The sequence below is a fragment of the Gimesia sp. genome, from assembly GCF_048260065.1.
GTDB lineage: Bacteria > Planctomycetota > Planctomycetia > Planctomycetales > Planctomycetaceae > Gimesia.
This window is the reverse complement of record NZ_JBLXHC010000007.1, coordinates 237,760-416,357: the sequence shown is the minus strand read 5'-3', so window position 1 is coordinate 416,357 and position 178,598 is coordinate 237,760. Positions and strand designations below refer to the sequence as shown.

Here is a 178,598-nt window from a genome sequence, read left to right as displayed (position 1 = left end):
GAAAAAAGAAAAAAACCTCCAGAAAAATTGAAACACACTGATCTGAAGTAAGTGCCATTAGGCGTTAGCCCCGGTTAGACGTGTTTGCTAAGTGGTTGGTAAAAGTTGAATCGAGTGGAACAGTTGGCTTGCCCAACTGTGAATGTATTCCAGTAACGTTCTTCGCCTGAACCAATCGATGGGAGATCAGATGTTGAAAAAACATTCCTTTTCGAGATACGGAAACAGCGTACTGCCAGTGTTCGTGTCACTCATCCTGCTGTGGAATTTGAATGAACTTAGATCGAATTCTCAGAGTTCCATTGTATTTCCTCCTGAGGAAATGCAGGGGGCGAGCTATGTGCCTGTCGACGATTCTGAAAGGATTTCCAGATTGCCGGAAGAAGATCGAGCTATTTATACAAAAAAAGCGTATTACCTGCCGGCAGATCTCAGTGACTGGGAGCAGTTTTCCGATTTATATGATCGCAAGATTGAGTCGATCCGGATTTTTATCATAGGTGATCAGGAACATTTTACTGATATCACGATCAAAGATCCGAAAGACTGTAAAAAGTTTTCTCTGGCACTTCAGCCCAGGTATATATTACGAAATCCTGATTCTGATTTTGGCAGGAGTTTTGGAGGGTATGGCGGGGGTGCTGCTTTAGGCGCGATGGAAGTGCGAATCAAAGGTGTTAAGAAACCGCTGATTATTGGAATAGCAAAAATTGGCTTTTATCTGGATGTCTGGTATGGGAGTAAGAGACAGGTCTTTTACTCCAAGGCCCTGTCCGTAGCCGTCGATCACGCATTGAAAAAATACTCAAAATATCGAATCCCTGAGGAATACCTTGCCAAACAGTCCGGGATTGATTTTCTGACCCTTCCCGATGAGTTGAAAGACCAGTAGAAAACGATTCGTAACGGGGATCATTTGTGTGGCAATGTCATTGCTAATTCTCTGAACTCAATCTAAGGGAGTGATGATGTTAAAAAAACATTCCTTTTTGCGAATCGAAAACAGCTTTCTGCTGGTGTTTGTGTCACTCATCCTGCTGTTGAATTTGAATGAGCTTAGATCGAATGCGTTCAAAATCCCTGACTCTCTCCCTGAAGACATGCTGGGGTCAAGCTATCTGCCTGAAGATGATTCCGCATGGATTACCAGCCTGCCAAAGGACCAAAGAATACTCTATACCGAAAAACCATATTTCTTGCCTGCGGGGCTCAGTGACTGGGAGCGATTACGTCATTTGGAAGAACACAAGATCGAGGCCATCCGTATCCTGATACCTGGGTGTGCTGATGTGATGATCAAAGATCCGAAAGACTGTAAAAAGTTTTCTCTGGCACTCCAGCCCAGGTATATTTTACGAAAAGTCGCTTCTGACGTGGGAAGAAGCCACGGCGGTTATGGTGCAGGGGCTTCATCAGGTGTGATGAAAGTGCGCTATCAAGGCGTTAAGAAACCGCTCATCATCGGTATCGCACAAATTGGTTTTTATCTGGATGTCTGGCATGGAAATAACAGGCAGGAATTTTATTCCAAAGCCCTGTCCGTGGCCGTGGATCACGCCGTAAAAAAATATTCCGACTATCAGATTCCCAAAGAACACCTCGCCAGACAGTCCGGAAGTGCTTTTTTGACGCTTCCCGATGAGTTGAAGGATCTGTAGTTGAAAAGGGAGAAGGCAGGGCTCATTATTCTAAAAACCTGTACCCTCTAAAGCTGATTCAGGAGCGCCTGCGATGAATAGAAGTTCAATTCGGGGTCTGAACCCTTTTCTGTGTCTTCACTATCCCCTTATTCGTGGCCGAGGAGGTGAATAGAGAAACGATGGAAAGATTTAATAAAACCGGCCTTGATGTCGCCATCTACTGGAGATCGGTTATATGGTTGATGGATTGCCCGTTTGACAAAGCTGTTAAACCTGATCTAGATATGTCATCGACGGAGATGAGAGAGTTCCATGATAAGCTAGAGGGGATCTGGGTCGGACTTCGAGACAAAGTGGGGATAGACAACGTAGGTGAGGCCACTGTTCCGGTTACTTTCTCTTCGCAAGAGGTTCGTTGTTTGCGCCAGTGCCTGCATGCGGTTCTTGCCGAATGCGACGGAGATCCACTGGAATTAGAAATACGAGTTGGCGAAGTTGAAGACGTTTGGCGTCTGGCAAAAGAACTAGATTCGATTGTCGAGTAACAATGCTGTCCCACCAGTCTTGAAGAAACAAAGAGGGCTGGGGTTAATTAATCGACGCCTTAAAACCTTCCGTTTCAGATAGACTTCTGCTTCTCTTTGGCTTATTGTCCCTGATATGGGGCTGACCACTTACCATTCCGTCCCAGGACGCACCAGCGCATGGCCAGAAGTCCCCCTTCGCGGCAGTGCGCTGGCAGGCATCTCAGCCGGAAGTCAAGCTGGGGAATGAATGGTATCAGCTCCTCTCCCTGAACGGCATTGCTGCCTCCGAGATCGTCGATTTCAGTAAGCAGACGTACGACGCCAAATGGCAGAAACGGTTCGAAGAGGACCTCGTCGAACTCCTGACCCGCATGGGCCATCCCCCTGCTGACAGCGTGACACTGGAGGTTCAGTCGCTGGATTCATCTGAGAAACAGACGCTGAAAGAGGTCCCCATGACCTACGAAAACCGCCGCGAGAGTGGTAGGAGGGGAAGCCGTGAGGTGGGAACCGGCTGCGCTGTGAATGTAGTCCAGTAGCGTTCTTCGACTCAACCAATCAATTCGGGAGCAGTTCCTCTTTTGCATTGCCGCCCAGGCATCTCAGCCACGTGATCTATCACTTCTGGCTCAGTTACAATTGCAAAACAGAAGAGTGTTAGAGGCATTTGACATTTAGTCTGAAACTAAGTTTTTTAATCGATTTGAGGAAAGATGGCAGACTAATTTGTATATTACAATCCAAATCACTCATGAGCAGGCTTGTAAGAACTAACCCCTAGTAAAAAAATACTCTTTTCATTCGAATCAAGATCTTCTATTTGTTTTCCCAATTCATACAAAGCACGAACCGCACTACGCGAATTTTCTATCAAATCGTCTCTGTTTTTGGATACTTCTTCAATCGAAAGATCAGCCATAGAAATGTGTTTAGATTTTGAGTGCACCAAAGAGTTGCGTGCCTTTATTAGCTTCTTGAGTAGACAAAATGCAATTTTATCCTTGGGAAATGTATTGCCTGTAACCAGTTGAGTAACTATTAGCCATTTGCTTTCAGCTTTTAGATTATCTAAATGGTCATCGGTAATTGCTTTCCCAATTTTTCTTGCTGAATAATCATAAATATATGCTTCGGCTGCCATTCCTGCAAAGAGTATTGTTGAGACAGCAGAATCTTTAATTGTGTCCTCAATCAGATGTTTCTCGTATTCTGCTTCTTCATGATCAATTAGTTTTTGTTTTTCTGCCTCTTTGACTTTGCTTCTTTCTATCAAAGCTTTTTCCATGTTTGATAGATTAATCAAGGCTAAACCTCCAAAGTATCCACCATTATATAGCCTAAAAACTGAATCATGTTTGTTTGACATAAGACAACCTAATCGAGTGTGAAAGCAAATTTTCATCAGCTGGAATGAAATCTATATTCCTTTGCGATTTCATTTTCTGCATATTTGAGGTGAACACATCAAACTATACAAATTCCTTTGCTCTTGATGCTAGATATATTTAAGTTAGAAATTATAGAATTGTCTCTTGATACACTACAAAGGATATATCTCGGCTAGAAGTATAACATGAATGAGCCATTGAACTTATCAGTTCGTAAATTCTATTTTTTAGAATATTTTTACATTTTGTTGAAGAGTGTCGAACGATATGAAGATCGAGATCAAGTGTTTAATTTGTTTAAACTACTAAAACAAGAACATCGACTTGGAGAATCAAAGTTTAAGAAATTAACTATCGAAACAGAAGATTTGACGCCAGTACAAGAATCAAGATATAGATATACATTAAATCAAGTTATTGAAGACTCAAAAGATTATGGGTTGGTCTCTGAAGGCTCAAATAAACTTCTCAATTTGACTTCAGATGGAAAATCGCTGTTAAAAACATATGGTACTGAAGAATTCAATTTGACATTGTTTCGTTTAATGGAGACCAAAAGTAGTGCTTTTAGATATTTGATCGAGAGGATGTATGAGGCAAATACTAAACAACCAGGTTTGTTAATATTTCCGATCTATTCTCCTTACCAATTGAATATTGAACGTTCGACAATTCAAACTACCGCTGACATTCGCAGATATGCTGATACTTTAGTACGCAAATTAAAAATTGATATTGAGTCATATCTGGGAGGGATTAAAAATCTTTGTTTGGATTCTGCTAATGAAAGGCTCATCCAGCAGCTTTTTTCAAATAAAGTAATACCAGTGGAGAATGCAGAAAAATTTCAACCTCATAAATATAATGCTATCGTTTCTAGGTTTAGAAAATTTTGGCTGAATTATTTTCTAAAGGAAGTCTATGGCTATAGGCTGTCATTGTCTGCTTTTGATATTTGGATTTATAGAGCTAAACAGATTGGTCTCATACAAGTGACTGAGTCCTATCCGAATTTTCAAGGAAGGATCATGTATCCAACATCAGTCATCGTTTCAGATACCAAGAATATAGATTTCAAACAATTGTTCGAATACTCAGATGGCATGCGGTTGTTTGCTCATAGACCAGATTTGAAATATTCAAGTAGTGATGACTTAAAAGAGGTAGAAGAATTGTCTTCTTTTGTAGATTGTCTAGTTCAAATGTATTTGGCATTAAGAAGAACAACTAGAAATTACTTTATTAATCTATCCTCTCTACGTGAATTAGTCTGTTACAATATGCAAATTTCAGAAATGGTATTTGCAAGATTACTAAATCGTGCTTATCAGTTGAATATGACTGGAGATTTAAAGGTGAGGATATCACTCGAAGTGGATAAATTGCCTGAAGAAACAAAGGCAATGTATCAAAAATATGACCCAGTTATGATAGATGGAAAATATAGGAATATTATAGCGATTGATGTTACACAAGGAGAGAAGTAGAGTGCCAAATAAATTTACCGGAAAACCTAATGCTTCTCCAATCTCTCAACTTTCTGGTAGATATGAAGAATTCAATCTCAGGGAAAATCCATTCCCATCAGAACCTATGGTTAATAAAGATTCTGATGACCAGAGAATTAATGGTGATATTTATGAGATTGGATTGCGAGAAAATGAACATGAGCAGATATTAAACTATTTCTTAAAAATATCTCAGAACGATCCTAATCATCTTCGTTTAGGATATATCATCGACACTTCTTATATCGGACGTGGAAATGGAAAATCTGCTTTTCTAATTCACCTGCTTCATGAGATTAATCAAAAATATGCATTAGATATTTCTGATGGTACAAACAAGTGCTTTGCTCTTTACGTCACACCTGAACCTGGTGGAAGAAGCAAGACATTTGGTTCTTTTGTGGACCTTGTCTTTCAGTCGATTATATCTTCAAACATCATTCAAAATTGTGCAGCAATTTTGAGGTTGAATGGGATATTGGAAGCTTACCCTCATGCTCTTGAAGACAAAGATTTTGAAGATGAAGATGAATTGATTTCAAACCTGAATGATGAAGAGTGGTTTAAAACTAAAGGTATAAATTTAAGTGTCGTCAGAGAGTTTATTCAAAAAAATCAATTTTTACAGCAGCTGCCCCCTGACTTTCCTCTTTTTACAGAAATCAATAAACATACACTTTTTCCTAAAATGGTAACATCGGAAGATTTTATTATTCATTACAATGAAATGAAAAAAGGAAAGCCAAGGATAGATTTTGTTTTCTCTCACTTGGTTCGCTTTTTTCAGGCAGCAGATTTTAATGGTGCATACATTTTAGTTGACGATTTTGAAAGAATTCCGGATTTTCAGAGCTCTCGTCAAAAAAGAGATTTTGCCCTAGAATTACGATCGGTTCTTTTTGATGGTGTGTACCAAAGTGCTAAATTTGGTTTTTATAATTTACTTTTAGTGCTGCACGCTGGAGTTCCGAGGCTAATTGATGAAGCTTGGCAGGAATCTGGGATGGAAGCAAGATCTCCCATCTCAGAAAAAAATTCTAATCATGTAATTCCATTTGAAAAATTAAACAAGAATCACACCCTACTGCTTCTAAAAAAATACATGGATGCTTATCGTCTAAATGAATCAGAGAACAATATAGAGCCCTTTACTATTGATGGAGTGGAGAGAATTGGGGAAACATCAGAATATAACGCGGCGCAGATACTAAGAACTGCGTACCGATTATTAGACTTAGTGGCAAGGGATAAGAGTAATCTGACTCAAGGCAAAATCGATAAATCTTATGTGGATCAATTTATAGAAAATGATAAGGAATGTCATGAAAAAGAAGATTCGATTACAATAGGTAAATCGAAACCGGCTGATTTGAGGAAGAAAGCCGAGGGTAGTTCATAGTGGGACGCTGTCTTTTGAAAGAAGAACTTTCTGAATTCATTTCTGAAGTCTCAAGTGGAAATCTTAAAGCTGACTCATGGGCATCTAGATCATCTTCATGGGAATTGGAGATTGTCGGCTTGAATTATATTTTAATTCAAATTCTCCTGTCTATGGGGCATGATACTACGGCTAGAAACCAAGTGATTGTAGATTATTTTAATTTAATTTGTAGTTCGTCATGTTGGTTTACTGAAGAAGAATTTAATAGTCAATTTATTGGATTGCTACTCAGCCAAATACGTGATAGATCTCAGACACTGGAAGAAGAGATTGTAGAATTACGTGAGAAGATAAGTGACCATAAATATGATCGAGCGATTCGTTAGCGATACTTGTAGTATTATTCACTACTTCTCGAATCAGACTAAAGTATTTAAAAAGTTCGAGATCAACAAAGAACTATCAAGGTATGCTTCAGGTATTTTCCAGAACGCTTTATCAAATTATTCAAGTAATGTCAGGTTAAGTATACCTTCCGTAGTGTTTGTCGAAATATATGAAAAATGGCTTACCGAAGAGGAAGTAAACAGAGAGTTTTATTATGAGGTTTATCAGAGAATAAATAATTCTCCAAATATTGAGATCAAACCAGTTGACCGTGAAGTAGTAGAGAACGTAGCAGGATTAAAAGATAATCTTTTGAATCATGATATGCATGATAAGATAATATTTGCTTCCGCGATGACTTTAGAATGCCCGCTTATCTCATGCGACAGAGAGTTGATAAAATATAACAGTATTCATAAAGTCATTCCTCGAATATTTTATTGAATTGGTCAAGAACAGAACTTACTTTTAATAGAAGTATAGTGACTGCAAGATAGTTATGAATAATCTTTACCAATTTTAACTTTACGTCTACTCCAACAAATGTCCTCAGCCACTGGGCTAATTAGTCTCAGATTAAACCCTTGGTCACTCATTTTCATCTTCTGCGCATCTAGGCCTATCAAAAGTAGGGTCTTCGATTATAGATCCCATACGTTATTTTCTTTCGAAAAAATAAAAAATCCGATAACCATTATAACTGTGGAATGATTCTGAATTATAGCGATTTACTTTGGATCACGGTTAACCGCGGTTAACGCCGTGCGGCTAATTTTTCTTTCGTGTCTGTTCGTGTTTTTCGTGGTAGAAAAATCCACTTCAAGAATTTCATCGGTTTCCATAACGGGCTGAAACTGGTGCGGAGTGTGGCGGGCGGGTACCTGGGGGCCGTCCCTGCGGCGGGGCAGGTTGGTGATGGGGCACCTGGTGGTACGATTTCGCTGACGGTTTCCTGTTGTCTGCGACAACCCCGGATTGCATCCGGGGCTACCCGTTTTGGAGGGCTGGTTGCTCAGGCAGAGTGGGCCAGCCAACTGTGGCGGCCGGTCGCTGGATGTATCTGATGAGCAGTGGTTTTCTTGAGATCACAGTTAGCCGCGGCTAACGCCGTGCGGCTGATTTTGCCTGCACTCCGTGATTGATTATCAGTGGTGTGGGATTTTCATCTCAGTTCGTTGCAGTGAGATCGGGTAGAATCTGTGGACGGGTTGGGCTTTGATTGGGAAATCGATGCTGGTGTCGGCGGGCTGACACATGGGTCAGCCCCTACGATTTTTTCTGGCAGGTCGGTGACTGGTTATTGCTATTGAAAGTCGATCTGTCAGTTTCCTGCTCGCTGCGCTCGGCCCGGATTGCATCCGGGCTTACCCGCCGTTTTTTTTCTACCACGAAAAACACGAAACTACACGAACAGGGATTGGTTGATGTCGCTATTCAGTGCAACTCGGGATGGTGTTTGTCTGACTTATTGTTTGCTGAGGATTGTGATGCTGGTTCATTTTGGAATGGGGTTTGTTTTCCTGTGTGAGGATCATCTTAGGGAAGGGCTTGAGGGGGGCAAGGGGATATTCGGAATGCTGTGGCGATACTGGTTGATCCGGGAGCCATCCCGGGCGGCATGGGAGCGGTGCCGGGGTGAGGGGCTGCGATGGTGTGGCGACCCACACGCGCACTTTGCGAACCAGTGTGGTTGCAGGCAGTGCAAATCTGGAAAAAACGGGCCTTTTTCCAGTGAATACCGGGAACTTGTGGCTCGTGTTTCAGTGCACTGTAAACTGGTCACGCGCGCGACTCACTTGGACGCTTATTCTGATCGAGTGCAGGGGGGAGTCAAGGGGAGTTTATGCAGTGTGAGTGCGCAAAAGAATCGTGTCAATAGATCAGGAGTGAATCATGAAGACAACTGCTGTTTCAGACAGTGCATTGAAGACTTCGAGGAGAGTCAAGAAGAGAGAGGCGTTCGCAGAGGCCGAGGACGTGACACGTTGGGCAGGGTTGCCTGGTGAAGGGGGTGAGCGGTGAATTTACTCGGGGATGAAATCGGGGACCTGATCTTCCGCCAGGGCGGCCCGGTAGTCGGCGCGTTCTTTGAAGTAGAGGAGTTTGGCGTCGACGGCTTTTTCAGCGGATTCCACGGCGTACTGTTCGCGCAAGGTTACTTTCAAGAGGTCGGACAAGCCTTCCTCGAAGTTGCGGCGTTCCCGGCGGGCCAGGTCTTCGGCGTAGACGACTGCCTGTTCGGCCTGTTGTGCCTGCTTGTAGGCTCCGATCAGGCCGGCGTAAGCGTATTCCACTTCAGCGACGATTTTCTCTTCGGTGAGTTTTCGTTTGGCACTGAGCTGCGAGATCTTGCCGCTGACTTTCTGGATTTTCCCTTGCGCCTTACGGCGTTCGATGGGGACTTCCACGAGCAGCAGGGCATCCAGTTCGAACGGTCCTTTATCGTTTTTGGGACTGGTGGGGTAGCCGACATCCTGGGACGCAGCCATGACCAGATCGACCGAGGGCAGGCAGTCGTTTTGTGCTTCGGAGTGGTCGATGTCGAGCTGACGCTGCAGGAGATCGAGTGCGTAAATTTCAGGTCGCTGTTCCAACGCGAGCTGGGCGTCGAAGGCGACCCGCTCGGCATCGACGGTTTCCAGGTCTGGGAAGGGGGGGAGCATGTCGGGGCCAGGAATCACGGGGGTGCCGTTGGCATCGCGGAAATACAACGAGAGCTTGACTGCGGTCTGTTGCAGCTTCCGTTCGGCCAGGGCCCGTTTGCCGGAACGTTCCGCGACCAGACGCAGGTTATCGGTCAGCTCGGGAGGATCGAGGAATCCATTCTCCACCTGACTGCGAATCCGGTCGGTTCGATCTTCGGCCAGTTTGAGGATCTGATCAGCGATGACCAGTTTGGCACCCGCGGCAACCCAGTCCCAGTAGGCGTAGGCACCTTCCTGAACGAAGCTGATGAGTTGCGCCTGAATATCCGGCTCGACAGCCTGGACGCCGTATGTGGAACGCCACAACGCGGCCCGCCGGGCATCGATGTCACGATTGCGAGACAGGGGGACGGAGAATCCGGCTTTGAATTCTCCCCCTTCGTTTGTCTGGCGTTCGAGATACCAGGGTTGGAAACTGCCACGACCAATGCGGTACCCGGCAAAGACTTCGCCCCCCTGATAGAGAGGCTTGATCAGACCGATATGCTGACGATAGGTTTTGTAATAACCCATCGGACCATTCTCTGTTCCGGCCTTCAGTTTGTGGTCGAATTCGCCCAGCGTTTCGAGGCGTTCGCCCGATGCGACTTCACGCGAATAAAGAGCCGCCTCCAGCAGGGGGTAGCTTTGATAGACCGAGTTGATGACATCTTCCAGATTGATTCCGTCTGCATTGGGAGCGAAATTTTTATCTGGTAATGGAGGGATTTCCGGAATGGCAAATGTTTCTGCAGTGACTGAGTTGGCGGCGACCTGTTTTATGTCTGAAGACTGCGCAGGCGTCTCCGGCGTGAGTTTATTTTGCGGATCTTCCTCGGCCACCTGGAAATCTGTATTTAACAGCGGTGATTTTTCAGATTCGACAGGTGTCGAATCCGGGAGCGAAATATGGACTGAGGAACTTTGCGGTTCCAGCTCGGGTTGGGTCAGGTAATTTTTGTAACCTGCACAGCCTCCCATGCTGAAAGCAAAGATAGCGATCAAAACTCGAAACATTATTTCATGACTTTATGGGCGGGTTAAATATTGTCCGAAGAAGTGATCTAGACTGTGTCCAGTTTTACCGTAGCGTTTCCAGGTCCATTTGAACCGAGTATATTAGGTTGAAAGACGCTATAGTTAAATGTGACGCGCTCTAATCACTATAATCGATACGACAGTTATAATTACTTAATTCGTCATGAAACAAACAATGAGTTGAGCTCAAGTCGAGACAGAGGCAGATTCCCCCAAGAACATTGCCACTATTTTGCAGACACAACGAAGGCCGCAAACTCAACGCATTTTACCAGAAACTTACTTGGGTAATTTGGGGGGCTTGCTTTTACTATCTTTCTGGCCGGGTTCTTCGACGGAAACCACTGGTGGGAAACCATTTAGATTTCGCCAGACTTCATACCAGAGCGGAACCTGATTTAACAGAACCCAGGCATTGGCGCGGACCCCTTGTCGCAGAAAACGATCCTGGGGCCAGGGTTTGTCGTCGGGGTCGGGGCGGATCAGGATACGGAATTTTCCCATTCCGTTATCGATGGAATCTACAGAAACGACTTCACCGCCGAAAGTACCTACCGCGACAGAGGGCCAGCCGGAAAACTGGACTGCAGGCCAGCCTTCAAATTGCAAACGCACATGTCGCCCGGGTTGCACGAGCGGAGCATCATTGCCATCAAGCCAGATTTGTACCGAGCGGTCTTTGGTAAAGGGGACGATCGTGCAGATCGGGTCTCCCTGTTTGAGGATGGCGGTCCCCAGGTTGGGGGTAATGTGGACGATGTAACCATCAAAGGGAGCTTTAATCACCTGGCTTTCCTGCCTTGAAACTTTGACCTGCATGTCCAGCAGTTCCTTCTCAACCTTATTCAGTTCCTGTTGAGATTTGGCGATATCACTTTCCGCCTTGGAGACATCGCCATTTGCTTTTCTCAGCATGGCTTTCGTCTTATCAATCTCAGCCTGCGCTTTCTCTACTTTCGCTGTACGCTCACTTTGCTTGCCTGCCAGTTCATCTTTGGCAGCGCCATAGTAGAAGGCAGCCCCTTTGGCTTTGCTGGTTGCTTCTTTTAATTTGCGATTGACCTCCTGCAGCTTCTGCAGCGAAATATTATTTTCGGCCTGCAGAGTTTTCATGCGGTCGTATTCGGCCTGCAGCTGAGGTAAGGCTGCTTCAAATTCTGCCAGTTTCTGTTGTTCGGCCTGAACTTTTTTGGAGGCCATTTCAATGTAAGCATTTTGTGCACTCACGGTCTCTTTTTTAACCGTCTCAAAAGCCTGAACCTGAGCCTCATAGGAATCAACGATTGTTTTCGCCGCCTCCAGTGCCCGCTGATTTGCTTCCAGGTGTTGCTTTGCCGCGGTAAGTGCCTGTTGTGTATTCATCAACTGCATATCCAGGCGTGAAGAATACGACTCGTCCAGGTCGCGAATCTCAGCGATGACCTGTCCTTTTTTGACCTGGGCATTTTCATAGATTTCATCCCCCCAGCGTGCGAGACGTCCTTTGATCGTGGCCTGAATCACCTGCTGTCGCTGGTCAGGGGCATACGCCAGTACGTTTCCCGTTCCCTGAACAGACTGTTGCCACGGCGCGAACACCATGACCGTGATTGTGAGTGCCAGGATTCCAAACAGGACTTTGGCAATCTTACGCGCCAGACGTGACGATCGCGCCAGCCTCAAAGCAGGCATACTTGATTCGCTGTAGGCGACGGGGCTTAGCAATGACCAGTGTCTGTTTTCTGAATTTGAAGCAGCTTGATCCAGTGTATTCTTACTCGCCATGAGAATTCTCCTCTGCTCCCGCCAGACACACCTCTTGTGTTTTGTAGATCATTGTTCCCGTTTCTGCGAGACTTTGTCTTCCCGTGACCATGATCAATGTCCAGAGTCGTTCAGGATCAGACAACATTTCCATCATCTGTTCTGCATCTTCGTCTGGAAGGCAGTCAATCATGCCATCGATCAGCAGTAAACGCGGCCGCCCGACAATCGCTCTGGCCAGCATCAGTTTGCGAGCCTGATTTGTCGTCAGTGGATACCCGTTCTCGACCAGGCGTGTATTCAGTCCATGGGGCAGGCGGATAATTTCATCAATCAGTCCGACCCACTCCAGCGCTTCGCGAACATCGCTGGTCGAAACATAAGGGCGTTCGAGATGAACATTTTCTTCCAGGGTTCCCGAGAATATTTCAATATCACGTACGAGTGCTACATGCTTTCGCAATGCATCGGGACGTAAATCTCTGGGGTCGATGCCATTGATAGTCACATGTCCTTCTTCGGGCATTGATAACCCAAACAGCAGGTCGAGGATTTCACTCTTACCACTTCCACTGGGCCCCATGAGCATCATCCGGTCTCCGGAATTGATCGTCAGGTTGAGTGGTTCGACCTGATTTTTTCCGTGGCTGGTGGGACCTAGCATATTATTGATTACGACTTCAGCGGGTTTGTCATGCTGTAATGTCAATAGGCCATCCTGACGCTCCATAGGAAGGTCAAATAAAACGCCGAGCTTATCAACAGATGCCAGCAGGTCGTAATAACTCTGCAAGTGCTTTCCCATTTTCGCGAATGAACCAACAATGACCGTGACGATCAGCTCGGCAGCGACAAGTTGTCCCAGTGTTAACTGTCCGGCAATGACCAGCCAGCCTCCCAGTCCCAGTAAAGCAGTACTGGCAACCGCCTGAATTCCTAAAGCGAAAATAATCTGCCGCATCACAATGCGAAAATGTTTTTTACGGGCGCTGAGGTATTCATAAGTTAAATGGTCCGCCTGATCGAGTGCAAACTCTGCGGCGCCACGATAACGAAAAGCAGTCGGACACCCCAGCAGATCCTCAAGCCAGGCCGCCACTTTATACTTCGCCTTGGATTCCTTGATGCTGCTGTTGACCGCACCATGCCCCAGCACAAAGATGACAAATGCGATCAGCCCCAACAGGACCACGTCAAATCCGAGCAGCCACGGATGGTAGAACGCCAAAACGGTCATACCGATCAGCGTACTCAATACCAGGGATATGCCGTCGAGTAACAATGCAGACGAGGCTTTTTGAACGGTGATCACATCAAAGAAACGATTCACCAGTTCTCTTCCCGATTGCCCTTCAATCGAGTTCGGTACGATTCGCGGGAGGCGGTACGATAAATCTGCTGCGACCCTGGCAAAGAGCCGCCTTTGAATGATTTCAACAACAAACGTCTGGAGACCTACTAGCGCAGCAGAAAAAGAGAGGAACGCCAGAAGCATCAATGCCAGCACAATCAGTGGTTGAAGCAGACGCCCAAAGGCAACTGTATTCACCAGGGTTTCCACGGCCATTGGTGTCGCCAGGGCCAGTAACCCGGTTACCAGCGCAAATACCGTAATGGTCCAGATATCGCCGGCTTCCGGTTTCATCAGAGCCAGCACTCGATCCAGAGGGAGCTGGGAATGCAATTCATGTCCGGGATCGGTTGACGGTGCGAGTTCTGGTTTAATGATCAGACAGCGCACGACTTCATCGCGGTTTTTATATTGAAGTAAACGCCGCATCCTGCGGGTACTCATCCAGACGCGGTTCTTTTCCCGCCCGGGGAGGAGAACCTGAAAGCGTCGTCTTTTGGTTCCTACCAGTGCCACCCATTCGGGAGAAGTACCTACGCAAGTGATGATGCGTCCGCCTTCTCTGGCGACATCGGTTAATTCGCGAAATGTGCAATCCATGACTTTGTATTTCAGTCCCAGACTGCGACTGGCTTCAACCAGCCAGTCCCACCAGGCTCCCTCTGATCCTGGTGAATTTTCCGACGCGACTTCAATCAAGGCACGTCGTATACGGGTTCGGTCTGCTGATCGTCCTGAGTCTACCGCCAGTTGCTCAAAGAGCCAGGCGGCAGATTTTATGTCAGACGGAATCATGTTTGAATCAGGATCGAAAGTCGTATCCTGACTCTTTGGCGGGTAATTCGACATAAAACTCTCGAGAAGCTAAAAGATATCAACTGTTAGAACAGTGAAGCTGCTGAAATAAGTTGGGAAAGTAAACTCATTCCATGTAATCGCTCCCTGTTTCAGGCATCGGAAATCTGAACCACAAAGTTCATCACTTTCAGTTCTGAATCTAACCGGCACATAACATACTACAAATCAGCAACTTTTGACTATTTCAAAACCAGCTCAAGTGAGAGAAAACTCTGATTGTGGATACGTTAGTCAAGTCATTTCAAATCCGGTTACTTACTCATTGAGATCAGGCGGACTGTTCTCAATGCACATCTATCAGAAGTGACTGTTTAATAACGGTTCGGTTCATCATTGACTGAGAAATCTTACTTCCAGCTGTTTTTGTCGCATTTCTCAATATACATTTGCCAATGTACGTCACTTCACGCTTTAGATTATAGGTGTCAGAAATGCTTCGGGAAGTGCAGGGTTTTCTTGAATCGTCTCGAAAACTGCGATTTATCTGTTGAATTCAAGGAGAGGAATTAAGTGAAGGATCCAGCGAGGGCTGTTCCTTACTGGACATCGCTTTTGATGGCTTCGAGGGGAATGAAGTTGGGGGGATCGTCGTTCGAAGCAGCAGGCGACGGGGCACGACTGGCCAGGATACCTGGGGCCGAAGTCTGGCTGTGATCGGCGCCTGCGTAGACACCGAAATCATTGAAGAAGAATTTCTTGGCGATGCGATACACCAGGCTTTTCTCGGGGACTTCGTTTCCGGGGGAGTATTGCGACGTGCGCGTTTCCAGGTTCTGCAGTTCCTGCATTGCCTGTTTGCGGAAGGTGGAATCCTTGGCGCCATGTTTCTTCATCAGGTCTTCGAGCAGATCGGGGCGTTCGAGGATGATACAGCCACGCGTGTTTTGCTGTACGACGTGCCGGAAGTCTTTGAGGAATTCAGAACCGATGAATTTTTCTTTCAGTGTTTTCGACTGATCGTGAATGGAGTCGGTCGCGAACTGAATGACCGGGCAGGGCTCAATGTCACCCCACGGATTGATGTGATGACTGAGCCCGGTAGCTGCAGGGCAGAGTGCGGTGCCGTCGTGGTCGAAGTAAGCGTCGATCACACCAATTGGTTTGCGGGCGCGAATATCGACGACAAACTTACGGGCCCGCAGTTGCTCTTCAGGAGAGAGTGCGAGTTCGGGATTTGGTTCAGGGCCGGCGACACGGTAGATGTGATACCAGCAATACATCACGCCCATGTCGATCAGCTTGTCGACCCATGCTTCGGTGAGCAGGTCATCGATGTTGGATTTGCAGAGACTCGTGCAGACACCTGTCAGCAGTTTGTTGTTGAGGCAGTTCTGAATACCCTGCATGGTTTTGGCGTAAACGTCATTTCGTCCACGGCGCTCGTTGCTGATGATTTCGTTGCCTTCGACGCTGATGAGGGGAGTCGCATTTCCCAGCTTGCGAAGTTTTTTGGCAATTTCATCGGTAATAAATTGCCCATTCGTAAAAATTTGAAAATAGCAGTCGGGATGACGTTCAAGAATTTCCAGGAGCTGGGGATGCATAAACGGTTCCCCGCCCAGGATTCCAAAGAAGGAATTTCCCATCTCTTTGGCTTCAAGGATGAGTTTTGACATGGCTTCGACGTCGATTTTTTCCTGCTTGGCAGCGACATCGACCCAGCACCCCTGACAGCGCAAGTTGCAGCTGTTGATTACCGAGACGTAGAGAAAGGGAGGAAAGAATTCGCCCCGTTTGAGGCGTTTTTTATGCTTGTGGACCGACAAGGCTCCTTTGAAGCCGAAGTTGTAAGCCAGTTTCCAGACAAGTCTTTTATCCGTCTCCAACAGAACGCGTTTGGCCATTTTCAGGTACATAAATTATCTCAATTCCGTGGGAGCAGCGGATTTAGTGAACAAAGTTGTGTTGCCATCAATTTTACTCGTTCCATCTTCCGAAAACACCCGATTCCTCAAAAAATACCAGGAATTTTTTCATAGTACACAAACATTTAAACTCACACTGTAAATTGCATGAAATTCATGGTATAAAGCAGTGTTAGCATAATTCTTTTTTTGACTTTGGAGTCAAATTCTTATACTTTCTAAGTTTAAATAAACCTGTAATAGTTGCTCAATATATTTACAGGCTACCTGATTCAAATTGTTTAAGAGCTCGAGGCAATTGATGGAGTTAGTAGGACGAAGATACGATACCTATGAAGCAGTGTGCATCAAGATCAAGGGAGAAAAAATCTCTTCGATCGAACTGCTTCCAGATTCGGAAGCAGCAGGTCTGCCTTTTATTGCGCCTGCGATGTTTGACCTGCAGATCAATGGGTATGGTGGGATCTGGTTTAACAAGTCGGGTTTGACGTCTGATGAAGTCTGTCAGGTACTCGAAAAACATTATCAATATGGTATTACGAGACTCTGCCCTACATTAATCACCAGCTCTTACGAAGATTATGTCAGTGGGTTTACTGCGATTCGTGAAGCGTGTGAAGAGAATTCCTGGGCACAGCAGATGGTGCCTGGTTGTCATCTGGAAGGTCCTTACATTTCACCGATCCAGGGGCCCCGTGGTGCTCATCCACTGGATCAGGTACGGGCTGCAGACTGGGATGAGTTCTGTCGTCTTCAGGAAATTTCCGGCAATCGCATTCGACTGATTACACTGGCTCCCGAAGTTGATAATGCAATTCCCTTTATCAAAAAAGCAGTCGCTTCCGGTGTTGTCGTTTCGATTGGTCATACGGCAGCAGAACCGGAACACATCATGGAAGCCGTTGAGGCTGGCGCCCAGTTGAGTACTCACCTGGGTAACGGGGCGCATGGGACACTGCGTCGGCATCCAAACTATATCTGGGAACAATTAGGCGAACCGCGGCTGATGGCCAGTATTATTACTGATGGACATCACCTCCCTGCCAGTGTCGTGCGGACCATTATTAAGACCAAAGGTGTCGAGAACACCATTATTACCTGCGATGCCTCCGGTCTGGCGGGATCTCCTCCCGGGATTTATGAGGAAGGTTCGGTCAAAATGGAAGTACTCGAAGACGGACCGATTGTGATTGCCGGGCAGAGGCAGTTACTGGCCGGTTCCGGTCTCGAAACCGATACCTGTGTGACAACCGCGATTGATATGGCAGGGATTACCCTGCAGGAGTCGCTGGATATGGCAGGTCTCAATCCGGCACGTCTGCTGGGGTTTGAGGAAATCAGCCTGGAAGCGGGTTCTCGTGCCGACCTGATTCTCTTCCACTACGAAGGAACCGGCACACGCATGAATATTCAAACCACACTCGCCTGTGGTGCGGTCAAATACGGGACACTACTGGTGAATTCCTGAATCTGTTCTGGTTAGAACGAATGCGCTCCGTCTCACCCTGAAATTGGAAAATTATTTTCTGCGCGCGTGTTCACTGATTCCCTTGCCTCATTTTGGATGCTATAATTAGACTGTGTCCAGTTTTCCTGTAGCGTCTCCAAGGCCATTTGGCTCGAGTATATTAGTTTGACAGACGCTATAGTTAAATGTGATGCGCACTAGTTATTCTCAATACTTACTTCAAATTTTCATAAATGGAATTTTGTATCTATTTCAGGGCCGTTGTTTTAATATATTTTAAGCTCTCATTCATTTCATAGATGGCATCTGGCGACTGGATTTCATGTAACCGAGGCACTCATTTTTTTCTTTTTCGCGAAAGAGAACAGCTAAATCAAATTTGAACTCACTGTTCTATTTTCATTTGGTTTACAGAAAATCTAGTTCATTGCCTGGTGTGCATCTGCAGATCGTGGACCGCGAATGATTTTTTTTAATAAGAAGTCACAGAAGAAAAAGCTCAGTGTGGAACTGGTCAGCATGCGACTTGTTTCACAACAGGATATGGATTCCTGTCTCCAGGAACTTCAGGAAAAATCAGCCGATGATGATCAGCTCATTCGACTGTTAGAGCGTAAGAATCTCATCACTTCTTTTCAGGCAGGTCGCCTTAAAAACAACGAACTCGACGGACTGGTACTTGGTGATAATAAGCTCATGTATCAGAATGCCTCCGGGAGTTTTGCCCGCGTTTACCGGGCTGCTTCTCTAATTGATGGTCGCATGGTTGGTGTTAAGGTTCTCAGGCAGCGCTGGGCTCAAGATCCCGAAACGGTCAAAATGTTTCATCGGGAAGCCGAGGTCTGTAAGCAGTTTCAACACAAAAATATTGTCTCGATCTATGATGTCGGAGTTCAGGACGATACGCACTACTTTACCATGGAATTTGTCGAAGGCGGGAACCTGCGCGATTTCATTACGATTCGCAAAAAATTATCTCCCGTTGAAGCGATCAATTATACCGTCGATATCTGTGAAGGCCTGGAGTATGCCAATCGTCTGGGATACACCCACCGCGATATGAAACCGACCAACGTCCTGATGTCGATTCAGGGAGTCGCTAAACTGATTGACTTTGGACTGGCTGGCGAAGATGACGCCAGTGGTGCCGGCGAAGCACATCAGCGGGCCGTAGAATACGGAACACTGGAAAAATCAACTGGAGCACCACGTAACGATCCCCGCAGCGACCTCTATTTTGTCGGCACCATTTTTTACGAACTGCTCTGCGGTAAGCCACCCTTTCCCAGAACAAAAGATATCGAAGAGCGAAAGCGGCCCTCACGCTATTCACAGGTACCTCCGATAACGACTATTGATCCGGATCTACCTGCACCGGTTGTAAACGTGCTTGAAAAACTGATGGCTTACCAGCCAGTTCAGCGTTATCAGTCTGCGACAGATGCGATTCAGGATCTGCTGGAAGTGCGTGCTCAACTGGATGAGACCGGTACAGTCAATAAAACGGCTGAAGTAAAGACTTCCGCTGAACAGGAACTGAAAATGGCGATCGCGCCTCCCACGATTTTGTGTGTCGAGAACCGACCCAAACATCAGGATGTGCTCAGAGAATATCTTACCAAGCATGGGTATCGGGTGCTGATTCTCAGCGATGTGGAACGGGCTATGAACCGCATCAAGGAAAATGCTCCTGACTGTGTGGTCTTCATGGAAGACTCCATCGGGCCTGGCGCAGTGGAAGCGTTTAATCAATCACTGGGATTGGACGCCGATCTGGCTGCTGTGCTGGTTCTCTCCGAGAAAAACGGCGGCGTGAAAAAAACGCTGCATAAAACGGATCGCTCTCGAATCCTGGTTCAGCCAATCAAAATTCGAAACCTGCGAGCCAAAATCCAGAAAGTACTGCAGCATCAGCTTAACGACTCTGCAGAACTGACGGCTCACTGAGACTCCAGCGCTGCTGTTCAAGCTTTGAGTTCAGATCGGTCATTCGTACTTGGGGATATTGGGTTCCGGAATCTCTTCCAGTAACCGGGCGATGATATCTTCCGTTACCATTCCCTCTGCCTGGGCCTGGAAGTTGGTTGAGATACGGTGTCTGAGTACAGGGACAGCCACCCGTCTGATATCATTCAGTGAGACGCTTGCCCGTCCTGCCATGGCGGCAATCGCTTTTCCGCCTGCAATCAGGTATTGTCCTGCACGAGGTCCAGCGCCCCAGTCAACCATCTGTTTGACAAAGGCGGGGGCCGATCCATCTGACGGTCGCGTCGCTCGCACAAGTCGGGTGACATAATTGATCGTCATCGGTCCCACTTCAATCATATTGATCTGACGCTGCAGATAGACGATGGATTTTGCAGACAGAACTTTACGGATTTCCGGTTTATCGCTCAGGCTGGTCGCTGCCAGAATTTTTTCTTCCTCTTCGAGGTTGGGATATTCCACTTTGATATTAAACATGAAACGGTCGAGCTGCGCTTCGGGGAGGGGATATGTTCCTTCCTGTTCAATCGGGTTTTGAGTCGCGATGACAAAGAACGGATCAGGCAGATCGTATGTTGTCTGCCCCACAGTCACTTCCCGCTCCTGCATCGACTGCAGCAGCGCTGCCTGGGTTTTAGGGGGCGTACGGTTGATTTCGTCTGCCAGAAGAATATTGGTAAAAACCGGACCTTGAACGAAGCGAAATGAACGCCGACCGGAATCCTCCTCTTCGAGCACATTTGTCCCGGTGATGTCAGAGGGCATCAGGTCGGGAGTAAACTGAATCCGCTTGAATTCGCAGTCCAGAATGCGGGCGATCGTGCTGACCAGCAACGTTTTGGCCAGTCCGGGAACTCCGACCAGCAGGCAGTGACCACCGGTAAAAATCGCTGCCAGAATCTGCTCAATGACGGCATCCTGCCCGATGATGACTTTATGCAGTTCTTCCACCATGACATCGTGATGACGTTTCAGTTTCTCCAGAAAATCATCAAAATCGCGTTTTTCGTTAGCCAAGGTTATCCCATTCTCTCTAATGATTGAATCCCGACTGATTGATCCGGTATCGGCCAGATTCTGGTTTCAACAACCAGAAGTCAGTTCGTATGGATATGGAAAAAGGATTTCAGGGGATCTGATTATACTCTCCTTAAATGACAAGAGAAACAGAGACCCCCTGACTTGCTTAGTCAATTCTGCTACAATCTATAAAACGACTGAAAAAGTACATGATTTCATAAAAATCGGACAAAATTGATAAGCAGGGAGATTTCTTAAACTATAATATCAGTCAAATTATCTCTACCTGATATTGAAGGGCAGGGTTCGCGCTACAGATTGAAAGGTCTGAAAAGAAGCAACTTCAGGATGAGATTCTGGTCATCCTGCCTTTACCAGATTCAAGTTTTGTGAACACCGAAAGAGAAATGCCATGCATTTTTTGCAATCTCGAATAGCGCATCGGGCGTTGCGCTGGACGATGACAGGTGCCATCTGCATTTCTGTCTTTTTCCCTTTTTACGCGACCGTATCTGCACAGGAACTGACAGCACAAGCCGTCGTCGACTCGATTGACCGGGGACGTGACTTCCTGGTGAAACAACAGAATGACGATGGTTCGTGGTCAACACGAGGGGGAAATCATACTGTCGGAGTCAGCTGTCTGGCTTTGATGGCCATCATCAATTGCGGCATGACAGCCAAAGATGAACCGGTGCAACGTGGCCTCAAATATCTGCGTACCTTGCGCGCCCCCGATCCCAGAGGAACGTATCAGACCGGTTTAATGATCATGGCACTGGCTGCAGCCAAAGACGGAAAACGCGACCACACCCTGATTCAGTCGCTGGTTCTGAAGCTCGAGAACAGCCAGGTTAAAACCGGCCCGGATGCTGGTGGCTGGGGGTATGGACCTGGTATGGCAATCGGTGGAGCCGGAACAGCTGATCGCAGCAATAGCCAGTATGCAGTTCTGGCACTGAGAGATGCGGTCCATGCCGGTGTTCCGGTCAGCATCAATACCTGGAAACTGATCAAACAGTATTGGAGTACCCAGCAGAGTTCTGATGGTGGCTGGGGTTATCAGTCGAAAGTGGGAGCCAGCCGGGGGAGTATGACTGTCGCAGGCATCGCAACCATGGTGATTGTGAATTCCATGCTGGGGGACGAACTGGAGATCAATCCGGATGGAACTCCCAACTGTTGTGTCAATGAAGATGATGATGAGTCGATCGAACGCGCGATCCGCTGGATGGCGAATCACTTTTCGGTAGGTCATAATCCCGGAGTCAATTCCTGGTTGTTGTATTATCTGTATGGTCTTGAACGCGCCGGTCGACTCAGTGGGACACGTTTTTTCGGTAAACACGACTGGTACCGTGAAGGCGCTGCCTTTCTCGTTGAGCGTCAATCGGTCAGGGATGGTTCCTGGCAAGGGGTGGGCCAGGAAGGTGATCCTGTTTTAGGATCGAGCTTTGTACTGCTGTTTCTCTCCAAGGGGTTAGCGCCGGTTCTGATCAATAAGCTGGAATACAATTCCGATGCTCAAGCCAACCGGAAGCCGGATACACTCCCGAACTGGAACCATCATCAGAACGATATCCTGAATCTGACCGACGCCTTGTCCGGCAGCCCCGACTGGCCGAAGCTGCTGACCTGGCAGACCGTCAACCTGGATCTGGCGATCCAGGGGGCCGGCGTTTCCGTGCTCAGACAGGCGCCGGTCCTGTTCCTCAGTGGTCAGGATGATCCGGGGTTTGATGAAAAAGAGACCGCCATGCTTAAACAGTATGTGGAGCAGGGGGGCTTCATTTTCGCCGTTAATAACTGTAACGGTGCAGGTTTTGACCGTGGGTTCCGCGAGCTGATCAAGAAAATGTATCCCCAGGGAGAAGTGCAACTGAAGAGGCTGACCGCCGAACATCCAGTGTTTCGTTGTGAATATCTGCTGGATGCAGAAAGTGTTGAGTTATACGGAGTCGATGTTGGATGTCGCACTTCGATCATTTATTGTCCTGACGATCTGGCCTGCCTGTGGGATAAGTGGATGCGATTCCCGTCAAAAGATCGCTCAGTCAAAGCCACATCGATGATCACCCGGGCGATCCGCATTGGTACGAATGTGATTGCTTATGCTACAGGTCGTGAACCGCCGAACAAACTGGATCAGGAAGAGCTGGCAAATAACGACGGTATGCAGAATCAGATTGAACGTGGATTTCTGCAAATCGCCAAGATCCGGCATACAGGTACCTGGGATGCGGCACCGCGGGCCCTCAGTAATCTGTTGAAAGCGTTGAATCAGAAGGCGGGGATGATTGCTTCTACGAAAACTCCGAGCCTACCGGCCAGCGATCCGAATCTGCTGCAGTATCCTTTGATTTATATGCACGGGCGAAGTCAGTTCAGTCTCTCGAAGTCAGAACAGGCGAATATCAGACAGGCACTGGAGAATGGCGCGGTACTGTTTGCAGATGCCTGTTGTGGTTCGCAACCTTTTGATCAGAGTTTTCGACAGATGATCCGGGAAATGTTCCCCACGCGCGAGTTGAAGCGGATTCCCATCGATCATCCTTTGTTTTCAGAGCAGACGGGATATGATGTCCGCCGTGTCAGACGTCGGCAGATGGAAGTGAATGATGTGAACCAGCCTCTCAAGGCGCAGACGCTGGTGGTGGAGCCTTTGCTTGAAGGAATCGAGATCGACGGACATCTGGCTGTGATCTACAGTAAGTACGATATCAGTTGTGCTCTGGAGCAACAGGCATCGGTTGCGTGTGCCGGATATGTACCACAGGATGCGGTGAATCTGGCATTAAATATTGTTCGATATGCCTTACTTCAGGATATTGTCTTCAAAAATAAAGTCGAAGGCATTAAAGTCGACTAATGTGAGACAGGATTACTCATTCGTCGAAACTGGATTGGGACTCTGATGAACGAATTCGATAACCAGCAGAAAAATATTGCGACAGGAGCCCGATTTGTCGGAGCTGTGATCGGCTGCGTCTTTGCTGGCATCGGTCTGTCGGTACTTGGATTCCTGTGGTCACAGCCTTTTGGCGGTTTTCATTCCCCGCCGGTGTTCGTTCGCGTCTTTGGTTCATTTGTCGCAATCCCTTTCGTGGTGATTGGTGGCTTCACTGCGTTTTGTGCCATCACCGGAAAAGGTCTGAAAAAAGAGCGACAGAACTCATCTCGTTCTGCAATGCGGGATTCCAGGCAGGGATCGTATACCTGTCCTAAATGCAACGCACCGCTTTCTGACAATATCGATGTCTCTCCTCACGGTGATGTGAAATGCAGTTACTGCAACAGCTGGTTCAACATTCATCATGCCTGACAGATTTCCCAAACCAGTACGACGACCTTCACTGAAAATCGTTGTACCGGTGATTCTGTTTTGTACTTACTACCCCTATTCCTGGTTGATTTTGAGCAAAGGGACCTGGACGTCCTATCGCTGGACCTGGATTAAAATGTGGCTCGCGTTGCCAGGTATTCTGCCACGTGCAGCATGGTTTCGTGAATTCCCAGATGGTCTGGCTCTGGCGATCATGTACCTGATCTCCATCCTGTTTGTCGCGCTGATGATTTATCTGGCAAGCCGGCGCAACTGGATGTTCTTAGTCGTCTCAGTGCTGTTATTTGTGATATCAGCAGTCAACTCTCTGATCGCCTATGGTTTTTACAGCGCATAGCTGCCACACCGACTGAGAGTGTTTAAGCCGCCTTGCGGATCTTGTCAGATCCGGTTTGAACAGACAGGGGAGCGAACGGTTTTCTGATTGAAGGCCGCAGGTAGTTCCAGTAGATAGAACAGAGTTCGAAAAATGCTTTCAGGAAATCATGCGGTTTGACTTTTGAACCTGCGATATCCTGCCAGCATTTCAGAGGTAATTCATATACCGTTGCTTCCAGTGAATCACAGTGATAAAACTTTTCCAGTTGTCGGGCACGCGCCAGCAGTTCTACATCAAAAATCCAGTTGGTTAAAAACCGTGTAGAGAACAGAGTCTTGTTCTGCGCGCTGATACGAAAGAGTTTGGCACCACACTGGGTATCGTAGACAGGCAGTTGTAATACGGTTGAGGCAGCTGTGGCAAAAACGCGTCCCAGATAATGCCTCAACTTCTGTCGCTCAATCTTCCTGCCCAGCAGTTTGATGCGGGCACCGATTACCAGCGAAAGGTGAGGTGCCTGATCCAGTTGCTGTGTGAATTCAGGTATCATATCCAGAGGGGTTGCCAGATCAGCATCCCAGTAGCCTGCGTAATCGACATCAGCCTCCAGGGCACGCAGCATCCCCTGTCGGACCGCTTCCGCTTTTCCCTGATTCCGGGACAGATGCAATACATCAAAGGACTCAGGAGCTGCTGCCTTCAAGTCATCAAGAATCAACGCGGTTCGATCGCTGCTGCCGTCATTCACAAACAGGAACTGATGCTCCGGATGTACCAAAGCGAATTTCCGAAACTGGAGCACTTCCAGTCGTTTTTCTTCGTTGAAACAGGGAATGACAATGATGGCAGAAGACATAAAGAAATGGTTACCCGTTACCTGCTGGAAACAGTCATTAAGAACTGCTTTGAACTGATCTTGAGAATGTGGTAGCGGGGTGTATCAGAAAAACGGTTTTATGTCAAAACCGGATTCTCAGCGCACAAAAAAACCGAAGTCTGCTGAACACAGACTTCGGTGATGTATTACAGTTTTATAAGCTGTAACCTGTTGTTAGTCAGTCACTTTGATCGAGTAAAGCTGTGATCGATCGGAGACAAACATTTTGCCGTTGGCAATGGTCGGGGTGCTGTAGATCGAAGAGTTGAATGTTTTCTCATCCAGCAGTTTCTTTTCTTTACCTGCTTTGAGGATGATCAGCATGCCATCTTCATTTCCAATCAGAACCTTGCTATCAACAACCATGGGAGATCCCCAGCAGGCTGCGAACATATCGTACTCCCAGTAACGTTTACCGGTTTCGAAATCGAGGCAATGCACGAATCCGCTCAAGTCTGGAGCATAGACCAGGCCGTCATCCACGGCGACAGTCGACATGGTTCGACGGAACAGCAGGTCTCCTTTTTTGCCGGTGAGTTTGCCATCGACGTCTTCACCACCGTAATGCCAGACCATGCCGGAATTCGGGTTGTCTTTCCAGCCATCTTTGCCGTCAGAAATCTGAGGGCTGATATCGCCGGTTTTCGTCGCATCAATCCGATAGATATGGCCGACACCTTCACCGTGTTCCGGGTCCTGTCCTACGCCAAGAATCACGCTGTTGTTATGGAAGACGGGAGTACTGATGATCGCATTCCGGGTTCCACGACCGCCGAGTTCCCATTTGGAATCTTTGGGGTTCAGGTCAAACTTCCAGATCAGTTTTGCATTGCCTTCGCCGTCACCTTCGGGGGTGAAAGCATACAGCCAGCCATCTCCACCTGGGAAGTAGACCTGGGTTTTGCCGTTCACGACACCGATGGCTGGTGAAGACCATTGACCGTGGAGAATGTTATCGAAGGGAGTATTGTCTTCCCAGATGATTTCTCCGGTATTCTTATTAACGGCAAGAAAACAGGGAGCACGGGGAGCAGGCACTTCAAGGTGTGCTTCATCGACACCATTGGAAGTCAGCAGGAAGATTGTATCACCATGCACGACGGGAGAACTGGTTGCCAGGTTGTGAGGGAAGACGCCGAGGTCTTCGATCATATCCAGCGACCAGATGATATCCGCGTCCTGTTTGTCGGTCTCTTTTTCATCTTTGTAGGGACCATCATTTTCGTTGTCATAAAAGCCTTGTGTATCCAGGCACATCAGCTCACAACGGTTTGTGACAACCCACATCCGATCGCCTTGAACGCAGGGAGCAGAACAGATTCCCTGTTCCGGCCAGTCGTTCACGCGACCTTGTGGCAGTTTTTCACGAGATAGCTGCCATTTGAAGTCGCCGGTTTTCTCATCAAAACAGAGAACAACACCCAGATCGTCTTCATACTTGGGACGATATTTTCCGCCGTTATTGGTTCCGACGTAAACCTGACCGCCGGCAACAACCGGGTTTCCATACGTCTGTGATCCCAGTTTGGAGACCCAGAGAACGTTTTCGCCTTTTTCTTCACCTTCACCAGGTTTGAAGCTCAAGTTGAGCCCCGTGGTTTTATTGACCATGTTGCGAGTAGGATCACCACCCCACATCGGCCAGTCACCTGTCACAACTTTTTTCCCGGCTGCTTCAGGTTTGGCCTGAGAAGTTTTTTCCGGCTTTGCTTCAGCCTTGGGCTTTTCTTCGGCCTTTGGAGCCGGTTTGGCTTCTGCTTTGGGAGCTGGTTTTGCTTCCGGTTTAGCTTCTGGTTCTGGCTTAGGCTCTGCTTCCGGTTTTGCCGGTTCAGGAGTTTCCGTCTTGGGTGCTACCGGATTTCCGTCAGCGTCCAGTTTGGGTTCCGATTTTTTCATTTCGGGTTCTGCTTCAGGTACATCCACACCTGCGTCAACCGTAGTCGAACCTGCTTCTTCCAGAGGAGCAGACCCGCCCAGTTCGGTTTTCGCCTGGGGAGATGGTTTCGTCGAATCGCTGGATTCACAACCTGTTGTCATGACTGCGACGCAGGCAAGTGAGTTCAACAGGGCAAATCGAATTAAAGACTTTTTCATTATTTATCCTCAGAGACAATGATGTTATCGATGTAGCCATCGGCGAGACGGTAGAGATAAATTCCGGGGCTGCCCTCGGTATTAGGATGGGGGTCAGTGGCTTCAATAGTCCACTTTTCAGGTTCCGGTTTATCGCGTGGCCAGGCTTTGCCTTTGACAATGGCCTGTCCATCTTTGATTTCGACTTTCAGTTTCATGGTGTACCAGGTATCCGGTTTGGAGCGGAAAGTCACTTCTTTCGCCATGCGTTTGTGAGGAGCCCAGCTCTGAATTGCAATCTTACTGGAGTTCCCTTTGAGAATCAGGTCGTAACGATTCACGGTCACACCCAGGCTGGACAGCTTGCGTTTCTGCTCCTTGAAATACACATCAGCCTGGACGGTATATCCATTGGGAGCCAGTTCCTTCATGTTAGATGGCCCCATCCAGATGCTGGCACTGGGACGACCTTTACCCGGGCTGGATTTGAACGCCGTTGTTCCGTCAACTTCAGTGGGCTGCAGTTTCAAAAATCCGTTAACCCAGGCAGGGGGAACCTGCTTGCCTTTTAATCCCTGAGCTGAAAATTTCCAGGGGAGTGGCGGGAAAACGCGAATTCGTGCTTCTGAAGTGGCATCCCCCACTTTGACTGAAACAGTACCTGCAGCAGGCGCTTTCAGATCGGAGGGAGTTGTGACGGTCATGCCGTCCACTTTCACCGCTTCCATACCAGGACCCGGAGTCAGTTTTCCATCGACATTTTTAATGAAGCGACCATTTGCATCATAAGCCAGAATTTCATAATCAATCTTTTCCCCTTGTGTCACAGAGACCTCGTAAGGGACCAGTTGAATTGAAGCGATTTTATCCTGCATTGGCTTTTCTTCTGCCAGTGGAGGGATGGGATCGCTACTGGGTTCTCTGCTTTTGTCGCCGATACAGATCGTACGGTCGCGGGTGACAAAATAGATGCGACCGTCGGCAATAGCCGGCGATGCATAAATTTCATCCATCCCTTTATCAACGCGTGCCAGCAGTTGGACGTGCGAAAGTTCTTCGCATTTTTCCCGACTGGGTTTCAGAATATGAATGTTGCCATTCACTTCCATAACATACAGTTTTCCGTCTGCCCAGACAGGCGATCCTTTTCCGACGGTACCTAGGTTATAGGTCCAGAGTTCTTTGCCGTCTTTGCTGTCGTAGGCATACATCCGGCCGGTATCAGCCACGACGTACAGAATGCCGTCTTTTACCAGCAGGCTGGTATAACCGGCTTTAACGCCATCGACACGCCAGACACTGCCTGTCTTGGTAATGTCACCTCGCAAGGATCCATCAATACATTGAACGCGTCCGAAGTCGACGGTATCAATATTGTCTTCCCCATGAGAGATGTAAACGTATTTGCCATCAGCCACGGGAGAGGTATTCAAACCACGCTTGGACATCTGGAAGCCCCAGAGAGTTTCTCCGGTTCTTGCATTCATCGCGTAGCAGCCACCATCAGCGTTTCCGGCAATCAGCATGCGAGTACCATCGATCACTGTGACAATCGGCACAGAATAATTTGTATCCAGAGGAGCGCCGCCGGGAGCAGCAGTCCAGAGAAGTTTACCGGTCTTTTTATCGAATGCGTAGTAAGCCTGCTTTGGAGGAGGAGCTGCTGTTTTGCCCCAGTTCAGTTGCAGGAAGCTGACAATCACACGGTTTTCGTCAACGATGGGAGTCTGTGTACGACCACCATAACCTGAGATCTTTCCGTAGTCTTCAGCCAGTGACGTTTCCCAGAGCACTTTGCCTTCGGGAGAATAGCAGCGAAACAGACCACTGACGGAGTGCACGAATACATTTCCGGTTTCCGTATCACCGGCCATGCTGGCCCAGCCAACGCGCGGTGAAGGAATGTCGGTCTGGAAAACGTTGAACTCATCTTTCCAGAGCAACTCACCAGTCTTGGCATCCCAGCAGACCACCTGTTCCCGGGCGTTGATTTTCTCAACCGGGTCGGTGACGTCATGGTGAGTTCGACAGTTCAGATAAACACGACCATCTAAAATGATCGGAGCGGAACGCCCGCCGATATCTGATTTCCATAAAATGTTTTTGCCGTCCAGATTCCAGTCGGCAACCAGATTCGTTTCACGAGAAATCCCATTGTGTTCCGGGCCACGCCAGTGTGCCCAGTCGCCTGCAGATGCAAGAGAGGCGGTAAGAAACAGCACAACGGAGCCGACGAGCACCATGTTTATTCTTCGCATAGAAGATCCTCACTGTTCGTTTATGAATTGTGGTATCACTGATGTAGGATTGCAGACTCTGCTTTCGAAGTCTGTGATCTCAGCTCTTCAGGTGGGAGGGTTCATACCCTACTAAATAATACAGTATTGAACTTGCCTGCCTATTGCAATGGTCTAATCTCAAGTCTCAAGCAGATTTAAAAATCGTGTATTGCTTTATTATTAACCGAAATTGGGCCATAATCTGAAATCCCGCGCGTATAATTTATATGCCGATCAATGCAATTTGTCTGACAAGGGTTGATTTTTTTATGTTTCCTCATACACGTATGCGGCGAAATCGCCGTACAGACTGGTCTAGACGCTTGGTTTCTGAAAATCAGCTCTCGGTGAATGACCTGATCTGGCCGGTATTTATCCAGGATGGAACAAACCAGAAAATGGATATCCCTTCGATGCCGGGCGTACAGCGTTTGACCATTGATCATCTGATTGAAGCAGCCAAAGAAGCCGCCGATCTGGGAATTCCGGCCCTGGCGCTCTTTCCCGCGACTGATCCTGCGAAAAAGTCAGAAGGCGGAGAAGAAGCGTATAACCCTGAAAATCTGGTCTGTCGTGCGGTTCGTGCCCTGAAAGAACAGAATCTGAATCTGGGAATTCTCTGTGATGTGGCTCTGGATCCTTATACCAGTCACGGTCAGGATGGACTCGTCAAAGACGGATACGTAGTCAATGATGAATCAGTGGAAGTCCTCTGTCAGCAGTCAGTCGTACAGGCAGAAGCGGGCTGTGATATCATTGCACCTTCCGACATGATGGATGGACGGATCGGTGCGATTCGAGAGGCCCTGGATGAAGCCGGCTATCAGCACGTACAGATCATGGCATACGCTGCCAAATACGCGTCTGCCTTTTATGGACCGTTCCGCGATGCCGTCGGGTCCAGTTCAAATCTGGGAACCGGCGATAAGCGGACCTACCAGATGGATCCTGCCAACACGGATGAAGCGATGCGCGAAGTCGGCCTGGATATCAGTGAAGGGGCTGACATGGTGATGGTCAAACCGGGTATGCCCTACCTGGATATCGTGCGTCGTGTAAAAGCGGAATTTGAAGTTCCTACATTCGCCTACCAGGTGAGTGGGGAATATGCCATGATCTCCGCTGCCGCTCAGAACGGCTGGCTCGATCGTCAGAAGTCGATGCTGGAGAGTCTGCTCTGCTTCAAACGTGCGGGGGCAGATGGCATCCTGACCTATTTTGCAAAAGAAGTTGCGGAATTACTTCAGCAGAAATAAGCCAGACTCCTCATCCCGATATGTCAAAAGGTCTTGCCAGAAAACGGTTTGGGCGCGAATGAAAATTTGGTGAGGAATCGGATTCTTGCCCTTGGATTACTGCGAAATACCGGATGATTTGCTATAATCTTCGGCTTCTTTCTTCCAGACGTCTGTCCCTGATTCTTTGGACAGAACGATTGCAGTTTGATTGGATTTGCGAACTTTGAACTTTTTTCGAACTTCAGATCGGGAAATAGTGTCAGAATTCCTTTCCATTCAACCGATATTGTGAATTTATGGTTTATCCAGAATGAACGAGGTACAACAGTGCAAGTAACGGGTCATGCCAGCAGTCAGGAAACGATTGCGCTATTCGACAAATATGTGATCCCCAATTACGGTCGCTATCCGATCAGTCTCGTACGCGGCGAAGGCTCGTATGTCTGGGATGCGGAAGGCAAGCGTTACCTCGACCTGTTTCCCGGCTGGGGCTGCAATATTCTGGGTTACTGTCCCGAACCGGTAGTCGCTGCCATTCAGGATCAGGTTTCCCGATTGATTCATGTTCCCAACACCTGGTACACCGAAGCACAGGGACGATTTGCCGAATTCCTCTGTACGCGATCATTCGGAAAAGCCTTCTTCTGTAACAGCGGTGCAGAAGCCGTCGAAGGTGCCATTAAACTGGCACGACTGCACTTCGATGGAAAACGTCCCAAAATCATTACCTGCGAAAATGGTTTTCACGGACGAACCTATGCTGCTGTCACAGCGACTGCCCAGCCCAAGTATCACGCGGGCCTCGGGCCACTGGTTGCCGGATTTCGCTATGCTCCGTTCAACGATCTGGAAGCGATTGCCAGCCTGGTTGATGACGAAACCTGTGCGATTCTCGTCGAGCCTGTTCAGGGAGAAGGGGGCGTTAATATCCCCGAGGACGGTTATCTCGCCGGTTTACGGAAAATCGCTGACGAAGCGAACTGCCTGCTGATCTTTGATGAAGTGCAGACCAGCATGGGACGAACCGGAACCTGGTTTGGTTATCAGCAGTGGGGCGTGCAGCCTGACATCATGACGATGGCCAAAGGAATTGCCGGTGGCGTTGCCGCAGGAGCATTCATTGCCACGGAAGAAGTGGCTCCCAGTCTCCGGCCCGGCATGCATGCCAGCACGTTCGGCGGTAATCCTCTCGCGATGGCAGCGGGTCTCGCCACCGGTCAGATGATCGAAGATCAGAACCTGCTCGAAAACTGTCAGTCCATGTCTGATCTGTTCCGTCAGTTCTTTGAACAACTGCAGACCGAACTCCCCATCATTCGCGAAGTCCGCGTCAAGGGCATGATGATTGGCGTGGAATTGAATATTCCTTCCGGACCCGCTGTCGGAAAATGTATGGACCGTGGTCTGTTGATCAATTCCACTCACGATACTGTGCTCCGTCTGCTGCCGCCGTTGAATGTCACTGCGGAACAGGTGGAAGAGGGCTGTGAAATCATCGCGACTGTCTTACGCGAAATGGCAGAGGAAGAATAACACCCGCCAGCCCGCCCCAGAATATAATTGACCTTTCACTGATTCCTGTTCGAATCTTAATTCAAGAAGCGAACAGGAATTCCTGTTTTTAAACCAGTCATTGATTGAGAAATCCATGAGACATTTAGTTACTTTACACGACCTGGATTCGTCAGAAATACTCGAAATATTTGCCCTGGTTCAGGAGCTCAAAGACAAACGGACCCGCGGCGAACGCCCCCAGTTACTGGAAGGCAGAACCATGACGCAGGTCTTCGAGAAACCGTCTCTGCGGACGCGTCTCAGTTTTGAATCGGCGATGTGGGAACTGGGGGGCGGAGCGAGTTTCTTTACCTGTAAGGAAGCGGGCCTGGATGGCCGCGAGTCTGTCGAAGATGTCGCGCGGGTCATCGGTCGCTATTCTGATGTCATTACCTTAAGAACCTTCTCGCATGAACTGATTGAACAGTTCGCCGCCAACTCGCAGGCTTCTGTGATCAATGCACTTTCTGACTTAAGCCATCCCTGCCAGGCGTTGACCGATCTGTTCACGATGCAGGAGATTGACGGCGATCTGTCACAACAGAAGCTGGTGTATGTCGGTGATGGAAATAACGTCGCTTATTCCCTGGCGAACTGTTGTGCAAAACTGAATGTGCCTTTCGTCGTTTCTTCTCCCGAAGGCTTTGAGCTCTGCTCGAAGCTCGTGAGTACTCTGAAAGAGAACTTTCCCAACGTTCAACTCGAACTGGAAGCCGACCCGCACAAAGCAGTCGCTGATGCAACTGTGATCTACACTGATGTCTGGGCCAGTATGGGGCAGGAAGCTGAAACCGAAAAACGCAAAAAGATCTTCGCCGACTACCAGGTCAACGACAGTCTCGTTTCAGCAGCCGGGAAGAACTGTCGCTTCATGCACTGCCTGCCCGCCAAGCGGGGACTTGAAGTGACCGATGATGTCCTTGACAGTTCGCACAGCATCGTTTTCGAACAGGCTGAAAATCGCAAGCATCTGGCCAAAGGACTCCTGGTCTGGTTACTGCAGCAGTCATAATCAGACACTGCTGATCATCCATACCACTCCGGCTTTATACGTTGGGGAGGACGTCTGCACAAAATTGACTTGACTGCGTCGCGCCGATCCCGAAACTTCCTGCTATGCGTCGCGCGCGTTGGCCGTATTTTTCGTTTGCTGCATGAATGGCTCCCTGTGAATACAATCAGTATAAAACCCACTGGTTTGACGCATGGTTTCCACAGCAGCTGTGAAAAGACTTCATGATAGACACCATCTTTTCTGTCAAAAATATCCCTGAAATGACCCTGTTTGCGACAGACTCACACCTGAATGACACCTGAAGTGAACCAGAGTGAAACCAATCTTGCGCAGGAACTGGTTTTCCCGCTGTATCCGCTTTCGGCTGACAATCTGGAGAAGTCTGAATCAAACTGGCTGCTGTTTGAATCCAGAATTCCAGCGCAGGCACACAAGTTGAAAAACGCAGCCCACTGATACGCACGGGGGCTGTTTCACTCTACGCGAGGCCATTATAAACCATTCGCTTTAACCACCGGAGATAAACACCGGGCACTGCTGCCGATCGTCTACTTACTGAAGACCTCTTTCACCACGTCAGCATAAAAGACGGAGAACATCAACCAGGCCATCAGCAGGGTGAGCAGCAGGTTCAGTGACTGTCCGCAGACATACAGAATTAACGGCTTGCCCCCTTTGAGGAATTTGGCCAGCTCGCGGAAATTGGTTTCCAGTCCAATGCTCACAAACGCCAGGCAGAAGAACCAGCCACGGAAGACCTTTGACGATTCTTTTACCATCGCGGGGACAATCAGATCTCCTCCCGGCAGATACTTGTACAACACAGAAAATAAAGCGGAAGCGATAATGAATCCCAGCACAAATTTGGGAAAGCGATACCAGATTTCCCATGCGTCCGGCTTGATCTGGGAATCTTCTTTTTTACTTTCGACACAGGTCACCCAGTAGACGGCGACGCCAAAGGCCGTGACACCGATCAGGATGTTCTGAATCATCTTGATCGTCACAGCGACTTGGCCGGCCTCATCTCCCAGGAGTTCACCTGCTGCTGCCACGGCACCGGTCGAGTCGATTGTTCCCCCCATCCAGGCACCCCCCAGAATCGGGTCGATTCCCAGGGCTTCAATGACGATGGGCATCAAGATCATCATCAGCACGGTAAAGCTGAGAGACAGGCCTATCGCAAATGACAGCTCTTCTTTTTTCGCCTTACATGACGCCGCGGTCGCAATGGCCGCCGAGACACCACAGACCGACATGTCGGCGGAGATTACCATGTTCAGCGACTTCGATTCCATCTTCAGCACTTTCTGCCCGAATATATATGTGCTGATTAAAACCACGGGGGTGACCACCCAGGCAACATAAATGCCCGGCAGTCCCAGTGTCAGCAGACGGCTGAATAACACGCTGGCTCCCATGATCACCAGTCCGGTTTTGATATATAGCTCAGTCTTCAGGGCTGGCTTCATCCACTGGGGCGTTCCGATCGTATTACTGATCATTAAACCCAGCATCAATGCCCACAGCGCGTATTCCAGGTTATAACGTTTGACGACATCCTGACCGGTCAGAATGTAGGCCAGTAACGCCAGAAGAAACACACCGATAAAACCCACAGCAAATTTGACGACGGATTGTCCCATGGCTTTGATGGCAATCGCAAAGCCGATCAGACTGACGATCAGTACGATCAGGCTCGGCAGCAGCAGATTCTTTTTCTCTGCGGGAAACAGTGAGACCAGGGGATTCTGATTCCAGGAACCCGGTTTGCCCAGCCATGGCTTCAGCGGGCTGTGCACACTCACTTTTTCTCCGGTTACTTCAGCAGCCTTCAACTGCTCTGAAAAGTCGGCAGGCAGGGAAAGGAAAACTGCCAGGAAGCAGATCAGCAGCAGGCCTCCGCCAATCCAGATCGCCCACCAGTCTTCGGCAGTCTTCATCTCTGACCAGGTTGACCTGCGAGGGGCCGCGACAACGATGTCATCATTCTCTTCTGGAGCAGGGGCAGGTGCGTCGTCTTGCATGATTCTTCTCAATGCCAGTTAGGATAGTGCCAGTTAGAATAGTACGCCGGTTCGGATCGTGTCAGATCATCAAGGCAGGGGGAGGGTGAATTAAGTAACATACCATACTAAAAAAAGCGGCACTCGGAAAGCGTGCCGCCCTGGATCGAGTTACTTCTTTGAATCCAATCTAATGTGCTGCCGTAGAAACCATTTCCCGCTTTTCTGATTTCTCAGCACGCGGTTCATCAACGGCTTCCTTGAGAGCATTCAGCAGAGTTGACTTTGTATACAGGTCACGAATGATAATCGGTTTGTTGGGATTGTTGGCCGGGAAGATGACCGTCAGTGGAATACTGACACTCTGGAATTTATCCAGCCATTCCTTGATGGTGGGAGAATAGTCTGTGTAGTCGGCATACATGGGGACGACGTTGTGTTTCTTGATCATCTCCAGCGTTTCCGGAGTATTCAACGCGAATTTTTCGTTCGTTTTACAGGTCAGGCACCATTCCGCAGAAAAGTCGATCAGAACCGTTTTGTTTTCGGATCTCAGCTTTTGCAGCTCTGCCACGTTGAACGGCACCCAGGGGAGGTCGTTCGTCGATTTCTGGCTCATACTGTAACCAAACAGACCGATACCCGCGGTGAGACAAAGAGCAGCCACTCGAACAACCATTTTCTTCTGACGTGACGAATTATGAGTATAGAGACTGCCAATCATCCACAGGCCGGTTGTAATGCCCAGCAGCATAATCAGCACGGGGATTGTCAGCGATTCATCCAGAAATGAAATGATGAAGATCACTGCACCCATCAGTACGATTCCTGAAAACTCTTTGAAGCGAACCATCCACATGCCCGGTTTCGGCAGATAGTTGATCGCCTTGGGAAAGACACTAAAGACTATATAAGGGGACGCCATTCCCAGGCCCATCACCAGCCAGACCAGGTAGGTGATTCCCGGTGTCTGTTTCACGGACCATGCCAGAACTCCCCCCAGAAACGGTCCACTGCAGGGGGTTGCCAGCAGGGTTGCCAGGATGCCCGTTAAAAATGCGCCGGTCAAACCTTCTTTCTGCTGACCACTGGCGGCGGAGCCGACCATCCCGGGCACGGGAATCTCGAATACGCCCAGCATACTCAGGCCCATCGCATAGACGATGCAGGCCATGATGATGTTGAATTTGGTGCTCTGGAACAGGCCTCCCCAGCCCAGGCCTGCAAAAACGGCCAGCGATGCGAGACCTAAAAAGACTGTGAGTACACCCAGGGAGTAAAAGATGTTTAATGCAAATATGCGTGTGCGACTCTCACCCGCCTGTTGCACGAAGCTCATCACCTTAATCGCGACCACAGGCAGCACACAGGGCATGACGTTGAGAATCAAGCCCCCCAGGAACGCAAAAAACAGGTAAGAGGCAAGAGTCTGATTACCCTCTTCAGATGCGATAATCAGGTCATCATCACTTTCCGGCTCCTTGAGTTCTTCCAGTGACGACATCGCCACCGGCTGTGCGTTGGTCAGACTTCCCAGTTGAAATTCGACAGGCAGCGGCGGGCGGCAGCTCCCTTCGTTACAGATCTGATACTTGAGCTTGCCTTCCACGCCAATTGCTTTCGCATCGGGCAGGCGTTCAAACTCGCGCGTCCAGACCACTTCGTCGTAGTGGGTCCGCTGATTGTACTCGTCGTGTGCCTCCTGTTTCGGTTCCGGGCTGACGGCGAACTTTTTGGAGACAGGCTTTAAGCCTTCCAGTTTGAACAACTCGATATGAGTCGGCAGACCAGCTTGCGTCTTGTCCTGATCGAGTGCGAATGTATGAAAGCCTTTCTCCAGCTTCATCGTAATTTTTAACTGCACCAGTTTTTCCGGACTGGATTCGACCGGCGTCAGGGCAAAACTCAGTTCCACCGGGTCAGGCTTGGAACGTCGTTCTGGAACCACGGTCAGGGAGAGCGGCGCTGTTTCCTGTTTGCCGGTCAGCATCGCACTGAAGGGATGCTGTAACGCAACACAGCGATCGGCGTTACAAACCTGGTAGTCCATCTGTCCGTTGATGATCACCTGAGAATGACTGGTCACATCCTGATTGACTTTATAGCGGCGACTCCAGATGACGTGCTTGGAATATTTTTCGACTTCCTTCATGAACAACGGTTCAAACACGGTCTTGGGAGGATGATCCGCGTTGAAATGCTGATCGATGGCGGTCAGGCCTTTGGCATCGTCAATTTTAAATCGGGTCGCACCGCCGAATGTCGGATTGGTGGAATACGTATAAGCGCCTTCCGGAAGAATGACGGCGATTGACAGGGTGACGGTATCTCCGGCTTTCGCATCCTGTGGTAACAGGCTCACGTTGACTTCTGTTTTCACGCCAGCTTCCGTCGCGGCGGCTTTCTTCTGATCGAAAAAATCAGCCAGATTGTTGTTCTGAGCCTGCAAAGCGAACGGGACGCAGACCAGGGCAGCAAAAACAGTGAGGACAGAAACAGAGGCGGTTATGAGGCGGGGAGTTTTCAAAATGAAACCCTTCCAGAAAACTCAGATTTAAGACGAACGGGCCCGTGAGCCAACTTGTTTAATAATATCGGGTACAGGACTGTTTCCTTCTGTGAAGTAAGTCACAAATCCTGACAGATTCATAGGGATTTTGGAAACGCGAGTCAACACCGGCAGTCATTTCTCTCGCGTCTGCAAACGTAATCTTTCTCAGATTCATATCGTTAAACTGTTGACTGCAAACAGATTCTGGTACCATAAACAACGGACTTCTTTGCATCCGATTGATGCATCGTGTTGTCATATTACATTACCTATTTTAACCCATCAAAGAAATTTGATCAATTGTAGATCCGCAGACATGACAAAACAGGTAATGATATCCGGAATGCTGCTGTTGCTGTTTTCCTCACTGGTAAAAGCAGAAGAACCGCTGGTTGCTCCCAAACCAACTGAACCCGTGAAGGAGATTGATTTTAGGGACCCGATTCCCTTTGGACTGCCTCCTGTCGAATACGGACTCGGCGCACACTCAGATCCCGCATCATTGATGGACCAGTCGCTGGCCGCCCGGACACTGAAGTTGAAACACGATTCGCAGTGGGGATATCTGCGGGACGTTCTGAAAGCGTTGAAAATCCCGGAATCCTCGCAGCTGATGGTCTTTTCCAAGACGGCACTGAATCCACGAATCATCAAGCCGGAAAATCCCCGCGTTGTTTATTTTAACGACGATGTTTATATCGGCTGGGTGCCTGGCGCAGATAAGATGGAATTCGCTTCGGTCGACCCGTTGAAAGGCACCATTTTTTATGAACTCGCCGTCAGGGAATCGAACGAACCTCGGCTGATTCGTTCGGAACGTTGTCTGGCCTGTCATGGCGGCGATTCGAGTCTGCGGGTTCCCGGATTACTCGTCCGCTCGTTTCTCACCGACCAGCACGGCCGACCGATTTCCGGCTACTCTCAGATCTCGCACGACAAACCGCTGGAGAAACGCTGGGGGGGCTGGTATGTCACAGGCACACACGCCGACATGACCCATCTGGGCAATCTCTTCAACAAGGATGTCATCGAAGAAGCAAAGGCTAATCCCGCACTCCGCGCGAATCTCAAACAGATCGATCAGTTTGTGGATACGGCAAAATATCTGAACCCGCATTCCGATCTGGTGGCACATCTCATCTTCGATCATCAGGTCCACGGACATAATCTGATCACCCGTGCCAGTATGGAACAGCAACTGGGGCTTCGATCGGATGTAGAACAACAGCTGGTACGGTATCTGTTGTTCCTCGACGAAGCACCGCTGGCAGGGCCTTTACAGGGGACCACCGACTATCAGACAGCGTTTGAACAGTCAGGAAAACGGGATGCCGGCGGACGTTCTCTGAAAGACTTCGACCTGCAGACAAAACTGTTTCGCTATCGTCTGAGCTATCTGATCTACACCGAAAGTTTCAATAAGATGCCTGCCGCAGCGCGGCGCAGAATTTTGAAGAACATCTACGCGTTTCTGACCGCTCCGGCGGCGGAGCTGGAAGCGTCCTGGGATGTCGATCCGGATGCGTTTCCTGTACAGGAACGTCAGGCGATTCTGCAAATCGTTGCAGAGACGCTGGAGAATCTGCCTGAATTCTGGACAGTTAGTAAATCAAGATAAATAAGCTTCCCACTCACTTTCTGCTGTCCCGCTACAGCGGGATTGCCTTGACCTGCACTCAGGCACTATGATGACAGTCAGGTTCCATCCCTTAACCTGACCTGATTTTGACTCTCCCTGAATTCGATCTACCAACGTAATTATATTTCATTCATCTGAGGTCCCATGCCTTTTTATCATTCGCGTTTGACAGGCCAGCGCCTGCTTCTGTTACTGGTCTGTCTGACGGGACCGGTTTTTGCCAGTTTCACTTCTGTTTCCGCAGCCGAAGAGTTCTCTGGATTGAAAGTCCCGGAAGGTTTTCGTGCCACACTCTATGCTGATGACGATCTGGCTCACGACATCTATTCCATGACGATCGACTCACTGGGACGCGTGGTTGTGTCCGGCCCCGGGTATGTGCGCATTCTGATTGATGCCGATGGAGATGGTGTCGCGGAATCATTCGAGCAGTACGCGGATGGACCTGCTTCCGGTGCCCAGGGAATGTATTTTCTCGGTCGGGATCTGCTCTGCACGGGAGACGCGGGATTGATCCGCTACCGTGATGCCAATGCCGACGATCGCGCGGACGGCAAACCGGATGTCTTTCTGCGGACGCGTACCGGCGGCGAACATAACACGCATTCCATTCAGAGAGGACCTGACGGTTACTGGTACCTGCTGCTCGGAAATACCGCGGGGATCAACGAAAAATACATCACAGCCAAAACGTCACCCGTGAAAAAACCTTACGCGGGAACGCTGATGCGGCTCAGTCCCGATCTGACAAAAGGGGAAGTGCTCGCAGACGGTTTTCGTAATGCGTATGATTTTGCCTTCAATGCCAACGGCGATGTTTTCACTTACGACAGTGATGGCGAACGCGATATCTCACTCCCCTGGTATCGGCCCACGCGCGTGTTTCATGTATTGCCCGGTTCGAATGCAGGCTGGCGCAGTCGCAGCTGGAAACGTCCCGATTTATTTCTCGATATGCCCCCCGCGATCGCCGCCTTTCATCGAGGCTCTCCCACTGGTGTGAGCTGCTATCGGCAGCGTCAGTTCCCGCAGGTCTATCAGGGCGCACTGTTCGTCGCCGACTGGACCTTCGGGCGCGTACATGCGATTCCCATGACAAACTATAACGGCAGTTATGCCAGCGAACCCATTGATTTTATCACAGGCGTCGGTCAGTTCGGCTTTGCACCGACCGATCTGGCTGTCGGCCCCGATGGCTGTCTGTATGTCAGCGTCGGCGGACGTGGCACCCGTGGTTCTGTTTTCAGAATCGAATACACGGGGCCGGTCGAAGCACAGAAACCAGACCTGTCAGAAGAAACCGTCGCGAACAATACGATTCCCGAATCAGAAACATCACCCGCTCTGGAGAGCTGCCTGTCGGCACCGCAGCCACTCAGCAGTTGGTCGCGCGAGAAATGGTTCCCCCTGGTGAAAACGATTGAGCCCGCAGCCTTTTCAAAGGCGGCTCTGAAGCCGGGACGCTCCGAGGCACAACGCGTGCGTGCCATCGAAATCATGACTGAATTGCTGGGTGGGTTACCCGATTCCGTAATTGAGCCACTGTTACAGGACCAGTCGGAACGTGTACGTGCCCGTGTGGCATGGTCGCTTGCTTATCCAGGTCCGTCTGAGCAGAAAACAAAATGGCTGAATGAACTGCTGCAGGATGATTCGCCGCTGGTCGCCCGATTTGCACTGGAAACTCTGCTGCAACTGGGAGATCAGATCGATCAGAGTGAATGTCTCTCCGGTCTGCAGAAAACACTGGGCGCTTCCTCCCGTTATGTCAGACAGTCAGCAGCTCAGGCGACAGCGACATTAAGCGATGAAGATTATAAAACGCTCTCTGATCGCATTGAAGCTTCTGAGGGAGCGGCTTTGATCACGCTGGCGTATGCAAAAATTATTAAGGAGGGGGGCGTTGTGCCACTCGCGGTTCGAACAGGGATCACCGTGTTCGAGGGAGACTACCAGACCGACCTGCGACTGGATGCGTTGCGATTGATTCAGTTGGGACTGGGGGATCTCGGCCCGCCTACCAAAATGGCTGCGGTCTTCGACGGCTATGCAAACGGCGTTGATCTGGCAGAATATGAACGGCAGCTAGACCCGATTCGGATCCGCCTGACGGAAGCGTTTCCCAGCAGCCACGAAGTGCTCGATTATGAACTGGCGCGGACGCTGTCGATGCTCGCGCCTTACAATCCCAGCCTGCTGGATCGTATCCTGGAAAAAATCACCGACGACTCCGATCCGGTGACGGACATTCATTATCTGATTGTCGCGGCACGAATTCCCAGTGACCGCAGTACCGCACAATCGAAAAAAATCGCCAAATCACTGGTCGCCATTGATGAGAAACTGATTCGCTTCAAACTGCCTCAGGATACGAACTGGGACGATCGCTTCAAAGAGCTTTATGCACAGCTGGTAAAAATCGATGCCGACCTGCCCCGCCAGATTGTGGAGCAGCCCGGCTTTGGATTGCCTGGACACGTACTGTTTCTGAGCCAGTTGCCCGGACAGTTCCTGGGAACCGCGATTGCTGCGTTTGAACGAAAAATTGACGCGGATCCGGATTTCCTCTGGTCGAGTGATGTCGTCTTCCTGTTCGGGGAATCGAAGAAACCCGAACATCGGGACATGATTCGTGATCTTTACGACGATTTCGCACTGCAGCCGGCTGTGCTGGCGGTCCTTTCGTCTGCTCCCGAAGAGCAGGATCGCGATAAATTTATCGCCGGGCTGGAGTCATCACAGATCGAAGTATTGGAAGCCTGTGTTACTGCGCTGGAAAAACTGGCGCCTCCCCAGTCGCCGGAAGAAACCGTGCGACTGTTTGCAGCACTGCGGCGGATGGGCAACGATAAGCGAGAACAGAAACTGCAGTCACGGATTGTAACTCTTCTACAGAAATGGACGGGACAGCAGATTGGTGATCCTGCCGATGTCGCCGACCTCACAAAGCAGCGGGCTTTGATTCAGACCTGGGCAGACTGGATGTCCCAACAGTATCCTGAAGTTTATGCCCGAATTCTGAAACTGGGAGGGGAAGAGGCAGCAAAGTTAAACGCGATGCTGGAAACCGTCGACTGGGAAGCCGGCAGCAGCGAACGGGGAGCCGAGCTGTTTAAGAAACGCGCCTGTATTCAATGTCACGGTAACCGCAGTGCCCTGGGGCCTGCGCTCGCGGGTATCGCGAAACGCTTCAGCCGGAAAGATATTTTCACGGCGATTGTCGCGCCCAACCGCGATGTTTCTCCCCGTTATCAGACGACCGTTATCGGCACGGTGGACGGAAAAGTTTATACCGGGCTGGTGGTCTATCGCTCTGTCGATGGCCTGACACTCCGCAATTCCAATAACCAGACGACCCGCATTGAAGCAGACGAAATTGATTTTGAAAGCAAGAAAAGCAGCTCACTGATGCCGGAAGGATTGCTCAAAGATCTGACACCCGCCGACCTGGCTGATCTGAATGCCTATTTACAAAGTCTGTAGATTGAGTACTCTAAGGTCATCGTAACCTGGTATTCACCGTCACTGTTTTCACAGGAGACCCAGCCCGGCGTGTCGACTTCTGATGAACCAGCCAAAAAGAAACGTACGAGAACACTGCCTCCTCCTTACAATGCGCTGGACGGCAAACGCTGGATTCAGAATTCGATCAGTGTCTGGAGTGATATCCGTAAATCGCTGGAGGAAGTCCGACTCAAACATCCTGCGATTTTTCCGGAAATGCTGGTCGAACGACTCATCGAAACGTTTCTCCCACTGCAGGGGGATGTGATCCTCGATCCCTTTGCCGGTTCGGGGAGTACGATTGTCACCGCAGAAAAAATGGGGAAAACCGGGATCGGGCTGGAGCTTTCAGAAGACTATACAGAACTGGCCCGACAACGTCTGACGGCAGTGAGCCTCGAAGCCGAGGAGCAGACGGCATGCCGATCGCGCATCATACATGGATCGGCACTCAGTCTCGCCGAACACGTTTCACCGGAAAGCGTCGACTTATGTATTACTTCACCTCCCTACTGGAATGTTTTGAACCAGCGTCGTTCGGCCGATCATAAGAAAGTCCGTCACTACGGAAACCACGATCAGGATCTGGGGGTGATCGAAGATTACAATGCGTTTCTGGATGAGTTGAACCGCGTTTTTTCCCAGGTTCTGACCGCGTTGAAACCGGGGGCCTACTGCTGTGCGATTGTGATGGACCTGCGCAAACGGAGCCGGTTTTTCCCCTTTCACAGTGATCTGGCCTCCCGTCTGCAGGAGATCGGCTTCCTCTACGATGATCTGATCATCTGGAATCGCCAGGCCGAATATAATAATCTCAGGCCCCTCGGATATCCCTCCGTTTTTCGTGTCAATAAAGTACATGAGTTTATCGTGCTCATGCAAAAGCCGAAGCAATAACCGGCTGCGACAGCGAACTCATATCGGCAGGGATTGCAAATCCGGGATCATTCTCTGTATAACACAACTCTCAGAATCAAATCTCGGTGTGTGTTCCCGACAGGCCAACTTGTTTCCATCCGGAAGCGGCAGGCTGATTGCTCACGGAGACCTGATTGTCCCGCCTTGAGAATCCCGAATATCAGGCTAGGAACAGCATCTCACTTTTGTCATAATAGAATCACAAGAACCGATTTACGCTTCGCATTCAACAAGAGATCATCCCATGCAAACACTCAATTCCATCCTGGTCGGTGTCGATCTGACCCATGCAGATCGGCTTGTCGCTTCCGATCTGAACGAACAGACTGCAGAAGCGGTTGAACGTGCGATCTGGGCCGCCAGCAGGTTTAATGCGAAACTGCTCTTTATAGCTGCCATCGATTTGTCAGCTCATACGAAACATCTGCTTGAAGAAGATAAAAACCATCTGCATAAAAACGTAACGGACGAAGCACATGCCGTCATGCAGACGCTGATTGACCAGGCGAAAGCGCAGGGGGTCGACAGTTCTTCTCAGGTTGCCCTGGGGCCGCCCTGGCGCGAAATCATTCTGGAAGTGATTAAAGACAAACATGACCTGGTCATGGTGGGAACTCGTCCCCATGGATTATCCGGTCGCCTGTTTGGCGGCACGGTCATGAATCTGTTCCGTCAGTGCCCCTGTCCGGTTTATGCTGTGAAGGTGGATGAAGAACCGGATGTTCCCGAGGTCGTTGTTGCCAGCGATATGAGTGAAGTCAGCACGGACATTCTGAACTTCGTCGTCAATGCGGCTCAGGTGGCCGACATGAAGATTCACCTGGTTCACGCGATTGATACGAAACTGGATCAACGCCTGAAAGGGCTCGGAGTGAGTGACGACACACTCAAAAAATGCACCGAAGATATTCTGGACGAAGTCCGGAATGAGCTGAATGAACAACTGGCTCAGACCGACTTCCGCACACTCACCTATGGTGTGCAGGTGCACGTGCTGGAAGGGGCGCCTGAAGTAGCCATTCCTGCCTACATCGCAGAAACAAAAGTCAATCTGCTTGCCATGGGAACCCTGGCCCGGTCAGGACTCAGCGGTTTCTTCATCGGCAATACCGCGGAACGCATGCTGGAAAAAGTCAACTGCTCCGTGCTGGCTTTCAAACCAGCCGACTTTGTTTCACCCGTTGTGCCTGAGTAAGTCGATTTCCCATTTCCGATTTCCTCTCGTCGATATGTAAAATGCTTGTTGACGGAATGCTTGCCTGCGCACCACAATGGAAAGTGATCGCTCCCTGATCGCTGAGACGGGCTGATTGAAACGTCTCAGTTTCCAATTTTCCCAGAGGTGCGTATGGCTGATTCACTGGAAACCTTTCTGGCAGAACATTCGCGATTATCGCGGCGTTACTTTTTGAAACATGGCGTTGCAGCAGCAGCCGGTGTCACCGCGTTGCATCAGCTGCAGGCTGAGGTTCTGTCTCGCGCTCCGGAACTGCAGCAGGCGATCGATCAACTTGAGAGCAACCTCACTATTCAGAAAGCCTTTCGGGACGTCTCGCGCGGCAATCCGAAGCCGCATACATTGAGTGAAGAGAAACGAAAAGAGGTCGGCCTGACGCGGGAAACCTGGTCTCTGGAAGTCATCAGTGATCCGGATAATAAAGCCCGGCTGGGAAACCCCCTTTCGAAAGCGACTGGCAACGCGCTCGACTTCAATTCACTGCTGAAACTGGGAGAACAGCATGCAGTCCGGTTTTCCAAGGTAATGACCTGCCTGAATATCCGGGACCCGCTGGGCACAGGCATCTGGGAAGGGGTTCCCTTACGGGAGATTCTCTGGTTGACGAAGCCGCGTGACAATATCCGCCGCGTGTTTTTTAACGGCTATCATAACGACGATCCCAAACAGATATTTCAAAGCTCGCTGCCCATCGATCGTGTTCTGGAAGACCCACCAGGGCTGCCCCCCGTGATTCTCTGTTATAAACTGAATGGTCAATGGCTGAATCCTGAACGGGGCGCGCCCGTGCGGATCGTGGTTCCTGAGTCGTACGGCTTCAAAAATGTAAAGTGGCTGACCCACGTTTACTTTTCCAATCTGTTTCACGCGAATGATACTTACGCCAACGGCAACAATGATATCGACAGCACGCTGAAAACGTATGCATCTACGCTCTCCTTTCCGAAACAGGTTAAGCCGCTGCAGCCGATTCCGGTCACCGGCTATGCCCAGTCGGGTACATCAGGGCTCGCGAAAGTACAGGTCTGGATGCAAAAGAATGGCGACAGTTTACCCGAGGATGACAGCTTCTTCACGACCGCGCCCTGGGTTGATGCCGAAATTCTCTCGGCACCTGCGTCAGATCATTGGGGCGGGGATCTGCCGGAAAACAGAATTCCCAACGATACCATCGGCTTCGACAATAAAACCGGCCAACCTCACGTCTGGCCGATGCCTTTAATGAAAGCCCACTGGGCGATTCTGTTGCCCGGGCTGCCTGCAGGGAAATACACGCTCCGCTGCCGCACGATCGACGCCAATGGCAAAGCCCAGCCTCTGCCGCGTCCGTTCCGAAAGTCGGGACATGTAGCCATCGAAAAGAAAGAGATTGAGGTCACAGCTTGAGAAGTGGACTGTTTATTTTTCGTTCAGAAAAAATGAAAACGTGCCTCTAAATTGCGTTTGATGCTATCTTCTCGATGAAAAAAATGGCACCATAAAATAAGCTAGAATCAAAGTCACGTCTCACATCCGACCGGAGTTCGTATCCATGCCGGTGTTTTTAATCAGTGGAAACAATGAAAACGGCAAGCGGGAAACGCGGCGTGTCGAAGCAGATAATTCTCAGGACGCGGTCCGCGAGTGTGAAGAGCAGGGGCTGACGGAGATTGTGCTGCATAACGATGATGCATTTGCAGCAGCGACGGATCTGTTCGGACCGCAACCGGATGTCGATCAAAACCTGACAGCCGCTGATCTGGTTGAGATGCAGTATCTGACCAACTTTCAGTTATTCCTGTTTTATCTTCGCAAAAGTTACTGGCAGCTGCGCTGGGTGATTCCCGTCTTGATCTTAATCGCCGTATATCGCTGGGATCAGGTTTCCGGGCCGGATGAGACGGATTACATCATGCTGGGGTTTCTTCTGCTGCCGATTCCCATCTGTTTCTGGAATGCCTACTATTCGCTCGGCCGCAAATATGACAGGTTGATCTACGAATTTTCCTGGGGCAACTGGGAAGAAGTACTTCATCAGGTGGCGCGACTGCGCGGCAAGATTCCGGACTTCGAACTTTCGGCTCGCGCCGCCGTCGCGCTGGCGGCACTGGATCGCTTTGATGAAGCGTTAGCTCAGATGGAGCCCTATGAAGAGTCGGACGAGGTTCCCCGCTGGATGTATCTGGGACGTCTGTCGGAACTTTATGAGGTAACCAAAGATTATGACACCGTCATCGAATGCATGCGACAGGCTTATGAGATCGCTCCCGAGAATCCGACTGTTATCATTGATTACGCCTATGCGCTGACGAAAACCAACCGGGACAGCCCTCTGGCAGCCGAGTTGATTGCGGATGCGGAAGAGCTGCATTTAAATGACCTGGTGGCGCTGTTGCTAAAGTATTTCAAAGGCGTACTCGAACTGAATTTTCGTAATTACCGGGCTGCAGAAGCGTTGTTTCGTCAATGCGAAGCCGAACTGGTTCCCCTCGCCGTCAACCAGGCACTGCTGCAGCAGATCGTCGATTTGAATCGTGGCTATCTGGCGGTCACCCTGGCAGAGCTTGAAGAAAAAGAGGAAGCCGAACGACTCTACCAGCTCTCCCTGCCACGCCTGCAGGCACTGGACTGCGAACTGATTATGGATCGCTATGCGGATGCCATGCGGAAATAAAATTAATGGAACTGGATTATTAATCATGCTGATCGAAACAGATTACCCACCAATCAGATTATCTCAGGCCTGGCCACCTGTGATCTCGCCGCCTCCTCCACCTGCGCACAGGGAGCACAGGTTCAAACGCATTCCGTTGGTTGGCTGGGTATTGGCTGGGATTCTTGCAAGTTCTCGCAGAAGATCTCATGCACGGCAGGAATTAGCAATTGTAGAGAAGGAAATTGTTGATCAGCTCGAAGCGCGCGGACAGATTGATAACTGGGTGAAGAAAAATAACTGGTTCAATACACCTGAAAAACAACAGATTGCGCTCATCATTTCAGAAGCAATCGGCCTGGAAAAACCGCTTGAAGAGCCACCTCCCCTGCATCCGGAAGACCCGTTTGGCCCCCTGTTCTGGGGACCGTTCGACGATTTAACTCCATTGATAGTGGGACTGGAAATTCAAAAAAAATGGAATATCCATGTACCCCGCGAATCAATTTCCCTGGCCTGGGAGGGAGACTGGACGCTCCTTCAATTTATCGAATACTGCGAAAACTGTATTAACGACAATTAAGCCAGATCCAGACTGTGTCCAGTTTGACTGTAGCGTCTCCAGGCCCATTTGGCTCGAGTATATTAGATTGTCAGATGCTATGGTTAAATGTGATGCGCTCTAGAATCCTCTTATTTCTCACTGGTCTGTTATTGCATCTGTTCGCGATGTGCTGATTGCGGCAGGATATCTGTACGGAAGGAATTTCGGAAACTCAGGTGTCCGTAGAAACGCGATCCCGGGTTCGATCACGGAGAAACACTTCAGTTACTCTATCGAAATAACATTCCCAGCCCGAAACCGATACTGAAATGGACAAGCATGAAGATGCCACCAATGATAAAGGAACGTTTGATTTCAATCCCGAATAAGGCAGAAACAAGTACGCCCACCAACGCGGCCCCGATAGCAGCTGCGACTACGATTCCAGAAAGTCCGATGGCCATCCCCAGTCCATAGACCAGCAGACTGGTTCCGATCGCGGCACCCAGAGAAACCAGTACAGCAGTCAATAAACTGACATCAGCGTCATCCATAATTTTGAGAATGAGAATCAGGGCAACAGCATCCAGTAAGACAAGAATCATGGCAATCTTTTTCTTTGAACAATGACAGGTGGAACATTTGCTGAAGGTGTATTCAAACAGTTAGACTGAACGCCTGACTGCATGTTGAGGGGTCCGTTCTCTGAAGTCAATCATCAAAAGGTCGTTTTCATGGGATGTGCCGGGACTTGAAAGAGTAACCCGTTTTGATTTCGGGTTGCAAAATCACCGCTTGACAAAAAACTAAAGGATTAGTAAAAATCGGTTTTCGAGTGATTTCACTCGACAGAAAAGGATTTTGACGCATGAATCAGGGACCGATCAGCAGCAGGAACTGCAAGCACCGCCATTATTCCCGTTATCCAGGCAGGGGTTGGGGAGTGCGCGGGCAGAATCGTGCGGGGTTTACGGTCCTCGAATTACTGGTCACCTTTGGCATCATAACGACTCTGGTCAGCCTGATACTGCCTGCAGTCAACTCAGCCCGCGAAGCCGCCCGCCAGCTGCAATGTAAAAATCAGCTTAAACAACTCGGCCTGGCGTTGCATTCTTATCACGACAGTTACCGTTGTTTGCCGGCCGGCTGGCAATGGGAGCAGACAAATCATTCGGCGTATGGCTGGGCTGTTCCGTTGTTACCCTACCTGGAACAGCGGGCGATTTACGAACAGATTGATCGCAATCAGGTGTTGTCGCATGTTTCCAATACAGCTGCCCGCGAAACTGTCATCGTGAATTTTCTGTGTCCGTCTGATATCGTTGATCCGACTTTCATGTTATATCAGGAACACGCATTATCCGTTTCCCAGACTCCGATTATCAAGCTGCCGACAGCCAGTTATGTCGGTGTATTCGGAACCCTGGAAGCCGATGACAGCATTCCGGCTCCTCCTGGGGACGGGACCTTTCGTGAATCGGTGTCGGTTTCATTTCGTCAACTGCAGCGTGGTTTGACTCAAACCATCATCGTGGGGGAACGAACCATGTCCATGGTCCCTTCAACCTGGCTGGGTGTCGATTCACTCGGAGAAGATGCTGCCTGCCGCCTGGTGGGAAGTGCGTTGACAAACCCAAACTGTAAAGTCTGTGATGAATGTGAATTTTCCAGCCGTCATCCGGGCGGAGTTAACTTTCTCTGGGCAGACGGCCATGTCAGTCTGCTTTCAGATTCACTTGATACGAATACCTACCAGCAACTTTCGCGCAGAATGGCGCAATAAAAAAACAAATTGAAAAAGCGTATACCCGCCAACGCCATGATCGACTTCGAACGGGATGACCGGTCTGAAGTGGAATCAACAGAAAGGAAATGTGGAATGCCCAAACTTCATCTGACCAAATGTGAATTGGAAGTGATGGATGTTGTCTGGCAAAAGGGCCGTGCAACGGTTCAGGATGTTGTAGATTCACTGGAACGTCCCCTGGCTTACACGACCGTGATGACGACCCTGAAAATCCTGGATGAACAGCGCGATGTCGTCCGCCGCAGGAAAGAGGGACGTGCTTATGTTTACGAACCCGTTGTTTCCCGCGAAGAGATCAGCAGCAGTATGGCCGCCGATCTGACGCAGCGACTGTTTGGCGGTTCCGTCAAATCATTCGTACTCAGTCTCGTGGAAAGTGATTCGATGTCGCAATCTGACATTGAAGAATTGAAACAGGCGATTGAGTCTCTGGAGAAAGAAGCATGACATCCACGCAGTTTCTGGAACTCGCGGTTTCTCTATCAGTCCAGGTGTCAATCGTGATCATCGTTGCCCACTGGCTGGGGAAGCTGGTCAACAGCGAACGTCTGCAGTGCCGTCTCTGGACGGTCTGTTATGTGGTCGTGCTGATGTTGATCTTTGTGGCGGTTCTGCTTCCCCATCCGCGATTTTTTCAGCCCTGGGCATCTGTTGATTCACAGAATGCCTCTACGATCGTCAGTATTGAAATGCAGGCGGGGCGCGTTCTGTTTTTTATCTGGCTGGCGGGAACCACAATGTCCCTGCTCGTGTTCATGTATCGGGCATTTCAGGTCAATCAGTTTCTGAAAACCTGTCAGAGTGTCGATCCGCAACAGTATGAATTTGCGGACAATCTCCAGTTGTTGAACGGGGATCATGTCAGTCATCCCAAATCCAGGGTCAGACTCTTATCCAGCAATCGTCTGAAAACGCCATTCTGTTCTCAGTTTCATCGACCTTACATCGTGGTGCCGGAATATTTACTGGAATTCGAAACGCACAAAATCAATTTCATTCTGCGTCACGAACTTGAACATCTGAAAACAGGACATCCACTGCAGTTATTCCTGCAGCGTGTGGTGGAAACCATTTTCTGGTTTCATCCGATGGTCTGGTGGGCCTCGCAGGAATCATCGCTCACACGTGAATTTGCCTGCGACGAAGCTGCCATTGATTCGCCTCAGGAAATTGCGCAATACCTGCGAACCTTGCTCACGATTATTGAGTATGGCGCGTCTCAGCAAGATGAGTCACCCACACCACTGGCATTCGGTCGCGGGAAAAGCATCATTGCGCATCGTGCCCGTCGATTAACGGAGATTGCCAGAAATCATCGGATCTCGCGCCCTTTTGAAATCTCCGGACTGAAGGCATGTTGCAGCCTCGTATTCACTGCAGTTTTGATCGGGATGATCTGGCTGCCCGTTGATGTACTCGCTTCACCCCGTGCCAACTGGTCTCCCTGGCCCACCTGGACAGCTGGTGCCTTACATGACTTTGGTTTTTCCCCCAACGATTTCGACGTCTACAGCCGCCATACCGAACTGCACGAACTGCTGATTGAGCGGGAACCGTTAACAGTCCGCAACAGCCCACAGCAGGTTCCTCTGCGCGAATGAGAAAAAAATTTATCGGAAACTACTAAAGGATTAGGAAGACGTGTCCGCCAGAAATGCCGGGCAGGGTGTCGTTTCATAAAGTGTAAAAATTTTTAACCTTAATTACTAAAAAATTCGGAATTCAACCTGCTGATTTCATGGATGAGATTATAAAAGGGGTGATTATTTATGTCTAAGTTAGTTTTACCTGCAGAAACAGCGTTAAATCTGTCAGGCAACAAAGCAGAGGAAACAGACGGATCAGCGGAAGGAGTCGGAACGGATTCCGGTCTACTGGCAGCGCTTCAAAATATCGGAGCATCCTTTCATCACTGGTCGGGACGTTATTCCGTCCTGGTAACGATCTTTGCAATGACACTTGCCTATTTACTCTTATTGCGAACTGTGATGGTGATTACCTATACCAGTCTGGATAAGGTGACGCTCTGGCAGGAACTGCAGCTGTTTTTCGTGGGATTCCAGTATGATGTGCTGGTAGCGCTCTGTTTTGTGATCCCCCAGTTAATTCACATCACGCTGCTGTCAGAACAGAGACTGCAGGGAAGGATCAATCGCCTGCTGCTGGATCTGACCTGGATCATCGCTTTTCTGTTTCTCCCGTTTTTCTGTATCGCGGAATATGTATTCTTTGACGAATTTCAGTCGCGGCTGAATTACATCGCCTTTGAATACATCGTGTATCCCACGGAAGTCTGCTGCAACATCTGGGAATCCTACCCGTTGATCGAGTTAATAGCGGTGGTGGGCCTGTGTGGTTTCAGCAGCTGGATACTGTTACGCAAGAATTTCCATTCACGGGTCTCAACCTCCATGCACTGGCAGAAACGTTATGGCATCTTCTTCAGCTGCCTGACTGTGATTGCAATCCTCTGGTCATCCACGAGTGCCGAAAGTCGACAGGTCTCACGGGATCGTGTTGCCAATGAATGTTCCTGGAACGGCTTATACAGCTTTGTGTATTACGCCTGGACCTGCCACTTCGACTACAACAAAAATTACATGACGATTGCTGATGCGGAAGTCAAACAGAGATTAAGACAACAGATTGTCACTGACGGCCATGATCTCAAACCGTCTTCGAATAATCCCGTTGACCGCGTCGTCCATACTGGGCAACCTGAGCAGGATTATAATGTCGTTTTAATTCTGGAAGAGAGCCTGGGGTCTGACTTCATCGGAGTGCTGGGAGATAAGCGGGGACTGACTCCCCACTTCGATGAATTGACGAAGCAGGGGCTGCTGTTCGATAACTTTTACGCCACCGGTAACCGGACCGCGAGAGCCCTGGAAGCGGTGATGACGTCCATGCCTCCTATTCCTACCGAATCGATCCTCAAGCGGGATCACTCAGAGCATGTCTTCACACTGGCAAATGTGCTCGCCGGTCGAGGCTATGAGAGACTGTTCATGACAGGCGGACGCGGGTTATTTGATGGCGTACGATCTTTCATGAAGGCCAATGGCTTCAACCATTTTGTCGAACAGTCAGATTTTCATGATTCCATTTTTGCGAATGCCTGGGGAGTCAGCGATGAGGACCTGTTTCGCAAGGCGCTGACAGAGCTGGATGGCCTGGAAAAGACCGGACGACCGTTTTTTGCCACGATTCTCACTGTCTCCAATCATCGGCCTTATACCTACCCGGAAGGCCGTATCCCGGAACAGGAGCAGACGCGCGAAAACGCAGTGAAATATGCAGACTGGGCACTCGGTTATTTTTTGCGGGAAGCACAATCGCATGATTTCTATAAGAACACCATTTTTGTCGTGATGGGAGACCATGGAGCCCGGGTATCCGGCAGCCAGCTGTTTCCCATGAGCTCTTACCGGGTGCCGGTCCTGATGATTCAACCAGGTGGGAAACCCGTAGGGATGCGTTGCAGCACACTGGCCTGTTCGCTTGATATCGCGCCAACCATCATGGGACGGCTGGGCAGCGATTATCGATCGGTCTTCTTTGGTTATGATGTCCTGCAGACAGACCCGCAGAAGGGACGGGCTATCATGCAGCATAACCATGATGTCGCATTACTCGATTCCCAAAATCGCATGGTCGTGCTGGGGTTCGGGAAGTCATCAGAAGGCTTTCAGCTGGATCGAGCCACTCATCAACTCAATCAACAGAAAATTCCCGATCAGGAGATGTTGCACAATACCGTGGCATTTTTCCAGGCGGCGTTTGAACTGTATTATTCCGACCGCTGGTATCCCGATCCACAAAATAGCCCATCGAAAGATCAAGAGATTTAACAAGCTCTATGGAATTCCTGGTGCGAAGTGAAACGTGTACTCCTGAGTGTTGTTGCTTGCTGCCACAACTTCGTTTCACTCGCACCTTAATTTGAGCGCCTGTAGGTGCTCTTCACTTTACACTCTCCCCCTCTCATCTCACTTCGCTCAACACTTCTACTTACTTTTCTGCTTCTCTCTGTCAAAAATATTCGATGAAACTATTTCTGTCACGGAAATTACAGACAAACTGCGCTGGCAGTCCAAACTCAGTACGTCTCCTGCTGATGTCACTGTTTCTGCTTGCGCTGTCTGTGTTGACGGGCTGTGTTTCGACTCAGAGTTCCCAGAGGGAGAAATGGTCCCGTTTGCCTTCGAGACACTCACAGTCGGCATCACACGAGACCACACCGGATCAGCGGCATAAAACAGAACCATCTGTCTCTGATGAGGAAGCGGAGATCGGTCTTGCCGTTTTGCGAGGAGACGATCCTGCCGGTTCAAGCTGGCTGGATCCCCTCCACGCAGCGTGGGATCAAAGTCAACAGGCTGAGGAAGAGTTACCCGACGAATTGCCTGCATCGGTGATTGTGACCGGTTTTCTGTCGGAAGAACCTCTGGGAGATTTTGGCTGTGTGAATCCCAGTTTCGAAGCCGAGATGGAGAGTGAGCGGCTGACACTCTGGAGTAAAGTCAAGATGGACCATGCCAACTATTACTCGAAGGAATCACTGATCTGGCTGGCAGGTGGTTTTGGAGTGGGGGCGATTATCGCCAATACTTCTCTGGATGGCGGCATCCAGAACCACTTGCAATCGAGTGTGTTGAGCGCTTCCTCTGATGAGTGGTTCGAAACATTTCATGCACAGAAAGAACTGGGGAATGGCCGATACACGCTGCCTGTTTTCGCGGCGGCCTGGGTGGCGGGGGCGATGTTTGAACAAATTCCGCTCGTCAATCGGACGGGGGAATGGGGCGAACGCTCGATCCGCGCCGTCATCGTTGGTACGCCCCCCATGCTGGCGATGCAGTTAGTCACCGGTGCTTCGCGTCCGGGGGAAACTTCGGCCAATGGAAAATGGAAGCCGTTCCAGGATAATAACGGGGTCAGTGGTCACAGCTTTATGGGGGCCATTCCGTTTCTCGCTGCTGCCAAAGTGACTGATAAGCCTCTGCTCAAGCTGGCGTTCTACGCCGGTTCCACACTGGCGCCCCTCTCCCGCGTCAATGACAATCGGCATTATCCCGCACAGGTATTTCTGGGCTGGTGGATGGCCTGGATCGCAACCAATGCTGTCGACGCGACACAAAATCCGGATCGCCACTGGAGTGTCTATCCAATATCCTGGTCCGGGGTGAATGGGGTGGGCTTTGAATACAACTGGTGATCGGAATTGAAACGGAAACTGTCTTTTGGGTTCTGATCTTTTCTGAGTTATTCGCTTCGTCAAGTCCGATCTAAAAAGGTTCTTCGAACGGATTCAGTGGTTTTAAGCAGGTTGAATCCAGAAACAGTGTACTGTTTCATCTTCTCAATTCTTCGCACGTTTCAATAATAAAATGCAGGCGAATGGCAAAACCCGATATATTTTACAGTGATGGAACTGATCCAATCCTGGCCACAGGGGATATAGAGGGGGGAATAGAAAGAAATGATGCGCCATCTCATATCAATTGAGACGATATCAGGATGGTGATTCATGAAAGCGTAGACGGGACCGACGCTGATGACATAGCCCACCAGCAGGAATAAAACTCCCAGCCCGCCATAAAAGATCGCCCGGGAGAAAATAGGGCGAGTACGATCCAGGATAAGACGCATGACGTTCACCGTCGTTTGAGTTTCACACTATAGATCAATCCCAACACACAACCTATGATCGCACACACAGGCATGCCGTTCAAGATAAAAAAACGTGTATAACCGGCGCTGACCTTACTGCTGAAAAGTTGATAGTTCGGATCACGCTGGGCCAGCAGCGGTGCCAGCACGCAGACTCCCAGTCCATAACCGATCAGCAAGCCGACGATTGCTCCGATCAGGAAATGCTTCAGTACCCCCTGTATTTTAACCTGTCCAAACCGGAGGCCAAACAGGTAAGCCAGCGCTCCACCCACGAGCGGGCCGATGATCGGCAGACGGACGCCGCTCTGAAACCGGATCATCGGTCCGGTCTCCATCCAGGAATAGCCGCCGATAATCGCTTCCAGGAACAATCCCAGGATTATTCCACAGAATGCGGCGATCCATTGATTGACATTCACAGGGGCAATGGACTTAAATTTCGACACGTTTATTGATCCCGTTTAAAAAAATGATTCTTTAATTAATGTCGGCAATCGAGTGAACGTGAGACAATTTTTTCGCTTTCAACGGACAATCGGTTAAACTGTTAGAAACGGGTAACTGGTAAATCCCATCGAAGGAAACATTCATGTCAGAAGAAAACATCGCACAGACAACGGCTCCACCACAGATTCACTGGCGTCGCATGTATCTGATCTCGATTGGAATGATACTGTTCGCGGTTGTGATTGCCTGGCAGTTCAATTTGCTGCCGTTCGGAAATTCCCTGCCGCGGCAAAATGCAATTATGGTGATCGCTCCCTATCGACATCAGGGGACCTGGGTTTTTGACGACCGTTCGGCCGGCCTGGTACAGGAACCCTTTGTGGCCGGCGTACCGGAAATGATTGATGTAATCGTTAAAGACATTCCCGACGCAGATCAGGGCTTCCGCCTGCTGTTCTCGTCCAAACCGTTTCCACAGTATCAGAAAAAACTGGTCTGGCTCCGCGGCGATGGAGAAGGGAACTACTACCGTTTCGAAGATTCCGACATGGAAGGCTGGATCTGCCCGGCCATGTTCAAATATTACGAAACCGCCCCCAAAGAGCTCTACGTCAAAGCCGAACCTATGAAATGAACAGGTCAGGTGAGCCTGCCCTCTCTTTTTGGTGTCACTCTCAATTCCGGCAGAGCAGACGTTTGACGAACGCCCTGAACCCCTACTATATTAGGATCACTCAGCCCCCGTAGCTCAGTTGGATAGAGCAATGCTTTCCTAAAGCATAGGTCGCAGGTTCGAACCCTGCCGGGGGTATGTGTTTCTCAGGGAATCCTCATTCTGCGTATTACTTCTCAATAGACGAAGGACCAGATCAGATGCTCACATCGCTCTCCAGGTTTGCTGTCAGTTTTATTACGCTCTGTTTTGTTCTGACTGGTACAGTGCTCCACGCGGAAGACAAAGCCAGAAGTTATTACCTGATCGGAAATTCGCTGACCTGGGATACTGCTCCCTTGCTCCTGGATGGAGATGTGCAGTGGCACGTGGATTGTGGGAAGAGTCTGCCTTACATCATGGCGCACCCGGAAATGCCCTGCGTCAAAACTTCGACCCTCTGGCCACAGGCGCTGAAGGAAAAACAGTACGATCTGATTTCAGTGCAACCGCACTACGGTTCGACGCTGGAAGAAGATCTCGCCACGATATCCAAATGGGTGGAGATGCAGCCCCAAGCGGTCTTTATCATTCATACCGGTTGGGCACGAAGTAAGACGCGTGCAGAAGAATATGCCAGTCAGGATGTCACCGGCAAACTGCAGCACAGCCCCGCTTACATCAATGCATTGCTGGCGGCGCTGCAGAAAAAATACCCCGATCGGAAATTCAAACAGACCCATGCCATCGATCTGCTGGATCAGGTGAATACGGATATCAAAAACAACAAGGCCCCGTTTGACGAAATTACCGACATCTACCGCGATGCGATTCACATGAAAACGGATACCGGCCGCTACCTGATGCACAATGCGATGCGGCACGCGATGGGACAGCCCCGTTCGGACAAAGGGTACGAAAAAGTCGATCCCCAGGTGAAGCAGTATCTGAACCAGGTGCTGGATACACTTAAATAGCCGCGTTTGCAGAGTCGATCAAACCGGTGTGACGGGCAGTTCTGCTATCAGGGTCTGCTTTTCCTCATCAGACAGGAATGAGGCTTCGAATGAATTACGGGCCAGTCGGATCAGATCATCCTGGGACAGGTCAAAGGCTTCCTGAATCGCAGCGAAGTTCTCATTCACATAACCGCCGAAGTAGGGGGGATCGTCAGAATTGACGGTCACCAGCAGACCCGCGTCCAGCATCTGTTTCAGGGTGTGTTCCTGCATGGTCTTGAAGACGCACAATCGCACGTTGGAGAGGGGACAGACCGTCAGCGGGATCTGTTCCGCGGCCAGTCGTTTGACCAGATCCGGGTCTTCCATGCAGCGAACGCCATGATCGATGCGTTCCGCGTGCAGCAGATCAAGTGCTTCGGTAATGTATGCGGGGGGACCTTCTTCCCCCGCGTGGCAGACCACGTGATATCCCTGCTGGCGGGCCGCCTCAAAAACCTTCACAAATTTGGAAGGGGGATGCCCCAACTCCGAGGAATCCAGCCCCACGCCAATGAACTGATCGCGGAAGGGCGCAGCCTGCTCCAGTGTTTCCATCGCTGACTCGGCAGAAAGATGTCTGAGGAAACTCAGGATCAGCTTTGATGAGACGCCGAGTTGACTCTGCCCGTCTTTCAACGCCGCCGTGATTCCATGGACGATGGTGTCCATGGGAATGTTACGGGCGGTATGGGTCTGGGGATCGAAGAAGATTTCCGCATGTTTCACATTTTGCGAGGCGGCTTTTTTGAGGTAAGCCATGGTGAGTTCGTAAAAATCTTCTTCGCTGCAGACGACGCTCACCGAAGCATAATACAGGTCCAGAAACGACTGCAGATCGCTGAAATCAAAGGCGGCCCGCATCTCTTCCACCGAGGCAAAGGGGAGTGTCATCCGGTTTTTCTCTGCCAGCTGAAACGCCAGTTCCGGTTCGAGAGTCCCTTCAATATGCAGGTGCAGTTCTGCTTTAGGCAGGCGGGCGATAAACTCATCCATGGCTTCTCTCCGTTGTGAATGGTATCTGCAGACAGTGGTTGCTGGCGACATGGTAGCTCGTGTCCCTGGTTTGTCAACAGCATGACAGAGCCCGCCAGACTTCGCATTCGGCTGAGACCATGTTAGGATAAATCAGCTTCGAAGACTCAGGTGAGCCGCTCCCACTAGACTCATTCCGGTTGCACAACGATGAGGTGACTGCATGTTAAGAACGATCCTGTCCTCGCTGATATTGCTGGTGGTCTGTTTTCAGATTCCACTTTACGCCTCTGACTGGCAGGTTGGCGTGGCGCGAATTGATATCACACCCGCAAAAAAAATCTGGCTGGCCGGTTATGCCTCGCGCAAGAAACCGGCGGAAGACACGACCCATCCTTTATGGGCCAAAGCGATTGTCTTCAAGGACAAAGAAGGAAACCAGGCAGCGATTGTCACCACGGATCTGATCGGCTTGACGCGGGAGCTCTCGGATGCCGTCGGTGCCCGGGTTGCGCGGGAGACAGGAATTTCCCGCGAGCAGATCCTGCTCAATTCTTCGCACACGCATTGTTCTCCGGTCGTGCGTGGCTGTGCCCCCCTGGCTTATGATTTTACTCCCGATCAGCAGCAGGACGTCGATGACTATGCGAAAACACTCGAAGAGAAACTGGTGAAAGTGATCGTTTCCGCCAGTAAATCACTGCAACCGGCCCTGTTGAGTTACGGAGAAGACCGGGCCACGTTTGCGATTAACCGTCGCGGTCGCATTAACCCGGATGGCCCCGTTGATCATACGGTGCCGGTTCTCAAAATCAGTGATCCGGCAGGCAAGCTCCGCGCGATTCTGTTTGGTTATGCCTGCCATAATACCACTCTGGCATTTTTTGAGTTCTGTGGTGACTACGCCGGCTTTGCGCAGATTGATCTGGAAAAACAGTATCCCGGTGTCACCGCGCTGTTCCTGCTGGGCTGTGGCGGCGATGCGAATCCCGATCCCCGCGGTACCCGGGAACTGGCAGAGCAGCATGGTCGCTCGCTGGCCTCTGCAGTCACGCGGGCTATAGATAAGCCATTGAAGCCACTTCACGGTCCTTTAAGTGTGAAATTCCAGCGGACCGATTTACCATTTGTCAAACCGCCGTCACGCGAGGAACTGCAGGCACAACAGGGGCAAGGGGACATCTATTCGCAACGACTCACCAATCACCTGCTGAAGCAACTGGATCAACAGGGAACCATTCCCGCTTCGTATCCGTTCTCAGTCCAGGTAATTGAGTTTGGTGATGATCTGACACTCATTGGTCTGGGCGGGGAGACCGTCATTGATTACGCCATCCGTTTGCATGAGGAACTGGCAGGACGCCAGATCTGGGTCGCAGGTTACTGTAATGAAGTCTTCGCTTATGTTCCCTCGGAACGGGTTCTGAAAGAAGGAGGCTATGAAGGGGGTGGTGCCATGAAGTACTTCGGCATTCATGGTCCCTTTCAACCAGGTGTCGAAGACCGGATCATTCAGCTGGTCCATTCCCTGCTGAAACCCTGATCGACTTTCCTGCTTCAGACCGGCAAACGCTTCAGTAAAAAATGAGAAAAAAACTTTTACTGTTTGCTCCGTTTTTTACGTAAGAATAGTACTTATGGAAGCGGGTCGCTTTTTCTGAAAGTAAGCAAATCCAGTCTGTCTAATCGACATGGAACAAGTCCGTTCAGGCGTTCCCCACGCGTATTCCCGGAAACAGTTCGTGTTCTGGTATGTTTTACTAACTGGTTATCAAGCAGTCACTTAAAGTCGGCCAGATACTGCCGGTTTTCGCGGCGAAAATAGCAGAGTTGAATATTGGTATTGTCTCAAATAAAGACGTGGGAAATAATAGTAACGCTCGAAACACGATATTAAGTCCCTTACATTCCTGTGTGGCATGCCCTGAAAATGCTCGAGTCACGTCCACACGATAATCCCACTTTTACAATTAGGTGTTGGCCATGGATGGTCGTTTCACAACCTCATTATTTCAATTTTATTGTTAATGGGGGAACTATCCCTGCGCCATGTGTGTCTGTTTGATACTGAAATTTCTGGACATAGTGAAAGGCTCTCGCACTTTAGAAAAATTAACCTTATCAAATTACCTCGAACTAATTGGCCAATAAATCGACGGGCAGGAATGCCACTCGTAACGCCAGGAGGAGGATTCCCATGGAAAATGGTCGATCAATCTTAAATCAAATCTCGAGTCAGCTGAATGCGGACTCATTTCTTCAGGAACACTGGCAGGGCTCCTTTGACGAGTACCTCGATATTGTTCGACAGGATCCCCGGGTAACACGAACGGCGTTCCAGCGCGTTTATGACATGATCATGAGCTATGGAACCTACCCGGTCGAAGGCAAAAAAGGCCTGATCCGTTATCGCTTCTTTGACGACCCCGTCAACGATGGCAAGGACGGGATCTTTGGACTCTCCAAACCGCTGATGGAACTGGTCAACGTCTTCAAGTCGGCCGCCCTCAAGTATGGCAGCGAGCGACGTGTGCTGTTGCTGCATGGCCCGGTCGGAAGTTCTAAAAGTACAATTGCCCGTCTGCTCAAGCAGGGGCTCGAACGCTATTCCCGCACCGAAGACGGTGCCCTCTACAGTTTCGGCTGGAAAGAGGAAGACGGCACAATCCTCTGGGACCCGATGAACGGCGACCCGCTGCAACTGGTGCCTCTCAAGAACCGTCAGGAGATCTGCGACTATCTGAATGCCGGTCGTGATCCCGATAAAGATCCCGGTTACGGCGTGGAAATCACCGGCGAAGTCTGCCCGCTCAGTCGCTTCATCTTCAATGAACGACTCGAGAAAGCCAATGGCGACTGGACCAAAGTCATGGATCAGATCGTGGTGAGACGCATCACCTTCTCCGAACAGGACCGGATCGGCATTGGTACGTTCCAGCCTAAAGATGAAAAGAACCAGGACTCTACCGAACTGACCGGCGATATCAATTATCGAAAAATCGCCCAGTACGGCAGTGAAAGTGATCCGCGTGCGTTTAACTTCGATGGCGAGTTTAACGTCTCTAACCGCGGACTGATTGAATTTATCGAAGTCCTCAAACTGGACGTCGCGTTTCTGTACGACCTTTTGGGGGCTTCACAGGAGCACAAAATCAAGCCGAAGAAATTCGCACAGACTGATATCGATACCGTGATTATCGGCCATACGAACGAGCCGGAATACCGTCGACTGCAGTCCAACGAATTCATGGAGGCACTCCGCGACCGTACGGTGAAAATCGATGTGCCGTACGTCACGAAGCTCAGTGAAGAAGTGAAGATTTACGAGAAAGATTACAATTCCAAACGGGTTCGCGGCAAACACATTGCCCCGCATACTCTGGAAATTGCCGCGATGTGGGCCGTCCTCACACGACTGGAAACGCCTAAGCATCACGGACTGACGTTAATCCAGAAAATGAATCTGTATAACGGAAAATCCCTGCCGGGTTTCACCACCGAAAACGTGGAGCAGCTTCGCAAGGAAGCCAAGTCGGAAGGTTTGTTTGGCATTTCTCCCCGCTACGTGCAGGACAAAATCTCAAACGCCCTGGTGGTCAACTCGCATAGTTCCAATCTGAATCCGTTCATGCTGTTGAATGAACTGGAAGAAGGCTTGAAACACCATTCGCTCATTGCTAATGATGACATGCGTGATCATTACCGTCAGCTCATCACCGTGGTAAAGGAAGAATATACCGACATCGTGAAGAACGAAGTCCAGCGTGCGATCGCCGCCGACGAGGAAGCACTCACACGACTGTGCGGCAACTACCTCGACAACGTGAAGGCGTACACGCAGAAAGAACGTGTGAAAAACAAATTCACCGGCGAATATGAAGAACCGGATGAACGCCTGATGCGATCGATTGAAGAACGGATTGATATTCCGGACACCCGGAAAGATGATTTCCGTCGCGAAATCATGAACTACATTGGTGCCCTGTCGCTGGACGGCAAATCGTTCGACTATAAAACGAATGATCGTCTGCAGAAGGCCCTCGAAATGAAACTGTTCGAGGACCAGAAGGATACGATCAAGCTGACCAGTCTGGTTTCCAATGTGGTCGATTCCGAAACGCAGGAAAAGATCGACATCGTCAAAGCACGACTCATTCGAAATTACGGTTACGACGAAGAATCTGCGACCGATGTTCTGCAGTACGTTGCCAGCATTTTTGCTCGCGGCGATACCAAAAAGAACAGCGACGCCGCCTGATTCATGAGTTCGTCTGAAGGAGAATGAAACTAACCCAGGATAAGAAGGAATTAAATGAGAGCCGACTCACTCTGATTCCCTGTTCTGAAAGGGGCTCGATACCATGGTGCGAAGAATTGATCGTGACCAGCAACGGTTCGATAAAATTATAAAAGGGAAGGTCCGACAACAGCTCCGGAAATACATCAATCATGGTGAAATGATTGGTCGCAAAGGCCGCGAGACCGTCAGTATCCCGGTTCCCAATATCGAGATTCCCCATTTCCAGCACGGCGAAAAAGGGAGTGGTGGTGTCGGGCAGGGTGAAGGCGAAGTCGGCCAGCCCATTGGACGAGGTAAAGGGGATGGCGACGGCCCGGGTCAGGCCGGCAATGAACGCGGTCAGCATATTCGCGAAGTCGAATTAACGCTGGACGAACTGGCCGACATGCTCGGCGAAGCACTTGAACTCCCGCGGATTGAACCCAAGGGGGAAGATGCCCTCACTTCACAAAAAGACCGTTATACCTCAATCCGTCCTACCGGCCCGGATTCTCTGCGTCATTTTAAACGCACTTATAAACGAGCACTCAGGCGGATGATCGCCACCAACAATTACGATCCCCAGAATCCGCTAATCGTTCCGATGAAAGACGACGAACGCTTTCGCAGCTGGAAAACGGTTTCCGAGCCGCATACGAACGCGGCCGTCATTTACATGATGGATGTTTCCGGATCGATGACAGACGTGCAGAAAGAGATTGTCCGTACGGAAGCCTTCTGGATTGATACCTGGCTCAAGCGTCAGTATGACGGCATTGAACGCCGTTATATTGTGCACGATGCTGTTGCTCATGAAGTGGATGAAGATACGTTTTACCGCGTTCGAGAGAGCGGCGGAACGCGTATCTCATCCGCTTACCGGGCAGCCGACCACATTATCAAACGGGATTTTCCCCCTTCACAGTGGAATATCTATTGTTTTCAGTTTTCGGATGGAGACAACTGGGGCGAAGACAATTCGGACTGCATCGAAAACCTCAAGCAGAATCTGTTCCCGATCTGTAACCTGTTCTGTTACGGGCAGGTCCGCAGTCCGTATGGATCGGGTGATTTCATTAAAGAACTTCGCAAGGTGGAAGAGGAGTTCGATAATCTGATCCTTTCAGAAATTGATGATAAAGAAGCAATCTACGGTTCCATCAAAACATTCCTGGGAACCGGCAAATAAAAACTGTTGAACTCAACAGCATGCAGTCAGCGTATAATGAAACAGACTTTAAGAGCTGACGGAGAATTTTATGGTAGTTACAACTCATCGCCCATTGCCGCAAGAGTTAAGCGATATCCAGCAGGAAATGGAACAGCATGCGCTCGATTACGGCCTGGACTTCTTCAAAACGATCTTTGAAGTCCTGGACTATGAAGAGTTGAGCATGTTCGCCGCGTATGGCGGATTTCCGGTTCGGTACCCGCACTGGCGGTTCGGCGCTCAGTACGATGAGTTGATGAAAGGCTACTCCTACGGCCTGCAGAAAATCTACGAAATGGTGATCAATACCGATCCCTGCTACGCCTATCTGCTCAGTGCGAATGATATCACCGACCAGAAACTGGTGATTGCCCACGTTTATGGGCACTGTGATTTTTTTAAGAACAACGCCTGGTTCTCGCAGACAAACCGGAAAATGCTGGACCAGATGGCCAATCATGCCACTCGTATGAATCGCCATATTGACAATCACGGCTATGAAGTAGTCGAGACCTTCATCGATACCTGTCTGTCGCTGGAAAGTCTGATCGACCCCTATGCACCGCATATCCGTCGAATTCAGAAAACGGAAACGAAAGAAGAGACAAAGAAACGGACGGATGAAGAAAGAGAAAGTACCGGCGGACGTTTTCCGGCCAAGTATTATATGGACCGCTATATCAATCCTGAAGAAGTGCTTGAGGAAGAAGCCAGTCAGAAACGACAGAAAGCGCGGGAACTCTCTGATCAGCTCAAGTTTCCCAAAGAGCGGATGCGGGATGTCCTGTATTTTCTCATTCAATACGCGCCCCTGGAAGACTGGCAACGGGATGTGCTGACCATCATTCGCGATGAAGCCTGCTACTTCGCTCCGCAGGGACAGACCAAAATCATGAATGAAGGCTGGGCCAGCTTCTGGCATTCGACGATCATGACGCGACACGGTCTGACCGATGAAGGGCTCATTAACTATGCCGATCATCATAGTGGCACGATGGCAACCAGTCCGAATCGATTGAATCCGTATAAACTGGGGATTGAACTGCTCAAAGACATCGAAGAACGCTGGAATAAAGGACAGTTCGGACCGGAGTACGATAACTGCACCGACATGTACAAGAAAGAGCACTGGGATCAGGATCTGGGCCTGGGCCGCGAAAAGATCTTTGAGGTCAGACGGATTCATAATGACATTACTTTTATTGATACCTTCCTGACCCCCGAGTTCTGTTATAAGCAGAAAATGTTTTCGTTTGCCTATAATGATTCCAATAAAACCTACGAAATTCAGTCACGAGAATTTCAGCAGATCAAGCAGCAGCTGTTGAACAGCCTGAGCAATCATGGACGTCCTGTGATTTATGTGCAGGATGCCAACTACAAGAACCGGGGCGAACTCTACCTGGAACATGAGTATCTGGGTGTCGAGCTCAAACTCGATTATGCTCAGGATACACTGGCCAACCTGCATACGATCTGGAAACGCCCCGTGAATATCGAAACCGTCGTTGACGATCGCCCCACGATTCTGAGCTACGACGGTAAAAAACACTCCACGAACTCCAAAGAGAAAAAATAAGATCCTCGTCGGGAGGATTTCCCTATGACTGTATTAAATCAACTCAATCATGAACTGATTCAACTGGTCGGCTTTCATTCTGCACAGCCTCGCACGGTAACACTCGCTGCGAAAGGTAAGATCGAAGTCATGCTCGATTTTACCTCCGTCGATACCATGAGCTGTTCCTTCCAGGAAATCCGCGTCAATGTCCCTGCGTTATCACAGGCCACATTCGACAAACTCAAAGAGTGGGGGCAGAAGCTCTGCCAGCGGATCACTTACCTGCTCGAGAATATTGGCCCCCTGGAATACGACGAAGATGCCGGGCAGGTGCTCATCCGATCGACGCCTCCGGACCAGAAGCCGGCCGGCACCCGCTTTTATGAAGTGATTCTGTCCTCCCACGCGAACGGTAATTTCAGCCTCAAACGCTTTGAGTCTCAGAAAGGGCAGACCGGTCGCACCCAGGTCGATTTACAGGTGACTCACGAGGTTCTCAAAAAGCTCGTGGAAGACCTTGTGAATACGGTTCCGTAACGACCGGCAGTATCTGGAACGCATCGCATTTAACCCTAGCGTCGTTCAATCTGATCTACTCGTCTCAAATGGCCCTGGAGACGCTATCGTATAGCTGGAAACAGTCTGATCCAGTAATGATTTCCCGTAAAACACCTCAGGTTCCTGTGACCTAAGGTGTTTTCTCTTTTGAGGATAGGTCCATCCTGTAAATTTGCATTTCGTGCTTGACGAACGGTGTTTTATATGTAAAATCTTATTTCATGAGTAAAACATTAGAGCGCACCGAATCAAGATTATCGTACCGGGTACCGGCTCTGGAAAAGGGTCTGGAAGTGCTGGAGCTCCTGTCCGGGATCTCTCAGCCCCTCTCTTTAACGGACATTGCAGACCGTCTGGGACGCACGAAACAGGAGCTGTTCCGGGTCATGGCCTGTCTGAATGAGCAGGGTTACCTGATCCGGGATGCCAATCAGGGCTACCGGATGAGCACCAAGCTGTTTGAGCTGGGGGCAAAACACGCCAGCACCGAAGCTTTGATTGCCCGGGCAACGCCTCACATGGAATCGCTGACCAACGAGCTCAATGAATCGTGTCATCTGAATCTGGTCGTCCGCAATAAGATGCTGGTCATCGCCCGTGTCGACTGCGATGCCGACGTCTCCCTGGCGGTCCGCATCGGTGCCAGCTTCAAATTGCACGAACGCAACAGCGGCCATGTCGCGCTGGCGTTTCATACCGCCGATCAGCGTCAGAAATACTGGGAGCAGTCAGATCAGCCGGCTGATCTGATTAAGAAGTGGGAAAGCGAGTTTGCCAGCATCAGGCAGTCCGGTTTCCGCACGATGGAAAGTACGCTGATTGTCGGCGTCCAGGATACAGCAACACCAATTCTCGGCGCGGATGGCAGACTGCTGGCCGTCTTATGCGTTTCCCATATTCTGCGAGTAGGGGAAGCGGATGAGAGTGCCCGGATTTCCGCTGCCATGCTGGAGTGCTCGCAGGCGATTTCCAGTGAGTTCGGGACGACCACGATCAGTCAACAGGATGCCCCTGCTGCTGGCGGCAAATAATATTAACGGGTGAATCGAACGGAGTTTTCATGTTAGACCAGTCAACGCGAGATCAGGACTTTCCCAGTTTAGGGGAACGCGTCTATTTAAATACGGCGGCAGAAGGGATTCCCCCATTAGCTGTCGGAGCTGCATTTCAGCAGTATTTTCAGGATAAACTGCTGGGCATGGATGGCAGAAAACTGCATGAAGCCCAGTGGGACGCTGCCAAAGAGCTGCTGGCTCAAATGTATGGGCTGAGTTCCGATGAAGTCAGTATCTGCTCCTGCAGTTCAGAAGCCTTCAATCTCGCTTACCAGGCGCTGCAACTGAAAACCGGTGATGAAATCATTGTCAGCGATCTCGATTTTCCTGCCAGCTATACTTTTGGCCTGCAGCAGAGTTGCCCGGCGACTGTGAAGGTCTGGAAGTCGTGCGACTGGGAGTTGCATCTCGAAGATCTGCAGTCGCTGCTCAGTGACAAAACCCGGGTCGTCAGTATTTCGCTGGTCAGCTTTTTCAATGGTTATAAAATTCCGCTGCAGGATGTGATTCAGACCATCCGTGCAAATTCTTCCGCTCTGATTGCGTTGGACGTGACCCAGGCTCTGGGGCGGATACCGCTCGATCTGACGGACATCGATCTGATTGTCAGCAGTACGCATAAATGGATTCTCGCTTCGCATGGCGGGGGACTGGTCGGAGTCCCTTCTGCCAAAGCCCGGGATTGGACGGTTCCCGCTGGTGGCTGGTTCAATCTCAAAGATGCATTCGGTGATCAGCGGTTTGAAGGCGCGGAGAGCCTGCCCGGTGCCGCCAGCTTTACGGTGGGGATGCCCAATTATCCTGCCGTTTATGCCATCAGAGCGGCTTTAGATTACATTACGACAACCGGCGTCGAAGAGATCAATCGCGCGGCAACACCGCTGGTGGAAGCCTGTCTGGAGGGGCTGAAAGAGGCATCCGTTGAGTTGATTTCGCCTCGCGATCCCGCACAACTGGCGGGAATTATCGCGTTTCGTCATCCCGAAGCGGAACGCATTTATCAGCATCTGCACAGTAAACAAATTCACCCCATGTATCACGCCGGACGCATCCGTGTGGCCTGGCACGGTTATAATACGATGGAAAATGTAGAGACGTTTCTGAGTGAACTGAATCACGCACTTGCGAAGAGTTATGTTGGGAATTAGGTGGTTTATGGCTGTCAGACGTTTAAAAAGTCGCTGAGAAATTGTTTTAAGTCAGTATTTTTGCTGACTTCTGGACCTGAAGACATATAATAGAGGTAAGACATAAGCTCATTCTTCAAAAGTTCTTACCTTCACTCAATAGCCGCTCATTATTGGTGTGAGAGACTCTCGCTCCACTGATTCAATGTGTGGTTCCTACCTGAAACTGCTGGGAAAAATCATGAAGATGTCTGCTCGTTTACGAGATTGTTTCTGTACTTTCGTAAAACAGGGTTCATGCGGAGTATTAATCGTTCTCGCTGCAGTGAGTTTCTCTCCACTTCAGGCTGCCGAGAAAGCACCCGACCAGCAACAGATCCAGTTTTTTGAAGCGAAGATCCGTCCCCTGCTGATCAAGCACTGCTATGACTGTCATGGCGAGGATACGCAGGAATCCGGTTTGCGCGTCGATACGTTCAAAGGCATTGCCGAGGGAGGCAAAGCAGGTTCCCTGATCGTGCCCGGCAAACCGGAGCAGAGCCTGTTGATCACGGCCGTCAACTATCAGTCCAATGATCTGCAGATGCCTCCCGACGAAAAAATGAGTAAAGAGGAAATCGCCGATCTGACCAACTGGGTCAAGATGGGCGCACCTTATCCCAATGCCGATTTAAGTCTGCTGCGTGCCCCCAGCGATAAGGGTAAATACGATCTGGAAAAAGAACGTGAGTTCTGGTCGTTCCAGACAGTGAAAAAACCGGCGCTGCCAGAAGTCAAATTGAAATCGTGGGTCAAAAATCCCATCGATCAGTTTGTCCTCTCAAAACTGGAACAGGCTGGATTGACTCCCGCGCGACCGGCAGACAAACGGACGTTGATTCGGCGGACGACTTTTGATCTGACCGGCCTGCCTCCGACGCCACAGGAAATCGAAAACTTTCTGAACGACTCCTCGCCTGATGCTTTCGAGAAAGTAGTGGATCGTCTGCTGGCTTCACCGCACTACGGCGAGCACTGGGCTCGCCACTGGCTGGATGTTGCCCGTTATGCTGACTCAAATGGCCTGGACGAGAATGTGGCGTATGGGACCGCATGGAAATATCGCGACTATGTCGTGAATGCGTTGAATAAAGACAAGCCTTACGATCTGTTCCTCAAAGAGCAGCTCGCCGGTGATTTGCTGGAGCCAGCGAAAGATGTTGTCGAACGCAATGAGCGTTTGACAGCCACCGGTTTCCTGTTATTAGGTCCGAAAGTTCTAGCCGAAGTCGATAAAACCAAAATGGAAATGGACATCATCGACGAGCAGATCAATACTATTGGCGTTTCGCTGATGGGCATGACACTCGGCTGTGCCCGTTGCCATGATCACAAATTCGATCCGATTTCAGCGAACGATTATTATGGTCTGGCAGGGATCTTGAAAAGCACCAAAATCATGGAGAGTTACAAGACAATCGGCCGCTGGAACGAAAACTCGCTCGCGACAGAAGCGGAACTGAAAGTACAGGCAGACTGGGATCAGAAGATCAAGGCAGAAGAAGATCAAATTGCCGTGCTGGTCAAATCAGAAAATGAACGGCTGGTTAAAGAGGGGGGGAAAGACTTCAAACTTCCCGCCAAGCCGGAAGCCTCTTATTCCAAAGAGGTCCAGGCAAAATTGAAAGCGCTGCGCGACCAGGTTGCATCACTGAAAAAAGAACGGCCTGAAGTTCCCACAGCAATGGGGGCAGCCGAACGGGAGACCACCGACGTTCCCATTCATATTCGCGGCAGTCATCTGACGCTGGGGGAAACCGTGCCCCGCCATGTCCCTGTTGTCCTGAGTCAGCAGCCACAGGATCCGTTTCCTGAAAAACAGAGTGGTCGTCTGAAGTTCGCTGAATGGCTCACAAGCAGACAGCATCCTTTAACTTCACGCGTGATTGCGAACCGGGTCTGGCGCTGGCACTTTGGCAAAGGGATTGTCGCTACGCCGGATAACTTTGGAAAACTGGGAGCCAAGCCGACCAATCAGCCTCTGCTGGACTGGATGGCTGCCACGCTGATGGATGAAGGCTGGTCCCTCAAGGAACTCCATCGTCTGATTCTGCTCTCCAACACCTGGCAGATGAGCAGCGAATTCAATTCACAGGCCGCTGCCGTCGATCCGGACAACAAGCTGATGTGGCGTGCGGATGTACGCCGCCTGGATGCAGAATCGATTCGCGATTCGATTCTCGTCGTCAGTGAGGGCCTGGATATGTCGCTGGGTGGCTCATTGCTGAGTGTCGGAAATCGTGAGTTCGTCTTCAATCACGAATCAAAAGACGGGGTGACTTATGATTTTAATCGACGTTCCCTTTATCTGCCTGTGATCCGCAATCACCTGTATGGAATGTTTATGTTGTTTGATTATTCGGATGCCAGTGTCTTGAACGGCGATCGTTCTTCGACAACAGTCGCGCCACAGGCGCTGTTTCTGTTAAACAGCGAACTGGTAGAAGAAGCATCACACCGGATGGCAGAAAATATATTACATCAGACGGCGTTATCCCCCGATCAGAAGATTCAGGAACTGTTCCTGAAATCCTATGGACGGCAGCCGACCGAGATGGAAATCAGCAAGTCACTGCAGTTCCTGGATGAACTGGAAAAAGATTTGCAGGCAACAGAGGCTGATTCCGAGAAACGAATCACCCGTTCCTGGCAGGTGCTCTGTCAATCCATTTTTGCATCGAGTGAATTTATCTATCTGCGATAAACAGGATGTAAAACCAGAACCAACTGAAACTGTTCAATCATCAAACGAGACACGTTATGAGTATCCTACCTCAATCATTATATTCCCGTCGTGATCTGCTGAAGAAATCAGCCGTCGGTTTCGGGAATCTCGCCTTACTCTCCATGTTGAACGACGAAGCCCAGGCTGCGAAATCGAATGACCCTCTCGCACCGAAAGAGCCGCACTTCACGCCTCGGGCCAAGCGGGTGATTTTCCTGTTCATGAAGGGGGGGCCCTCCCACATGGATACGTTCGATTACAAACCGCAACTTCAGAAATATGACGGCAAGCCACTCCCCTTTGAAAAACCACGGGTGCAGTTTGCTCCGACCGGTAACCTGCTCAAGTCTCCCTGGAAGTTCAAACAGTACGGCGAGAGTGGTATCCATGTCAGTGAGTTGTTCCCGAATGTGGCGGAATGTGTGGATGATCTCTGTATCATCAATTCGCTTCACGGTACCAATGCGGCTCACGGGGGCGCGTTACTCAAACTGCATACAGGCAGCGATGCCTTCGTGCGTCCCAGTATGGGCTCATGGGTGACTTATGGACTGGGGACTGAAAATCAGAACCTGCCCGGCTTCATTACGATCTGTCCGACTCTGGCTCACGGCGGTGTGAAGAACTGGAGTTCTGCCTTCCTGCCGGCCCCCTATCAGGGGACACCGCTGGGGAATGCGGCGGTTGCTGCCAAACAAGCGCAGATTGAATATATCAAAAATGATTTTCTCTCCCGCAAAGTTCAGCGGAAACAGGTAGATTTCCTGAACGATCTGAACCGCATGCACCAGGAAGAGACCGGCCCCAATCAGATTCTGAACGACCGCATTGGCTCGTTCGAACTGGCGTTCCGCATGCAGGAAGAAGTCCCCGAGATTCAGGATATCTCCGGCGAAACCGAAGCCACCATGAAGATGTACGGACTGGATGAAGAGAAAACCGCTGATTTCGGTCGACAGTGTCTGATGGCCCGTCGTTTTGCCGAGCGGGGTGTGCGTTTTATCCAGGTTTCACACAGCGACCAGAAAGTGCAGTGGGATCAGCACGGCAACCTGCTGGAAGGGCACGGAAAAAATGCCAAAGAAGTCGACAAGCCCATTGCCGGGTTGTTGAATGACCTCAAACAGCGTGGACTGCTGAAAGACACCCTGGTCATCTGGGGGGGCGAGTTCGGTCGGACTCCGACGGCACAGGGGAAAAATGGACGCGATCACAACCCGGAAGGCTTTACGATGTGGCTTGCCGGCGGTGGTGTGAAGTCCGGCTTCAAATATGGTGCCACCGATGAGTTCGGTTACTATGCTGCCAAAGATAAAATGCACATTCACGATTTCCATGCCACTCTGCTGCATCTGCTCGGTATGAACCACGAAAAACTGACCTACCGATACGCGGGCCGTGACTTCCGCCTGACCGATGTGGCCGGCCATGTGGCTCACGGAATTCTGGCATAGTCTGCAGGCAGACTAACTGTCTAAAACACTTGTTCAAATAAAACCCTTCTTCCTGTGAAGAAGGGTTTTTTGCTTTTCCGCTTCAGAAAAGTGCTGATTTCCTGATCGGAACGGCTGTAGAATCCGTTTCTGTAACCATCAGGCAGTTAACATGTGAGTCAGCTGCGATTGAAAAACGTGTTCCGGAAAGACTATGATCGCAGGTTGATGTTCCGGTATATAATGTCTTCAAGGCGATAAGGCAGCCTGATCCAGTATGATACAGCCACGAACAGGTTACTTCTGCTATCCCTTTCGCATTAGCTTGCATGTCGGGTGGGACTGTTCTATGGTGTCATGCCGCGGTAGTTTATCGCTTGAAACTTCAGCAATTTTTTTATGAAAACAGTGATATGGGTTCCAAAGATAAAAAGAAATGGCGTTCCACAACGATATTAACAGTGCGTCATAACGGTCAGGTCGCCATCGGCGGAGATGGACAGGTGACTCACGGCGACACGGTGATGAAAAGCGATACCCGCAAGATTCGTAAGATTCTTGACGGGCAGGTTGTCTGTGGTTTTGCCGGTTCGACCGCCGATGCGTTTTCACTACTGGAACGCTTCGAAGTCAAAGCCCGGGATTATCCGGGTAATATGCCCCGGGCGGCAACCGAGCTGGCACGCGACTGGCGCACGGATCGCGTACTGCGAAAGCTGGAAGCGTTGATCATCGTCGTGAATGACGAACACAGCCTGTTGATTACCGGTCAGGGGGATGTGGTGGTGCCTTCGGACGGAATCATCGGTATCGGCTCCGGTGGCAACTACGCGACCGCGGCAGCCCGGGCGCTGGTCGGACATTCCCAACTGTCGGCTGCAGAAATTGTAAAGACTTCGCTGGGAATCGCATCAGACATCGATATCTATACGAATAATAATATCATCGTGGAGGAGCTGCAGTGCAAGAGTTAACACCTCGACAGATCGTCGCGGAACTGGATAAACATATCGTCGGTCAGGATGACGCCAAACGCGCTGTCGCGATCGCCTTGCGAAACCGCTGGCGCTGGCAGCAGCTGCCTGATGAGTTGCGGAATGAAATCACGCCTAAAAATATTATCATGATCGGGCCGACTGGTGTCGGTAAAACGGAAATTACACGTCGGCTGGCAAAGTTGATCAATGCCCCCTTCATCAAAGTCGAAGCGACCAAATATACCGAAGTGGGTTACTATGGGCGCGATGTGGAAAGTATGGTTCGCGATCTGGTTGACTCGGCGAAAAATCTGGTTCGCGAAAAGAAACGGGTTGAACTGGTCGACAAAGCCAAAGTCCGCGTCGAAGAACGACTGCTCGATCTGCTGATTCCCCGGCCGGAATGGGAAGCGTCTTACAGTGAATCTACCGATGACGGCAAGGAAGAAAATTCGCAGGAACGCTACGAACGGACCCGCGACAAGTTTCGGAAAATGCTGAGCCAGGGAGCACTGGAAGAGAAAGAAGTGGAAATCTCCGTTGATCAGAAAAGCTCACCCGTGCAGGTTTTTTCCAACATGGGAATGGATCAGATGGACGTGGATCTGCAGGGGATGTTTGAACGCATCATGCCTCAGCAGAGTAAGCATCGCAAAATGTCGGTGAAAGAAGCACGTGGTGTTCTGCTCGAACAGGAAGTCGAAGGCTTGATGGATAAAGATGCGATTGCCGAAGAAGCCGTGCAACTGGCGGAACGCAACGGCATCATTTTCATCGACGAACTTGACAAGATCTGCACATCGGAAGAAGGGGGCAATCGCGGTGGAGATGTGAGTCGCCAGGGAGTGCAGCGCGATCTGCTGCCTATTGTGGAAGGGACGACCGTGCAGACACGGAGTGGATCGGTGAAGACGGACTATATGCTGTTCATCGCCGCCGGTGCCTTTCATCGTACGAAACCTTCCGACCTGATGCCCGAACTGCAGGGGCGTTTCCCGATTCGAGTTGAACTGCAGGAACTGACGCGTGATGATTTCCTCAGAATTCTGACCGAGCCGACCAGTTCGATCACGATGCAGTATCAGGCGCTGCTGGAAACGGAGGGCGTGAAGATCAAGTTTGAACAGGATGGTCTGGAAGAGCTGGCAAAAATTGCGTTTGAAGTGAATCAGACGACGCAGAATATTGGTGCCCGTCGTCTGCATACGATTCTGGAGCGTCTTTTGGAAGAGGTCAGCTTTGAAGCACCCGATCTCAAAACGAAAAAGATTGTGATCGACGCTCCCTATGTTCAACAGAAACTGCATTCGATTGTGGAAGATGAAGACCTCAGTAAGTTCATTCTTTAATCTGGGAATGTAACCATAAAAAAACTCCCCGTTTCTTTTGAACCGGGGAGTTTTTTGTTTAAGGCTATTCCAATCAGCCGACTGTTAATATTCGCCGATTACTTTTCCATCGCTGATTTTTCCCAGATTTTCATAAGTCGTTCCGTCAATGTTTTCACTGAGGAATCGGACGCCGCCATCACCCAGCAGGAAGTGGGCTCCCCCGGTATGCTGACTGCTGAAAGCCCAGGCCAGTGTTCCGTTGATGAGGGAAGAAGGATGGTTCTCCATTTTCCATACGACGGAAGCAGTTTTGCCGTTATCGTAGTAACCGACCCAGATACCTCCATTGTAGGTGACGGAGCCTACGCGTCCCCGTGCCGTTTCGCCGATCAGCATGGTGTTACTGGCACCATCGGTGAGATCGCGCAGTTTCGTGTTACTGTTGGACCAGAAGGAACCATTGCCTCCGGCTGCATTATGAGGGCTGGAGTTGACCGTCGTTCCAATTCCACGACTTCCATACACGGCTTTGTAGTTCGATGTTGCGTGTCCGCCTCGATCGGAATTCAACGGACTGCCGGTATCTGAAGGACAGCGAAACAGCGGGATCGTGGTTTTGGATTCATCTGAAGGAGTGAGCACCAGGTGTGTGCCTTTTACATTGAGTGCATTGTACATGTTTGCCTGATCAATAAACGGCAGTAACATGGTTCCCCAGCCCCAGCCAGGCAGACAGCTGCCAGTGCTGACTGAAGATGGTTGACAGGAAGCAGAAGTTGAGCGTTGAACCCAGCCTGGAGGAAAGCAACGGTGCGTTTCATGGTAATTGTGCAACGCCAGTCCGATCTGTTTCACGTTATTCTTACAGGTACTGCGTCGAGCAGCTTCCCGTGCCTGCTGCACGGCCGGTAATAATAATGCGATCAGAATGGCGATAATCGCGATCACTACAAGAAGTTCAATCAGGGTAAAACCGGTTCTCTGAACCGACGCGGATTTGCTCCGGGGCTGCATCTTGACTCTCCAGTCGTTAAAATTGTGAAACGTATTGAAATAGAATGCAGACACTGATGCCTGCAAGATGAAAGACGGCGGGGTTTCTGGTACTCTTTTGTGGGGTCGATATCTATAAGTACCGATATGAAAGACGCGGGAAGCGGCTGACGGAGCTGATTTCAACTCTGCAGACTAACGCTTCAGTGTTGAATACCGAAAACAGAGCGAATCTCACGCAGAAAAATTCATTTTTTTCAATTTGATTGCGTAATTCTCGCGATATGAACTTATCGCAGATTTTTTAACGGTTCATCGTGTCAGTTTACTGAACATTACTCTCAGGTTCAGACAGATTATACCATCGTGAAGGAGCAGGGCGTGGATGACGACTGGGAATCAGAATATGATGCCGATTACCCGGACGAGTCGGATTTTGATGAGGAGACATCAACCATCGTCTGCCCCAACTGTGGAACAGACGTGTATGAAGAAGCGCCTGCCTGTCCCGTCTGTGGAGAATATATCAGCGTGGACACTCATCCTTTCAGCGAGCGTCCCCGCTGGTGGGTCTCGCTGGGAATCGTGGGTGTCATCGCGACCATTATTGCCCTCATATTTCTTTCGTAATCTGAATCAAAAGAATCAGCCGTATGACTTTGCCTCGCATCATTCTGGGTTCCCGTTCACCGCGCCGAAACGAACTGCTCAGACAGCTGTTGCCAGAGACTCAGATCGAAGTGATTCCGCCTGCCGATCCGGAGGAACCAGGATTCGAACTCCTGCATGACCTGGATGCGATCCAGCAGCAGCTGATTTCCATCTGCACTGCCAAGAATGAGGATGTATTTCAGCAGGTACAGAGCACCGGGGATGATTCAATTCCAATCCTGACTGCAGATACAATCGTTGTCGTCGAACGGGAGTCAGTGGGGCTGGTCGTCGTAGGACAACCTCCTGAAACTTCTGACTGGCAGGAGACTGTGCGGGAGTGGTTCCTGAATGACTACGCGGGGAGCACGCATCAGGTACTGACGGGGGTCTGCCTGCGAGTCAATCAACGGGTCATGGTACAGACGGCAGAAACCCGGGTGACCTTTCATGACTCAGAATATGTGCGCGAGCGGCTGGACTGGTATCTCTCCACACGGGAGTCGTGCGGCAAGGCAGGGGGATATGCGATTCAGGGAGCCGGGAGTATTTTTGTGAACCGCATTGAAGGCAGCCTGTCGAATGTTGTAGGATTGCCTCTGGAAACTGTGTTCGAAATGTTGAAACGTTCACAAATCGTATAGCTCACGAATTCGAAAACTGATTATGACCATGATTCAGTGGAGTACTACGGAAGCCCCGGAAATTCAGATCGGGGATCGGGTGCTCTCTTCACGATATTTTCTCTCGCCGCTGGCTGGATATACGCAGCATGCCTTCCGGGTTGCCATTCGCGAACTGGGGGGCGTTGGTCTCTGCACGACGGATCTGGTACTCGCTTCGCATCTGCTTTCAGGCAGTCGAAAATCGAAGGCACTGTTGACGACATCTCCCGCCGACCGACCTTTGACCATTCAGATCTTCGGAGGCGTCACAGCTGAACTGGTCGCCGCGGCCCGCTGGCTGGAACAGCATGGCTACTCTGCCGTCGATCTCAATATGGGCTGTCCCATGGCCAAGATCAACGGCAACGGAGGGGGAGCCCGCATCATGTGTGCCCCGGATGCTGCCTGCCAGATGGTGGCTGAAGTGGTCGACGCCGTTTCCATTCCTGTGACGGTCAAGATGCGACTGGGCTGGGATCGGGATTCGATTACCGCGCCGCTGTTGGCACGAGAATTCGAGCAGGCAGGCGTAGCAGCGATTACGGTTCACGGACGCACCCGCAGTCAGGGATTTGGGGGAACCGTGGATCTGGAGGGAATCAGGCAGACTGTTGAAGCCGTTCAACAGATCCCTGTCATCGGTAACGGTGATGTCTGTACGGTCGAAGATGCATTTCAGATGCGACGGCAGACCGGCTGTGAAGCGGTCTCCATCGGTCGGGGGGCTATGCTCGACCCGTGGATCTTTCGCAAGCTTTCCCAGGCCGTCAGCGAGGAACCGGTAACGGAACCGACCAGGGAGGAACAGATTCGGTTTCTGGAACGCCATTTTAGTCTAATGTTTGAGCAGCATGAACTGTATGGCTGTCGTTTGATCCGCAAGTTTGCCGCCTGGTATGGTGCCCGCCTGGGGATTCCGGAAGATCTGGAGGATCGATTGCGAAGACTGGAGTCAGACGAGGAGTTTCAGGAAATCCTCGAACAGATTCGCAGTCGACACGGCGAGCGGGAATCATCGGTTCCGACTGCTTTGGTCAAGACACCAAATGGCCCGGTCGAACGCTGGTAATTGGAACTGTCAGTAAAAAAAACAGCCTCCTGAAAAAAATCAGAGAGGCTGTTTATTTTGATGCTGCAATGAGCTGACTACGGTTGCGTGATATTATTCACGAATATCGTTGCCGCCTGCGTTATTGATGTCCACTCCCAGATCCAGCAGGAACCAGTCATCGCCACGGGCAACGGCACCGTATAGCTGATCGAGTTCGTGATCGTCGAAGACCGTTGTACTGTCGAGTCTGACGTTATTCACGCCGGCAGCAGTATTTTGCACACGGGTACGAATACTGTTGACGCGATCTCCGAATGGATCAGCCGAGATCCATTCCTGGTAAATCGCAAACAACTGAATGATACCGTTATCATAAACAGTGGATCCACCAATCAGGATGTCACCATTCGCACCATAGTTTCTGTAAAGCTGTTCGTTGTGGCCACGGATGTAGTCGGAACCTGTACCGCCGATCAAAATATCGAACCCGTCAGGACCGCCTTCCAGAACATCATTTCCATCGCCACCGATCAGAACATCATTTCCTCTGCCACCCTGCAGGAAGTCATTCCCCTGACCACCGAAAATCATGGTTTCCCGGTTATAGAAGGTGTCGTCGACAACAATGACGTCATCTCCGGCCAGTCCCCAGATATACACGCCTCCTGTGGGAGCGTATTCACCCACAGTCACACCATTGATCCGGACCATAATGATATTGGTACCAGAGGTTTGGGAGAGGAAGATATTATCGTTGGCCTGAGTACCTGTAATGAACAGAGCCGATTGACCAGGACGGTTCGGATCGGGCCGCAGGCCGACATAGTTCTGAGGTATTACAGTGACCAGGTAGTCTTCGACTTCCCCGTCAGCGGCTGCACCCGTAGTTGAAAGTCCGCCAGCAGAACTGAGACGGAATCGTGCGGCGACCTGGCCAACAACAAATTGTGCTCCTGGCGGAAGAACAAAGGAAACCGCGTTGCTGCCGGCAACCACAGCATGGCTGCTGAGGATCTGCTCGTCAGCAGTCCAGGTACCGTTTCCGTCGAAATCAACCCAGGCATCAATAAAACCTGAACCAGTTGAGAAGATCGTGACTGTGGAAGCAGTATCTCCCTGAATCATCGGGCTGAACAGTACGCCGTCCTCGCGACCCAGGAGTGATTCATCCAGGTCAGCTGACAATGATTCCTGTCCATCCAGGTCAGCAGTGACTCTCGACCCCAGGAATAATCCGTTGGCATTGATCGCGTGCCGAGCCCCGTCTTCGGCGATCAGGTTCGGGAAGGAAGGAGGGGCATCTCCAAAATCGACAAACTGGGCAACAATATTTGCAGTTGAAGTTTTGGTTACCGGAGTTTCTGTTCCGTCTGGACCTGCAAATCTTAAGACGACTCCCCGGTCGTAATCGACAACATACAGGTTATTATCCGGACCAAAGGTGACGCCATAAGGCAGTTCAATCGTGGCCCCGTAAGTGTAGCTGCCACTGTCAACCAGGTTACCCGTGACAGTATCAAAACGCAGGATGCTTTCGGTGGCCCCATTGGCTACATAAAGTATTCCATCCCGGATAGTCAGTCCGCGTGGATTATTCAGTCCACCTGTACCAGCTGCAATAAATGGTCCACCTGGTACCGCAATACCATTCGAATCAAATTTCAGGATTTCACTGTTACCGAAGCTGGCAACATACAGGTTTCCGGCTGCATCAAAGTCCAGACCATAGGGAGCATCCCCATTCAACTCTAAGGCGTCGATAAAGGTGAAGACTGCACCTGTTGCAACGTCGATTTGAAGAACCTGCTTCTGTAACCCGGTCGTTCCAACATACAGGTAGCCATCGGGACCAAATGCAATAAAGCGCGGTTGCGACAGGGAACCCAGTGATGCAATTAAATGGTTAAAGGTACCAGTCCGGCCATCATACCTCAGGATCTGACCGGTAGCGGAACTGGCGACATATAAATAATCACCACCGGAATCAAACGCTATACCGCCAGGGACTTTAAGTCCACCCGAACCTGGTATTACGAAAGGTTGATTCGTTGCAGGTTCGCCTGTCTGTCCATCAAACCATTCGATCGTGTGGTCAGATCCATCAGAACCTTCAAAGCCATTACTGACAAACAAGAAGCCACCTTCATCAAAAACCAGATCACGGGGACTGTTTAAATAGTCTTCCGAGATAAATTCGCCAAGATAGTTACCAGGCTGACCCTCTCCTGTGTCTTCGTCTTCGTAAGAAGCTGTAATCGTTTCACCAAATACGACTTCGAGTACACCGTTTCCGGTTACCAGTGTTCCCGGCGATGATTGAATGGTTCCCTCGAATCTGCCATATCCGGTTTCGGTCAGTACAACAGTTTCCAGATCTCCGCCACTGGATGTGACGGTGACATTGATTGTACTGGTACCGTAGAGGTCACCATCGATTACGATGATTTTAATCAGTTCACCCGATTCGTAATCTTTAACCAGACCGCCCGGTTGGTATTCGTCGGCTTCAAAGAAGATCACACCGTTACGAGATTCAGTCAAAGTAATCTTGTAATCTTCGACTTCCCCATCCGGTGCCAGTCCGGTCACACCCAGTCCGGCCTGAGTACTCAAGCGGAAGCGGGCATACGTATCACCAATGACAAAGTCGATTCCCGTGGGAATCGCAAACTGGGGTATGGAATTCATGCCATCGGTCACGTATTGATCGGTGACAATCTGTTCGCTGGCATCCCAGACGCCGTCCCGGTTGAAGTCGATCCAGCCCTGCAGGTAACCCTCTCCTGTTACATAGACTTTAATCGTCCCGAATGCATCGCTGGCAGCGATGCTTGAGGTTTCATTACCATCATGATCCAGGAAGAACACACCGTCATCGTCGAGTCCGTCGCCGAGTGCGTCAAGACTCGGCTGACCATCAAGTTCGTAGTCAATGGTCGTTCCCAGTTTCAGGTTTCCTTCGAGGCTGTGACGGGCACCACCTTCAGTAGAGTTCGCTGGGGTGCCCAGCAAAGTCGGGTAATAATCAGGGGCATCACCAAAATCCAGACCGAAATTAGCAGCGGTAGACAGGCCGAATGCCAGAGTATTAATACTGTCCTGGGAACCGGAGAATATTGAAGTCAGGAAATCGGTCCCAAATACCACGTTAACATCGTCACCCGTACCAAAGAACCCGTCGTTACCGACGCCGGCAAAATCAGCTACGCCGCCCCCCCCGATATCGATCAGTTGGATGGATGCATTCGTGTTATCAGTATGAAACAGACCGAAAGTGTGTCCTGCTTCATGGGCCACGATATTTCCAACTGTTACTCCAATCAGATCAATCATTGAAGCAGTAAAGTCTTTAGAAATAAAATTCAGTGAATCAGCTGCATAGATCGGGTTTGAGCTACTGAGTCGATCAAGAAGAACGACCGCTGTTTCTGTTGTGTCAAAATTTCCAACATCGATGGATTCAGCAATCCCGATGGTTGTGACTCCCCCCAGTTCAGCGATTGTACCCCCAACGATAATGCGTGTCAGATTGGGGGTATTAAATTCATCCAGTCCTGGATTATCACGACTGTTTAAAATCCGAATACCATAATCACCGGGGTTACCGATAATATCACCGGGGTAACCATTAATATTACTGGTACTTGTATCATAGTATTCACCGTTATTCCCGGTTGCTCCAACGAGATTAAAATTCTCCATTACCCTGGCGATGATTGCATCGATCACCTGGTTTTCGACAGCCTCATCAGTATCAGAGAGTCCCCAGTTGGCGAGAAAAGAATTCAAAGGAGAGAGCGTCGCGCTCGAAGAGGGTAAGAAATCATAAAAGATGGAAGGATCAACAGTCGCACCATCAAAGTCAAGGTACAGTGTCTGAACCGCATTGGTATCGATTAATTGAGTTTCCAACGCAGGACGGAACACTTTCAGTTCCAGATCATAATAGCCTGCAGTTCCCGTCACAGAGATATAATATCTTCCTGCAGTCGCTGCTACGATTGAAGCAGAAGCATTTCCGTCTCCAGGTAACGGGCTTTCAGCAGCATAGAGGTCTTCCATAAAACGGGATGACTGGAAAAGTAATGTTCCATCAGTACCGTACAGTGATACCGTTTGACCAGCACCAAAGACGTTGGCACCCAAAATGTCACCGGCTTCCAGGTCAACCGCATAATAATCGATGTCTGTGGCATTCAGACTGACTGTGAGATTATATGTTCCTTCAGAACTTGAATTGGCTCCGACTCCGCCACCACTGGCAGGGTCAAAGGGGTCAGTCGGAAAACCGATGCCAACGCCCGTATTATATCCCCCGACCATGAGGTAATAATCACCATCCAGGGGCGCAGTAAAGACCAGGTAGCTATCGAGGTTGTTTCCACTATCATCGTCACTGGCGAGAAGGGTACCGGCACTGCTGTAAATACCAACGACAGGATCCAGACCGAAAAATTGAGAGGCATCTTCTGCGGAAATAGTCAGTTGGGCACCAGCCTGGAGTCCAGCGATGCGATAAAAATCATAGTCACCAGTGCCAGTTCCGCTGCTTCCGTGTGGACCATTTCCTATGGTGGCCCCCAGAATCTGTACTTGTCCACCAAGTCCCAGATTGAGATCGTTGGCCAGAGTGATAGAACCATCGTCTTCAGGGAAGAAAAAAGTAGGGTAGGTTTGTAGTGATGCATTAGCCAGATAACCGGCCAGATCGACTTCTGGATCGTCATCAAACCCCGTGCCGAAGCCTGTAATGACTTCCGCGTTGACGATATCGTCATTCGAGCCAGTGGTACCAATAGTTTCGTTTTCATGTGTTGAAAACGAAAGATAATCAACAGGATTTTCTACCTGTCCCTTATCTTTACTGCTTAACAGCTTTTCTTCTTCCGAGGTCGGTTGCGCTGCTTCTTGTTCTGCCTGGGATTGCTGCGAAATCAGAATTGTGGGCGGTGGAACCGCGCGACCATCTTCAGTAATGCCATAGCCACTTCCAGGTGGCAGGGAATTTCCAGCCGATAGAAGTGTCCTGTCTTCCAGGCACTCCACAGTTGAGTAAGAGTTGGTCAATGAATATACGCGTTGATTTCTTAATCGTTTATTGCGTCCTTTCAGGAGCTGATTGAGAAACGAACCGATTCGACCAGGCTGGTGACGACGTTTAGTTCTCGTAAACATCATTTGCATCTTTCCATATCATGCCAAAACAGGAAACTCTGTCTTAACGAGTCGCGTGTCTTTTAAGAGTCTTTGTAACTCTTGTATTTATAATTATTTATAACTATCTGGGACCGTGTATTTTGCTAAAGAAATACCAGGCAAAGGTAGTTGACAAAAATCGACAAACCTAATTATCTGTTAAAATGGGCAAATTTTAAGATAGATTGTGCAGCAGCAAAACTATGTATGTCAAGCAAAAGATAAAAAAGATCAATCGAAAACAAGCCGTTCGTACTGGTTTTAGGGGCTGTGACCGCTGCTACGGATGGTCTCTTACGTTCTGGACGTCTGAAACTGAATTTTCTCACAATAGTAAAGGGGGTTTTCAAAGTTAATTACATGTTCAGTTGATTCCGTTGAACTCGGTGGACTGAAAACCTCCAAAAAAGTCATCTGTTTCCTCAAAGTCGTTATTTGTAAGTAGTTTACGTTCTCCGGGATTCAACTCAGGTTGCATCAGCAGATTGTCAGGAGAATGCTCATAGCCGAGCAGATGGTTCAATTCATGCAGGAGAACAGTCAATAAATCGATGTGTCCAGCAGCAGTACTAAACAATCTGGCATCAAACAGTCCTGTCGTGGAAGCATTAAATTCTTCATTCAGCAAAGGAGTCGCATCGACAAACCATCCCCAGCCTGCCGCATTGATATCCAGATAAATGGTGTTGTTTTCTGCGTCCGCTTTGGCCAGTTGATTCTGAGGCAACTCCACAATCTCAATTTTTACATCAGCCAGCGTTTCTGTTACGGAATCATCATACACATCGGCAAGTTGCTGTTTTGCTGCTTCAAGAACCGGCTCAACCTCATTGGTGGTGATCGCCGGAGCTGCTGATTCATCTGGATTGATCAGCGATGTGATCAGAAAATTCTGTTGCCAGACTTCTGAATAATTCGACGGATAAGTGAGTATGTTCTCGCCTCCCTGAACCTTTCCATAATTTGACACCAGCAGGATCAGATCGCGATAATCTACTTTGCCGGATCGGTCCAAATCTGCGGCCCAGGCGTTCTCTGCACCGGTGCTGCCGGGGGTCTTGCCATAAACTCCAACAAGAGAAATCAGATCACGGTAATTGATAATTCCATCATCGTTCAGATCATAGAGTGCCGGAACCAGTGTTAAATCGACGGCAGCTCCTTCGGTGACCGTGGCGTCCCCCTGCGAAGATGTCAGAATACTGTTTGCGATCTGAAAATTCAGATTGGCAACCGGATGGATGTATTCACCATCAGCGTTTAAGGGGATCTGCTTAACGGTCAGTTTTACCCGGGCCAACAGGACGAGAGTTTCAGCACCGTAGTCATCCTGGTTAGTGGCAGCACCCAGTCCGGTGATGGTCCCTGTTTCATTGTCGACAACGCCAGTCTTGTTCAACGTAAATCCTGGGCCATAGACTATAGAAGCCACCGTCAGGTAGTTCGCATCAAAGTTGAAGTCAACCTGGGCTGCAACCAGACCATAATCTGAAGAATTGCTGATACTGACCCAGATTTCGACAATGACCGGATTAAACTCATCAATAAAACTGGCATTGGCGGGAAGCGAACCTGTCTGACCTGAGGTACCGACATTGGTTGACTGCCATTTGACAGTCAGATCTGCACTTCCCTGAATTCCTTCTGCTTCAAAAGCGCCCAGATCTATGAGAAGGGTTGAGTCATTATTGCCATCAATGACACGATTGACGCCTCTCTGGTCGAGTGTGAGTGCCGGATCAAAGATGTTGCCATCAAAGGCTGGATTACCCGCGTCTAACGCAACACTGTTAGAATTCAATGCATGAGTCTGGGTCAGCCCGCCATAATCACCCAGCGGCAGTAAGCCCGGATCCTGCCCTGTAATGTAATTCGTTGTTTCGTAGAAGTCGGCGCCACTTGTATTTTCAATCAGGCTGTAACTGCCAGACAGGTAACCAAAGACGTCTGCGCCATCGGTAGACGCTGTATTGTCAGCAATAATACTGTTGTTAACGGGGAGGGCATAACCAGCCGAAAAGACCCCACCACCATAACTACCTGAATGGTTGTCGGCGATGGTGCTGTTGTGAATGGCGGAACTGACAAAACCCTGGGGATCTGAATAGTAAATTCCAGCACCATTTTCGGTCGCTGTATTTCCGGAAATCGTGCTGTTGATGATGAGTGATGTAAAGGCGCTATTATAAATTCCGCCTCCACTTCCCAACAGCGCATCATTCAGTGAGATCGTGCTGCTGTGTATCGTCAGGTCTCCCCCATTCTGGACCAGGCCACCGGCATTACCAGAACTGTAATTATCATGAATAGTAGAAGCGGAGATGAGAGTTGTCGCCCCTTCTATATAGAGACCGCCGCCGCCTGGCTGACTGTCTGTATGATTGCCGATGAACCGGGAACCGTTGATGGTCAACTCACCATTCAACTGATAGAGCCCGCCTCCTCCTCCCAGCGATGCCGAGTTCAGGGAGACAGTACTGTTGATAATAGAAACATCAGCATTTGCAGCATAAATACCGCCACCATACCCATCGGCGGAATTGTCATCCAGAGTCGTGTCTGTCAAAGTGACTGATCCGCCTTCGCTGGCGATAGCGCCCCCTGAAGAATACTGTGAGGAATTGTTCTGGAAAAAAGAATCACTGACCTCCAGGGTCCCGGTGTTGTAGATCGCACCACCATACCCGCTTGCAGAATGGTTATTCACCAGTTCGCTGTTAATCAGAACCAAGTGTTCCGCATTATAGATCGAGCCTCCGCTAGCAGTGAGCTGCCCATTCGTCAGCTTCAGGTTTTGCAGAGTGACTTCCAGAACATTCGCGTCATTATCTGTGATATTGAAATGGCGGTTTAATGTGCTCTGGTTCAGCGTCAGTAAAGGTGTACCGGCTTCTGACGTCGGTGCAATGATCGAGACATCATCACTGATGAGAAGTTGCGAAACCAGCTGGATGGTTTGTTCCTGCCCGTTGAATAAGGCCGGATCAAACATGATGATGTCGGCTCCATTGCCTTTGGGAGATACGTCAACGATGGCATCCGTGTTAGCGGCCAGCATTGCTTCACGTATTGAGACTTTCCTGTCCGATGAATTAAGGTTATCTGACAGCGTTGTGACCAGGATTACTCCCTCAGGAGCAATTGAGAAGTTCACGGTTGCCGTATTTGAGTAGAGCCCCAGGTTGTCTTTCACACGATACGTAAATGACCCCAGTCCCATGTAACCCGAGCCGTCTGCAATGTAGTTGACCGTGCCATCCGCGTTGGCGGTGATAGTACCGTGCGCGGGCTGCTGGACGATTTCAATGGATGCCAGATCTAAGGTGCCATCGCTGTCTGTATCGTTAGCCAGAAGATCGATGGGAGCAGGTGTGTCACCCTGCAAGGTAAAAAAATCATTATTTGCGACAGGCGGAGTGCCCACGATGACTGTGACGACCTGATAATCCTGCAGGTCTCGGAAATTTGCTACATAATTGGGATCGTCGGGGTTGGTTTGCTGAAAACCAACGGCAACAGTGATTTCATAAATCCCAGGGGCCAGACCCGCTGTGGGACTGACAGTCAGCAGGCCGGTCGTGATATTAACGGAATAAACCAGTCCCGAAGGGGCAGTAACGGGGACCGCCAGTTCGCGGGTGCTTAACTTGTCCTGGTCATAGAAAAAAAAGTAGTTATTGCCGTTCGGAGTATTAAAGTCGACGTCCGTGGCGGTCAATTGATATTGAATCGAAGTGCCAGGGCTTACCTGCAGGTCGGGAATGTCTTGCAGGTAGGGATTCGCATTCTCATAGTAATAATATAATGGGAAGGAATCAGGGGTAGCGTTTACCTGAAAAGTACGCTCCGTCGTATTTCCATTCTGATCCTGGGCCGTCACCGTAATCGTGGAGCTTCCGGTATAACCTTCCGCTGCCGTCAGGACCAGCGTTCCATTTTCCAGATCAGAAAAGACATCGATCGTTTCAATTTTAATCGTAAAGTCGGGAATACCATCCGTGGTCGAGATATTGCTCAACGCCTGACGAACGTCTTCACCCTCAGTCAGGAAACCGAAAATGGTATTCTGGAAATCATATTCTCGAGAGTAGCCACCGGTGATCGAGAATCGCGAGTCGTTCTGGTCATCAGTGGTGGTCGGAGTCCTTCTGTCCGGGATTGCCCCTGTGTCAGGGTTGGGGGCCGGCTTATACATGGAAAGCAGACCGGACTGAACGTGTTGCAGTTCCCTGTGGAACTGATCGTCAAAATAGCCCAGGCCAGAGTCGACCAGTCCCGATTCGGAATGATCGCCCCCCTGTATCATGCCATTGATAATCATATCGAAAATCTGATTATCGTAATATCCGCTATTGGCCAGTTCGATAATCCGTTCGGCAGCGCGGGAAGCACGCCCTTCAAACAGTTCGAAGACCATATCGCCATAGCCTTCAACCGAAATCCGAATACTGCGGTTACCAGAGAGGATTCGTGCTGAAATCTGACTATTGCTGCTCTGGACTGTGTAGGTCAACGCACTGTTTTCTGAATCATACCCATCCAGGGCAACATGCAGTCCCGTCCCTGAATACAAAGTCTGGTCGGCAATCGCTTTCAGAAATGGGTCGTCTGATTGAGGGATTGCCACATTAGTTGCTACTGCGAGATCAGCAACTGAATTGATCGTGCTGCCATCAATCAACGTTCCGTCATCCAGTTTCCAGACGGGGTGCAGGTTGCCAATTTCAGTGATTGCCACATCATCGGCACTCAAATTTAATTCCCGATTCGCATCTGTGATATCGACAAATTGTAGAAACTGTGCGCCATCTTGCAGCAGTGCTTTTTGCTCTGTCGTACTGGCATCCCAGGCAGCTCCGTAGAGTGTGACATTCGCGGCTGTAAGCGCTTGAGCGAAAGCAACGAGATCCTGGCCACTGAGCAGTGTGCGGTCTTCCAGCTTTTCTGTGGCGGCAAGCGGGGCAGTGGTGGGTTTCAGTCTGCGATGATGTTTAGTTCGCCGCGGACGCCACAGGTTATCGATGAATTTTGAGATCATTAAACTGGTATCTTTATATTACATAAATCTTTGCTGTTGAACTTGATTCAAGCCAGGCAGATTCCACTTGGAGAGAAATCGACCTGATTGTTCAGTTAATGATTTTAAAGAGGTGCCCCTACCTAACAAAACAGGGAAATTGGAATGTTTCCAATCTTTAGCGGAAATGTGAGGTATGGGTGGCTTGTTTGTATTTGACATATGCAAAATACAATCTGCACCGAAAATGACGATTGGATGTAAAAAATCTAACAAAACGATCGGGAAGCCAACATGAAATGTTGATTTAAGTCAACAAACTGGAAGAACTTACGGCACCCACTCATTTTTAAGTCACCTCTTGAGATTCAGAAAAAAAGTTTTTGTTGTCGCTTCACTGACTGATTAAAATAAGCAGAACCAGCAGTCAGTATGTGGTGCAGAATGGAGTGTAAGTCTCATCATATAAATACCTTAAGAGAGTGGATGAGTTTGCTCTCCCGCAAATTTGAGATCACTCGCGACAGGAGCCAGACAGCTGGGCTGAGACGTTACTTTTCAGTGTTTTGAGCGTCATAATGCTGAAAGCAATGTCCGTTGATTTCCTGACACATCAAACGAATGGTTTGATTTGTCTTCTCGTTCTGGTTGTTTTTTTAAATGACTCCTGGAGGCAGTTTGAGCATCGCATCACACAGCTATCACTGGATGAAGACAGGTTTTCGCCCTGCAAAATCGCGTCTTTCCCGCTGGAATGCCACAGCCAGTCAGATTATTCAGCGTTGTACAGCACTGAAGAAAATGACCGATGATCAACTGGAACGCTATTCGCTGGAACTGCGCTGGCGTGCGAAATCGGGAGAGCCTCTTAAGAAAATCATGCCGGAAGCGTATGCACTCGTACGGGAATCGGCCTGGCGAACCTTGAAGATGGAACACTTCCCCGTGCAGCTCATGGGGGGCATTGCCCTGTTTGAGGGAGGCATTGCCGAAATGCAGACCGGTGAGGGCAAGACCCTGACAGCAGTTCTGCCGGCTTACCTGCGTGCACTGATGGGCAAAGGGTGTCACGTGATTACGGTCAACGACTATCTTGCCAAACGTGACTCTGAAATCATGGGGCCGGTATTTAATAAACTGGGCCTTTCTGTTGGCTGTATCACTTCAGATATGGAAGATGAAGATCGACGGATAGCCTACGGTCTGGATGTGACCTACGGTACGGCGAATGAAATGGGATTCGATTTCCTCCGCGATCGGATTCGGATTGGAGCGTCTGCCCCCGGTCAGCTGGAACAGGCGATTACCAACCATAAAAACTCCGGCAAGGAGCCACTGGTTCAGCGCGGCAACTATTTTGCATTGATCGACGAAGCCGACAGTGTGTTAATTGATGAAGCCAGAACCCCACTGATTATCGGACTAATCCAGCCGAATGATGCTGCTTCTGTGAACCTGTTTCGCTGGAGCAACCGGGCGACGCACCAGTTGGAGTCGGAAGTGGATTATGTTTATGAGCCTAAAAAACGGTCATCCTATCTGACCGATCAGGGCTGTCGCAAAGTTCTGCTGATGGCGAAGCCTTCTCTGCTGGACTCGATTGATACTGAGCGCATCTACAAACAGGTTGAACAGTCACTGGTGGCTCGTTTCGGCTTCCTGAGAGATCGTGATTATGTCGTCGTCGATGATGAAGTCGTGATTGTCGATGAATCGACGGGGCGTATGATGGAAGGGCGGAAATGGCAGGATGGACTGCATCAGTCCATCGAAGCTCAGGAGCATGTTCCCATTACTGCCGCTACAGGCCAGGCCGCTCGCATCACAGTCCAGAGCTTTTTCCAGAACTATGCACATCTCGCAGGAATGACCGGTACCGCGGCTCTCGCGGAAAAAGAAATTAAGAAAACCTATAAAGTTTCCGTGACTTCGATTCCCACGCATCGCCCCGGTATTCGCAAAGGAAGTCCGGCGCGGGTCTTTAAAACGATGCATGCCAAACGAATGGCTGTCGTGGAAGAGATCGAACGTCTGCGGTTGAAACGCTGCCCGATTCTCGTCGGTACCCCCTCAGTCGAAGCGTCTGAAGCACTCGGCGACCTGCTGGCGATGAAAGCCATCCCGCATCAGATATTGAATGCCAAATACCATGAGCAGGAAGCCGAAATCGTCCGCAAAGCAGGTGAGCCGGCACGTGTGACTATCGCTACAAACATGGCCGGTCGTGGAACTGACATTCTGTTAAAAGATGATGTGCGTGCGAACGGGGGGCTGCATGTGATTGCGACAGAGATGCACACCTCGGCCCGTATCGACCGTCAGCTCATCGGTCGGTCTGCCCGGCAGGGCGATCCCGGGCACTATCAGTTCTTTCTCTCGCTGGAAGACGAATTGCTCCGCTGTCTGGAACTGAGTCAGCTCGAGAAGCTTTCCAAATCTGCCAAGGCAGATAAAAACGGGGAGCTGTCTCCAGGCTGGCTGTCATTCTTCAAGAATACACAGAACTTCCTGGAGAAGCTGCATCGAAAACAACGACGCGATATGCTCAAGCAGGAAAAGAACCGCATCGAAATGTTCCACAAAATGGGGCTCGATCCTTACCTGGAATGGACTGAGTAAGTCGTCCGATTCTCAGGTTTTTGCAAAGCGTTTCTGTGCATTCTCCCAGGTGATCTGCTTTTCGATCTCCATGCCCAGTTGTGACTCTTTGAGTTTATTCAGGCTGGATTCCAGGTAGAAGAAGGGGAAATAGGAACCGAACAGGATCTGCTCGTAAGGCACCTGCTCCATGATGTTCTCAATCCCGCCAACCCCTTCCAGCATGGCGATCTCGATAGTCAGATTCGGGTTCTCGGTCAGTCGAGTCAGACTGGCACCCCGTAGCGATTTCATCCCGTTCAGAATCGTGACCTGCAGACCGTCCTGTTCCTTCATCAGTCCCGGTAACGCTTCAAAATTCACATCGGGAATCCGCATCAATTTGTGCTGAGTCCGATCGTCCTCCATCCGCATGGCGATCTGAATAAACAGTCCCCGTTCAGCAGCCATCGCAAACAGTTTTTTCGACTCCGGGCTGCTCAGTTCATATTCATGGTAATTGGGATGCAGGCGAATGCCGGGCATCTTCCATTGTTCGTGGCAGGCGATCACATCGTCTTCCCAGCCTGGCAGCGTGGGGTTGATACTTCCGACAGGGACCAGCAGATCCGTACCCTGGGTCTTGCAGTCGTCATACAACCGCTGATTCACCGCGCGGATGTCTTTATACAGCAAACCATCAAAGCTCCCGGCATAGGCCCGGCTGATCTGGCTGCGCTTCAGCTTACTCACAAGTTCTGAAGTCGTGTCGCAAGGCAGTCGACGAAAGGGCCAGCGGGAAAGATACACGTTCACATCGCAAATCATACTTTGATCCCTTTCTCTTTCAGGATGGGAGTCAGCAGTCGTTTGAGATTGCCCCCCAGGATCAGACGCTTGGAAACTTCAGGGATGTCCGCCCCCTGGACTTTTGCCAGTTGAGAGGAGAAACTGCGTCCGCCGATATCGCTGCCGTAAAGAACGCGATCTGCCCCCAACGCCCGCACCGCCATTTCCGTGATTCCAGCAGTCGGATCGGAACCGCCAATGCCGGCGTAGACGTTCGGTGAATCCTGAATCGCTCGCAGCCCCAGTTCATAGTCACCACCGGTATGCCCGCAGATCAACGGGACATCCGGATGCCGTTTGGCCATCAACGCGAGATCACCGGGCGTTGATTCCCCAATCAGATTTCCCCCGGTTTTGTACCAGGTATGCTGGTAGATCAACGCTTTCAGCTCGGCGGCCCGTTTGATAATCGGGTCAATCGAGGGATCATTGCAGCGACTGGCGACCCATAACTTGACGCCAATCATCGGACCATTTTTCACACAGCGATCCAGTTCCGCGATGCTCTCATCCACATACTTCGCATTCAGATAGACAAAGCCAAACGCCCGGTCGTGCCAGTGGCTGATTGCCTGCAAGACCTGATCGTTCTGCTTGCGAAACTGCTCCGGCGTGGGGTCGGTCAGAAACGGCCAGCCCATAAAGAAGATGAGTCGCTCCACACCCATGCGGTCAGCATAAACCATCAGCTGCGCGATGCGCTCGTCGGCGGTTTTGCCGTCCACCCCCGAGAGGTGGCAGTGTAAATCCCAGATCATAGATAACTCTTTCTGATGTCAAACGGTCAGGGAGTGGCTGATTGAAAACTCGCCTGGGGCGGATTCGCGTAATGTTGCCAGATCCCCTCTGTGCGGGCGAGCGCAGGCCCGTCATGTACGAGAAACCGGTAGCGGCTGATATGTGGTTTTCCCGGATCGATTTCCCAGTCACCCAGCGGGCAGGGGGTGAAGACCATATAAGGCATCGATGGGTGAATCCGCACCGGTTCCGGAAAGCGAAAATTATCGGGGTTGCTGAGAATGGTAAAACCGCTCCAGGGCGCTTTCGTATCAGTTCTGCCGGAAATATCACACCAGCGGGACCGGTCATGGTTTCCGTTCTCTCGGGTTTTGCCATTGGAATTCAGAAACTGACAGTTCTCTTTCGTCCATCCCCGACCCCCGCGAATGGCCATGCCGCCATAATGGTACTGGGGGAGTTTCAATGGAGACTCAGTCGCACACCGCAAATCCGAGGTGATGTCATACATCCAGTAGGCGGGATCTTTCGCTGGTTGATTCCACACGCGAATGCCCCACGTTTCCAGTAGAGCGGGGGTTTCTGATTCGCCTGTCAGATCCACATGTTCCTGGGTCACGATTAATTCTGCAAAGACCGGCCCCACCTGTTTCGAGACCAGATTTTTAAATCGAACCCGTCCTTTTTTACTTTTGATTTCCCAGAAGTTGGTCGGGCGTCCTTCAAAAACCGCTTTGGTGAAAGCAAAAAACTGTCCGCTCTGATGGGCATGATCCGGGGGGAATTCATCCGAGACAATCTTTCCGCTCGGCGTCCAGATGGGATGAATGTGCGCGCTGCGACCATACAGGGGATCCAGCGATTCAGGTGGCTCAATATGTTTATAGTTGTAGCTTAATACCGGGTGATCACCAATCAGGATCTGATAGGCTTTGTCAGTCTCTTTGATCGTCAGCTCCTGCGCGGGGGAAATCGTGCCCGGATGGATCTGAAATTCGCGTGTTTTACCGGCGGCTGTTGTTCCAGGGGGAATCCACCAGAGTAAATCGGCAGACTGCTTTCGCTTTTCAATCTGCGCGGGGATCGCGGTCATCTTCGCATCGGCAGTTTCGATCAGAAAAACCTGCTCCGCTGAAAATCCAGTCTCGGGAAGCTCTACGCAGACAGGCTCATTTTCGAGCGGTGATTTCCCCGCGGTGAAGCGGACTGTTCCCAACGCCCCGTCAGCAGCTGCCAGATAATCCGGTGTCAATGAAATCAGGAACAGAATGAAAAAAAGGGGGATCTGTAACCAGATCTTGGATAATGTCATTTCAAACTCTTTGTCAGGTCAGAGGTGAACTCTGCAACTATTAGTAAGCGTTACTCCATGCTACCGAACCACTTGAGGCAGTTGCAATATGTGGCCCACTGATAATCGAGAAACAGGCGAGCCGAATTCCTGAACGGACTTCAACTCCAGCTGTCATCAAGGCAGCAGGTAAGGGACCGTATAATACTCAATGACCGGTATCTGACAGGGGCATTGCTGTCCGGGAGTCGCGGGAGGATTCGGTGTGACGGTCGGTGCCGGAGTCGTTGGTTTGGTCGCTTTTGTTTCTGGCTGTTTCGGCTTCGCTGGTTTGGGAACCACATTCTGCACCAGTTCTGTTTCATCAAGAGGCAGATCATCTGAAGACAGGCGCGCCTGAGATGTCACTTTGCCTGCTTTCACTGCTCTTACACGAGCCTGCAATGTTCGCGTTTCGTTGGCTGCCAGCTGATCCATCCGGAATGACAACTGCCGCCCCTGTTCGTGCATCAGTCCTTCGGGCAGATCCAGGTTCAGGTTCACAGCGTTCTGGTCCTGACGACCCCGATTACTCACCTGAATCTCCAGGGGAAAGACCTCTCCTTCAGCGACCACATCGGGTCCTTTGATTTTCAGTTCCAGAGAGGTGGCAAATATCTCTGTTGTCGTGGCGACATTCGAAACCAGTTTCACCTGTGAGTTGGTTTCCACGCTCCCTTCCTCTGCCAGATACACTTTGACCTGCAGCTCGCGTTCTTCCTGCGGTTCCAGTCGGTTGATCTTCCAGCTTAACTGGTTCTGTCTGACTTCAGCCGGCGGTGTCAAATCGACCAGGCTTGCGGCGGGGGAGAGTGTCTCGTTCACATCCACATCAAACGCGGGCGTTGTGCCCTGGTTTTTCACGATGATTGAATAGGCCAGTGTATTCGCGGCGGTCCCCTGTTGAGGTATCGTTTTTCTGATTTCGACGTGCAGCTCTTCCTGTCTGCCGGGATCAGGTCGAACGGGCTCTCTCAAATCAGGTTCGAGCAGTTGCTCCTGGCCGACCTGCAGATGTTTGTTTCCTGTCACCCGTTCGTGATAGAGAGTCGGACGGATCGTCTCCTGCGATTGTGCCAGCGTTCGTTCCAGATTGACCAGTATCCATTTTTCATCAAACAGAAACCGATCTCCCGGTTCCAGCCGACTCACCGTGTCCCCCGCAGTCACCAACGCTTCGACTAAAAATGGTTCGTCGATTCCCGGATCCCGCATTTCCCGTTCGATGATGCGGATGTGCTGAACATTCAAAGTCAACTCTGGTTCAGCAGCCGCCGGTTCGGGCGGGAGTTCGAAATCTGGCAGGACGATCGGTCGCTCGCGAGGCGGCAGGAATTCTTCGTGTGGAGTTGTGTTTGCGATATGCTGTGGAAGTTCTCCGAAAGAAACATACAGCGGATCGGTTTCGGCAAGTACAATTCCGTCAATCAAGGGAAGTTCTACAGCAATCCGGGAATCAATCAGATCCACTTCTTCGCGCACAACCGACACCACTTCGACGGGAGCGGGAGTGAACTCTTCCACAAATTCGACTTCAGCTGGTTCATCGGCGGGCATCGCCAGTAACAGCAGGATCGTCAAAACGATCGCAGTCGCGCCCAGGCTGTAAGAAACCGACCATTCCGGGGCATGACCGAACAGCGCCTTCACCTTAAGTAACCAGGCAGGCGCATAATCTTCGAATTTCAGGGAGAGATCATATTCGACGGCGTCGTCTTCGATCTCTTCGGAATACCAGTCGGATTCACTGGAATTCACTGTGCTGATCTCTTCAGATTCCTCGCGTTCGTACTCTTGACGCGCGGCATCAGTCTGCGCGCGGCGATTCAAATCCGAGTTCTGATCGTCAGTTGGGGGCATCACAAAATCAAATCCGTTGTCTTTGTCCGTCGCTGTTCCTGGCGACAAGCGTCCCAAAACAATTAAAGTAAAGATACACAGTGCGTGAAAATTAGCAAAAAGAGCCGGCAAAGGGAAGTGCGATTTAAATTCCCCGGAATACAGCAACTTTATGTGAAAATAGATAGAATTGGATATCGACTGAGAATATCCTGTAATGCATCGACATAAACATAATACAACTAGATTATCTATCAATTTTGCCTTTCCAGGTCTGATCAAATTTAAACACCTCAGAGGATTCTCGACATGTCATCGCTCAACCGTCGTACTTTTCTCAAAACTGCCTCCGCCGGATTGCTCGTCTCGCAGTTGAATCTCAGTGGCAGCAAAGCCGCCGCTTCCAAACCGCTGTTGCCTGCCAAAGTCGTTGACACTCATACCCATTTTTACGATCCGAGTCGCCCCGAAGGGGTTCCCTGGCCGAGCAAAGGTTCGTCCCTCTATCGGACCGTCCTGCCTAAAGATTTTGTCGAACTGAAAAAGTACCAGCCCGTGAATGCCACGGTTGTCGTGGAAGCGAGTAAGCTGGTTGAAGACAATCAGTGGATTCTGGATCAGGCGAAAGACAATCCCGTGATCATCGGATTTGTGGGACGCCTCACTCCGGGCGAGCCCGATTTTCGGAAGCACCTCAAACGGTTTTCGAAGAACCCGCTCTATAAAGGAATTCGCATCAACTACGATCTGCTCGATCTTGGCTTGAAGCAGAAACAGTTTATCGACGATCTGAAACTGATGGCTGACCAGGGGCTGCAGGTGGATCTGAATGGCGGTCCGGTGACGCTCAATGGAGCACGCCTGCTGGCCGAGCAGGTTCCCGATCTGCGGATTGTCGTCGATCATATCGGCAATGTCGTCATCAAAGGGGAGGAACTCGATCTGACCTGGCAACAATACATGGAAGCCCTGTCCGATCAGAAACAGGTTTTCATCAAAATCTCGGCCCTGGTGGAAGGGGCTTCGCGTCACCGTCCTGATGCCGTCCCAGCGGACGTTGCCTACTACCGTCCGACTTTGGATGTCATCTGGAAACACATCGGAGTCGACCGCATGATATTTGGCAGCAACTGGCCGGTCTCCGAACGGGCCGCCGACTATGTCACGCTGCAGAAAATACTGGTCGACTATCTGCAGGACAAAGGACAGGCAGCGCTCGACAAAGTCTTCTGGCAAAACTCGAAGCTCGCTTACCGCTGGGACCGCTATCCCGGTGAATAAACGGCGCACTGCGTATCCGTTCCACAACTGAAGAAACCGGCCTTGACTGCTGCCCGCCGATGCGCATCCTGTTGCTCTCAAGTGTGTCGCGCGCGTTGGCGAGAAAAAATCGAGTGCACTGCGTGAACTACTGCGAAAATCAGCACTACAAAACCCGCTGGTTTCAGCACGATTTGAAAAATAACAACGCATAACCGACTGCGGGTCGACACACTTCGCCCCGTGTTCACAACGAAGTAACCAGTTCTCATCCAGGCACCGGCTCCCTGTCATCACCTGTCGCCACAAAAACCATTTCATCCCTGCTTGACTCCTGCCTGTCCTTCCAGAAAATAAATCAACAAAAACAAGGCAACCACCGATGCAGATCCTGAACCAGGCAAGAACCGGGTTGCCCCAGATAGAATTCGGTGTTGTCGCAAGCAACCGTAAAATGAAAGTGCCAATATCAATCATGGTGTTCCCAAGTTTAACCATTGAACATCCTTAATTAGCCGCAGGGCCTTAGCTCCAGTTGAACACCGAAGTCTGCATGAACCGCGTCTAATGCCATACAGTTGATAACAAAGAAAAAGGGTGAGCCCGAATGTAATTCGGGCCGAGCACTGCGAGCAGGAGGTCGCAGCTGCAACATGCCTTCCAGTGACAGACTGCCGAAACCCAATCGGCACGGCCGGACAAGCTGGTCCGTGGCACCCGGAAACCTCTACTATCATAGGGGCAACACGAATGGATCTGTCACCTTGCGTGCAACTGTCGGCTGGCCCGACAGTGCTGATACAACACCACAACAACACACTCGATACATTTAAAAGCAGGGCGGGAATTTAAGTTTCCGCCCTGCAGGAATTCTACCAGATGTGATTTGAGAGCCTGAAGATGAACAATCAGAAGTAGTTAATTAGGAGTGAGAGTGATCGTTAAGTCCTAAATGAAGTTTAAGTAGACAGCGTGTTTTGTGGCTGTACAATTGAATTCAAGAAAAGTGATTCTCTGATTTTCACATGTCAGAATCTTCTTAATTCATTGAGGATCAAATTAAAAATGATTGACCCACTTCTATCACTAGCTTTTTCAATGCAGACTAATAAAGGAGTGTATGCTCTGTTGCTAGGATCAGGAGTTTCCCGGGCAGCACAAATTCCAACGGGTTGGGAAGTAGTATGTGACTTGGTGGAGAAAATTGCTCATATGCAGGGAGTCGATTGCAGCTCTGATCCTGCAAAGTGGTATCAAGAGACATATCAAAAAGAACCGGACTACTCTGAATTATTGGATGAACTTGCCAAGAGTCCGGAGGAACGGCAGAAGCTTTTGTCAGCGTATTTTGAGCCGAATGAAGAAGAACGCGAGCAAGGATTAAAGCAGCCAACTTCTGCTCATCGAGCTATTGCAAATCTGGTAGAAGGAGGATTTGTTCGTGTCATCGTCACGACAAATTTTGATCGATTAACAGAACTGGCAATTGAAGAGGTTGGAATAACTCCTACAGTTTTGAGTACGCCAGATGCGATTATGGGTTCATTGCCACTGATCCATCAGGAGTGTGTGATCATCAAGCTTCATGGTGATTATAAGGATACACGCATTAAAAATACTATTGGTGAACTCTCTGAATATGATGTAAGTGTTGATGAACTACTTGATCGAATCGTTGATGAATTTGGATTTGTTTTTTGTGGTTGGTCAGCTCAATGGGACCCTGCACTTTACAAGGCTTTTGAGCGTAGTCGAAATCGTCGATTTACCAGCTATTGGGCGAGTCGAGGAAAACCATCAGAGAAAGCTCAGAAGTTACTCCATTCAAGAGCTGGCGAATATATTCAAATCAAGGATGCAGATTCTTTTTTTAATGAACTCGCTGAAAAAGTTATTTCCTTGGAAGAGTTTCAAAAGCCGCACCCACTCTCAGTTGCTTCTGCAGCAGCAACAGTCAAACGTTTGTTGAGCGATGACAAACATATAATTCGCCTACACGATCTGGTTCACGAAGAAAAAGAAAAGGCTTATTCTGCAATTCAACCGATTTTAAATTCTCTATTAGAGCCAGGGAGCCCGGACGAAAAATTTCAGAAAGCTATACTCGAACTAGCCAATAGTCTTGAGTTACTGAGAACTATTTGTATGTATGGGGCTTATTGGGGAAGAGCACAACATCAGGAGGTGTTTTCGAGTGTGATTCAACGGCTCAATAGAGAGCCTGGATTGAATGAAAGCCATGCAGATGGAAGACCTATCAATCCAATGCTTCGAGTAATTCCCTCAATTATTCTATTCTATACGATGGGGATTGCGGCAGTTGCTAGAGGCAACATGGAAATGCTGCTTGCCATTCTAATAAGACCTGAAAGTTCTCGTTCTGGTCGACAGCCCAGAAAGCTAATCCTGAATGTTACTTGGAATGACTTTCAAGATTGTTTCAGATGTATTCCCGAGCACAGGAAAAGCCATTTTCCAGTAAGTGAGTGGTTTTATAACGAGTGCAGAAGCATATTAAATCCAATTATTCCAGATGATCAGGATTATGAACGTTACTTTGATTTCTTTGAAATAATCTATTCTTTTACCTACCTCGATTTGGCGTGTAATAGCCAGTATAATCGTGAGTCAATGTACCTAACGTTTCCGAAAGGAAAGTTTATTCAAAAATACTATATGATGCAGGAATTTAGAGAAGGTGACTATCTGGAGTCCCTCCATATCACAGATGAGCTTCTTCAACCATTCTTCAAAGTTGGACTATTTGGAGGTGATAAAGAAGTATTTAGTTCCGCTGTAGAAATATTTAAAAAAGAAATTATGCTAATAGGTCCTCGATATTATTAAAACGAAAAGCAGAAGTAGATCTAAGTATAGTCTAATCGACCTTCACAGATGGGCCTTCAAAGCTTGAATTGCATTTGGCGCGATCCACTAGAAAACTTTTTCGTGTGTTTTCGTGTTTTTCGTGGTAGTAAAAAAACTACTCCGATTTCACGCCCGCCGTATTCACCGCGATCACTTTGTACTGATACATCTTCCCCGGTTTCGCGGATTTGTCGACGAATTCGAACTTCTGCAGTGGCAGCACGGGGGTATCGCCGTAGCTCATGTTCTGGAACAGCGGGCGGCCGAAACGGTTGGTCGGTTTTTCGGGGAGTTGACCGATCTGTTTGCCGTCACGTTCGATCAGGAAGGCCTGGATGCCGCTCTCGAAGTCGGTTCCCGCTTTCCAGGTGATCGTGCCCGTCGCAGCATCAACTTTGACATCGGTGGGGGCAGGGGGCGGTGTTTTGTCGCTGACTGCGCCGGTCTTGACGAAGTCCAGCCAGGCGATTGCGACCGCTTTGTCGGGCAGCCAGTTGGCTTCCGCCTTGTTTCCGTCAAACTGGTCGTAAGGGACCGGCATGGTTTCACTGAGCAGCGGCGACAGCCAGCCTTTGCTGATCTCGACGGCTTTCAAGGGCGCACCCACTTTGTCCGGCAGACGCTGTTGCAGGCAGGCGTTGAAGAAGGGGATCGCCAGGTAGCGTGAGTCGCCTGTTTCGTGACCTGTGCGGGGATCGGGGGCAAAACAGATCGGTGCCCCTTTGGCGCGGTAGTCTTTGAACATCGCCAGGCTGCCCGTCCAGGCGCGGCTGAAGCGTTTGTTTTCTTTTTCTTTCAGACCCGGGTTCGCCACCATGGGGATCTGCATCGCCGCAGCGGGGATCTCGGGCGCCGTGATTTCGCCATTGGTCCAGTAACCATAGGCGGTTCCCGACTGAAACCAGATCGCCACGATCCGTTCCGGGTACTGCATCTGCATCAGGCTCGACCAGAACCCGCCTCCCGAATGCCCCCACAGACACCAGGGAGCGGTAGCGACTTCGGGATGCCCCGATTTTTCCGCCAGCTTCTGCAGCGACTCGACAAACACTTTGTTCGAACCGTTCCGCGGATCACACCACAGGCGGCAGTTCTGTTCCTGTGCCTGATGGAAACTGGGGCCCAGCAGGGCACAGCCGTTCTTGCGGGCCAGTTCCTGCCAGTGCAGATCATGGGCGGCTGTCACGCTGCCCGTACACGAACCGGAACCGCAGCCATGCTGATGCACGATGATGCCACGTACTTCTTTGAGCCCTTCCGGAATCCACAGCGTATAGGTCACACCAATCTGCAACTGCCCCTCTTTGGGATCGGTTGGCTGTTCGTAGGTGGTGCTGTAATACGGGGGATGATCAGAAGCTTCGACCAGCGGCAGCTGCAGGGGAGCAATGGTTTTCGTTTCTTCCGCAGAGACAGGGGAGAGAGTCGTCTGCAGCAGGAACAGGGAGACGAGGCAAATCGAAGCGGCGCGTGATTTCATGATGTTGATCCAGTAAAGAATGAAACGTATTTCCGACCGGGGCGGGCTTTGAATCTGTGCAGCGTATTTCTGTGCAACGTATTAATGGTACGAAAACCGACGATGGCATGCCAGCGTACCGATGCGTAACAAAGGGGGAAGGATGATTCGAGCACCGCAGTCAAGCGGAAGGTTTGCGGCGGCTCATCCAGTACAGGGGGACGCCGATCAGCACCGGGATCAAGCCCAGTAACGCCAGGCCGCGGGCATATTCCAGGCTGGCGTAGAGCATGTAGAGACAGGTCAGACAGAACAGAATCGGCGTGACGGGATACAGGGGGACGCGGAACGGTCGTTCCAGCTCTGGTGCTTTAAAACGCAGAAGGATCAGACTCAATCCGGTCAGTAGAAAGAAGGTCCAGAACAGTGGAGCCGTCGCGACGAGCAGGGTGTCAAAGCCATCCTGGTATTGTTCCCAGTTGATGAAATCGGATCGGAATACGGTGAAGGGGGCATCGATCAGGCGGCGGCCCGCTTTCGTTCCCACCAGGACAATCATGCCGATGGAGATCACACCCTGTGAGAGCAGTGAGAAGATCGGTGCGTTCACACGTCGGTTCCAGTGTGCCAGAGCGGCGAAGAACCGGTGGTCCATCCCCAGCCGGACATTCACACGGGAGCCGGTCAGAATCAATCCGTTGATGGCGCCCAGTGAGGAAATCATGATAATCAGACTGATGAGCCGGGTGCCATGATTCCCCCAGGCATTCCCCAGCAGTTCTGCAGCCGGCGTCGAAGCGTTCAGCAACCCGGAATAGCCGAGCCCCCACAGGTAGGCAAAGTTGATCAGCAGATAAATCACCAGAATGCCTGCCGTTCCGGCGATCAGCGCCAGGGGAATGTTTTTACCGGGTTCTTTCACTTCCGCCGCGACGAAGGCGGCATCGTTCCAGCCGCCAAACGCGTAGAGGACGAACACCATTGCCAGACCAAAATGCGGTTTCGCATTTGTGGCTTGTGCTGCAGGTTCCAGAATCGTATCGCCTGCTCCCTGCAGTCCCAGGTAGAAACCGCTGACGACAATCGCCGCCAGTCCGATGACTTTGGCCAGCGTCAGGATGTTCTGTGCCCACTTGCCGACCATCAGCCCCAACAGGTTCAGACAGATGAGAATACAGACGGACGTTGACGCCAGAATGACCGACCAGCCTGCAGGAATTTCGTATCCGCAGGCGTTGAGAAACGAGATCGCGTAATCGGCAAAGACATAGGACATGATGCCGATATTACCCGGATTGATGGCGATGAACTGGGCCCAGCCAAAGAGAAATCCACTGCCATTCCCGTAGGTGCGGGAGAGGAAGACATAGTCGCCTCCGGTCTCGGGAATGGAGGCGGCCAGCTCGGCATAACAGAGCGCTCCGGCGAGCATCAGCAGTCCGCCCAGTCCCCAGATCGCAAAACCGGCTTCAATCGAACCGGCAGATCCAAAGACCAGGCTGGGCACTTTGAAGATCGAGACCCCGATCACAATTCCGATGATGATGTTGACGGTGTCCCACAGGCTCAACTGTTTTTGAAAGCTGGAGCCCGGAGTGGAAACCGATTCAGATTGCCGTTGCTCTGAGGGCATATGGAATGCAGTCCCCTGTCCAGCCGGAATTGATTGCGGAGAATGTCAACGGATCAGGCTGGAGTTGTACCGACCACGATGGCAACGGGCATTGTCCAGATTTCCATGGTGTCATCGACCGTCAGGGTGAAGCCGGCTTCTTCCAGAAAACTGGTCGCATTGATCGGCTGGCAATCGACGATGTGCGGGAAATGCTGGTGCATCCATTTATAGGTTTTTTCCAGGAAGCTGTCCTTTTCCCCCTCTTTCGGCAACGCCATACAGACCACGCCCAGACGGCCTCCCGGTTTGAGCACCCGTTTGATTTCAGCCAGCATGGTGGGAATGGTTTCCAGCGGAAACAGCTCGAGGGTAAAGCTCATGGAAACGACGTCAAAGCTGTCGTCGGCAAAAGGGAGCGGAGGCGTATTGGCAACGGTCAGCTCTACCCGGTCGGCCAGACCTGCTTCCGAGACTCGTTTTTCCGAGACGGTTTTCATGCCGTCCGAAATATCCACGCCGGTCACTTTTCCTGTCGATCCGACGGCTGTCGCCAGTGCCACCAGCGAATGTCCGGTCCCGTATCCGACTTCCAGAACCGCTTCCCCTTCCTGAATTGCCAGTGCCGCCAGCCCTTTTTCCCGGGCCACATGTTCATTGGAATCCGCGATCATGTCATAAGAATGGCTGATCCGGTCATAAAACGATTTCGTCAGTTTTTCGTCGGTAGTACTCATACGTTGTATGCTCCAGGCTGGAAGGTGAGAGACTCTTGTCGCAAATTATAAAATGAACGATCAGACGAGAGAAGTCGCAAGCCGGAAAACAATCGGAACTTCATTAATTTGAACAGGTCCCTGAAACCAGTTCCACGGATAAATACCAGACGGACGGAGTTAAGAAGACTGAGAAAAAAGATCTTACGCAAAACGTTGTTTTTTAGAATTCCTTTCATCGCCGGAGGATGCTACAACATAGAGAGAGCGTTCGCACAACTCATATCGCAGGAAATCAAACCTTCACGGGCTGTCTGTGAATGTGGTTTGTTCGAATTGTTCATATTAAGCGCTTCAAAAACCTCTATTCGAATACATTGATGGATCAGGGAATGAATCCGCCAGGACCTTGTTCCATGTTGAGGAAGGAACAATTATGCGAAACGTGTTGGCCTTGGTTCTGGCCGGTGGTAAGGGATCACGTCTGGAACCGCTTACCAGGGATCGAGCAAAACCCGCTGTACCCTTTGGAGGCGGTTACCGCATCATCGATTTTACACTTTCGAACTGTATCAACAGCGGGATGCGGCGGATTCTGATTCTGACCCAGTACAAAGCGGCGAGCCTCGACCGGCATATCAACCTGGGCTGGCGATTCCTCTGCCGTGAACTGAATGAATTCATCGATGTCCTCCCTCCGCAGCAGCGTATTGACGAACAGTGGTACCAGGGAACCGCGGACGCCGTCTACCAGAATATCTACACGATCGAACGGGCCCGCTCGGAACACATTCTGATCCTGTCCGGCGATCATATTTATAAGATGGATTACTCCAAACTGATTCGCGACCATAAGGAATCTGGCGCGGAAGTGACCATCGGCTGTATCCCCGTCGATCGGGACGAAGCGACTCAGTTCGGCGTGATGGGCGTTGATGATGACATGCGGGTTGTCAAGTTCGAAGAAAAACCGGCCAATCCCGCTCCCATGCCCAGTCATCCGGAAAAAAGTCTGGCTTCGATGGGCATCTATGTCTTCAACACGAACTTCCTGTTTGAGCGATTGTGTTACGACGCGACCCAGCTCGACAGTTCGCATGACTTCGGTAAAAACATCATTCCATCTATCATCGACGATCATCTGATCCGCGCGTATCCGTTCCAGGATAAAAATACAGGCGATGGTTACTACTGGCGCGATGTCGGCACGATCGACGCCTATTATGAAGCGAACATGGATCTGGTGTCAGTGCATCCACAGCTAAACCTGTACGATTCGACCTGGCCGATTCGCTCTTATCAGCCCCCCGATCCGCCACCGAAGTTCGTTTTCGCCCAGAGCGAAGGGAATAAACCCCGCGTGGGGCAGGCCGTGGACAGTATGGTTTGTCCGGGCTCGATTATTTCCGGCGGGCGCGTGAGCCAGTCGATCATTTCTTCCAACGTGCGCGTCAACAGCTGGGCGGAAGTCGATAATTCGATTCTGTTTTCCGGCGTGAATGTCGGTCGGCATGCGAAGATTCGCAATGCGATCATCGACAAAGGGGTTTCAATCCCCAAAGGCTGCGAAATTGGCTACGACCTGGCTGCCGATAAAAGCCGCGGTTTTGCCGTTTCGGAATCCGGCATCGTTGTCATCGGCAAGATGGATGGCTTTCCCAGCGAAGTTTGAATCCTGAATCAGTCCTATCAGGCCTGATGCCGGTCGCGCCGGTGTCAGGCACTGCGCATAAAAATTCCCGGAAGCAGTAGCCCAGGGGGGGGAAGGACTTGTACTACTTCCGGGAGGCGATTGTTCGCCATTATTTTTCACGCCTGCAGAGACGCCTCAAAGGACGCACTCGTTAAACGTTTCAAAAAAGATCGATGCCACAGCATCCGTGCCTTTGGCATTCGATCTTTCCACTGAGTGAATGAAATCGCTCAGCGGACACTAGTGTATTCTTAATAGTTGAAATTGGGATTGATAACGGTCATTGTGAGATGTGATGTTATCAGGAATGGTCTGTTTGATGTTTTCAGATCAGCGTGAACGCCAATGGTGCGGGGAGAATAGAAAGTCATTTTGAATCGGTCAATACCAATCTCAAACGATTTTTTAAAAAGCAATCTGAATTCAAATTCCGCGTGTAAATATTTCAAAAAAACAGGGAATCAAAAACTTCGAAAGGATCTGGCATCATGTTTCGACAACTCGTATTACTTTTGACTGTCATTTGCAGTCTGAGTCTGCCTGCTCCCGCCCGTCTGGATGCAGCAGAGAAAGCAAAACCGAATATCATTTTCATCATGGCCGATGATTTAGGCTACGCGGAACTCGGTTGTTATGGTCAGACAAAAATCAAAACGCCGCATATCGACAAGCTGGCTGCCGAGGGGATGAAATTCACACAGGCCTATGCCGGCTCGATGGTCTGTCAGCCTTCGCGCAGCGTATTGATGACAGGTCAACATACCGGACACACGGCCGTACGTGCCAATGACCTGAACCAGTTGCTGTACGAAGAAGACACCACCGTTGCCGAAGTGTTAAATGCTGCCGGCTACGCGACTGGCGTGTTCGGAAAATGGGGACTCGGTTACGAAGGTACACCCGGTCGACCTGGAAAACAAGGCTTTGATGAATTCACCGGCCAACTGCTGCAGGTACACGCTCACTTTTATTATCCCTTCTGGATCTGGAAAAACGAGCAGAAACTCATGCTGCCGGAAAACGAAAGCAACCAGCGGGGCCGCTACATTCACGATCTGATTCATGAAGATGCGAAAGCCTTCATCCAGAAAAATAAATCGCAGCCCTTCTTCGCCTATCTGCCTTACATTATTCCTCACGTGGAACTGGTGGTCCCGGAAGAGTCGGAAAAACCGTATCGCGGTCAGTTTCCCCAGAAACAGATTCCCGATCCCCGTCCCGGTTATATTGGTTCGGAAGACGGACTGGTGACATTTGCCGGCATGGTCTCCCGCCTGGACGATCATGTCGGAGAAATCGTCACCCTGCTCGAAGACCTGGGGATACGTGATAACACGCTGATCATTTTCACCTCCGATAACGGCGGGCAGGGTGGCGCCTGGAAAGAGATGACCGATTACTTCAACGGCAACGCACCGCTCAAGGGGCATAAAGGTTCGATGTATGAAGGCGGTTTACGTGTGCCCTTCATCGCGAACTGGCCTGGCAAAATCGCTGCGGGAAAAACGACAGACCTGCAGATTGCATTCTGGGATGTATTACCTACGCTGGCGCAGGTTGCCGGGACGAACGTTCCGTCTGGTGTCGATATTGACGGCATCTCATTTCTGCCCACTCTTCTGGGGAAAGGGGATCAGCCAAAGCATGAGTACCTCTACTGGGAATACACCAAAGACCAGGTTCGCTCGCGGGCGATCCGTCAGGGCAACTGGAAAGCGGTACAGAACCGTATGAATCAGCCGCTGGAACTTTACGATCTGGGCAAAGATGTTGGCGAGACCACAAATCTCGCGAAACAGTATCCGCTAAAAGTCAAAGATCTGGAGCAGATCATGCAGCAGGCTCATTCCGAGCCACGTGACTTCCCTCAGACTCTGAAGCCGGTTGGCATCAAAGGGTACGTGAAGTAATTCTATGTGAATCGATCAGACGTTAAAAAAGAAAAACCGCAGCCCGATAATCAGGCTGCGGTTTTTTTATTCAATTTGAATTGTCTGCTGAAGATCAGTTGGCCAGATCCCACCACCAGCGACCTGCGGGTAATGCAGGAGCTTTGGACTGAGCGGAAACGGCTCCGACTTCGGGAGAGACTTTCAGGTTCTGCTGATTTTTCACAACGGAGTTCGTATCAACCCGCACACCGCCGGCAACCTGTACGACAACATCTTTGCCGTTGTAGACGCGGTGATTGACGACCGTGTCGACTGTGTGGGCTGCTTCGAATTCAGCCGGTCGATAGGCACCGTTGGATGCAAAAGCATTCATTTCCCAGCCGGCACGATTTGCCAGCTGTTCGTTTCGCATCAGGGCAGCCACCAGAGCCAGGTCAAAAATGTTCTGCAGGTCGGCGTAAACCAGATCCTGTTGAGCCAGTTCCTGATAGTGTTTAGTAAAGTTGGCAGCGAACTCGCGGTTCAGCTTCTCAGCTTTCCCCGTTCGTAACCGTTCACCCTCTTTGGTGACGATCTGGTTTTCCGACTGGCAGAGGACAGAAGATCCGACTACCTGGTAGGCAGTTCGTTGCGGGTTATGCAGAACGGAATCGTATTTCATGGTCAGCCACCAGCGGAGTGCTTCGAGGTTCAAACCGCTTGCATTGCTCTCTTGAGCCAGCAGATCGAAGTAGCTGGGGATGTTTTTACCGGCATCCATTTTTCCGATACCGATCAGTTTCATCCGGTAGTCTGCTTCAATCAGGACACGGGCAACGCGTGAAGTATCGGGCACACCGTAGAGAGTGATGTCCTGCACTCCCAGTTTTTCTTTCAGCTGTCGAGTGTAATTACGAACTCCGGCACCGGCACTCAGCGGGCCACGGGCATTGGACTGAGTGACAAATTCATTGACGCGTGCCAGACCTTCTGCACGTGGATCGAATGAGCAACCAAAGATGTTTTCTCCCTGATCGGAGAACGTTCGCAGAATGGTTACCAGGTCGTCCAGCTGCAGGACAGGACGTCCGCTTTCGACACCAACAGGCAGACCCTGCTCATTGTAGATCCAGGCTTCTGCCGGACCGGCGATCACGATTTCCTGATCTTCGGGATAGACAAATACATATTCGACTTTGGTCAAACCCGCCAGCATTTTCATGGTTTCAACGGGTGAACGACCTTCTTCAATCAACTGCTGAACTTCTTTTTCCAGACGAGTCAGAGAGATCAGACGCAGCTGGCTGTTCTGTGAAACATTCTTATTCAGGCTGGCTTTGCGGGCTTTCACTCCCAGAGCTTCCAGTTCGCCTTTGAGTTCCTGCTTGCTGATGTGATGCAGCATGCCGTTCGGATCAACGCGGACCCCTGCGGAGAACTGTCGCATGGAACCTTCACCAGATCCGTCGTCGATCCAGCCGCCTGAAGTCTGTGTCTGAATCAGGTCGATCAGTTCGGTAAAGTCAGCCAGCTGAGATCCACCCGCCAGTGACATTGCCTGGGCTCGTTCGCCCATAGCTTTCGTGCGTTCGTCAGCGAGCGGGATACGGTTGATGGTTCCCAATGCAGCCATAAAGTCGCCAGAGTCCATCTGGGCTTTGACAACCATTTTGAGCAGGAGTGTGCGATCCTGCAGGTTTCCGACTGTTTCAGCGACTTCAATCGCCTGACCGAATTCCCCTGCTGACAGATGAGCGGCAACCTGTTCTTCAGGTGAAACGCGTGGCGTCTCTTGAACCGGTTTCGTTTCTACTGCAGGAGCAACCGCGACGGTTTCCTGTACTTCCAGAACGATTGGTGTTTCGACCGGTGTCTGAACCTGTTCGGGTGCTTTTTCGACAGTCACTTCCGACTGAGGCTTCACCAGGTAAAAGGTGACTCCCAGAACAACAGCTAAACAGACCACGGTTGCCAGAACGGAAACAACACTGGAGCCGACGCGAGGGTGATTAGGGCGCATGGACGCTCTCCAATTGACACAACATATTAACGGACAAGCTTGCAGTTCGGATATGTGCGTTCTGCAAGATGGGAAAATTAAGGGCTTTATGTAATAGGATCGTCCAACTTTGCCCTGACGTCAAGGATAATCTTTAATTTCTTGGTCTTCCTATTTCAGCCCGGCTCTGGCATCCAAAGAACAGTTACAAGTAGTAGAATAGAAACACTTCGTTCAAATTCAGTAACACCGTAAAATTCCTGCGATCGATACAGAAAGTATTTTCGTGCCAGAACTGCCTGAAGTGGAGACCATGGTCCGCGGCATTCGCGACGCCGTGGAAGGCCGCAAGATTAAAGACTTTCGCACCTGTCCCTGCCCGTGCAAGCCCATTTCCATGAAGCCGGGGCTTAAAACCATTCGATCAAAAGCTTTAAACCAAACTGTAGTCCAGGTCAGACGACGGGCAAAACGGGTGATTCTGGATCTGGAGAATGATTATTCGTTCGTGATTGAACCCCGGATGACTGGACTGATGTTACTTTCCGATCCCCCGGACATCGGTCACCTGCGGCTGGAGTGGATCCTGCAGAAAGGACGGTCCAGTCGCTCACTCTGGTTCTGGGATCGTCGTGGACTGGGGACGGTTCAACTGCTCAGTCGAAAGGAACAGGATCTGGTGCTCGGACCGCAGAAACTGGGTCCCGATGCGCTGGAGATTACGGTCAATGAACTGCAACAGCGGCTGGCGAAGACCAGTCGTGCGATCAAAGTCGCCTTGCTGGACCAGAAAATGGTGGCGGGGATCGGTAATCTCTATGCCAGTGAAATGCTCCACCAGAGTCGGATTCATCCCGAACGGACGGCCGATCAGTTGTCGGCGGCAGAAATGAAATCACTGCACAAAGCCATGCAGCAGATTCTAAAAACCGCCATTCGCTATGAAGGTTCCACCCTCGGCGACGGGACTTATCGGAATGCGCTGAATCAGTCGGGCGGCTATCAGAATCAGCATCGCGTGTATGGCCAGGAAGAAAAAAACTGCCCCTCCTGCAAGGGAGCACAGATTGTCAGGATCGTCCAGGCACAGCGCTCCACATTTTTCTGCCCCTGCTGTCAGATCATGCAGTCGTGAATGGAATCGTCCTGTCTTATTGAAAGTGAAATCTGATTAATTTCATCGAATTGAGGCGAGAATTGGCGAATCATACTTTTCTCGACAGACAATTTTGGAATAAGATCACCTGAGCGATGTTAAAGCGACTTCGCAGCATCTGGTTCGGATCTCATACCCGCTGGTAATTCATGTCGTATCGAGCTTTCAAAAAACTGCTGGGGGAAACCAACCTCGAACGGAAGTGCCGTTACCTGTTTGGTGGCGGATTGCTCGTATTAATTACGGCCAGTTTTTCTTTGAATACCTGGTTGAACAATCAGGTGCTGAACGATCAGAACATTACCTCGGCCCGTCTGCTGGTCGCGCCGATCATTCTGGAAAAGCACTGGAAATGGTCCGAGTCGAACGATCAGTACCGCATGCTGATCGAAAAAATTGCCCAGTCGGTCAAACCTCAGGATCTCGGCGACTACAGCTGGGCGGTCTTTAAAGCGAATCCTTCCAATGCGGATTCCAAAGAACGCCCCATCGACAGTGCCGGCTATGAAGCGCTGGAACGCATCAAGCAGGGGGAAAAAGAAATCTTCTACCGTGATGAAGCGGAAGGCAAGTTTCAATATTACGGTGCCATTCATGCCACGGAATCCTGTGTCTCCTGTCATCGTCTCCGCGATGACCCCGATCTGGAACTGGGCGGACTCATCGGGATTGTCAATATTCGCTTCCCCTCGCAGAAAGTCGAACAGGCTCAGAACTGGAACAACGCCATCAACCTGGCATCCGCGCTCGTCACGGCTGTCCTGGCGATGCTGGCCGCTTACGCGATTGTGCGCTACGTGATTGTGAAACCCGTGCTGCACCTGAAAGATGTGAGTGATGAAATCGCGCACGGCAATCTGGATCTGCGGGCCGACATCCGTACGGGTGATGAATTTGAAGAACTGAGCTACGCGTTCAACCGCATGCTCCGTCACCTGGTCACCGTGCAGGAAGAACTGCGGACCGTCAACACCGACCTCGATACCAAAGTGGACGAGCTGGCGCAGGTCAACCTTCGGCTCTATGAGATGAATAAACTCAAAGACGAGTTTCTCGCGACGATGAGCCACGAACTCCGCACGCCTCTGAACAGTATTCTCGGTTTCAGTGATCTGCTCGCAAGCTCCAAAGATCTCAGCGAGAAACAGAAACGTTACGTCAGCAATATTCAGATGTCCGGCAAAAACCTGCTGGCTCAAATCAATGACGTGCTCGACCTGGCGAAAATCGAGAGCGGCAAAATGGAACTGCAGCTTTCTGAAATTTCCGTGGCCGATCTGATTGAACGCCGCGTGGGCAACATGCTGCCACTGGCAGATAAAAAGAACATTGAACTGACTTCTGAAATCGATCCGAAGATTCCGATTCTGTTTCAGGACTCCATCAAAATTCAACAGATCCTCAACAACCTGCTTTCCAATGCGATCAAGTTTACGCCGGAAGGGGGCAGGGTCCATGTCGCTGCTAAACTCTGTGAAAAGGACCCGAAACAAATGGACCTCATTGTAGAGGATACGGGCATCGGTATCCCCCTGGATGAGCAGGAACATATCTTCGAAAAATTCCGCCAGGGAAGATCTTCTTCCGGGTCGCGGGACACGATGAGTCGTTCCTACGAAGGGACCGGACTGGGATTGTCGATCATTCGCGAACTGTCAAAACTGCTCGACGGCGAAGTCTTTCTGGAAAGTGAGTTCGGTCGAGGCAGTAAGTTTACGGCACGATTGCCTGTCCGTATGAACGTGTCAGAGGAGGGGGGACTCTCGGATCTGGACGATACCTCTGTCGGCATGAATCGTATCAAAACCTCTGATCTGCAGAATTATTCCCGGGAAAAACTCGGCGAGAACGAACATTCGGAGACGCGCACTCCTTGAATCTGAAGCGGTGAGTGCCTACCCTTTGCATTCTGGCCGGCACACCGGGTTGTCGGGTCTTCGATACTCCCACCTTGATTCAGGAACCTGCTCTCGTGGCTCTGGAGCTGAAAAATCCACACAGTGTAATGGCGGCTCTGAAGTCCCGTCCGATCGATGTCACAGAGATTCGTCTGACGGCAGGTTCCTCGCAGGGAAACTGGGGAGATGTCGCCGATGAAGCACGCAGCCAGCGGATTCCCGTTGTCATCAAGAAATCAGCGCCCCAGAAAATGAAGCGGCGGCAGTCCGAAGATCAGGGACGCCGTACCGCGGGTTCGGTTGCGCTGGTCAAACCCCGTAACCCTTCGACACTCAATGATCTGTTTCCCGAGACCGAAACAGGTGGTCTCTGGCTGGCGCTGGACTGTATTCAGGATCCCCATAACATCGGTGCCATCTTTCGAACGGCTGCTTTCTTTGGCGTCCGGGGAATTGTGTTGACGAAAGATCGTTCTGCTCCCATCAATGCGACCGTTTACGATGTCGCCTCCGGGGGGATGGAAGCGGTGCCGTTTGCCGTCGAAACCAATCTGAGCCGCTCGATTACCCAGGCCAAGGAAAGCGGGGTCTGGATCATGGGAACTTCCGAGCATGCTGAAGAGGATGTCTCCACGTATTCCCAGGACCGTCCCTGGATGGTCGTGATTGGTAATGAGGAGAAAGGGCTCCGTCGCCTGACACTGGAACAGTGTGATGTGGTCACTCGCCTGACTCCCACCGGGATTGTCGATTCGCTCAATGCTTCTGTCGCAGCAGGCATCATGATCGCCCGTTTTTCTCCCTTCGGGCCTGGTGCAAAATAAGTTTGTGAAACAGTCTCTTACGATTTGCCTGCAATAACAGGCAGAATCTGCAAAATGTCTACATTCGTTACAGACGCCGTTTCCGGTAGCGATTATAGCAGTTTTATGCTTTGAGAAGCTGAACAAGTCTGTCCCTGTTCCCCTCTCAACTCCCCGCGTCGTGCAGATTATTTTGGTTGTATGAGTTTTATCTGCTTATAATGCATTGGTATGCAGGAATCGAACCGGATTCGAACGTTGCAATTAGTAATCACGGAAATTCATTTCGGATTACCGGCGAAACGAATGCTACATTGAAGGTACAGGTTACGGGAACTCCGTCTGAAAGACGCGGGCGTCTACAGGTAAAGCGTGAGTCCCACCGAACAAAATTAATGCAGGAAAATTCATCGTGACAAATTATTTAGTGACCGGCGGCGCAGGATTTATTGGCTCTCATCTGGCGACACGTCTGATTAAAGACGGTCATCGCGTTCGCGTCTTCGATAACTTAAGCACAGGCGCGCTGCATAATCTGGAACACATTAAAGATGATGTCGAGTTCGTGCAGGGAGATCTGCGGGATCTGGCAGCCGTCGAACAGGCTGTCGCCGGAGTCGAGATTGTTTTCCATCAGGCTGCATTGGCGTCTGTTCCCCGCAGCGTGGAACATCCGCTCGATACACACGAAGCCTGCGTGACCGGAACCATTCACGTCCTGGATGCCGCCCGCCGCTCAGGCGTGCAGCGCGTCGTTTATGCCGGCTCCAGCAGTGCCTACGGCAATCAGAAACAGATGCCTAAACATGAAGGGCAGACACCGGAAGTCCTTTCACCTTACGCCGCTGCCAAGCTGGCTGGCGAATTGTACTGTCAGGCCTTCGCCAATTCATACGATCTGGAAACAGTTCGCATTCGGTACTTTAACGTCTTTGGTCCCCGTCAGGATCCCAACAGTCCTTATTCGGCTGTCATTCCTCTGTTTACTTCCGCGTTGCTGGAAGGACGTCGCCCGAAAATCTTCGGAGATGGTCTGCAGTCTCGCGATTTCACATTCGTAGACAATGTGGTTCAGGCGAATATTCTGGCTTCACAGGCACCAGCGGACAAAGTTTCCGGAAACGTGTATAACGCGGCTTGTGGCAGTTCGTTGAATCTGATTGATCTGCTGAAATTCATCTGTGATCAGTTAGACAAGCCATACGATCCGGACTTCCAGCCTGAACGGACAGGCGATGTCAAACATTCCTGGGCAGACATTTCTGCAGCACAGCGCGATCTTGGATATGCACCCGTTGTGGATATCGAAGAAGGCCTGCGGAGGACGATTGACTGGTACGCCGGAGTAGCACAATCCGAATCGAAAAAATGCCTGGGTGGCTGTTAATCGGCCCACTTGAGGCTTTCAAAAACATTATCGTTATTACTGCATTCGCAGTGTAAATAGATCAGGACCCGCTGTCGTGAATACAGACTTTCAACCTCTGGATCAGCAATCCGATTTTGCCATCGATGGAATGGAAGAGCATGCCGAAATCAGCTCTTCCGGCCCCGGTGTCGATATCGTCAGGCTCCTGCTGCGCAATAAATATCTGCTGGTCGCAGGACTGGCAGCAGGTTTGCTGCTGGGACAGGCCGCGTATATGAAGCTCGGCCCGGTTTTTTCGGCCAGTACCAAAATTCAGGTCTCGCAGAAAAACCCGGTGCCGATCAAAGAAGGGGAAGTTCAGACCTTTGGAGAACTGACGGCGCATATCGATGTGATCAAGAGCCCGCGGATCGTGGGTGAGGCGGTGAAAGAAGCCAAACTGAATCAGCTCCCTTCACTCTCCGGTGAAGAGGATCCGACCGAGGATATTATCGATGGCCTGAAAGTGAAACGCATTTCCGGTAACGACCGTGCGTTCCTGAATATTCTGACGATTACTTATGAGAATCCCAACGCCAGAGATGCACAGGAAGTGACACAGGCTGTCGTCGATGCCTACAAGCGTTATCTGCATGAAGTCCGCGAAGAAAATACGGACGACATCATTCAACAGTTGAAGCAGGCGGAGAAGCAGATTGCCACTGAGTTGGAATTGAAGAAAACCGAATACCAGAAATTCCGCGAAAATGCACCTCTGTACTGGGAGAGCACTCCCGGTTCCGAAGCCGCTGTCGCAGGCAGCACCAACGTGCATCAGGAACGGGTCAAGGCCATCGATAACGAACGCCGCCAGAACCTGCTGAAACTGACCGAACTCAAATCAAAAATTGATTCACTCAAAGCCGCGATTGCCAGCGGTGAATCCCGCGAGACACTCGAACTGTTGGCGCAGCAGTTTCTGATGGGGCAAACCCGGGGGCAGACCACCAACGGTAATACCGGCGAGACACAGATTGCCACACCGGCAACCAGTCAGATCGAACGCGCCCGTACCGCATTAGAGACACATCTGATGCCCCTTTTGATTCAGAAGAATCGACTGGAACGAGACTACCAGAAAAATCACCCCGATCTGGATGCCGTCAATCGCAGTATCGAAACGATCATCAATCTCTATCGCCGCCAGGGGCTTGATATTTCTGCAGACAATCTGGAATCAGGGGAATTTCAGGTCGCCAAAACAGAAGACGTGGATTTTGTGAACGTCTACCTCAAATCCATGGAGCAGCAGCTGAAAGAACTGGAGAACCGGGAACTGGAACTGACGAAGTTATTCGATCAGGAGACGGAACTGGCCAAAAAGGTCGGCAACTTCCAGGTGGTCGATCAATCGTACAATGAAGAAATCGCACAACTCAAATCACAGCGGGATAACATTTTTAAACAGTTACTCGTCGAAAAAGTGTCACAAGGCAACAGTGGTTACACATTGACTCAACTGGCTCCCGTCAAAGATGAGCTGGTTGTGAAACGTCAGTTGAAATTCCTGATGGCGGGGGCCGCAGCAGGACTGGGACTGATCCTGGCATTTTCGTACCTCCGTGAAATGCGGGACACGACGATGAAATCCGTCGACGAAATTCGGAATCAGCTGCATCTGCCGATTCTGGGTGAAGTTCCTTCCTTCTCGGAAACTGAAGCGTCCGTGGATGAGAGTGAATTTGCTCCCGCGTTATGGTATTACTATCGTCCTGCGTCGAGGGAAGCCGAGGCCTTCCGCTCACTGCGTACGTCTCTGTTATTAAAAACAGATCGCAGCGGTGCGAAAGTACTGCAGATGACCAGTGCCGAACCGGGTGACGGAAAAACCACCTCGATTTCGAACCTGGCACTGGCAATTGCTCAGACAGGCAGAAAAGTGCTGATTATCGATGCCGACCTCAGACGGCCCACCATTCATAAGCTGTTTGGCCTCGTCAATTCCGCTGGCCTGGGAGATGTGCTGAGCGGTGAAATCGATGCCCAGACTGCGATTCGGGAAACACGCATCAATCATCTGTCGATTCTGACGGCGGGCATGTTGCCGGAAAATCCGTCCGAAATGCTGATGTCGCGCGGGTTTTCGGAACTGGTCAGTCAGTTACGTAACGCATACGACTATATTCTGATTGATACGCCACCGCTGGTCGTCGTCAGCGATCCTTCCGTGATTGCCTCCATCGTGGATGGCGTATTGCTGGTGGTTCGCATCGACAAGAACCGACGTGGCGTGATCCGTAAGGTGCAGCAGATTATTCAGACCAACGGAATCAAAGTGACCGGGCTCCTGGCGAACGGCGTTCAGTCCGGGAAATTCGGTGACTACGACTACGGTTCAGGCCCTGGATACAGCGACTATTATATCATCCCCTCGGAGATGCAGGCCAAACAGGCAGATGCTCCTGCGAAAACGAAACTCACCCATTAAACTGAGTGGAGTTTATGCAGAAGAACCTGGATTATTCTAACTCGATATCCAGTTCTTCAATCTTACGATACAGGCTGGACAGGCCGAGCTTCAAACGTTTGGCGGCTTCCCGTTTATCCGTGCTGTCTTTCAATACGCGTGTGATATGCATGCGTTCGTAATGCCGCAGCGCCAGTCGCAGATCGTCTACGTCCGGCAGCGGGGGTTCGTTCTGATGCAGTTCCGGGGGCAGATCGTTCAGGCAGATCAGCGTTTCATCACACATCATCACTGCGCGTTCGATGGCGTTATCCAGCTGTCGGACATTCCCTTTCCATTCCGCGGACATCAGTGTGCGAATGGTTTCGCTGGTTGCTCCTGTGACTCGTTTCCCCATTTTCCGGGAGTGCTTCGCGATGAAATATTCCACGAGTTCCGGAATGTCGTCAACGCGTTCGCGTAATGCGGGGATATGGATTTTCATGCCGTCCAGGCGGTAGAACAGATCTTCTTCGAATTCCCCCGACTTGACCATCTCGGCCAGGTCCTGGGTGGTTGAAGCGATCAGTCGCACATCAACTTTGACAGGCTCGGCACTCCCCAGCGGAAGGATCTCGCCGTACTCAATCGCCCGCAGCAGTTTACCCTGTGTTCCCAGGGGGAGTTGTGAGATTTCATCCAGATACACGGTTCCGCCGTCCGCATTTTTAAAGACGCCAATCTGTTCGGCTGAAGGGTACTGCAGCGAACTGTTGGCCGATCCAAACAGCTGCGACTCGAGGAGCTCGATCGGACGCATGCCGCAGTTGACCGCCAGAAAGCGTTGTTCGCGGTTCGGACCATTCGAGTGAATCGAGCGGGCGAACAGCTCTTTTCCCGTCCCCGATTCACCAGACAGCAGCACATTGGAATTCGTCGCGGCAATTTTTCGAATCGTGCTCTGCAGTTTCTGCAGCGCCTTACTGCTGCCGACCACTTCCTCGATTCCCGGGCTGCGGGCCAGTTCCCGTCTTAAGATCTGGTTCTCGTAGAAAATTTTCTGGTACTCGAACAGGCGGTTCAGTTTGTGCGACAGATCGTCAAAGATGACCGGCTTGACCAGGTAGTCGAAGGCGCCCGCTTTGAAGGCGGAGATCGTATTTTCGACAGTCGCGTAAGCTGTGATGATCAAAACGAAAATACTTGGCTTGATATTCTGCAGGCGGCGCAGGAGTTCAATTCCGTCTCCGTCGGGCAGCTGCACATCACAGATCGCGACGTTGAAATCCCGATCGCGGGCCAGTTCCAGCGCTCTGGCTACCGTGGAAGCCTGCATGGTTTCATAGCCTTCACTGGTAAGAAATTCTGCCAGCGAAGTCCGAATGACTTCTTCATCTTCGACAATCAGCACGGATCGATTGAGTTGCACGTTGGAGTTCGTCCTGTTCTTCATTCAAATTAGGTCGTTACAAATTTAATTTCTTTTGCCGGTCCGGGAGGAATATCTGCTGATCCCTGTAACTCCTCACAATTGAGAGAGACCACGAACCGGGCACCGTCTTTTACCGTATCATCAATTTCAATGGTACCGGAATTGGAGTCTTCCAGAATATTTCTGCAGACAAACAGTCCCAGCCCCGTGCCTTTTGCTTTGGTGGTGAAATAGGGTTGAAACAGCCGGTCTTTATCTTCTTCGCGGATTCCTTCTCCGCTGTCATGCACTGAAATAATAATCTGACCTCCGCGGGCTTCGGTGGTAATCTCGATCGATTGCCCTTCTTCCGTCGCATCCATGGCATTCAGGATCAGATTCAGAAACACCTGCACGAGCTGATCGCGCACTACCTGTACCACAGGCAGATCCTCCGCAAAGCGGGTGATGATATTTTTTCCCTTTTTCCGTTTGTAATACTTCGAAATGTTCAATGATTCGGTGATCAGATCATTGATCTGACAGCGGTTTCGCTCGGTCGTCGCCGGGCGACTGAAGTCGATCAGCTCACGGAGAATCCGCTGAATCCGACGCAGTTGCGCGTCGACCTCATCCAGTCGCTTGTTGGTGTATTCATCATTGTTATGGCGGTTGAGCAGTTGTACAAGCGAACTGATTCCCGCCAGCGGGTTTCCTACTTCGTGCGCAATACCCGCTGCCAGCAGTCCGAAGGCGGCATGTTTTTCCTGCTGGACCAGCAGCGCCTGTGATTCCTGCAGGTCGCGTGTTCGGCGGGCGATCCGATCTTCCAGCAGTTCCTGGTTCTGTTTCAACTGCGAGTTGGCCAGCGAAAGTTCCATGCTGGTGCGTTTCACCAGTTGGGAAAAGGCAATACTCGCCCACGCAACCCAGCCCATCCAGACAATCATCAGTAACAGCTGCGAGACCCAGTCGGACGGTCGGTTGGAAAATAACAGCGTTGAATAACTGATCAGATGCAGACACAGCGTCAGATACGCGATCTGCGGCGCGTGCCTGATGGAACAGACAATCAGCGAGAGGAGGTAGTAAAACCGGAAGGGACTGTTCAGGCCGGCGTCGTAGTGACAGAGCAGGCCGATGAACAAGGCCTCCATGACCGAAATGATCAGCGGGTATTCACCCAGAAAGACACGCCCGCGAAAGCTGAAGTAGGTATCCGCCAGCGCATAGATGGCACCCAGTGTCAGAATCCAGTTCAACTGGGGAACCTGAATCGCCGAACTGTTGCCACCAAAATTCACCAGCACATAACCGACACACAGTCCAAACCAGCGAATCCGCAGCGTAATTTCTTCCGCCGGCAGTTCCCAGGTAAACGCGTCGTGGTGGATGCGGTGAGTCGCAGAATAAGCAGGAGCCTCCTCTGGACGATTCTGTAACGCGTCACCCGCTGCGCTCTGGTTCTCCACGTTCAATGGGTCATTCATGGTCGAATTGGAAATTCTGTATCGTGCTGCTGATTCGCTGAAAAGTAAGATTCTGACAGACGGTTTATCAGATCCGGCAAGCAGAATGTGTGGTTCAAGTTTGGTGATCCGACACACTGGCTTCACGTAAACGAAGCTATACTATCACGAAACTGAAATTGATCTGCAATTACACATACGCTATTTTGATCCAGAAGTCGGCGAATTTTACTGTACAAAGAGGTAAAACCAGAACCACACCGAACTCAAACTCACAGGCACTCCGGGCCTGGTTCTTAAAAACAATTTATTTATGAATTTACGCAGGCAGAGAGATTTCGGAAAAGGTGGGGCGAATTCGGGGAATCGCCATAACTCACGTGATCAGTTCCATTTATTTTCAGCGTTGATTACGTATAGAATGCTACCAGACATTGTAGACATTCAGCAGGATTTAAGATCCGAATAGATTGGGAATTTATGAAAATCGTCGTAGCGAGCTCCGAAGCGATTCCATTTGCCAAGACAGGTGGACTGGCCGATGTGGCCTCTGCCTTGTCGAAAGCACTGGCAGCAGAAGGACATGAAGTCAGCCTGTTTTTGCCCTTTTATCCCCAGTCAACGGCGAAACGCGGGATTTCCCCTGACGATTTTACACCCTGTTCCGAAAAAGTGATGGTCAATGTCGGCAGCAAGCAGGTGGAAGCCCGTCTGCTGAAGGCTTCGTTTCCCGATTCGAAGGTAGACGTCTACCTGATCGAGCAGCCACGCTATTTTGATCGACCGGAACTCTATCATGAAAATGGTCGGGATTATCAGGACAACTGCGAACGGTTCATCTTCTTCAGTCGCGCGGTGATGGAGTTCACGGCACAACTCAATCTGCAGCCGAACATCATTCACTCTAATGACTGGCAGACCGGGCTGATTCCAGCACTGTTGAAAATTGAATATCAGCATCGACCCGGATTTGAGAAAACAGCCGCCGTTTATACGATCCACAATATGGCCTTCCAGGGGCAATACTGGCATTGGGACATGCTGCTGACCGGCATCGACTGGAAATACTTCAACCGGCATCAGATGGAATACTTCGGGCAGTTGAATCTGCTGAAAACCGGGATTGTCTTCTCGGATATGATCACCACCGTCAGCCCCACCTACGCGAAAGAGATTCGCACCGAACGTTTCGGCTATGGTCTGAATGGCGTGCTCGAATCCCACGCCGAACGACTGGTGGGTATCCTGAATGGCGTTGATACCAGTGAATGGAACCCCGAGACCGATCCGCATCTGGCCGCGCATTATTCCGTTAAGACTCTCGCCGACGGCAAAGCAAAGTGTAAAGCCGCATTACAGGAACGCATGGGCCTGCCTCTGAAGCCGGATACTCCTCTGCTGGGCGCCATCTCTCGCATGACGGATCAGAAAGGTTTCTCCCTGATTCTGGATGCCGCCGAAAACCTGCTGGCCACGGACGTGCAGATGATCTTTCTGGGAACCGGCGATCCCCGACTGGAAAAGGATTTCTCTGAACTCGCGAAACGCTTCCCGGACAAGGTCGCCACTTTTATCGGCTTTGATGAAGGGCTCGCGCATCAGATCGAAGCCGGTCTGGATATCTTTCTGATGCCCAGCCAGTTTGAGCCTTGCGGCCTGAATCAGATGTATAGCCTGCTGTATGGTACGGTCCCCATCGTTCACGAAGTCGGTGGTCTGGCCGATTCCGTCGTTGACGCGCACGCTGAAAATCTGGAGAACGGGACTGCCAACGGGTTTTCATTCTGGCACTTTGACGCGACCGTCCTCTATCGGCAAATGCGACGCGCCATCGATGCATACTACGACAAGCCATTCTGGAATCAGCTGATTCAGAACGGCATGACAAAAGACTGGTCCTGGAAACAGAGCGCTCAAAATTATCTGTCCGTTTATCAGCGGGCCATCAGTTATCGAAATAAAAACAGTGAGTCAGTATCCGCCACACATTGAGAATCAGGTAGTCTAACTAATCTTCTATTCCATACTGATGACGGGAATCGATGTCAGAGATCAGAACCGACCCTCTTACCGGCTTTACGACCATCTTTGCGCCGGAACGTGCCCGGCGGCCCATCAAAATATCTGAAAATGCCAACCAGTATGTCTCCACGCAGGACCAGATCGACTCCGATCCGTTTGCGGAAGGAAAAGAATCTGAGACGACGCCGGAACTGTTTGCCATCCGATCGCCTGACACCAGAGCCAACCAGCCCGGCTGGAAGCTGAGAGTGGTTGCGAATAAGTATCCTGCGCTGACGCCGGTTTCCGATTCTGAAGAATACGGCGTGCATGAGGTCATTGTGGAATGTCCCCAGTTTGAGACCCACGTTTCGCGGCTGGACCCGATTCAGTTTCAATATATGTTTCAGGCGTATCGACAGCGGGTTGCCGCCCATCGCGATGACCCCCGCATCAATTATGCGCTCATCTTCAAAAATCAGGGAATACTGGGAGGCGCTTCTCTGGGGCACGTACACTCACAGCTCCTTGCCAGCCATCTCGTCCCGCAGGCACTCCAGCAGGAAGTGCTACAGGCCCGGGAGTATCAAAGCGAGTATGGCTGCTCTCTCTTTCAGACGATTACACAAGACTCCGCTGACGGATTTTCCGCTCGCGTCATGTCCACCGAATATTTTGACATCATCTGTCCCTTCGCCAGTCGGTTTCCTTTTGAAACCTGGGTCATCCCCCGTTCCCTGCAAACGCACTTCGACCATTCCAGCGATCAGGAACTTGACGATCTGGCCGGTATCACGCGCCGTCTGTTATGCAGCCTGGAATCATTGCTCGGACGTCACGATCTCAATTATGTGATTCAGACGCCCCCCTATGATACCAGTGAAACGGACGGCTACACCTGGAGTCTGCGGATCTATCCACGCCTGGCCCATCTGGCGGGATTTGAACTTGCCTCCAATGCCTTCATCAATCCGGTTTATCCCGAACACGCCATCGAGCAGCTCAAACAGCAGTTGAGTTCCTGAACGTATTGTACCCTCTTTCAAACTCACTCTGCTTCCGATCGGGTTACGATCGGGTTACAGGGAAATCACTCGGCAAAATAGAGAGACGAGTTTCGCGTTAGGAGTTGTTGCAGTTAGCCAGACTGGTGAAATCTTACCTGCTTTAACAATTGACCTTCCTCCAGCGGTATTTCGAGATCGTTCGTGTCGATTTTAAGGGGACTTGGATTTTATTATCCTGAAAAGTCCTCTATGATTAGAAAAAGATTGGCTTTAAGATAAGCCAGAATCGTTTCAAGTCCTGCCAGCGCAGCGCTTAACGCAGGGAGCGAGGCGACCCGCCACGTATTTGATACCGTTCAGTTTTACAGCGTAATCGAAAGTTCTGTGTATCACACGGATGAAAGGATGCGGCCCATGGGCTGTCGACTTCGGCTTGTTTTAGTCATTCACAACCATCAGCCCGTTGGGAATTTTGAAGGCGTTTTTGAAGAATCCTATCAAAAGAGCTATCAACCATTTCTCGACGTTTTATCAGAATACCCTGATATCCCTTTTTCTCTGCATACCTCAGGCAGCCTGATGGAATGGCTGGTTGAAGCGCATCCGGAGTACATTGATCGGGTTCGTGGACTGGCAGATTCCGGGCAGGTCGAAATCCTGGGCGGACCCTTTTACGAACCGATTCTGGCAGGCATTCCCCGTTGTGACCGCATCGGACAGATTACCGCCTATTCCGACTATCTGAAAAAACTGTTTGGAACTCCCGTTCGCGGAATGTGGGTCCCCGAACGGGTCTGGGAACAGTCGTTCGTTTCTGATCTGGTCGATGCCGGCATGGAATTCACCCTGCTGGATGATTCCCACTTCAGTGCGGCCGGCGTTCGCGCAGATAAAATGCACGGTTACTACCTCTCGGAAGACGAAGGCCGCCTGCTCAAGATTTTCCCGGACAACGAAACACTACGCTACCAGATTCCCTTTACCGATCCCGTCGAAACAATTCACTACCTCAAAGAGATTTCCGACCATCATCCGCATTCGGTTGTGGTCTTTGGTGATGACGGCGAAAAGTTCGGCGCCTGGCCTGGCACCTTCGATCATGTTTACCGGGATGGCTGGCTGAAGAAATTCCTCGACCTCCTGCGTCAGAACAGTGACTGGTTGAAAGTGACTACCCTTTCGGAGTCGGTCGATTCCGTATCTCCGCTGGGAAGCTGCTATCTGCCTGATGCCAGCTACCGCGAAATGAATGAGTGGGCGCTCTCTTCCGAACGACAGCTGGAGCTGGCACAACTGAAAGAACAGTTTGCAGACGTCGAAGGCTTCGATCGCCTGAAACCTTATCTGCGTGGCGGGTTCTGGCGGAACTTCCGGGTGAAATATGCCGAACTCAACGAGATGTATACCCGGATGTTGCATGTCAGTAACCGACTGCAGAGCCTGGAAGAGACCGGCGTTGAAGCAGAAGACCTGCCCGCATTGCACGAAGCCCGCACCGAGCTGTACCGCGCACAGTGTAACTGTCCCTACTGGCATGGTGCCTTCGGGGGGCTGTACCTGCCTCACCTGCGGAATGCGATTTACAAACATCTGATCTCAGCCGACACGCTGCTCGAGAAAATTACTCACCGCGATGCCAACTGGCTCGCCGTGGAAGTGGGAGATTTCAATCTGGATGCCCGGAAAGAAATCAGAATGGCCAGCAATCGACTGGTCTGCTATCTCGCACCGGCGCAAGGCGGTCATCTGTATGAACTGGATGTGAGAGGCGCGAAACACAATCTGCTCGCGACCCTCGATCGGCGTCCGGAACCGTATCACGATATCATCCGCCAGGCAGCCATGGAACAGAATCAGGGCGCCAAAGACGGAGAGGACATTGGCAAAATCCATAATGCCGTCCGTTTCAAACAGCCCGGTCTCGAGAAAAAATTACAGTACGATCATACCCCCCGTAAATCGCTGGTAGATCATTTCTTCCAGCCCGGCGTCGATCTGGATACGGTCATTCAGGGGGGCGGAGAAGTGGGCGATTTCGTGCAGGGGGTTTACCTCAGCTCACTCAGACGAACCGACGAGGACTGCGAAGTACGTATGACTCGAAAAGGGTACGTCGGCCCTTACGAAATTGAACTCACTAAAACCGTTTCCCTGGCGAAGAATGCTTCAGGCTCTCTGGAAATCCATTACGAACTCTCCAACCTGCCTGCCGATGTTCCGCTGAATTTTGGCGTCGAGTTCAACTTTGCCGGGATGGCTGCAGGAGCCAGTGACCGCTACTACTACAATCATCTGGGTAAACAGCTGGGACAGCTGGAATCAAAACTCGATCTGGAAAAAACCGATCGCATCGGTCTGGTCGATGAATGGCTGGGGCTGGATGCCGCTCTGGATCTTTCCTCACCCGCCAGTATCTGGACATTCCCGATTGAAACCATCAGTCAGTCCGAAGGGGGCTACGAACTGGTCCATCAGAGTTCCGTCGTGATTCCTCACTGGGAGTTCGTCGCAGATGAACAGGGCCGCTGGTCTGTTACCATCACACTTTCGATGGATACCTCGGCAGCCCAGGCCAAAGCCCTCAGTGAAGCAGCTGCTTCCGGAGCATAAGCCTGGACCGTGAGGTCCTCTGGTGAAGTTCAGAGAAAGCGTTCTCAGGAAAAGAGTTCGTTGACGACTTTTCCGCCATCGACGATTTTCATCGGGCGGCCCAGCGGACTCATGTTTTCTTTGCGGGGTTCGACCTGTAACGACTTGCAGATCGAACAGAAGAGGTCGGTGACTTCGACCGGGCGATCCTGGACGGCGGAACCGTCTTTGGTCGAAGATCCAATCACCTGTCCCCCTTTGACGCCTCCCCCGGCCAGTGCGGCTGAGAAGACGCGCGGATAATGGTCGCGACCGGCGCGGGCATTGATCTTCGGCGTTCTGCCGAATTCGCCCATCCAGACCACCAGGGTCTTATCCAGCATGCCCCGCTGTTTCAGGTCCGTAATCAAAGCCGCCATCCCGGCATCCACTTCCTGTGCACGCGGCGACAGGGTTTCGGAAATATCAGCGTGATTGTCCCAGCCATTGGAGCGGACTTCGATGAAGGTCGAACCCGCTTCCACCAGTCGCCGGGCCAGCAGGCAACCTTTTCCGAAGTTGTTCTCGCCGTATTCGCGACGCAGTTCTGCCGGTTCCTGGTTTAAGTCAAACACTTTGGTCTCCGGACTTAAAACCAGCGAAGAGGCTTTGTTATAGATCTTGCTGTGATTCTTGACGACCACTTCACCGCCGCGGCTGGCGAATTCGGTATCCAGGCGCCCCAGCAGTCCCAGGCGTTTCTGGTAGCGTTTGTCGGTCACGGTTGCTGCGACGTTGTCGGGAATGTTCCCCGGATTGTTGATGTTGAACGGCTCGAAGTCCACACCCAGAAAACCGGCCCCTTCCGTTGCCCCGACAGAGACGATCGAGGGGATGTCCAGTTCGCGATCGCCGATCTCGCGGACAATGTTTGAACCCAGGCTCGGATGTTTCACACTTCCGGAAGGGACATAACCCGTATGCATCTGATAGGTGGCACGCTGGTGGTTCCCCTCTTTGTTTGTCATCGAACGGATCAACGCGATATCCTGCATGACTTTCGCGGTGTTTTTCCAGTCTTCGGAAATCTCAATGCCGGAAACCGCAGTTTTGATCGCCTGCTTCTCGCCGGCACTGGATGTGTTCGGCTTCGGATCAAACGTTTCAAACTGACTGGGACCGCCCGACATCCATAACAAAATCATCGCGCGTCCCTGTTTGCGGAGTTCTTCGGCAGAGACGCTCATCAGGTCGTGAAAGCTGAGGGTGCCTGCCGCCATCGCTCCCAGCGAAACGTTGCGGAGAAAGCTGCGACGCGAGAAACCGCCTCGAACTGCCTGAACCTGCTGATGGTGATAAAGACTCATAACGAACTCCTCATACTGAGGGGGGAATTGATGGGAAAATGAACTGGTTACAAATGTCTGTCGGAAATTGATCAGCGTTTGGTAATAAACTCGCTGGAATTCAACAGACTCCACATCAGATCTTCGAGCGCGTCATTCCGGTTGCCTGCTTCCTGAATGTAATCCTGGCAGATCTTCAGTTCTGATTTACTGGGCACTCGCGAAAGTGTCAGCAGATACAGTTCCTGAATGGCGTCATTGTTATCTTTAAAGTCTCTGGCGATCTGTGCCAGTTTCGTATTCCGGTCGGTTCCCAGCATTTCGTTCAATGTTTTCGAATTCATCATGAACAGTGCCTGGGGGACATCACCGGTGATTTCGTCCTGCGAGGTCGAAGGATCAAAAGTAAACAGTGCGCTGAACTGTCCCCGAGCGGATCGACTCCCCTGAAATCGTCGGCTGCCGAAGTTTCGGTTCGCCTGCAGATCGTCAACGCCGAACACCTGGGTGATCGCGGTGAAGATCTGGTCGCCTCTTAACCGTGTGGGAGATTGTGCCGCGAACGGTGTATGCTGCTGTTCGGTTTTCTTCTGCATTTCCCGCTGGTAAGCACGGGTGCTGGTAATTGTTTGACAGAGCCATTTCAGATCGTAGCCGCTGGCTGTGAAACCTTCCGATAAAGCGTTCAGGACTTCAGGATAGACGGCACTGCGTTCCGGGCCGATGTCATCGATGGGCATATAGAAGCCTTCGCCCAGCATTTCCGCCCAGAGCCGGTTGACGATCGCTCGTGAGAACCAGACATTCGAAGGGGTCGTTAAAAACTTCGACAGGGTTTCACGCCGTTCGATGTCGTCCAGTCCTTCCGGTGCTTTGGTGCCGACAAACAGGACCGGTTGCACGACTTTGCCCATGGAAGTCGGATCATTTAAATCGGGCATATGATATTCGGTCATGAACCGCGACATGTTATCGGGGACGGGGATACTTTTGATTTCTTCCGCCGTCAACGCTTTATCACCATCTTTATCCGCACGGGCCACCATTTGTTCAAAGCCACGGGCCATGCGGGTTCGCTGGACTTCCTGTTCGGTCAGTTTCCCGTCCCGGTTCCGGTCGTAAAAACGGAACAGCATGGAGGGATCCTGAATCATCTTAATGCGTTGGGCATACTGATTGCCGTCCCCGCCCCGATTCATGGAAACTACTTCAAATGTACGTGGCGTCGAATCACGTACCTGACGCACCCGAACGCGGGGAAAGAAGGCTGCCAGTTCATGGAAGCTGTTCCGCTTCCATTTGTCGGTAGGGTGATCGTGGCAGTTCGCACATTGAATCTGAATTCCCAGGAAGATGCGGGACGTTTCTGCCGCCAGTTCCGCCGGGTCTCCCTGATGAGCAAATATCAGAGCTGTCTCCCCGTTTTCGCGCACATCGCCGGTAGCCGTCAGCAGGGATGTGGTAATCTGATCCCAGCTTTTATTCTCATTGAGCTGAGTGGCCATCCACTCTTCGAATTCATTCTGATTCAGTCGCGACCGTGCATCAGTGGCACGCAGGTAGATGACATCACGCCAGTAGCGTGCCCAGTTCACACCGTACTCTTCTGATTTCAACAGGTCGTCAATGACGGCCTGTCGTTTGCCGGGGCTCGCATCCAGGCCGAACAGGATGACTTCCGATGTCGAAGGTTTGCGACCTGCCAGATCGAAGGTCACGCGACGCAGAAAGTCTTCATCGTTGGCCAGCGGCGCCGGTTTGATGTTTGCTTTTTTGAGTTCCGATTCCAGCAGTTGATCGATCTTCTTTGCCATCGAGACGGCATCGACTCTTTGCGCTTTAGTCGATTGATCCGCGTCCTTTGTTGCCGCGAATGCCGAAGACTGGCATAATGGAGCGGACAATGCCAATAGAAACAGGCAGGCAGTTTGAATCGTTCGTTTCCGGGTAAAACTCATCATGGCGTTTGACCTGTTAAAAGAGTCGGGGAAATGGTTCCTGGTTTCGATCAGGAGTCAGAGTGACTCAAAACCTGCTGATCTCCAGAGTGCATCCTGTTTTCCAATCATTTCATCCAGGTCGACCATTCAAACTGTTTCGGCCGGGTGACATGACTGCAATCCCTGATACTGGCTATTAAACCCTTCTTTACTTTGAATGTGTCGAAAAAAAGGTGATTTTCGTAAATTAATCTAAACTGAACCAAAAACCGGACTGGTTGAATAATGGAACTGAGCGCTTGGGTCATTATTGTTATTTTATCCGGGGTTGCCATTGTCATTGGTGGCGTCCTGTTTTTCCGTCTACATGCCTTTCTGGCTTTGCTGGCAGGTGCCATTTGTGTAGGCGTGCTGACGCCTGTGCAACAGATTGAAGAGACTGCACTTAGAAAAAGCAGTTTCAAAATCATCGAGGTCAGTGAAGACAACCGCAGTCTCGTGGTCCAGGAGGAAAAAAAAGGGAGTCTGCAACCTGGCATGCTGCTGATGATTATGGGGACCGAACAACCCCGCTTCCCCCTGATTCCCATTGCCCAGGCGGAAGTCCAGCGGGTTACTGCTCAATTTACCAAAGACAACAAACGGATCAGCATTGCCGATCTCAGCATTCGTGACGACAGTGCCAGCCGCGCAATCCGCCTCGACGACTTTGCGATTACTCCCACCCATTACAATGCAGCGATCGCGGAAGGCAAAAAATCAGTCGGCGAACGTGTCGCCGCTGGCTTCGGTTCCACCTGTGCCAAGATCGGGATTCTGATCGCACTCGCCGCCATCATTGGGATGTGTCTGCTGGAAAGTGGCGCCGCCGAACGCATTGTCCGCTCGGCCATTCAGTTTGTCGGCGAGAAGCTGGCCCCCGTCGCTTTTATGGCCAGTGGCTTTCTGCTGGCGATTCCCGTCTTTTTCGATACCGTTTTCTACCTGCTCATTCCGCTGGGCAAGGCGATGCGGTTCCGCACCGGCAAGAACTATCTGTTATATGTGCTCGCGATCGTCACCGGAGGGACGATGGCCCATTCCCTGGTACCGCCCACTCCCGGCCCTTTGTTTGTAGCCGAACAGTTGAATGTCGATATCGCCACGATGATGGTCGGGGGGCTGATTGTGGGGAGTATCGCCGCGCTCTTCGGACTCGGTTACGCAACACTCATCAATAAACATTGTGAGCTCCCCTTTCGTGACTCTGCCGATGTCACCAAAGAAGATCTGCAGAAACTGGCTTCGAAAAAAATCGAAGACCTGCCGCCACTCTGGTTGTCACTGTTACCGATTCTGCTGCCCGTTATCCTCATTGCCGGCTCCACGCTGTTGAAATTTAAAACGATCAGCAGCCAGCTCTCGCCAGAGATGCAGACCCTGATCACTACGCTGGGGAATAAGAATATTGCCCTGGGTATTGCCACTGTCATCGCGCTCTGGATGCTCATTCGTCAGAAGAAATCTTCGATGGCAGCACTCTCGGAATCGATCCAGACATCTCTTTATACCGGGGGCGTGATCATCCTGATTACCGCTGCCGGCGGTGCATTTGGCAGCGTACTGCAACAGACGGGGGTCAGTTTTCTGATTGAATCTCTGCCACAGGTCTCACCACTGATGCTGGTCACGCTGGCCTTTCTGATTACCACCGCCATCCGGACTGCCCAGGGCTCATCGACGGTCGCGATGATCACAACGGTCGGAATTCTGGGGGGAATCACCGAGTCGGCCACACTCGGCTTCCATCCGGTTTACCTGGCGCTCGCCATCGGCTGTGGCTCGAAGCCGATCTCCTGGATGAATGACAGCGGCTTCTGGGTCATCGGAAAAATGAGTGGCATGACCGAAGGCGAAACTTTGAAGTTTATCAGCCCCATGACGGCTCTGATGGGCATCGTCGGATTTATCGTGGTCCTGCTGGGAGTGCAGTTTTTCCCACTGGTTTAGAGAGGCATTGACTGGTATGAAACAGAGCACGGCAGACGCTGGCCTGAAGATGGTTACTATCACACTGGTTCTACTTTTAACCAGTGTGTCTGTCGCGGAACCTCTTCACATCGGTTCCCGGCGGGAACTGTTTGTGGATCGGCTGCTGATTGATCAGCTGGACGGCGTGACACTCCAACTGCATCATCCCGTCAAAGCACCACGCCCCCGTTCGCCACTCCCTGTAAGACACATGATGACGGTCATTAAACAGGGAGACCGCTTCCAGGCCTGGTGGCGGGGTTCCGATCCGGCTTACCAGGGGGAAAAACATACCGGGCATCCTGGTGAAACCGTACATTACGCCGTCAGCAGGGATGGTCACGAATGGGAATTCCCGGAACTGGGGCTGCATGAAGTCGCAGGCACAACAGCAAACAATGTGATCCTCGCAAAGCAGCCCCCCTTTCTGACCAACTTCACTCCGTTTCTCGACACGCGTGCTGGCGTGAAACCTGAAGAACGATATAAAGCATTAGCAGGGTATCCCGGGCCGGGGGACAAGCGGGGGTTGAAAGAGCAGGGGCACGGGCTGTTTGCGTTTGTTTCCCCCGATGGGATTCACTGGACGAAGCAGGGGGAAGTGATTCCGTATCAACCCGAGTGGCGGCACGCTTTTGATTCTGCCAATGTCGCGTTCTGGTCCGAGGCGGAGCAGAAATACGTCTGCTATTTTCGCACCTGGACCGATCCCGAACGACTGCGCAGCATCAGCCGCACGACGAGTCCTGACTTTCAACATTGGAGTCAACCGGTGGCGCTCAATCCCAATCGGCCAGGCGAGCACCTTTACACGAATCAGACACACCCCTACTTCCGGGCACCACATATTTACATCGCACTGCCTACCCGCTTTGTTCCCGGTCGAGGGGATGCACCTGAGTACGATCTGCAGGACGTCAACGCAACTGACATTCTTTTCATGACGACACGCGCCGGTTCTTCAAAATACGATCGGCTGTTTACTCACGCATTCATCAGGCCCGGCCTTGATCCAGAGCAGTGGAAGAATCGCGCCAACTATGTGGCGTTAAATGTTCTGCCAACCGGACCAGCGGAAATGTCGATCTATCATCGCAGTGGTGATCGTTACGTGTTGCGGACCGATGGCTTTGTCTCTGTGAATGCCGGTTCGGAACCAGGCAGCCTGTTGACGAAGCCGTTCATTTTTACGGGCAGCCAGCTCAACTTGAATTTCAGCACCAGTGCCGCCGGCAGTCTGAAAGTGGAGATTCAGCAGCAGGACGGCAGCCCGATTCCCGGTTTCACGATGCAGGACTGTCTGCCTGTGATTGGCGACAAAATTGATGGCACCGTGATCTGGAAAAATCGTCCCGATCTGGCTGCCTTCGCCGGTCAGCCCGTCCGCCTGAAGTTCCAGTTGCAGGAGTGTGATCTGTACTCGTTCCAGTTTGATCGGTAAGCCAGGGGAATGAAACAACAAAACAAGGTGTTTGTTCTCAGAGGAGAAAAGATGGAAGGCTTTGCCTGGATATTTGGGTTAATGGGATTCTCACTGGGGGCAGGTGCCCTGGCAGAAGCCAATCGGCTCTCCATTCAGGTGAAAGCCCTGGAAGTACGCATTGCAGTGCTGGAAGAAAAACCAGGCTCTGCAAAAGAATCATCTGAAACGTCTTTGTGAGGGTGCCATGTCGCAGGAATCTCCCCCACTGACAGAACTGACATCCATCTCTGCCGGCTTCAACACCTTTACGCTCAAGAAGTGGTTCCCCATTGCGACACTCTGCTTCTGGCTCACAATAGCCTTCCTGAGTTCAAAAACGGTGAGTGACTGGGATTACGAAAAGATCCGTTCAATTGTCTTGGGGATTTTCGTGGCGCTGGGACTCTTTTTTCTGGCCAGGTATCTCGTTTCCGGTTTTGCGGATGAAGTCTGGATGAATGAAACCTGTATTCGTTTTCAGAAGGACGGACAACAGGAAACGACACCTCTGACAAATATCGAAGAATTAAAGAGCTATCATTTTCAACTCGGTTTCCCCTTCAATTTCCCTCAGTATCTGGTTCGAATGCGATTCACCGAGCCACTCGAAATGGGAAAGCAGGTTCGTTTCTTCATTCGCAGTCCGGCACCGGGAGGCCTGTATCACGAGAAAGAGATCCTGGATACACTGGTTGCTCACATCCAGACTGCTCAGGCAAATCCCTCTTCCCAGGATTCAAATTAAAATAATACCACAGGATCTTTGACGGGTGTCTTGCCGGAGGTGGACTTCGGTCGCGCTGCTTTCAACTGTTTCTCCAGCTTCATCGCCGCTTCCTTTGTGACGGCTGTCTGTTCCAGATTGATGATCTCGATCTTTTTTAAACCGGCCAGATACTTCAGACCCGCATCCGTGATCTGCGTATTCTTCAGGTTCAATCTCGACAGATCTGGTAACTCCTGCAGACGTTCCAGTGTTTGATTGGTAATCTTGCAGTTTTCCAGATTCAAATAGGCGATTTGATTCAGCAGGGCGATTTCAGCGAGCGTGTCATCTGTAATATTCGTATTGCTGGCATCCAGTTCAATAACGTATTTCTCTCGATAGCTGATGTATTTCCCGATATAGGGGACCAGCAGATTCGGTACCAGCGGAGGCTTTATGCTGTAAGTGTCCCAGACGTTGACTTGGGCATCGATCAATTTTTGAGTGAACGCGTTTTTCTGTTTCAGATTCTGGATGTATAAGAACAGACTGAGAAATAGAGTGACAAGCAGCCCAACCACCAGCAAGCGTATGACGAGCCTGATCCGGCTGCGGGAATCAGCCAGCCAGCGTTCCTTCTGTTGCTCAAGCGTACTTAACATATTTCTTATCAAAATCCTGGTTTAAGAAGGATCGGGGAACTCAGCTCAACCCCAACATACTCAACACCAGTATGATGGCAATGGCTTCCTGGTAATCGATGTTCCGCAGGGAAAACAGATCAGAGATCAGACGGAGCCAGAATTCTTTCAAAAACCAGGCAATGATCAGCAGAATACAGATTGTCAAAACAGCATCGAGAATAGACGTCAGTACCAGTCCACCGAGCCCCACTTTCGCGACGAAACTGAACTTGATGATGCCCGCTAGTGCATTAAAGGCAAATAGAGCGAGATTAAACTTTGGCGTAATCCTGTGTGATTCCGCAGGGAGTGGTGTTGTTGACATTGCTGTGATTTCCTGGACTTTCAGATGATAGAACCGGTTTCTAATGCACACGATCATAACAGTTCCGCAACACAATCAAAACATTCGTTTAAAGACAGAACACTCAATCTGGGTGCAATGCGATCTTTTCATGCTTGCTTAACTCAATCTTTCATGCCACTATATCTTCCACAACAGACGGATCTCGTTCCCGTCAGATTCACTGACAGCAAAGTCGCATTAGATCTCATCTCTCATTATCACTGCTGTGGGTTGCGTTATTTTATGGATCAGAATGTTCGCACGTCACGTTTATTCAATCTGCTGTCGGCTGTGCTGGCATTTATTCTCTGGGGAGGCTGGGCTTATCACATTAATTCCCAGGACTCCACTCAGTCAGGCGTCGTCTCGGGACTGACACAGGGGACCGCCAGTTTTATGATCACCCTGTTCATGGTACACGCCGTCACGTTACTGTTTCACCGGTTTCATCATCCTTTTACGAAGGTGCTGCTGCCCGCAGTTGTCGTCATCTGCTGTACCAGTCTGTTTCTTTATACCATCCATTTAGTCATGGGGACGCCTCGCATCCTCGCAACGATTCTACCTGCGTTAAGCGTTGCCTTTTCTTTCTGCCTGTTTACGTCGTTTAAATTACTCCGAATTCACCAGCAGAGAAGCAGTCAATATGAATGAACCCAGCGCACGGCGTCCGCTCAAAGTTCGCGATGTCAAACTGGTCAATACCTTCGCCCGTTACCTGAGCGGCAAAAATATCACGCCCAATCAGATCTCGGTCACCAGTGTCTTTTTTGCGTTACTGGCAGCAGCCTGTTTTCTGCTGTTTGCCCGCTATGCTTACTGGTGGCTGCTGATCCTGGCCGGGCTGATGATCCAATGCCGCCTGCTGTGCAATCTGTTTGATGGCATGGTCGCCGTCGAAGGGGGGAAAAGTACGAAGTCCGGCGAATTGTTCAATGATATTCCTGATCGTATTGCCGACCCGTTGATTCTGGTTTCCGCCGGCTATGCGATTCATATTGTCGACTTTGGAGGCGAACTGGGCTGGTGTGCGGGACTGCTTGCCGTGATGACGGCTTATATTCGCACATTGAGCGCGAGTATCGGTGCCCCCGTTGATTTCAAAGGGCCAATGGCGAAACAGCATCGGATGGCGATCCTGACGATTGCCTGTGTAGTCACCGCGCTGGAAACGATCTTCCGTCAGTCCGACTATGGTCTGTTGATCGCTCTGATTGTGATCGTCGTCGGCTGTGTCATTACCTGTATTCGTCGCACTGTTTCTGCCTATCGGTTTCTGGAAGCCTGAATATGTTCGAGATCCCGCCTCACTCATTAAACGCGATGCTGGTCGTACTGGGACTGCTGGTGACTGCCACGACCTGCCGCCTGATACTCGCGCGTGTCAAACCGCAGAAAGACTACACCGAACTGCGGCAGCGGATTCAGTCCTGGTGGTGGATGATCGGCATTATTTTCGTCTGTCTGATCGTCAGTCAGACCACCGCGATTATTCTGTTTGCCTTTATCAGTTTCCTGGCGTTGAAAGAATTCTTTTCCATTGTCCCAACCCGCCAGGCGGATCGACGCGTGCTGTTCTGGGCTTATGTTTCGATTCCCATTCAGTACTATTTCGTCAGTATCGGCTGGTACGGCATGTTTATCATTTTTATTCCCATCTATATCTTCCTGCTGCTACCGATGCGGATGGTATTGATTGGCGAAACGAAAGGCTTCATCTACTCAGCGGGAATTATTCACTGGGCGGTGATGCTGACGGTCTTCTGTCTGAGCCATATCGCCTATCTGCTGGTGCTGCCAGTTCAAAACAAAGAAGCGGGGGACATCGGCCTGGTGATTTTCCTGCTGCTGATGACGCAGCTCAACGACGTCTGTCAGTACATCTGGGGCAAGCTGCTGGGCCGACATAAAATTATTCCCAAAGTCAGCCCCAATAAAACCTGGGAAGGATTCATCGGAGGCGTGCTGTCGATCGCCCTCGTTTCGTCACTGCTGGGACCTTATCTGACTCCCCTGTCGCTGAAGTACAGTCTGCTGGGGGGATTGCTCATCAGCGGTTCGGGTTTTATCGGAGACGTCGTGATTTCTTCCATCAAACGGGATCTGGAAATCAAAGACAGTGGCAGTCTGATTCCCGGGCATGGCGGGATACTGGATCGCTGCGACAGCCTGATTTTTACGTCCCCTCTATTCTTTCACTTCCTGTATTACATGAATTACTGAGCCATGGAACGTGCCCTCAAAATCCTGTTCTTTGCGCTCTTTGTCAGACCGATTGTGTTTATCGTGCTCGGTCTGAACCTGCGAGGCAAACCGAATCTGCCGCTGGAAGGTCCCGCGCTGATCGCCGCGAATCACAACAGTCACCTCGATACGCTGGTACTGATGAGCCTGTATCCGCTCTCAAAAATCCATCGGGTGCGTCCCGTCGCTGCTGCTGATTATTTTCTGCGAAACAAATATCTGGCCTGGTTTGCCCTCAAATGCATTGGCATCATTCCCATCAATCGCAGTGGTCGCATGCGAAAAAGCGAGTTGTTTGCCGGCTGTCATCAGGGACTGGATCAGGGAGACATTCTGATTCTGTTTCCCGAAGGTAGCCGCGGCAATCCGGAAGAACTGAGCGAAATCAAACGGGGCATCTATCATATCGTACACGATCGTACCGACACCCAAGTCACGCCGGTGATGATGCATGGTCTGGGGCGAGCCCTGCCGCGCGGCGAAGCGCTGCTGGTTCCCTTTAATTGTGATGTGATCATTGGAAAAGCACTTCCCGATGCCGAAAACGGGGAACAACTGGTGAATGCCATTAAAGATGCCTTTCTGGAACTGCAGAAGTATTGCATTACCTGCAGTCAGCCACGATCATGGATGCAGGATCCCAAACCGGAACCATAAGTAATCGACAAAATCCATGGAGTTCTGACTGATGAAGTTGCGCGCTGTCCTGTTGTTGTGCTTACTGTTATTCACCACCATTGCCTCGACCGTTCAGGCGGCAGAAAAATCGAAACGCCCTAATATCATTCTGATCATGTGTGATGACATGGGCTGGTCGGATATCGGCTGTTACGGCGGTGAAGTGCAGACACCCAATCTGGATCGCATGGCGGCAGAAGGGCTGCGGTTTACCCAGTTCTATAATAACGCGGTCTGCTGGACCACGCGGGCTTCTCTGGTGACCGGTTTGTATCCCCGCTATCCGCGTCCCCATCTGACGCGTAACATGGTGACGATCGGCGAAGTCCTGCAGCAGGCCGGCTATCAGACGGTCCTCAGCGGCAAATGGCATCTGGGACGCACCGAATCAACGCATCCCGTCTATCGCGGGTTTCAGGAGTATTACGGCCTGCTGGATGGCTGCTGCAATTTTTTCGATCCCTACTACCGCGATCCCAAATTCAAACGGGGGATTACCGGCGATGGTTACCGCTTCTTCGCTCATAATACGACGCGGATTACTGAGTTCCCCGAGGACTTTTATACGACCGACGCTTTTACCGACCATGCGATTCAGCAGATTAAGAACTGTTCCCAGTCTGACAAGCCTTTCTTTCTGCATCTCTGTTACACGGCTCCCCACTATCCCCTGCATGCCAAACCGGAAGACATCAAAAAATACAAGGGACGTTACGCTGCAGGTTGGGAAGCGTTGCGCGATGAACGTTATCAGCGGCAGTTGAAAATGGGGCTCGTCGATCCCCACTGGAAGCTGCCGGCCCGCGATCCGGAATCAGCCGACTGGGAACAGGACAAATATCCGCGCGACTGGCAGGAACGCCGTATGGAAGTTTACGCCGCGATGATTGACTGCATGGATCAGAATATCGGGCGACTGCTGTCGACGTTAAAAGAGACCGGCGTGGATGAGAACACGATTGTGATGTTTCTCTCCGATAACGGACCCGATGCGAGTGAGCCGGGCGGAGCGAATCCGGAGCAGCTCCCCGGACCTAAAGAATATTACACCACCTGTGGTCCTAGCTGGGCGTTTCCGCAGAATACACCCTTCCGTCGCTTTAAAACGTGGATGCATGAGGGGGGCATTTCGACTCCCTTCATCGTACGCTGGCCTGGCAAGATCGAAGCGAATTCCATCACGCGGCAGCCGGCACATATCATTGATGTCATGCCGACCTGTGTCGAACTGGCGGAAACCGAATATCCGACGACGTTCCAGACTCACAAAATTCTGCCCGTCGATGGAAAAAGTATCCTGCCTGTCCTGCAGGGAGAAACCCGCGAGCCACATCAATCGCTGTTCTGGGAGTTGAGGAATAACCAGGCCGTTCGCCAGGGAAAATGGAAACTGGTCGCAGACCGTACTATCAATCGCTGGGAGCTGTATGATCTGGAACAGGATCGTACCGAAACGAATGATCTGGCTGCCCAGTATCCCGAGCGTGTGGCACAGATGAAAGCGGACTGGCTGCAGTGGGCCGAAAAAACCGGAGTCGCGCAGGAAAAGCATCAGCGGGGAAAGCAGATTCCCTGAATGCGTTTCCGCTTCAATGGTTTGCCCGTTTGAATTTTGAGAGTTCCTGTCGGGCCTGTTCGGTCAGTGGATGATTAACGGCTGCATACACCCGGACTCGTTTTTCCAGCAGCCATTCCTTCCAGGGAACATTCGGTTCCATGGTTGCTAACGAATCGATGATCTGCTGATTTTCCATTTTTTCTGAGATCAGATACCGTACCAGCAGTCGATTATCTTCCAGACGATGCAGGGCAAAGGGACGCTGCAACTGTGCATACAGGGGAGCGGCATATGCGGCGCTCGCATCACACAGGCTGACGGATTTGAACAGAATGGCGTCCAGCAGTTGACGGCTTCCCCACGGGCTGTCCTGCAGCAGCTTCAAGGTAGCGATGATGTTCTGCAGACCCTGATCAGGCTGTTTCTGCTGGAGTGCGGCAATGGCCTCGATCGCGGTCGCTTCCGTGGGATTGTGTTCTCTGATTGTTACCAACTGTTCTTCCGGAACAGGGACACCGGATTCTGCCAGCGTGTGTGCATAGACCAGGGTTTCAATCGGGCAGCTGAAGTCAGGTTCAAATGTCTGAAAGCGTGCCAGGACATCTAAATAGCGCCTGGACAGATACAGGTTATAAGCCTCTCCGCGTGTCTGCTGTGCTTCGGATAATGAATCGGCAATATAAACGGCGCCCCCCAGTCTGAGTTGCATCGCCAGTCGTCTTTGAATGACTTTTTCCCGACTCGCTGCATCAAGCGTCACCGGCAGATCATCGTTCAACTGAACCGCGCGTTCCTGCAGATCGTGAATTGAAAAACGCGTTGACTTGCCAACGGTTTTTGCAAACGCATATTCGAGCAGATTGCGGTCATCCAGATTCATCGGATCAGAAAGTGATTCCAGCAGTTGATCAATCGTGCGATTCCCACAGACGAAGTGAGCCAGGACGCCTTCCACGTCAATGACGGACCAGCCCTGTTTGAGCCCTTCTGCTATTACAGGCTGATTCAGCTTCTGCTGCAGTGAGTCCCACTGATACTGAAAAGCCTCTTTCGTCTTACCACAGACCAGCACCATGTCGCGGGCCTTGGTCTGCCAGATCTGAACTTCGGGAAACTTGGCTCTGACTGTCTGCAGTACGATATGAACGGTGCTGTCATCGACTTCGTAACCCTGGAGCCACTGCAGGAACAGACCTTCCGGATTCAGACGCTGGGAAACGGAATCATAAAACTCCCGGGTATAGAGATTCGCGATGCCGGCCCGATAGGGATTCGAAGGCTCGGAGACAATCAGATCGTACTGTTTTTTGCTGGTCAGTAAAAACTCGCGGGCATCGTTAAAATGCAGCTTGAGTTTCGGGTTGTGCAACGCATCCCGATTGATTTGTGAACAGCGTTGCGTCATCTCCAGAACGACGGGTTCCAGTTCGACCACATCGACGGCGGTCATCTCTTCCACCGCCGACATCCAGCCAGCGGATTCCCCGGTGCCCAGCCCGATCACCAGCCCGGTGCGCGGTGCGGGGTGAAGCAGGGGGCCAATCAGCCCCAGGCCGATCTGGGTACCTGCATCTCCAAACGCGTTCCCGTCACTCTTGCCGTTGACGATAAAAGCCAGGCTGTCTGTGGCTGTGATCGCGACACTCGATTCCCGTCCTTCCGCTTCCCAGATGCATTGTCGGTTTTTCGTATGTGAGAAGTTCTGTTCTCCGTTCTCCCCTTTTTCATCCAGGCTGGCGCGTCGCGCCCCAATCCCGGCATGCCTCCAGACTGCGGTGGGACCGGTTTCCAGAATCATGAAAATCGTGACCAGAGAAAGGACAACTGAAGTCGCCAGCGAGAAGAATCGCCAGCGTTGACCCGCCAGTAACAGGATTAAACCCAGGATCAACAGCAGGCAGACGGAGAGTTTCCAGAGACCCGGGGCAGTCATGACGGGCAGCAGAAAGAATCCCCCTGCGATCGAACCCGAGATAGCTCCCAGCGTATTCGCCGCAAAGGTCCAGCCGACATGTTTGCCGACATGGGCTTTCCCTGTCCCGGCAATCGCGATCAGCAGTGGAAACTGAAAACCGGCGATCAGAGCCGCGGGAAAAATGACAAAGGCACCGACTTCAAACCAGTTCCAGACCTGCTCCAGAAACGTCGCTACGGGCTGACTCTGTTGGTGCAGGACCCAGAATGCAATCTGATCTCCATACCAGAACGGAACCGCGATCAACAACGCTTCCAGCGTACAGATGACTGCCAGAAAGGAGAGCGTCGGTTTTACAAGTCGTGCCAGTAAAGCATAGAGCGCACCTCCGACTCCAATGCCGAGCAGCGCCACACAGAGGATTAACCCAAACGTATAAGTTGTGCCCCCCAGTAGCGGTCCCAGCATGCGATACCAGACTATCTCCATCAGAAAGAAGACAAAGCCGACCGTTCCTGATGCGAAACAGACGATGCCTAACTGTTCCGGCTGAGTGGTACTGTTCTCCGGGCTGATTGACGGTGGTAGCTCTGTCTGTTCCTGATGTGTCTGTGCCTCGGCTCCCTGTGATAATTTTTTCGAAATCAGCAGGGCTGAGACGGCCAGCAGCAGATTGATCCCGCAGGCGAACCAGAGCACACCACGATTTCCCAGCGCTTCCAGCAGCATAAAATTAGCCATGCCGGCTCCGACGACAGCGCCGATGGTGTTCAATCCGTAAATCAATGCGACCCCCCGACGATGCGGGTCGGCAGAACTGGTGACGGCACGGGCGGCAGCCGGCATGGTGCCCCCCATCAGAATGGTGGGGGCTGCCAGGATCAGCGCGGAAGCCAGGAGGCGTAAGAGCGTCGCCAGTTCCGGTCCCAGTGCGGCCTGACCTCCCAGGCTCACATATAATTGTCGTACGAGCATGATCAGCAGGGGACTGATTCCCGCCGTCAGCGCGATTCCCAGTTCCAGCAGGCCGTAACATCGCAGCGGGCGTTCTGTCGCATCGATCCTGCCGCCGAACAGCCAGTTCCCCAGCCCCAGTCCCGCCATGAAGATGGCCAGCACTGCGGCAGAAGAGGCGGTTGTTGCTCCGAATACCAGTCGCAGTTCACGAATCCAGACGACCTGAAACATCAATGCGCAGCAACCCGAGAGGAGCAGCATCAGTGAAAGCATCCAGAGAGGAGCGGTACGTTCTGGTAGCGACTGATTCAAGAATCTCTCCGACCGACTGCATTCAGCAGAAATCATGGATAAAATAAGAATTTGGCAGGGTAAAGGGTTGCAGGCCCGCTTGCAGACTCAGTCCCTTCATCATGACTGATTGATGTCAGGATATCAAGAATGACAGAGAGGGATTGAATCGCCTCAATCAGTCAGAAGCAGCGGACTGAGCTTGAATCAGATCAGCAGCAGGAACAATTCCTGTAGATCGTTATCTGGAGAATAAAAGACGGAAAAAGAAGGGAGTTCAGGCGAAGAGGAGAGCAGGTAAGTTCTGTGTCAGTCTACTGAGAAGGGGACTCCCAGTCGCTGCAATCGCCGTTCAACAGGAACACACGATTGTGAATAATTGATGAATTCAGACGCAGGTTAGTTTAGAAATCCGAGCCAGCGTTTTTTCTGTTCATCGTTGAGAGGTTTTTCTGCAGGGACTTCTTCTTCCTCACTGCGTTCCAGATTCAAACCCAGCTGCTTTTCTTTTTTGCGAATCTGTTCTTCACGGTTCTGCAACATCGACTGGGTGCGCGACAGACGGGCACGTTCGATGGAGATCTCTACTTCTGCCAGTCCCAGGCTATGTTCCAGATCGTGGTGCAATGCCTGCAGTTGTTCCAGGAGTTCTGCAGGAGCATTATTCAACTGTTCCCAGTTCACAGGAATGACGGCGGTTTCTGCTTCCCGCAGGCGCTTGATTAATGCGCTGATATACAGATCCCGTTCACGAACGGCCGCGATCAGTTGATTTGGTGTTGCCGATTCCTCAATGATTTCAACGGGGGGATCCGGAATCGGCGGTTTATAACTTGCCAGGGTACGCCCGCCAGATCCCGCGGGAGTCGAACTTAAAAGTGAACCAGTTGAAGTTTCCGGTCTCTTTTGTGGTTCCGGTTTGGGGGCCGGCTTACGGGCCAGATCAGCGGAGACATCTACTCCCTGACCTGCCATCAGTTTCTGCTTCATGGCCTCCCAGCCACTGACGGCCGAGTCTGTACCGGCATCAGAATGAGGCATTTGCACGGGTTCGGGTGTAGGAGGTTCTTCTTCAATGATTGTTTCTTCGCTGACCGCTGACTCTTCTGAACTGAGGATAGTCGGTGAAGAAAGGTAGTCAACCAGGCTGGATGTCTGAGGTGCTACCGGCCCCTTTTCGAAACCATCCTGCACAACTTTTTTCAGTTCCGCAATCTGCAGTTCAATTCGGGTCAGGGCCGATTCCGTCTCCATGCCCTGCCATTGTTCGAGCAGAGCATGCAGGTCGTGTGTCAGTTTCTGTTGTTCTTCGATGACCTCCGGTGGCATCCCGCTGGAAATGGTCATGCCCCGGTCGGCGCCAGTTCGATGCCGCCGGTCCAGTTGCTCGGCAACCTGTTCCAGGCGTTCCGTAAGGATTACGACCAGCTGTTCCTTTTCTTCGAGTTCGGTCTGCAGTTCGAGGATTTTCTGCTGATCAGCGGCGCTGAGCTCTGCTTTTTCCCGTTGCGCGATCTGCAACTGTTCGCCAAGTTGCGACAGCCGTTCGGTCAAGGTGTTGACCAGAGTTTCTTTTTCCTGCAGTTCCGTTTCGAGTTCCAGCAGGCGTTGCAGATCTGTTTCTGTCAGGTCATGCTGGTGCTGCTGGCTGCGTTCCAGCTGTTCTGCCACCTGGGACAGCCGGTCCTTGAGCACTGCGATCAGCGCTTCTTCTTCCTGCCGAATCGATTCCAGTTCCTGAATTCGATGGTTATCCGAGGCTTTCTGTTCGTGGCTGGTATGCTGACTGCGTTCCAGGCGTTCTGCTACCTGGGTCAACTGTTCGGTCAGTCGCTCTACCAGTTGTTCTTTTTCCAGAAGCTCCGTTTCCAGCTCCGCCATGTGCTGAATCTTTTCCGCATCCCATTGGGCGATCTGTTCGGCTTCCTGTCGCTCGATCTCTGCGGCTGAGCGCGGACGTTCCTCCTGACGATCGGATTCAGAGCCTGTTTGCGGCTGTGGATTGATCTGCGGAATCTCTGGGTCAGGTTGAGGAGCGTCTTGACCGGGTTCCATCCATTCGTACCTGAGTCTGTTTACCTTTCACATGGTATAAAGCTAAAAATATAGGACAGCTATGGTTAGCCTAGCTTATGTGAAAGCAGTCTCAGCGGGATTCGCGACGTCAATGATGCACTTTTTCGACATCCTTCTGCCGATGGTAGCGATTATTCATATACTGCAGGATTTACCACATTACTGGGCTGTTTGCCCACTAGAACATCTGCCACCTGACTTGCTGCCTGCTGTCGAAGTTCGTCCAGTGACTCTTGTGATATAAATGCAGCATGTGGCGTGGCAATGATCCGGTCGTGCTGAAAAAACGGGTCAGACAGATCAGGGGGTTCCGGATCAAAGACGTCCAGCGCGGCACCTGCAATGTCCTCATTTTTCACCGCGGCTTTTAATGCATCGAAGTCAATCAGTCCGCCACGGGCCGTATTGACGATGATCGCGTTGGACTTCATTTTCTGAAACGCGGTCGCATCGAACTGATGTTGCGTCGCTTCGGTTAGCGGAGCGTGGATTGAAATCACGTCACTCTGCTCCAGCAGTTCCTCGAATGAAACCATGCGGGTGCCGGTTCCGTAGTCGTTACCAGACGAATTGGTGGCAATCACCTGCATGCCGAACGCCCGTCCCCTTTCGGCGACTGCCTGCCCTGTCAGGCCGAATCCAAACAGGCCCAGTGTCAGTGTTCCCACACGACGAGGCAGCGGGGCTGCGGAGAGATCATAAATTCCCTGTTTTGTCTGATGGTGCAGAAAGGCGATATTTCTCAGACTGGCGAGCATCAGGCCAATCGCATGATCGGCTACTTCGGGTATGCAATAATCGGGGACGTTCGTTACGGGAATCTTCAACGAAGTGGCATAAGCGACATCGATATTGTCCAGCCCGATTCCCAGCCGTGCAATCGTCTTGCAGTCCGGGGCGGCATCAATCACTTTCTGAGTCACCTGGGCCCAGCAGGTGGCAATCGCATCGACGCCTGAAGCGCATTCCACTAAAGTTGCTTCGTCGGCACCGGGAGGGGCTTCGATCACTTCCGCATCGACACGCGCCAGCTCCTGTTTTTCGACTTCACAGTCAGGCCAGGCACGGTCGGTAATTAACACACGATATTTAGCAGACACAAATCACTCCTTTTGTTTTGTGAGAACGCTTCGAGGATTCTGTTCTTTCAGCATCTTATTTTTAAGTTATGTTTACAAGTCCAGCTCTCTGCAATTCTGCACGGAACTCACGATTACCAGAACTCAAGAGTCAGATTGATCACAACTGGATCAGTCCTGCGACAGAAAGCAGCCTGAAATGAGGAACTATGATCAGATGTTACTTGTTCTAAACTGTTAAATTGAGGCGATTTAATAAAAATATGAGATCTATGGTGACAATCGGCCCTCCTTTTGCGTCTTAAAGAGAGAGAGCTTGACACGTTTGGGGTTACGTGACATGATTCAAGCGTCGTCCGTTTGTTTTAAAGGGTTTTCATGAATTTACATCTGACAGTCATTTTGATGCTGATTTCGATGCTGTCCCACACTGTGCTGGGATGTGGCTGGCATCATGCGCACGACTGTCATGCGGGAGAACATGAGACCTGTCAGACAGTGAGTCTCTGTCATCATGAAGCCGAACACGTGGATCATGGGCACAAACATTCGCATGCCACTTCCGATCAATGTACTCACGAGACAGACCAGAACATTCCTGTGCATCAGGACTCCGATCCCTGTCAGGAGGGCCGCTGTTCCTATCTGGCAGCAACTTCTGTCAAGGTGCTCGATGAATCTTCCCAGCTCATCAGTCTGATGCCGCTCTGGGACGATTTATTTTCTGCCCGTGAAAAACAATACGTCGATCATATGCCGCTTTTCAGTTCCGCTTCGGTCTTTCTGTCACCGGGCGTGCGCGCGCAGTCACTGACCACTGTCTGGTTGATTTAGAGACCGCTCTTTTCTGACTGTCTCCCCGATTTTGCGCCAAGTACCGGAATTATTCCGCGCTTGAACGTTTTGCAAATCGGACCTCTCACGAATTACCTTGTGCATGCTTCGGGCATCTTATGCGCAGCCCGATACGAGGCCTGTGATGAATGATTCAAAACTGAAACAAAACTGGAAAACATTACTGACAATCGTCGTGCTGGTGATTGCGGGATTTCTGCTCTGGGGGACTCAGCAGCAGTGGATGCCTGCACTCAAAAGCTATGCTGGCAAAGGGAGTCAGCAGCAGTCTGATCAGAAAAAAACTGACGCTGCAGCAGAGGAGGATCATCACGATCACGACCATGCGGGACACGATGAGACCAGCTCGCTGGAACTCTCGCCTCAGGCCAGAAAAAATGTCGGTCTGACGGCTGATAAAGTGGTTCCGGTTCAGCTCAAAGACTTTACCCGTACGATTACGATCCCCGCGATGGTGGTGGAGCGTCCTGGCAAGACCCGCATCAAGGTGGTTGCCCCCATGACAGGTATTGTCACCAATGTGAACGTCACCGGGGGGGAAGCCGTTCAACCAGGGCGCCCCCTGTTTAAAATCCGATTGACGCATGAAGATCTGGTACAGGCCCAAACGGCGTATCTGAAAACTCTGGGCGAACTCGATGTCGAACTTAAAGAAATCGACCGGATTAAGGTGATTACCGATAAAGGGGTCATCGCCGGTAAGGTGCTGCTGGAACGCGAATATGAAAAAGAAAAGCTGGAAGCAATTCTCAAAGCACAGCGCGAGGCACTCCTGCTGCATGGTTTTACTGCGTCGCAAGTAGATGAAATCAAGAAGACACGGCGACTGATTAAAGAACACCTGGTTTATGCCCCTCTGGTGCATGATCAGTCCGGTGAAGTATCGGCTCCGGATATGGAAATACAACGAATTTCCGCCCCTGCGCCGGCAACCCTCGATCAGGAGGCTGCATCTCAACGATCTCTGCTGGTCGTGCAGTCACTGGATGTCAATAAAGGGGATTTCGTACAGGCCGGAGACACGCTCTGTGTGCTGGCTGATTACAGTGATCTGTATATCAAAGGTCAGGCCTTTGAGCAGGAGACTGACGAAATTACACGCTGCCTGGAAAATCAGTGGCCCGTCGAAGCGATCGAGGAAGAAAATAACAAAAGCAAACAGCTGATCAAAGATCTGAAGATCGATTACCTCGATAATAAGATCGAAACCGAAACCAGGACCTTTTCCGTCTATGTGAATCTGACGAATCAGATAGAGCACGACACCATTCGCAAAGACGGAGATCGCTATATTACCTGGCGATTCAAAACCGGACAGCGAATGCAGTTACTCATTCCGGTGGAAACCTGGCAGAAACAGATCGTACTTCCCGTGGAAGCGGTCGCCAGTGAGGGGGCCGAGCAGTTTGTCTTTCAGGAGAACGGAGATCACTTCGATCGTCGCCCCGTTCATGTGCTGTATCAGAATCAGCTCTGGGCAGTGATCGAAAATGACGGGTCTATCTTTCCCGGAGACAAAATTGCGTTAGCAGGGGCACATCAACTGCAGATGGCATTGAAGAACAAAGCCGGCGGCGCCGTCGATCCGCATGCGGGACACAATCACTGATTGTTTCCCCTTGTCAGGCTTTTGATCTCTCTTTCGCACTCTGTCACTACCTGGAACTGCTGCCATGTTAAACGCAATTATTCGATTTGCTCTGAAACAACGCCATCTCACGCTGGCGTTCTCACTGTTTCTGATCGGCTTCGGCAGCTGGCAGGCAGTGAATATGGGCATTGACGTGTTTCCGAATCTCAATCGTCCCCGTGTTGTGGTGATGACCGAAGCGCCGGGTATGGCACCGGAAGAAGTGGAATCGCTGATTACTTTCCCGCTGGAAACAACCTTAAACGGTGCCACCGGTGTGCAGGCAGTCCGCAGTTCCTCTGGTGTCGGCATTTCGATTATCTATGTGGAATTTGAATGGGGCACCAATATCTATAATGACCGGCAGGTCGTCAACGAACGACTGCAGCTGGTGACCGAACAGCTGCCTGATGGCGTGAAACCGCAGCTCGCGCCGATCTCGTCCATCATGGGGCAGATCATGATGCTCGGCATGTGGAGTGAAGGGGATAAAACTTCGCCGCTCGAAGTCCGCACGCTGGCCGACTGGGTGGTTCGACAACGCCTGCTGACGATTCCCGGCGTATCTCAGGTTTTCACCATGGGAGGCGGTCGCAAGCAGTTTCAGGTACTCGTGGACCCGCAATCGTTGTTGAAATACGGTATCACCCTGCATGAAGTGCGACTGGCTTGTGAAGAGAGTAATGAAAATGCGACTGGCGGATATCTGGATGAACAGGGACCAAATGAATTCCTGGTACGTGCATTAGGTCGAATTCAGACTCTGGAAGACCTCGAGAAAGTGGTCGTCGCAACCCGCAAAGGACGCCCGGTGATTCTCTCGCAGATTGCCAAAGTCATCGAAGGGCCTCAGGTCAAACGGGGGGACAGTTCTGCCTTCGTGAAACAGGAAGACGGTACCTTTATGGGAGGGGACGCCGTCGTATTGACCGTCAATAAACAACCCAACGCCGACACCCGTCGCGTGGCCAACGATGTGATCCAGGCATTAAAAGATCTGGAACCTTCTCTCCCCAAAGACATCCGCATTCAACCCGAGCTGTATTCACAGAAATCTTTTATTGACCGCTCGATAGAAAATGTGATCGACGCTCTGGTGGATGGCGGCATTCTGGTAGTCATCATTCTGTTTCTGTTCCTGATGAATTTTCGCACGACGTTTATCACGCTGACTGCGATTCCTCTGTCGATAGCCATTACCGCCATCATTTTTGCGATCTTCGGGTTATCCATTAATACCATGACATTAGGGGGGCTCGCGGTTGCCATTGGGGAACTCGTGGACGATGCGATTGTGGATGTGGAAAACATTTTCCGCCGACTGCAGGAAAACCGTTATGCAGAACATCCCAAACACACACTGCTAGTTGTGTTCCAGGCGAGTTGCGAAATTCGCAATTCGATCGTCTTTGGAACTGCGATTGTGGTGCTGGTCTTTCTACCTCTGTTTGCCTTATCGGGTATGGAAGGCCGCCTGTTTGCCCCGCTGGGCGTGGCCTACATCGTTTCGATTCTGTCTTCACTGCTGGTTTCGCTGACGCTGACGCCGGTCCTTTCCTACTGGCTGTTGGGGAAAAAATTCGGAACACCCGTCGATCCCGAGAAAAGAACATCGTCCGCAGAACACGGTCATCAGGATGGCCCGCTCCTGCGATTTCTGAAATGGATTGCCGGGTATGTGATCAGTTTCAGTATTCGCTTTTCGGGCCCGATGCTGATTGCGGGAATCATCGGTGTGTTTGTGGCCGGCCTGTTCCTGCTTCAACTGGATCGAGATTTTCTGCCTCCTTTCAATGAAGGGGTTGCGCAGTTGAATGTGGTGTTACCGCCGGGAACTTCACTGAAAAAATCGAATGAGATATCAAAAACCGTGATGGATCGGTTGAAGAAAATCAAAGGAGTAGAAGCTTTCTCCCGCAGAACCGGACGCGCAGAACTGGACGAGCACGCCGAAGGGGTGAATGTTTCCGAATATATCATTTCTTTTGATCCTGAATCGGACCGCAGCCGCGAACAGGTGCTCGACGACATCCGGACTTCGATGGAAGCGATTCCGGGGATCGTGATTTCGGTGGAACAGCCTTTGGCCCATCTGATTTCCCATATGATTTCCGGAGTGAAAGCGCAGGTCGGAATTAAAATCTACGGGGAAAATCTGACTGTATTGCGTAATACCGCCAGGAAGATGGAGGTGGCGATGCAGAGTGTGCCCGGCGTCACCGATGTGCTGGTCGAGCCCCAGGTCGAAATCCCGCAACTGCAGATCAAGTTGAACCGGGATAAATTGAAACTGTATGGTTTAACTCCCGCGTATGTGAATGAGTATGTGGAAACGGCCATGAACGGCATGGTCGTTTCACAGGTATTACAGGGACAGCGTACTTTCGACCTGTTGATCCGCATGGATGAACGCTACCGTGAAGATCGGCAGGCACTTGAGCGGTTGTCGATTGATCTCCCGGAGGGGGGCACCACGCCGCTTTCATCGGTCGCCACAATTTCTGTGTCATCCGGGCCGAATACTATCAATCGGGAAAAAGTCCAGAAACGAATCATCGTGCAGTGTAATGTGACAGGACGTGGACTGGTCGATGTGGTGAATGAGATCCAGGCGAAGCAGAGGCCCATCATTGAAGCGCTGCCCGCAGGTTACTTCGTAGAATATAGTGGTCAGTTTGAAAGTCAGCAGTCGGCTTCGCGGATGATTTCGGCATTGTTTCTGGTTTCGATGCTGGGTGTTTTCCTGGTCCTGTTCACAATGTTCCGGTCCGCGAATTTTTCTCTGCAGGTGATGGCCGCTTTGCCGATGGCGTTCATTGGTTCGGTGATTGCCCTGGTGGTGACCGGGCAGACACTGACGATTGCCGCGATGGTCGGTTTCATTTCACTGGGAGGCATCGCCTCCCGTAACGGAATTCTATTGTTAAACCATTACCTCCATCTGGTGAAATATGAGGGAGAAGGCTGGACGCGGGAAATGATTGTCCGAGCGGGGCAGGAACGACTGGCACCGGTTCTGATGACCGCGTTGACTTCCGGAATCGGACTGGTACCACTGGCGATGTCACAGGGAGAAGCCGGTAAAGAAATTCTGTATCCCGTCGCTACCGTCATTATCGGCGGACTGTTGAGCAGTACGATTCTGGAATTCTTCATTCGCCCTGCATTGTTCTGGAGTTATGGTCGTACAGCCGGTGCGCGGATTGTGGCAGACACAAATGAAGATGTACCGCTGATCGAAGAGCGGGAAGAAGAGACAACTCCCGTCGCGTGAACGGGAGAAAATGAAAACGTAATAGAAACGAGTTGCATGTAACAGCATGTATGAGATTTATTGAAAAGGATTGAAACGATGAAGAACAGATTGACAGATTTATTGACGGTAGGATTCTGTGTGCTGGGATTGACCTTTGTGGGGTGTAATTCCGGTTCAGAGCAGGGGACAAAATCGTTTGACGAAGCGGCTCCGGAAGATGTGACCATGGAAGAACATGATCACGACCACGATCATCCCAGTGAGGGGCCGCATCACGGTTCTTTAATTGAACTGGGGAAAGAAGTCTATCATGCAGAGCTCGTGCACGACGAAAAAAGCGGCGCGGTCACCATTTATATTCTCGATGGTGCTGCCAAAGCCAGTGTTCCCATCACAGCAGAAAGTGTGCTGGTCAATGTCAAACACGATGGCAAAGGACAGCAGTTTACGCTGGCCGCTGCTCCCGAGCAGGGGGATCCGGAAGGGAAGTCTTCCAAATTCACGACCCAGGATAAAGCATTGGGTGAACTGTTAGATGAAAAAGGGACAACTGCCCGACTGGTTCTGGAGATCGACGGCAAATCGTTTACCGGCGAGATTGATGCACACGATCATGAACACGACCACGATCATGGGCATGATGAAAAACATGCTCACTAGAGTCGATTTCGTGTGAGTTGATTATTAGAAACGCCGTTCTCTTTCTCGGGAACGGCGTTTTTTTAAGACTTCGCGAGTTCCGTTAATCTTGCTCAGTATGCTGGACAGATGGAATCGTTTCAGCCGCTGTTACTTCGGATACGGTACACGAGCAGCCTTCTTTTGACCCTGGTATAAGTAAACTTGATACTAAGGGGAGTAAGTATGACTCATTCGATTAGACAGAGCAGGGAATCGCATGGTATACTGCCGATATAGATAATCAGAGGAAATTCCGCGCTCAGTCCAGAAATCGATTTCGGACCTCATTCAGGCATTGAGATGAAACAGCAATTGAATAGACGGCAGTCCCGTCAGCAGACAGCAGGAGCTTCCCGGCGCGAATTCATGAGAATCGGTCTGGGGGGATTCAGCAGCCTGTCTCTACCCGGGTTGTACCAACTGCAGGCGGCCGCTGAATCGCAGGGAAAAGCTCCCGCCACACCGAAAAAAGAGCGGACGGCGGTAATTCTGGTCTGGTGCCGAGGCGGTGTCAGCCATCTGGATACCTACGATCCCAAACCTGAAGTGGCTTCCGATTATCGCGGTCCGTTTTCACCGATCGCGACAAAAACAGAGGGCCTGATTCTCAGTGAGCTGCTTCCCCGGCATGCACAGATTTCGGATAAATTTACGGTTCTGCGTTCCATCACCCATACCGGAGGAGGGCATCCGGCCGGTTCGCTGCAGGTGCTGGGAGGCGATCCTGACCGCATTGATAAACGCAAACCCAAGCTGCCCGACTTCATGTCGGTTGCCAATTTTCTGCGTCGTGATTCGAACAATGTGCTCCCCAACTATATTGGCGTGAATGCGATTACGAATTATGACAGCTTTCAGATTGCCGGCCCGACTTACCTGGGACCGGGATCGGGTCCGTTTCAGATCAGCGGGGACCCCAGTTCGCCTGATTTCAAGGTTCCTAACATCGGCCTGACTGATGCGAAACAGACCGAACGTCTGGCAAAGCGAATTTCACTGCGAGAACAGTTCGATCAGTATCGTCGTGATCTGGATCTGGATGGTTCCATGGAAGCGATGAATCAGTTCGAAGCCCAGGCGACCAATCTTTTGACCAGTAAACAGGCCGCCGATGCCTTTGATTTAACCCGCGAGCCACAACACATTCGTGAGCGCTACGGCATGCATCAATGGGGACAGCAGTGCCTGATGGCGCGACGTCTGGTGGAAGCAGGTGTGGAAATCATTACGACTGAGCTTTCCGGAAAACTGTGTGGCCGTGTCAATAACTGGGATGACCACGCCGTCAATCACCATGTTTTTGACGCGATCAAATATCGAATGCCTTTCTATGACCAGGCGGTCACTGCGTTGATTGAAGACATCTATCAGCGGGGCCTGGATAAACGGGTACTGGTTGTAGTCGCAGGTGAATTTGGTCGTACTCCTCGTATCTCGTATGCAAAGAGTACGGGAGGCGGAATCGGCAGCGGCAGTGCAGGAACGACCCAGCCAGGCCGCGATCACTGGCCGAACGCGAATTCGATGCTGTTTGCCGGCGGAAATATTCAGACCGGTCAGATCATCGGTGCCACGGATGGAAAAGGGGAAGGACCCGTTGAACGTGCGGTCGGCCCCCACGATTTCCTGGCGACCATCTATTCGCATCTGGGCATTGATTACGCGAATACGTTTTTACCCGATTTTTCAGGACGCCCGACTCCCATCGTAATGCATGGGAACGCCATTCCCGAACTGGCGGGTCGTGCCTGATCTCGCGAACCAAACCAAAGCAAAAAAGAACGCCTCTTAGTAAAACTACTGAGAGGCGTTTTTTCGATTATGGTTTTCCCGAGATCGCATACAGGCGGTCAAACGAACGCAGGTAGATGACTCCGTCGCTGATTGCTGGCGTGGAATAAAACGTGCCCGGCAACTGATTTTCAGCGAGCACATCTCCGTTCTCTGCATTTACAACAGTGCAGAGGCCTTCGATACTCAGAAAGTAGACTTTTCCATCACCGGCAACCAGTGACGAGAAATACTGGCCCTTCATCCGTTTCTTCCAGATGGGTTCGCCGGTCTTCAGATCAAGGCACGTTGCAACGCCGCTCTGGTTGATCATATACAGTTTGTTATCCAGTATCACTGGCGTAGAAGAATCGGGAGTTGCGACATCAAATTTCCAGAGCAGACCTGACTCGGTGATGTTTCCGGACTTCCCGTTCTGAAAGGCTTTGATGTATCCCAGGCCTCCGCCCCCCGGATTTGCGGAGGTCGCAATCACGCTACTGGAATTCGCAATGGGGGCTGCAATGATGCGACCAAATGGACTGGGGATATCCAGGCCGCCTGCAATCCAGAGCTGTTTCCCTGTCTGTGGATCATAGGCATTCACATGATCCGAGCCGGAGACCAGCAGTTCTGTGCGATCGCCGTTTTGATAAATCGTGGGGGTCGAATAAGCGTCGGCTCCATCTTTTTCTGCAGGCAGTTTACGATTCTGTTTCCAGACCTCTTTACCGGTCTGTTTATCAAAGGCGACCACATAAGAAGGACCTTTGGTCATACATGTGACAAACAGCAGGTCGCCCCACAGACGGGGGGTGGAACCCATGCCGAAGGTGATATCGTACGCGCCGTAGTCTTTCACCAGATCCCGTTTCCAGACAGTTTCTCCCGATTCTACATCGAGGCAGACCAGCAGACCTGTTCCGAAGAAAGCCCAGATGTGTTCCTGGTCGGAAATCGGACAGGGAGTGGCGGCGTTGTGACGATGTGCCCAGAGATTGCGGGGACCGGGGGCTGCCAGCGAACCTGCTCCCACCTTGACCTTACGAATCTGTTGACCAATCTTGCGGTCAAATGACAGGATCCAGAGTCCCTCATCGTCCGTTTTGGTCGTGACATCAACCCGGTTGGCAGTGATGGCTGGTGAAGAATTCGCGCGACCTGGCAGAGCTGCTGACCAGAGAATGCCCTGTTCGGCAGACCATTTCACCGGCAGATTCTTTTCTTGAGAGACGCCGCTTCCATCTGCACCCCGAAATTGAGGCCAGGTTTCTGCCTGAGAAAAATCAGACATCAGAAAAATAAACAGGCAAGCCGTGATAGTCAGTCCTGAAAGTCGCATTGAATACTCCGTGGGGAATTGATAGTAAAAGTTGAGTCACTTGAACCGGTGAGACAATGAGTCGGAACTCAATGATAATTTATTCTTCGCGCTGTGGTCGAGTCATCAGGGTCTGCGTTGCTGCTTCCGGAGACTTGCCTTCAAACAGCACGCGGAAAATCTCGGTGGTGATGGGCATGTCCAGGTCTTTTGCCTCTGCGAGATCATATACGCTGCGGGTGGTATTCACTCCTTCCGCGACGGCATTCATACTGCTGATGATTTCATCGAGTGTTTCTCCCTTTCCCAGCCGTTCCCCCAGACTGCGGTTTCGACCGAAGGGGCTCATGCAGGTGGTGATCAGGTCTCCCACACCCGCCAGCCCGGAAAACGTGGTTGGTTCGGCTCCAAAGGCAGAACCGAAACGGTTCATCTCCACCAGGCCGCGTGTCATGATGGCTGATTTGGCATTGTCACCGTATTTGCCGCCGTCACAAATTCCCGCAGCAATCGCAATCACGTTTTTCAGAGCGCCCGCCAGTTCTACGCCGACAATATCCACGTTCGTATAAACACGAAACCGGTCTGTACTGAACATTTTCTGTGTCTGCTTGGCCAGATGAATATCACCACTGGCGGCAACTACACTGGCAGGCAGGCGGCGGGCAATTTCTTCTGCATGACTGGGGCCGCCCAGGGCAACGACAGGTCGGGGGCCAAGTACGTCGGCGATGATTTCACTCGGACGAAAAAATGTTCCCTGTTCAATGCCTTTAATCACACTGATCACGGGAGTACTGTTTTTCAGGTGAGACGCAAGTTTCGTTAGTGCCTGCCTGAGGAACTCGGTCGGAATCGCCATCACCAGATAATCGGCATCCGCGACCGCTTCATCAATGTCAGAAGTAACCTGGATTGAATCAGCCAGAGTCACTCCGGGCAGCAGTCTTTTATTTTCCCGTGATGTCTGCATGTCCGTTGCCACTTCCGGTTTGCGGACCCACATGGAGACTGCAATATCGGGAGATTCACTGAGTAGGGTTGCACAGGCGGTCGCCATACCCCCTCCACCCAGGATTGCCACTTTTGTATCCATAAAACGCTTGTCTTTCTTATTCAGAGAATGATATTCATTCTTCTTTTCAGTTACTCGGAATCCCTCCTGACATGTGCTGCACGACAGGCAGAATACTCATGATCGTAATACCTGTAATATAACGAGAAATACCTGGTAAGCCAAAGAAGACGGAATTATCAGTCGATTGTATTTCTGACAGGAACATTCCGGGCCGAGATTGACTCCCCCATTTTCCCTGCAAAAAACGAGTTTTGCCAAACATTTCCTACGATTCTCATAATCAGAACAGTAGGTGTTTTTGGAAGCGGATTTTAGAAATAACCGCTGCAAATATCAAATTTTTACACATTACCAGAAAACGTAACCTAGGGTTGAACTGGTAAGTCAATCTTCAAGGAGCAATCTCATGAAACCGATCACCGAGCAACAGCCCGCGACTGAGCAACAACCCGCCATTTTTGAGGATCGTCGTCAAAACCGGGACAGTAGCCGTCCGGAGGGAGTGGGTGAACGACGTCAGTTCAGCAATTCCTACAACTCAGAAAATGAGGATGTCAACGAACTGGCACAAGCGATCGACCAGTACAAATTACGTCATCGACGTCGCTTTATTACCTTCGAAGAACTGCATTCTGTGGTCATCGGCCTGGGTTATCACAAATAAACGGCTGTTTTTTACTCGACTGAATTTCAACTCTGACAGCAACAGCTTTGTGCGCTCCGGAAAGGCTTGTCTGTCAGAGCGTCGGGTACCGTCTGTAGACAGATTGTACCCTGTTCTCAGCCACGGAAACTCAATCTTCTTGTAGGCGGCTGTCATCTCTGACGATCGATCAGATCTTCCCGATCTGTCTGATGGGATTCCAGCGCAGGGAAATGACTGATTGCCTGTCGGCAGGTATTTCCGCATGCGTTCTCGTACCAGGGCTTATATTCTCTAGCGTAAGCCTCTAGCTCTGATAGTTTTGCGTTCCGTTTCCCGCTGCAATTGCCTGAATTTCCACTGCGGTCGAGCAGAATTTTCTGTTGAAAATCCCGGAAAAATTCAAACTATTCCTCAAGTTTACTGCTGAATGCCTTCAGATTGATGTTGACCTAATCGCCTGCATTTGGAAAATCCCCTCACTACACCATCCCTACACAACAGAGTTGAGCCACAGCGTGTTGCCGACTCCCCATTCAGACAGAGCACTTCTGCTCGTAAACTGATTAATCCTATATTTGCAGGTCGAACATTGAAAGCTTCCCTTCTTTGTCTTGCCATCGTTTTTTCCGCCAGCTTGAATCTGAGTGCGGATGAAATCACTACCATTTATACGCCCGCAGAAGACTTTGAGGCTATATTTCGTGCACAAAGTCCGCCGCCCACTTATGAAGAAACGGCACCCTACGGCTCGACAATCCCTCCCAATGGTGGTCAGTTTATTGACCCGAATGCACAGCCATACGATCCGAATATGGGGGGAGGCACTCTGTATGGAGCACCTCAGCAGGGGTATGATCCCTTTTTGACACCCGGTTCCGGCGTCGATCCGTATGGAGCTCAGGCTATGCCTGGTGGCAGTTATCCCACCGGGATCAACGGTCCACAGCCTTATCGTTTCGGCTGGGGTTCCCGTTATCAATTTGGATTTTTACCGAAGGTACCGACCTACGTTCAACCAGGGGGAGCACCTGGTGGTAACTTTGGTGTTTTTGAAACCGATGTCGATCTGACCTACACCACACCTACACGTAATGGCTGGATTTTTGCTGCGACCCCCGAGTTTGATTACCGCGGATGGGATGGTCCTCAGAATGTTTCGTTACCTGGAAAAGGGTTCCGCTTCGGCAGTGACCTTGCCTTATCCACCCCGGCAAACGGTCTGTGGAGTGTGCAGCTGGGCTTCACTCCGGCTTTGGCTTCCGACTTTGGTAAGAGTCTGAGTTCCGATGCCTGGCAGTTCGACGGTCGCGTCGTGCTGTTCTTCCGACCTTCTGATACCTGGATGTTTGCCGTTGGTGCTGCATACTGGGACCGTGTTGGCGATTATGTGATTCCTTATGCCGGTATCGTCTGGACTCCCAATGATTTGTGGGAAATCCGTGCCATGTTCCCCAAGGCTCGCGTCAGTCGCTTCCTGGGTAATGTCGGCGATAAGAGTGTCTGGCTCTACGGTAGTTTCGAATACGATATCGAAGCATTCGAAGTCGAACGGGTTGGCGTGAATGGTCGCGACCAGGTGGAATTCAAAGATTACACGATGATGCTCGGTTTGCGTGGCGACAATGGCTGTATGTCCCTGTTCCTCGAAGCAGGGGGTGTTTTCAAACGTGAAGCTGACTTCAAGCGTGGTGGCGGATTTGATATCAAAGACGGTTTCATCGCCCGCTTTGGTGTGCAGTTTTAAGCGAAACCATCAAACCTCTTGTTGAGCGACATGCTGTCAGCCTGTCATCATTCGATACTATATGTCGCGCACCCGTTGTATTGCTGAATAAAGGAAATCCATCGTGAGTCGTCCTGCCGCTGTGATTCTAGCCGCCGGTAAAAGTACCCGGATGAAATCAGAGCTACCTAAAGTTCTGCATCCGGTTCTCGGTCGTCCCATGATTGATTACGTTCTGGATGCCGCCCGTGCCGCGGACTGCGAAAAGATCGTGGTGATCGTCGGGCACAAGGCAGAAGAAGTCAAAGCGGCGCTCGCCCATCACAGTGATCTCGATTTTGCTCTGCAGTCAGAACAAAAAGGGACCGGCCATGCAGTCATGATGAGTGCGGAAAACCTGGCGGACCACGACGGTCCCGTGCTGGTTTTAGCCGGAGATACTCCCCTGTTGAAAGGGAGTTCACTCTCAAAATTACTCGAACTGCAACAGGAACATCAGGCCGCCTGCGTCGTCGGGACTGCCGTGACCGAAGCCAACCATGGTCTGGGACGCATTGTCCGTGATGAATTCGGTCAGTTTCTGAGAATTGTAGAACAGAAGGATGCCACACCCGAGGAAGCAGCGATTGAGGAAATCAATACCGGCTGTTTCGCCTTTGATGGCCGACAGTTATTCAGCGCGTTACAGCAGTTGAAGCCCGATAACAGTCAGGCTGAATATTATCTGACCGACTGTGCCGAAATCCTGCTGAAAGCGGGACAGACGGTGAAGGCATTTCCCGTCTTTGATATTCAGGAAGCAATGGGCGTCAATACACAGGAGCAGCTCGCCGAAGTGGCTGAGATTCTGCAAAATGATTCTGTGGAATAATTGACAGGGTTTTCCCTGTTTCTGCCTTCGTCATTGCCTGTAAATAATGCCTGCGCGTTGGCATTTGAGTCGTTTCATACGAAATCGAAAGCTCATGCTTGACTTATTGCACTCGATAAGCGTGAATAGAGGGTAGACCAGATCGTTCGTGTCTGGCATTGCTCACTTTTGTTCCCGCTACTCTATGTATTGCAATACTGCAGGCATCGTTTTAAATGTATGATCATCTGACTCTTCTCAGTGGACGAGCTCATCCGCAGCTGGCCGGAGAAATCGCAGAATATCTGGGTATTCGGCTCGCATCCGTCGAATTATCAAATTTTCCTGATGGCGAAATCAGTCTGAAACTCAATCAGAATGTCCGTGGTCGCGACGTTTTTATCGTCCAGCCGACCTCGCCTCCCGTGAATGATAATCTGATGGAACTGCTGATTCTGATGGACGCCTGTCGGCGTGCCAGTGCAGAACGTATTACCGCCGTCATTCCCTACTTCGGATACGCCCGTCAGGACCGGAAAGACTCAGGTCGAGTGCCGATCACCTCCAAACTGGTTGCGAATCTGATCAACGAAGCGGGGGCGGATCGTGTGCTGGCGATGGATCTGCATGCGGCACAGATTCAGGGGTTTTTCGATACCCCGGTCGACCATCTGTATGCGGCACCGATCCTCGATCGCTACTTCAGATCGTTGAACATTCCAGACAAAGACCTGGTCGTGGTCAGTCCGGATGAAGGAAGTATCAAGCGTACTCTGCAGCATAACAATAATATTGGCGGCACCCTGGCCATTGTTGATAAACGCCGCAAAAATGCGATTGAAACGCAACAGGCCAATATTATCGGCGGGCCGATTGAGGGCAAAGTGGCTTTGTTGTTTGATGACATGATTTCGACTGGTGGTTCCATCGTCGGCGCAGTGAATGTTGTCAAAGAGCAGGGGGCGAAAGAAATTTATGTGGGGGCCTCACATGCCGTCTTCTGTGGACCCGCCATCAAGTTGCTGAGTGAAGCGCCGATCAAAGAAATCGTCGTCACCAACAGCCTGCCGATTCCCGATCAGGATAAACTTTCCAATTTGCGAACGATTTCCATCGCACCACTGCTGGGCGAAGCCATTCGCCGTATCCATCGAAATGAATCGGTCAGCCATCTGTTCGATTAACTTCCAGTGTGAGTCGAAGACAGTCTGGCAGAAATCGACTCAGATAAAGGACTGCTATGGCTCTGCATGAACAGGACCGCGAAGACCTGATGCGGGAAGCGACAGCATTATTTCCTCGCGCTGAATTTCAGGTTGAACAGGATAACGAGCCTCTGTTCTGGGGGCAGAAGAAAAACGGGCATTTTTCCTTTTACTTCGGCAGTGATCCCGTTTATCAGTTTGATCAGAATGCCTTTCTCCGGCGTGCCTATCTCAACGGACAGCTTTACCGCACTCAGGGGAGCACACTGGCCCGATTGACGCGGCTGCATAATTCTACCGAATCCGTGCTCCAGCGCTATGATCTGAATGAAACCGAACTCTCTGCGTGTCTGCAGGCGATGTCACAGCGTTTTCAGCAGCTGGAACTCATCTGGCAGGATCCTGAGAAAGTCAAATTGGTACAGTCTCTGGCAGAAAGCTCTGATCTGGAATTACACAATCTGATCCACGATCAGATCAGGCAGGTCGTGCAACACTCAGATCAACTGGCACCCCGTATTCGCGGAAAACGCTGAAACAGAAAATGGTTGAAATATGCGGAAACTGATTATCGGTTGTGGTTATGTGGGGATGTCTGTCGCTCAGGAATGGGTGAAGCAGGGGCACGAGGTTTCTGCACTGACACGTTCTGAAGACAACGCACGCAAATTTACCGAGTCTGGCATCCAGCCGGTATTGGGGGATATTACTCAGCCGGAAACACTGCAGGGCCTGCCCGAAGCGGATACGGTACTCTACGCGGTCGGCTTCGATCGTACATCCGACAAATCCCGGCGGGAGATATATGTGACCGGTCTGGAATCTGCGCTCAAAGTCCTCAAACAGCGAACTGAGAAAGTGATCTATCTTTCCAGCACGAGTGTTTACGGACAGACCGCCGGAGAGTGGGTTGATGAAACATCGGTCTGTGAGCCGGAACGGGAAAACGGCCAGATTTGTCTCGAAGCAGAACAGTTATTCGATCAGCACGGTTTTCTGTCAAATGCAGCGTCAAAGTCGAACGGGGCGACCGCCGTCATTCTCAGGCTGGCGGGCATTTATGGACCGGGCAGACTGCTGGCCCGGATGGAGCAGATCAGAGCCGGAGAACCGTTGGCGGGAAATCCTGATGCCTGGCTCAATCTGATTCATCTGACTGACATCGTCCAGACAATCCTGAAGTGCGATACGGAGATTCACCTGGAAGACCGCTATCTGGTCAGCGACAGTCGTCCGATAACCCGGCGGGAGTATTATGAAACACTCGCGCGACTGTTGCAGGCACCTGAGCCCCGGTTTGCCACGGCGGATCCGGGAGAAATCGGCATGAAATCAACCCGATTCAACAGTACCGAGCGTGCCGCTGGTTTAAATAAACGCTGTAATAACAAAAGGTTACGGGAAGAACTCGGCGTTTCATTGACCTTTCCCACCATCACAGAAGGCCTGCCGAATGCCATTGAAAATGGCTGAGTGAGCGGTTCCTCATTATCTGCTCACTTTTGGTTTGATAGTCAACTGTGTATGCTGTGTCTTAACTGTAGGCCTGAAACTGTTTTCGGTTCAAGCCGTAACTGAAGCTCTCGGAATCATTGATTACTCTTAACTTATGCCCAAAACTTACGAAGTCACCCCAGTTGCAGGTCCGATTCAGGGCACTGTCAGACCACCCGGCTCCAAAAGCATCACCAATCGCGCCCTGATTGTGGCAGCACTTGCAGAAGGCACGACTCATCTCACCGGAGTTCTGGACAGCCAGGATACACAGGTGATGATTGAGAGTCTGAACCGCCTGGGCATCAGAGTCGATCATGATCCAGTGACCTGTTCCATCGAAGTGGAAGGCTGTGGAGGCAGGATTCCCAGTCACGAAGCTTCGCTCTGGCTGGAAAACAGCGGAACCAGTATTCGTTTTTTAACCGCGATGTGTGCGGCCGGTGAAGGTGAGTTCGTACTGGATGGCAACACGCGAATGAGACAGCGTCCCATTCAGGATCTGGTCAACTCGCTCAAACAGCTGGGCATTGATGTCGATTGTGCAGAGGAGACAGGGTGTCCGCCAGTTTGTGTGAAGGCACACGGATTGCCCGGTGGAGAAACAACGATTGCAGGTAATGTTTCCAGCCAGTATCTGAGCGCGCTGCTGATGGTAGCTCCCGCGGCACAAAGCCCGATTACAATCACCATACAGGGAGAGATGGTTTCAAAACCGTATCTGGATATCACACTGGGGGTCATGGCGCAATTCGGCGTGACCATCGATCGACTGCAGGAGTCGGTCTGGCGGATTCAACCACAAACCTATCAACGACCAGTTGCCTATGACATCGAGCCGGATGCTTCTGCTGCCAGCTATTTCTTTGCTGCTGCGGCAATCACCGGTGGTCGGGTGACGGTCGATGGATTGAACCAGGATGCCCTGCAGGGGGATATCAATTTCATTCGCGTTCTCGAAGACATGGGCTGTGAAATCAAACGGGAACGCAACAGCATCACCGTTCAGGGGAAACCGCTGCACGGGATTGATGTGGATATGAACGATATCAGCGATACTGCCCAGACACTGGCCGCAGTCGCTCTGTTTGCTGAGGGGCCAACAACCATTCGTAATGTGGGACATATTCGGCATAAAGAAACCGATCGCCTGTATGCCATTGCCACGGAAATCAAACGCATGGGGATTCAGGTAGAAGAGACCGAAGATTCGGTTACCATTTATCCTGGCCCGATACAACCTGCGACCATCGAAACGTACGATGATCATCGCATGGCCATGAGCTTTGCGCTCGTGGGTTTGAAGGTTCCCGGGATTGTGATTGCTGATCCCGACTGTACGATCAAGACCTACCCCCGGTTCTTTGCTGACCTCGAACTCTTGTGCGGTCAGACATCGTGAAAAAGAAAAACGTCTGGCAGCAGAATGCCTCAGCCGAAGACGCTGATGCCTTGCCAATACCGCAGTATTTCCGTTCCGCTCGACAGCTGGCATTTTTCCTGGTGGAAGAATACCGCCGCAGTGATCAGTTCATCTCCGATTCCATGCAGCAGTGGGAACGACGGATTGACCTGTCTTCCGCAGACTGGCGGCTGGCCATGGAGATCAGTATCGGCGTGGTTCGCAGGCAGCTGACGCTGGATACGATTATCGAAAGTCAGCTCACACGTCCGCGCGAAAAAGTGGAAGCACCTCTCTGGACACTGCTGCAAATCGGCGTTTACCAGCTGGTGATGCTCGATCAGATTCCCGATCATGCGGCTGTTTCCGAAACCGTTGAACTGGCCGGTAAACTGCATCGTGTACGCTGGAAAAAAATGGTTAATGCGATCCTGCGGTCGATTACGCGGCTCATGACTGAAGATACAGCGACCGAACCGCAGTCGAATGCGATCCCGCTCAGCGCCGAACGTTACCGCTGTTTTTCCGTAGGCCTGTTTCCGAGTCCCATCGCGGATCCAGCCGGCTATCTTTCAAAAGCCTTCAGCTTCCCGCTGCCGGTCATCAGAGACTGGCTGGACCGTTTTGGAATGCAGCAGACCATGCAGATCGCGCAGTGGTTTAATCAGCGCAATAAACTGTATCTGCGTGTCAACGCGTTACAGACGACCCGCGAAGAACTACTGGAGGAACTGCAGGCAGAGGGGATTCAGGTCAGTCCGGGAGACGAACCACAGTCAATTCGACTTGAAGAGTCGGTGGCGATGGAAAATCTCGTGGGGTTCTTAGCGGGAAAATTTACGATTCAGGATCAGTCGGCGATGGCTGCAGGGAATCTCTTAAATCCGCAGCCGGAAGAAACGGTCTGGGACATGTGTGCGGCACCCGGAACAAAAACAACTCATCTGGCGGAATTGATGTATAACCGGGGAACGCTGATCGCCACTGATGTTTCCTATGACCGTCTGGAGAAGATCGAACAGAATGCCTCGCGACTGGGACTGACCTGTATCGAGACGCACCTCGCGAATCAATCCGATGCAGAATGGTCAGCGCAGCAGTTCGATGCAATTCTGGTCGATGCCCCCTGTTCGAATTCCGGGGTCCTCGGGAAACGCCCCGAAGCCCGTTGGAGACTGGATGAAGTTTCCCTGAAAGAATTGAATCAGATTCAGCGTGATCTCCTGGAGCGTGCTTTTCAGCAGTTAAAGCCGTCCGGCAGGCTCGTGTATTCGACCTGTTCATTCGATCCACGTGAAAATGAAGACCTTCTGCAGGAAGTCCTGCAGAATCATCCGGAGCGTAAACTGGTGCGGGAAAATCGACATCTGCCTGGCAGCCCCTGTGATGGCGGTTATCAGGCACTGATTCAGTAATTACTTTATGTGATTGTGTGTACACTTTTCTGGTGGTCGAAAGTGTTAAGATATAGCATGATAGCCGGAAAACAGGCGAAACAGGCGTTAATGGTTGCCGTTTGCCTAAACAGATTGTAAGATTCGGGTTTATGAAATTTGGCAATAGCTTGTGTGAATAAACTCTATTGTCTGCTTCCATCTGCGCGCCTGCTGCAATAAAGGAAAATAGTGTGAGTGTCGACGAATTAATTGACGTAAAAGGTGTTTTGCAAAGCTCTGAAAGTGTAGGCTACTCGGACATAGAGCGATTATCACACATTGTCTGCTCTGATCAGGTTTCAGAGTTGAACAATGAAGTGCAGGCGCTGGTCCGCAGTATTTCAGAAGGCCAGGCTTCAGCCGGACTGAGCGCCCGGGCTGGCATCGCCCTGCATCTGCTGGGAAAACACAAAGAAGCAGTCACTGAACTTGAAAAAGTACAAGACAATGCAACGGCCTGTTTTTACCAGGCGGTTTCGCTGATTGCTCTGAAACGATATGCCGAAGCAGATCAGAAGCTGGAAGCGGCTGCCAAGCTGGGCTACGACTCCATCGAATGTTCTCTGCGAAGAGCAGAAACACTGCGTCTGGTTGGAAAACTGGATGATGCAGAATCTGTTCTGGGTACGATTTCCAAAGACGCTGCCGGACGTGCTGAATATTCTTTCCAGATGGGATGTATTCGCTCAGACCGAGGCGATCTGTATGGCGCGATCGAATACTTCGAACGTGCCGTCGATATGGATCCACGTCACTCACGTGCGATATTCCGACTGGCCGGTGAAAACGCTTCTCGTGGAAACGATGAAGATGCCATTCGTCTGTATGAGCAGTCTCTTTCCAGTCCTCCCTTCTACCTGGGAGCGATTCTGAATCTGGGACTGTTGTACGAGGATATGGAAAACTATCCTGCTGCCGCATTCTGTTTCCGTCGCATTCTGGAAGCAGATCCCAATAACGAAATGGCTGCGATGTACCTGAAAGACATCGAAGCTGCTGACAACATGTACTACGACGAAGAAACAGCACGCAACGAAGCCCGCATGAAACAGCTGCTGGATCGTCCTGTGACTGACTTCGAACTTTCTGTCCGCAGCCGCAACTGTCTGCATGCGATGGATATTCATACGCTGGGTGATCTGACCCGTGTCAGCGAAAACGATCTGCTGGCTGGTAAGAACTTCGGTCAGACATCACTCGATGAAATTCGTGAGATGCTGTCTTCATTCGGTCTGCACATCGGTCAGAATCTGCATGAAGCATTGGGAACCGAAGGCGGCTATGCTGCTCTGCCTCCCGAACTGGCAGACAACCCTGCAACCGAAAAGCCAATTTCCGATCTGGGGCTTTCCGTTCGTTCCAGAAAGTGTATGTCCCGTCTGGGGATCGGCACCATTGGCGAACTACTGCGTCGCAGCCCGGATGAATTGCTGGCCAGCCGAAACTTCGGTGTGACCTCGCTCAACGAAATTCGGGAAAAACTGACCGAGATGAACCTCAAACTGCGAAACGATTAGTCTTTCACAGACGGTTCCGGTAAATTCAGGAACAGCGGATTGTGTATGAACAGTGCAGGCACAATCCGCAACCTGTGAATTCCAAAGATGGCGATTTTCTCTCAGAGAAACTCTTGCCAGAAGTTGAGAGATTCAATACACTTCGTTCGCCGGGCAGCACTGGGAAACCAGTGAACCCGAGTTGGGCTACTGTGTCTAAAACAACAGCATTTACATTACCCGGTAGTGTAATGGTAGCACAACAGATTTTGATTCTGTTAGTCAAGGTTCGAGCCCTTGCCGGGTAATCTTAATAAAAAACGCATTCCAGTCTGGAATGCGTTTTTTTATTTCTCTTTCCGTTGAGCGATGTATTACATGCGTTCGCAGGTTCCAATTCCCAACAGTGACAGGCCATGCTCGACAATGCGGGCGGTTAAATCGCAGAGCATCAGACGACTGTTTTTAGTTTGTTCCGATTCTGCTTTGAGAACTGGACAGTCATTGAAAAATGTACTGAATATCTTGGCTAGTTCGAACAAATAGTTTGTCAGGTAGTTCGGTCGTGCTTCAATTGCGACGCTCTCCAGGATTTCTGAATAGCGGTTGATCTGCAGTGCCAGTGCTCGCTCGCTTTCATCGACCAGTGTCAGTGCAGCCTGATGGTCTCGTAAGGCACTCCGGTCGATCTGACCTTTGCGGAAGATGCCACAGACACGAGCATAGGCGTACTGCATGTAGGTGGCGGTATCACCTTTATTGGCGAGCATCTTATCCAGGTCGAATACGTAATCGCTGTCCCGGTTGTGTTTCAGGTCGGCGTATTTGATGCCCCCCAGTCCTACGACTTCTGCAATCTGCCGTCGCTCTGCGTCATTCAGTTCAGCGCCATCCGGTTTGGCATCATCGTTTTCGGAAACAATCTGGTAGGCACTTTCGATGGATTCATCCAGCAGGCTTTCCAGTCCTACGGTATCCCCCGATCGTGTTTTGTAGGGACGCTTGTTTTTGCCTAGCACGGTTCCAAAGCTGACGTGCTGCAGTTCCAGGTCAGAATAGCCCCACTCTTTGACCGTGGCAAACAGGAGCTTGAAGTGTTCGCTCTGTCGGGAGTCGACCACATACAGCACCCGGTCTGCCTTGAGTTCTTCGACCCGGTATTTGATCGTCGCCAGATCGGTGGTCGCGTATGTGAAGGCGCCATCCTGTTTCTGGACGATGAAAGGGGCTTCAATGCCCTGCATGAAGACGCAGATCGCGCCCTGGCTTTCTTTGGCGAGCCCCTTCTGTTTCAGATCTGCCACGACATCCGCCAGCAGAGGCTGATAGAAACTCTCGCCCAGAGTCATATCGAAATGGATGTTGAGCCGATCATAGACGGTCTGAATCGCATCCAGGCACTGAGGTAGAAATCGCTCCCAGAGTTCGATGTTTTCTGCATCGCCGCTATGGAGCCTGGCAGTCTCTTCCCGCGCCAGGCGGGCGATGTCCGGAAACGCGACTGCTTTACTGTGCAGGTCTTCGTTTGCTTCCAGCTCTGTCAGGCTTTCCTGTTGGGAAGTCAGTTCGGCCTGGCTTTCGCCGAGATCGGCTTTCAGCTTCTTGATCTGTTTCTGGATTTTCTTGTCGGTCAGGTCAGCCGAACTTTCGAGCGACTGCAGCTTTTCAGCCTGCTGCTCGATCTCTTCTTCTTTTTTCGGGATGGCATTTTTTGTCGCATGGTAGTCCGAAAGCTGGTTGACCAGTCGATACAGCCGGGCCAGTTCTGTGACCGGGGCTTCTTCGAAAGCGGCTTTGTTCAGGAAATGCTTGTACCCGAAGATAATCATGCCGAACTGGGTTCCCCAGTCGCCGATATGGTTGTCCCCGACGACGTCATGTCCCAGGAATTTCAGAACCCGGTAATTGGCATCACCAATCACGGTACTTCTTAAATGCCCCACATGCATGGGTTTGGCGACGTTGGGGGCGGAGAAGTCGACGACCACTTTTTGAGGCGCTTCTGCCGCTGCGACCCCCAGTCGTTCGTCTGCCACCAGGTTTTGAGTCTGCGTATTCAGCCAGTCCTGTTTGAGTTTGATATTAATAAAGCCGGGCCCCGCGACTTCCAGGGGTTCGCAGAAATCGGACAGATCGACTTTTTCCACGATCTGTGTTGCCAGGTCGCGCGGTTTTAAATCCGGGATTCGGGCTGCCAGCGGCATGGCAAAATTGGCCTGGTAATCGCCAAATTTCGCGTCTTGAGATGCTTTCAGCATTTCGATCACCGAAGACGGATCATCGGTCCATTCGGTTAAGACGGGTTCAAACCGACTTCTGAGTTCTGCGAGAATATTCATTATGCATGCCCGGGGCAGAGACACCGGGCTCCTTGATTACTGGAAAATACGGACAGAGATTCATCTACGCCCAGAATACCGACTGCGAGTCGAGATTGGTAGAAACAGCGGTTCTGTCAGTGCGAATCCGGGCGGAAAGACTGCCAGTCTACTTTTTTGGCGTCTGCCCAGAGGCGTTCGAGGTCGTACAGTTCCCGGGATTCTTCTGTGAAAATATGCAGGACGATGTCCCCATAATCCCCCAGAATCCATTCACTGTCTTTACCTTCGATATTACGACGGCTGGCACTCTCGCGCTTCATCAGGACGCGAATTTCTTCGGCAATCGCATTGCTCTGCCTCTGGTTCGTGGCCGTGGCGATGATGAAATAGTCAAACAAAGGCGTAATTTTAGCGACATCGAGTACAACGATGTCTTTGCCTTTGAAGTCTTCACAGGTTTTTGCACACAGACAGGCACGTTCCAGACTGGACGCACTTTCAATAGAATCAGATTGTTGAGAAGGTTCGGTGTTGATTTTTGTGACCTTTAGACTGTATCCAGTTTTACTATAGCGTCTCCAGAGTTATTTGGACCGAGTATCATAGATTAAGAGACGCTATGGTTAAATGTGATGCGCTCTAACCTGTTTCAAATACTTAAAATAACTCTAGTGCGTATTGAATAATAAACCCGGCTATGACAACAGAAACCATACTCATCAGCTTGATCAGGATGTTCAGACTCGGGCCACTGGTGTCTTTAAATGGGTCACCAACGGTGTCACCGACTACTGTGGCTTTGTGCGCATCAGTTCCTTTGCCGCCATGTGCACCTGCTTCAATGTACTTTTTCGCATTATCCCAGGCGCCACCGGCATTAGCCATCATGATGGCAACTGCAAACCCGCTCGTCAAGGCACCCACCAGCAGGCCGACAACCCCGGGAACTCCCAGGATGACTCCGACGACGACCGGTGAAAGCAGACCCAGCATCGCAGGCAGGATCATTTCCCGTTGCGCAGCTGCCGTACTGATCTCGACACAGGCCGCGTAATCCGGTTCGGCTTCATTCTCCATAATCCCGGTGATTTCCCTGAACTGACGACGGACTTCGTCCACCATCGCTCCTGCGGCCCGTCCGACGGCTTTCATGGTCATCGCACAGAAGACAAAGGCCACCATGACGCCAAAGAAGATCCCGACCAGGACTTTGGGGTTCAACAGTGAGAAATTATAGAATCGCGAGAAGTCAGGCACCGTTGCCGTTTTGACATCGACGCATTCTCCCCGTTCCAGCAGTTCGGTGATATTCAGGCCTCGAATAATTGAACCGACTTCGGCACTGGTGATTTTTACGCGTCCGGGAGTCACCTGAGCGACATTTAAAGCGGGGAACAGTAAATACCCCTGATTGTTATGTATTGCTTCCTCGCCATTTTTGTCTGGAGTCCGCAAGGCAATACAGTTCGCACTTAATTTTAGAGCCGAAGCGTTCGTCATATCGTCTGAAACGGTTTCCACGATCGCAGAATGCTCGACCCAGCGTTCAAAGCCGATGCGAACTTCTTCGACATAAGCTGCCAGCAAAGCCAGCGCGGTTAAAGCAGCGGAGCCGATGGCAAATCCTTTTCCGGTAGCAGCTGTTGTGTTTCCCAGACTGTCCAGGGCATCCGTTCGCTGGCGGACATAAGGTTCCTGTCCGCTCATTTCTGCGTTACCGCCGGCGTTGTCAGCAATCGGGCCGTAGGCATCGGTTGCCAATGTCACTCCCAGGGTGCTCAACATTCCCACGGCGGCAATGGCAACGCCGTACAGGCCCATTGCGAAAATCGCGGAATTGGCAAAATCGAATCCGGTACAGAGTCCAAATGCCAGGATGATGGCGACGCCAATCACGACAATCGGGACCCAGACGCTGTAAAAACCTTCTGCAATCCCCGCGATGATCACGGTTGCCGGTCCTGTTGAAGACTGGTCTGCGATAAAGCGGGTCGGGCGAAATTCATCGCTGGTGGAGTATTCCGTCCATTTACCGATAAGCCAGCCGGAAACTAGTCCGCAGACAATCGCACCGAAGACTCCAAACAGTTTGTTGCCTACCAGCAGTGGAGAGTCAGCGGGAATGCCCGAAGACTGAGAGGGGATCACCAGCATGATCCAGACCAGAGCCAGTGATGCGACGATGACGCCAAAAGCGCTGGTGTCAATTCCCTTAGCCAGCGCTTTCAGCAGGTTCTTCTGTGAAGCTCCTTCTTCAGTTCTCACCATAAAAATACCGGTGACCGACAGGAAGATACCCACGGCTGCCAGACACATCGGCAGCAGCAGGCACATCATCTGCATTTTGGGATAACCATGATAAGCGGCAACCCCCAGTGCTCCACTGGCAAGGATCGATCCGCAATAAGATTCGTAAAGGTCGGCTCCCATGCCTGCGACGTCGCCCACGTTATCGCCTACATTGTCGGCGATGGTTGCGGGATTGCGAGGATCGTCTTCGGGAATGCCTGCTTCGACTTTACCGACCAGGTCGGCACCGACGTCAGCTGCCTTGGTGAAGATACCACCTCCCACGCGGGCGAACAGCGCCTGGCTACTGGCTCCCATACCAAAACAGAGCATGGTCACTGTGATTTCTGCCAGAGGCATTTTGACGACCCAGTGCAAGACACCGAACCAGAGTGTGATATCCAGCAGACCCAGTCCGACCACTACCAGTCCCATGACGGCACCACTGCGGAAGGCAACCTGCAGGCCGCTGTTTAATGATTCTTTAGCCGCATGCGCGGTACGGGCGCTGGCGAGTGTCGCGGTACGCATTCCGAACCAGCCGGCCAGCGCAGAAAAGAAGCCTCCGGTTAAGAAGGCGAAGGGGACCCAGTGGGACTGTGTTTTCAAGCCAAATGCCATGAAGGCCAACAGGGCACAGACAATGGCAAAAAAGACGGTGACCACTTTGAATTGCCGGTCCAGATAGGCACGAGCGCCTTCGCGGACATGCTCGGCGATTTTTCGCATTGTGGAATCGCCTTCACTTTCATTGACCATCCAGCTGAAGAAGCGATACGCCGTGAAGAGGGCAAACATGGCACCTGCTATCGCGATACACCAGCTGATAACAACTGTTGAATTGTCGGCATCAACTATCTGGTCGGCGGAAGTTTCAGCTGCCAGCAGCGGGGCTGAACTTAAGAGTGTGGCGAAACTAGAGGTGATGAGAGTTGTGAGTAATCGTACGGGAGTGAGTCGAGCGCGGGTATGAAACCTCATCCTTAGAGTTAACTCCATTTAAATTAGCCGTTGTAAATCTTGATGTAAAACCTCAAAACCTCTATTGATTCCGGGCAACAGTCAGCACGTAACTTGAATGCTCAAAAAATACGAAACGCATCTTATTAAAGGATCGCGTTGTTTGCACAATTCACCACGTTCCAGGTTATTTTAGACACGAGGGTAAACTTGAAAAAACGCTGCTTAAACACAAGAAAACTCTATCGGGGGAGTGTATCATCTGGGAATCAGATTGCAATAACAGTAACTTAACAAACTTCGTTTAACACAAAACTTACTGATCCGTATGCGCAGCAGTTGACGCAGAGTGAGAAGTCGAGTTCAGAGGAATCGAGAGCCGATGAACTGGTTGGATCAGACGTTCCGGGCGGGGGTCTGAGTGAAGACCTGGCTCGTATCGATGATATAAGCAGCGTCAAAGACCTGTTCGAAATCGTAGATGTCGACAAAGTCTTCCAGGCGGTCATTCTCTGTCTTGCGCATCCGGCCATGTTCAATCATTTCAAAGACCATCTTGCCGAAGTCTTTGGTGGATTGAATGCCCCATTGTTTGAAAACGGTCAGCGTCATTAAGCCGAACTGTTTCAGAGCGAGTTCGCGCACACCTTCCAGCAGTTCCTGGCCGGAGACATGGGCTTCTTCCTGCTCACCTTCATGAATGGCATGCCGTGAGAAGATTTCCTGTGCCTGCTGGAGTGCTTCAAAGATAAAATCGTAGGCATTGGGGTGAAATTGCAATTTGGGGCGGGATAGATTTGTAGCAGATGTCATTTTTCACCCATAACCTGTCTAAGACTTTATAATCACAGCGGCGCTGCGGTTTTTCTGACCTGTGACAAACGTTTTGAAACGCCAGCATCACTCTCTATTTATACTCGATTCAGATAGCTCTGAAAATACTGTATTGCAGTTTTCTACAAGCTGGAACGCATCACAATTAACCAGAGCGTCTCTCAATCTAATGTACTTGGTCCAAATGGCCCTGGAAACGCTACAATAAAACTGGACTCAGTCTAGTGTTTCGGATCAGTCTGGTCGGGTCAAGACTTTATTGGAGCATAACCCGCCAGTTATTGGAAAATTATCGATCAGAGAAGCCGGGAAATCAATCCCGAGTGACTCGTTTTCACTAAATTCAGACTCCCTCACGAGATCCTGTTTCGCTGGAGTCTACTGCTTGGCAGGGTTTTCCCCGCGTTTCTTCTTAATGACTTCCAGGATGTCTTTTTTGTGTACGATCGTTCTTTTCATGTCAGGGTAGACGACCTGTACACACTCGGAAAGTATTTCCTGGTTCGTGACTTTTGCTTCTCCCTGGCTGGTGATAATCGTCGAGCCGACAGGAGGTAATTCCTTCTTATAGCTTTTATAGGTATCGTATTCATAACGGAGGCAGCACTTCAGGCGTCCGCATCGTCCGGAAAGTTTATTAGGATCAAGAGACGTCTTCTGCAGTTTAGCCATCTTCATCGAGACGGGAGGCATCTCAGTCAGATGTGTGCCGCAGCAGACTGTTTTACCGCAGTCACCATAATCCGCCAGCAGCTTCGCTTCATCACGTACTCCGATCTGGCGCATTTCGATCCGTGACCGGTATTTTCTTGCGAGCGCTTTGACCAACTCACGAAAGTCAACGCGCTTTTCTGCCAGGTAATAGAAGATGACACGTTCGCCGCCGAACAGGTGCTCAACATCAACCAGCTGCATCTGCAGTTTGTGTTCGTTCACCAGTTCCTGGCATCCCTGAAATTCATTTCGTTCTTCGTGGCGGTTCTGGTCGCGCTGTCGATAGTCGTCATCGGTCACCAGACGGATAATTCGTCCGACAGTGGATGCGTCTTTCATGAAAGATTTGACACGCTCAGTCGCCGGTGACAGGACCTCACCCCACTCATGTCCCCGATCACTTTTGATGATCACAGACGCGTTACGTGGTAACTCGGCCAGACCTTTGCTGGTGAACTCTCCGATCAGGCGGGTGGAACCGTAGCGAACGATATATCCGGAAACTTCGTTGTTCATATATTACAATTTCATCGATTTGAGATTGAATGCAGCAGTCATCATACAGGAATAGCCAGAATCAGCGTGGGAATCAGAATGACTGCCAGAGATCAGTTTATTATAGCCGAACTCGATCTGGCAATCTCTAAATAAACACCGGAAAAGACATTTATTTAAAATCCGTTCACTGTTTCCCAGATGAGACTTGCAGACGGGAGCTTATTTTGTCTGGATGTTCCGCAGATCCTGACTTAAGCTTTCGATGCATAAAGGCAGAGTCACATTCTGATGGACCTGTTCCTCTGTCTGCAGCATGCGTCCCAGCAGATTGCCGATCGTTTCAATCCGATCTTCCACTTCGCCAGGCAGTCCGGAAACAAATCGTTCCACGTGCTCCGCAGCCGGAACCGTCTGATAACCGGCGGCACACTGTAAAGACTGATGATAGAAGTCGGCACAGAACTTGATGATCCACATCGCTGTTTTTCTCTGGGCGCCCGTATTGCCTCCGACATCATCGATTGCCTGAATTACGGCATCGGAAAAAGTCTGCGGTTGAAACGGGTGTCGGCCGAGCAGACCGGTGATATTTCCCCGCAGAGACTGAAGATTTTCATCCAGCAGCTCACTTGCGGTTTTCAGGGAGCCTTCTGACATGCGCGCGATCTGCTGTGCCTGTTCTTCGGTGTCAACCAGTTGTTGATTCAATAATAGCGACGCAACATCTTCCTGTGTCAGTTCATTAAAGCGAATTAACTGGCAGCGGGAACGGATCGTAGGCAGGATCGAGTCCAGATCACTCGCGATCAGAATCATCAAATAGTTCGCGGAAGGTTCTTCCAGTGTCTTCAGCAGCGCGTTTGCACTCTCGGCGTTCATTTTGTCGGCATCGTCAATGATGGCGATGCGACGGTCACCCACCATGGGACGCAACGACATTTCATAGCAGACGCCTTCCCGTCCTCGATGATCATCATCGCCGATAATCAGGCTGAGCGGCAGAATGTTTTTGTCGGGCGGACATTCAATCGCGATCAGATCGGGGTGTGTTCCCGCTGCCATCTGTTTACAGGAGTCACAGGTGTGACAGCAGCTTAACTCATTCGGAGGAGTTCGCTGACAGAACAGGCATTGCGCCAGATGCAAGGCGACCCGCTTCTTACCGATGCCGGCTACTCCTGAAAACAACAGCGCATGCGGCAGGCGGCTGCGTGACAGTGCGCGATCCAGCATTTCCAGAATGGAGTGGTGCCCTCGAATGGAATCGGTTGTTGTACTCATCCCCATCTCTTTTCAGAATTCAGTCTTCAGGATTCCAGTCTAAATCGGTTTCAGAATTCAGAGGTTCAATCCAGCCCAGGACCATGCCTGTTGTGACTTCTGCCCCGGCCTGACATTCACAGGAGACGATCCTGCCGGCACAGGGGGCTTCCACATCAAACGTCACGCCGGGAATCAGCAGTTCGACGACACGATCTCCGCTGGTCACTTCTTCCCCCGCATGTGTCAGCCAGAGAGAGACTTTCAGTGGCTGAGTTGAACTGTTGACGGAAGGAACAAGAATGGGAGTCGACATTCAGGAATCTTTTCCCAGGACGGCTGCCATCTCGCCGGCATTGTAACTGGAACGTACAAAGGGACCGCTGGCGACCAGTTTGAAACCCATCGCCCGGACTTGATCTCCGACTTCGTCAAATTCTTCAGGAGGCAGGAAGCGTTCCACAGGCAGATTCTGAGGTGTCGGCTGCAGATATTGACCAATGGTAATCATGTCGCAACCGACGGCCCGCAGATCCGCACAGACTTCCAGAACTTCTTCCCGTGTTTCACCCAGGCCGAGCATGATTCCGCTTTTCGTCACAATGGTCGGGTCTGTTTCTTTGACCTGCAGCAGCAGATCCAGGGTACGCTGGTAAACGGCATTCCGACGCACACGATGATAAAGACGAGGCACGGTTTCCGTGTTGTGATTGAAGACATCCGGATGGGCTTCGATCACGCGATGAATGGCTTTGCGGTCGCCTCGAAAATCGGGTGTGAGCACTTCGATGTCGGCATCCATTCGTGCGCGGATGGCCAGGATGCAGTTATAAAAATGTTCTGCGCCACCATCGGGCAGGTCATCACGTGTGACGGAAGTGATCACGACATGTTCCAGTCCCAGTCGCACGGCTGCTTCAGCCACCCGCTCCGGTTCATCCAGCTGGACCGTTTCTGTTTTTCCCTTGGCGATCGAACAGAACCCGCACGGCCGCGTACAGACATTTCCCAGAATCATCAGGGTAGCGGTTTTGTGTGACCAGCACTCGGTTCGATTCGGGCACTTGGCACTTTCGCAGACCGTTACCAGCTTCAAGTCTTCGATCACGTTGCTGGTGAATGCCATCCCCGGTTCGGGCAAAGGCCGCTTCAGCCATTTGGGAAGTCGCTGTCGGGGTTCGGGGGCAGTGTCTGTCAGAATATTAAGGGTGGACATAAACTTTTTTCTTCACTCTATGCAGTAAGGGGTGTCGTGTGAATATATGTGTCTGTTGATAACCAAACTGTTGAACCAGATTCCTGACGATACTTTCGCGGACCGAACTCATACTGGCTTCCCGCGTGAGTGTCGCAGAAAGTGAAGTCAGACGGTGGTCGTGCAGATTGGCATCAATCAGTCGCTGTAATTTCATATTGGGCGAGACATTAATATACAAACCATAGTAAGAAATCCAGGATTTGATCGCAGCCCCCAGAAAGGCAAACTGGCCACAACGACCAAAAATATCCGCGGAATCCGGAAACTGTTCGGCTTCGATTCCCAGTTCCGCACACATTCTCAACAGGGACTGTACTAAACCGTTCTGAAAGTCGTCCATTCCGAGTCCCATCCGCTTCAGTGGGAGCAGAGGATAGACGGCTAACTGGCCAGGGGCATGTAACAGAGCTCCTCCTCCCCGGTTCACCCAGCGGACATCCAGCTGACTTGCCTTGAATTCCTGGCTGGATTCGGCCAGTTGAGTATGACTGCCTTCCCGGCCAACCGTAATGATCGGCGGATGCTCACAGACAAACAGCGTGGCCTGATCAGTCTCCTGCTGCCTGATTTCCTGTAGAGCCCGTTCCTGAAGCGTGAGAATCGAGTCGAAGTCGACGCAACCCAGCATATAAACCCTGATTGAGGAATTGCGGGGATGGATCGGGTTCATTTCAGGGCCTGGTGAATTCATGTTCCTGTCTACAGGTTCAGGGTTTCGTTCTGCTGTTCGGATACGGTCAGCGACACCGTCATTTTCAGGGGTTCTTGCGGGGAGTCAATCTTCAGACTGGGGAAAACCTGATTTGTCCGGGATCCTGGCAGTAGATTGCGTTCAGAGCTCCCTGATTTCCAGTTTTATGGTTTCAGGTACCGAGCACAGGGGATCTGAGGTTGGGTTGTGCTGTAAGTTGTTTTTATGAAAGTACTTATCGGAATTGAATGGGCGGCTGTATGACGTTTCAGGGAACAATCGTCATAACCGGAATAGCTTACAATTCCGGTTTATTTTGAAAAATCAGCATATCTGATTCAATTCGTTCGATCCTCAGATCCGATAGAGAGAAATGGATAAAACTAATACACCGTTTTGCAATTTATCAGAACACTCCAGCTCTCAGAGCTCTTCATGTCAAATCAAACCTCAAATCAGTTCCGATCCAGCAGTAAATTCCAATCGGTAAGGAGAAACAAAATGCGACGCGGAAAAAAGATGCTCGCGATATTTTCAACTATGGTAATGAGTGCGAGTATCGCCACCGCCGATGATCGCATGATGGAATCAAAGTCACCCTTTGATTCTGCTCCCACTACCCGTTCATCCAGCCAGTATTTCGCAGGGCAGGCACCTGCAGGAAATACAGGTGGGGTGACGATTTCTCAGCCGAATCAGAATGCGGCTGTGACAAATCAGTCATCAGGGTATCAACCGACTGATAAGGCCCGTCTCTCACAGGTTCCTAACTATTACAAGGAACTGTTCGGACAGGAACGTCCTTATCGCCGCCTGGATAACAAAACTAAAACTGAGACTCCTGCAGCAAGTCAGTCTCAGTTCCAGCAGATTGGACATGCTGAACCTCAAGGTGGAAAAAAGCAGTACCACTTTGAAACGTTCAATGGAGCTCAGTCCAGCAAGCAGAACATTGTTCATGCTGAGTTTCAGCAGGGCAACCAGAATTCTGCCCAGGGCAAAATTCAGCAGATCAGTGCAGGGGACACACGCGAAAATCCGTTCCGTCTGCCAGCAGATTTCGGTCAGTCTGCTCCAGAAGCACCCAGCCTGTCTGTCCCCCGAATTCCTGATACCAAAACAGTAGAAAACAAACATCATCTGTCTTTCGGAGCTGCTGCTCCCAAAACAGAACCCTCTACCGGGGTTACGATTTCTTCTACTCCCAACAGTCGTCGTGCAGCAGAACCTGTATTGAAGCCCGTTGGTGCCACTTCAGAAGAAGCTGCTGCTAAACTGACTCACAAATGGATTAAGAAAACAGAAATTAACGTAGGCCAGGAATGTGAATTCGAACTGGTCGTTAAAAACGAAGGAAAGCAGACTGCGAAAGACCTGCTGGTCGAAGCATTCTTTCCTGTAACAGTGCGGTTAACCAATGCGGAACCACTGCCCAGCTCCAGCCGTGATCATCTGGAATGGAAATTTGAATCGCTGAACGCCGGCGAAACAAAAGTGATCCGGATTTCCATGATCCCCAGTCAGCGTGGTGCGATTACTGCTGCTGCCAATGTTCGCTCAACCAGTGCGTTGACTGAATCATTCATGGTAGCAGAACCCATGCTGCAGGTGGCTGTCAAAGGTCCAACCAATGTCATGATTGGCGAGCCCGCTTCACAGTCTGTTACGATCTCCAACCCGGGTACTGGTACATTACACAATGTAGTACTCGAAGCAGAAATTCCT

General features: G+C 50.8%; 129 protein-coding genes and 2 tRNA genes (1 of these 131 running past the window's edge). 85 read left to right on the top strand and 46 right to left on the bottom strand.

Features of this window, described 5'->3' with window-relative positions; translation table 11 throughout:
• Positions 1–373: 373 nt before the first annotated feature.
• The 4 genes from ACN0YN_RS16005 (at position 374) to ACN0YN_RS15990 (ending at position 2,706) form a co-directional block, all read left to right on the top strand.
• On the top strand, positions 374–892 hold the full coding sequence (locus ACN0YN_RS16005; RefSeq protein ID WP_417386025.1) for a hypothetical protein: 519 nt from the start codon (positions 374–376) through the stop codon (positions 890–892).
• A 73-nt stretch (positions 893–965) separates the two neighbouring features.
• Positions 966–1,658, top strand: coding sequence for a hypothetical protein (locus ACN0YN_RS16000; RefSeq protein WP_417386024.1), 693 nt, complete (start codon positions 966–968; stop codon positions 1,656–1,658).
• A gap of 161 nt (positions 1,659–1,819) precedes the next feature.
• The gene (locus tag ACN0YN_RS15995; protein ID WP_417386023.1) at positions 1,820–2,185 is read left to right on the top strand and encodes a hypothetical protein; all 366 of its coding nucleotides are present in this window, start codon (positions 1,820–1,822) and stop codon (positions 2,183–2,185) included.
• A 185-nt stretch (positions 2,186–2,370) separates the two neighbouring features.
• Entirely contained in the window at positions 2,371–2,706 is a 336-nt protein-coding gene (locus ACN0YN_RS15990; protein ID WP_417386022.1) for a hypothetical protein, read from the top strand.
• Between the two features lie 206 nt (positions 2,707–2,912).
• Here ACN0YN_RS15990 and ACN0YN_RS15985 read toward each other — a convergent pair whose 3' ends face one another.
• On the bottom strand, positions 2,913–3,533 hold the full coding sequence (locus ACN0YN_RS15985; protein ID WP_417386021.1) for a hypothetical protein: 621 nt from the start codon (positions 3,531–3,533) through the stop codon (positions 2,913–2,915).
• A 207-nt stretch (positions 3,534–3,740) separates the two neighbouring features.
• Here ACN0YN_RS15985 and ACN0YN_RS15980 point away from each other — a divergent pair, with 207 nt between their 5' ends.
• From ACN0YN_RS15980 to ACN0YN_RS15960, 5 genes are all read left to right on the top strand, one after another.
• Positions 3,741–5,042 carry a hypothetical protein gene (locus tag ACN0YN_RS15980; RefSeq protein WP_417386020.1) on the top strand — a complete coding sequence of 434 codons (1,302 nt, stop codon included), beginning with the start codon at positions 3,741–3,743 and terminating at the stop codon, positions 5,040–5,042.
• 1 nt (position 5,043) lies between these two features.
• Positions 5,044–6,462, top strand: coding sequence for a hypothetical protein (locus ACN0YN_RS15975; RefSeq protein ID WP_417386019.1), 1,419 nt, complete (start codon positions 5,044–5,046; stop codon positions 6,460–6,462).
• Positions 6,462–6,830 (top strand): hypothetical protein, encoded by a 369-nt coding sequence (locus ACN0YN_RS15970; protein ID WP_417386018.1) that lies wholly within the window; start codon positions 6,462–6,464, stop codon positions 6,828–6,830. The genes ACN0YN_RS15975 and ACN0YN_RS15970 overlap by 1 nt, the downstream gene beginning before the upstream one ends.
• A 154-nt stretch (positions 6,831–6,984) precedes the next feature.
• The gene (locus ACN0YN_RS15965; protein ID WP_417386017.1) at positions 6,985–7,275 is read left to right on the top strand and encodes a hypothetical protein; all 291 of its coding nucleotides are present in this window, start codon (positions 6,985–6,987) and stop codon (positions 7,273–7,275) included.
• A 338-nt stretch (positions 7,276–7,613) separates the two neighbouring features.
• Positions 7,614–7,895, top strand: a complete 282-nt coding sequence (locus ACN0YN_RS15960) for a hypothetical protein (protein WP_417386016.1) — start codon at positions 7,614–7,616, stop codon at positions 7,893–7,895.
• Positions 7,896–8,855: 960 nt separating this feature from the next.
• On the opposite strand, the gene ACN0YN_RS15955 is transcribed toward ACN0YN_RS15960, so the two are convergent.
• From ACN0YN_RS15955 to ACN0YN_RS15940, 4 genes are all read right to left on the bottom strand, one after another.
• The gene (locus ACN0YN_RS15955; RefSeq protein WP_417386015.1) at positions 8,856–10,532 is read right to left on the bottom strand and encodes a TolC family protein; all 1,677 of its coding nucleotides are present in this window, start codon (positions 10,530–10,532) and stop codon (positions 8,856–8,858) included.
• A gap of 300 nt (positions 10,533–10,832) precedes the next feature.
• Positions 10,833–12,317 (bottom strand): HlyD family secretion protein, encoded by a 1,485-nt coding sequence (locus ACN0YN_RS15950; protein WP_417386014.1) that lies wholly within the window; start codon positions 12,315–12,317, stop codon positions 10,833–10,835.
• Positions 12,307–14,496 carry a peptidase domain-containing ABC transporter gene (locus tag ACN0YN_RS15945; RefSeq protein ID WP_417386013.1) on the bottom strand — a complete coding sequence of 730 codons (2,190 nt, stop codon included), beginning with the start codon at positions 14,494–14,496 and terminating at the stop codon, positions 12,307–12,309. The genes ACN0YN_RS15950 and ACN0YN_RS15945 overlap by 11 nt, the downstream gene beginning before the upstream one ends.
• 545 nt (positions 14,497–15,041) lie before the next feature.
• The gene (locus tag ACN0YN_RS15940; RefSeq protein WP_417386012.1) at positions 15,042–16,361 is read right to left on the bottom strand and encodes a radical SAM/SPASM domain-containing protein; all 1,320 of its coding nucleotides are present in this window, start codon (positions 16,359–16,361) and stop codon (positions 15,042–15,044) included.
• Between the two features lie 310 nt (positions 16,362–16,671).
• On the opposite strand from ACN0YN_RS15940, the gene ACN0YN_RS15935 reads away from it, so the two are divergent.
• Together ACN0YN_RS15935 and ACN0YN_RS15930 are read left to right on the top strand one after the other, a co-directional pair.
• On the top strand, positions 16,672–17,838 hold the full coding sequence (locus ACN0YN_RS15935) for an N-acetylglucosamine-6-phosphate deacetylase (RefSeq protein WP_417386011.1): 1,167 nt from the start codon (positions 16,672–16,674) through the stop codon (positions 17,836–17,838).
• A gap of 462 nt (positions 17,839–18,300) precedes the next feature.
• Complete coding sequence (locus ACN0YN_RS15930; RefSeq protein ID WP_417386010.1) at positions 18,301–19,785, top strand: protein kinase domain-containing protein; 1,485 nt, start codon at positions 18,301–18,303, stop codon at positions 19,783–19,785.
• Positions 19,786–19,824: 39 nt separating this feature from the next.
• Here ACN0YN_RS15930 and ACN0YN_RS15925 read toward each other — a convergent pair whose 3' ends face one another.
• Positions 19,825–20,841, bottom strand: coding sequence for an AAA family ATPase (locus ACN0YN_RS15925; RefSeq protein ID WP_417386009.1), 1,017 nt, complete (start codon positions 20,839–20,841; stop codon positions 19,825–19,827).
• 415 nt (positions 20,842–21,256) lie between these two features.
• Here ACN0YN_RS15925 and ACN0YN_RS15920 point away from each other — a divergent pair, with 415 nt between their 5' ends.
• The 3 genes from ACN0YN_RS15920 to ACN0YN_RS15910 are packed head-to-tail and all read left to right on the top strand — an operon-like array spanning position 21,257 to position 24,524.
• Complete coding sequence (locus ACN0YN_RS15920) at positions 21,257–23,713, top strand: DUF4159 domain-containing protein (protein ID WP_417386008.1); 2,457 nt, start codon at positions 21,257–21,259, stop codon at positions 23,711–23,713.
• Between the two features lie 45 nt (positions 23,714–23,758).
• Complete coding sequence (locus ACN0YN_RS15915; RefSeq protein WP_417386007.1) at positions 23,759–24,166, top strand: hypothetical protein; 408 nt, start codon at positions 23,759–23,761, stop codon at positions 24,164–24,166.
• Positions 24,159–24,524: a hypothetical protein gene (locus ACN0YN_RS15910; protein WP_417386006.1), complete on the top strand. Its 366-nt coding sequence runs from the start codon at positions 24,159–24,161 to the stop codon at positions 24,522–24,524. The genes ACN0YN_RS15915 and ACN0YN_RS15910 overlap by 8 nt, the downstream gene beginning before the upstream one ends.
• A gap of 22 nt (positions 24,525–24,546) precedes the next feature.
• Here the strand turns inward: ACN0YN_RS15910 and ACN0YN_RS15905 are convergent, their stop codons facing one another.
• The 3 genes from ACN0YN_RS15905 to ACN0YN_RS15895 form a co-directional block, all read right to left on the bottom strand.
• Positions 24,547–25,362: a dolichyl-phosphate beta-glucosyltransferase gene (locus tag ACN0YN_RS15905; RefSeq protein ID WP_417386005.1), complete on the bottom strand. Its 816-nt coding sequence runs from the start codon at positions 25,360–25,362 to the stop codon at positions 24,547–24,549.
• Positions 25,363–25,557: 195 nt separating this feature from the next.
• On the bottom strand, positions 25,558–27,477 hold the full coding sequence (locus tag ACN0YN_RS15900; RefSeq protein WP_417386004.1) for a PQQ-binding-like beta-propeller repeat protein: 1,920 nt from the start codon (positions 27,475–27,477) through the stop codon (positions 25,558–25,560).
• A complete protein-coding gene (locus ACN0YN_RS15895; RefSeq protein WP_417386003.1) occupies positions 27,477–29,714 on the bottom strand; it encodes a PQQ-binding-like beta-propeller repeat protein in 2,238 nt (745 codons plus the stop codon). The genes ACN0YN_RS15900 and ACN0YN_RS15895 overlap by 1 nt, the downstream gene beginning before the upstream one ends.
• A 248-nt stretch (positions 29,715–29,962) precedes the next feature.
• Between ACN0YN_RS15895 and hemB the strand changes: the two genes are divergently transcribed.
• From hemB to ACN0YN_RS15875, 4 genes are all read left to right on the top strand, one after another.
• Positions 29,963–30,991, top strand: a complete 1,029-nt coding sequence (hemB, locus tag ACN0YN_RS15890) for a porphobilinogen synthase (RefSeq protein ID WP_417386002.1) — start codon at positions 29,963–29,965, stop codon at positions 30,989–30,991.
• A 309-nt stretch (positions 30,992–31,300) separates the two neighbouring features.
• Positions 31,301–32,506 carry an aspartate aminotransferase family protein gene (locus ACN0YN_RS15885; RefSeq protein ID WP_417386001.1) on the top strand — a complete coding sequence of 402 codons (1,206 nt, stop codon included), beginning with the start codon at positions 31,301–31,303 and terminating at the stop codon, positions 32,504–32,506.
• Between the two features lie 115 nt (positions 32,507–32,621).
• Positions 32,622–33,539 (top strand): ornithine carbamoyltransferase, encoded by a 918-nt coding sequence (gene argF / locus ACN0YN_RS15880; RefSeq protein ID WP_417386000.1) that lies wholly within the window; start codon positions 32,622–32,624, stop codon positions 33,537–33,539.
• A gap of 294 nt (positions 33,540–33,833) precedes the next feature.
• A complete protein-coding gene (locus tag ACN0YN_RS15875) occupies positions 33,834–33,998 on the top strand; it encodes a hypothetical protein (protein ID WP_417385999.1) in 165 nt (54 codons plus the stop codon).
• A 92-nt stretch (positions 33,999–34,090) separates the two neighbouring features.
• Here ACN0YN_RS15875 and ACN0YN_RS15870 read toward each other — a convergent pair whose 3' ends face one another.
• Together ACN0YN_RS15870 and ACN0YN_RS15865 are read right to left on the bottom strand one after the other, a co-directional pair.
• Positions 34,091–35,569 carry a YeiH family protein gene (locus tag ACN0YN_RS15870; RefSeq protein WP_417385998.1) on the bottom strand — a complete coding sequence of 493 codons (1,479 nt, stop codon included), beginning with the start codon at positions 35,567–35,569 and terminating at the stop codon, positions 34,091–34,093.
• 169 nt (positions 35,570–35,738) lie between these two features.
• The gene (locus tag ACN0YN_RS15865) at positions 35,739–38,075 is read right to left on the bottom strand and encodes a protein-disulfide reductase DsbD family protein (RefSeq protein WP_417385997.1); all 2,337 of its coding nucleotides are present in this window, start codon (positions 38,073–38,075) and stop codon (positions 35,739–35,741) included.
• A 340-nt stretch (positions 38,076–38,415) separates the two neighbouring features.
• On the opposite strand from ACN0YN_RS15865, the gene ACN0YN_RS15860 reads away from it, so the two are divergent.
• The 7 genes from ACN0YN_RS15860 to ACN0YN_RS15830 all read left to right on the top strand — a co-directional run bounded on the left by ACN0YN_RS15860 (position 38,416) and on the right by ACN0YN_RS15830 (position 48,612).
• Positions 38,416–39,717: a hypothetical protein gene (locus ACN0YN_RS15860; RefSeq protein WP_417385996.1), complete on the top strand. Its 1,302-nt coding sequence runs from the start codon at positions 38,416–38,418 to the stop codon at positions 39,715–39,717.
• A 165-nt stretch (positions 39,718–39,882) separates the two neighbouring features.
• Positions 39,883–43,221 carry a HEAT repeat domain-containing protein gene (locus ACN0YN_RS15855; protein WP_417385995.1) on the top strand — a complete coding sequence of 1,113 codons (3,339 nt, stop codon included), beginning with the start codon at positions 39,883–39,885 and terminating at the stop codon, positions 43,219–43,221.
• 69 nt (positions 43,222–43,290) lie between these two features.
• Positions 43,291–44,139, top strand: a complete 849-nt coding sequence (locus ACN0YN_RS15850; RefSeq protein WP_417385994.1) for a DNA methyltransferase — start codon at positions 43,291–43,293, stop codon at positions 44,137–44,139.
• Positions 44,140–44,404: 265 nt separating this feature from the next.
• Positions 44,405–45,355 (top strand): universal stress protein, encoded by a 951-nt coding sequence (locus ACN0YN_RS15845; protein WP_417385993.1) that lies wholly within the window; start codon positions 44,405–44,407, stop codon positions 45,353–45,355.
• Between the two features lie 153 nt (positions 45,356–45,508).
• The gene (locus ACN0YN_RS15840) at positions 45,509–46,783 is read left to right on the top strand and encodes a molybdopterin-dependent oxidoreductase (RefSeq protein WP_417385992.1); all 1,275 of its coding nucleotides are present in this window, start codon (positions 45,509–45,511) and stop codon (positions 46,781–46,783) included.
• A gap of 145 nt (positions 46,784–46,928) precedes the next feature.
• On the top strand, positions 46,929–48,050 hold the full coding sequence (locus ACN0YN_RS15835) for a tetratricopeptide repeat protein (protein WP_417385991.1): 1,122 nt from the start codon (positions 46,929–46,931) through the stop codon (positions 48,048–48,050).
• A 25-nt stretch (positions 48,051–48,075) separates the two neighbouring features.
• A complete protein-coding gene (locus ACN0YN_RS15830; protein ID WP_417385990.1) occupies positions 48,076–48,612 on the top strand; it encodes a hypothetical protein in 537 nt (178 codons plus the stop codon).
• Positions 48,613–48,863: 251 nt separating this feature from the next.
• Here the strand turns inward: ACN0YN_RS15830 and ACN0YN_RS15825 are convergent, their stop codons facing one another.
• Entirely contained in the window at positions 48,864–49,178 is a 315-nt protein-coding gene (locus ACN0YN_RS15825; RefSeq protein WP_417385989.1) for a hypothetical protein, read from the bottom strand.
• A gap of 263 nt (positions 49,179–49,441) precedes the next feature.
• Between ACN0YN_RS15825 and ACN0YN_RS15820 the strand changes: the two genes are divergently transcribed.
• The 5 genes from ACN0YN_RS15820 (at position 49,442) to ACN0YN_RS15800 (ending at position 55,598) form a co-directional block, all read left to right on the top strand.
• Entirely contained in the window at positions 49,442–50,356 is a 915-nt protein-coding gene (locus ACN0YN_RS15820) for a DUF1559 domain-containing protein (RefSeq protein ID WP_417385988.1), read from the top strand.
• 96 nt (positions 50,357–50,452) lie between these two features.
• The gene (locus ACN0YN_RS15815; RefSeq protein ID WP_417385987.1) at positions 50,453–50,827 is read left to right on the top strand and encodes a BlaI/MecI/CopY family transcriptional regulator; all 375 of its coding nucleotides are present in this window, start codon (positions 50,453–50,455) and stop codon (positions 50,825–50,827) included.
• The gene (locus ACN0YN_RS15810) at positions 50,824–51,981 is read left to right on the top strand and encodes a M56 family metallopeptidase (RefSeq protein ID WP_417385986.1); all 1,158 of its coding nucleotides are present in this window, start codon (positions 50,824–50,826) and stop codon (positions 51,979–51,981) included. Before ACN0YN_RS15815 ends, ACN0YN_RS15810 begins: the two co-directional genes overlap by 4 nt.
• Positions 51,982–52,149: 168 nt before the next feature.
• On the top strand, positions 52,150–54,231 hold the full coding sequence (locus ACN0YN_RS15805) for an LTA synthase family protein (protein ID WP_417385985.1): 2,082 nt from the start codon (positions 52,150–52,152) through the stop codon (positions 54,229–54,231).
• 347 nt (positions 54,232–54,578) lie between these two features.
• Positions 54,579–55,598, top strand: a complete 1,020-nt coding sequence (locus ACN0YN_RS15800; RefSeq protein WP_417385984.1) for a phosphatase PAP2 family protein — start codon at positions 54,579–54,581, stop codon at positions 55,596–55,598.
• 161 nt (positions 55,599–55,759) lie between these two features.
• Here ACN0YN_RS15800 and ACN0YN_RS15795 read toward each other — a convergent pair whose 3' ends face one another.
• Both ACN0YN_RS15795 and ACN0YN_RS15790 read right to left on the bottom strand, forming a co-directional pair.
• Positions 55,760–56,032, bottom strand: a complete 273-nt coding sequence (locus ACN0YN_RS15795) for a hypothetical protein (RefSeq protein WP_417385983.1) — start codon at positions 56,030–56,032, stop codon at positions 55,760–55,762.
• Positions 56,033–56,037: 5 nt separating this feature from the next.
• On the bottom strand, positions 56,038–56,502 hold the full coding sequence (locus ACN0YN_RS15790) for a hypothetical protein (RefSeq protein ID WP_417385982.1): 465 nt from the start codon (positions 56,500–56,502) through the stop codon (positions 56,038–56,040).
• A 143-nt stretch (positions 56,503–56,645) separates the two neighbouring features.
• On the opposite strand from ACN0YN_RS15790, the gene ACN0YN_RS15785 reads away from it, so the two are divergent.
• From ACN0YN_RS15785 to ACN0YN_RS15775, 3 genes are all read left to right on the top strand, one after another.
• Positions 56,646–57,137, top strand: a complete 492-nt coding sequence (locus ACN0YN_RS15785) for a DUF6717 family protein (RefSeq protein WP_417385981.1) — start codon at positions 56,646–56,648, stop codon at positions 57,135–57,137.
• Positions 57,138–57,240: 103 nt separating this feature from the next.
• Positions 57,241–57,314 (top strand) — tRNA-Arg (locus ACN0YN_RS15780).
• A 62-nt stretch (positions 57,315–57,376) separates the two neighbouring features.
• Positions 57,377–58,132: a hypothetical protein gene (locus tag ACN0YN_RS15775; RefSeq protein ID WP_417385980.1), complete on the top strand. Its 756-nt coding sequence runs from the start codon at positions 57,377–57,379 to the stop codon at positions 58,130–58,132.
• 18 nt (positions 58,133–58,150) lie between these two features.
• Here ACN0YN_RS15775 and ACN0YN_RS15770 read toward each other — a convergent pair whose 3' ends face one another.
• Entirely contained in the window at positions 58,151–59,149 is a 999-nt protein-coding gene (locus tag ACN0YN_RS15770; RefSeq protein WP_417385979.1) for an adenosine deaminase, read from the bottom strand.
• A gap of 202 nt (positions 59,150–59,351) precedes the next feature.
• On the opposite strand from ACN0YN_RS15770, the gene ACN0YN_RS15765 reads away from it, so the two are divergent.
• From ACN0YN_RS15765 to hslU, 11 genes are all read left to right on the top strand, one after another.
• Entirely contained in the window at positions 59,352–60,671 is a 1,320-nt protein-coding gene (locus ACN0YN_RS15765; protein ID WP_417385978.1) for a neutral/alkaline non-lysosomal ceramidase N-terminal domain-containing protein, read from the top strand.
• Positions 60,672–61,325: 654 nt separating this feature from the next.
• Complete coding sequence (locus ACN0YN_RS15760) at positions 61,326–63,386, top strand: PrkA family serine protein kinase (RefSeq protein ID WP_417385977.1); 2,061 nt, start codon at positions 61,326–61,328, stop codon at positions 63,384–63,386.
• A gap of 103 nt (positions 63,387–63,489) precedes the next feature.
• Positions 63,490–64,596, top strand: coding sequence for a DUF444 family protein (locus ACN0YN_RS15755; protein ID WP_417385976.1), 1,107 nt, complete (start codon positions 63,490–63,492; stop codon positions 64,594–64,596).
• Positions 64,597–64,666: 70 nt separating this feature from the next.
• The gene (locus tag ACN0YN_RS15750; RefSeq protein ID WP_417385975.1) at positions 64,667–66,196 is read left to right on the top strand and encodes a SpoVR family protein; all 1,530 of its coding nucleotides are present in this window, start codon (positions 64,667–64,669) and stop codon (positions 66,194–66,196) included.
• Between the two features lie 24 nt (positions 66,197–66,220).
• Positions 66,221–66,715 carry a hypothetical protein gene (locus tag ACN0YN_RS15745; protein ID WP_417385974.1) on the top strand — a complete coding sequence of 165 codons (495 nt, stop codon included), beginning with the start codon at positions 66,221–66,223 and terminating at the stop codon, positions 66,713–66,715.
• 242 nt (positions 66,716–66,957) lie between these two features.
• The gene (locus ACN0YN_RS15740) at positions 66,958–67,767 is read left to right on the top strand and encodes an IclR family transcriptional regulator (RefSeq protein WP_417385973.1); all 810 of its coding nucleotides are present in this window, start codon (positions 66,958–66,960) and stop codon (positions 67,765–67,767) included.
• A 29-nt stretch (positions 67,768–67,796) separates the two neighbouring features.
• Positions 67,797–68,939, top strand: a complete 1,143-nt coding sequence (locus ACN0YN_RS15735; RefSeq protein WP_417385972.1) for an aminotransferase class V-fold PLP-dependent enzyme — start codon at positions 67,797–67,799, stop codon at positions 68,937–68,939.
• Between the two features lie 226 nt (positions 68,940–69,165).
• A complete protein-coding gene (locus ACN0YN_RS15730) occupies positions 69,166–71,661 on the top strand; it encodes a PSD1 and planctomycete cytochrome C domain-containing protein (protein ID WP_417385971.1) in 2,496 nt (831 codons plus the stop codon).
• Between the two features lie 56 nt (positions 71,662–71,717).
• Entirely contained in the window at positions 71,718–73,136 is a 1,419-nt protein-coding gene (locus tag ACN0YN_RS15725) for a DUF1501 domain-containing protein (RefSeq protein WP_417385970.1), read from the top strand.
• A gap of 392 nt (positions 73,137–73,528) precedes the next feature.
• On the top strand, positions 73,529–74,089 hold the full coding sequence (gene hslV, locus ACN0YN_RS15720) for an ATP-dependent protease subunit HslV (RefSeq protein WP_417385969.1): 561 nt from the start codon (positions 73,529–73,531) through the stop codon (positions 74,087–74,089).
• Positions 74,077–75,441, top strand: coding sequence for an ATP-dependent protease ATPase subunit HslU (hslU, locus tag ACN0YN_RS15715; RefSeq protein WP_417385968.1), 1,365 nt, complete (start codon positions 74,077–74,079; stop codon positions 75,439–75,441). Before hslV ends, hslU begins: the two co-directional genes overlap by 13 nt.
• Positions 75,442–75,525: 84 nt before the next feature.
• Here the strand turns inward: hslU and ACN0YN_RS15710 are convergent, their stop codons facing one another.
• Positions 75,526–76,437: a DUF1559 domain-containing protein gene (locus ACN0YN_RS15710; RefSeq protein WP_417385967.1), complete on the bottom strand. Its 912-nt coding sequence runs from the start codon at positions 76,435–76,437 to the stop codon at positions 75,526–75,528.
• Positions 76,438–76,797: 360 nt separating this feature from the next.
• On the opposite strand from ACN0YN_RS15710, the gene ACN0YN_RS15705 reads away from it, so the two are divergent.
• Genes ACN0YN_RS15705 through ACN0YN_RS15695 form a run of 3 tightly spaced genes read left to right on the top strand, consistent with a single transcriptional unit; the run spans position 76,798 to position 78,801 of the window.
• On the top strand, positions 76,798–77,046 hold the full coding sequence (locus ACN0YN_RS15705; protein WP_417385966.1) for a zinc ribbon domain-containing protein: 249 nt from the start codon (positions 76,798–76,800) through the stop codon (positions 77,044–77,046).
• Positions 77,047–77,069: 23 nt separating this feature from the next.
• Positions 77,070–77,711 (top strand): Maf family protein, encoded by a 642-nt coding sequence (locus ACN0YN_RS15700; protein ID WP_417385965.1) that lies wholly within the window; start codon positions 77,070–77,072, stop codon positions 77,709–77,711.
• A 22-nt stretch (positions 77,712–77,733) separates the two neighbouring features.
• Positions 77,734–78,801 carry a tRNA dihydrouridine synthase gene (locus ACN0YN_RS15695; protein ID WP_417385964.1) on the top strand — a complete coding sequence of 356 codons (1,068 nt, stop codon included), beginning with the start codon at positions 77,734–77,736 and terminating at the stop codon, positions 78,799–78,801.
• A gap of 93 nt (positions 78,802–78,894) precedes the next feature.
• On the opposite strand, the gene ACN0YN_RS15690 is transcribed toward ACN0YN_RS15695, so the two are convergent.
• Together ACN0YN_RS15690 and ACN0YN_RS15685 are read right to left on the bottom strand one after the other, a co-directional pair.
• Positions 78,895–83,961, bottom strand: a complete 5,067-nt coding sequence (locus ACN0YN_RS15690) for a GEVED domain-containing protein (RefSeq protein ID WP_417385963.1) — start codon at positions 83,959–83,961, stop codon at positions 78,895–78,897.
• A gap of 382 nt (positions 83,962–84,343) precedes the next feature.
• Positions 84,344–89,017: a peptidylprolyl isomerase gene (locus tag ACN0YN_RS15685; protein ID WP_417385962.1), complete on the bottom strand. Its 4,674-nt coding sequence runs from the start codon at positions 89,015–89,017 to the stop codon at positions 84,344–84,346.
• 657 nt (positions 89,018–89,674) lie between these two features.
• Between ACN0YN_RS15685 and ACN0YN_RS15680 the strand changes: the two genes are divergently transcribed.
• On the top strand, positions 89,675–91,615 hold the full coding sequence (locus tag ACN0YN_RS15680) for a translocase (protein ID WP_417385961.1): 1,941 nt from the start codon (positions 89,675–89,677) through the stop codon (positions 91,613–91,615).
• A 12-nt stretch (positions 91,616–91,627) separates the two neighbouring features.
• On the opposite strand, the gene ACN0YN_RS15675 is transcribed toward ACN0YN_RS15680, so the two are convergent.
• The 4 genes from ACN0YN_RS15675 to ACN0YN_RS15660 form a co-directional block, all read right to left on the bottom strand.
• The gene (locus ACN0YN_RS15675) at positions 91,628–92,401 is read right to left on the bottom strand and encodes an amidohydrolase family protein (protein ID WP_417385960.1); all 774 of its coding nucleotides are present in this window, start codon (positions 92,399–92,401) and stop codon (positions 91,628–91,630) included.
• On the bottom strand, positions 92,398–93,180 hold the full coding sequence (locus tag ACN0YN_RS15670) for an amidohydrolase family protein (protein ID WP_417385959.1): 783 nt from the start codon (positions 93,178–93,180) through the stop codon (positions 92,398–92,400). Before ACN0YN_RS15670 ends, ACN0YN_RS15675 begins: the two co-directional genes overlap by 4 nt.
• Before the next feature lie 26 nt (positions 93,181–93,206).
• A complete protein-coding gene (locus tag ACN0YN_RS15665; RefSeq protein ID WP_417385958.1) occupies positions 93,207–94,472 on the bottom strand; it encodes a PmoA family protein in 1,266 nt (421 codons plus the stop codon).
• 156 nt (positions 94,473–94,628) lie between these two features.
• A complete protein-coding gene (locus ACN0YN_RS15660; protein WP_417386029.1) occupies positions 94,629–96,350 on the bottom strand; it encodes a hypothetical protein in 1,722 nt (573 codons plus the stop codon).
• A gap of 288 nt (positions 96,351–96,638) precedes the next feature.
• On the opposite strand from ACN0YN_RS15660, the gene ACN0YN_RS15655 reads away from it, so the two are divergent.
• Positions 96,639–97,610 (top strand): amidohydrolase family protein, encoded by a 972-nt coding sequence (locus tag ACN0YN_RS15655; RefSeq protein WP_417385957.1) that lies wholly within the window; start codon positions 96,639–96,641, stop codon positions 97,608–97,610.
• A gap of 1,044 nt (positions 97,611–98,654) precedes the next feature.
• The gene (locus tag ACN0YN_RS15650) at positions 98,655–100,436 is read left to right on the top strand and encodes an SIR2 family protein (RefSeq protein ID WP_417385956.1); all 1,782 of its coding nucleotides are present in this window, start codon (positions 98,655–98,657) and stop codon (positions 100,434–100,436) included.
• Between the two features lie 136 nt (positions 100,437–100,572).
• On the opposite strand, the gene ACN0YN_RS15645 is transcribed toward ACN0YN_RS15650, so the two are convergent.
• The 3 genes from ACN0YN_RS15645 to ACN0YN_RS15635 form a co-directional block, all read right to left on the bottom strand.
• On the bottom strand, positions 100,573–101,937 hold the full coding sequence (locus ACN0YN_RS15645; protein ID WP_417385955.1) for a hypothetical protein: 1,365 nt from the start codon (positions 101,935–101,937) through the stop codon (positions 100,573–100,575).
• A gap of 160 nt (positions 101,938–102,097) precedes the next feature.
• Positions 102,098–103,549, bottom strand: a complete 1,452-nt coding sequence (locus ACN0YN_RS15640) for an APC family permease (protein ID WP_417385954.1) — start codon at positions 103,547–103,549, stop codon at positions 102,098–102,100.
• Between the two features lie 53 nt (positions 103,550–103,602).
• Complete coding sequence (locus ACN0YN_RS15635; protein WP_417385953.1) at positions 103,603–104,265, bottom strand: class I SAM-dependent methyltransferase; 663 nt, start codon at positions 104,263–104,265, stop codon at positions 103,603–103,605.
• Between the two features lie 415 nt (positions 104,266–104,680).
• Here ACN0YN_RS15635 and glgC point away from each other — a divergent pair, with 415 nt between their 5' ends.
• Positions 104,681–105,916 (top strand): glucose-1-phosphate adenylyltransferase, encoded by a 1,236-nt coding sequence (glgC, locus tag ACN0YN_RS15630; protein ID WP_417385952.1) that lies wholly within the window; start codon positions 104,681–104,683, stop codon positions 105,914–105,916.
• A 509-nt stretch (positions 105,917–106,425) separates the two neighbouring features.
• Positions 106,426–107,847, top strand: coding sequence for an arylsulfatase (locus tag ACN0YN_RS15625; protein ID WP_417385951.1), 1,422 nt, complete (start codon positions 106,426–106,428; stop codon positions 107,845–107,847).
• Between the two features lie 94 nt (positions 107,848–107,941).
• Here the strand turns inward: ACN0YN_RS15625 and ACN0YN_RS15620 are convergent, their stop codons facing one another.
• Complete coding sequence (locus ACN0YN_RS15620; RefSeq protein ID WP_417385950.1) at positions 107,942–109,828, bottom strand: DUF1598 domain-containing protein; 1,887 nt, start codon at positions 109,826–109,828, stop codon at positions 107,942–107,944.
• A 265-nt stretch (positions 109,829–110,093) separates the two neighbouring features.
• Here ACN0YN_RS15620 and mutM point away from each other — a divergent pair, with 265 nt between their 5' ends.
• The 5 genes from mutM (at position 110,094) to ACN0YN_RS15595 (ending at position 117,500) form a co-directional block, all read left to right on the top strand.
• Entirely contained in the window at positions 110,094–110,942 is an 849-nt protein-coding gene (gene mutM, locus ACN0YN_RS15615; protein WP_417385949.1) for a DNA-formamidopyrimidine glycosylase, read from the top strand.
• Positions 110,943–111,112: 170 nt separating this feature from the next.
• The gene (locus tag ACN0YN_RS15610) at positions 111,113–112,840 is read left to right on the top strand and encodes an ATP-binding protein (protein ID WP_417385948.1); all 1,728 of its coding nucleotides are present in this window, start codon (positions 111,113–111,115) and stop codon (positions 112,838–112,840) included.
• Positions 112,841–112,854: 14 nt separating this feature from the next.
• Entirely contained in the window at positions 112,855–113,685 is an 831-nt protein-coding gene (rlmB, locus tag ACN0YN_RS15605; RefSeq protein WP_417385947.1) for a 23S rRNA (guanosine(2251)-2'-O)-methyltransferase RlmB, read from the top strand.
• A 391-nt stretch (positions 113,686–114,076) separates the two neighbouring features.
• The gene (locus ACN0YN_RS15600) at positions 114,077–115,051 is read left to right on the top strand and encodes an SDR family oxidoreductase (RefSeq protein ID WP_417385946.1); all 975 of its coding nucleotides are present in this window, start codon (positions 114,077–114,079) and stop codon (positions 115,049–115,051) included.
• 76 nt (positions 115,052–115,127) lie between these two features.
• Positions 115,128–117,500: a polysaccharide biosynthesis tyrosine autokinase gene (locus ACN0YN_RS15595; RefSeq protein ID WP_417385945.1), complete on the top strand. Its 2,373-nt coding sequence runs from the start codon at positions 115,128–115,130 to the stop codon at positions 117,498–117,500.
• Positions 117,501–117,531: 31 nt separating this feature from the next.
• Here ACN0YN_RS15595 and ACN0YN_RS15590 read toward each other — a convergent pair whose 3' ends face one another.
• Both ACN0YN_RS15590 and ACN0YN_RS15585 read right to left on the bottom strand, forming a co-directional pair.
• Positions 117,532–118,887: a sigma-54-dependent transcriptional regulator gene (locus ACN0YN_RS15590; protein ID WP_417385944.1), complete on the bottom strand. Its 1,356-nt coding sequence runs from the start codon at positions 118,885–118,887 to the stop codon at positions 117,532–117,534.
• Positions 118,888–118,916: 29 nt separating this feature from the next.
• Positions 118,917–120,359, bottom strand: coding sequence for a sensor histidine kinase (locus ACN0YN_RS15585; RefSeq protein WP_417385943.1), 1,443 nt, complete (start codon positions 120,357–120,359; stop codon positions 118,917–118,919).
• A gap of 459 nt (positions 120,360–120,818) precedes the next feature.
• Between ACN0YN_RS15585 and glgA the strand changes: the two genes are divergently transcribed.
• The 3 genes from glgA to ACN0YN_RS15570 all read left to right on the top strand — a co-directional run bounded on the left by glgA (position 120,819) and on the right by ACN0YN_RS15570 (position 125,956).
• Positions 120,819–122,330 carry a glycogen synthase GlgA gene (gene glgA / locus ACN0YN_RS15580; protein ID WP_417385942.1) on the top strand — a complete coding sequence of 504 codons (1,512 nt, stop codon included), beginning with the start codon at positions 120,819–120,821 and terminating at the stop codon, positions 122,328–122,330.
• 50 nt (positions 122,331–122,380) lie between these two features.
• Positions 122,381–123,364, top strand: a complete 984-nt coding sequence (locus ACN0YN_RS15575; protein WP_417385941.1) for a DUF4921 family protein — start codon at positions 122,381–122,383, stop codon at positions 123,362–123,364.
• A 396-nt stretch (positions 123,365–123,760) separates the two neighbouring features.
• The gene (locus ACN0YN_RS15570) at positions 123,761–125,956 is read left to right on the top strand and encodes an alpha-amylase/4-alpha-glucanotransferase domain-containing protein (RefSeq protein ID WP_417385940.1); all 2,196 of its coding nucleotides are present in this window, start codon (positions 123,761–123,763) and stop codon (positions 125,954–125,956) included.
• Positions 125,957–126,000: 44 nt separating this feature from the next.
• On the opposite strand, the gene ACN0YN_RS15565 is transcribed toward ACN0YN_RS15570, so the two are convergent.
• The gene (locus tag ACN0YN_RS15565; protein ID WP_417385939.1) at positions 126,001–127,281 is read right to left on the bottom strand and encodes a DUF1501 domain-containing protein; all 1,281 of its coding nucleotides are present in this window, start codon (positions 127,279–127,281) and stop codon (positions 126,001–126,003) included.
• A 71-nt stretch (positions 127,282–127,352) separates the two neighbouring features.
• Complete coding sequence (locus tag ACN0YN_RS15560) at positions 127,353–129,221, bottom strand: DUF1549 domain-containing protein (RefSeq protein WP_417385938.1); 1,869 nt, start codon at positions 129,219–129,221, stop codon at positions 127,353–127,355.
• A gap of 264 nt (positions 129,222–129,485) precedes the next feature.
• On the opposite strand from ACN0YN_RS15560, the gene ACN0YN_RS15555 reads away from it, so the two are divergent.
• From ACN0YN_RS15555 to ACN0YN_RS15540, 4 genes are read left to right on the top strand one after another with little or no spacing between them, the layout of a single operon-like run.
• Positions 129,486–131,189, top strand: a complete 1,704-nt coding sequence (locus ACN0YN_RS15555) for a GntP family permease (RefSeq protein ID WP_417385937.1) — start codon at positions 129,486–129,488, stop codon at positions 131,187–131,189.
• A 16-nt stretch (positions 131,190–131,205) separates the two neighbouring features.
• Positions 131,206–132,651 carry a hypothetical protein gene (locus ACN0YN_RS15550; protein ID WP_417385936.1) on the top strand — a complete coding sequence of 482 codons (1,446 nt, stop codon included), beginning with the start codon at positions 131,206–131,208 and terminating at the stop codon, positions 132,649–132,651.
• Positions 132,652–132,660: 9 nt separating this feature from the next.
• Positions 132,661–132,870 (top strand): hypothetical protein, encoded by a 210-nt coding sequence (locus ACN0YN_RS15545; protein WP_417385935.1) that lies wholly within the window; start codon positions 132,661–132,663, stop codon positions 132,868–132,870.
• A 7-nt stretch (positions 132,871–132,877) separates the two neighbouring features.
• Positions 132,878–133,417 (top strand): hypothetical protein, encoded by a 540-nt coding sequence (locus ACN0YN_RS15540; protein WP_417385934.1) that lies wholly within the window; start codon positions 132,878–132,880, stop codon positions 133,415–133,417.
• Here ACN0YN_RS15540 and ACN0YN_RS15535 read toward each other — a convergent pair.
• Entirely contained in the window at positions 133,414–134,040 is a 627-nt protein-coding gene (locus ACN0YN_RS15535; RefSeq protein WP_417385933.1) for a hypothetical protein, read from the bottom strand. The genes ACN0YN_RS15540 and ACN0YN_RS15535 overlap by 4 nt on opposite strands.
• A 40-nt stretch (positions 134,041–134,080) precedes the next feature.
• A complete protein-coding gene (locus ACN0YN_RS15530; protein WP_417385932.1) occupies positions 134,081–134,386 on the bottom strand; it encodes a hypothetical protein in 306 nt (101 codons plus the stop codon).
• Between the two features lie 264 nt (positions 134,387–134,650).
• On the opposite strand from ACN0YN_RS15530, the gene ACN0YN_RS15525 reads away from it, so the two are divergent.
• Genes ACN0YN_RS15525 through ACN0YN_RS15505 form a run of 5 tightly spaced genes read left to right on the top strand, consistent with a single transcriptional unit; the run spans position 134,651 to position 138,905 of the window.
• Positions 134,651–135,061: a hypothetical protein gene (locus tag ACN0YN_RS15525; protein ID WP_417385931.1), complete on the top strand. Its 411-nt coding sequence runs from the start codon at positions 134,651–134,653 to the stop codon at positions 135,059–135,061.
• Positions 135,054–135,695: a CDP-alcohol phosphatidyltransferase family protein gene (locus tag ACN0YN_RS15520; protein WP_417385930.1), complete on the top strand. Its 642-nt coding sequence runs from the start codon at positions 135,054–135,056 to the stop codon at positions 135,693–135,695. Before ACN0YN_RS15525 ends, ACN0YN_RS15520 begins: the two co-directional genes overlap by 8 nt.
• Before the next feature lie 2 nt (positions 135,696–135,697).
• A complete protein-coding gene (locus tag ACN0YN_RS15515; RefSeq protein WP_417385929.1) occupies positions 135,698–136,630 on the top strand; it encodes a phosphatidate cytidylyltransferase in 933 nt (310 codons plus the stop codon).
• Between the two features lie 3 nt (positions 136,631–136,633).
• Positions 136,634–137,308 (top strand): lysophospholipid acyltransferase family protein, encoded by a 675-nt coding sequence (locus ACN0YN_RS15510; protein ID WP_417385928.1) that lies wholly within the window; start codon positions 136,634–136,636, stop codon positions 137,306–137,308.
• A 31-nt stretch (positions 137,309–137,339) separates the two neighbouring features.
• A complete protein-coding gene (locus ACN0YN_RS15505; protein WP_417385927.1) occupies positions 137,340–138,905 on the top strand; it encodes an arylsulfatase in 1,566 nt (521 codons plus the stop codon).
• Positions 138,906–138,918: 13 nt separating this feature from the next.
• On the opposite strand, the gene ACN0YN_RS15500 is transcribed toward ACN0YN_RS15505, so the two are convergent.
• From ACN0YN_RS15500 to ACN0YN_RS15490, 3 genes are all read right to left on the bottom strand, one after another.
• Entirely contained in the window at positions 138,919–142,071 is a 3,153-nt protein-coding gene (locus tag ACN0YN_RS15500) for a fused MFS/spermidine synthase (RefSeq protein ID WP_417385926.1), read from the bottom strand.
• 378 nt (positions 142,072–142,449) lie between these two features.
• Positions 142,450–144,105 (bottom strand): hypothetical protein, encoded by a 1,656-nt coding sequence (locus tag ACN0YN_RS15495; RefSeq protein ID WP_417385925.1) that lies wholly within the window; start codon positions 144,103–144,105, stop codon positions 142,450–142,452.
• A 152-nt stretch (positions 144,106–144,257) separates the two neighbouring features.
• Positions 144,258–145,226 (bottom strand): C-terminal binding protein, encoded by a 969-nt coding sequence (locus ACN0YN_RS15490; protein WP_417385924.1) that lies wholly within the window; start codon positions 145,224–145,226, stop codon positions 144,258–144,260.
• Positions 145,227–145,583: 357 nt separating this feature from the next.
• On the opposite strand from ACN0YN_RS15490, the gene ACN0YN_RS15485 reads away from it, so the two are divergent.
• The 5 genes from ACN0YN_RS15485 to ACN0YN_RS15465 all read left to right on the top strand — a co-directional run bounded on the left by ACN0YN_RS15485 (position 145,584) and on the right by ACN0YN_RS15465 (position 153,379).
• The gene (locus tag ACN0YN_RS15485) at positions 145,584–146,039 is read left to right on the top strand and encodes a hypothetical protein (protein WP_417385923.1); all 456 of its coding nucleotides are present in this window, start codon (positions 145,584–145,586) and stop codon (positions 146,037–146,039) included.
• 145 nt (positions 146,040–146,184) lie between these two features.
• Positions 146,185–147,669, top strand: a complete 1,485-nt coding sequence (locus ACN0YN_RS15480; protein WP_417385922.1) for an efflux RND transporter periplasmic adaptor subunit — start codon at positions 146,185–146,187, stop codon at positions 147,667–147,669.
• 64 nt (positions 147,670–147,733) lie between these two features.
• Positions 147,734–150,964, top strand: coding sequence for an efflux RND transporter permease subunit (locus tag ACN0YN_RS15475; protein ID WP_417385921.1), 3,231 nt, complete (start codon positions 147,734–147,736; stop codon positions 150,962–150,964).
• A gap of 78 nt (positions 150,965–151,042) precedes the next feature.
• Positions 151,043–151,606: a hypothetical protein gene (locus ACN0YN_RS15470; RefSeq protein ID WP_417385920.1), complete on the top strand. Its 564-nt coding sequence runs from the start codon at positions 151,043–151,045 to the stop codon at positions 151,604–151,606.
• A 321-nt stretch (positions 151,607–151,927) separates the two neighbouring features.
• Positions 151,928–153,379 (top strand): DUF1501 domain-containing protein, encoded by a 1,452-nt coding sequence (locus ACN0YN_RS15465; protein WP_417385919.1) that lies wholly within the window; start codon positions 151,928–151,930, stop codon positions 153,377–153,379.
• A 67-nt stretch (positions 153,380–153,446) separates the two neighbouring features.
• On the opposite strand, the gene ACN0YN_RS15460 is transcribed toward ACN0YN_RS15465, so the two are convergent.
• Positions 153,447–154,739 (bottom strand): PQQ-binding-like beta-propeller repeat protein, encoded by a 1,293-nt coding sequence (locus ACN0YN_RS15460; RefSeq protein ID WP_417385918.1) that lies wholly within the window; start codon positions 154,737–154,739, stop codon positions 153,447–153,449.
• A 79-nt stretch (positions 154,740–154,818) separates the two neighbouring features.
• A complete protein-coding gene (locus tag ACN0YN_RS15455; RefSeq protein ID WP_417385917.1) occupies positions 154,819–155,814 on the bottom strand; it encodes an NAD(P)H-dependent glycerol-3-phosphate dehydrogenase in 996 nt (331 codons plus the stop codon).
• A 388-nt stretch (positions 155,815–156,202) separates the two neighbouring features.
• Here ACN0YN_RS15455 and ACN0YN_RS15450 point away from each other — a divergent pair, with 388 nt between their 5' ends.
• From ACN0YN_RS15450 to ACN0YN_RS15405, 10 genes are all read left to right on the top strand, one after another.
• The gene (locus ACN0YN_RS15450; protein ID WP_417385916.1) at positions 156,203–156,460 is read left to right on the top strand and encodes a hypothetical protein; all 258 of its coding nucleotides are present in this window, start codon (positions 156,203–156,205) and stop codon (positions 156,458–156,460) included.
• Between the two features lie 571 nt (positions 156,461–157,031).
• Positions 157,032–158,186 (top strand): hypothetical protein, encoded by a 1,155-nt coding sequence (locus tag ACN0YN_RS15445; protein WP_417385915.1) that lies wholly within the window; start codon positions 157,032–157,034, stop codon positions 158,184–158,186.
• A gap of 103 nt (positions 158,187–158,289) precedes the next feature.
• A complete protein-coding gene (locus ACN0YN_RS15440; RefSeq protein ID WP_417385914.1) occupies positions 158,290–159,036 on the top strand; it encodes an NTP transferase domain-containing protein in 747 nt (248 codons plus the stop codon).
• A 215-nt stretch (positions 159,037–159,251) separates the two neighbouring features.
• Complete coding sequence (locus ACN0YN_RS15435; RefSeq protein ID WP_002643954.1) at positions 159,252–160,199, top strand: ribose-phosphate diphosphokinase; 948 nt, start codon at positions 159,252–159,254, stop codon at positions 160,197–160,199.
• 56 nt (positions 160,200–160,255) lie between these two features.
• Positions 160,256–160,756, top strand: coding sequence for a hypothetical protein (locus ACN0YN_RS15430; RefSeq protein WP_417385913.1), 501 nt, complete (start codon positions 160,256–160,258; stop codon positions 160,754–160,756).
• Positions 160,757–160,775: 19 nt separating this feature from the next.
• Complete coding sequence (locus ACN0YN_RS15425; protein ID WP_417385912.1) at positions 160,776–161,693, top strand: SDR family oxidoreductase; 918 nt, start codon at positions 160,776–160,778, stop codon at positions 161,691–161,693.
• A 136-nt stretch (positions 161,694–161,829) separates the two neighbouring features.
• Positions 161,830–163,116, top strand: coding sequence for a 3-phosphoshikimate 1-carboxyvinyltransferase (aroA, locus tag ACN0YN_RS15420; RefSeq protein WP_417385911.1), 1,287 nt, complete (start codon positions 161,830–161,832; stop codon positions 163,114–163,116).
• Positions 163,113–164,531, top strand: coding sequence for a 16S rRNA (cytosine(967)-C(5))-methyltransferase RsmB (gene rsmB, locus ACN0YN_RS15415; protein WP_417385910.1), 1,419 nt, complete (start codon positions 163,113–163,115; stop codon positions 164,529–164,531). The genes aroA and rsmB overlap by 4 nt, the downstream gene beginning before the upstream one ends.
• A 212-nt stretch (positions 164,532–164,743) precedes the next feature.
• A complete protein-coding gene (locus tag ACN0YN_RS15410; protein WP_417385909.1) occupies positions 164,744–166,069 on the top strand; it encodes a DNA-directed RNA polymerase subunit alpha C-terminal domain-containing protein in 1,326 nt (441 codons plus the stop codon).
• A 216-nt stretch (positions 166,070–166,285) separates the two neighbouring features.
• A tRNA-Gln gene (locus ACN0YN_RS15405) sits at positions 166,286–166,356 on the top strand.
• 66 nt (positions 166,357–166,422) lie between these two features.
• Here ACN0YN_RS15405 and argS read toward each other — a convergent pair.
• The 9 genes from argS to ACN0YN_RS15360 all read right to left on the bottom strand — a co-directional run bounded on the left by argS (position 166,423) and on the right by ACN0YN_RS15360 (position 176,873).
• Complete coding sequence (gene argS / locus ACN0YN_RS15400; protein WP_417385908.1) at positions 166,423–168,387, bottom strand: arginine--tRNA ligase; 1,965 nt, start codon at positions 168,385–168,387, stop codon at positions 166,423–166,425.
• Positions 168,388–168,503: 116 nt separating this feature from the next.
• Positions 168,504–168,839: a ribosome silencing factor gene (rsfS, locus tag ACN0YN_RS15395; protein WP_417386028.1), complete on the bottom strand. Its 336-nt coding sequence runs from the start codon at positions 168,837–168,839 to the stop codon at positions 168,504–168,506.
• Between the two features lie 187 nt (positions 168,840–169,026).
• Entirely contained in the window at positions 169,027–171,639 is a 2,613-nt protein-coding gene (locus ACN0YN_RS15390) for a sodium-translocating pyrophosphatase (RefSeq protein WP_417385907.1), read from the bottom strand.
• A gap of 375 nt (positions 171,640–172,014) precedes the next feature.
• The gene (locus ACN0YN_RS15385; protein ID WP_417385906.1) at positions 172,015–172,431 is read right to left on the bottom strand and encodes a Minf_1886 family protein; all 417 of its coding nucleotides are present in this window, start codon (positions 172,429–172,431) and stop codon (positions 172,015–172,017) included.
• 399 nt (positions 172,432–172,830) lie between these two features.
• A complete protein-coding gene (locus ACN0YN_RS15380) occupies positions 172,831–173,682 on the bottom strand; it encodes a PSP1 domain-containing protein (RefSeq protein ID WP_417385905.1) in 852 nt (283 codons plus the stop codon).
• A gap of 201 nt (positions 173,683–173,883) precedes the next feature.
• Entirely contained in the window at positions 173,884–174,945 is a 1,062-nt protein-coding gene (holB, locus tag ACN0YN_RS15375) for a DNA polymerase III subunit delta' (RefSeq protein ID WP_417385904.1), read from the bottom strand.
• 19 nt (positions 174,946–174,964) lie between these two features.
• The gene (locus tag ACN0YN_RS15370; RefSeq protein WP_417385903.1) at positions 174,965–175,240 is read right to left on the bottom strand and encodes a biotin/lipoyl-containing protein; all 276 of its coding nucleotides are present in this window, start codon (positions 175,238–175,240) and stop codon (positions 174,965–174,967) included.
• On the bottom strand, positions 175,241–176,140 hold the full coding sequence (gene lipA, locus ACN0YN_RS15365) for a lipoyl synthase (protein WP_417385902.1): 900 nt from the start codon (positions 176,138–176,140) through the stop codon (positions 175,241–175,243).
• Positions 176,127–176,873: a lipoyl(octanoyl) transferase LipB gene (locus ACN0YN_RS15360; protein WP_417385901.1), complete on the bottom strand. Its 747-nt coding sequence runs from the start codon at positions 176,871–176,873 to the stop codon at positions 176,127–176,129. The genes lipA and ACN0YN_RS15360 overlap by 14 nt, the downstream gene beginning before the upstream one ends.
• Positions 176,874–177,374: 501 nt before the next feature.
• Here ACN0YN_RS15360 and ACN0YN_RS15355 point away from each other — a divergent pair.
• Positions 177,375–178,598, top strand: partial view of a hypothetical protein gene (locus tag ACN0YN_RS15355; RefSeq protein WP_417385900.1) — the 5' portion only. 894 nt of this gene lie beyond the right edge of the window; the window shows 1,224 of its 2,118 coding nt (coding positions 1–1,224); the start codon lies at positions 177,375–177,377; its stop codon lies off the right edge, out of view.

Coding starts and splice junctions, on each gene's coding strand:
- ACN0YN_RS16000 (WP_417386024.1), top strand. CDS start 966: ATGATGTTAAAAAAACATTCCTTTTTGCGAATCGAAAACAGCTTTCTG.
- ACN0YN_RS15995 (WP_417386023.1), top strand. CDS start 1,820: ATGGAAAGATTTAATAAAACCGGCCTTGATGTCGCCATCTACTGGAGA.
- ACN0YN_RS15985 (WP_417386021.1), bottom strand. CDS start 3,533: ATGTCAAACAAACATGATTCAGTTTTTAGGCTATATAATGGTGGATAC.
- ACN0YN_RS15980 (WP_417386020.1), top strand. CDS start 3,741: ATGAATGAGCCATTGAACTTATCAGTTCGTAAATTCTATTTTTTAGAA.
- ACN0YN_RS15955 (WP_417386015.1), bottom strand. CDS start 10,532: ATGTTTCGAGTTTTGATCGCTATCTTTGCTTTCAGCATGGGAGGCTGT.
- ACN0YN_RS15950 (WP_417386014.1), bottom strand. CDS start 12,317: ATGGCGAGTAAGAATACACTGGATCAAGCTGCTTCAAATTCAGAAAAC.
- ACN0YN_RS15945 (WP_417386013.1), bottom strand. CDS start 14,496: ATGTCGAATTACCCGCCAAAGAGTCAGGATACGACTTTCGATCCTGAT.
- ACN0YN_RS15940 (WP_417386012.1), bottom strand. CDS start 16,361: ATGTACCTGAAAATGGCCAAACGCGTTCTGTTGGAGACGGATAAAAGA.
- ACN0YN_RS15935 (WP_417386011.1), top strand. CDS start 16,672: ATGGAGTTAGTAGGACGAAGATACGATACCTATGAAGCAGTGTGCATC.
- ACN0YN_RS15930 (WP_417386010.1), top strand. CDS start 18,301: ATGATTTTTTTTAATAAGAAGTCACAGAAGAAAAAGCTCAGTGTGGAA.
- ACN0YN_RS15920 (WP_417386008.1), top strand. CDS start 21,257: ATGCATTTTTTGCAATCTCGAATAGCGCATCGGGCGTTGCGCTGGACG.
- ACN0YN_RS15915 (WP_417386007.1), top strand. CDS start 23,759: ATGAACGAATTCGATAACCAGCAGAAAAATATTGCGACAGGAGCCCGA.
- ACN0YN_RS15910 (WP_417386006.1), top strand. CDS start 24,159: ATGCCTGACAGATTTCCCAAACCAGTACGACGACCTTCACTGAAAATC.
- ACN0YN_RS15905 (WP_417386005.1), bottom strand. CDS start 25,362: ATGTCTTCTGCCATCATTGTCATTCCCTGTTTCAACGAAGAAAAACGA.
- ACN0YN_RS15900 (WP_417386004.1), bottom strand. CDS start 27,477: ATGAAAAAGTCTTTAATTCGATTTGCCCTGTTGAACTCACTTGCCTGC.
- ACN0YN_RS15895 (WP_417386003.1), bottom strand. CDS start 29,714: ATGCGAAGAATAAACATGGTGCTCGTCGGCTCCGTTGTGCTGTTTCTT.
- hemB (WP_417386002.1), top strand. CDS start 29,963: ATGCCGATCAATGCAATTTGTCTGACAAGGGTTGATTTTTTTATGTTT.
- argF (WP_417386000.1), top strand. CDS start 32,622: ATGAGACATTTAGTTACTTTACACGACCTGGATTCGTCAGAAATACTC.
- ACN0YN_RS15875 (WP_417385999.1), top strand. CDS start 33,834: ATGACACCTGAAGTGAACCAGAGTGAAACCAATCTTGCGCAGGAACTG.
- ACN0YN_RS15870 (WP_417385998.1), bottom strand. CDS start 35,569: ATGCAAGACGACGCACCTGCCCCTGCTCCAGAAGAGAATGATGACATC.
- ACN0YN_RS15860 (WP_417385996.1), top strand. CDS start 38,416: ATGACAAAACAGGTAATGATATCCGGAATGCTGCTGTTGCTGTTTTCC.
- ACN0YN_RS15855 (WP_417385995.1), top strand. CDS start 39,883: ATGCCTTTTTATCATTCGCGTTTGACAGGCCAGCGCCTGCTTCTGTTA.
- ACN0YN_RS15845 (WP_417385993.1), top strand. CDS start 44,405: ATGCAAACACTCAATTCCATCCTGGTCGGTGTCGATCTGACCCATGCA.
- ACN0YN_RS15840 (WP_417385992.1), top strand. CDS start 45,509: ATGGCTGATTCACTGGAAACCTTTCTGGCAGAACATTCGCGATTATCG.
- ACN0YN_RS15835 (WP_417385991.1), top strand. CDS start 46,929: ATGCCGGTGTTTTTAATCAGTGGAAACAATGAAAACGGCAAGCGGGAA.
- ACN0YN_RS15830 (WP_417385990.1), top strand. CDS start 48,076: ATGCTGATCGAAACAGATTACCCACCAATCAGATTATCTCAGGCCTGG.
- ACN0YN_RS15825 (WP_417385989.1), bottom strand. CDS start 49,178: ATGATTCTTGTCTTACTGGATGCTGTTGCCCTGATTCTCATTCTCAAA.
- ACN0YN_RS15820 (WP_417385988.1), top strand. CDS start 49,442: ATGAATCAGGGACCGATCAGCAGCAGGAACTGCAAGCACCGCCATTAT.
- ACN0YN_RS15815 (WP_417385987.1), top strand. CDS start 50,453: ATGCCCAAACTTCATCTGACCAAATGTGAATTGGAAGTGATGGATGTT.
- ACN0YN_RS15810 (WP_417385986.1), top strand. CDS start 50,824: ATGACATCCACGCAGTTTCTGGAACTCGCGGTTTCTCTATCAGTCCAG.
- ACN0YN_RS15805 (WP_417385985.1), top strand. CDS start 52,150: ATGTCTAAGTTAGTTTTACCTGCAGAAACAGCGTTAAATCTGTCAGGC.
- ACN0YN_RS15795 (WP_417385983.1), bottom strand. CDS start 56,032: ATGCGTCTTATCCTGGATCGTACTCGCCCTATTTTCTCCCGGGCGATC.
- ACN0YN_RS15785 (WP_417385981.1), top strand. CDS start 56,646: ATGTCAGAAGAAAACATCGCACAGACAACGGCTCCACCACAGATTCAC.
- ACN0YN_RS15775 (WP_417385980.1), top strand. CDS start 57,377: ATGCTCACATCGCTCTCCAGGTTTGCTGTCAGTTTTATTACGCTCTGT.
- ACN0YN_RS15770 (WP_417385979.1), bottom strand. CDS start 59,149: ATGGATGAGTTTATCGCCCGCCTGCCTAAAGCAGAACTGCACCTGCAT.
- ACN0YN_RS15765 (WP_417385978.1), top strand. CDS start 59,352: ATGTTAAGAACGATCCTGTCCTCGCTGATATTGCTGGTGGTCTGTTTT.
- ACN0YN_RS15760 (WP_417385977.1), top strand. CDS start 61,326: ATGGAAAATGGTCGATCAATCTTAAATCAAATCTCGAGTCAGCTGAAT.
- ACN0YN_RS15755 (WP_417385976.1), top strand. CDS start 63,490: ATGGTGCGAAGAATTGATCGTGACCAGCAACGGTTCGATAAAATTATA.
- ACN0YN_RS15750 (WP_417385975.1), top strand. CDS start 64,667: ATGGTAGTTACAACTCATCGCCCATTGCCGCAAGAGTTAAGCGATATC.
- ACN0YN_RS15745 (WP_417385974.1), top strand. CDS start 66,221: ATGACTGTATTAAATCAACTCAATCATGAACTGATTCAACTGGTCGGC.
- ACN0YN_RS15740 (WP_417385973.1), top strand. CDS start 66,958: ATGAGTAAAACATTAGAGCGCACCGAATCAAGATTATCGTACCGGGTA.
- ACN0YN_RS15735 (WP_417385972.1), top strand. CDS start 67,797: ATGTTAGACCAGTCAACGCGAGATCAGGACTTTCCCAGTTTAGGGGAA.
- ACN0YN_RS15730 (WP_417385971.1), top strand. CDS start 69,166: ATGTCTGCTCGTTTACGAGATTGTTTCTGTACTTTCGTAAAACAGGGT.
- ACN0YN_RS15725 (WP_417385970.1), top strand. CDS start 71,718: ATGAGTATCCTACCTCAATCATTATATTCCCGTCGTGATCTGCTGAAG.
- hslV (WP_417385969.1), top strand. CDS start 73,529: ATGGGTTCCAAAGATAAAAAGAAATGGCGTTCCACAACGATATTAACA.
- ACN0YN_RS15710 (WP_417385967.1), bottom strand. CDS start 76,437: ATGCAGCCCCGGAGCAAATCCGCGTCGGTTCAGAGAACCGGTTTTACC.
- ACN0YN_RS15700 (WP_417385965.1), top strand. CDS start 77,070: ATGACTTTGCCTCGCATCATTCTGGGTTCCCGTTCACCGCGCCGAAAC.
- ACN0YN_RS15695 (WP_417385964.1), top strand. CDS start 77,734: ATGACCATGATTCAGTGGAGTACTACGGAAGCCCCGGAAATTCAGATC.
- ACN0YN_RS15690 (WP_417385963.1), bottom strand. CDS start 83,961: ATGATGTTTACGAGAACTAAACGTCGTCACCAGCCTGGTCGAATCGGT.
- ACN0YN_RS15685 (WP_417385962.1), bottom strand. CDS start 89,017: ATGATCTCAAAATTCATCGATAACCTGTGGCGTCCGCGGCGAACTAAA.
- ACN0YN_RS15675 (WP_417385960.1), bottom strand. CDS start 92,401: ATGATTTGCGATGTGAACGTGTATCTTTCCCGCTGGCCCTTTCGTCGA.
- ACN0YN_RS15670 (WP_417385959.1), bottom strand. CDS start 93,180: ATGATCTGGGATTTACACTGCCACCTCTCGGGGGTGGACGGCAAAACC.
- ACN0YN_RS15665 (WP_417385958.1), bottom strand. CDS start 94,472: ATGACATTATCCAAGATCTGGTTACAGATCCCCCTTTTTTTCATTCTG.
- ACN0YN_RS15660 (WP_417386029.1), bottom strand. CDS start 96,350: ATGCCCCCAACTGACGATCAGAACTCGGATTTGAATCGCCGCGCGCAG.
- ACN0YN_RS15655 (WP_417385957.1), top strand. CDS start 96,639: ATGTCATCGCTCAACCGTCGTACTTTTCTCAAAACTGCCTCCGCCGGA.
- ACN0YN_RS15650 (WP_417385956.1), top strand. CDS start 98,655: ATGATTGACCCACTTCTATCACTAGCTTTTTCAATGCAGACTAATAAA.
- ACN0YN_RS15645 (WP_417385955.1), bottom strand. CDS start 101,937: ATGAAATCACGCGCCGCTTCGATTTGCCTCGTCTCCCTGTTCCTGCTG.
- ACN0YN_RS15640 (WP_417385954.1), bottom strand. CDS start 103,549: ATGCCCTCAGAGCAACGGCAATCTGAATCGGTTTCCACTCCGGGCTCC.
- ACN0YN_RS15635 (WP_417385953.1), bottom strand. CDS start 104,265: ATGAGTACTACCGACGAAAAACTGACGAAATCGTTTTATGACCGGATC.
- glgC (WP_417385952.1), top strand. CDS start 104,681: ATGCGAAACGTGTTGGCCTTGGTTCTGGCCGGTGGTAAGGGATCACGT.
- ACN0YN_RS15625 (WP_417385951.1), top strand. CDS start 106,426: ATGTTTCGACAACTCGTATTACTTTTGACTGTCATTTGCAGTCTGAGT.
- ACN0YN_RS15620 (WP_417385950.1), bottom strand. CDS start 109,828: ATGCGCCCTAATCACCCTCGCGTCGGCTCCAGTGTTGTTTCCGTTCTG.
- ACN0YN_RS15610 (WP_417385948.1), top strand. CDS start 111,113: ATGTCGTATCGAGCTTTCAAAAAACTGCTGGGGGAAACCAACCTCGAA.
- ACN0YN_RS15585 (WP_417385943.1), bottom strand. CDS start 120,359: ATGAATGACCCATTGAACGTGGAGAACCAGAGCGCAGCGGGTGACGCG.
- glgA (WP_417385942.1), top strand. CDS start 120,819: ATGAAAATCGTCGTAGCGAGCTCCGAAGCGATTCCATTTGCCAAGACA.
- ACN0YN_RS15575 (WP_417385941.1), top strand. CDS start 122,381: ATGTCAGAGATCAGAACCGACCCTCTTACCGGCTTTACGACCATCTTT.
- ACN0YN_RS15570 (WP_417385940.1), top strand. CDS start 123,761: ATGGGCTGTCGACTTCGGCTTGTTTTAGTCATTCACAACCATCAGCCC.
- ACN0YN_RS15565 (WP_417385939.1), bottom strand. CDS start 127,281: ATGAGTCTTTATCACCATCAGCAGGTTCAGGCAGTTCGAGGCGGTTTC.
- ACN0YN_RS15560 (WP_417385938.1), bottom strand. CDS start 129,221: ATGATGAGTTTTACCCGGAAACGAACGATTCAAACTGCCTGCCTGTTT.
- ACN0YN_RS15555 (WP_417385937.1), top strand. CDS start 129,486: ATGGAACTGAGCGCTTGGGTCATTATTGTTATTTTATCCGGGGTTGCC.
- ACN0YN_RS15550 (WP_417385936.1), top strand. CDS start 131,206: ATGAAACAGAGCACGGCAGACGCTGGCCTGAAGATGGTTACTATCACA.
- ACN0YN_RS15545 (WP_417385935.1), top strand. CDS start 132,661: ATGAAACAACAAAACAAGGTGTTTGTTCTCAGAGGAGAAAAGATGGAA.
- ACN0YN_RS15540 (WP_417385934.1), top strand. CDS start 132,878: ATGTCGCAGGAATCTCCCCCACTGACAGAACTGACATCCATCTCTGCC.
- ACN0YN_RS15535 (WP_417385933.1), bottom strand. CDS start 134,040: ATGTTAAGTACGCTTGAGCAACAGAAGGAACGCTGGCTGGCTGATTCC.
- ACN0YN_RS15530 (WP_417385932.1), bottom strand. CDS start 134,386: ATGTCAACAACACCACTCCCTGCGGAATCACACAGGATTACGCCAAAG.
- ACN0YN_RS15525 (WP_417385931.1), top strand. CDS start 134,651: ATGGATCAGAATGTTCGCACGTCACGTTTATTCAATCTGCTGTCGGCT.
- ACN0YN_RS15520 (WP_417385930.1), top strand. CDS start 135,054: ATGAATGAACCCAGCGCACGGCGTCCGCTCAAAGTTCGCGATGTCAAA.
- ACN0YN_RS15515 (WP_417385929.1), top strand. CDS start 135,698: ATGTTCGAGATCCCGCCTCACTCATTAAACGCGATGCTGGTCGTACTG.
- ACN0YN_RS15510 (WP_417385928.1), top strand. CDS start 136,634: ATGGAACGTGCCCTCAAAATCCTGTTCTTTGCGCTCTTTGTCAGACCG.
- ACN0YN_RS15505 (WP_417385927.1), top strand. CDS start 137,340: ATGAAGTTGCGCGCTGTCCTGTTGTTGTGCTTACTGTTATTCACCACC.
- ACN0YN_RS15495 (WP_417385925.1), bottom strand. CDS start 144,105: ATGGAACCCGGTCAAGACGCTCCTCAACCTGACCCAGAGATTCCGCAG.
- ACN0YN_RS15485 (WP_417385923.1), top strand. CDS start 145,584: ATGAATTTACATCTGACAGTCATTTTGATGCTGATTTCGATGCTGTCC.
- ACN0YN_RS15480 (WP_417385922.1), top strand. CDS start 146,185: ATGAATGATTCAAAACTGAAACAAAACTGGAAAACATTACTGACAATC.
- ACN0YN_RS15475 (WP_417385921.1), top strand. CDS start 147,734: ATGTTAAACGCAATTATTCGATTTGCTCTGAAACAACGCCATCTCACG.
- ACN0YN_RS15470 (WP_417385920.1), top strand. CDS start 151,043: ATGAAGAACAGATTGACAGATTTATTGACGGTAGGATTCTGTGTGCTG.
- ACN0YN_RS15465 (WP_417385919.1), top strand. CDS start 151,928: ATGAAACAGCAATTGAATAGACGGCAGTCCCGTCAGCAGACAGCAGGA.
- ACN0YN_RS15460 (WP_417385918.1), bottom strand. CDS start 154,739: ATGCGACTTTCAGGACTGACTATCACGGCTTGCCTGTTTATTTTTCTG.
- ACN0YN_RS15455 (WP_417385917.1), bottom strand. CDS start 155,814: ATGGATACAAAAGTGGCAATCCTGGGTGGAGGGGGTATGGCGACCGCC.
- ACN0YN_RS15450 (WP_417385916.1), top strand. CDS start 156,203: ATGAAACCGATCACCGAGCAACAGCCCGCGACTGAGCAACAACCCGCC.
- ACN0YN_RS15435 (WP_002643954.1), top strand. CDS start 159,252: ATGTATGATCATCTGACTCTTCTCAGTGGACGAGCTCATCCGCAGCTG.
- ACN0YN_RS15430 (WP_417385913.1), top strand. CDS start 160,256: ATGGCTCTGCATGAACAGGACCGCGAAGACCTGATGCGGGAAGCGACA.
- ACN0YN_RS15425 (WP_417385912.1), top strand. CDS start 160,776: ATGCGGAAACTGATTATCGGTTGTGGTTATGTGGGGATGTCTGTCGCT.
- aroA (WP_417385911.1), top strand. CDS start 161,830: ATGCCCAAAACTTACGAAGTCACCCCAGTTGCAGGTCCGATTCAGGGC.
- argS (WP_417385908.1), bottom strand. CDS start 168,387: ATGAATATTCTCGCAGAACTCAGAAGTCGGTTTGAACCCGTCTTAACC.
- ACN0YN_RS15390 (WP_417385907.1), bottom strand. CDS start 171,639: ATGAGGTTTCATACCCGCGCTCGACTCACTCCCGTACGATTACTCACA.
- ACN0YN_RS15385 (WP_417385906.1), bottom strand. CDS start 172,431: ATGACATCTGCTACAAATCTATCCCGCCCCAAATTGCAATTTCACCCC.
- ACN0YN_RS15380 (WP_417385905.1), bottom strand. CDS start 173,682: ATGAACAACGAAGTTTCCGGATATATCGTTCGCTACGGTTCCACCCGC.
- holB (WP_417385904.1), bottom strand. CDS start 174,945: ATGAGTACAACAACCGATTCCATTCGAGGGCACCACTCCATTCTGGAA.
- ACN0YN_RS15370 (WP_417385903.1), bottom strand. CDS start 175,240: ATGTCGACTCCCATTCTTGTTCCTTCCGTCAACAGTTCAACTCAGCCA.
- lipA (WP_417385902.1), bottom strand. CDS start 176,140: ATGTCCACCCTTAATATTCTGACAGACACTGCCCCCGAACCCCGACAG.
- ACN0YN_RS15360 (WP_417385901.1), bottom strand. CDS start 176,873: ATGAATTCACCAGGCCCTGAAATGAACCCGATCCATCCCCGCAATTCC.